The organism is Phenylobacterium sp., from assembly GCF_041691455.1.
In the GTDB taxonomy this organism is placed as follows: domain Bacteria; phylum Pseudomonadota; class Alphaproteobacteria; order Caulobacterales; family Caulobacteraceae; genus Phenylobacterium.
In genome coordinates this window covers 53629-275452 of the sequence record NZ_JBEPUO010000002.1, presented here as the reverse complement: position 1 = coordinate 275452, position 221824 = coordinate 53629, and the positions used below count along the sequence as shown (strand labels likewise).

The window sequence follows — 221824 nt, the reverse complement described above, 5'->3', positions numbered from 1 at the left end:
ACGGCCGCCGATGGCCTGGTGGCCCGACACGCCGCCGAGCAGGGGATCGTGCTTTTGAAGACCGGCAAGGGCCTGCTGCCCCTGGCCGCCGGCGCCAAGCGCATCCTGGTGGTGGGCGGCCACGCCGACGCAGGCGTGATCTCCGGCGGCGGCTCCTCCCAGGTGATCCCCCTGGGCTCGGTGAAGTTCCCCGCGCCGAAGGGCGCGCCCTCCTGGGGCGGTGGGCAGATGTACCACCCCTCGGCGCCTCTGGCGGCGATCAAGGCCCGGGCGAAGGGCGCCAAGGTGACCTTCAACGACGGCGCGGATCCGGCCGCCGCGGCGGCGCTGGCGCGAAACGCCGATGTGGTGGTGGTGTTCGCCACCCAGTGGTCCAGCGAGGGCATGGACATCTCCATGACCCTGCCGGGAGAGCAGGACGCGCTGATCGCGGCGGTGGCCGCGGCGAACCCCAGGACCGTGGTGGTGCTGGAGACCGGCGGTCCGGTGCTGATGCCCTGGCGCGAGCGGGCCGGCGCGATCCTGGAGGCCTGGTATCCCGGCGCGCGGGGCGGCGAGGCGATCGCGAGCGTGCTGTTCGGCGAGGTCGAGCCGCAAGGCCGGCTGCCGATGACCTTCCCGGCCAGCGAGGCGCAGCTGGCGCGCCCGGTGTTGCCCGGCTCGGACCAGGCGGCGGTGGAGACGCTGACGCCGACGACCAGCCTGAAGGCCTTCGACGTGCGCTATTCGGAGGGCTCGGACGTCGGCTACCGCGGCTTCGCCGGGTCGGGCGATAGGCCGCTCTACCCGTTCGGCTACGGGCTTACCTACACGAGCTTCCGCTACTCCGGCCTGAAGGTTTCCGGCGGCAAGACGCTCACCGCCAGTTTCACGGTGACCAACACCGGCGCCCGAGCGGGGACCGACACGCCGCAGCTCTATCTGACGGCCGCTCCGATGCGGCGCCAGCAGCGGCTGATCGGCTGGTCGAAGGTGGCGCTGAAGCCGGGCCAGAGCCGGCAGGTGACGATCGTCGCGCCGCAACGCCTGCTCGCCAACTGGGACGTCAAGTCGCACGGCTGGCGGCTCGACGCGGGGGCCTACAAGGTCGCGGTGGGAGCCGACGCAGCCGCCCTCGCCCTGACCGGCGGCGCGCAGCTGGGCGCCGCGGCGCTGGCCCCCTGACATGACGAAGGCCCCGCCGCGTGGCGCGGCAGGGCCTTCGATCGGTCTTTGATCGGAGTCGGCCTAGGCGGTCGCCGCCACCAGTTTCCGGCGGCCGCGGATCGCCGCGCCGGCGCCGAAGAAGCCGACCAGCATGATGGCCCAGGTCGCGGGCTCCGGAATGCCGCCTGTGCCGGCCGGGACCGGCACGCCGTCGCCGGCGTAGACGATCAGGTCGATGCCGTTGCCGCCCGAGCCGGTTATGTTGCCGTTGGTGCTGAGGTGCTGGAACGTGGTCAACTGGCTGTTGTCGTCCAGCCAGAAGCTGAGGTTGTAGGTCTGACCGACCACGGTGGTGATGTTCTGAGTGATGGCGTCATAGGCCTGCACCGCGCCGTCGTAATAGTTGTTCAAGCCGCTGTGCGGATTGTTGGCCTGAACGGTCCCCGCCGCCGAGGCGCCGAACACGTTGAGATAGGTCCAGCCGACAGGGGCGTTGTCGTTGACGAGGCCGGCCTCGAAGCCGCCGTTGACCACCAGGTTCGCGCCGCCGCCGGTCGTCAGGACGATGTCGTCCAGCGAGATGAACGCGGGATCCTCTCGGAAAGCGAAGGACAGGTCCGTCGAGGTCGTCCCGGCGATGAAGCTGGCCGTGTACTGGGTATAGGTGTGCGGGACGGGTTGGCCCACAAGGTCGAGGATGACGGGTCCGTCGGGCGCGGAGTTGTTGTTCCCGGACGCGAAGGCCTGTCCCGAGAGGACGAGGGCCAGCGCGAGCGCACTTCCTCCAAGAAGAATTCTGGTTCTCATTTCAGCACCCCAACGTTGCTTTATGTGCGGGACGCGCATCCAAAAAACGCGGATAGCGGTCACGCCGAGAGGACAACTAGGAGGTGTTATTAACTATCCGTCAATGTTGTTCCCACCTCACGCGAATATGTCGCCTGAAGCTCTCGGCTGAGATTCGGCCGTTAACTATATTCGTTAACGAATGTGCTGTGGCCCTTCGGCCCACGTCAGCGCTTGGCTAGCGCCTCGTCATAGAACTTCGCCACATCGGCCTTCATCGTCTTCATGGCGTCCTGGTTCAGATAGACCATGTGTCCCGACGGATAGTAACCGAAGCGCACGTTGTTCCGCAGGCTGGGATCCAGCCACATGTGGGCCAGGTCGTACTCGGTGCCGAAGAACGGCGTGGCCATGTCGTAGATGCCGTTCAGCGAATAGACCATCAGGTGCGGGTTCTCGCGCATGGCCATGCCGAGATCGGCGGCCGTATTGGCGACCGGTTCCTTGCGCGCGTTACCGCCGCCGTTCGGGCCGCCCGGCGGCTTGTGCTTCCAGTCCCAGGCCTGGTTGATGCCCGGGCCCGACGGCCAATAGTTGAGCTCGGTCGTGTAGCCCAGCCCCCGCTCCACCCAGTCGTGCAGGGCGGCGACATAGGCGCCGTGGATACCGGTGTCCGAGGAGTCGTATTCCGGACCCTCCCCGGCGTTGTCGGCGTCGATGCCGGTGAAGCGGGTGTCATAGCGGCCGAGCGTCCGATGCTGGTCGCGCAGAAGCTCCTTGCGGAAGCGGCTGAGGTCGACCCGCAGGTTCGCCTTCCTGATGAAGTCCACCGACAGGCCCGTGTAGGCGCTGAGCTGCTTGGCCGTGGCGTCGAACTCCTGCTCGGAAATGTTGGAGCCCTTGGTGAGCGCGGCCAGGTACGGACCCGCGGCCCAGTTGCGGACCTCCTGCAGGTAGGCGGTCAGGTCGGCGGGCTGCGGCGCCTTCTTCCAGTAGACGGCGGTCGCTGCATAGCTCGGCACATAGCTCACGTAGCTGTGGTCGAAGCCCGAGTCGTGCGCCCCGTAGTTGAGCACCGAGGAGAGCAGCAGCACGCCGTTGAACTGCAGGCCGCGCTCCTGCAGGGCGTAGACCAGGCCCGCCGAACGGGTGGTGCCGTAGCTCTCGCCGAACAGGAACTTGGGCGAGTTCCAGCGGTGGTTGATGGTGGCGTAGCGCTGGATGCCGCGGGCGAAGGCGTCGATGTCCTGGTCGACGCCCCAGAAGGTCGTCCCCTTGGTGTCGCCGAGCGGGCGGGAATAGCCGGCGCCGATGGCGTCGAGGAACACCAGGTCGGACTTGTCGAGCAGGGTGTAGGGGTTCTCGACGATCGCAAACGGCGCGGAGTGGGTGGCGCCGGGCGAGTCGGTCTGCACGTGCATCGGGCCCACCGCGCCCATGTGCATGAACAGCGACGCCGAGCCGGGGCCGCCGTTGTAGAGGAAGGTCACCGGCCGGTCGGTATCGCCCTTGGCCCGGTCGGCCGTGTAGGCGACGTAGAACATGCTGGCGATCGGCTTGCCGTCGTCGTCGCGCAGGGTCAGCGTGCCGGCCGTGGCGGTGTAGGGAATGGTCCTGCCGCCCACCGTGACGGTGTGGTGCGAAAGCTTGGCCTGTTCCTGGACGGGCGCGGTGGCTATGTCGAAGTCGCTGATCTTCCGTTCGCCGGCCTGGGCGCCGCGTTCAGAGCGCCGTTCAACGACGCTGCCGCTGTTGGACATCGGCTCGTCGCTGGTGTTGCGGGCGGCGCGGGAGGCGGCGGCGGGGCTATTGCCGGGCCCTGGCTGGGCCAGCACCGTGGTTGCGGAAAAGCCAAGCGCGATCAGCGCGGCGAACGACTGACGGATCATGCGACACCCCCGGATTAGAAAACTGCTTGGCGCAGACCGTACGCGCCCCTCTGGCCGCGACTAAAACGCCGCGCGCCGTGGAATCGCAACCTTGCGCGCCTGTGTTGCCGGCGCATTGCGGCCCCGCCTTATTCCGGAGCAGTGCGGGGCGCATAGCAATTCCATGAGTAGCTCCCGTCGCCTGCTGTCCGCCCTGGCCCTCGCCGCCGTATTCGCCGGGGCGCCGGCGCTCGCGGCCGAGCCCGAGGCGGTGGCGACCGCGCCCCAGTCTGGCCCCCAGTCCGCGCCCGCGTCCGCGCCGGCCGCCGCGCCCGGCGTCGCCGCGCAGATCGACGACTATCTGAAAACCTCCCCCGCCATCGCCCTGCCGCAGGAAGGCGCGACCGGCATCACCCCCGGATCGGAGCCCCGCAAGATCCACGGCGTGGTCGATGTGACGGTGGGGACCGGCGGCTATCGCAGCGCCTATGTCCGCACCGACGTGCCGATCGGCAAGAGCGGCACGGCCAGCATCGCGGTCGGCGAAACCCAGTTCGGCAACCGGTTCGGGGGTCGTTTCGGGTACGGCGGGCGCCAGAGCCTCGGCCTCGGCCTGCGTTTCGACGACGCGGCCCTGGGCTCCGGCGATCCCAGGTGCCGTCAGGCCATCGGGGACGGCGAACTCGGCGGGTTCCGCGACCTGCGGATCGAGGGCGCACAACGCCCCTGCCCTGCGGCAGGGGCGCCGGCCTCTCCTCAGTAGGTGTAGCGGAAGCCCACCAGGAACTCGCGTCCGGTGTGGTGGTAGAAGCTCACGCGGTTCGATGAGTCGTTGAACTGGTCCTGGAACTCGTCGGTCAGGTTGATGCCCTCGACGGTGAACTTCAGATGCTGGTTCCAGGTGTACTGGAACGAGGCGTCGAGGTTGAAGGTCGAGTTGGTGCCATCGACGTCGGTGCCCGTTTCCTGGCCCGGCACGCGGGTCAGATATTTCGACCGGTAGGCCGCCGAGATGCGGGTCGAGATCCGGTCGTCCTCGTAATAGAGCGTCGCGTTGTAGGATTCGCGCGACAGGCCCGTGAGGTCGTTGGTCGCCACCACCACGCCCGTGCCGTTCACGTAGTCAATCGAGGACTTCACGTGGGTGTAGTTGATCAAGGCGCCGGTGTGGCTGAGCAGGCCCGGCAGGAAGTCGAAGGCCTGCTGATAGTTGATCTCGAAGCCGTCCACCGGGCCGCCGGGGGTGTTGACCGGCACCGTGAAGGTCCACTGGGTGGTGGTGGTGTCGCAGCCGGTCAGCGTGCCGCAGGCCGCGGTCGCGACGCTGTCGGGGATGCCGAACGGGTTGTTGTGGAAGACCGCGCTCTGCTGCTTGGTCTGCACGAAGCTGTCGATGTCCTTGCGGAACAGCGCCAGCGAGATCAGCGACGACTTGTTGAAATACCACTCGAAGCTGAGGTCGTAGGCCTTGCCGCGGAACGGATCGAGGTTCGGGTTGCCGGCGGTCACCGTGTGGTTCGCGCCGGAGACGCTGACCGTCACGCTCGGCGTCAGGCTGCCGAGGTTCGGCCGGGCCATGACCTTGGCCGCCGCGAAGCGGATCAGGAAGTTCTCGTGCGGCTCCAGCACCATGTTCAGGGACGGGAGCGTGTCGGAATATTCGCGGCTCGCGGTGATCGCCAGCGGCGCGCCGGCCAGGAAGGTGAAGCCTGACGCGCTCTCCTCGGTCTTCACATAGCGGACGCCGACATTGCCGCGGAACGGGATGCCGCCGAGCTCGGTGTGCCAGTCGGCCTGGACGTAGCCGCCGCTATCCTTTTCGCTCACCGAGTTGTTGTTGCCGAGCGCCGGCTCCGGACCCAGGCGGAAGGCGCCGCCGAAGGCGGTCGGGTCGTAGAGGCTGAGCAGGCTGTTGGCGACGTTGAGGTTCGGGACCAGCCAGTTCACCGCCGTGCCGGCCGGCGCATCCAGGCCCTTGGTGTTGAGCGTCGTGACCTGCGAATAGCTCGACAGCGGGATCGCGGTGATCCCGGCCGGGACCACCGCTTCCTGGTTCGCCGTCGTGCCGTTCGAGCGCCGCATCTCGGTGGTGACGTAGTCATATTTCTTGTAGTCGAGGCCGCCCGACAGCTTCACCGCCTCGATGGGGGTGAAATAGAGGTTCACCTGGGCGTTGTCGTAGGTGTTGAGCGCGGTCTGCGGGCGTTCGCGGATCTGGGTGAGAATCCATGACCCGGGGTTGGTCAGGTTGGCGCTGCCGTAGCTCAGGAGCGGCACGCGCCCTTGCGTGTAGTCGTAGCTGTAGCCCTGCACGTTCAGCTGGTCGAAGGTCAGCGTCGTCTGGATCGGGTTCGTGAAGTCCGAGCGGGCGTGGCCGGCCACGAAGTCGGCCTTCCACTGGTCGTTGAACTCATGCTCGCCGGTCAGGGTGAACTGGCTGAACTTGGTGTCGAGCTCGTCGAAGCGGTCCTCGACCCGCAGGTCGACGTTGTTGAACGTGCCCTTGGTGATGGTGTTGGTGGCCGGATCGAGGGTCGCGGAGACCACGTCGGTCTGGGCGATGCCGCAGCTGCCGTTGGCGGTGGTCGCCGCGGTGCAGGCGCCGGAGACGCTGAACGACGGCGCCTCCAGATAGCGCTCCTCGCGGGTCGCCTTGAAGTCGGCGTAGAGGGCGTCGAAGGTGAAGAGCGTCTTGTCGCTGGGCTTCCATTGCAGGGTGCCCGTGGCGCCCAGCCGCTCCTCGTGGTCGGTGTAGTCGTCGAACCGCGGGAAGCGCGGGTGGAAGGCCGCGTCCGCCTGGGCGAGGGTTATACCTGCCCCAGGCAGCACCGAGCGGAAGCCCGGGGCGAAGGCGTTGCCGGTCGCCCAGCGGACGGTCGAGGTGCCGACGTCCTTGGTGTCGCGCTTGTTGTAGGCCACCGACAACAGGCCGCCGAAGGTCCCGTCCGGGGTCTGGTTGGCGATCATGATCGCGCCGCGCGGATTATATTTCTCGGAGAGGTCGTTGTAGCCCTCCTGGCCCGAGGCCACGAAGGTGAAGCCCTTGTAGTCGAAGGGCCGCGCGGTCCTCAGGTCGACGGTCGCGCCCAGCGAGCCTTCCTCGGTCGCGGCTTCCGCCGTCTTGTTGACGGTGATCGAGTTGAAGAGGTCGGAGGCGAAGACGTTGAAGTCGAAGGCCCGGCCGCGGTTGACCCCGCCGTTGGCGTCGGAAGTGCCCGTCGTGGAGAGCGCCTCCATGCCGTTGATCCGCACGCGGGTGAACTGGGGTCCCAGGCCCCGCACCGAGATCTCGCGGCCTTCGCCGGCGTCGCGTTGCAGGGCGACGCCCGGGATGCGCTGGATCGATTCGGAGAGGTTGAGGTCGGGGAACTTGCCGATGTCCTCGGCGAGGATCGAATCGGCGGAGACCGTCGCCAGCTTCTTCTGGTTCAGCGCCTGCTCAAGGCTGCCGCGGAAGCCGCCGGTGACGACGAGCTCCTCGACCTGGGTTCCGCCGGCCGGAGCCTCGGCCGCCACCGCGGCGCCGGCCCACAGCGAGGCGGCGGTCAAAGCCGCCAGCGAAGCGCTGCTGAGCAGCCGTCGTCCCGACGTACGAATACCTTGGCGAGCCATATCTTTTTCCCTCCCTCGCGATCCGCCCATCGATACACCGCCGACAGGTCGGGCGCGGCTTGAACGCCGCTCGCATCCTATGTATGACACCGGTGTCAAAACGGGACATGACACCGGTAGCAACGGCGAATAAGCCATGCTTTAGTCCGGCTCGCAAGCCCCCGCCGAACGGCGCTCGCGGTTTTTGCCACCGGTGTCATATGTGCGTTCGTGGACGAACCGCCGTCAGAGTAAGGTCGCCACGCCAGGAAGGGTCAGATCCGTGCCGTTGAACCGACTGCGTCTCCTCGCGCTCTCCGCCCTGGCCGCCACGGCTGTGACAAGTCCCACCCGCGCCGCCGAGCCGGGCCTCTTGTTCCGGCTCTCGGCGGACAAGGGCCTGACCGCCGACGCGGCGGCCGGCGACCCGGTCCCGAATTTCGCCGATCGCGCCAAGATCGTGCCCACCGGCGTCAAGGGCGGCGCGCTCTCCACCGCCGACGACGTGGTGCTGGCCTGGAAGGCGCCGGGCAACATCTACGCCCAGCGCGGCACGCTCAGCTTCTTCTGGCGCAGCCGCTATCCGGTGGGCGAGGCGCCCTTCCCGCTGTTCCGCGTGGGCTACGCCGACCACACGAGCTGGGACATGGCCTGGCTGCGGATCGACTGGAACGGCTCCGGCTTCGACGCCTTCGTCACCGACGCCAACCTCGCCCGCACCCGCGTCTCGTTCAAATTGCCGAAGCGGCCGGCGCCCGACGCCTGGACGCATCTGGCCTTCACCTGGGACGAGACCCGTGGCGTCGAGCTCTATATCGACGGCAAGCTGGCGGCGAAACAGGCGGCGGTGGCGGTCTACGATTCGGGCCTCGACCAGTTCGGGCCGACCAGCCGGGTGGTCTCGCCGCACCAGGTGCAGAGCCGCTACAACTTCATGCGCGGCGGCGACTACGACGAGCTTCGGATCTACGACCACGCGCTTTCCGCTCCGGCGATCGCCGCGCTCGCCAAGGCCGAGGAGCCCGCGCCCGCGGAGGCCCCTCGCGACCTGGCCAGCCAGACGGTCCGCGACGAGTGGCGCCTGCGCTACGGCTGGAACCGCCTGGGCGACGCCCCGCCCTTGCTGGCGGCGCCGGTCACCCGCATCCGCAAGGTCGAGTTCGCCGACGCCAAGGACCTCAAGGAGTGGATGTGGAAGGCGACCGACGGGATCGCCGAGACCACCTGGCCCGGGGTCTACAACCGCTCGCGCCTGCCCGGCCGCAACGACTACCTGACGCTGCCGGACTGGAACGTCTACGTCGAAGGCGGCAAGCGGCTGACGCTGACCCTGCCCGATGAGCCCTGGAATCACCTCGAGATCCAGGGCGCGGCCTATGGCGACCTGACCTGGGGCGCCGGCAAGATCGCGAACCGGGCGCAGGGCCAGGAGCGGACCTTCAATCAGTTCACGGACGAACGCCGCGCCGGGACGCTGACCTTCACCAACATCGCCCAGGAAACCCCGATCCAGGAAATCGCGGCCTACGACCTGGGTGCGGGCGCCGAACCGAAGGGCACGACCAAACTCAGCTACACCATCCACGCCTCGGCGGACCCGAATTCGCCCGATCTCGATGCGCTGAACGCCTTCATCGCCGGACGTTATCCGCCGGAGGAACGGGCCACGGTCGTCGCCCTTCCGGACGGCGCGCCCTCCCGGACGCGGACAGCGGACAAACGCGCGAAGCTGCCGATCGTCCACATCCTGATCCCCTACGAAGTGGGCGCTTCACCGCCGGCTGAGCCGCTCTATCGGTCCTTCGGCTACGGCTGGGAGAACATGCACGACGCCCTCGACGGCGTCGCCATCGATATCCCGGCGCTCAAGGTGAAGCCGACCCAGGGCGAGACCTTCCCGCTGAACATCCAGATCAAGGACCCGATCTGGCCGATGCGGAACCTGCTGGACATCTCGGTCTCGGTGAAGCCGGGCGAAGCGCGCACGGTCTGGCTCGACACCCGCGACCGCATCCTGCCCAACAACAGCCTCTACCTGACCTTCGCCGGCGACGGGGCCGACTTCGATGCGGCCCAACTCGACGGCGCCAGGATCCGCCTGGTGTTCAAGGACCGCGCCGCGGGCCTCCCCGAGCACGTCGCCGACCGGCTGAACCAGGTGAAGGACAACTGGGGCTTCCTCGTCGAGGAGCACACGGCGTCCAAGCGGGAGTCGCTCTACGCCCGGGTCGTCGCCGATGCGACGGACCTGCTGCGCGTCGATCCGGACAACAGGATCGGCCGCGAATACTGGGCCGACATCGCCTTCCATAGCCAAGGCCCCTTGCCCTTCGTCCAGCCGACGCCGCCGGCCGGCGTGCCGCTCTGGGCCTTCCGCCAGCTGGAGGACCTGAAGCTGGTGCATCACTTCGTCGACTGGTGGATCGACAACCGCCAGGTCGCTTACGGCGACTTCGGCGGCGGCATCTCCGACGACACCGACCTCGTCGAGCAATGGCCGGGCCTGGCGCTGATGGGCGTCGAGCCCGAGCGCATCCGCGCCTCGCACATCGCGCTCGCCGACAGCGCCTACAAGAACGGCATGTTCACCGGCGGCCTGTCGACCATCATGACCGACGAGCTGCACTCTTATGAGGAGGGCATCAATTCCAACTCGGAAGCGATGTACATCAACTGGGGCGACCCGAAGGTGGTCGAACGGCTGATGACCACGCTGGCCGCCTACGACCGCATCATCCAGCCGAACGCGGCCGGCCACCTGCACTTCAAGACCAGCTGGTTTTCCGGCGCCAAGGTGTTCAGCGAAGGGCCCTGGGAATGGGGCAAGGACCAGTCCTACCTGGTGCTGCACCCCGCCCTGCTGATGGCTGGGTTCAACGGCGATCCGACGGCGAAGAAATATGTGATCGGCCTCGCCGACGGCATCCTCGTCCACGCCAAGACCGGACCGAACGGCGAGACCACCTGGCCTGATGAGATCAACTGGCGCACCGACGAGACGCGAGGCGTCCTGCCGGTCAACACCCCGGCCATGCAGCTGCTGTGGGGCGCTTACCGCCTCTCGGGCGACGCCAAGTACCTCGCTCCCCTGATCGCCGCCGAGGCCAAGGGCGGCACACGCGCCCTGACGGAGTTCAACGAGAATCTCCTGGACGTCCTGGGCAAGCGCGCGGACTGGGGGCCTGAGGCCGTCAAGCGCGGCTCGGCCCCGGGCGCCTCGAACTTCGACCGCTACCTCGCCTGGCAGGCGGGCGGCGACAAGCGCTACCTCGAAGACCTCTACGGCGAGGAGATCCGCACGGCCAACCAGCGGATGTACACCCAGACCGAGGGCCATTGGTGGAGCGATCGGGTGGAAGTCCCCTCCGAGTTGCTGCAGCGCTCGCGCCTAGGCGGCGTGGCTCTGAAACGTAACTGGATCTGGCCGGGCGCCACGGTGAGCTGGCGCTTCGACAAACCCGAGGCCGCCGAGCAGGTGGCGATCCTGGTCCCCGGCGCGACGCCCAACCACTTCAAGGTCATCGCCTACAACACCGCCGATCGGCCGGTGACCGCCGTCATGACCGGCTGGAACGTGACCTCCGGCGAATGGCGCATGACCTCGGGCGTGGACGCCGACGGCGACGACCGGGCCGACGCCCCAGAGGGACGGACCGTGGCGCTTTGGAAAAGCGGACCGGTGAACGTCACCTTCGCGCCGCGTCGCACCACCGTCCTGGATTTCACCCTCGCCACCCCCGGTCCGCAGGCGTCCAACGCCCCGGACCTCGGGATCGGCGCCGAGGACGTGATCCGCAAGGGCCGCAACCTCTCGGTCACCGTGCACAGCCTCGGCGACCTGGACGCCTCGGCGGGCGAGGTCACCCTTGAGGACGCCACGGGCAAGATCGTCGCGCGCGCCGCCACCCCGCCGCTGAAGGCCCCCAAGGACCTGAAGCCCAAGACCGCGACGGTGAACCTCGCGCTCCCGCCAGGCTTCGACCCCAAGGACGCCCGCGTCAGGGTCGTCCTGCGAAACGGTGGACACGAGATCACCCAACTCAACAACAGCGTGGAATTGCGCTAGCCGTCTTCAGCTTTGTTTCAGGGCGTTGGGGTAAGGCTGGTGCGTGAGCCGGTCCGCGCCAGTGCCAAGCTTAAAATCCAGGATGCAATCCTGGGACGCCCTGCGCCGGCCGATCTGGCTGTTCGACCCCCACGGACTGCGCGGCCTCTATGCGAACGCCGCGGCGTTGCGCCTTTGGGGCGCCGACAGCCTGGATGAGTTGCTGTCGCGAGATTTCTCAAAGCTTTCGCGGGCCGTCCATGCGCGCACGGCGCGCCTGGCCCAGGCCACCGCCCACGGCGAAGAGGTCACCGAGCAGTGGACCTTCTATCCCAACGGCGAGCCCGTCACGGTGCAGGCGACCATCTCGACCTGCCGGCTGGACGATGGCTCGCCGGTGCTGCTGTTCGAAGCCGCCGCGGCCGATGTCGAGGCGGGCGAGCGACGGGCGGTCGAGGCGCTGCGGCACACCTCCACCCTGATCACGCTCTTCGACCGGGACGGCCGCGCGATCTTCGCCAACCCGGCGGCGTTCTCCGCCTACGGCTCAACCGAACATCCCTTCGAAGCGCGGTTCGCCGATCCGGAGCGGGGACGGCCGATGCTGATCCACGCCCTGGCCGGCGAGACCGTCGCCGAGGTCTGCGAGACCCTCACGACGAGCGGGCGCCGCTGGCACCATCTGGACGCGCGCCCGGTGCTGGATCCGGTGACCGGCGAGGCCGGGGTGCTGCTCAACGAGCGCGACGTGACCGAGCGCGTCGAGGCCGAACTGGCGTGGGCGGCGGCCGAGCAGAAGGCGGCCATGGCCGAGGCGCGGCAGAAGTTCCTGACCGACATGTCCCATGAGCTGCGGACGCCGCTCAACACCGTCATCGGCTTTTCCGAGCTGCTCAAGGACGACGGGCTTTCACCGGAACAGGCGCAGCAGGCCCACCGTATCCACGACGCCGGAAGGCGTCTCCTGGCCGTCGTCAATGAAATGATCGGGCTCTCGGAACGCGACGGATGGACCGGGGACGCGGCGCCGTCCTCCGCGCGTTTCGAGCCGCGGGCGGCGCCTGGCGCGCGCACAGCGGAGGCGCCCGGCGAGCGCGCCCTGCGGGTGCTCTACGTGGACGACAACGAGAGCAACCGGGCGCTGGTCACGGCGATCCTCACGGCGCATGGCGTCGACTGCCAGACCGCCGATGACGGCCGGCAAGGCCTCGAGGCGGCGCGGGCCGGCGGCTGGGACCTGATCCTGATGGACATCCAGATGCCGGTGATGAACGGCATAGAGGCGACGCGCGCCATTCGCGCCCTCTCCGGCCCGGTGGGCGCGGTTCCGATCGTCGCGGTCACGGCCAACACCCTGACGCCGCAACTGCAAGACTATGCCGAGGCCGGGATGGACGACGTCATCCCCAAGCCCGTCGACATGGCCGAGCTGGTCGCCAAGGTTTTCGCCTGGAGCGAAGCCGGCCGCACACCGCAAGACGCCGGCGCCGAGGACGGCCGCGCGGCGTCGCGCTGACCGGCCGGCGGCCGGGGCCTCAGTGGCCGAACACCCGCGGGAATGACGCCTTGAACACGTCGCGCAGGCCGCTCGAGGTCGAAGACATGGCCTGCAGCAGGGCCAGCGTCCGGCTGGCGGCGTCCTCGAACTCGAAGGCGGTGGCCTCGAAGCTGCAGTTCTTCAGGGTCGGCGGCGCGCCGCCGCGGTAGACCAGCACCGCGTGCTGAAAGCTGCAGTGATCGAAGGTGGTGTCATCGAGGATGATCCTGCCGCTCAGCACTTCGTCCTGGATGGTCCTCTGGACCCGGGCGACGGCGCCTTGCGCGCGGCCCAGGGAATCGGTGTTCAAACGGCCCACGGTTACTTCTTCCAAACGTCCCGGGTTTCAGAACGCTGAAGCTTGGACTTCGATCCGCAAAAACCGTCAGCTGCGCAGGCGCCGCTCGAGTTCGCCGAAAGGCCAGGGGCCTTCCACGAGGACGGCGCGGTGGAACGCCGGCCACCGGGCGCGCTCGCGCGGGCGCCAGTCGGCGATCGCCAGGGCGCCCAGGGCCTCGGCCGCATACTTGCCGGGCGTGGAGATCATCCGGTCGACGTCGGCCTCGATGGTGATGAAGGCGATGGACTGGCCCTGCAGTCCGGTGAGCTCGGCGATGGCCCGCTCGCGCGTCCAGGCCCCGGCGTGGAGGCCGATGTCGGCGATCACGCGGCCCAGCCGGAACAGCCGCCATTGCAGGTAGCCGATCTCACCCCGCGGATCGCCGCGGTAGGCGCCAAGGTCGCAGGCCAGTTGCTCGGCGTAGATCGCCCAGGCTTCGAAATAGGCGCCCGCGGCCTTCAGCCGATCGGCCGGCGGGGCGGCGGCGGCCTGCAGCGGCAGTTGCAGCAGGTGGCCGGGGATCACCTCATGAAAGCCGACGCTGGAGAGGCTCCAGGCCGGGCGCTCGCAGATCGCCTTCAGGTTGATGTAGTAGGCGCCGGGCTGGCCATCGCGCGGAGCCTCCCGATAGCCGCCGCGGCCCGCCGCGACATCGGCTGGCGACATGCGCCGGACCTCGGCGGCGGCGATCGGCAGGCCGCCGAACGCCTCGCCGAGGCGTGGACGGAAGGCCGCCAGCCGGGCGTTCATCTCCGCCACCGCCCGGTCGCGGCCGGCGTCGCTGTCCGGATAGAGCCAGCGCGGATCCTTGGCGAGGGTGCGGAGCCGTTCGCCCACGGAACCGTCCTTAAGCCCCTGCCCGCGCAGCAGCACGTCCGCCCGCGCCTGGGCCGCACGCACCGCCGACAGCGCCCGGGCGTGGACGGCGTCCGGCGTGACCGGCGCGCCATAGGCCTGCGCCAGGACCGCGGCGTAGTCCGTCGCCGGAGCCGCGAAGGCCGGCGCGGCCAAGGCGCTGAGGCCGGTGGCCAGGAAGGTTCTGCGGTCGCGCATCAGCCCACGCTAGTGACGCGAAACGACGAATGCTACCGGTGTCATACCGCTGTCCCCAAGGATTGCCCGTCATGCCGCTGGACCGCCGCGCCCTCTTCGGTCTCGCCATCGCCGCGGCGACGCCGGCGTTCGCCGGGCCGCCGACGATCCTGGCCGATCCGACCGAGCTTGTCCCGCTCTGGCCCGGCCGGCCGCCCGGCGCTCAGCGGATCCTGCCCCGCGAACAGGTTGTCGATCGGGTGGCGACGTCGGGCTTCCAGGATCGCTTCCGGGATCGGCGCGCCGCTGATGACCGTCTTCCGGCCCGCCCGGCCCAATGGCGCAGCCCTGCTGATCGCGCCCGGCGGCGGCTATATCCGGGTGGTGATCGACAAGGAGGGTTTCGAGGTCGGCCACCGGCTCGCGGCGGCGGGAATCACCTGCTTCGTGCTGCGCTACCGCCTGCCCGCCGAGGGCTGGGACCAGGCGGCCGACGCGCCCCTGCAGGACGCCCAGCGCGCCATGCGACTGATCCGGGCCGGCGCGGCGCGCTTCGGCGTCGATCCGAAACGCGTCGCCGCCATGGGCTTCTCAGCCGGCGGCCACGTGGCGGCCTCGCTGGCCACCCGGCATCAGGCCCGAGTCTATGCGCCGGTCGACGCCGCCGACGCCCTGGAGGCGCGGCCGGATCTCTCGGCGCTGATGTATCCGGTGATCGACATGGCGAGGCCCTTCGCGCATCCCGGTTCACGCGAGGCCCTGCTGGGAAGGCCGCCGGCGCCCGGGTCGGAAGCGGCCTATTCGCCCCACTTGCACATCGACCGCTCCACGCCGCCGACCTTCCTGGTCCACGCCTGGAACGACACCTCGGTTCCGGCCGAGAACAGCCTGAACTACCTGGCCGCGCTTCGGGCCGCCAAGGTCGCCGCCGAAGCCCACATCTTCGAGGAGGGCGGCCACGGGTTCGGGCTCGGCCTGGCGCGCGGCAAGCCGGCTGCGGCCTGGCCCGAGCTGTTCCTGTCCTGGGCGGCGCGGCGGGACTTCCTGACCGGGAGGCCGGCATGAACCTCTATCCGCGCCGCACCGTGCTGGCGGGCCTGAGCGCCGGCCTGATGCTGTCGGCGGGACGCGCCGGCGCGGCGGATGGCCCGCTCGCACGCACCCGCCACGGCCCGGTGCGCGGCTATGTCGACAGCGGGATCAAGGTCTTCAAGGGCGTCCGCTACGGGGCCGACACCGGCCCCCGGCGGTTCCAGCCGCCGGCTGCGCCGCGGCCCTGGACGGAGACCGCCGACGCCACGGTCTACGGCCCGGCCGCGCCCCAGGCCGGTCGCACCACGGGACCGATGAGCGAGGACTGCCTGTTCCTCAACGTCTGGACCCCGGCGCTCCGCGACGGCGGCCGGCGGCCGGTGATGGTCTATATCCACGGCGGCGCCTATTCGACCGGCTCGGGCTCCGCGGCGCTCTACGACGGCGTCCGGCTGGCCCGGCGCGGCGACGTGGTGGTGGTGACCCTGAACCACCGGCTGAACGCCTTCGGCTACGCCTACCTTGCGCGCCTGGTCCCCGAGCTCGCCGACAGCGGCAATGCGGGCCAGCTCGACTTGGTGCTCGCCCTGCAGTGGGTGCGCGACAACATCGCCGAGTTCGGAGGCGATCCGGGCAGGGTGATGGTCTTCGGCCAGTCGGGCGGCGGGGCGAAGATCGCCACCATGATGGCGATGCCGGCGGCCAAGGGCCTCTTCCACCGCGCCGCGACCATGAGCGGCCAGCAGGTCACCGCGTCGGGGCCCGGCAACGCCACGCGCCGGACGCTCGCCTGGCTCGAAGCGCTGAAGCTGAAGCCGGAGGAAGCCGGCCTCCTCCGCACCCTGCCGGTCGATCGGCTGGTGGACGCCCAATCCGCGCAGGACCCGGTGCTGGGCTTCGGCGGGCTCTACTTCGGTCCGGTGCTGGACGAACGGTCGCTGACCCGCCACCCCTTCTATCCGGACGCCCCGGCCCAGTCCGCGGCGATCCCGATGATCATCGGCAACACCCACGACGAGACCCGCGCCTTCCTGGGCGGCGATCCGACGAACTTCACCGTCGACTGGGCCGGGCTGCCGGCGAAGCTCAACCAACAGAACATGCGGGTCGACATCGACCCGGCCACGGTGATCGCCGCCTACCGCCGGCTCTATCCGGCCTATTCCGCCAGCGACGTGCTCTTCGCCGCGACCACGGCGGCGCGGTCGTGGCGCGCGGCGATCGTCGAGGCGGAGGAGCGCGCCAGGGCCGGGACGCCCGCCTTCGTCTACCAGGTGGACTGGGCGAGCCCGCGCGAGGGCGGCAAGTTCGGCGCCCCCCACATGGCCGACATCCCGCTGGTGTTCGACAATGTCGCCGCCCCCGGCTCCAACGCCGTTGGTCCGGCCGCTCAGCCGATGGCCGAGGCCATGAGCGAGGCCTTCCTGGCCTTCGCACGGACCGGCGACCCCAACTGCAGGGCCATCCCGCGCTGGGAGCCCTACGGCCTGCCGCGCCGCCAGACCCTGGTGTTCGACGCCCCGCCCCGGCTGGTCGACGATCCGCGCGGCGCGGAACGGCGGCTGTTCGAGAAGGTCCCGTTCGTGCAGGCTGGGACCTGAGACGCACAGCGCTTTGGGGGGACGGGATGACGTCGGCGCCGATCTGGCAATGGTCTGCGGTGGACACCGCCGAGGCGATCAGGGCGGGACGGGCCTCCGCGGTCGAGGTCGCCAGCGCCCACATCGAGCGCCTGCATGCGGCCAATCCGGCGCTGAACGCCGTCGTCGTCGACCTGAGCGACCTGGCGCTAAGGGCCGCCGAGGCGGCGGACCGCAAACAGGCCTCGGGCGCGGCGCTCGACCTGCTGCACGGCGTGCCGGTGACGATCAAGATCAACATCGACGTCGAGGGCCAGGCCAATTCGAACGGCGTGGTGGCCTTCGCCGACAATATCGCGCCGGGCGACTCAGCGGTGGCCGGCAACCTGCGGGCCGCCGGCGCGATCATCCTTGGGCTGACCAACACCCCGGAGTTCTCGTTCCGCGGCTTCACCGACAATCCGCTGCACGGGCTGACGCTCAACCCGTGGGACAAGGCGATCACCTGCGGCGGATCTTCCGGCGGCGCGGCGGCCTCGGTCGCGGCCGGCATCGGAACCATCGCCCACGGCAACGACATTGGGGGCTCGCTCCGCGCGCCGGCAAACTGGAACGGCGTCGCCACGATCAAGCCGACGCAGGGCCGCATCCCCGCCTACAACCCGAGCGCCCCGGTCGAGCGCCCGCCCATGGCCCAGCTGATGTCCTGCCAGGGCGCGCTGGCCCGCGAGGTCGCCGACGTCCGCCTGGCCCTGGAGGTCATGTGCCGGCGGGATATCCGCGATCCCTGGTGGGTCCCGGCGCCCCTGCTGCCCGCCGGGACAGCCGGCCCGGTCAAGGTCGCCGTAGCGAAGGTCCCGCCGGACATGGACCCGGACGCCGAGGTCGTCGTCATGGTCGGCGAGGCGGCTCGCCATCTCGCCGACGCCGGCTACGAGATCCTCGATGTCGACATTCCCGACATCGCCGCACCCTGGAAGCTCTGGGCCGACCTCCTGGTCACCGAGATCGCCACCCTGCAGGAGGCGCAGATCCGCGACGTCGCCAGTCCGGACTTCATCCGGACGCTCGACGGCATGATGCGGATGGCCACGGTCCTCGGCGCCGAAGCCTACATGAAGGCCATCGCCCTGCGGTCCCGGGTGTTGCGCGAATGGCTGGTGTTCCTGGAAACCTGTCCACTGATCGTCGCGCCGGTCTCGGTGGTGCGGACGCCGGGCGTCAATGCGGACCTCGACGGCGACGATGCGATGGGCAAGTTCCTGGGCCATGACACCCGCTTCACCACCGCGCTCAGCGTGCTGGGCCTGCCGGTCGCGGTCGCGCCCGTGGGTCTCGTCGGCGGCCATCCCGTGGGCGTGCAGCTGATCGCCTCGCGCTACCGCGAGGACATCTGCCTCGACGCGGCCGCCGCCATCGAGGCGCGGGTCGGCGTCATGGCCAAACAGCTCTGGGCGCGGGAGGCGGGTTAGGCGCCGCCGCGGAGCTGCTGCAGATCGGCCGTGAGAAGCCGCCGGTTCTCGGGCCCCGAAACCTGCTCCGCCAAGCGCTCGGCCCGGACCAGATAGTCCGCAAAGGCGACCGGGTCATTGGCCAGGCGCGCGGCCCTCGCCAGCGCCTCGTAGGCGTAGCCAAGGCAAAAGGGCTCCAGCCCGGCGCTGTAGTCGAGGCAGGTCTGGGCGTGGCGCATCGCCGGCTCGGCGTTCCCAAGCAGCGCCTCGATGCGCGAGGCCTGCCAATAGCCCACGGAGAGGTTCTTGGGCGCGCAGTCGGGCCGGCTCAGCCAGTGGAAGATCGACGCCTGGCTCAGCGCCGCCATCAACCGGTCATCGGCCTCGGTGCGGTCCGGCTTTTCGATCAGGTCCCAGGCGCGGTTGAAGCACCAAGCCGAGAAATACCTGTGCGCGGCGGCGACGTCGATGTCCGCGTTTCCGGCCATGGATCCTCGTTCAAGCGCACGGTGGCGAGGGGCGAGTCGGAGGCTCGCCCGCCGGGGCTTCAGAGGCAAGGCGCCTCAGCGCGCCAGCCAGCCGCCGTCGACCGGCACGATGGCGCCATGCATGTAGTCGGAAGCCCGGCTCGCCAGGAAGACGGCGACGCCCGCCAGGTCTTCCGGCAGGCCCCAGCGTCCGGCCGGGATGCGCTCCAGGATCTGGCGGCTGCGGGTCTCGTCGGCGCGCAGACCCTCGGTGTTGTTGGTGGTGAAGTAGCCGGGCGCGATGGCGTTGACGTTGACGCCCTTGCCGGCCCACTCGTTGGCCAGCGCCTTGGTGAGCCCGGCGAGCCCGCTCTTCGAGGCCGCGTAGGACGGCACCCTGAGGCCGCCCTGGAAGGAGAGCATCGAGGCGACCTGGATGATCTTGCCGCCGCGGTTGGCGTCCACCCAGGTCCGCGCCACGGCCTGGGACAGGAAGAAGGCGGTCTTCAGGTTGGTGTCCATCACCGCGTCCCAGTCGGCCTCGGTGAAGTCCAGGCTGTCGGCGCGGCGGATGATGCCGGCGTTGTTGACCAGGATGTCCACCGGCCCGGCCTCGGCCACCACGCGCGCGATCGGCTCGGTCGAGCCGAGATCGGCGGAGATCGCCGTGAGCTTGCGCCCCGCCGCGGCCACCATCTTCGCCGTCTCGTCCGGCGCGCTGCGGCCCACCGCGACGATGTCGGCGCCGGCCTGCGCCAAGCCAACCGCGATGCCCTGGCCCAGGCCGGTGTTGGCGCCGGTGACCAGGGCGATCCGGCCGGAAAGGTCGAAGAGGCCGCTCATTTGAGCTGGCAGATGTCGAGGACGTTCATGTCGGTGTAGTCCAGGTTCTCGCCGCCCATGGCCCAGATGAAGGCGTAGTTCGAGGTGCCCGAGCCCATGTGGATCGACCAGGGCGGGCTCATCACCGCCTCGTCGTTGGCCATGACGATGTGGCGGGCGCTATCCGGCTCGCCCATGAAGTGGAACACCCGCTCGTCATCCTTCAGCCCGAAGTAGAAATACACTTCGCTGCGCCGATCGTGCAGGTGCGGCGGCATGGTGTTCCAGACGCTGCCGGTGTTGAGGATCGTCAGTCCAAGGAGCAGTTGCGCCGAACGGCAGGTGGCCGGGACCACGAGCTGGTAGATGGTCCGCTCGTTGGACTGCGCCAGCGACCCGCGCTCCAGCGGCACGGCCTCGGCGATGGAGACCTGCTTGGTCTCGAAGCGGGCGTGGGCCGGGGTCGAGACGAGGTAGAACTTCGATCCTTCGCCTTCGAAGGTCACGTCCTTGGAGCCCATCGGCACATAGAGGCAGTCGCGGGCGGCGAGCGTATAGGCTTGCCCATCGACCGTGACCGTGCCGGGCCCGTCGGAGACATTGACCACGCCGAGCTCGCGCCGTTCCAGGAACGGATGGCCGGCGGCCGATGCCGGCTCGGTCTGGTCGGGCAGCCTCACCGGGCCTTTGCCCGGCATGGCCCCGCCGACCACGAAACGTTCGTTGTGCGAATAGTTCAGCACCACCTCGCCGGTCTGGAAGAGGCCGCCGATCAGGTAGCGCTCGCGGAGCTGGTCGTTGCTCGCGCCCTCCATCATGTCGGGGTGGGTGGCGTGGTAGGTCTTCTTGAACACGAGCTTTCCTCCCGGGCTCAGCCGCTCGCCCGCGAGGGCTGAGGCTGAACCGCATCCAGTTTGTAGGCCCGCTTGGCCAGGTTGTACGCCAGGTCGACGGCGGTCTCGGCGGCCTCGTCCTCGCTGAGGCGGTGCTCGGCCACCAGGCGCGCCAGGAACCCGCAGTCGACGCGCCGGGCCACGTCGTGGCGGGCGGGGATCGACAGGAAGGCGCGGGTGTCGTCGTTGAAGCCGACGGTGTTGTAGAAGCCCGCCGTCTCGGTGGTCTGCTCGCGGAACCGGCGCATGCCCTCGGGGCTGTCGTGGAACCACCAGGCGGGGCCGAGCTTCAGCGCCGGATAGTGGCCGGCCAGCGGCGCCAGTTCGCGGCTGTAGGCGGTTTCGTCCAAGGTGAAGACGATCACGCTCAAGGCCGGTTCGGACCCGAACCGGTCGAGCAGCGGCTTCAGCGCCCGCACATAGTCCGTAGGCTGCGGGATGTCGGCGCCCTTGTCGCGGCCGAAGCTCCAGAACACCCGCGCATTGTGATTGCGGAACGAGCCCGGGTGGATCTGCATCACCAGGCCGTCGTCCAGGCTCATCCGCGCCATCTCAGTCAGCATCTGGGCGCGGAACAGCTCGGCGTCCTCCTTCGAGCGGACCCCGTCGAGGATACGGTGGTAGAGCGCCTCGGCGTCGACCGGCGCGAGGTCGGCGGTGGCCGCGCTCGGATGGCCGTGGTCGGAGGAAGTGGCGCCGGCGGCGATGAAGGCGCGGCGCCGCACGCGGTGCGCCTCCAGGTAGCCCGACCAGAAGGACACGTCCTGGCCGGCCAGCCGCCCGAACGTCTCCAGCGAGACCCAGAAGTCCTCGTGCTCCGGATCGATCACCGGATCGGGGCGATAGGCGGTGACCACCCGGCCGCTTGAGGTCTTGGCCCAGCCGCTCTCGCGGATCGTCTTGTGATGGGCGAGGTCGTCGGTGGGCGATTCCGTGGTCGCCAGCACCTCGATGTTGAACCGGTCGAACAGCGCCCGCGGGCGGAAGGCGGGCGTCGCCAGGAGCTCGCCAATCCGGTCGTAGTAGAGGTCGGCGGTCGAGGCGTCGAGCGCGACGTCGAAGCCGAACACCTCGCTGTAGACGTGATCCAGCCAGAGCGCCGAGGGCGTGCCGCGGAAGAGGCGCTGGTGGCCGGCGAAGAGCCGCCAGGCGGCCCTCGGATCGGCGGGGCTCGCCCCCTTGCACGTCGGCACCCCCAGCGCCTCCATCGGCACGCCTTGGCTGTAGAGCATGCGGTAGAGGTAGTGGTCGGGGGCGAGCAGCAGGCTGGTGGCGTCGCTGAAGGGCGCGTCGGCGGCGAACCACTCCGGGTCGGTGTGACCGTGCGGGCTGATGATCGGCAGGCTCGCGACCCCGGCATAGAGCCGCCGCGCCACGTCGCGCACGGCCGGCTCCGCCGGGAACAGCCGATCTTCGTGGAGGCTTAGCGGTTTGGGCATGGCTCGCAGGCGCTTTTAGGCTGGCCGCAGGTAACCGGTGTCATGATCGGCTGGCAAGTCCTCTCGGCATGCCTGCCCAGCAAATTGACACCGGTTACCTATTCGACCAATGTCCGCCCATCGTGACCCCGATTTCGCTCCTCACCAAGACCCGAACGACGGCTTGCGCACGCCGCGAGGCGGGCGCCGCGTGACCGAAATCCTGCCGAAGACCGAGGCGGCGCTCGCGCCGGCGGAAGTGGCGCGCCGCTTCGTGACCGCCCGGCGGGCGGCCCGCGCTCTGGCGGGTTTCCCCGGGTCGATCCCGGCCGACATGGCCGCCGGATATCTGATCCAGGAAGCGGCCATCGGGCTGTGGCCCGACGAGATCGCCGGCTGGAAGGTGGGTCGCATCCCGGCGGAGCTGCAGGTCGCGCTCGCGGCCGATCGGGTCATGGGCCCGGTGTTCGCCGCCAACGTCTCCAACGCCGCCAAGACCCCGACGCCGGTCTTCGCCATCCCCGGCGGTTTCGCCGCGGTGGAAGCGGAGTACATCTACCGCATGGGCGAGGACGCGCCGGCGGGCAAGACCGACTGGACGCCCAGGGACGCGCTGGCGCTCGTCGAGGAGGAGCTGGTGGGGGTGGAGTTCGCCGGCAGTCCGCTGGCCAGCATCAACATCCTGGGCCCCCGCGTGGTGGCCGCCGACTTCGGCAACAACGCCGGCCTGATCCTGGGCCGCCCCATCCCCGACTGGCGCACCCGCACCGACGACTGGCCCCCTTGCGAGGCCTGGGTCGACGGCAAGCTGGTGGGCCGCGGCGCTCCCTCGTCGCTGCCGGGAGGCCCCGCGGCCTCCCTCGCCTTCCTTATGAACGCCGTCGCCGCCCGCGGCCGGCCCCTGAAGCGCGGTCAGCTGGTGACCACCGGCGCGGCCAGCGGCATCCACGACATCGAGGCCGGACAAACGGCCCGCATCACCTTCGGCGACCTGGACGAGATCCGCTGCATCGCGCATCCGGCCAAACCCCTTCCAGAGGGGCGAGCCGGGGGCCAGGGAGGTTCCGACCATGAGCACGACGACGCCGGCGGCTGACACGCCGAGGCCGGCCGCGCCGCCGCAGGCCAGGCTGGGCCGCTACCGCTGGGTCGTGGTGGCGCTGTTGTTCACGGCGATGGTGTTCAACTACGTCGACCGCCAGACCATCAGCTTCCTGAAGGGCGACCTCTCCCGGGAGTTCGGCTGGGACGAGACCAACTATGCCGACCTGGTGTTCTGGTTCCAGGCGACCTACGCGGTCTCCTATCTCGCGTTCGGGCGGATCGTCGACAGGATCGGAGCCCGCTGGGGGTTCGGCATCGCCTATCTGATCTGGCAGGCCGCGCACCTCTCCCATGCGCTGGCCCATTCGCTGGGCGGCTTCATCGGCGCGCGGCTGGCGCTGGGCGTGGGCGAAGGCGGCGCCTTCCCGGGCGGCATCAAGGCCATGGCCCAGTGGTTCCCCAAGAAGGAGCGCGCCTTCGCCACCGGGCTGTTCAACGCCGGCACCAACATCGGCGCGATCGTCACCCCGTTGGTGATCCCGATGGTGACCCTGGCCTGGGGCTGGCGCGCGGCGTTCCTGCTGACCGGCGCCGTGGGCCTGCTCTGGCTGCCGGTCTGGTTCCTGGTCTACCGCACGCCGCGCGAGCACAAGCGGGTCAGCGCCGCGGAGCTGGCGCATATCGAGAGCGATCCCGCCGACCCGGCGGGGAACGTCCCGTGGTCGGTGCTGCTGCGCAAGCGCGAGACCTGGGCCTATGCGATCGGCAAGTTCCTGATCGATCCGATCTGGTGGATGTGGCTCTTCTGGCTGCCGGACTTCTTCGGCAAGCGCTACGGCCTCGACCTGAAGACCTTCGGCCCGCCGGTGGTGGCGGTCTACCTCTTGAGCGACGTGGGCAGCATCGGCGGCGGCTGGCTCTCCTCGCGGTTCATCAAGATGGGCTGGACGATCAACCGGTCGCGCAAGACCACCATGCTGATCTGCGCGGTCCTGGCCCTGCCGGTGGCCTTCGCGGCCCACGCGTCCAGCCTGTGGCTGGCGGTGGGCATCATCGGCATCGCCACCGCCGCCCACCAGGGCTTCTCGGCCAACCTCTACACCCTGCCGGGCGATGTCTTTCCGCGCTCGGCGGTGGGCTCGGTGGTGGGCATCGGCGGCATGATCGGGGCGATGGGCGGCATGGTCATGGCCAAGTACGCCGGCTACGTGCTCGACAAGATCGGCGTCTACACCCCGATCTTCGTGGTGGCGGCCTCGGTCTATCTGCTGGCGCTGCTGGCCATCCACCTGCTCTCGCCGCGGCTGGAGCCGGTGACGCTCTAGGCGGCCGGTCCGGTGGATTCCCGCACCACCAGCGACGGCAGCCGGTCCTTCGGCTCGCGGCCGTCGTCGCCCAGGCCCATCAGCCGCTCGACCGCCAGCCGGCCGATCTCCCGCGTCGGCGTGCGGATGGTGGTGAGGCTCGGCCAGAGCCGGCGCGCGATCTCGAAGTCGTCGAAACCGACCACGGAGAGGTCTTCCGGCACCCGGACGCCCATCTGCCGGGCGGCCTGCAGCACGCCTGCCGCCATCTCGTCGTTGCCGGCGAAGATCGCCGTTGGCCTGGGCGTCAGACCCAGCAGGGCGTGCGCGCACTCGATGCCGGACTCGAAGGTATAGGCGCCTTCCCGCGCGCAGTCGGCTTCCAGCCGGAGGCCCCGGGCCGCCAGCCCTGCCTCGAAGCCCTCGCGCCGCTCCCGCGACGAGCGGAAGCTGGGTGGGCCGGAGATGAAGGCGACGCGCTTGTGACCGAGGTCGGCCAGGTGCTGGGCCGCGGCCTCGCCGCCCAGGCGGTCGCGGGTCTCGATCATATGCTCGGGCGCGTCCACCGAGACCGAGGCCACGCGGACGTATTCGCAGCCGATGTCCGCCATCAGGGCGGCCACGCGCTCGTCCTCCGAGACCGACGGCGTCAGCACCACGCCGAACAGCCGCTGGCGCTCCACGAAGGCGCGCAGGTCGGCCAGGAAGGTCGGGCTGGTGCGGTTGCAAGGGTGGACCACCAGCTCGAAGCCAGACCCTTTCATGCCATCCAGCAGGCCCAGCTGCATGTTCACGACGTACTGCGGATTGGGGTTATCGTAGACAAGGCCGATCAGGAACGACCGGCGGAAGGCGAGGCCCCGGGCCTGCGGGTCAGGCGCATAGCCGTGCTCGGCGATCACCGCCTCGATACGCTCGCGGGTCTCCTTCTGGACGTAGGGACTGGCGTTGATCACCCGGCTGACGGTCTTCTTGGAGACGCCGGCCAGGCGGGCGATGTCGTTGATCGTCGGACGCCGGCGCGGGCCCTCGCCCGCCGCCTGCTCCTCGCTCTCCGGCGCCCCTCGCTTCGGCATCTAGCTCCGCATCCGTCGGTTCATCGTCAAACGCCGCTTCATAGCCTCCGCCGCGCCGCGGGGCATAGGCCGAAAGCATGACACCGGTTACTCTAGCGCATGTTCTCGGTCCTGAAGATCGATCCCCGCGATGACGTCGCCGTCGCGCTCGCGCCACTGGCGGCGGGCGATCCCGTGGCCCCGGGCGTGCGGGCGGCGGCCGAGGTCCCGGCCGGCCACAAGGTGGCGCTCAAGGCCATTTCCAAGGGCGCCGAGGTCCGCAAATACGGCTGGCCGATCGGCCACGCCCTGGCCGACATCGCGCCGGGCGAGCACGTCCACAGCCATAACCTGGCCACCAACCTCTCGGGCCTGGAGGCCTACGCCTACGCCCCCGCCGCGCCGGAGCCGATGGCCGGGTCGACGGCGACCTTCCAGGGCTACCGGCGGGCGAACGGGCGGGTCGGCACGCGCAACGAGATCTGGATCCTCTGCACCGTGGGCTGCGTGGCGCGCACGGCGCAGAAGATCGCCGCCGAGGCGAACCTGCGCTTCAAGGGCCGGGTGGACGGGGTCTATGCCCTGACCCACCCCTTCGGCTGCTCGCAGCTGGGCGGAGACCTGGCGGCCACTCGCACCATGATCGGGACGCTGGCCGCCCACCCCAACGCCGGCGGGGCGCTGATCCTCGGCCTCGGCTGCGAGAGCAACCAGCTCGGCCCGCTGCTGGAGGGCGCGCCGCAGATCGATCCCGAACGCCTGCGCGCCTTCACCGCCCAGGCCACGGAGGACGAGATCGAAACCGGCCTCGCCGCCGTCGAGGCGCTGGTCGCCGTCGCCGAGCGCGACCGGCGCGAGCCCTGCCCGATGTCCGATCTGGTGGTCGGGCTGAAGTGCGGCGGCTCCGACGGCTTCTCCGGCCTCACCGCCAACCCGCTGGTCGGCCGCATCGCCGACGCGGTGTCGGGCGCCGGAGGCACCGCGATCCTCACCGAGATCCCGGAGATCTTCGGGGCCGAGCAGCTCTTGATGGCGCGGGCGGCGGACCGGGCGGTGTTCGAGGACATCGTCGGCGTCGTCAACGACTTCAAGACCTATTTCCTGAGCTACGGCGAACCGGTCAGCGAGAACCCTTCGCCCGGCAATATCGCGGGCGGCGTCACCACGCTCGAAGAGAAGTCGCTGGGGGCGGTGCAGAAGGCCGGGCGCGGCCAGGTCACCCAGGTGCTGCGCTACGGCGAGCGGACCGACCGCCACGGCGTCGTCCTGCTGGAGGCGCCGGGCAACGACGCGGTCTCCTCGACCGCCCTGACCGCGGCCGGCGCGACGGTGATCCTGTTCACCACCGGGCGCGGCACGCCGCTGGGCTTCCCAGCCCCGACGCTCAAGCTCTCCACCAATTCCGGCCTCGCGCAGCGCAAGCCGCACTGGATCGACTTCGACGCCGGCCGCATCGCCGCGGGCCAGGACCTGGACGAGGCCGCCGACGCCCTGATGCAGCTGGTGCTCGCCACCGCCTCGGGCCAGGCCACCCGCGCGGAGGACAACGGCGAGCGCGAGATCGCGCTCTGGAAGCGCGGCGTCACCCTTTGAACCGGCGGCTCAGCGATGCGACGCTGGGTTCGGCGCCGGGCGAGGTCGCCCGCCCGGCCTACGACCGCACCGCGACCCGCATCGGCGTCGTCCACTTCGGCCCAGGCGCCTTCCACCGCGCCCACCAGGCCTATTACGTCGACAAGATGCTGGCCCGCGATCCGGGGCTTGCGATCAGCGCGGTCTCCCTGCGCAGCGACGCGGTCCGCGCGGCGCTTACGCCGCAGGACGGGCTCTACAGCCTGATCGAGCGCGAGGCCGAACCCAGCCTGCGGGTCATCGGCGCGATCCGGGAGGTGTTGACCGCGCCCACCGCGCCCGAGGCGGTGTTCGCCCGATTGGCCGATCCGAACGTCCGCTTCGTCAGCGCCACGGTGACCGAGAAGGGCTATTGCCTGACGCCCGCCGGCGACCTCGACACCGCCCATCCGGACATCCGCCTCGACCTCGCCGCGGCCGACCCGCCGATGAGCTTCATCGGCTGGCTGGTCCGGGGGCTGAGCGGCCGTCGCGCCGCGGGCTCCGGCGGCCTGGTGGCGCTCAGCTGCGACAACCTCTCCGGCAACGGCGAGCGGCTGCGGCGCGGCGTGCTGCAGTTCGCCGAGGCGCTTGGCGACCTCGACCTGGCGCGCTGGATCGAGGGCGAGGCGCGCTTCCCCAACAGCATGGTCGACTCCATCACGCCCGCCACCGACGAGGCCCTGCGCGCCGAGGCCCAGGCGCGGCTGGGCCTGGCCGAGGCCTGGCCGATCCAGCGCGAACGCTTCGTGCAGTGGGTGATCGAGGACCAGCTCGGGGCTGACTCCGCGACCTTCGCCGACTCCGGCGTCACCCTGACCGGCGACGTCGTCGCCTTCGAGCGCGCCAAGCTGCGGCTGCTGAACGGCGCCCATTCGACGCTCGCCTATGTGGGCATGAGGCTCGGTCACGCCACGGTCGCCGAAGCCATGGCCGATCCTCGCCTGGCGGCCTTCCTCGAAGCCCTGATGCGCCGCGACATCGCGCCGAGCCTCGGCCCCGCCGCCGGCCTGGACCTCGACGGCTACATCACCCAGATCCTGGCCCGCTTCCGCAATCCGGCCATCGCGCACAAGCTCTCGCAGATCGCCTGGGACGGCTCCCAGAAGCTGCCGTTCCGCCTCCTGCAGACCGTCGCCGAGGCGCTGGCCGCTGGCCGGCCTGTCGAGCGCCTGAGCGTCGGCGTCGCGGCCTGGATGCTGTTCGTGCGCGACCAGGCCCGCGCCGGGGCGGCCATCCCCGACCCCCTGGCCGGCCGGTTGGCGGCGATCGGCCTGGCCTGCGACGGCGACCCCGCCGGCGACGTGGCTCGCTTCCTGGCGCTGGGCGCGGTGTTTCCGGCAGACCTTGCGCAGGCGCCGCAATTCCGGTCGGCTTTGGGCCAGTCCTATGATCGCCTTTCCGGATCCGATCCCGCGGCCGCGCTCGCCGCCTAGGCCTTGCCTCCCACCGCGGCTTCGTGCTCTATGCAATCTAGTTTATAACGCAGACTAGTTCATGGATAAGGACGCAACGATGAAGTCCATGCAAGGCGCCGCGGCCGCCGCGGTCTTCGGCCTGATCCTCACGGGCGGCCCGATCGCCCAGGCTCAGCCGGCGCCGAGCCCGGCGGAGGGCGCGGCCATGGCCGAGCGCGGCAACGGGACCATGGGCCAGTTCACCGGCGAAGGCGGCGACGCGGCGCAGGGTGAGAAGCTCTACCAGCAGAAATGCGCCGGCTGCCACGACAGCCCCTCGGGCCGCATCCCGCCCAAGGCGGCGATCGCCGCCAACACCCCCACCTTCCTGGTCTCCACCATGCTGGAAGGGGTGATGCGTCCCATGGCGATGGGCCTGACGCCGCACGACATGGCCTCGGTAGCGGCCTATCTCTCGACTCGCAAGAACGGCGGCCTGGACGCCGGGGCGCTCGAGGCGCCGGCCTGCAAGGACAAGCCCGCGCCCTTCACCCTGGAGGGGCCCAGGTGGAACGGCTGGGGCAATGGGGCGACGCAAGCCCGCTACCAGTCCGATCCCGGCCTGAAGGCCGCCGACGTCCCGCGGCTGAAACTGAAGTGGGCGCTCGCCTATTCCGGCAGCCGCAACGGCCAGGCCACCGTCGCCGGCGGCCGTGTCTTCCTGACCTCGGCCTCCGGCGCGGTCTATGCGCTGAACGCCAAGACCGGCTGTGCCTACTGGCGCTTCGACGTGCCGGGCGGCTCGCGCAGCAGCATCGTGATCGGCAAACTGCCGGGCGCGAAGGGCCCCTCTTCCAACAAGAATGGGGCCCGCTACGCCGCCTACCTCACCGGCTGGACTCAGCGGACCGCCTACGCCCTCGATGTCGAGACCGGCCAGCAGATCTGGAAATCGCAGGTCGACAGCCAGAGCGAGGTGCAGATGACCGGCTCGCCGGTGCTGCACGGCGGGCGGCTCTATGTGCCGGTCTCCTCCGCCGAGGAGGCCATCGCGGTCGACGACAACTACGCCTGCTGCAAGTTCCGCGGCGCGGTCGTGGCGGTCGACGCGGCCAGTGGCAAGGTGCTCTGGGAAACCTTCATGGCGCCCGAGCCCAAACCGTTCAAAAAGAACGCCAAGGGGATCCAGATGTACGGGCCCGCGGGCGCGGCGATCTGGGCGGCGCCCACCATCGACGCCAAGCGGGGCGTCCTCTACGTGACCACCGGCGACAGCTACACCGACATCAATATCGACAAGGCCGAGGCGGTGATCGCGCTGGACCTTGCGACCGGCGCGATCCGCTGGTCGAACCAGCTCACCAAGGGCGACAACTACATCATCGGCTGCTACCCGCCGAAGCCGCGCGCCAACTGCCCCTCCCCGGCCGGACCGGACTACGACTTCGGCGTCTCGCCGGTGCTGCACACGCTCGCGAACGGCAAGCAGGTGATCCTGGTCGGGCAGAAGTCCAGCCAGGTCTATGCGCTCGATCCGGACGCCAAGGGCAAGGTGATCTGGGAGCATCGCCTGAGCGCCGGCGGCCCGCTGGGCGGGGTGGAGTTCGGCCCGGCGGCGGACGCCACGACCTACTACGTCGGCATCTCCGACATCTTCGTGCCCAAGCCCATGCCCGGTCTTTACGCTTTCCGGATCGCCGACGGGGAACTGCTGTGGTCGGCCCCAGGCCCCAATGTCGCGTGCGCCTGGAAGAACCCCTACTGCACCGCCGCGGTCTCTCAGGCGGTGAGCGCCATGCCGGGCGTGGTCTTCGCCGGGGCCATGAACGGCCACTTCCGCGCCCATGACGCCAAGACCGGCAAGATCCTCTGGGATTTCGACACCACGGCTGCGGTCACGAGCGTTTCCGGCCGCGAGGCCAAGGGCGGGGTGATGGACGGCGCCGGCCCGACGATCGCCGGCGGCGTGGTCTATGTGAGTTCCGGCTACCAGGGCCGCTCGGGCTCGCCGGGGAACGTGCTGATGGCCTTCTCGGTGGACGGACGCTAGGCCGCGGCGCGCTGCGCGGCGGCCATGTGGGTCTCGAGCGCGGCGATCAGCTCGGCCGCGGAGATCGGCTTGTTGAGGTGCGCGTCGGCCCCGGCCGCCCGGCCGGCGTCGACGTGCTCCTTCAGGCAGTTCGCCGAGACGATCAGGATCGGCGCGCGGCGGCGTTGCAGGCTGCGTTCCCAGGCCCGGATGCGACGCGTCGCCTCCAGGCCGTCCATCACCGGCATCTGGATGTCCATCAGCACGGCGTCGAAGTCGCCGGTGGTCATCGCATCCACCGCCTCGCGGCCGTTCTCGACCGAGGCGTGCGCGATGCCGATGCTGCCGAGGATCAGCTCCAGCACCTGCCGGTTGACCGCATTGTCGTCGACGACGAGCACGTTGAAGCGATCCAGCGGCGTTCCGTCGCTCTCCGCCACGGACGTCAGGATCGGGAGCTCGAGCTCGAAGCTGAACGCCGACCCGCGGCCGGGGATGCTGTCGCAGGTCAGCCGCCCGCCCATCATGCGGATGTATTCGTCGCAGAGCGCGAGGCCGAGGCCCGCCCCGCCATGCCGCCGGGTCGCCGAGCCGTCCGCCTGGCCGAAGCGTTGGAACAGGGCGGCCCTCACCGCGTGGTCAATACCCACGCCGGTGTCGCGGACCTCGAAGCGCACGGTCGAACCGGTCCGCATGGCGCTCAGCATCACCTCGCCGGTCTCGGTGAACTTGATCGCGTTGTCGACAAGGTTGCCCAGCACCTGGCGCAGCCGCAGCGGATCGCACATCACCTCCACGTCGGCCTGGGGGCCGACGTGGACGCGGAAGGCCAGCCGCTTCGTCTCGGCATGATCCCAATAGAGGTTCCTCACCGACGCGACGATGTCGCCCAGGTCGGTCGGGTCGAGACGAAGCTCGGCCATGCCGGCTTCCACCTTCGCGAGGTCGATGAGGTCGGTGAGCAGGCCGTTCAGCAGGCCGCCGGATTGTTGGATGACCTCGACCATTTGGCGCTGCTTGGCGTTCAGCCTGGTGCCCTGCAGGACGTCGGCCATGCCCAGCACGCCGTTCAGCGGGGTGCGGATCTCATGGCTCATGTTGGCGAGGAACTGGCTCTTCGCCCGGTTGGCGGCCTCGGCCGCGTCGCGGGCGGCGGCCATGGCGCCGGCGCTTTCCTTTTGCTCCGTGACATCGGTGAGCACGGTCACCGCGCCGCCGTCATTGTCGCGGAAGGCTTCGTGCCGGATCCAGCGGCCGTCCGGCACCCGCCATTCCGAGGCGCCCGGTCGCGCCCGCGCCTCCAGCTCATTGACCCATTGGCCCTCGTCGCCGCCGGCCTCGGCGAACCAGCCGGCCTGGGCGGCGGCTTCGATCATGCACCGGCGGGAGACCCCGGCGGCGGCGGTCACGCCGCAGCTCGCCATCAGGCTCGCGAAGGGTTCGTTCCAGACCTTCAACCGTTCGGAGGAATCATAGAAGGCCAGGCCGCCCGGCACGGCGTTCAGCGCGCGGCGCAGGCTGACGAAGGTGTTGTGCTGCCCCAGCCGCTCCATCCACATCAGGCTGGCGGCGGCGGTCAGGATGAAGGCGGCCAGGCCCGCGGTCGCGAATGCGAGCCCGCCCCGGCGCATCGCCTCGACCGGAACCGCAAGGCTGGCGTCGGGCACCAGGGTGACCGCGGTCATGGCCGTGAAGTGCAGTCCGACGATGCCGAGCACCAGCACCCCGGCCGGCGGCGCCCAGGCCCAGCGGCCCTTGATCCGGTCGCGAAGCGCGAAGGCGGCCATGCCCCCTGCGGCGGCGATCAGGATCGAGGCGGCGAGATAGCCGGGATTCCATAGCAGGTGCGCCTGGGTCCGGACGGCGGCGATGCCGGTGTAATGCATCAGCGTGATGCTGCAGCCGGTCAGCGCGCCGCCGATCAGGCCATTGTCGCGGCCCGGCCGCGCGGCCACGGCGAAGCCGAGCCCCATGCCGACCACCGAAACCACCAGGGAGGCGGCGGTGTAGCCGAGCGCGTAGCCGATCTGCAGGGTCGGCTGATAGGCCAGCATGGCCATGAAATGGGTCGCCCAGACGCCCGACCCGGCCACCAGGCCGGTCAGGACGAGCCAGGCCGAACGCAACCCGCCCGAGGTCTTGATCGCGCGGCTGTGGAAGCCGAAGGCCGTGCCCGATGCGATCACGCAGATGAGCGCCGCGATGGCCACGAGGCGCAGATCGTGCTGCACGAAGATGCAGGTCAGGACAGCGAACACGCAACAGGGTCCGGTGGGAAGGAGCCGACAGGCTAGCCGAAACCGGTTAACGGACTTCTTTAACCGTGAGAGCGGTGAAGAAGTCTCTCCTATAGGCGGATCCCGCGAAGCCGCAGCGCATTGCCGATCACGCTCACCGACGACAGGGCCATGGCCAGGGCCGCGATCTGTGGCGACAGCGTCAGGTGGAAGGCCGGGTATAGAACCCCTGCGGCTAGAGGCACGCCGGTGGCGTTGTAGACGAAGGCGAAGAACAGGTTCTGGCGGATGTTGCCCATGACCGCGCGGGATAGCTTGCGGGCCTTCACCAGACCCTGCAGGTCGCCCTTCAACAGGGTGACACCGGCGCTTTCGATGGCCACGTCGGAGCCCGCGCCCATGGCGATCCCGACCTCGGCCGTGGCCAGCGCCGGGGCGTCGTTGACGCCGTCGCCGGCCAGGGCGACGCTCCGGCCTCCGCTGCGCAGCTTCTCGACCACGGCCGCCTTGGCCTGCGGCAAGACCTCTGCCTCGACCTCGGTGATCCCGAGCTTGCGCGCCACGGCCAGAGCGGTGGTGCGGTTGTCGCCGGTCATCATCACCAGCCGCACGCCCTCGGCCTGCAGGGCGCGCACGGCCTTGGCGGTAGTAGCCTTGATCGGGTCGGCGATGGCGATGACGCCGGCAAGCCGGCCGTCGAGGGCCGCGAAGATCGCGGTAGCCCCGTCGGCCCGCAACGTGTCGGCTTCGGCCGCCAGGGCCGACGCATCCACGCCCTGCTCGACCAGGAAACTGTCCGAGCCGAGCAGCAGGCGCCGGCCTTCGACCACACCGGTCACGCCCCGACCCACGGGTGAATCGAAGGCCGAAGGCTCGGCGAGCATCAGGCCTCGGTCGATGGCGGCGTGCACGATGGCGTCGGCCAGCGGGTGCTCGCTGCCGCGCTCCAGACTGGCCGCCAGCCGGAGAAGCTCGGACTCGTCCTGGCCGGCCACCGCGAGGATCGCGACCACCGCCGGGCGGCCCTCGGTCAGGGTGCCGGTCTTGTCGATTATCAGGGTGTCGATCTTCTCGAAACGTTCGAGGGCCTCGGCATTCTTGATCAGCACGCCGGCGCGGGCCCCGCGGCCGACGCCAACCATGATCGACATCGGCGTGGCGAGGCCCAGCGCGCAGGGGCAGGCGATGATCAGCACGGAGACGGCGGCCACCAGGGCGTAGGCCAAGCGCGGCTCGGGCCCGACCGCCATCCAGGCCGCGAAAGCCACTGCGGCCGCGGCGATCACCGCAGGCACGAACCAGCCCGACACCCGGTCGGCCATCCGCTGGATCGGCGCGCGGCTCCGCTGGGCCTGGGCGACCATCTGGACGATCTGGGCGAGCAGGGTGTCGGCCCCAACCTTCTCGGCGCGCATGACGAAGGAGCCGGTTCTGTTGATCGCGCCGGCAACCACCTTGTCGCCGGCCGCCTTGGTGACTGGCATGGACTCGCCTGTGACCATGGACTCGTCGATCGACACATGGCCGTCGATAAGTTCTCCGTCGACCGGGACCTTCTCGCCCGGACGCACCCGCAGGCGGTCGCCGACCATAACCTGATCGAGGCTTACCTCCTCGTCCGACCCGTCGTCGCGGACCCGGCGCGCGGTCTTGGGCGCGAGGTCCAGCAGGGCGCGGATGGCGCCGGAGGTCTGGTCGCGGGCGCGCAGTTCCAGAACCTGGCCCAGCAGCACCAGGACGGTGATCACCGCGGCGGCTTCGAAATAGACCGGGACGGAGCCGTCATGCCCACGCAGTGAGGCGGGGAACAGGCCGGGCGCGAGCACGGCCACAACGCTGTAGAACCAGGCCACGCCCACGCCCATGGATATGAGCGTGAACATGTTGAGGCTGCGGTTGACCAGCGAGGTCCAGCCGCGGGCGAAGAATGGGGCGCCGGCCCAGGCCACGACCGGCGTCGCCAGGGCCAACTGCACCCAGTTGGAGACCGCCGGGGCGATTAGGGCGTGCAGGTCCACGAGGTGGCTGCCCATCTCCAGCGCGAAGACCGGCGCGGCCAGCGCCCCGCCGACCCAGAGCCGGCGGGTCATGTCCGTGAGTTCGGCGTTCGGACCGCGCTCGGCGGTCACGGTCACGGGCTCCAGCGCCATGCCGCAGATCGGACAGCTCCCCGGCCCGACCTGCCGGATCTGGGGGTGCATCGGGCAGGTGTAGACCGCGCCGGGGTCGGCGGCCTCATGGACCGCGGCGCCGTGATGCCGATGGTGAATGTGGTCAGACATATTGATCTCCCGGACATATCCGGTATACCCCATACGGGCATATTGCAATTACCGGGGTAGGGTATGTCGTCACTCGGAGCGGACGGGCGCATGGAACGTGAGAACAAGCCTAAGCTTCTGAACCGCCTGAACCGGATCGAGGGCCAGGTGCGCGGCGTCGCGCGCATGATCGAGGAAGGTCGCTACTGCATCGACGTCCTGACCCAGCTGCAGGCTGCTCGCGCCGCGCTGGCCAAAGTCGAGACCGAGATGCTGAAGGCCCACCTCGGCCATTGCATCGAGGACGCGATCGTCAGCGGAGACAAGGCCGAGCAGCGCGCCAAGGCCTCCGAGCTGATCGAGCTCTTGGAGCGCGCCGCCCGATGAGCCCGGTCATGACGATGGCCTGCGCGGCCGCCTTGCTGGCCGCCGCCCCCGCCGTCGCCCAGGTCGCGACACCAGCGCAGCAGATGCTGGGCATGGACCATTCGAAGATGGATCACGGCGCGTCGCCGCCCGCGCCAGCCGCCGGGTCCGGGGGCCACGATATGTCGCACATGGACATGCCGGGCATGGACATGCGCCGCGCCATGACCGGCGCGCTCGGCCCCTACGCGGCGACCCGCGAGGCTTCCGGCACCGCCTGGCAGCCCGACGCCTCCACCCACGACGGCCTGCATCTGGCGGAGGGCCCATGGACGGTGATGGTCCACGGCGTGCTGAACGCGGTCTACGACAAGCAGGAAGGTCCGCGGGGCGACGAGAAGGGCTTCATCTCCGGCATGCTGATGGCCATGGCCCAGCGCCCGGTCGGCGAGGCCGGGACCTTGCAGCTACGCGCCATGGTCAGCCCGGATCCCTTCATGGGCCCGCGCGGCTATCCCCTGTTGCTGGCCACTGGCGAGACCGCCGACGGCAGGACCCCGTTGGTCGACCGCCAGCATCCCCACGACCTCTTCATGGAGCTCTCAGCCAGCTACAGCCGCAGGCTCTCGGCCGCCGACAGCGTCTTCGTCTATGCCGGCCTGCCGGGAGAGCCGGCCTTCGGGCCGCCGGCCTTCATGCATCGGCTCTCGGTGATGGACAGCCCCGAGGCGCCGATCAGCCACCACTGGCTGGACTCCACCCACATCACCTTTGGGGTGGTCACCGCCGGCTACGTCCACGGCGACTGGAAGCTCGAGGCCTCGGGCTACAAGGGCCGCGAGCCCGACCAGCACCGCTACGACATCGAGGCCCCGAAGCTCGATTCCACAGCCGTCCGGCTCTCCTGGAATCCGACAACCAACTGGTCGCTGCAGACCTCCTGGGCCGACGAGAAGAGCCCGGAAGAGCTCGAGCCGGACGCCAACCAGCGCAAGCTCTCGGCGAGCGCCATCTACACCGTTCCGTTCGGCGACCACGGCTGGTGGTCGACCACCGCGGCCTGGGGCCGGCGTTCCAGCGAGGGGGTCGACCTCGACGCCTGGGTGCTGGAGAGCGCGATCAAGCCCAACGCCGCCTGGACGATCTTCGGCCGCGCCGAGCGGGTGGAGAACAATGAACTGATCACGGCCGCGAGCGGCCACGGACCGGCCTACACGGTCGGCAAGGTGTCGCTGGGCGCGGTGCGCGACTGGCCGTTGTCGGACCACCTGAGCCTGGGCCTGGGCGCGCTCTACGCCTTCGACGCTGTCCCTTCGGCCCTCGACGCCGCCTATGGCCGCGACCCCCGCGGCGGGATGATCTTCACGCGCTTGAAGCTCCGCTAGTCGGCGCCTGCATCATCGGCTAGCAATCTGGGCCGATGAGCCAAGCCCCTCGCATCCTCGCCGACATCCCCGCCATCCATGCCGCCGAGCGCGGCGACCACATCGCGGTGCAGTGCGAGGGGCGGGCCCTCAGCTACGCCGACCTGGACCGCCGGGCGGACCGGGTCGCGGGCCTTCTGGCCGCGGCGGGCGCCGAGCCCGGCGACCGGGTGGCCTGGCTCGGCCGCAGCCACGAGGCCTTCTTCGAGATCTTCTTCGGCGCGGCGCGGGCCCGTGTCTGTCTGGCGCCGATCAACGCGCGCCTGGCCGTGCCGGAGATCGCCTTCATCCTGCAGGATAGCGGCGCCGACCTCTTCTTCGTGACCCCGGAATTCTTCGCCGCCGCCCAGCTGGTGGTGAGCCAGGTCGACCGGCCGATCCGCCTGATCGGGGTGCGCGAGCCCTGCGAGGGCTTCGACAGCTACGAAGCGCTGCGCGACGCCGCGCCGACGCCCGCCCTGACCCCGCCGACAGCCGAAGACGACGTGCTGCAGCTCTACACCTCCGGCACCACCGGCCTGCCCAAGGGCGTGCGGCTCGACAACCGCAACTACTCGGCCTTCCTCGATCTGCGCACCCAGGTCGAGGGCTTCGACTACGGACCCGACGACACCGTGCTGATCGTCATGCCGCTGTTCCATGTCGCCGGAACCAACATCAGCTTCTCAGGGCTCGCGGCCGGCGGGCGGGTGATCATCCTGCCGGAGTTCAGCCCCGCCACGGTGCTGAAGCTGATCGAGACCGAGCGGGTCGCCCACATCTTCCTGGTCCCGGCGATGATCAACATGCTGCTGCAGGCGCCGGAGATCGAGGGCGCCGACCTCTCCAGCCTGAAGAGCGTCGCCTATGGCGCATCCCCGATCAGCGAGGCGGTGCTGGCGGCCGCGACCGCGCGCTTCGGCTGCGGCTTCATCCAGTTCTACGGCATGACCGAGTCGACGGACGCCGGGACCTTCCTGACCCCCAGCGAGCACCGCGGCGAGCTGATGCGCTCCTGCGGCAAGGCCTGGCCGCAGATGGCGGTGAAGATCCTCGGCGACGATGGCGAAGAGGTCGGTGTCGGCGAGATCGGCGAGATCGCCATCTGGGGCGGCATGGTCATGGCCGGCTACTGGAACCGTCCCGAAGCCACCGCCGAGACGGTGTCGCCCGATCGCTGGCTGAAGACCGGCGACGCCGGCTACCGCGACGCCGACGGCTACATCTTCGTCCACGACCGGGTGAAGGACATGATCGTCTCCGGCGGCGAGAACATCTATCCGGCCGAGGTGGAGAACGCGATCCTGGGTTGCCCGGGCGTCGCCGACGCCGCGGTGATCGGGGTGCCGGACGATCGCTGGGGCGAGGCGGTGAAGGCGATCGTCGTGGCCCACGCCGACGGCGCGCCCGACCCTGCCGAGGTGATCGCCTGGGCCCGTCAGCGGATCGCCGGCTTCAAGGCCCCCAAGTCGGTGGACTTCATCGACGTGCTGCCGCGCAACGCGTCCGGCAAGGTGCTGCGCCGCGAACTGCGCAAACCCTACTGGGAAGGCCGCGACCGCAACGTGGGCTAAGGCCCCGCCGGCAGGGTCCCGATCTCGTCCGGCGGATCGGGCCTGGGGCGCGGAGCGAGCTTCAGGCGCGACAGGCTGACCAGGGCCGCGATCCCGGCCAGGACCGCGGCGGTGGCCATGGCGGTCGTGGCGGCGTTGGTCCCGGCCACATGAAAGAAGACCGCGGTGGTGACGGCGCCGGCGGTCTGGCCCAGCAGGCGCGCGGTGGCGAGCGCCCCGCCGGCCGCCCCGCTGCGGTGCAGGGGCGCGGCGGTGACCATGGCCCGGTTGTTGGGCGACTGGAAGAAGCCGAAGCCCAGGCCGCAGAGCGCCATCCGCCAGGCGATGTCGAGGTTGGACGCCCCCGGGTGGATCGCCGACATCAGGCCAAGGCCCGCAGCGAAGACCGTCAGCCCGATGCCGCCCAGGGTCCCGGCCCGGTGCCGGTCGGCAAGCCGCCCGGCGAGCGGAGCGGAGATCCCCACCGCCAGCGGCCAGGGGGTCATCAGCAGGCCGGTCTCCACGGCCGTGCGGCCCATCACGCTCTGGAAATAGAAGGGCAGGCCCACGTAGGCCATCATCTGGGCGGCGAAGGAGACGATCGAGGTCAGGATCGACAGGCCGAAGATCGGGATGCGTAACAGGTCGAAGGGCACCAGCGGATGCTCCCGGCGGAGTTCGCGATAGGTCAGGAGCGCGCCGGCCGCGGCCCCGACGGCGAGCTTCGAGAGGCCCGAGGCCAGGCCGTCGCGCGCCACGCTCTCCGCCCCGGTGATCAGGAAGCCGAAGGTCGCCGCGTTCAGGAGCGCCGAGACCCAGTCGAACTTCCGCGACGAACCCAGGGTCGTTGGCAGCGACCTGAAGGCGATGGCGATAGCCAGGATGCCGATCGGCACATTGATCGCGAACAGCCACTCCCAGGAGGCCTTGGCGAGGATGGCGGCGGCCACGGTCGGCCCGATGGCGGCGGAGACCGAGATGACCAGCGCGTTCATCCCGATGCCGCGGCCCAGCAGCGCTTTCGGATAGGTGAAACGCACCAGGGCCGAGTTGATGCTCATGATCCCGCCGGCGCCCAAGCCCTGCAGCACCCGAGCGGCGGTCAACGTCGGCAAGGTGTGGGAGAGCGCGCAGCCGAGCGAGCCCAGGGTGAAGACCGCGAGCCCCACCATATAGACCCGCCGGTAGCCCAGCCGGTCGCCCAGCGCCGCCAACGGCAGGAGGGTCACGGTGATCGCCAGCTGGTAGGCGTTGACGATCCAGATCGAAGAGGCGGCGCTGGCGTGCAGCTCGCCGGCGATGGTCGGCAGGGCCACATTGGCGATGGCCCCGTCGAGCACCGACATGGTCATGGCCAGCCAGATCGCCGCCACCGACCAGTAGCGCCGCGGGACCGGCAGGCCGTCCGGCATGCCCGCCGGCGAATGGGCGTCGGTGTCGGCTGAGGCGTCGCGGAGGGGCTTGAGCATCGGGCGTCAAACCCCTCAGCGGGCGATTGGCGCCATCTAGGCGCTGGCCGCGGCGCTCGGCCTCGCCTTCACGCGGGCGAACCAGTCGGTGAGCTTGCCGAACGCGGGGTCCAGCGGCTGGCCCACCTGCCCCCCGAAGTCGAGGAAGGCGAAGAGCAGGATGTCGGCGAGCGTGAAGCGCTCACCGGCGATCCACGGCCCCTTGAACTGAGCTTCGAGCCATTCCTCTCCGTCCCTGGCGACGGCCTTCAGCCCCGGCGCGGCCTCCGGCAGGCAGCGCAGGCGGCTCTCGAACAGCGGCAGGCCCTCGGCGAAGCGAAAGCCGTTGGCCATCGGCTCGCAGACCTTCAGGTCGACCCGGCGGGTCCACATGCGGGTGGCGGCCCGCTCCTCGGCCGTCGTCCCGATCAGCGGCGGGCTCGGCTGACGCTCTTCCAGGTATTCGCAGATGGCGGTGATCTCGGTGAGGCAGCCGCCGTCGTCGAGCTCCAGCGCCGGCGTCTGGCCGGCCGGATTGACCGAGGCGGTATAGGGCTCGCGCCGGTTCTCGCCGCCCATCAGGTCGACGGCGACCAGGGGCAGCTCCAGCCCCTTCTCGGCCAGGAACATCTTCACTACCCGAGGGTTCGGGCCGATCGAGACATGCAGCTTCATGGCGTTTTCCCTGCTGGTTTCGACAAGCTCTTAGAAGGGCGCCGCAAGGGGCGTCAACGAATCAGGCGTTAACCATTTTTTCAGGAGTTGATGTGGCGTTTCGACGCGCTTTGGGGTATAGAGCCGCCCCATGGCTGATCGACAGTTCAAACCCGACCTGACGGGCTCTGACGAGACGCTCGAGCACTTCCTCGCCCGTCTCCGCTCGACCCTTCGCCGCCCGGTTCGCCCGCGCCGCGATGGACCTTCCGACTGGGATAGCTTCGTGACCTCGCGCCGCCCGCCGGGCAGCGCCGGCGGAGCCGAGGCGCCGATCCCGCGGGAAAAACCGCTCAGCGACGCCTACGCGCCCATCTGATTTAGGCGGCCAGTTCGTCCAGGCGGCGCTGCAGATAGCGGCGCTCCGGCGCCTGCCGCGCGAGGCTGAGCGCCCGTTCATAGGAGGCCCGGGCCTGCGCCTTGCGCCCTAGCCGGCGGCAGAGGTCGGCCCGCGCCGCATGGGCCAGGTGGTAGTCGCGCAGGTCGCCACGGCTGAGGATCGCATCGACCAACACCAGGCCCGCCTGCGGTCCGTCGCGCATGGCGACCGCGACCGCGCGATTGAGTTCGACGACCGCCGACGGCCGGACGCGGGCCAGCGCATCGTAGAGGCCGACGATCTCGGCCCAGTCCGTGGCCGCCGGGTCGGCGGCGTCGGCGTGCACCGCCGCGATGGCCGCCTGCAGGGCGTAGGGGCCGGCCGGTCCGGACGACAGCGCCTCCGTCACCAGCGCCGCGCCCTCGGCGATCTGGGACCGGTCCCACAACGCGCGGTCCTGGTCGTCCAGCAGCACCAGGTCGCCCTGCGCCGAGGTCCGCGCCGCGCGGCGTGAGTCGTGCAGCAGCAGCAGCGCCAGCAGTCCCTTCGCCTCGGGCTCCGGGGTGAGGCTGCAGAGGAGCCGGCCGAGCCGGATCGCCTCGGCCGCCAGGTCCGGGCGCGCCAGGACCTCGCCCGAGGAGGCCGAATAGCCTTCGTTGAACACCAGATAGATCACGTGCAGCACGGTCGCGAGCCGAGCGGCGAGGTCGGCCGGCTCGGGGGCCTCGAATGGAATCCGCGCCTGCCGGATGCGGGCCTTCGCGCGGACGATCCGCTGGGCAAGGGTCGGCGCGCCGGTCAGGAAGGCCGCGGCGATCGCCTCGGTGGTCAGGCCGCAGACCTCGCGCAGCGTCAGCGCCACCTGGGCGTCGGGCGACAGGGCCGGATGGCAGCAGACATAGATCAGCCGCAGCTGGTCGTCGGCCACGGTCTCCTCTTCCGAGGCCGACGGATCGGGGGTGTCGGGCTGCACGGCGAGCTCGCCTACGACGGCGTCGAGCCGCGCGCGGCGGCGCAGGCGGTCGATGGCCTTGAAACGCCCGGCGGAGACCAGCCAGGCGCGCGGATTGCCGGGTTCCCCGTCGCGCGGCCACTGGCGGGCGGCCGCCACAAAGGCGTCGTGCAGCGCCTCCTCGGCGAGGTCCAGGTCGCCCAGCAGGCGCACGAGGCTCGCGAACACGCGTCGGGATTCCTGGCGGTAGACCGCGGCGATCCGTTCGCCCATGTCATCGCCCACCTCCCGCACCGGTTCAGCCCGGCATGGCTGCGGCGTTCGCCTCCTCGCCGCGCTCGAGGTCCGGCGGCCAGGCCTCGGGCAAGGGCCGCACCTCGACGCAGCCCAGCCAGCCCACCGGGATCTTCGCGGCCACGGCGATCGCCTCGTTCAGGTCGCGCGCGCGGATCATGATGAAGCCGCCGAGCTGCTCCTTGGTCTCGGCGAAGGGGCCGTCGGTGGCCGAGACCTGGCCATCGGTCACCCGCACCGTCGCCGCCGTCTGCACGGGCCGCAGGGGACTGGCGGTGATGAAACGGCCGGCCTCGCGCAGCTCGTCGTCATAGGCGAGGCAGGCGCGGGTCAGCTCCACATGCGCCTCGGGCGTCAGGGCCCGATGCCTGGCCTCGTCGAAATAGATCAGGCACCGGTATTTCATCGTCAGGTCTCCGCCACCTCGGGCCGCGCCGGCGCGCCGTCGTCCAGGCCCGCGAAGGGCGCGCGCCAGGCCTCGAGCTGGTTGAGCCGATCATGCCATTTGAGGATGTTCTTGTACCCGGCCACCGGCAGCTTGGCCTCTTCGGCGAAGGGCAGGACCGAGGCCACGCGGAAGTCGGCGTAGGACATGCGCTCGCCGACCAACCAGGCGCGGCCGGCCAGCACGTCGTCGAGCACCGGGGCGAACCGCCGGAAGGCGGCGTCGGCCTGCTTCAGCGCGGCCTCGTTCGGCGCCCGGCGCAGGATCTGCGGGCACACGATATTCTCGAAGTAGAAACCGCTGCCCGCCTCGGTGAAATGGTGCGCGCTCCAGCTCAGCCACATGATCAACTCCGGCATGCGTGCGTCGGTGGGCCAGAAATCCGAGCCCGCGACGGCGGCGAGGCGGCAGGCGATGGCGTCGGTCTCCCAGAGGCTGCGGCCGTCCTCGGCCAGCACCGGCACCAGGGTGTTCGGATTGATCGGCCGGAAGGCGTCTTCATTGTCCGGATGCCGCGGGCTGGCGCGGATGAACTCGACCGGGCTCTGCAGATGCCGCGCGACCGCGACGGCGACCCGGGGATTGAGGTTGTGGGAGTAGTAGAGCTTCATCGGTCCGCCTGCGGGTTTGGGTGCGAGGCCCGGCGTCGCCATCGAGCCCTCCTGCACAGTGGTCGTTCGAGCGACCCTTAGATCGACAAGTCTCGCGAAAAAAACTCGCCCTAGCCACCGAGCGCCGCGGGCCTGGGGCCGCCGGTCGCCCAGTCGAGCAGCTCGACCGGGTGGACGAGCGGCACGCCGACCGCCGGCGCCATCTGGGCGATGCAACCGACGTTGCCGGCCGCGACCACCGCAGCCCCGGTGCGCGCGATATTGGCCGCCTTGCGGTCGCGCAGCCGCCCGGCGATCTGTGGCTGCAGGATGTTGTAGACCCCGGCCGAGCCGCAGCAGAGGTGACCCTCGGCGATCGGGCGGACGTCGTAGCCGGCCTGCGCCAGCAGCTCGGCCGGACCGGCCTTGATCCCCTGGCCGTGCTGCAGCGAGCAGGGGGCGTGATAGGCGACGCTCATGACCCCCGGGCGGGTGACCGGCGGCAGGCCGACCTCGCCGATGAATTCCAGGATGTCGCGGGCCCGCGCGGCGGCCTCGGCGGCGTCTGGATCGCCGGCCAGCCGGTGGCCATAGGCCTTCAGCGTCGTGCCGCAGCCGGCCGCCGTGGTGACGATGGCGTCGAAGGGGCCTGCCCGCGTCCAGGCCCGCAGATTGGCGGCGGCGAAGTCGCGCGCCTCGTCCGCCCGGCCAAGATGTTCGGAGAGCGCCCCGCAGCAGCCTTCGCCCTCGACCAGCACGACCTCGAAGCCGGCGCGGCTCATCAGCCGGATCGCCGCCGCGCGGATCGAGGGCGCCATGGCCGGCTCGACGCAGCCCTGCAGCAGCGCCACCCGGCCACGCACCGCGCCCTCGGCCCGGACCGCGCCGGCCGCCGCCGGCCGCGCCGCCGGCCTGGGGACCAGCCGCAGCAGGGCGGCGAGGCCGCTGAGCTTCAAAGCCCGAAGGACCGGCTCGAAAGGCCGCGCGAGGCGGCCGAGCGACAGCGCCGCGCGCAACCGTCCGGGCCGCGTCAGGACGTGCGGGATCGCCCAGCGCAGCGCCCGCTCCGGCCAGGGCCTGTGGTAGTGCGCCTCGATGTGCGCCCGGCCGTGGTCGATGAGCTGGGCGTAGTCGACGCCGGACGGACAGGCGGTGACGCAGGCCAGGCATGAGAGGCATCGGTCGACGTGGGTCACCGTCTCCTTGGGAGGCGCGCCGCCATCCTCCAGCATCGCCTTGATCAGCTCGATCCGGCCCCGCGGGCTGTCGCGCTCGTCGCCTAGCAGCACATAGGTCGGGCAGGTCGCCGTGCAGAAGCCGCAATGTACGCACTTCCTGATCTCCGCGTGGCTGGCGGCGGTCTGCGGATCGGCGAGCTGATTGGCGGTGAAGGCGGTCTGCATCTAGCCCTGCCCCATCCGGCCGGGGCCAAGCCTGCCAGGATTGAGCACGCCCGTCGGATCGAAAGCGGCCTTGACCCGCGCGGTCAGGGCGGCCAGCGGGCCCTCCAGCGGCTCGAAGGCGGGACCCTCGCCGCGATAGAGCGTGGCGTGGCCGCCGAGCGCGCGCACGGCCCGTCGCACCGTGGCCGGATCGGAGTCCGACAGCAGCCAGACGAGGCCGCCACCCCAGTCGTAGAGCGCCTGGCCCACCAGGTCCTGCGGCGCCTGCCAGCCCACGGCGGGCGGCACGGAGATCCGCCAGAGCGGCCGGGGATCCTTGTGGAAGGCCTCGACCTCGCGGACCTGCGCCCAGAATTCGCGGCTGTGCCCGGCGTCGAGCAGCTCCGCCGGGCCGAAGGTCCGCAGCGCCGAGAGCAGGTGGTCGGCCCGCGCGACGACGGAGGCCTCGAAGCCCTCCAGCCTGAGCGCGGTCACCGCCAGCTCGCCCTTCAGCGGCGCCCGCTCGGCCGTCGCGCGCGGCAGGTGCGCGGCGCCGGAGACCTCCACCGGGGCGTTCAGGGCGAGCGTCATCGCCTCGCCGGCCCGCCGGTCGTCGAGGCCGAAGATCAGGATGGTGACCTCGCTCCGCGCCGCCGGCAGCACCTTGATGGTCACCTCGGTGAGCACCGCGAGCGTCCCCCAGGAGCCGGCCATCAGCTTCGAAAGGTCGTAGCCGGTGACATTCTTCACCACCCGCCCGCCGGCCTTCACCAGCTCGCCCCGGCCGGTCACCGCCTCCAGGCCCAGGAAATGGTCGCGCGCCGCGCCCGCCCGGATCCGCCGGGGACCCGAGAGATTGGCGGCCAGCGTTCCGCCGAGCGTCGGCTGGCCCTTGGCGCCCAGCAGCTTTGCGAGATGCGGCGGCTCGAAGGGGAGCATCTGGCCCTCGGCGGCGACCAGTTTTTCCAGGGTCGCGAGCTTCACCCCGGCCTGGGCGGTCAGCACCAGCTCGTCCGGCGCGTAGTCGATCACCTTGGTCAGGCCGGCCAGGCTCAGCACCGCGTCGGCGCCGGCGACCGCGCCGATCCCGCGCTTGGTCCCGCCGCCGACGATCTCCAGCCTGCGCCCCGCCGCGCCGGCGTCGGCGACCAGGGCCACCACCTCGGCGGCGGTCTTCGGCGTCTCGGTCCGCGCGGCGAGGTCCAGCATCAGAACCTCGGCAGCTCGGGAAAGGCCACGGCCCCGCGGTGCACGTGCACGCGGCCGAGCTCGGCGCAGCGGTGCAGGCGCGGGAACACCTTGCCGGGATTGAGCAGCAGGTCGGGATCGAAGGCGCACTTCACCCGCTGCTGGCAGGCAAGGTCGGTCTCGTTGAACATCTCGCCCATCAGGTCGCGCTTCTCGACGCCGACGCCGTGCTCGCCAGTCAGCACCCCGCCGACCTTCACGCAGAGCTTCAGGATGTCGGCGCCGAAGGCCTCGGCGGCCTCAAGCTGCCCGGGCTTATCGGCGTCGTAGAGGATCAGCGGGTGCAGGTTGCCGTCGCCGGCATGGAAGACGTTGGCGACGCCCAGGCCGTACTCCAGGCCCATCTGGGCGATGGCGGTGAGGACGTAGGGCAGCTGGCGGCGCGGGATGGTGCCGTCCATGCAGTAGTAGTCGGGCGAGATGCGCCCCACCGCCGGGAAGGCCGCCTTGCGCCCCGCCCAGAAGGCCAGCCGCTCGGCGTCGCTTTCGGAGGTCCGGATGGTGGTCGCGCCCCGCGCCTTCGCCAACTCCGCCACCTGGGCCGAGAGTTCTGCGCATTCGGCCTCGGGACCGTCCAGCTCGACGATCAGCAGGGCCTCGGCGTCGGTGGGATAGCCCGCGCCGACGAAGGCCTCCGCCGCCAGGATCGCCGGGCGGTCCATCATCTCCATCCCGGCGGGGATGACCCCGGCGGCGATCACGTCGCCCACGCAGGCCCCCGCCGCCTCGACGGAGCCGAACCCCAGCAGCATGGCCCGCGCCGTCTGCGGCTTTGTCAGTAGACGGACGGTCACCTCGGTGACCACGCCCAGCAGCCCCTCCGACCCGGTGACCACGCCCAGCAGGTCATAGCCCGCGCCGTCGAACCCCTTGCCGCCCAGCCGCACGACCTCGCCGCTCATCAGCACGATCTCGCAGCCCAAGAGGTTGTTGGTGGTGAGCCCGTACTTCAGGCAGTGAACCCCGCCGGAGTTCTCCGCCACATTGCCGCCGATGGTGCAGGCGATCTGGCTCGACGGATCGGGCGCGTAGTAGAAGCCGTCCGCCTCGACCGCGCCGGTGATGGCGAGGTTGGTCACGCCGGGCTGCACCACAGCGCAGCGATTGGCGTAGTCGACCTCCAGGATGCGGTCGAACTTGGCCATGCCGAGCACGATGCCGTCCTCGATCGGCAGGGCGCCGCCCGAAAGCGATGTCCCCGCCCCGCGCGGCACCACCTTGACGCCCTTGGCCTGGCACCAGGCGAGGACGGCGGAGACCTGGGCGACGGTCTCCGGCAGCACCACGGCGAGCGGCGTCTGGCGGTAGGCCGAGAGGCCGTCGGATTGGAAGGGGACGAGGCCGGCCGGCTCGCTGACCACGCCCTCGCCCGGCACGATCCGCTTCAAGGCGCGCACGATCTCGCGCTTGCGGGCGATCAGCGCGGCGTCGGGAAGCGGCATCTTCATGCCTCGCCCACGAACCAAAGTTCGCGCACGCGGTCCAGCGCTTAGGGCTCAGGCGGCGAACTAGTGCGGCTGCGGTTGCGCCTGGACTTGGGCGCGCGCCTCGCGCCGAGCCTCGACCTGCTTCTTGTGCTCGATGTGGTGGCCCACCGCGCAGCCGGCCGCGGCGCCCAGGACGGTATGACGCCCGGCGAAGTGGCCGGCGACGCCGCCCACGACCGCGCCCTTGATACAGCCCTTGGCCTCGGCGGCGCCCGCGGCCGCGAGGGCGAGCGAGATGGCGAGAGTGGCGGCGACGATGATCTTCATGGCGTCCTCGGTGGCTTCCCTTGACCCCCATTCCGCGCCCAAGCTCGGCGCAACTCAAGGAGCTTCCGCATGGCCGCCGCCGATATCCTGCTGATCGACGACCCCGCGCCGCTGGTGCGGCGGCTGACGCTCAACCGGCCGGACAAGCGCAACGCCCTCTCCAACGACCTGCGCGCCCAGGTGTTCGCCGCCCTGGAAGCTGCCGACGTCGACCCCGACGTCCGGGTGACCATTCTGCGCGGCGCGGGCTCCTGCTTCTCAGCCGGCTACGACCTGGGCGGCGGCGCGGGCCCGCCCTACCCCTTCCACACCGCGGCCGGCGCCGGCCACTGGTCGCGTCATGTGGTGGAGGGCTGCTTCCGGGTGTGGGACCTGGCCAAGCCGGTGATCGCCCAGGTGCACGGCTGGTGCCTGGCCGGCGGCTCGGAACTCGCGACCGCCTGCGACCTGGTCTATGTCGCCGAGGACGCCCAGATCGGCTACCCGCCGGTCCGCATGATGAGCCCGCCCGATAACCAGTTCCATCCCTGGCTCTGCGGCCTCAGGCCCGCCATGGAGATGATGCTGACCGGCGACGCCATCGACGGCCTCGAGGCCGTGCGCGTGGGGTTCGCCAACCGCGCCTTCCCGGCCGAGCGGCTGGAGGCCGAGGTCCTGGCCATGGCCGAGCGCGTCGCCAAGATCCCCACCGACGTGCAGCAGATGAACAAGCGCTCCGTCCACCGCGCCATGGAGATCATGGGCCTGCGCGCGGCGATCCGGGCCGGGGCCGAGATCCAGGCGCTGGCGCTGACCACCAAGAGTTCGCGCGAGACCTTCGCCCGGTTCCAGGACGGGGTCGCCCAGGCGCTTGACGCGCGGGACGCCGCGTTCGGGGACTATCGCACGAAGGGCTAGGCCTGGCGCTTCAGCCGCCGGGTCTCCGGCGCCTCTATCTCCCGGAGCCTGCGGTAGATGCTGGCGCGGGCGACGCCCAGTTCGCGGGCGATCGCGGTGGCGCCCAGGCCCTGCGCCCTGAGCCTTGCGACCTGCTCGGCGTCCACCTTGCGGGGCCGTCCCGACCGGAAGCGGCCGCTTTCCCGGGCGCCCACGACGGCGTCCCGGAGCCGGGCGGCGGTGAGACGGGCCTGGAAGTCGGCCGCCAGCAGGATGCCCTTCACCAGCAGCCGGGTCTCCGTCTCCGAGAGCGGAGCCCGATCGTCCGGCAAGCGCAGCCGCACCCCCTCGGCGGTGATCCGCCGCAGGAGGGCGCAGAGATCCTCGAGCGACGGAGCCAGGTCATCGAGCCGCGCGACCACCAGCTCGCCGCCGGCGCGCAAAGGTCGGCCGCTCATCGGGCGGCCCGCAGCTCCGTCGGCCAGCGGGCGGTAAGCGCGGCCAGCGCCGGGCTGCGCACCCTGGCGACCGCGCCCGAAATCGCCGTGCCGCGGCAGGCGCGGTAGCCGGCCTTTTCGTAGGCCGACGCCATGTTCGCCTCCCCGCCGCACACCGCGTCGGCGGCGGCTTCGATCCGTTCAAGGAGCGCTCGGGCGCCCGCGGACGAGGCCAGGTCGATGTCGGCGTAGGGCACGTTTGCGGAGGTCACGACCTGGCTGGAGTCGGGGGAATAGCCCTGGCGCAGGACCAGGGATTGCGCGGCGGCGGCCTGGGCGCTCGCGGCCAGGCAGAGCCCGGCGGCGAGCAGGACTATGGGGTTCATGCGGGTCATGTTCAGCTCATGGGGTTCGAGGCGACACCCCATGATACAAACGTACTCTAGATGAGAATACACGTGTATTTTCGGTAATCGAGCGCGCGGCGCGCGCGGCCGAGCCGGTGGGACGGCGCCTATTCGCCCTTGAAGGCCGGCGCGCGCTTCTCGTTGAAGCTGGCGACTCCCTCGCGGCGGTCGGCGGTCTTGAAGAGGCGGTTGTAGGCGGAGAGCTCCATCTCCATCGCCGCGACGAGGTCGAGGGAATGGGCCTCGCGGACCACGTGCTTGAGCGCGCGGACCGACAGCGGCGCCTTGGCCGCGATCTCAGCTGCGACGGCCAGCACCGTTTCCATCAGGGCCTCGGGCGCGGTGACGCCGTTGACGACCCCATAGTCCAGCGCCTGGGCCGCGGTGAACGGCCGGCCGGTGGTGAGCAGCTCGATGGCGCGGCGCTCGCCGGCGCAGCGGCGCAGGAGCTGTGTGCCGCCGAGGCCCGGCATGATGCCGAGGCCCACTTCCGGCAGGCCGAAGCGCGCGGTCTCCGATGCGTAGGCGAAGTCGCAGGCCAACGTCATCTCGCAGCCGCCGCCCATGGCCGCGCCGTTGACCGCGGCGATCACCGGGACCGGCACGGCGAGCTGGGCCCGCGCCATGGCCTCGAAGACCTTGTGCTGCAGCGACCAGGTCTCGTCGCTCATGCCGTTGCGTTCCTTAAGGTCCGCCCCGGCGCAGAAGTGCCGCCCCGCCGCGGCCAGCACGACGCAGCGCAGGTCTTCCCGCGCGATCAGCCCGTTCCAGGCCTCCAGCAGCTCCTCGCCCATGCGGGTGTTCAGCGCGTTGGCCGCATCCGGACGATTGAAGGTGATGCGGGCGACGCCGGGCTGCGGCTCGTCGATGAGGATGGTCTCTAGGGCGTCCTGGGGCATCAGAATGACTTCGGCAGGTCCAGCACGTGGGTCGCCACGTGGGAGAGGATGAGGTTCGTGGAGATCGGGGCCACCTGGTAGAGGCGGGTCTCGCGGAACTTGCGTTCGATGTCGTACTCCTCGGCGAAGCCGAAGCCGCCGTGGGTCTGCAGCGCCATGTCGGCGGCGTACCAGGAGGCTTCGGAAGCCGTGAGCTTGGCCATATTGGCCTCGGTCCCGCAGGGTTCGCCGGCTTCGAACAGCGCCGCGGCGCGGTCGACCATCAGCGACGCCGCGGTCATCTGGACGTAGGCGCGGGCGATCGGGAACTGCACGCCCTGGTTCTCGCCGATCGGGCGGCCGAACACCTGGCGGTCCTTGGCGTAGGCGCTCGCCCGGTCGATGAAGAACTTGGCGTCGCCGATGCACTCGGCGGCGATCAGGATCCGCTCGGCGTTCATCCCGTCGAGGATGTAGCGGAAGCCCTTGCCCTCCTCGCCGATCAGGTTGGCGACCGGGACCTGCAAATCCTCGAAGAAGAGCTCGGTGGTGGCGTGGTTGAGCATGGTCCGGACCGGCCGGATGGTCAGGCCGTTGCCCACCGCCTCGCGCATGTCGACCAGCAGCACGCTCATGCCGTCCGACGGCTTGGCGGCCTCCTCCCGGGCGGTCGTGCGGCAGAGCAGCACCATCAGGTCGGAGTGCTCGGCCCGGCTGATCCACAGCTTCTTGCCGCTGACGACATAGTGGTCGCCGTCGCGCCGCGCGAAGGTGGTGATGCGGGTGGTGTCGGTGCCGGCGTCGGGCTCGGTGACGCCGAAGGCCTGCAGCCGCAGCTCGCCGCTGGCGACCTTCGGCAGATAGGCCGCCTTCTGCGCCGGGCTGCCGTGCCTAAGGACCACGCCCATGGTGTACATCTGGGCGTGGCAGGCGCCGCCGTTGCCGCCGGAGCGATGGATCTCTTCCAGCACCGCCGCGCCGGCCCCGAGGCCGAGGCCCGAGCCGCCATACTCTTCGGGGATCAGGACGGAGAGGAATCCCGCCTCGGTCAGGGCCGCCACGAACGCGGTCGGATACTCGCGCTCGCGGTCCAGCGCCCGCCAATAGGCGCCGGGGAATCGCGCGCAGAGCCTGCGCACCGCCTCGCGGATTTCGGGAAAGGTCTCGCTCACCGGCGCATCTGTGCCATGCGGGAGGCTGGAGATCGACCGTCAAAGGTGGTCATCTGCGCTAGCGGGACAAGGAGCGAGGGGACGCCGGATGACCGACTTGAGCTACGTGAACGGCGCGAGCACCAAGCCGCTGCTGGGCCAGACGATCGGTGCGGGCTTCGACGCGGCCTGCGCGGCCCATCCGGAGCAGATGGCGCTGATCTCGCGCCACCAGAATATCCGCTGGACCTACGCCGAGCTGAAGGCGCGCGTCGACGCCCTGGCCGCGGGCCTGCTGGCGCTGGGGCTCGAGCCCGGCGACCGGATCGGCGTCTGGGCGCCCAATTGCGCGGAGTGGGCGCTGACCCAGTTCGCCACCGCCAAGGCCGGCCTGATCCTGGTCAATATCAACCCGGCCTATCGCCTGACCGAGGCCGAGTACGCGCTGAACAAGGTGGGCTGCAAGGCGCTGGTCACCGCGGTCCAGCACAAGACCAGCGAGTACCTGGCGATGCTGCGTGACCTTGCGCCCGAACTCTCGTCGGCGCGGCCCGGCGACCTCCACGCCAAGCGTCTGCCGGCCCTGCGCCTGGTCATCACGCTCGGCGAACAGGAGCACGCCGGGTGCCTCGCCTTCCACCAGGCCTGTGACGCCGGAACCGCCGCCGACCGCGCGCGGCTGGCCGAGATCGGGCCGACCCTGCAGTTCGACGACGCCATCAACATCCAGTTCACCAGCGGCACCACGGGCTTTCCAAAGGGCGCGACGCTCAGCCACCACAACATCCTCAACAACGGCTACTTCGTCGCCGAGGCGATCCGGCTCGCGCCCGGCGACCGGCTCTGCATCCCGGTGCCGCTCTACCACTGCTTCGGCATGGTGATGGGCAACCTCGGCTGCATCACCCACGGCGCGACCATGGTCTATCCCTCCGAAGGGTTCGACCCGCTGGCGGTGCTGGAGGCGCTGGAGGCCGAGGCCTGCGCCGCGCTCTACGGCGTGCCGACCATGTTCATCGCCATCCTCGGCCATGAGCGGTTCAGCCACTTCGACCTGACCTCGCTGCGCACCGGGATCATGGCCGGCTCCCCCTGCCCGATCGAGGTGATGAAACAGGTGATCGAGCGGATGCACATGCCGCAGGTGACCATCGCCTACGGGATGACGGAGACGTCGCCCGTGAGCTTCCAGTCCGGCGCCGAGGACAGCCTGGAGGTCCGGGTCGCGACGGTCGGCCACGTCCATCCGCATCTGGAGGTGAAGATCATCGACGAGGCCGGCCGCATCGCGCCGCGCGGCGAAACCGGCGAGCTCTGCACGCGGGGCTATTCGGTGATGCTGGGCTACTGGGACGACCCGGAGCGGACCGCCGAGGCGCTCGACGCGTCGGGCTGGATGCACACCGGCGACCTCGCCACGCTGGACGCGGCCGGCTGCGGCAACATCGTGGGCCGGATCAAGGACATGGTGATCCGCGGCGGCGAGAACGTCTATCCTCGCGAGGTCGAGGAGTTCCTCTACCGCCACCCGGCGATCCAGGACGTGCAGGTGATCGGGGTGCCGGACGCCAAGTACGGCGAGGAGCTCTGCGCCTGGATCGTGCTGAAGCCCGGCGAATCGCTAACGGCTGAGGCCGCGCGCGACTTCTGCAAGGGCCAGATCGCCCACTACAAGATTCCACGGCATATCAAATTCGTGGAAGGATTTCCCACGACAGTGACAGGCAAGGTGCAAAAGTTCGCCATGCGCGAGGCGATGATTGCAGAACTGGACCTGGTGCTGGAAAAGACCGCATGAGGAAACTCAAGAGCGACGTCGACACCGCCTCCAAGGCCTTCGCCGCCAACGCCAAGCTGAACCGCTCGCTCGTCGCCGAGCTGCGCGAGCGTGCGGGCAAGGCGGCGCTCGGCGGCCCGGAAGAGAGCCGCAAGCGCCATGTGGGCCGCGGCAAGCTTCTGCCCCGCGACCGGGTGATGCGGCTGATCGACCCCGGCTCGCCATTCCTCGAGGTCGGCCAGCTCACCGCCTACGGCCTTTATGACGACGAGGCCCCCGGCGCGGGCCTGATCACCGGCATCGGCCGCGTCTCCGGGCGCGAGGTGATGATCGTCTGCAACGACGCCACCGTGAAGGGCGGGGTCTATTTTCCGCTGACCGTGAAGAAGCACCTGCGGGCCCAGGAGATCGCCCTGCAGAATCGCCTGCCCTGCGTCTACCTGGTCGACAGCGGCGGAGCGAACCTGCCCTACCAGTCGGACGTCTTCCCCGACCGCGATCACTTCGGGCGCATCTTCTACAACCAGGCGCGGATGAGCGCCGAGGGCCTGGCGCAGATCGCCTGCGTGATGGGCTCCTGCACCGCCGGCGGCGCCTACGTCCCGGCGATGAGCGACGAGACGATCATCGTCCGCGGCCAGGGCACGATCTTCCTGGGTGGTCCGCCGCTGGTGAAGGCCGCCACCGGCGAAGTGATCTCGGCCGAGGAGCTGGGCGGAGCCGACACCCATGGCCGCCGCTCCGGCGTGGTCGACCACGTGGCCGCCGACGACGAGGACGCGCTCTCCATCGTCCGCAGCATCGTGGCGCGGCTGAACACCACCAAGCGCCTCGACATGGACGTGGCCGAGCCGCGCCCCCCGGCGTTTGACCCGGAAGAACTCTACGGGATCGTGCCCACCGACGTGCGCGCGCCCTATGACGTGCGCGAGGTGATCGCCCGCATCGTCGATGACTCGGCCTTCGACGAATTCAAGGCGCTCTACGGCACGACCCTGGTCACCGGCTTTGCGCGGATCTGGGGCTATCCGGTGGCGATCCTGGCCAACAACGGCGTGCTGTTCTCCGAGAGCGCGCTCAAGGGCGCCCACTTCATCGAACTCGCCTGCAAGCGGAAGATCCCGCTGATCTTCCTGCAGAACATCTCGGGCTTCATGGTCGGCGGGAAATACGAGGCCGGCGGCATCGCCAAGGACGGCGCCAAGCTGGTGACCGCCGTCGCGTCGGCCGAGGTGCCGAAGTTCACGGTGCTGATCGGCGGCTCCTTCGGGGCCGGCAACTACGGCATGTGCGGCCGCGCCTATTCCCCCCGGTTCCTGTGGACCTGGCCCAACAGCCGGATCAGCGTCATGGGCGGCGAGCAGGCCGCCAGCGTGCTCTCCACAGTGCACCGCGACGCCGACAAGTGGACGCCTGAGCAGGAGGAAGCCTTCAAGGCGCCGGTCCGTCAGAAGTACGAGGACGAGGGCAACCCCTACTTCGCCACCGCGCGCCTTTGGGACGACGGGGTCATCGACCCGGCCCAGACCCGCGACGTGCTGGGCCTGTCGATCTCGGCCGCGCTAAACGCCCCGATTCCCGAGACGCGCTTCGGCGTGTTCAGGATGTAGCCATGGCGACGGGGGACAATCTTCTTGAGGCGGTGACGGCCGACACCATCGCGACCGAGGCCAAGCGGGCCGCCAAATACAGCCTGCCGATCGGCGCGCCTTGCCCCAACTGCAAGACCACGCTGGCCGGCGCCTGGTGCTACAACTGCGGCCAGCGCGGCGAGGAATACCACCGCTCCATCTGGAGGCTGGCCTGGGAAGCGATCGAAGGCCTGGTCGATCTGGACGGCCGCATCTGGCAGACCTTCCCGCGCCTGATCCTGCGGCCCGGCAAGCTCACCCGTGACTACCTGGACGGCCACCGCGCGGTGCAGGTGCCGCCGTTCCGTCTGTTCCTGATCGTGCTGGTGCTGGTGTTCTTCGCCGGCGGCCTGGAGATGAGCCAAAATCGGCAGAACTTCCAGCTCGCCACACTGAACAGTCCGGAAGTCCAGAAGCAGCTGACGCCCAAGGACAAGGCGGATCTGAATCAGGGCCTGAAGACGATGCGGGAAAAGCTGGCCCAGGGCGCCGGCAAGTCGGAATCGCCCAGCTCGGCCTGGCTGCGCCAGCGGCTGGTCCACGCCATGGACAACAAGGATGCCTTCAAGGCCGCGATCCAGGAGTGGGCCCAGCGGTTCGCGATCCTGATGCTGCCGATCGCCGCCCTGATGCTCAGCGTGCTCTTCGTCTTCAAGCGCGGCATATACGTCTTCGACCACCTGATCTTCGCGATGCATTCGCTGTCGTTCCAGGGCCTGTTGCTGACGGCGGTCTTCCTGGGCAGCCTGGGCGCCGGCTGGGCCGCCAACCTGCTGTGGATCGCCCCCGTCCACCTGTTCGTCCACATGCGCGGCGCCTACAAGATCAGCGTGATCGGCACGCTCCTGCGCATGCTGATCCTGTTCCTGGGGTCTTCGGTGGCGTTCGGAATCCTGGTGGCCGGGCTCGTGCTGGTCGGCATCGCCACGGCCTAGGATAGAAGCCGCCATGTTCAGATCCGTCCTGGTCGCCAATCGCGGCGAAATCGCCCGCCGGGTGTTCGCCACCGCCCGCCGCATGGGGCTGGAGACCGTCGCCGTCTATTCCGAGGCCGACGCCGGCGCCGCCCACGTGGCCGACGCCGACCGCGCGGTGCTGGTCGGTCCCGCCGCGGCGCGGGAGAGCTATCTGGTCCCGGAGAAGATCATCGCCGCCGCCAAGGCTTCCGGCGCCGAGGCGATCCACCCCGGCTACGGCTTCCTCTCCGAGAACGCCGCGTTCGCCGACGCGGTGGCCGCCGCGGGCCTCATCTGGATCGGCCCGCCGAGCGCCGCGATCCGCGCCATGGGCCTGAAGGACGCCGCCAAGGCGCTGATGCAGAAGGCCGGCGTGCCGGTGACCCCAGGCTATCTGGGCGAAGACCAGGCCGAGGCGACGCTCGCCAGGGAGGCCGCCCGCATCGGCTTCCCCGTGCTGATCAAGGCGGTGGCCGGCGGCGGCGGCAAGGGCATGCGCCGGGTCGACGACGCGGCCGGATTCGAGGCCGCCCTGGGCGCCGCGCGGCGCGAGGCCAGGGCCTCCTTCGGCGACGACCGGGTGCTGCTGGAGACCTATGTCACCCGGCCCCGGCACATCGAGGTGCAGGTGTTCGGCGACACCCAGGGGAACGTCGTCCACCTCTACGAGCGCGATTGCTCGCTGCAGCGCCGCCACCAGAAGGTCATCGAGGAGGCCCCGGCCCCCGGCATGGACGCGGCGACCCGCAAGGCCGTCACAGAGGCCGCCGTGAAAGCCGCCAAGGCCGTGAACTACGTCGGCGCCGGCACCGTGGAGTTCATCGCCGACGCCAGCCAGGGCCTGCGCCCCGACCGCATCTGGTTCATGGAGATGAACACCCGACTGCAGGTGGAGCACCCGGTGACCGAGATGGTGACCGGCCTCGACCTCGTCGAATGGCAGCTGCGGGTCGCCGCGGGCGAGCCCCTGCCCCTGAAGCAGAAGGACATCGGCCTGACCGGCCACGCGGTCGAGGCCCGGCTCTATGCCGAGAGCCCGTCGAACGGCTTCCTGCCGTCGACGGGCGCGCTGGAACATTTCCAGCTACCGCCAACCGTGCGCGCGGACGCAGGCGTCGAGGAGGGCGGCGAGGTCACCCCGTTCTACGACCCGATGATCGCCAAGCTGATCGCCCACGCCGAGACCCGGGAACTGGCCTTGGCCGAGCTGGCGGAGGCCTGCGACGGCGTCGAGGTCTGGCCGGTCAAGACCAACGCCGGCTTCCTGGCCCGCTGCCTGGAGACCCCGGACTTCATCGCCGGCGACATGGACACCGGCTTCATCGAGCGCAACCTCGCCGAGCTCACCGCTCCGCCCGAGCCCTCGCCCGCGGCCCTGTCGGCGGCGGCCGAGGCGGCGATGGTGGTGGACGAGACCCAGGTTCCCGACGCCTCGCCCTGGCGCGACCTGGCGGGCTTCCGCCTGAACGCCCCGCTGGAAACCACGGTCCGGCTGTTCCTGGGCGGCAAGCCGGTCATCGCCCGCGCCACGGAAACCGCCGCCGGACGCTCGGGCCTGCTCACCGACGACGATGAGATCGTGGTCTTCGAGGCCGGCGAGGCCTTCGTCTTTTCATCCCATCCGCCCTCCGCCGAGGATCTGGGCGCCGCCACCGACGGCCAGATCCGTTCGCCCATGCCCGGCAAGGTCACCCAGCTGTCGGTGAAGGCGGGCGACACGGTGACCAAGGGCCAGCCGCTGCTGGTCCTCGAGGCCATGAAGATGGAGCACGCCCTGACCGCGCCCTTCGACGGGACGGTGGAAACGGTGGCCGTGACCCTGGGCGCTCAGGTGAGCGAGGGCGCGGTGCTGGCGAAACTGACGGCCGCCTAGTCCCGCCTGAGCAGCGCCACCGTGCCCTGGCCGCCATCGGCGCAGATGCTGACGATCGCCCAGCTTCCGGACGGCATGGCGTAGAGCTCCTTCACCCCCTGGCTGAGGATCCGCGCGCCGGTGGCGCCGAAGGGGTGGCCGAGCGCCGTCGACCCGCCGTTGGGGTTCACCCGCTCGACCGGGAAGCGGCCGAGCTTCTTGGTCACCTGCGCCCGGTCCTTCAGGAAGGCCGGCGCCTGCAGCGCCTTGATATGGCTCGCCACCTGGGCGGCGAAGGCCTCGTGGATTTCCCAGAGGCCCACGTCCTCATAGGTCAGGTTGTTGCGCGCCAGCAGCCGCGGGATGGCGTAGGCCGGCGCCATCAGCAGGTACTCGTTGAAGAGGTCGATGGCGTTGATCTCGTAGTCGACCAGCCGCACGCGCGGAGTTTCGGCGGGCAGGCGCTGCAGGCCCTTGGCGGTCGCCACCCAGACCGCCGCCGCGCCGTCGGTCAGCGGGCTGGAGTTGCCGGCGGTCAGCGTGCCCTCGCCGCTGCGGTCGAAGGAAGGCTTCAGGTGGCTGAGCTTCTCCAGGCTGGTGTCGGGCCTGACCGTGGTGTCTCGGCCGACCTCGTCCAGGCGCAGCACGAGGTCGTCGAAGAAGCCGCGATCCCAGGCGGCGGCGGCGTGGCGGTGACTGGCGAGCGCGATCTCGTCCTGCTCGGTGCGGCTGATCTGCCAGCCCTTGGCCATCTCCTCGGTGTGCTCGCCCATCGACTTGCCGGTCGCCCGATTCTTGATCTCCGGGATGAACAGCTTCAGGTCGCCGGTCCTGACGGCGGTAAGAGCCGCCCAGCGCTCCGAGAGGTTCCGGGCCTCCATGAACCGGCGCAGGTCGTCGGAGAGCGGCTGGCTGAGCCCGATCTGGATGCGGCTCATGCTCTCCGCCCCGCCGACCAGGGCCAGGCTGCGGGTCTGGTCGTCGAGCATGCCGGCGGCCTGGAAGGCGCCCGCCATGCTGGTCGAGCAAGCCATGATCGTGGACGAAGCCGGGATCGTCGGATCGCCGCCCGCCGATATCAGCGCCTCCCGGGCCAGGTTGCTGACGGTCAGGTTGGGGATCACCGCCCCCCAGTTCATCAGGTCCGGCCGCCCGCCCTCCTTGGGCTTCAGCTGCGCCAGCATCGCCTTCACGACGGGGATCGAGAGATCCAGCGCGTCCTTCTTGGCCAGCACCCCGCCGGCCTTGGCGAAGGGCGTCCGCACGCCTGCCGCCAGCCAGATGTCGGGTTTGGCCGAAACCGTCTTCGCCGCGCGCGCCATGTGGGGCCTCCTCTTGGCCCCCAAGACATGGCCCTCAGGGCCGCGCCTGAAAAGCCCGGCCGGCCGGATTCACCTGCCGGGCCTCGGCGGCGCGTCCTGTTCGAGGCGCCGCGCGCCGGCCAGGATATTGGGGAGGGAATAGTTGCCCTCATGGCAGGCGAACTCAAGGATCGGCTGGGGCGTGCGATAGAGCGAATATTCCGCGAGCCACGGAGCGGTGTAGATCGTCGGATCGACCACCGTGTACTGGTAGAGGAGCTCCTTCTCCGACACCCGCGTATAGCGCTCGATCACCTTGGCGGTGGCGGGGACGAAGAGGGTCGGGAACGGGCGGATAGCATCCTTCGCCGGCAGGCCGATGGTCTCGACGACCAGGGTCTCGCCCTCCCAATGGGCGATCGCATCGCCCAGGGCCGTGGCTTGCAGGAGCGGCCCGTGCGTGTCGGCGAAGGGAATGATGCGCAGGTCCGGGCCGTACTCCGACAGGATCACCACCGCGTCGCGAGTCTGGACGATCTGGCGTGGATTGATGTCGGAGACGCTGACGACCGGCGGCTGGCCCCAGCCCACGACGCAGCGTTCCCAGTTCGGCCGTTGTTCCGGCCCGTCCAATGGGAACGGCGGCTCGGTCTGGGTGCGCAGGGCATTCTCGATGAAGCGCATCTGCCCCCGTGCGCCCCGGGTGAGCGGCAGCATGCCGTCGGCGGGCAGGACCACCTGGCGCGTCCGTCGCTGGCCGCGGACGATGGCCAGGCCCGACCGGCTGGGGTCGGTCCGGATCTCGGCCACCTCGGGATCCTGGGCGAAGATGGCGAGCTTGCCCGCCTCGGCGTTCAGCTTGCGGGCGAAAGCCGTTGCTTCGGCTTCCGGCAAGGTGAGGCTCGGCATGTCCGGCCGGGCTTCCATGGGCAGGAAGAAGTGGGTGTTCCAGACGCCTTGCAGGTCCGGCTGGCCGGCCGCGTTGCGAGGCGCGTGGTAGTCGGCCGCCGCAGCGGGTCCGCCGATCAGCAGAGCCGCCGCGATCAGAATCAGAGCCCGAGGCGTCATCGCCCGTCCGCTCCCGCCACCACGCCTGCGTCGTGCAGGTCTCCGATCTCGCTCGCGCTCATGCCGAGCACCTCCGCCAGAACTTCGTCGGTGTGCGCCCCAAGCTTCGGGGCGGCCTGCACCGGCCCGCGCGCATCCGGGCGGAGTGTAGCCATGGCGCCGGGCGCCGGATAGCTGAGGCCGCTCGGATGGCGGATTTCCTCAAACAGCGGATTGCCCTTGTAGAGCCGCGGATCCTCGAGCGCCGCCTCCAGCGGCTGGTAGGCGCCCCAGGTCACGCCGCCCGCGTCGAAGGCTGGACCGAGGTCGGCCGCCGTGCGCTGGGCGAAGGCCTGCTCGAACAACGGATAGAGCCGGGCGCGATGGGTGAACCGCAGGCCCTCGTCGGCCGCGAAGGAGACGCCCAGCTCGGCCTCCAGGCCCGCGACGTCGGCCGCCAGACCCAGGACCTCCAGCGCCTTCGACCACTGTTTCGGCGTGATCGCCAGCAGCATCAGGGTTTGGCCGTCGCGGGTCGTGAAGTCGCGCCCGAAGGCCCCGAAGATGTCATTGCCCATGCGCGGCCGCTGATGGCCGGCCAGCAGGGTCTCGGCGGTGAAGCCGAGGTTGGCCATGGTCGCGGCGCCGATGTCGGAGAGCGGCGCGCGAATCTCGCGGCCCTCGCCGGTGCGCATCCGCGCCAGCAGCGCCGAAACCAGGCTGAAGGCGCAATAGGCCCCGGTGAGCAGATCCCATGCGGCCAGCACATGGTTCACCGGGCGGGGATCATCCGCCGGCCCGGTCATCAGCGGCAGGCCGAGCGCGGAATTGATCGTGTAGTCCATGCCCTGCGAACCGTCCGCCCAGCCCATCACCCGGACGCAGATCAGGTCCTCGCGGCGTTTTTTCAGCGCCTCGTAGGACAGGAACCCGTCCACCGGGAAATTGGTGACGAAGAGGCCGGCGTCGGGGCCCGGCGCCGCAGCCAACCGCTGGGCGATCTCGCGGCCGGCGGGCGCGGCAAGGTCGATGGCGATCGACTTCTTGCCCTTGTTCAGTCCCTCCCAATAGAGGCTCGACCCGTTCTCGGCCAACGGCCAGCGGCGGAAGTCCGGGCCGCCGCCGATGTTGTCGAAGCGGATCACCTCGGCGCCCATCTGCGCCAGATAGAGCCCGCAGGTGGGCGCAGCCACGAAGGCCGAGCCCTCCACCACGCGCAGGCCCTTCAGGAGGTCGTACATCTAGTCTCCGCCGTCAGCCCAGCCCCTGGCGTAGCGCCGAAACCGGGATGACACTGCTGAAAAGATCTCACGAGATCAGATCCCCGACCTCCTTCACCTCTTCCGGCGTCAGCGCCCAGGCGACGACCGCCGCATTGGTCCGGACCTGCTCGGCCGAGGTGGCGCCGGCGATCACCGAGGAGACCACCTCGTGGCCCAGGAGCCAGGCGAAGGCGAGTTCCAGGATCGTGTGGCCGCGCTCCTCGGCCCAGCCGGTGAGCTTCTCGACCTTGTCGAAGTTCTTGTCGTTGAGCGCCGCGGCGCCGCGGGAGCCCCAGGCGGCGAGCCGTGTGCCCTCTGGCGGCTTCTCGCCACGCTTGTACTTGCCGCTCAGCAGGCCCGAGGCCAGGGGGAAGAACGGCAGGAAGCCCAGGCCGAAGTGTTCGCAGGCCGGCAGCACCTCGAACTCCACCTTGCGTTCGAGCAACGAGTAGAGGTTCTGCGCCGAGACGAACCGCGTGCTTCCCGCGGCCGTCCAGTCCGCGTCGGCGATTTGCCAGCCCGTGAAATTGGAATTGCCGATGTAGCGGACCTTGCCCTGGGTCACGAGGTCGTCAAGCGCGCGCAGGGTCTCGTCGATCGGGGTGTCGGGGTCCGGCGAATGGAACTGGTAGAGGTCGATCCAGTCGGTGCCCAGCCGCGTCAGGCTGTCCTCCACCGCGCGCATGATCCAGCGGCGCGAGCCGCCGCGCCGGCGCTCGTCGTCGCCGATCCGCATGCCGAACTTGGTGGCCAGCACGATCTCGCCGCGCCGCTTTCCCAGCGCCTTGCCCAGGAATTCCTCGGACTTGGTCCCGCCATAGATGTCGGCGGTGTCGAAGAAGCTGATCCCGGCGTCGAGGGCGGCGTCGACCACCTCCTGCGTCGCCTTCTGGTCGATCCGCATCCCGAAGTTGTTGCAGCCCAGTCCCACCTCACTGACCTTCAGGCCCGAGGTCCCCAGCCGGCGCATCTTCATCGTCATTCTCCGAAAGGTCCTTGGGCCGCATCGGGCGAGCGGCGGCGGCGAAGCCTAGCGGTTTCTCCGCCGCCCGCCAGGGGTGGCCGATGGGTGAACCACGAGGCTTAAGCCCGGATTCACATCGTTTGTTGTCGATATCGAAAGTGTCGGATCGGTACGGTCACCATCTGAAAAAGCTTTCTCGGCGAACGGTCAAAACATGCGCGTCGTCACCATTGTCAGCCTCGGCGCTTGCGCCGTCTTCGGTCTTGGCGCCCTCGTCGTGGCCAAGACCATGTTGCCCAACGGAGCCGCGGCCAAGCCGGTCGCGGCTGAAGCCGTCGGCCTGCCGGTCGTCGCGGCCAAGGCGCCGCTGAAGTTCGGCGATCGCCTCGACGCCAGCAAGCTGATGATCGTCAAGCTGCCGTCCAACGCCGTGCCCGAAGGCGCGTTCACGACGGTCGCCCAGGTGCTGGCCCAGGACGGGGGCGGCGCGCCGGTCGCGCTCACCCCGATCGCGGCGCGCGAGACCCTGCTGCCCTCCAAGCTTTCCGGCCCAGGCGCCCGCGCCTCGGTCGCCGCCGAGATCGGCGAAGGCTTCCGCGCCTATACGATCAAGGTCAGCGACGTCACCGGCGTCGGCGGCCACGCCCTGCCGGGCGACCGGGTCGACGTGGTGCTGATGCGCGACACGACGCCGGCCGGCCCCGCCCGCAACTTCGTGTCCGAAGTCGTCATCCAGAACATCCGCGTGCTGGGCGTCGACCTGAACGCCGACCTGTCCTCCAACAAGCCCGCCACGCCGACCACCGCGACCCTCGAGGTCAGCGTCCCCGACGCCCAGAAGCTCGCGGTCGCCGGCGACCTCGGCAAGCTGTCGCTGGCGCTGCGCAAGACCGGGTCCACCGAGATCGCCATGACGACGACCATGCGGGTTGGCGGCGCGGCGCCGCGCCCGGTCCAGGCCGTCGCGCACCGCAGCTTCGCCGCGCCGGCCGCCCCGGCCGGTCCCAGCCTGATCATGATCGTCGCCGACGAAGCCAAGGGCCATGCCCGCGCGCCGAAGAAGGCGCCGGCGCCCCCGCCGCCTCCGGCGCCTCCGGCCGCGCCCTCCGCGGCCAACACCTCGTTCACGCCCTCCGCGCTGTCGTGATTTTCCAGGAGCCTCTGACCATGCCCCGCAACCTGGCCACAGCGCTTTGCGCCACCGTCGCGCTCCTGACCGCCGGAGCCGCCGCGACGCCCGCCTTCGCCGACGCCCTGCCGAGTGAAGCCGCGGTCAGCCGCGTCATCACCGTCCCGCGCGACAAGTCCCTGTCGTTCCGCCTGGAACAGCCGGCGACCAAGATCGTCGTCGCCCAGCCGGATATCGCCGAGGTGGTCGCCACCACCGACCGCAGCTTCTATGTGCGCGGCCTCGAACTCGGCTCGACCAACCTGCTGGTCTACGGCCCGGGCGGACGGCTGATGGAAGTGATCGACGTCCGCGTCGGCGTCGACGCCCAGACGCTGCAGCGCGACCTGTCCCAGGCGCTGCCGAACGAGCACATCCACGTCGAGAGCCTCGGCGAGGGCGTGCTGCTGACCGGCAACGTCTCGAACCCGGCGCTGGCGCTGCGCGCCAAGGCCATCGCCGATTCCTTCGCCCCCGACGGGGTGACCTCCATGCTGAAGGTCAACGGCGCCCAGGTGGTGCTGGAGGTTCGCATCCTGGAGGCCAACCGTTCGGCCGAGCACGACTTCGGCGTCGCCGCCACCATCAGCAACGGCTCGTTCAACTTCGCCTTCGGCAACGGCCTGATCGGCAACGCGACGCCGACCGGCGTGCTCAACCTTTCGGGCGGCGCGGGACACACGTCGATCGACGTCCAACTGGCGGCGCTGGAGCAGAAGGGCACGATCCACACCCTGGCCCGGCCGAACCTGGTGGCCATGTCGGGCGAAAAGGCCAGCTTCCTGGCCGGCGGGGAATTCCCCTTCCCGGTGCCGGCCGGCCAGAACCTGATCACCGTCGAATTCCGCCCCTACGGTGTGAAGCTGAACTTCACGCCCACCGTGCAGGACGACGGCGAGATCCGGCTGCTCGTCGAGCCGGAGGTGAGCCAGCTCGACAACACCAACACCCTGCGCATCAGCGGCGTCACCATTCCGGCGCTGACCGTGCGGCGCACCAGCACCACCGTCCAACTGAAGAGCGGCGCGTCCCTGGCGATCGGCGGCCTCTTCCAGCATGGCTACACGAACTCGGTCAAACAGGTCCCCGGCCTCGGCGATATCCCGATCTTGGGCGCGCTCTTCCGCTCCACCCAGTGGCAGCGGAATGAGACCGAGCTGCTGATCATCGTGACGCCGCGGATCGTGAACCAGTCGGACTTCGACTCGGCGAAGACCCGGACCATCGCGGGCGCCGAGCCCAGCACGCCGGACCTGCTGATCTACGGCAAGGCGCTCGACAAGCCGCTGCTGCGCGACGTCACGGGCAGGATCGATCCCGCCGGCGACCCCGCTCCGCCGACCCCGCAGCTTCGCGGCGAAATCACCCCTGCCGTCCCCGCCTCCGGAAAGTAAGAGAGTCATGAGTGCTCAGCCCCTCAACGGTCGCCGCGTTCTGGTGATCGGCGGCGCCCTTTCGGACCTCGCCAAGGGGCCGCTCGACGGCGCAATCCTCGAGCTCGGCGGCCTCGACCGCCTGATCGGGGTCGGCCTCGCCGATGCGGATCTGATCATCATCGACGCTGACGCCTGGGGCGGCCCGGCGCTGGCGGCCGGCATCCAGGCCCTGGCGCTCTGCCCCGCGCCGCCGCCGGTCCTGATGGTCGGAACCCACCTGCCGACCGCCGTCGTCCGCAATCTGCTGCGTATCGAGCGCTCTGACGTGCTCGACGCGCCCTACTCGCACGAGAACATCGCCGCGGCCATCGAGGCCCTGCTGGCGTCCAAGCCGGCGAACCCCGTCGTCGCGCCGACCGGCGACGTCGCGCGCTGCTGGGCGGTCACCGGCGCGGTCGGCGGCTCCGGCGCCACCACCATCGCCATCGAGATCGCCACCGAGCTCTGCAACCGCAGCGACAAGGACAAGAGCGTCTGCCTGATCGACCTCAACCTGGCCGACGGCTCCGCCGCGGCCTACCTGGGCTCGAGTCCGGCCATGCGCCTGGGCGACCTCGGCCGCTCGGTCGACAAGCTCGACGTCGCCATGCTGCAGGCCTTCATCACCCCGGTCACCAAGCAGCTCGACCTGCTGGCCGCGACCCGCGACCCGCTGGCGTTCGACTCGGTTCCGGCAGAGTCGATCCTGCGGATGCTCGAGGTCGCCTGCGACACCTACGAATGGGTGGTCATCGACATGCCTCGCCACCGCCGGGCCTGGACCGTGCAGGCGCTGAGCGGCTGCGACGAGATCCTGGTGACGTCCGAACTGACGGTGCCCGCCCTGCTGGCGGCCCGCTCGCTCTCCGACGAGATCGAGCGCGACATCTCTTCCGGCAAGAAGCCGCGGATCGTGCTGAACCGCCTGGCCGGACGGATGTTCGGCCCCGCGCCCTCCATGGCGGAGGCCGAACGGGCCCTGCAGCGCAAGGCCGAGGCCGGCATCAGCTCCGACTGGGAGGCCGCCGCGGCCTCGGTCAACCTGGGCGGCCCGATCGCCACGCACCGGCCGAAATCGAAGATCGTCAAGGACGTGCAGGTGCTCGTCAGGCGCCTGGCCGCCGAGCCCGCCCTGCGCGACGGCAAAGCCTCGCGGGCCGCCTGATGGGCCGTTTCAGCCTGCCCGGCGCCCAGCCGGCCCCGAAGCCGGAGCCGGCTTCGGAGCCGACGCCCGCGCCCGCCGCGAAGCCTGCCGCATCGGGCCCCTCGGACGCGCCTGCGCCCGAAGTGCGGCCCGCCTGGGCCAACGAGGCTCCGGAGGAGCACAAGGCCGCGCCCAGGGCCAAGGGCGCCTCGTCGCACCTGGACGTGCGGCTCAAGCTGCACGCCCGCCTGATCGAAGAGCTCGACCTCGCCAAGCTGGACAAGCTCGACGAGAAGGACATGCGCCGCGAGGTCATGAGCCTGGTCGCCGACTTCGCGCGGTCCGAGCGGATGGCGCTGAACACCGCCGACCTGCAGGAACTGGGCGCCTCGATCTATGACGAGATGGTCGGCCTGGGTCCCCTTGAGCCGCTGCTCAAGGACGAGAGCATCAACGACATCCTGATCAACGGGCCGTTCCAGGTCTATGTTGAACGCCGCGGCGAGCTCGAACTGACGCCGATCCACTTCCGCGACAACGACCACCTGCTGCGCATCGTCAACCGCATCGTGGCCGGGGTCGGCCGGCGGATCGACGAAAGCCAGCCGATGGTCGACGCCCGCCTGGCCGACGGCAGCCGGGTGAACGCCGCGATCTCGCCGATCGCCATCGACGGCGCCGCGGTCTCGATCCGGAAGTTCTCCAAGAAGCCCCTGACCCTGGAAAAGCTCTGCGGCCTGGGCGCCATGCCCATGTGCGTCGCCGACTTCATGCACGGGGCGGTGCGCTCGCGGATCTCCACGGTGATTTCCGGCGGTACGGGCTCCGGCAAGACGACGCTTCTGAACGCGCTGTCGGCCGCCATCAGCCACGGCGAGCGCCTGATCACTATCGAAGACGCCGCCGAACTGCAGCTGCAGCAGCCGCACGTCGTGCGCCTGGAAACCCGGCCGCCCAATATCGAGGGCAAGGGCGAGATCCGGCAGCGCGAGCTGGTCAAGAACGCCCTGCGGATGCGTCCTGACCGCGTGATCCTGGGCGAAGTCCGTTCCGACGAAGCCTTCGACATGCTTCAGGCCATGAACACCGGCCACGAAGGCTCCATGGCCACCATCCACGCCAACAACCCGCGCGAGGCCATCGGCCGTCTTGAGCAGATGATCGCCATGGGCGGCCTGGCCATCAGCCCTGACGCCATGCGCTCGCAGATCGCCTCGGCCATTGGCCTGATCATCCAGGTGATGCGCCTGTCGGACGGCAAGCGGAAGATCACCCACGTGACCGAGATCACCGGCATGGAGGGCCAGGTGGTGCAGATGCAGGACATCTTCACCTTCAACCGCACCCACACCGATCCGGACGGCACCGTGCACGGAGAATTCCGCGCGACCGGGCTCCGGCCCCGCTGCATCGACGAGATGACCCGGCGCGGCATCGCCTACGACACCGCCAACTTCGACCCGACCCGTGTGCTGGGCTCGTCATGAAGTTCGACAGCAACCTCGTCTTCCTGATCCTGATCTTCGCCGCGGTGTTCACCGCCGGCCAGGCCCTGATCGGCCTGTTCTCGGTGGCCACCCAGAAGCGCAAGGTGAACCGGCGCCTGAAGATCGCCGAGCGGGTCGATGGCGTCTCGGCCCTGGTCATGGAGCTGCGCAAGCAGCGCGGGCTCGACGCCACCGGCGCGCGCGGCAAGCGGCTGCGCTGGCTCTCCGACCTTATCGTGGCCTCCGGCGTCGCCTACGACCCCAAGAAGTGGACGCTCTACGTCGTGGCGGCCGCGACGGTCGGCGGCGTGGCCGCGGCGGTCCTCACCAAGAACCCGCTGCTGTTCGTGGTGGGCGCGCTGATCTGCGGCATCGGCGGCCCCATCGGCTTTCTGAAATTCAAGACCGCCGAGCGGGCCAAGAAGCTCGGCTTCCAGCTGCCGCAGGCGCTGGAGATCATCGTGCGAAGCCTTGAGGCCGGCCACCCGGTGCCCACCGCGATCTCGCTGGTCGGCCGCGAAATGGTCGATCCCATCGGCTCGGAGTTCGGCATGGCCGCCGACGAGATCGCCTACGGCGCGACGATGGAGCAGGCCGTGGCCCGCATGTCCGAGCGTTGCCAGCATCCTGACGTCGACCTCTTCGCGGCCACGGTGCGGCTGCAGGAACGGGCCGGCGGCAACCTGACCGGCCTCCTGAAGCTCAACGCCGCCACGGTGCGCGACCGCCACAAGATGCGCCTGAAGATCAAGGCCGCGTCCTCGGAAGGCCGCGCCTCCGCGATGATCCTGACCTCGGCGCCCTTCGTCGCCATGGGCTTCATCATGCTCTCCTCGCCGCACTTCTACGGCGACGTCATCCACGAACCGATCGTCAAGTGGGGCCTCACGGGCCTGGGCGTGTGGATGTTCATCGGCAACATGGTCATGCGCCGCATGATCGATCTGCGGCTCTAGTCCGATGGGCGCGATCTCGATCCAGACGATTGTCTCGACGCTCGGCGCGGTCCTGGTCCTCGCGGGCTTCGGCGGCGTGGCCTGGCTGATGGCCAGCGAGTTTCGCCTGCGCGCCCTGCGCCGCGGCCGGATGCAGACCGCCGGCGGACCGCAGATGGGCTCGGCGCGGGCCGAGCGCGGCCGCCGCAACGGCCTCGGCGACCAGCTCCTGGGAACCGTGCGCCGGCTCGGCCAGCAAAGCGCCGTGCGCGACCCGGCCAAGCTCACGGTGCTGCGCTCGCGCCTGATGCAGGCGGGCTTCTACAACCGCGAAGCGCCGGTGATCTATCTGGGCCTGCGCGCCGCGGCGCTGGCGCTCGCCACCCTGGGCGTCATCGTGCTCCTGCCGCTGATCGCCGGCGGCAAGGGCGGCATGATGGGCATCCTGTTCGCCTCGTTCCTGGCCGGCGCCGCGATCCTCGGACCCGACCAGGTCCTGAAGACCCGCCGCGTCAGCCGCGAGCGGGAATATTCCGACGGCTTCCCCGACCTCCTGGACTTGCTGGTGGCCTCGGTCGAGGCCGGCCTAAGCCTCGATGCGGCGGTCACCCGGGTGACCGAGGAACTGGCCCGCCGCTACCCGAACCTGACGATCCACCTGCGGTTCCTGGTGCTGGAGCTGCGGGCCGGCAAGGCGCGTAAGGACGCCTGGTCCGCCTTCGCCGACCGCCTGGGCATCGACGACGCACGCCAGCTCGCCACCATGCTGCGCCAGGCCGAAGAGATGGGCACCAGCCTCGGCGAGACCCTTACCGTCTTCTCGCAGGACATGCGCGCCAAGCGCATGCTCCGCGCCGAGGAAAAGGCGCTCGCGCTCTCGGCCAAGCTGACCGTGCCGCTGATCCTGTTCATCTTCCCCTGCCTGCTCGGGGCGCTGATGCTGCCGGCCGCCGCGCGCCTGATGCACGTCTTCGCGAAGTAGCGGGCCTCAGATCCCGTAGGGCCGGTAGGGTCCCGCGATCAGCTGTTCGAAGATGCCGATGCCCTCGCGGGCCGGCTCGCCCGGCGCTTCCATCACCGCCTTCGAGATCGCCTGGATGTGCCAGTTCTCGGGCTGGGCCATGTCCACGGCGGCCAGGTCGATGTCTTCGCGGGCGACGGCGAGCTCGCCCTTCAGGCCGCCGTGGCGCCATTCGCCGCCATAGCCGATGCCGCGCATCAGGAAGACGCCCCCCGACGCCTTCAGGGGCTCCAGCCGGATCGAGGCCTCGCCCTGCAGGAGCGGGATCTTCAGCGTGCCGCCGAGCGCGTGCCGCGTACCCGCCTTCAGCGTGACCTCCTCCATGCGCGGCTCATCCGAATGCCAGCCGCCTTCCGGCCCTGCGCCGTCCGGCAGGATCACCGCGCGGGTGTTCCAGGGCTTGCCCTCCGTATCCGCGTTGACGTGAAAGAAGACGCTGCGGTCGGCGAAGTTGAGCGGCGTCCATTGCCAGAAAAAGCCCGCCAGCCCCGCGCCCGGCGTCGGCTGCGGATCGGGCGCGCCCACCGGCCGGATGCCCCAGGAGCGGTCGCGCGTGCCGGTCCAGCCGGCGCCGGTCTCTCGCCGGTCGCCGTCCACCTCGGTCCAGCCCGCCACCCGGACGTTCTGGGTCAGGCGGGTGTAGTCCATGAACATCCGGGGGCCGTTACGGCGGGTGAAGCGGGGTTCCTCGATCGGGAAGGCGCGGCCCTCGAAGGTGAGGTCGCAGGCCAGGCCCTCGGCGCCGTCGAGCGTCACCCTGAGCGTCTGCAGCGGCTCGATCACCTCGATCCGCACCGGGCCCACGGTCAGCTCCATCCGCTCCATCCCCAGGATGCGCGAGGCGTGCAGGCAGCGCTGGACCCCGTCGCGGATGATCGAGACATGGGCGTCGGCGACGTTCAGCGCCGGATAGACGCCGAAGGCCACGGCCACGAACTCCGAACCGTCGGGCGAATAGCCGTTGAAGAAATAGCGGTCATAGAAATTCCGGTCCGAGCCGGAATAGGCGATCGGCTCCGGCGTCTGATGGATCGGGAAGTCGTCGCCTCTGGTCAGCATGGTCCGCCTGCCTCCGCCCGTTGACGCGTCGTCATGCTTGCGACCCGCTCTCGGGACGTATCAAGTGAGCAAGACAAGAAGAAAACAAGGGGAGCGTCCGATGAGCGTCATGACCGCCGCCGACCACCGCATTCCCAAGGATGTGGCCGACCTGCTGGTCGCGCCTGCGGCCTATGCCGACGGCCGCATCCACGAGGCCTACCGCTGGCTGCGGGCCAACGAGCCGCTGGGGATCGCCGACATCGAAGGCGTCGATCCCTTCTGGGTGGTGACCCGCCACGAGGACATCCTGGAGATCAGCCGTCAGAACGAGCTGTTCCACAACGGCGACCGCTCCCCGACGATGATCGGCCAGGAGGGCGACAAGAAGGTCCGCGAGATGATGGGCGGCAGCCCGCACCTGCTGCGCACCCTGATCCACATGGATGCGCCCGACCACCCGAAGTACCGCGCCCTGACCCAGGGCTGGTTCATGCCGCAGAACCTGCGCCGGCTGGAGGACCAGATCCGGGTGCTCGCCAAGGCTGCGGTGGAGAAGATGGCGGCGAGCGGCGGCCGCTGCGACTTCGTGCAGGAGGTGGCGCTCCACTACCCCCTGCACGTGATCATGAGCATCATGGGCGTGCCGGAGGGCGACGAGCCCCGCATGCTGAAGCTCACCCAGGAGCTGTTCGGCGCCGCGGACCCCGAGCTCGGCCGTGACGGCGACAAGCCCATGGAGGAGCGCGACTTCGACTTCGGGGTGATCATCGACTTCTCGAACTACTTCCGGGCGCTGTCGGAGACCAAGCGCGCCCACCCCACCGAAGACCTGGCCAGCCTGATCGCCAACTCGACGATCGACGGCCAGCCGATCTCCGACCTGGAGGCGATGAGCTACTACATCATCGTCGCCACCGCCGGCCACGACACCACCTCCTCCTCGACCGCCGGGGCCATGTGGGCGCTCGCCGAGAACCCGAAGGAGCTGGCCAAGGTCAAGGCGGACCTGTCGCTGATCCCCTCGCTAGTCGAGGAATCGATCCGCTGGACCACCCCGGTGAAGACCTTCATGCGCACCGTCACCGCCGACACCGAGTTCGCCGGGCGGCGCATGAAGAAGGGCGACTGGCTGATGCTCTGCTATGCGTCGGGCAACCGCGATGAGGCGGTGTTCGAGCAGCCCCAGGCGTTCCACGCCGACCGCAAGCCCAACAAGCAGCTGGCGTTCGGCTATGGCGCGCACCTGTGCCTGGGCCAGCACCTGGCGAAGATGGAGATGCGGATCCTCTGGGAGGAGCTCCTGCCGCGCCTCTCCGAACTGTCGCTGGACGGCGCGCCGGCCATGAGCGAATCCGTCTTCGTCAACGGCCCCAAGCGCCTGCCGATCCGCTTCAAGATGAGCTGAGACGGGTGGCCCACGCCCTCGAGCCGCGGCTCGCGCGCTACATCGAGAGCCGGCTGCCGGACGCCTCGGACGTGGCGGTGTCGTCGCTCGAGCGCATTTCCGGCGGGGCGTCGCGTGAGACCTATCGGTTCCGGCTCGCCTACCGCGAAGGCGGCCAGACCCACGACCGCAAGCTGATCCTCCGGCGCGATCCGCCGGCCAGTCTGATCGACACAGAGCGGCGCGTGGAGTTCGAGGCCTATCGGGCGTTCTTCGGCTCCGCGGTGCCGGTGCCGAGGATGCTCTGGCTCGAGGAAGCCGATGCGGCCCTCGACCACCCGTTCTTCATCGCCGAGGAGCTGGCGGGCTTCGAGGCCGCGCCGCAGATGCTGTTCGCCGGCGGCTACCAGGCCGTGCTGCCAGCGCTCGCCGAGCGGAAGTGGACGATCCTCGGGGAAATCGCGCGCGCCGACCCCAGGGCGCTCGGCCTGACCTCGGTGATGCAGGCCCCGCCGCTCGACGAGGCCTGGCGGCGCGAACTCGGCCACTGGGAGGCGATCTTCGACAGCGACGAGGCCGAGCCCCAGCCGATCGCCCGGGCCGCGATCCGCTGGCTCCGCGCCCACCCGCCGCCGCCCGCTCAGAAGCTCGCGGTCGTCCACGGAGACTACCGCACCGGCAACTTCCTCTATGACGAGGCCGGCGAGATTCACGGGGTTCTGGACTGGGAGATGGCCCACCTGGGCGACCCCCTGGAGGACCTCGCCTGGGGCTTCAATCCGGTCTGGGAATTCGGCCGGGGCCTGGCCGGCGGCCTGCTCCCCCACGCCGAAGCCATCGCGATCTGGGAGCGGAGCAGCGGGTTGAAGGCCGACCCCGATGCGCTGCACTGGTGGAGGCTGTTCAACTGCGTGAAGGGCCAGGGCATCTGGGTGGGCTCGGCCCGGGCCTTCATCGACGGCGGCAACAAGGAGCCGATCATGGTCTATCCGGCCTGGTGGCTGCTGAACGCCCAGGACCGGGCGATCCTGAAGGTGATGGGCCGGCTATGACCCCCGACGTCCCCTCCGTCCTCTCTGAACTCGCCCAGCTGCTGTTGCGCAACGCCGCGCCCGGTGTCCCCGATGCCGAGCGGGCGAGCGCGCTGGGGCTCTCCTCCATGCTGCTGGCGATCGCCGCCGAGGTCTGGGACGGCGCCGCGGAGACCCTCGTGCAGGAGAACCGGGCGCTGGCCGCGCTGCTGGATGACGCGGCCGCGGAGAGCGACCTGCGCCTCTCGGTCTTGCGCGGCGAAAACGCCCGGCTGCGCGCCCGGTTGATCGCAGCCCACATCGCCGCCGAGGAGAGCGGCGACACCGCGCGCCAGGACGCCATCTGGGCCGAGCTGCGCGCCTCCACCGAGCGCCGCAAGCTCTCGGTCTCCCTGGTCTGACGGCGCCCGATGGCATCCCAGAAGGACATCGCCAACCGCATCCCGATCACCGGCGCCCTGATGCTGGCGACGCTGATGAACACGCTGGATTCGACGATCGCAAACGTGACCCTGCCGCACATGCAAGGCAGCGTCTCGGCCTCGCAGGATCAGATCATCTGGGTGCTGACGTCCTACATCATCGCGACCGCGATCATGACCCCGCTCTCCGGCTGGCTGTCCCAGAAGATCGGCCGCAAGACGATGTTCCTGGCCTCGATCGCCGGTTTCACCTTCGCCTCGATCCTCTGCGGCGTCGCCACCAACCTGCCCGAGCTGGTGATCTTCCGCCTGATCCAAGGGGTCGCCGGCGCCTCGCTGATCCCGCTCTCCCAGACGGTGATGCTCGACATCTATCCGCAGCGGCTGATCCCGCGGGTGATGAGCATCTGGAGCGCCGCGGTGATCCTGGGGCCGATCATCGGGCCAACGCTGGGCGGCTGGCTGACCGAGGATTTCTCCTGGCGCTGGGTATTCTACATCAATGTGCCGATCGGCATCCTGGCCTTCCTCGGCATCTGGACCTTCATGGACCGCGACGATGGCGGGCGCCAACGGCCCTTCGACTTCCTGGGCTTCGGCGCGCTCGTCCTGTTCATCGGCGGCTTCCAGCTCCTGGTGGACCGCGGCCCGAGCCAGGATTGGTTCGATTCCAAGGAGATCTGGATCGAGACCGCGATCTGTATCGCGGGTCTCTGGATCTTCATCGTCCAGACCATGACGGCGGAGCATCCGTTCTTCCACCGTGACCTGGCCAAGGACGGCAACTTCGTCGGGACAACGCTCTTCGGCATGTTCGTGGGCGTCATGCTGTTTTCGGTGAGCGCATTGCTGCCGTCGATGATGCAGACCTTGCTCGGCTATTCCGCCCTGCAGGCGGGCGTCGCCAGCATGACCCGCGGGTTGGGCTCGTTCATCGCCTTCCTGGCCGTGCCCATGCTGGTGGCGCGGTTCGGACCGCGGAGCGTGCTGCTGGTCGGCATCCTCCTGTCCAGCCTGGCGCTCTGGCAGATGGGCCAGTTCGACCTGTCGATGACGCCAGGGCCGATCGAGATGGCGGGTTTCATCCAGGGTATCGGCACCGGCCTGCTGTTCGCACCGCTCAACACCCTGGCCTACGCCAAGCTCGCGCCGGTCCACCGAACGGAAGGGACCATCGTCTCGACCATGGCCCGAAGCCTCGGCTCCAGCGCCGGGATCTCGGTCCTGCAGGCCATGCTGATCCGCGACGCGGCCGCCGCCCACTCGGGCCTTTCCGAGCACATCACGGTCACCGATCCGGTCATCCGCTGGGCCACGCCCAGGATGTTCGATCTGCAGTCGGTCACCGGCCTCGCCGCCCTGAACGGCGAGGTCACCCGGCAGGGCACGATGATCAGCTATGACGCGCTCTTCGGCAGCATGGCCATCGGCTGCCTGCTGCTGGCGCCCAGCCTGCTCTTGCTCAAATCGCCCAAGCGACCGCCGCCCTCCGGACCCGAGCTCGTCGCCGACTAGCCGTTCGCCGCGCGCGAGTCGGCCGGCGCCTGGGCACGGTCGTCCATCCCGTAGTCGCGGACCACGTTCGCCACCCGCAGCCGGTAGCCGGCGAAGACCTCGCGCCGGCCGGAGGCCTGGGCGCGGCGGTGCTCATCGAGCCCGCGCCACGCGGCCACCGCCGCCTCGTCGCGCCAGAAGGACAGCGACAGGACCTTGCCTTCGGTCGTCAGGCTCTCGAACCGCTCGATGGAAACGAAGCCGTCGATCGTTTCGAGCAGCGGCTTCAGGCGCGCGGCGATGTCCAGGTAGTCCTGCCGCCGCCCGGCCGCCGGCTCGACCTCGAAGATGACCGCGATCATCTGGGCCGGACCGGCTGCAGGAAGGTGCGGGTCTCCTCCAGGATGAACTTCTTTTCCTGGGCAAAGCGGAAGTTGGCCATGGAGGCGGCGTCGGAGCGCAGCCGCCCGCGGTAGGTCTCATAGGACGCCAGGCACTCGAAGCCGATCATGGCGAGCGCGACGTTGTTGGTCCCCTCGTGGGGCATGAAATAGCCGAGCAGGTCGCCGCCCATCTCCGGGATGATGGTCAGCCACCGCCGCGCATATTCCTCGAAGGCGTCGCGCTGATAGGGATCGATGACGTAGCGGATGCAGCAGGTGATGCTCATGGCGGCTCCTCGGAACGGGAGCGTCTTCCTAGCCTGTATGGCCCGCCGGACGTTTCGATCCGGCTCGAAGCCTCGGCCATGGCCGGACGCCCACGATGCGGTTATAGTCGAAGCATGAAGGTCGGACCCGATATCGCGACCATCGCCGCCCTGCTCGGCGATCCCGCCCGCGCCAACATGCTGACGGCGCTCACGGCCGGCCAGGCGCTGACCGCCGGCGAACTCGCCCGCGAGGCCGGCGTCACCGCCCAGACCGCCAGCTCCCACCTCGGCAAGCTCGCCGCCGGCGGCCTGATCGAGGGCCGCAAGCAGGGGCGTCATATCTATTACGCCCTCACCGGCCCGGACGTGGCCGGGGTGATCGAGGCCCTGACCGGTCTCGCCGCCCGGACCGGCCATACCCGGGTGCGCACCGGCCCCAAGGAGCCTGCCCTGCGCCGTGCGCGGGTCTGCTACGACCACCTGGCGGGCGACCTCGGCGTGGCGATGCTGGACAGCCTCACCCACCGCGAAATGATCGTCGGCGCCGGCGAGACCCTGGTGCTGACGGCACAGGGCGAGGCGTTCATGACCGCGCTCGGCCTCGACCTCGCCGCGCTCTCAGGCCTGCGCCGGCCGATGTGCAAGGGCTGCCTCGACTGGAGCGTGCGCCGTTCGCACCTGGCCGGCGCGCTGGGGGCGGCGCTGCTGGAACGGTTCTACGGCCTGGGCTGGGCGGCGCGCGAACCGGGGACCCGGATCGTCAGCTTCAGCCCGCGCGGGCTCGAGGCCTTCCGCGAAATCTTCGGCGTCGCCGTGGACGCCGAGTCCGCCGCCTGACGCGCGCACCGTCACGCCAAGACGTGACAAAGCCGGTGCGGTCGGCTTTGCTGCGCCACCCCCGGCTTCGGGGGTTTTTCAGCGATTTTGACCGGGACGGATTTCAAGATGCCACCACGGATGTTGCCTGAACCCACGCCGGAGACCCGGCATTTCTGGGAAGGGTGCAAGGCCGGCGAGCTTCGCCTGCAGCGCTGCACCGAATGCGACGGCGGAAGCTATTTCCCGCCGCGGCCGTTCTGTCCCAAGTGCGGCAGCCGCAAGGTCGAGGACTATGCGGCCGGCGGCAAGGCGGTGCTCTGGTCCTATGTGATCAACATGCGCCCGCGCCCCGACATGGGGACCGAGCCCTACGCCATCGCCGTGGTGCAGCTCGACGAGGGCCCGCGGATGATGACCAATATCGTCGGCTGCCCGCAGACGCCCGAGGCTCTGCAGCTCGACATGCCGCTCACGGTCAGCTTCGCCAAACAGACCGACGACATCTCCCTTCCGCTGTTCGAACCCGCGAAAGGTTGAGCGCGCCATGAAACCCCAATCAATCGCGGTCGTCGGCGCCGCCGAGACCACCCAGATGGGCAAGATCCCGGACGTGTCGGTGATCGGCCTGCACGCCGACGCGGCGCTGAACGCGCTCGCCGACTGCGGCCTGAAGCCCAAGGACATCGACGGCGTCGCCACCGCCGGCATCAGTCCCGTCGATCTCGCCCACTACATGGGCATCACGCCGACCTATGCGGACGGCACCTCGGTCGGCGGCTGTTCCTTCATGCTGCACGTCCGCCACGCGGCGGCGGCGATCAACGAGGGGCTCTGCAACACCGTCCTGATCACCCACGGCGAGAGCGGGCGCAGCCGGGTCGGCGCCGGCGGCTTCGGCCGCGCGGCCTCCAGCCTCGCGGGGCAGTTCGAAATGCCCTACGGCCCGATGGGCCCGCCGACCATGTTCACCATTCCGGTGCTCCGCTACCTGAAGACCCGCGGCTACACGGTCGAGGACCTGGCCATGGTCGCGGTGATCCAGCGGGAGTGGGCGGCCAGGAACCCGCGCGCCAGCTTCAAGGACCCGATCACCGTGGCCGACGTGCTGGGCGCGGACATGATCGCCTGGCCCTTCACCAAGCTGATGTGCTGCCTGGTCACCGATGGCGGCGGGGCCCTGGTCCTGACCTCGGCCGAGCGGGCCAAGGACTTCCCGCAGAAGCCGGTCTATGTGCTCGGGACCGGCGAGAGCGTCGAGACCCCGATGGTCAGCCAGATGGAGGATTTCTCCTCCTCCAAGGCCTTCCGCGTCTCCGGCAAGAAGGCGTTCGACGAGGCGGGCATCAGCCACGCCGACGTCGACCACCTGATGATCTACGACGCCTTCGCCCACCTGCCGCTCTACGGCCTGGAGGACCTGGGCTTCTGCAAGCCGGGCGAGGCGGCGGGCTTCGTCAACGACCGCAACACCGCGATCGGGGGCAAGCTGCCGCTGAACACCAACGGCGGCGGCCTCTCCTACATGCACTCCGGCATGTACGGCATGTACGCCCTGCAGGAGAGCGTGCGCCAGCTGCGCGGCATCGCCCCGGCCCAGGTTCCGGGCGCGAAGATCAGCGTCAGCCACGGGGTCGGCGGCATGTTCGCCGCCTCCGGCACGGTCATCTTCTCCAACGAGGCGCCCTGACCGGGTCGGCCCGCTAGGCGACGTCGCTAACGCTCGCAGCGCTGTCTTCGGCGGACATGCCGATCGCGTTGACGATGCTTTCGATCAAGGCCTGGGCGTGGATCGGCTTGGAGAGATGCAGGTCCGCGCCGGCCTCGTGGCTGGAGCGCACGTGCTCGTCCAGCGCATTGGCGGTCAGCATGATCACCGGCGTCCGCGGCTGGCCTGTTTCGCGCTCGTACTCGCGCAGCAGCGCGGTGGCGGAGAGCCCGTCGAGCTCCGGCATCTGCATGTCCATCAGGACGACGTCGAACCGCTCGGTCTTCAGGAGGTCGAGGGCGAGCTGGCCGTTCTCGACGATCGTCGGGGCCACGCCCACCGACTCCAGGATCAGCTCCACGACCTTCTGGTTGGTCGGATGGTCCTCGGCCACCAGCACGCGGCAGCCGGCGATGTCGAGCGGCTGGACCTGATCCTCCCCCTCGTCGCTGACCTCGCCCTCGAGCCGCTCAAGCGGCACATAGACGGAGAAGGTCGAGCCCTGGCCCGGCGTCGACTGGACGACGATGCGCCCCCCCATCAGCTCGACCAGCGAACGGCTGATCGCGAGGCCAAGGCCGGTGCCGCCAAAGCGGCGGCGGATCGAGGCGTCGGCCTGTTCGAAGCGGCGGAAGAGGCGCGCCCCGGTTTCTTCATCGAAGCCGATGCCGCTGTCGGAGACCTGGAAACGCACTTCGTCTCCGAAGGCGATCACCTCCAGCGCGATCTCGCCCGCCTCGGTGAACTTCACGGCGTTGGAGAGCAGGTTCGAGAGCACCTGGGTGATGCGCACCGTGTCGCCGGCGAACCGGCCCTCGGCCTCCGGGGCGACGGACCAGCGGAAGCCCAGGCCCTTGCCCTGCGCCGAGGCGCGGTGCAGCTCGGCGATGCCGCCCACCAGGCGATCCATGCCGAACTCGTCGCGTGCGAGCGTGATCTCGCCGGCCTCGATCTTCGAGAAGTCGAGGATGTCGGTCAGCACACGCTCCAGCAGCCGGCCCGACGAGACGATCAAGTCGGCGAGCTCCCGGCCCTTGGGCGTCGACTGCTGCCCGGCCAGGGTCTCGGAGATGGCGATCACCCCGTTCAGCGGCGTGCGCAGCTCGTGGCTCATATTGGCGAGGAAGCGCGATTTCTCGGTATTGGCCCGCTCCAGCTGGGCGGTGCGTTCGCTGACGCGGTCTTCCAGGGAGGCGAGCACGGCTTCGGTCTTCTCCCGTTGGGTCCGCAGGGAGACGGCGAGCACGCCGATTTCGTCCCTGCGGCGCTCGACGTCGCTGACGTCCGGGCGATCGGCGGTGTCCGGGTCGCAGGAGGCGGCCAGCCGTTCGACCGGCTCCACGATGCTGCGGCGCGCCATCAGCACCACGGCCAGCGCCTGGATCAGCGAGGCGATGCCGCCGATCAGCAGCACCCAGGAGGCCGAGCGGGCGGCGGACGCCATCACATCGGCCTTGGGATAGGTCAGCAGGAGATACCAGTTGGGCCCGTTCAGCCGCCCGAAGGCCACGATCTGGCGGCCGTCCGGGCTTTCGATCACCCCGTTCTCGCGGCCGTCCCTGGCCACCGCGGCGACCAGATCGGTCAGCGCGAATTTCTTCTGGTATTCGGCGAGCCTCTTCTCCGGCGAGCGGGTCTGGTCGGTGAAGCCGGGATAGGCGATCAGCTCGCCTTTGGAGGTGACGATCAGCGGCGAGGCGCCCGAGGGCGTGTTCTTCACCGCGCTCATGAAGAAGTGGGTCAGCTCCATCGACGAGCCGAAGGAGCCGACATAGCGGCCGTTCACATAGGCCGGCGTCAGGCAGGCCGTGGCCAGCCGCTTGCCGACCGTATCCTGGATCAGCCGCTGCAGATTGGTGCAGCGGGTCACCCGCTGCGGGTCGAACTGCGGCAGGGTGACCTTGGCCATCTCCTCGCCGGCGATGCTCAGATCGGCCGGCGCGTCGTGGCGGTAGAACATCAGGTGGTCGGGGCGGTCGGGCCCGTACATCACCAGGCGCGTCTGCCAGGGCGTGAAGAAGTAGAAGTTGTCATAGTCCCGCCGCGCCGCCTGGCCGAAGTCACCCACCAGCTTGAAGGCCGCGACCAGGGCCTTCATCTCCTCCGGGGGGACATCGTTGGCGCGCCCGATGAAGGCGCCCATGCCGTAGGTGTAGTCGCCGTTCTCCAGCACCCCGTCGAAATAGCCCGAGCGGCTGCGGCGCGTGCCGTCGGCCTGCTTCGGGAAATAGGCTTCAGCCTGCTTGGCCACATCGGCGGCCGACAGGTGGTTCATCCGCCGCTCGAGCTCCTCGCCCGCGGCCTTATGCAGGGTCGAAAGGTTGGAGAACTGGCGATCGACATTGCTGCTGCGCTCCCGGACGTAGTCCGTGAGGTAGCCGATCTGCCGGCCGGACAGCTCGCGTTCGAACACGACAAAGGCGCCGAGGGTGCCGAGCACCGTCATGACCAGCGACATAAGACCGACGCTGATCAGGAACCGACGCGAAAGCGACTTCATTGGGGATACAGGGACTCCGCTTGCCGGCGGACCTTAGCCATTGATCGTTGAGGCCGGGTTTACGGGGTACGTTTTGGCGAGAATCCGACTGAATCCGTCATTTCTCGATTGCGCCGTGGTGGGCGCCGGACCCGCCGGCCTGACCGCGGCCATCTACCTCGCCCGTTTCCGGCGGAGTTTCTGTGTCCTGGACGCCGGCGGCAGCCGCGCGGCCTGGATTCCGCGAAGCCACAACCATCCGGGTTTTCCGGGCGGAATCGGCGGCAAGGCCCTGCTTGGCCGCATGCGCCGGCAGGCCGAGGCCTATGGCGCCGACATCCGGCCCAGACATGTCGAGGCCCTCAAGAGGCTGAAGGGCGGCTTCCAGCTGGAGACGTCGCAAGGGCCGGTCCGCGCGCGCAAGGTGATCCTGGCGACCGGCGTGATCGACCGCGAGCCCGAGGTCCCCGGCTTCGAGCACGCCATCCGCCGGGGTCTCGTCCGCGTGTGCCCGATCTGCGACGGCTATGAGGTGATCGGCAAGACGGTGGGCGTCATCGGCTGCGGCGCGCACGGCGCCCGCGAGGCCCGGTTCCTCGCGACCTATTCGCGCGACGTCTGGCTGATCCATACCGGCCGCGCCGCGGACCTGCCGGCGGCCGAGCGCCGGGGGTTGAAGGCGGCGGGCGTCGGCCTGATCGAGACCCCGATCGAGCGGGTCGTGCTGGACCGGCGGCGCGCGGCCGCCTTCTGCTTCGGCCCGGGCGAGCCCCGGACCTTCGACACCCTCTATGCCGCCCTCGGCGTCACGCCACGCAACAGCCTGGCGGCCGACGCCGGCGCGACGCTGGACAAGACCGGCCGGCTGGTCGTCGGCGAGCATCAGGAAACCACCGTGCCGGGCCTCTACGCCGCCGGCGACGTGGTGCGCGGACTGAACCAGATCTCCGTCGCCCAGGGCGAAGGCGCGATCGCGGCGACCGACGTGCACAACACCCTGTGATGGGGTCGGGTCGGCCGCCTAGCGGTCGAACTTGGTCGCGAGCACGATCGAGGAATTGGTCCGCTCCACGCCGCGCAGGGCGCCGATCTCGTCGATCAGGGCGTCCATCTCGCCGACGTTGGGCGCCTCCACGGCGGCGATCATGTCCGACGGGCCGCTCACCGACTGCAGTTTCCGCACGCCCGGCATGCGTTTCAGGGCCGCGGTGACCGCCGCGGCCTGTTTCGGCTCGACAGTGAGCATGATGAAGGCGTGGATCAGCGCGGCCTCGCGGGCCTCCGACAGCCTTACCGCATAGCCGGCGATCACGCCGGAGCGCTCAAGCCGGGCGAGCCGGCTCTGCACCGTGGTCCGCGACAGGCCGAGCGCGCGGGCCAGTTCGGCCACCGGCGCGCGCGCGTTGTCGCGCAAACGCGCCAGCAGATGGCTATCGAGATCGTCCATCGTCGTTTCGCCGAATGCCGCAGTCGATATGCCAAATTATGCCACGAATAACGCCGAGATGCCAATTGATAATGGCAGCGATGCGAATCATTCTTCGACGACACGCGTTTGGGGAGCGAAGATATGCGCAAGGCCGCCGTCGTCGGAGCCGGCAAGATCGGCTCCACCATCGCAAGCCTGCTGGCCGGGGCCGGCGACTACGAGGTGCTGGTCATCGATCAGAGCGCCGAGGCGTTGGCCGGGATCGATCCTCGCGCCAGGACCGCCGCCATGGCCATCGATGACCCAGCGGCCCTGGCCAAGGCGCTCGCGGGCTGTTTCGCGGTCGTCAACGCCGCGCCCTATCACCTGACCACGGTCGTCGCCCAGGCCGCCAAGACCGCGGGCGCCCACTATCTGGACCTCACCGAGGACGTCGCCGCGAGCCGCGTGGTGCGCGACCTCGCCAAGCAGTCCAAGACCGCCTTCATCCCGCAGTGCGGCCTCGCCCCCGGCTTCATCACCATCGCCGCCTGGGATCTCTGCAAGCACTTCGAGGAGCTGCATGACGTGCGCCTGCGGGTCGGCGCCTTGCCCCGCTATCCGTCCAACGCGCTCAACTACAACCTCACCTGGTCGACCGACGGGGTGATCAACGAATACTGCGAGCCCTGCGAAGCCATCGTCGAGGGCCGCCTGCGCGAGGTCCCGGCGCTCGAGGAATGCGAGGAATTCTCCCTCGACGGCGTCACCTACGAGGCCTTCAACACCTCCGGCGGCCTCGGCACGCTCTGCCAGACGCTCGACGGCAAGGTGCGCAACCTCAACTACCGCACCATCCGCTATCCCGGCCACGCGGCGATCATGAAGGCGCTCTTGAACGACCTCGGCCTGCGCAACCGCCGCCCTCTGCTCAAGGACATCCTGGAAAACGCAGTCCCCGCGACCCTGCAGGACGTGGTCATCGTCTTCGTGACCGTCAGTGGACTGAAGGATGGCCGGCTGATGCAGGAGACCTACGTCAACAAGGTCTTCGCGCAACCGGTGGCCGGCGAGATGAAGAGCGCGATCCAGATCACCACCGCCGGCGCGGTCTGCGCGGTGCTGGACCTGCTGGCCGAGGGCCGCCTTCCGCAAACCGGCTTCATCCGTCAGGAGGACATTCCGCTGGCCGACATCCTGGGCAACCGCTTCGGACGCTTCTACGCTCCCGACCAGCAAGCGCTGCGCGCCGCCGAGTAGAGACACCATGACCTTGCAGACCCAGATCGGCTCCGCGCGGGCCGAAGCCGCCGAGGTGTTGAAACGCCTGGGCGTGGCCGACGCCCTTTGGACCGGCGGCGCACGGCCCGTCCGCTCGCCCGTCACCGGCGAAGTCATCGGCGAGGTCCACGACACGCCGCCCGCCGAGGTGGCGAAGACCGTCGAGGCGGCGCACGCGGCCTATCTGGCGTGGCGCAACACGCCCGCGCCGCGGCGGGGCGAGCTCGTCCGCCTGCTCGGCCAGGAGCTGCGCGCCGCCAAGGCCGACCTCGCCCGCCTGGTCACCCTTGAGGCCGGCAAGATCGTCTCCGAGGCCAATGGCGAAGTGCAGGAGATGATCGACATCTGCGACTACGCCGTCGGCCTGTCGCGCCAGCTGTTCGGCCTGACCATCGCCACCGAGCGCCCCGAGCATCGGATGATGGAGACCTGGCATCCGCTGGGTGTCATCGGCGTGATCTCGGCCTTCAACTTCCCGGTCGCCGTCTGGTCCTGGAACGCCGCGCTCGCCCTCGTCTGCGGCGACGCCGTGGTCTGGAAACCCTCGGAGAAGACCCCGCTGACCGCGCTCGCCGTCCAGGCGTTGTTCGAGCGCGCGGCGGCCAGGTTCGGTGACGCGCCGCAAGGCCTCTCGGCGGTGATCGTAGGCGGCCGCGAGGTCGGCGAGGCGATGGTCGACCATCCGAAGGTCCCCCTGGTCTCAGCCACCGGCTCGACCGCCATGGGCCGCACGGTCGCCCCGCGCCTGGCCGCCCGCTTCGCCCGCGCCCTGCTGGAATTGGGCGGCAACAACGCCGCCATCGTCGCGCCGAGCGCCGACCTGGACCTGACCCTGCGCGGCGTGGCCTTCGCGGCCATGGGCACCGCCGGACAGCGCTGCACGACGCTGCGCCGCCTGTTCGTCCACGAGAGCCTCTACGACGCCTTCCTGCCGCGGTTGAAGGCCGCCTACGGCTCCGTGCCGGTGGGCGATCCGCGCCAGGCCGGGACCCTGGTCGGCCCCTTGATCGACCTCGGCGCCTGCGAGGCCATGCAGCGGGCGCTGGCCGATGCACGCAAGGCCGGCGGGCAGGTCACCGGCGGCGACGCCGTCGAGGTCCCCGGCTATCCGGACGCGGCCTACGTCCGCCCGGCGCTCGTGGAAATGCCGGACCAGGCCGAGGTGGTGCGCCGCGAGACCTTCGCGCCGATCCTCTACGTCATGCGCTATTCGGACCTGGCCGAGGCCATCCGCCTGCAGAACGACGTGCCGCAGGGCCTGTCATCGTCGATCTTCACCAACGACATCCGCGAGGCCGAACTCTTCACCTCGGCGCGGGGCTCCGACTGCGGCATCGCCAACGTCAACATCGGGCCTTCGGGCGCCGAGATCGGCGGGGCGTTCGGCGGCGAGAAGGAGACCGGCGGCGGCCGCGAGGCCGGCTCCGACGCCTGGAAGGCCTATATGCGCCGCGCCACCAACACCGTGAACTACGGCGCGACCCTGCCATTGGCCCAGGGCGTCGAGTTCGACCTCTAGGGCCCGATAGGGAGCGAGGGTTTGCCTCGGTCCCGCGCGCTTGGCACAATCGGGCTTTCAGCGTCCGTATTTTGAAAGCCTGAGACTTTGACCACTTCCTCCACGGCCCCGGCTCGTCCGGCGGAAGGCCCGTTCTCGTCCCTCGAGGCCCTGGTCGAGGGCCTGGGCAGCGTCGGCTACATCGCCTCGCGCCGTATCGCCACCGCCCTCTACATGGCCGTCCACCTGCAGAAACCGATCCTGGTCGAGGGTTCGGCCGGCGTCGGCAAGACCGAGCTCGCGCTGTCCACCGCCCGCCTCCTGGCCCATCCGCTGATCCGCATGCAGTGCTACGAGGGCCTCGACGAATCCAAGGCGCTCTATGAGTGGAAGTACGGCAAGCAGCTGCTCTACACCCAGATCCTCAAGGACCGGATGGGTGTGGCCCTGGCCGACGCGCCCGACATGGACGCGGCCATGGACCGGCTGCACGGCATGGGCGACCTGTTCTTTTCCGAGCCCTTCCTGGAGCCGCGGCCACTGATGCAGGCGCTGCGCCAGGACGACGGCTGTGTCCTGCTGATCGACGAGATCGACAAGTCCGACGAGGCGTTCGAGGCCTTCCTGCTGGAGGTCCTGTCCGCCTACCAGGTCTCGGTGCCGGAGCTGGGGGTGATCGTCGCCAAGACCCCGCCGCTGGTGTTCCTGACCTCCAACAACGTGCGTGACCTGGGCGACGCCCTGAAACGCCGCTGCCTCCACCTGCACATCCCGCTGCCGGAGCCGGCGCTGGAGGAACGCATCGTCGCCACCCGCGTGCCGGGCATCGAACAGGCGCTCACCCAGCAGCTCGTCGCCTTCGTGCAGTCGCTGCGCACGCTCGACCTTCGCAAGCCCCCTTCGATCTCCGAGACCGTCGACTGGGCGCGCGCCCTGATCCTGCTGCACGCCGACAGCCTGGAGCCGTCGATGGTCCGCGATACCTTGAACGTCATCCTGAAGTTCGAGCAGGATATCGTGGCCGTCGAACCGCAGATCGTCGAGCTGCTGCACCGGCGCTGAGGTGGCCATGCAGCACACCCTCGAGGAGTTCCTGCGCGCCCTGAGGGCCGCCGACGTGCGGGTCTCGCCGGCCGAGGCGATCGACGCGGCGCGCACCGCCGCGGCCGTGGGCTACGCCGACCGGGAGCTCTTCAAGGACGCGCTCTGCGCGACGCTGGCCAAGTCCCGCGACGAGGTCGTCCGCTTCGACGACACCTTCGAGCGGTTCTTCGCCCGCGATGCCATGACCCTGCCGCCGCCCCCGGAGCCGCAGGCCGGCGACGGCGGCCCGTTCGACGACGAGGCGGCGGCCGGATCGCCGCTCGCCCAGATGCTGCTGCAGGGTGACGCCGCGGCCGTGGCCCAGGCCATGGAGGCCGCCGCCGAGCGGGCCGGGGTCGCCGAGATCCGGCTCTCCACCCAACGCAGCCGCATGACGCGCCGCCTGCTGGACGAGATGGGCCTGGCCGAGATCGAGCAGATCATCGCCAATGCCCGCAAACTGCCGGACGGCCAGGGCCTGGCCGATCGCCTGGACGCAGCGCGCAGGGCGCTGGCCGCCGAGGCCCAGCGGTTCGTCGAGCGCCAGCACGAACTCTATGCCGCCGGCTCCGGCAAGGCGCTGCGCGAAGAGATGCTGGCCAAGAAGGCGCTGAACGCCGACGGCGGCATCGACCCGGTCGACCTCGTCATGATGCAGGCTCTGGTCAAGCGGATGGCCAAGCGGCTGGCGGCCCGCTACTCGCGCCGCCGACACACCGCCAACAAGGGCCACCTCGACGTCCGCAAGACGCTGCGCAAGTCCATGGCCCACGGCGGCGTGCCCTTCGAGATCGAGTGGAAGATCAAGAAGGTCGACAAGCCCTCGATCGTGGCGATCTGCGACGTCTCGAAGTCGGTGGCCGCCGCCGCCCAGTTCCTGCTGACCTTCCTCTATTCACTGAACGAGGTGGTCGACCGGCTGGACGCCTTCGCCTTCTCCGGCCGGCTGATCCCGGTGAACGCCATCCTCGACGAGAACGGCGTCGAGGGCGCGATCCTCAAGGTGCTGCAGACCATCGGCTTCCAGCAGACCGACTACGGCAAGGCGCTGGAGGATTTCTGCGAGACCCACCTCGACCGCGTCGACCGCCACACCACGGTGATCTTCCTAGGGGACGGCCGCTCCAACTTCGCCGACCCGCGGCTCGACCTGATGCACCTGATCCAGCAGCGCGCCCGGGCGGTGATCTGGCTCAATCCCGAGCCCGAGAGCTACTGGGGCCAGGGCGACAGCGTCATGCACCGCTACGAGCGCTTCACCCACGTGGCCAAGAGCTGCAACACGCTGGGCCAGCTCGAGCGGATCGTCGAAGACGTGCTCAGGACCTATTCAGCGCACTGACGGCTATCTCAGGGCCGAGGGCTCGTCTCGAGGGTCTTGCGCGTCGCCTCCAGGCTCTCGCGGTGGAGGCGCACCGCGCGCAGCACGCGGCGGCAGATATAGGCCTGCAAGGCGACGATCAGGATCAGCGCCAGCGGGCCCATGGGTGAGAGCATATGCGGATGGCGCCAGGGATTTTCGTCGCCCGCGTGCGGGACGAACTGGGCCACGAACGGCGCGACCGCCACCAGCGCCGGCAGCACGAAGACATAGCCCGGGCTGACCGGCCTGCCGATCAGGCCGTCGGACAGGTCCACCGATCCGTGTCCGCGCGCCTCGCGCCACGGCTCCCAGGCCATGATGACCATGAAGGCGATGGCGACGAGCCAGAGCCCGACGACCAGCCAGTCCGCCGGGCCGATCACGCGAGGAACCTCCTGAGCGAGGCTACATACTTGGCCGGCTGCTCATTCATGGTCATGTGGCTGCAGTCCTTGAAGATCTCCAGCGTCGAGCCCTTGATCCCGCGGTGGATGGTCTCGTGGCAGTCGAGCGTCACCTCGTCGTACTCCCCGGTGGTGATCAGGGTCGGCAGCTTGATCAGTCCCAGGTCCTTGCGGCGCTCCCAGTCCTTGATCACGCCCACGATGGTGAACTCGTTGGGCCCGTTCATCACCCGATAGGCGATGGAGGTCTCCAGGTTCGCGCCCGAGGCCAGGAATTCCGGCGGCGGCGGGTCGGCGCGGCAGACGTGCAGCTTGTAGAAGAGCTGGGTCAGGGCCTGGTATTCCGGCGAAGCTTCCTGGTGGGCGGCCTCCAGCGCATGCATCCGCGCCCCGCCGCCGTTCGGCATCTCGGCGATCAGCCGCATCTGGCCGGCGTTGGCCTGCGGCACGCTGGCGAGCGCTCCGCCGAGGATCAGCTTGTCGACGCCCGCGCCGCGACCCTGGCAGAGGTATTCGATGGCCAGCATCGAGCCCCAGGAGTGGCCGAAGAGCACGATGCGGTCGAGACCCAAGGCCTTGCGGACCGCGTCCACCTCATCGACCGAGCGCTGGATCGTGTAGATCTTCTCGTCGGGCGGGCTGTCGGCCTTCCCGCAGCCGAGCTGGTCGTAGAAGATCACCGGGCGATCGTCGGCGAGCGCCGCCAGCGGCAGCAGATAGTCGTGCCCTGCCCCCGGCCCGCCGTGCAAGGTCAGGAGCGGCGGCTTCGACCCCGATCCTACCTTCTTCCACCAGATCGTCCCGCCGGGGACCTTGGCGCGGCCTTCGGTGGTGACCTGGGCGAAGGCGCCCGGCGCCAGCGCCGCCGAGACCCCGAAACTCAGCGCCGTGCGCCGCGTGAACTGGCTCATGGAAGCCTCCCGACCGTCCCGTGAATGGATACTGCGCCGTCGTCCGTTCGGATCAAGCGCCTACCAGCTATCGATCCAGCGGAGTTTCTTTTCCGTGCGCGGCGGGACCGGCGGCAGGGCCTTCAGGCCGCCGACGATCCAGCGGCGGGTGTCGGCCGGGTCGATGACGTCGTCGAGCGCCGGGTAGGCGCCGCGGGCCATGGCCTTGCCGTGGGCGTAGGCGGCGGCGACCATCTCGTCGAACTTGGCCTTGCGGGCCACCGGGTCGTCGATGGCGGCGAGTTCGTTGCGATAGCCGAGCTTCACCGAGCCCTCCAGGCCCATGCCGCCGAACTCGCCGGTGGGCCAGGAGACGCAGAACATCGCCGCCTGATAGCTGCCGCCGGTCATGGCGATGGCGCCCAAGCCGTAGCTCTTGCGCAGGATCACCGAGAAGATCGGCACCGTCAGGTTCGCCCCGATCACGAACAGCCTGGAGCAGTGGCGGATCAGGCCGGTCTTCTCAGCCTCCGGCCCCACCATGTTGCCGGGCGTGTCGGAGAGCGACAGCACGGGGATGTCGAAGGCCTCGCAGAGCTGCAGGAAGCGGGCGGCTTTGTCGGAGGCGTCCGAGTCGATCGCGCCCCCGATATGCATCGGATTGTTGGCGAACACCCCCATGGGCCGGCCCTCGACGCGGATGAAGGCAGTGACCATCGCCAGGCCGAACTTGGGCCGCAGCTCCAGCACGGACCCGTCGTCGGCGATCAGCTCGATGAGCTTGCGGATGTCGTAGACCCGTAGCCGGTTCTCCGGGATCGCCCGGCGCAAGAGCCGCTGGTCCGCGCACGACCAGTCGGCGACCGGGCCCTGGAAGTAGGAGAGGTACTGCTTGGCCACGGCGACGGCCTCGGCCTCGTCTTCCACCAGGATGTCGATGGTGCCGTTGGCCTGCATGACCTTGATCGGGCCGATCTCCTCCGGTCGGAAGACGCCCAGGCCGCCGCCCTCGACCATGGCCGGGCCGCCCATGCCGAGTGCGCTATCCTTGGTCGCGATGATCACGTCGCAGCAGCCGAGGATCGCGGCGTTGCCGGCGAAGCAGCGGCCGGAATTGACCCCCACCAGCGGCACGGCGCCTGAGAGCTTGCCCCAGTACTCGAAGCCGCGGGTGAAGCCGCCGCCCTCGGTGTCGCCGGGCCGCCCGCCGCCGCCCTCGGTGAAGAACACGGTCGGCAGCCGCCAGCGCAGCGCCAGCTCGGCCATCCGGTCGAGCTTCCAGTGGTTGTTGCCCCCCTGGGTGCCGGCCAGCACGGTGTAGTCATAGGCGAAGACCGCCGTGCGCGCCCGGTCTTCCGGGAAGCGGTCGCCGTTCACCGAGGCCAGGCCCATCAGCATGCCGTCGGCCGGCGTGGTGGCGATCAGCTCCTCCAGGCTGTGGCGCCGCCGGCGCGCCGCCACGACCAGCGGGCCGTATTCGACGAAGCTGCCCGGGTCGACCAGGTCGGCGAGGTTCTCGCGCGCCGTCCGCTGGCCGGTCTTGCGCCGCCGCGCCACCGCCTCGGGCCGCGCCTCGTCCAGCGTCAGCCGGTGACGGTCCAGCACCTCGGCCAGGTCCGGGCGGATGAAATCGAGGTCGACGGCCGCCTCCTCGGCGCCCGAGCCGCCGGCGATCTCGGCTTCCTCCAGGAAGGCCAGCGGGTGGTCCTCGAAGACCGTGTCGCCGGGCTCGACGGTGATCTGCCGCACGATGCCGGAGACCTCGGCGGCGATCACATGCTCCATCTTCATGGCTTCCATGATCATCAGCGCCTGGCCGGCCCGGACCTCGTCGCCCACGGCCACCGAGATGTTGATCACCGTGCCCTGCAGCGGCGCGCGGAGCGGCCTGGTGCCCTCCGGGCCCTCCGGCTCCTCATCCTCCGTAGGCTGATCGATTTCCTGCTTGCCCAGCGCCAGGATCGCCAGCGGATCGCCGGCGTCCACCTGGTAGCCCACCTTCTGCGACGCCGACGGGGCCGTCCCGCGAGCGGCGGCGTCGAAATAGAGCTTCGGATGGGCCTCCGGCGCGCCGGCCAGCTCGCCCATGTGCTCTTCGATGAAGCGGGTGTGGACCTCGCCCGCCGCGACCGCCGGCAGGGCCAGCAGGTTCTGCAGGAAGGCGATGTTGGTGGCCGAGCCCTCGATGCGGAATTCCGAGAGCGCCCGGTAGGCCTTGGCGACCGCGCGGGAGAGGCCGCCCGCGCCGGCATGGACGATCAGCTTGGCGAGCAGGCTGTCGAAGCGCGCGCTCGTGCGGTAGCCGGCGTAGCCGAAGCCGTCGACCCGCACGCCCGGACCCGACGGCGGCTCGAAGGCGGTCAGCAAGCCGCCCGCCGGCTTCGCCGAACCGTCCGCCGCCATGGTCTCCAGGTTCACCCGGACCTGCACGGCATGGCCGCGCGGCGAAGGCACGTCGCCCTGGGTCAGCCGCAGCTCCGAAAGCGTCCGGCCGGCGGCGATCTGCAGCTGCAGCCGCACGAGGTCGAGGCCCGTGACCTCCTCGGTGACCGTGTGCTCCACCTGCAGGCGCGCATTGCCTTCGATGAAGACGAACCGGTCGCCATCCACCAGGAACTCCAGGGTCCCCAGGCTCTTGTAGCCGGCCGCCTCGCCCAGGCTGACCCCGGCCGCGAGCAGCTTCTCCCGCAACGCCATCGGCAGCATGTCGGCGGGCGCGATCTCGACGACCTTCTGCCGCTGGCGCTGCAGGCTGCACTCGCGGTCCCAGAGGTGGCTGACGCTGACCCCGTCGCCCACCACCTGCACCTCGATGTGCCGGGCGCGCGGCAGGAACTGCTCGACATAGAGGTCGCCGTTGCCGAACGCGGCCTTGGCCTCGGAGGCGCAGCGCTCGTACGCCGCCGCCAGATCCGCGGGCTGCATCACGGGCCGCATCCCGCGCCCGCCGCCGCCGGCCACGGCCTTGACCATCATCGCCGCGCCCTTGCCCAGCCCCGCGAAGAAGGCCTGCGCCTCCTCCGGCGTCGTCGGCCCATCGGTCCCGGGCAGGACCGGGACGCCGCACTGCTGGGCCAGCGCGCGGGCGCGGCCCTTGTCGCCGAACAGCTCGAGCGTCTCGGGCGTCGGGCCCACGAACGCCAGGCCGGCCTCGGCGCAGGCCCGCGCGAAGCCGGCGTTCTCCGAGAGGAAGCCGTAGCCCGGATGCACGGCGTCGCAACCGGCGGCCTTGGCCGCGGCGACCATCTGGGCAATGTCGAGGTAGGCGGCGGGACCCGAGCCCTTCAGCGCCGCCGCCTCGTCGGTCTTGCGGGTATGCAGCGAGGCCGCGTCGTCCTCGGAATAGACCGCCACGGTCGGCACGCCCATCTCCGCGGCGGTGCGCGCGATGCGGACGGCGATCTCGCCCCGGTTGGCGATCAGCAGCTTCTTCAAGGACCCGTCCCCAGTGTGGCGCCAGCGGTCTTTGCGCCGCTTGGGGAAACTCTATCGGGCCGGAACCTTATCGTCATCCCGGCCGCAGCAAGGCGGCGACCGGGGATGACAGGAATCTAGGTCTTCAACTGCTTCGGATCGATCGGCAGGCTGCGGATGCGCTTGCCGGTCGCCGCGAAGATCGCGTTGCAGAGCGCCGGGATCACCGGCGGCAGGGCCGGTTCGCCGAGGCCGGTCGGCGGATAGTCGGTGATCACGAACTTCACCTCGACCGGCGGGGAGTCGGCCATCCGCAGCAGCGGGTAGTTCCCGAAGTTGCTTTCCTTGGCCGCGCCGTTCTCGATGGTGATCTTCTGGAACATGGCGTGGGAGAGGCCCTCGATCGCCGCCCCCTGCACCTGGTTCAGCGCGCCCGCCGGATTGATGATCTGGCGGCCCACGTCGGCGGCCACCCAGATCTTCTCGACCTTCACCTTGCCGGTGGCCGGGGCGACGCTCGCCTGCACCACTTCGGCGAAGTAGCCGGCGTGGCTGTAGTGGAAGGCGACGCCCATGCCTGAGCCCTTCGGCAGCTTGCCGCGGTTGGCCCAGCCGGACATCTTCTCAACCGCCGCCAGCACGCCCTGCATGCGCGCTGCGTTGTAGCCGGAGGGGCCGTCGCCGACCATCGGCTTGTCGCCCAGCAGCGTCTTGCGGAAGGCCAGCGGATCGGCGCCCGCCGCATGCGCCAGCTCGTCGATGAAGCTCTGGTTGACGAAGGCGATGGCGTTCGAGCCCGGGGCCCGCAGCGGGCCGGTCGGCACCCCGGTCGGGATGGTCGACTGATCGACCTTGAAGTTCGGCACGAAACGGCTCGGGAACTCGGTCCCGCCCATGCCGGCGCTGGAGGCCAGCTTGGGCCCGTCGCCGAAGGTCACGAAGTGGTCCTGCCAGGCCGTCACATTGCCGGCCGCGTCCAGCCCACCCTTGAAATAGTGGTAGCCGGCGGGCCGGTAGAAATCGTGGCGCATGTCGTCTTCGCGGGTCCAGAGCAGCTTGACCGGCGCCCCGGCCTCCCGCGCGATCCAGGCGGCTTCCACCATATAGTCGTTGGACAGCCGGCGTCCGAAACCCCCGCCGCAGCGGGTCATGTGGACGGTGATGTCCTCGGGCTTGATGCCCAGCGTCGAGGCCACCAGCTGGCGGCCCGGCTCCGGGTTCTGGCTGGGCGCCCAGATCTCCAGCTTGCCGTCCTTGAAGTGGGCGGTGGTGTTCTGCGGCTCCAGCGGCGCGTGCGCCAGGAACGGGTAGGCGTAGGCCGCCTCCACGGTCTTGGCCGCGCCCTTCAGCGCCGCCTCGACGTCGCCGTCCTTGCGCAGGTTCATCTGCGGCGCGCCGGCGTTCAGCGCGGCCGCGGCCTTGTCGAAGCCCGCCGAGCTCTGCGTCGATGTCGGGTGGTCCGCCCATTTGATGTTGAGGGCGTTGCGGCCCTTGCGCGCCGCCCACCAGCTGTCGCCGACCACCGCCACGCCGGGCAGCAGGCCGTCGAGCTTGGTCCCGCCCTCGACGATGAAGGCCTTGCGGACGCCCTTGACCGCGCGCGCCGCGTCGAGGTCGGCCGAGGCCACCTTCGCCCCGAACACCGGGGCCTTTTCGTAGGTGGCGTAGAGCATCCCCGGCACGCGCACATCGATGCCGAACATCGGCGCGCCGGTGACGATCTTGGCCACGTCGTACTGCGGCGTCGACTTGCCGATGATCTTGTAGTCCTTGGGATTCTTCAGCGTCACGGTCTTGGGATCGGGCGCGGCGACGCCGGCGCACTGCCCGGCCAGCGAGCCGTAGCTCGCCTTGCGCCCGGTGGAGACGTGGATCACCTGGCCGGCGTTGGTCTTGCACTCGCCGGACGGGCAGTTCCAGGCGGTCGCCGCGGCGTTGACCAGCATGGCGCGGGCCACCGCCCCCACCTTGCGCAGGTCGTCGAAGTTCATCGGCGTCGCCAGGCTGCCGCCGGCGAACTGGCGCGTATAGAGCTTGGGATCGCAGTCGGCCTGCTCGATGCGGACGTTCTCCCAGGCCACGTCCAGCTCCTCGGCTATCATCATGGGCAGCGAGGTTTTCACGCCCTGACCGATCTCCGGGTTCTTCGCCATGATCGTGACGATGCCGTTGGGGGCGATGCGGACATAGGCGTTCAGCGCCTGGGCGCCGGCCGTCTCGGCGGCCTCGGCCTTGGCCGCGATGCTGAAGGAGAGCACGAGGCCGCCGCCGACAACGGAGGCCTTCAGGAGGTCGCGCCGCGAGGCGCCGATGATTTCCAGGGTCATGGCTCTAGGCCTTCACTGGCTGGCCGGAGGCCTGTTTGATGGCCGCGCGGATGCGCGTGTAGGTGGCGCAGCGGCAGATGTTGGTCATCGCCGCGTCGATATCGGCGTCGGTGGGCTTGGGCTTGGCCGCCAGCAGCGCCGTCGCCGCCATGATCTGGCCGGGCTGGCAATAGCCGCATTGGGCCACGTCCAGCTCCATCCAGGCGGCCTGCAGCTTCTTGCCGATCGGATGGTGCTCCATCGCTTCGATGGTGGTCACCTGGGCGGCGCCGACCGCGGAGGTCGGGTAGACGCAGCTTCGGGTCGGCTTGCCGTCGATGTGCACGGTGCAGGCCCCGCACTGGGCGACGCCGCAGCCGAACTTGGGACCGGTGATCCCCAGGGTGTCGCGAAGCGTCCAGAGCAGAGGCGTGTCGGCGTCGACGTCGGCCTCCATGACTTTGCCGTTGACGTTGAGCTTGAAGGCCATGGCGCCTCTCCCGTGAGATGCGCGATTTTAGGGCCGCCTCGGCTGTTCCAGCAAGGAAAGAGCGTTATGTAGTTGAACTACCTAACGGTTGGGAACTCGACGCGGGCCTGGAAGCCCTCCGGTTCAAAGCTGAAGGTCACGTCGCCGCCCTGGTTGCGCAGCACCTGGGTGAGGAGCCGCGTGCCGAACCCCTGGCTGGGGGAGGGCGCGACCTCCGGCCCGCCGGTTTCCCGCCAGGCGAAGGCCGCACGGCCGTCCGGCGCGGCGTCCAGGGTGACCGCGACGCGGCCGGCCCGGTTGGAGAGCGCGCCGTACTTGAGCGCGTTGGTCGCCATCTCGTGCAGCAGCAGGCCCATGCCGGCCGCCATATCGCCGCGCACCGTGACCTCGGCGAAGCCGGGATCGAGGTCGAAGCGCGCGCGGCCGAACGGAGCCACGGCCTTGTCGAGCACGTCGGCCAGGCTGACAGGGCGCCCGCCCGAGGCCGTGACCAGGTCCTGCGAATTGCTCATGGCCTGCAGGCGCGCCATGAGCTGCTCCTGGAAACCCTCGACGGTGTCCTGATTGCGCGCGGTCTGGCTGACCAGCGCCATCATCACCGCCATGCCGTTCTTGGCGCGGTGGGCCAGCTCCCCCATCAGCAGCGAGCGGCGCTCCTCGGCCCCCTTGCGCGCGGTGATGTCGAGCGAGGTGCCGACCACCAGGCGCGCGGCGCCGGTATCGTCGTTGGCCACCCGGCCGTGGGTCAGGATCCAGCGGGTCTCGCCGGCCGGCGTCACAACGCGGTGCTCCAGGGAATAGTCCCCGCCGTTCGGCTGGTCGCGAGCGCCCTGGAAGGCGGTCTGCACGCTTTCGACGTCGTCCGGATGCACCAGTTCCAGATAGCTCTGCACCGTCACCTCGGCGTCCGCCGCCAGGCCGAACAGCGCCTTGTTGCGGTCCGACCAGACCACGCGGTCGGCCTCGACCTCCCATTCCCAGAAGCCCAGGCCGGTGGCCTCCGCGGCCATCTCCAGCCGCCGGCGCTGTTCCTGCAGGGCGGCGGCCATCTCGCGCCGGTCGGTGACGTCGATCTGCAGGCCGTCCCACAGCACGACCCCGTCGGGTTGCGCGCGCGGCAAAGAAGCGAAGCGGTGCCAGCGCACCTCCCCGTCGGGCCGGCGCATCGCCACCTCGATGTCGAACGGCTGCAGGCTGGCGCGCGCCTCGGCTTCCGCGGCTTCGAACGCCTGGCGGTGTTCCGGCAGCATCAAATCCAGGACGAGCGAGGGGTCGTTCATGGCCGCCACGCCGGTGACGCCGTTCACGCCCAGGCAGCGCGGCCCGACGAAGACGAAGCGTCGCGAACCGTCGGGCTTGGACTCCAGCACGAAGGGCATGCCAAGCGCCGTCGCATCGGCGGCTGACCGCACGATCGCGTCTCCCGCACCCTGCTCTTTTGCCCTGGCGTCCACCGTTTTCGCTATCCCGCCCGACCGGGCCGCAATCTGTAGCGGCCGGTCAGGTGCGGCAATACCAGAAGAACTATGGTTGAGCCGCCCGTAACCGTGTGCGGCCGATCGCCTCAAACCCCCGCCTCAGGGCCGGGGCAGCACCACCACCGCATCGGGCAGTTCGTTCGGATTGCCGCCTGGATGCGCCGGGAATTTCGCGGCCAGGACATCGGCGCAGAGGCCGATGGCGGCGGCGAACCCCGCCTCGGGCTGGCCGCGTTTCAGGCCGTCGGTGAGCGCCGCCATGGCCTTGTCCCAGACGTGCGGCTCCACATGGTCGGCTATGCCATCGTCGGCGATCAGCTCGGCCATCCGCTCGCCCAGCGAGACAAAGATCAGGATCCCGGTGCGCTCGGACGTCAGGTGCAGGTTCTTTGCGATGAACTGCTCAGCCGCGCGCCGCTGGACCCTCAGCCGCTTCAGACTCCTGGGCGTCAGCGCCCGCCGAACGGCCGGGATCGAGACGATCGCCGCCGTGACCACGAACAGCACCGCCTGCAGCGCGATCGCGCCGATCAGGGCCCGGCGGACCGCCGACTCCATCGCCGCGCTGACGTCCGACGCGGTCCAGCTGGCGAAGAGATCGGGGATCGTCACATGCACGCCGCCCAGCAGCAGCAGGGCCGGTCCCAGGAGGGCGACGCCCGCCGCCCAGGCGATCGCGGTCTCGCCGTAGTGCGAGCTCTCCTCGGTGACGACGCAATAGATCTCGCCGGTCGTGCGGGCCTCGGCCTGGCGCACCGCGGCCTCGATGGCCGAAAGGTCTGAGGGCGAAAGGGTTTTCATCACCAGCTCCCCGACGATCCGCCGCCGCCGAACGAGCCGCCGCCGCCGGAGAAGCCACCGCCCCCTCCGCCGCCGAAGCCGCCGCCGCCACCGCCCCAGCCGCCGCCGCGTCCGCCGCCGCGTCCGCCGCCCATGAACAGGAACGGCAGCCACCACAGGCCGCCCATGCCGCCGCGCCGGCCGCCGGCGCGCAGCAGGCCCGAGACGATCCAGAAGAGGATGAAGATGATGAACAGCACCGGGATGTGCGGACCGAGGCTGCGGTCGTGCGCCTGCACCCGCGGCTTGGCCGCGGCCTGGGCGGCGTTGGCCTTGGCCTGGTCGTCCGGCAGGCCGATCTGGGCGACCAGCGCCTCGGCCCCGTCGACCACGCCCTGCTCCATATAGCCCTGCTTGAACTGCGGCAGGACCTTTTCCTGCAGGATCACGCTGGTCAGCGCGTCGGTCAGCACCGGCTCCAGGCCGTAGCCGACCTCGATGCGGACCTTATGTTCCTTCGGCGCCACCAGCAGGATGGCCCCGTCGTTGACGCCCTTCTTGCCGAGCTGCCACGTGCGGCCGAGCTGGTAGCCGTAGTCCTCGATCTCATAGCCCTGCAGGTCCGGGACGGTGGCCACCACCACCTGGTGGCCGGTCTGGGCCTCCAGGCCGGCCAGCTCGCCGTCCAGCTTCTCCACCGTGGCGGGCGACAGCATGTGGGCGTCGTCGACCACGCGGCCGCTCAGCGCCGGGAACTTCGGACCCGTCGCGGCGAAGGCGGCGCCCGCGATCGCGAACACCGCCAGGACCGCGACCAGCAGCCCTCCCCCGCGACGGAAGAGGGCGCGAGGCGCGTTGGTCACTTGGTCGCCGGGGCCGCGGGCGGCGTGGCGCCGGGAGACGCGCCCGGCGCGGGCGGCGGGGCGGTGTCGAAGCTCACCGTCGGCGCGCTCTGTGCCTGGGTGGTCGCCGAGAACAGCACCATCGGCTTGGAGCTCGCGTACATGGTCTTGGCGAAGAACACCTGCGGGAAGGTCCGAAGCGTCGTGTTGAAGTCCTGGACGCTCTGGTTGTAGTCGCGGCGCGCGATGGCGATCCGGTTCTCGGTGCCCTCGAGCTGGCTCTGCAGGGCCATGAAGTTCTGGTTCGACTTCAGGTCCGGATAGCGCTCCTGGATCATCATCAGCCGGCCGAGCACGCCGGACAGCTTGTCCTGCGCCTGGGCGTATTGCTGGAAGGCGGCCGGGTTGGTGATGGTCGAGGCGTCGACCTTGACCTGGGTGGCCGAGGCGCGGGCCTCGGTCACTTCGACCAGCGTGCTCTTCTCCTGGGCGGCGTAGCCCTTCACCGTGTTCACCAGGTTCGGGATCAGGTCGCTGCGGCGCTGGTACTGGTTCTGCACCTCCGCCCACTGCGCCTTGGCGGCCTCTTCCTTGGTCGGGATGGTGTTGACGCCGCAGCCGGCGACGATCAGCGGCGCGAGCACGATCAGGGCGACGCGCGCGAGGCGGTTCTTGAAGCGGTTCACGTGGATCAGTCTCCCCCAAAAGCCCTCAGTCGAGCTTGGTCGTGAGGATATTTGGCCCGGCCCGCGATCCGGCGCAACGCCGCCCTGGATGACGTTTCCGTAAGGAGATCGTTCCCGCCCTAGTGCCAGAAGCCCAGGATGGCGCCGATCGCCGTGAACTGCAGGGTGTGATAGCCGCCGTTGATCGCGAACAGCTTCAGGCTCCTGCGCTCGAACAGATAGTTGATGCCGAAGCTGGCGGTCACCCAGCAGAGCCCCGCGGCGAAGCCCGCGCCGACGCCCAGCATCGGAGCCGGGTTCGGCCCCAGGAACATCGCGAACACCGCGGACGCGATCAGCGCCAGGACGAACGAGCCGCCGAAGATCAGCGCCCTGTTGCCGCCCGCGACCTGCGCGTCCGAAAGGCCGGCGGCGGCCTGCCAGGCCTTGGCGAAGAGGGCCGAGTACCAGACCCCGCCCAGGACGAAACTCGACAACGCGGCCGCCACGACGGCCAGCCAGTTCACATGTGGCATCGGATAGTCCCCCCTTGGTCGATCTCAGTGCAGCCGGATCCTCGCGGCCGCGGCGCACATGGCCAGCAACTCCATGTGATGGCGCAGCTGCTCGATGCTGCGGTCGAAATAGGCGATGTCGCGGTGGGTGCGGGCCTGCATGACGCCGCCCTCCATGGTCGTCAGGATGAACTCGGCCAGGCCCTGGATGTCGGTTCCCCGCGGCAGGCGCTCGGCCGCGTCTTCCAGGCAGCCGCCTATGGCCCGCGTCCAGCCGGTGAAGTTCTGGGCCAGCAACTCGCGGACCGGCGGGTCCGGCTCGTGCAGCTCCAGCGCCAGGCTGCCGATCGGGCAACCGTAGATGCACTCGCTCTCGAGGAGCGCCAGCCGATAACGCGCCAGCAAGGCGAAGATCCGGTCGATGGGGTCCTCGACCCCTTGCCACGCGGGCTCCAGCAGCATCTGGCGGATGCCGTCGCGATAGAGCTCCAGCACGCCGACCAGCACGTCCTGCTTGCCCGGGAAGAAGTGATAGAGGCTGCCGCTATTGGCCTGCGAGCGGCTTAGGATGTCGGAGACGGACGTCGAGCCGTAGCCCTTGGACTGGAAGAGGTCCATCGCGGCGAGCAATATGCGCAGGCGGGTGTCCAGCGGCATGGACCGATCCTTGGTTGATCGATCCATCAAATGCTTGGTTGAATAGTCAGTCAAGACCCTATTGGGGCTCTAGGTCCGGGTCGCGAACTCCGAATCCCCGGTGGCCGCCACGACCTGGTCGTCGAAGCTGGCGTGGGCCGAGGTGTAGAGGTGATGGTAGAGGCCGCCCGACCCCATTAGCGCGTCGTGATTGCCCTGCTCCAAAATCCGGCCGGCCTGAAGCACGATGATCCGGTCGGCGTCGCGGATGGTCGCCAGGCGGTGGGCGATCACCATGCAGGTGCGCCCGGCGAACAGCACCTTCAGCGCCTTCTGGATCGCCTGCTCGGTGAAGCTGTCGATATTGGCCGTCGCCTCGTCGAGGATCAGGATCTGCGGGTCGGCGACCAGGGCGCGCGCGAACGAGATCAGCTGCCGCTGGCCCATCGAGATGTTGCGCCCGCGCTGGCCGAGCTTGGTCGCGTAACCCTCCGGCAGGCGCATGATGAAGTCGTGGGCCGAGACCGCCTTGGCCGCGGCCACCACGTCCACCCGGGTCGCGCTCTCGGTGTTGTAGCGGATGTTCTCCTCGATGGTGCCGGTGAACAGGAAGGGCTCCTGCAGCACCATGCCGATGGTGCGGCCGAGGCTGTCGAGGGTGACGTCGCGCACGTCCGTCCCGCCCACCAGCACCTGGCCCCGGTCGACCTCGTAGAACCGGTGGGTGAGCGCGATGATCGAGGTCTTGCCCGAGCCGGTCGGGCCCACCAGCGCCACCACCTCGCGCGGCCGGACGCTGAACGTCACGTCGTGCAGGATCGGCCGCGCCGGGTCGTAGCCGAAGGTCACGTTCTTGAATTCGACGGTCGGCTCGACGCCGGCCAGCGACCGGGCGTCGGGCTTGTCGGTGATGGTCACCGGCACGTCTAGCACCTCGAAGATGCGGTGCGCCGCGGCCATCGCCCGCTGCATGATCGTGTACTGCATGGAGAGCATGCGGACGGGGTCGAAGAACCGCTGCACATAGATCACGAAGGCCACCATGACGCCCACGTCGAGGCGCCCGGCCAGGACGCCGTCGCCGCCGACCACGATGACGATGGCCATGGCGACCCCGGTCAGGACGTCGACGGTCGGCACCATGATCTGGCTGAGCCAGGAGGCGTGGGCCTGGGCCTTGAAGTTCTCCACCGCCTTCTCGCGGTAGAGCTCGAAATTGAGCGCCTCGCGGCGGGTCTCCTGCACTGTGCGCACGCCGTTGATGTTCTCGGCCAGCGCCGAATTGGCGGTCGAGGAGGCGTCGCGCGCGATGCGAAAACTGACCTTCGAATAGGGCAGCCAGACCGCGCGGATGGCGATCAGCGCCGGCAGCACCGTCAGCGTCAGCAGGCCCAGCTTCAGGTCCATGGAGAGCAGCACCACCGAGATGCCCACCAGCATCACGAAGTCGCCGAGCGCGCCGGTCGAGCTTTCCAGGAACTCCTGCAGCGAGTTCACGTCGCCCTGCAGCCGCGACATGATCCGGCCGACGTGGGTCTTGTCCATGAACGACAGCGAGACGTCCTGGAAGTGGGCGAACATCCCCCGCCGGATGTCGAAGATCACCCGCTGCGCCAGGCGCGAGGACAGGGTCTCGGAGAGGAAGAACATCCCGACGAACACCGCCGCGGCGACGCCGAAGGCGATCAGGTTGCGGTTGAGCGCGGCCACGTCGTGGTGCGTCGCGCTGTCGATGATCCGCCCGATCATCAGCGGCAGGCTGACCTGCGAGGCGGCCGCGAACAGCACCGCGACCTGGGTGGTGATCACCGCCTTCCGGTGCGGCTTCAGATAGGCCAGGAAGCGGCGCGCCACCCGCGCGTCGAAGATCCCGAAGATGTCGTCGCCCTCGGACGATCCGAGCGAGGCCCGCGGCGTCTTGCGCGGCTTGGCGGGGGCGGCGGCTTCGCTCATGCGTCCGCCCCTTCAGTCAGGGCGGCGGTTGGCGTCTCGTCGTCGAGCAGGCCCGACGCGGTGCGGCTCTGCAGCTCGTAGAGGTCGGCATAGACCCCGCCGGCCGCCAGCAGCGCCGCGTGGTCGCCGCGCTCCGTCACCCGGCCGTCGTCCAGCACCAGGATCTCGTCGGCGTGCATCAGCGACGACAGGCGATGGGCGATGATGATCGTGGCCTTGGTGCGGGTCGCCTGCGCCAGGCCGTCGCGCACCTTGCGCTCGGTGACCGCGTCGATGGCGGCCGTCGAGTCGTCGAAAATCATCACGCCCGGCCCCGGCACCACGCCGCGCGCGATGCTCATCCGCTGCCGCTGGCCGCCGGAGAGCGCCACGCCGCGCTCGCCGACCCGGGTCTCGTAGGTTTCCGGCAGGGCGGCGATATGCTCATGGATCTGGGCGGTCTTGGCGGCGTCCACGATCCGCTCATCCTCCGCCCACGGATCGGCGTAGGCGACGTTGTGGCCAACCGAGGCGTCGAACAGGAACGCCTCCTGCTGCACGAGGCCGACGTATTCCCGCAAGGACGCCAGCGTCACGTCGCGGATGTCGACACCGTCGAGGGTGATCCTGCCGCCGGTCACGTCGTAGAAACGCGGCACGAGGTTGGCGACCGTCGACTTGCCCGACCCGGGCGGCCCGATGATCCCCAGCGTGCGGCCCGGCGCGACCTCGAAGCTGATGTCCGAGAGGATCTGCTTGCCGCCCCGGTCGTAGTGGAAGTCCACTTGCTCGAACCGCAGCACGCCCTTGGTCGGCGCCAGCGGCTCGGCGCCCGGCGAATCGGCCACCTCGGGCTTCAGGTCCAGCACCTCGAACAGCCGCGAGCCCGACGAGGTCGCCCGCGCCGCGGAGTTGAAGATCATGGCGATCTGCCGGATCGGGGCCTGCAGGATGCTGACATAAGTCAGGAACTCGGTGAGCCGGCCGACGCTCATCTCGCCCGCCGCCACCTTGCTCCCGCCGTACCAGAGCAGCAGGCCCTGCGACGCATAGGACGAGACCTGCATGGCCGAGACGCCGCGGTAGCGCAGCAGGATGCGCTTGTAGGCGAAGGCCAGGGCTGCGTTCCCGGCCACGTCGAACTTGCCCATCTCGAAGGTCTTGCCGGCGAAGGCCCGCACCACCCGGATGCCCTGCAGGTTCTCTTCCATGGTCAGCGTCAGGGCCGACATCAGCTCCTGAACCTTCAGCCAGGTGACCCGCAGCAGGAAGCCCATGCGCCCGAGCGCGAAGGCCGCGATCGGCACGAACGCCAGGCCGATCGCCGCCATCGCCGGATCGGTGGTGACCATCATGTAGCCGGCGAAGCCCAGCAGCAGCAGCAGCGAGGCGGCCTGCAGCATCCCCTGCTGGATGAAGATCCGCGTGCCCTCGAGGTCGAGCATGCCGCGGGTGATCAGGTCGCCGGAATGGATCTTGTCGTGAAAGCCGAACGAGAGCCGCTGCAGCTGCTGGAAGAACTGCAGCCGCAGGTCCAGCGCCACCTGCTGGCTGAGGTATTCGCCCTGGTAGCCCGCCGCCATGCCGAGCAGCCCGCGCACGGCCGTGGCCAGGATCACCAGGCCGGCGCTGACCAGCAGCGCGTGGCGCGCCGCATCGGCGTGCCCCGCTCCGCCGGCCAGCAAATGACTCGCCTGGTCGACGGATCGGCCGAACAGCTTCGGCAGGGTCAGGCTGGCGACCGCCGCGCCGAGGGTCAGGAGCACGGTGAAGGCCAGCCGCCCGCGATAGCGCAGCGACAGCCGCGCGATGCGCGCCAGCACCGAGGGCATGGCGGCGACGTTCACGCTCGGCGCATCGGACGACGGCGCCGCACTCCGCCCGGTGGGGGGCGAATCGCTCATGCCAGGTTTTCCTCTGTAGAGACGCCATTCTGAGGCGCCGGGCGCGCTCGCGCCAACAGGTTTTGAGCGCCTCACCTCTCCCTAGGGAGGAGGGATCGCGCCTAGGCCGCCAGCTTCGCCCGCGGGGCCACGGTCACCTGGCGCACGGGCGCCGGCGGGCGCGTCCGCACCCTTTCGCCCTTCAGCCAGATCTTCAAGGCCTCGACGTGGATGGCTGCGAAGACGCCCAGCATCATCCACGGATGGGTCAGCCACGCCGCGATCAGCCCGGCGTCGGTCAGCGGCCGGCGCACGCCTGAGAAGCTCGCCGCCAGGACCAGGCCGTCGGCGTCGTGGGCGTCCACCGCCACCATGACGGCCTCGTCGGGGCGCAGGATGCGGAAGGCGTAGGTCAGGTCCATGTCCATGAACGGCGAGACGTAGAAGGCCTTGGCACAGGCCTGCCGGACGAGCGCCGCATTAGGCGCCGGGATCAGGTAGCTGTGCCGCTCGCCGAAGGTGTTGTTGACCTCGTAGAGGATGGCCGACAGCGCCCCGTCCCGCCGGTGGCAGAAATAGACCGTCAGCGGATTGAACGCCCGGCCGAGGATCTGCGGCATGGCCAGCAGGCGGACGGGGCCCCCGTGCGCCAGGCCGGCCTCAGCCAGCGTCGCCTCCACCTGCGCCTTCAGCGGTCGGTCCGAGCCGTCTCCGAACCGGGCCGGGTCGAAGCCGAAGAGATTGAAGCGGCCGATCCCCAGGGTCTTCAGGCGGGCCAGCCGCGGCAGCTCGTCGAGATCGATCAGCAGCATGAAGATGCGGTAGTCCAGCCGGTGCTCGCGTGGCCTCAGGCGAGCGTGGCTCACCCGCCCGGCATAGACGCCGGAGGCCAGGGTCACGCCGCGGCCTCCACCCTGGCCCGCTCGGCATAGGCGTGGATGCGTCCCGACTCCTCGGCCACCGTCCAGGGCCGGCGCACGCCGCCTAGCTGCTCGGCCACCGCGAGACCTGACTGCAGGGCGTCCTCGTGGAACCCGTGGCCGAAATAGGAGCCGCAGAACCAGGTGTTCCTCACCCCCTGCAGGCTCCAGATCTCCCGCTGGGCGGCGATGGCGCCGGCGTCGAACAGCGGGTGCTCATAGACCTCGGTGCGGATCACCGCCTCCGGCGCGATCGGCCGGGTCGGTTTCAGGGTCACGAAGAGGTCCGGCGCGTCCTTCAGGCTCTGCAGCCGGTTCATCCAGTAGGTGACGCAGCCATCCTCGGGCGCCTCGCGCCGGCCGATGTGGTTCCAGCTGGTCCAGGCGCGCTTGCGCTTGGGCATCAGGCTCGCATCGGTGTGCAGCACCGTCAGGTTGCGGCTGTAGCGGAAGGCGCCCAGCAGCCGCCGCTCCTCCGGCGTCGGATCGTCCAGCAGGGCCAGCGCCGCATCGCCGTGGGCGGCGATCACCACCTCGTCGAACCGCTCGACCCGGCCGGTCGCGTCGCGAACCTCGGCGCCGCCGGAGATGCGCCGCACGCCGGTGACCCGCACGCCGGTACGGACCTCGCCGGCGAACGCCTCGGCGAGTTTGCGGACGTAGCTGCGGCTGCCGCCGGCCACCGTGCGCCACAGGCCCCGGCCGAAGACGGTCATCATCCCGTGGTTCTGGAAGAAGCGGATCAGGGCCGCGGCGGGATATTCACGGATCGCGGCCAGCGGCGTCGACCAGATGGCGGCGGCCTGCGGCAGCAGATGGTCGTCGCGGAACGCCTGGCAGTAGCCCTTCTGCTCCAGGTAGTCGTCGAGCGAGGTCAGCGGCGCTTCCAGCCCGGCCAGGTCCTTCGGTCCGCTGCGGTAGAAGCGGGTCACGTCGCGCAGCATCCGCCAGAACCGCGCCGAGAACAGGTTCGAGCCCTGGGCGAAGAGGCCCAGCGCCCCGAAGCTGGAATATTCGAAGGCGCCGTCGTCCAGGCTGACGCTGAGCGCCATGTCGGCCGGAATCGTCTCCACGCCCAGGTGGTCGAGCAGCGCCGTGAAGTTGGGATAGTTGGGCTCGTTATAGACGATGAAGCCGGTGTCGACGGGGGTGACCCCGCCCGTCGCGTTCGGCGCTTCGGCGGTGTTGGCGTGGCCGCCCAGCCGCCCCTCGGCCTCGAACAGCGTCACCTCGTGGCGGCCGGAGAGCAGCCAGGCCGCCGAGAGGCCGGCGATCCCGCCGCCCACCACCGCGATCCGCAGACGACGCTCTTCGGAATCGAACACAGGCGAACCCCTTGGCCAAACGACGTGCGCCGGAGCGGGCGCGGTCGAGGGGAGTTACGGAGGGCTTGCGCCACCGGATGCATCCAACCTTGGCCTGATCGCGTATCGACAGGGTGGAAAGATCATCCCTCCTGTTGTGGTTCCTGGCGCTCGCCGTGCTCGTCCTGATGACCGGGGTGATGCTGGCCGCCTGGGCGTTCGGCCTCGCCAGGAAGAACGGCGGCTGGACCGACGTCTTCTGGACCTTCGGGACCGGCGGGGCGCTGGCCGGAGCCGCGCTTTTCCCGATCGGCGGGGGCCTGGCGCCGGCGCCCCGGCAGTGGCTGGTGGCCGGCCTCGTGGCGCTCTGGGCGATCCGGCTCGGGACCTATGTGGCGGCCCGGGTCGGGGGCCATCCTGAGGACCCGCGCTACGCCCAGTTCCGCAAGGACTGGGGTCCGGCCTACGCGCGCAACATGCTCTTCGTTTCCCTGCCCCAGGCGCCGGCCTCGGCGCTCCTGGCGCTCTCCGTCCTGGTGGCCGCACGCGCGCCGCAGCCGGGCCTCGGACCCCGCGACTTCGCCGGGGTCGCGATCCTGTTGATCGCCATCGCCGGCGAGGCCCTCGCCGACGCCCAGATGAAGCGCTTCAAGGCCTCGCCTGCGAACAAGGGCAAGGTCGCCGACACCGGCCTCTGGGGCTGGTCGCGGCATCCCAACTACTTCTTCGAGTGGCTGGGCTGGCTGGCCTACCCGGTGATCGGCGTCGACCCCGGCCGGCCGGTCACGGGCCTCACCCTCGTCGCCCCCATCGTCATGTTCATCCTGCTGACCCGCGTCTCCGGCATCCCGCCGCTCGAAGAGGCGCAGTTGCGCTCCAAGGGCGAGGCCTACCGCCGCTACCAGGCCCGGGTCAGCGCCTTCTTCCCCCTGCCGCCGCGAGGAACCTCATGAGCCTGGTCGCCACCACCCTGCAGGCCTTCGAAGGCGCGCCCCTGCCCGACGCCATGCGCAAGGCCGCGATCCAGGTGCTGGTCGCCGGCGCGCGCCGGCAAGCCGCTGGGAGCGGTCCGGAAGCGGACGCCGCCTTCGCCGCGGCCATGGCCCAGCGGCCGATCGCCGAGCACACCGACGCGGCCAACGAGCAGCACTACGAGGTGCCCGCCGCCTTCTTCGAGGCCTGCCTGGGGCCCCGGCTGAAATATTCCTCCTGCCTCTATGCGCCCGGCGAGACCCTGGCTCAGGCGGAGGACCGGGCGCTGGCCGAAACCTGCGCCCACGCCGATCTCAAGGACGGCCAGCAGATCCTCGAGCTCGGCTGCGGCTGGGGCTCGCTGTCGCTCTGGATGGCGCGCCAGTTCCCCAACGCCGCCATCACCTCGGTCTCCAATTCCGCGAGCCAGGGGGATTTCATCCGCGCCCGCGCCGCCGCCGAAGGCCTGACCAACCTCTCCGTCCTGACCGCCGACATGAACGACTTCGCCGCCCCGGCCGGCCACTTCGACCGCGTGGTCTCCGTGGAGATGTTCGAGCACATGGCCAACTGGCGCGCCCTGCTCGCCCGGATCCACTGCTGGCTGAAGCCGGACGGACGGGCCTTCATCCACGTCTTCACCCACCGCACCGGCCCCTATCGCTTCGACGTCGAGGACGAGGGCGACTGGATCGCCCAGCATTTCTTCGCCGGCGGGGTGATGCCGAGCCACGGCCTGATGCGCCAGTTCCCCGACCTCTTCACGGTGGAAGAGGATTGGCGCTGGAGCGGGTCGCACTATCGCAAGACCGCCCTCCATTGGCTGGAGAACTACGACCGCAACGTCGCCACGATCCGCCCGGTCCTGAAGGCGGTCTATGGCGACCAGGCCCTGCTCTGGCATCGCCGCTGGCGGCTGTTCTTCCTGGCCACCGCCGGGCTCTTCGGCCACCGCGGCGGCGGTGAATGGGGCGTCAGCCACTACCGTCTGCGGCCCGCGTGAGGACCCCATGCTGAAGTACCTGATCACCTACCTCGGGACCGGCGTCGCCTTCGCCGCGCTCGACGCCATCTATCTCACCGTGGCCGGCCAGAAGGTCTATCGCCCGACCCTCGACTATGCGCTGGCCGACAAGCCGGCCCTGCCGGCGGCGATCGTCTTCTACCTGGTCTACGTCCTGGGCGTGGTGCTGCTGGCGATCCTGCCCAACCGCGACGCCGGCCTGGCCCGGACCGCCCTCACCGGCGCCATCCTGGGCGCCAGTGCTACGCCACCTACGACCTCACCAACCAGGCGACCCTGAAGGTCTGGGCGACGCGGATCACGCTGATCGACATCTGCTGGGGAACGGTCCTGACCGGCGTCGGCGCCAGCGCCGGCTATCTCGCCTGGCGCTGGGCTTCGAAAACTTTCGGCTAGGGCTTCGGAAATCCTGACACTCGATGTCAGGTAGAGGGCCGTAAGGTCCCGCCTCGTCCTGCAACGAGGCTCAACATGTCGCTCCGCAACCGCCCCATGGCCGCGCTCGCCGCCGCCGCCCTCATCGCCCCCTTCGCCGCCCACGCCCAGCCGGCGCGCTTCCCGCCCCCGCCGCAGCATGACGGGGCCCACGACTTCGACTTCCTGTTGGGCGACTGGAAGGCGCATGTGAAGCGCCTGCCCGACCGGCTGGTCGGCTCCACGGCCTGGATCGAATACGACGGCGTCTCGCGCCACCATCCGGTGCTTGGGTCCAGCGCCAACTTCGAGGAATTCGAGGTCGACAGCCCCAAGGCCCCGCCGGGGTCGCTGGCGCACATCAAGGCCCAGACGCTCAGACTCTACAATCCGGACACCCGCCAGTGGAGCATCTACGGCCTGGACGTGGACAAAGGGATGCTGGGTCTGCCCGCCACGATCGGCGCCTTCCATGACGGCCTGGGCGAGTTCTACGACTACGAGGACTGGAAAGGCCGCATGGTGCTGGTCCGCTATCAGTGGAGCCACGCCGGCAAGGACCACGCCCACATGGAGCAGGCCTTCTCCGCGGACGGCGGCAAGACCTGGGAGGTGAACTGGATCTGCGACCTCGCGCGCGAGGGTTCGTGAGCACCCGCCGCGCTCCCAATTGTCGCCCGCTTTATCCCGTGTGATGGTGCCGGCGAGGTTCCGGACGTCAGGGACGCGGACTATTTCGTCCCGTCCCGCGGAGCCTCCAAAAGCATTTCAGCGCGCCGCTCAAAGTCAGGCGCCGGGAGGATTTGATGGACGATGTGAAGGAACGCGTGAGCCTCGACGACCGGCTGAACGCTGCGGCCACGGTCGGCATGACGCTGGCGGTCTGGGGCGACCTGAAGCCCAACGCGACCTTCATCCACGATCCCACCGGCAAGACCACGACCTTCGGCGAGGTCAACGCCGCCGCCAACCGTATCGTGCGCCTGTTGCGCCAGCATGGCCTGACGGTCGGCGATGCCGTGGCGCTGGTCTGCTCGAACCGCGCGGAGTTCGTCGAGGTGCTGGCCGCCTGCCAGCGCGGCGGCTGGCGGATCACCCCGGTCAACTGGCACCTGACCGCCGACGAGATCGCCTACATCGTCAACGACTGCGAGGCCAAGGCGGTGTTCTGCGAGGCCCGCGTCACCGCCTCGGCCGCGGCCGTCGCCCAGTGCCCGGGCGTGGTGCTGAAGGTCGCTGTCGGCGGTCCGATCCCGGGTTTCCTGGACTACGCAGCCGCCCTCGCGCCCCTCGACGGCTCGGATATCGAGGACCCCGTGCTGGGCAACCAGATGATGTACACCTCCGGCACGACGGGGCGGCCCAAGGGCGTCTTCCGCGCCCAGCCGGTGATCGTCGTCCAGGCCCTCTACGCCATGCGCGGCTATGATCACGCGAGCTCGGTGCAGCTCTGCGCGGGGCCCGCCTATCACGCCGCCCCGCTGGCCTTCGACGTGCGCGGGGCCATGGGGGCGGGCTGCGAGTTGGTGTTCATGGACAAGTGGGATTCCGAGCATGCGCTGCGGCTGATCGCCGAGAAGCGGGTCAGCCACATGCACCTGGTGCCGATCATGTTCCAGCGCCTGCTGGCCCTGCCCGACGAGGTGAAGGCCAGCCACGATCTCTCCAGCGTGATCTACATCGTCCACGGCGCCGCGCCCTGCCCGCCGGAGGTCAAGCTCGCGATGATCGAATGGTTCGGGCCGGTGCTGAACGAGTACTACGCCGGCTCAGAGGGCGGCGCGGGCTTCGTCGTCTCCTCCGAGGAGTGGCTGAGGAAGCCCGGCACGGTCGGCAAGCGGCCGGAGCTGCTGGGCTCCAAGATCCTCGACGAGCAGGGCCAGGAGTGCCCGCCGAACGTCCCCGGGGCCATCTACCACCAGCTGCCGCCCGGCGGCGGCTTCACCTACTACAAGGACGAGGCCAAGACCCAGGCGAACCGGGTCGGCGACTATTTCACCATGGGCGACGTCGGCTATTTCGATGAGGACGGCTACCTGTTCCTCACCGGCCGCAACGCCGAGACGATCATCTCCGGCGGCGTGAACATCTATCCCCAGGAAGTCGACAACGAGCTGATCAAGCATGACGCCGTGGCCGACAGCTCGACCGTCGGCGTGCCGCACGACGAGTGGGGCGAGCAGGTCAAGGCGGTGATCATGCTGAAGGAAGGCTACGCGCCCTCCGACCAGCTGGCCCAGGAGATCCTGGCCTTCGCCCGGGCCAGCCTGCCCGGCTTCAAGGTCCCCCGCAGCGTCGACTTCGTCACCGAACTGCCGCGCTCCGAAGCCGGCAAGATCCAGCGCAACAAGGTCCGCGCCCCCTATTGGGAAGGCCGCGCCCGGCAGATCTAGGCGTCGATCGCCGCCCGGATCTGGTCCAGGAACCAGTCGACACCGGCGTCGCTCGCGCCCGTGCGGCGCATCACCGAGACGCTGATGGCCTGCGGCGGGAACGGCATGTCCAGCACCTGCAGCCCCAGCCGCTCGGCGTGGCGCTCGGCGAGCCTCCGCGGGCAGGTGACCAGGCCGTCCGTCGAGGCCGCCATGGCCAGCGCCGTCAGCCACTGCGGCACGGACGCCAGGTGCTTGATCCGCAGGTGCGGCTCGCCGATGTCGCCGCCCACCTCGGCCGCCGACCAGGCGTAGATGTGGCCGATGTTCTGCCACCGGTGCTGGTCGATCGCGCCGCGTAGCTGCGGATGGTCCCGGCGCGCGGCCACGCAGTAGTGGTCTTCGAACAGCGGCTCGACGGTGAACCCCGGCCGCGCCGCGCCGAACCGGCCGATGGCGAACTCGACCTCGCCCTTGCGCAGGGCCCGGAACGCATCCTCCTCGCCCGAGAAGCTGACGGCGAAGGTCACCTCCGGCGCAGCGGCCTTCAGCCGATTGATCAGCTCGGCGCCGATCAGGGCGGTGACGAACTCCGGCGCGGCGAAGTGGAACATCCGTGTGCTGCGCAGCGGATCGAACCCGGCATCCCGCGACAGCGTCCGGCCGGTCAGCTCGATCAGCGCCTCGACCTGAGGCCCCAGCTCCTCAGCCCGCCGGGTCGGCTCGAAGCCGTGCGGCCGGCGGATGAACAGCGGGTCGTCGAAGAGATCGCGCAGCCGGGTCAGGGCGTGGCTGATCGCCGAGGGGCTGAGCCCCAGCCGCTCGGCCACCGTGCTCGCGCGCCGGGTCCGCAGGAGCTCGCGGAATACCAGCATCAGACCGCCGTCCAGCCGACGTATTTGATTGATATCGAATTCACTCATGCAAGGAATTCAGTATCACGGGACAGCGGCGCGCCGCTAGACCGTCGCGGATGAAAGCCCTTGCGCTCGCCGCCTTCGCCCTCGCCTCCGCTCTCCCCGCCGCCGCTCGGGCCGGCCCCAACGACTGGGGCGGCCTCTTCTCTGCGGTGATGCTCGCCAGCGACTATCGCTACCAGGGCGTCAGCGAATCCCGCGGGCGGCCGGTGGTCCAGGGATATGTGCACTGGTGGCGGCCCGACGGCGTCTACGCCGGCGTCTTCGCGACCAAGGTCGACTTCGGCTATGGCGGCGCGCCCACCTACGAGGTGGATAGTTATGCCGGGAAGAATTTCAGCCTGCAGGGCGGCCGCAGTGAGCTGAAGATCGAGGGCATGTACACCTCATTCCCCGACAACCGGACGCCTGGGCCGACGCTGGATTTCCTCCAGGCGAAGGTCCAGGCCAAGCACGCCAGCGGCCCCTGGACCGTCATCGGCCTCGCCTCCTACGTGCCGCAGGGCTCCTTCGGCTCCGGCCCGGTGATGCGTGTGGAGGGCGAGACCGACTGGGCGGTCTCCAGCGCCGTGACGCTGAAGGCGCTGGTCGGCAGCCAGGGCGGCGGCCGCGGCCACGACCGCACCTACTGGAGCCTGGCCGCCGCGACGACCTGGAAAACCCTCGGCTTCGAGCTGCGCTATCTCGACAACGACCGCACCCGAGCCAACTGCGGCTTCCAGCCCAAGGCCTGCGACGCCGCCGTGGTCGGCACGGCGACCGTCAACCTGCCGCCGATCCTCTAGGTATAGGTCGTGAAGGTTCCGAGGTAGCGGGCGATCGCCTGCCACTGGGCCGTGTCGCCCAGCGCCGTGCGGCCGATCTCGATGAGCACCACGGCCGCGCCGCCGATCAGATAGACGGGATGCGGCTTGCCGTTCTTGCGCCAGTCGTAGACCAGCGCCACCAGGATCAGCACGGCGACGATAACGCCGGCTCCGATCGTGGTGACCGCCGGCGCCGGCGGGCCTGAGCCGGGCCGCGAGCCCGGGCCGCCGCCGCCGCCCACCGTCAGGAAGAAGAACCGCCCGATCGGCGCCTGCAGGATCGAGATGGTCGCCAGCATCATCAGCCGTTTGTGGATCTCAGGCGTCTTCACCGTCACCACCGCCCAGGCCACCAGCACGGCGAACAGCACCGCGGCGGTGAGCGGCACGATCGCAAAGGCCCGCGCCTGCTGAGCAAAGCCTTCGGCGACATCCTTCTGCATGCTGGCGATGCCGGTCGCCATGCCGACGAACACCATGGCTGTCGCGAGCGAGACGCCGGCCACGCCCCAGGCGCGGTGATGTTGCATCCGGCCGGTGGCCGCGAGCCAGGTCTGGCTGAGGAAAAACAGGGTCCAGGCCGAAAACAGGATCCCGTGCAGATGCAGCAGCGGCGCGCCGGTGAAGGTGCCGGCAGGGATCTGCAGCCAGTAGGTTTCCGCAAAGCCGCTGAAGGCGATGAGCACGAACAGCCCCGCCATCCAGACGTAGAAGGTGCCCATCGCCCGCCGGCTTGGGTTGATCGCCGTCGCTGTCATCTTTGTGCTCCCCCGAGTCTTTGTGAATCGAAGCATGCGCGTTTTGCGCGAACGCCGCTATCCCGCGAAAGTGCAGCGCTTCGCTGCGGAATTGGCGCTCCGGGCCCGGAAACACCGCGTCACCAAGCGTGTTTTGGCTCGGAGGCCCGACGCGTGGCATAGGCGCCCCGCGAAGTGCGAAAGGCCGCCCATGATTCCGTTCATCGACCTGCAGGCCCAGAGACGGCGCCTCGGCCAGCCGCTGGAAGACGCGATCCTCAAGGTCGTCCGCTCCGGGGCCTACATCATGGGTCCCGAGATCGCCGAGTTCGAGCGCCAGCTCGCCGCCTTCGGTCAGGCGCCCTTCGCGCTCTCCTGCGGGTCCGGCACCGAGGCCCTGGTCCTGCCGCTGATGGCCTGGGGGATCGGCCCGGGCGACGCGGTCTTCTGTCCGTCCTTCACCTTCGCGGCCACGGCCGAGGCCATGCCGTTGGTGGGCGCCTCGCCGGTGTTCGTCGACATCGATCCGGAGACCTACAACCTCGATCCCGAGAGCCTGCAGGCCGCCATCGAGGCGGTGAAGCGCGAGGGCAAGCTCACGCCACGCGCGGTGATCGCGGTCGACCTGTTCGGCGGCCCGGCCGACTACCCGGCGATCGCCCGGGTCTGCGCCAAGCACGGCTTGAAGCTGATCGCCGACAGCGCCCAGGGCTTCGGCTGCACGCTCGACGGCAAGCACCCGATCCACTGGGCCGACGTCGCCACCACCTCCTTCTTCCCGGCCAAGCCACTCGGCTGCTACGGCGACGGCGGGGCGATCTTGTCCAAGGACGCGGGCTTCCACGACCTGCTGGTCTCCCTGCGCGTCCACGGCCAGGCGGTGAAGTCGGACATCGAGGGCAAGACCTTCGAGCACGACCCGAAATACCTGAACGTCCGTATCGGGATGAATTCCCGCATGGACACCATCCAGGCCGCCGTCTTGCTGGAGAAGCTGAAGATCTTCGAAGACGAGATCACCGCCCGCAACCGGGTCGCCGACCGCTACGCCGCGGGCCTGTCCGACGTCGTGAAGACCCCGACGGTGCTGGAGGGCGGCGTCAGCGTCTGGGCGCAGTACACCATCGAGCTTCCCGGCCGCGACGAGCTTGCGCCGGCGCTGCGCGAGAAAGGCGTCCCCACCGCCGTCTACTACCCGATCCCGATCCACAAACAGGGCGTCTACTCCGTCTACCCGATCGCCCCGGGCGGCCTGCCGGTCACCGAGGCCAAGGCCGGCCAGGTGATCAGCCTGCCGATGCACCCCTACCTGAGCGAGGACGACCAGGACCAGGTCATCGCCGCCATCCGGGCCTTCGTGAAGAAGAACGTCTGACGGGCTTTCGCAGCGCCGCGAACACCCCTATCGCGCAATCGTCACAAGGTTCGCTGACACTGCGCCACCGATCGTTGTTCCGAGCGTTTGCCCCTGGCCTCCATGCGCACAATTTCCGTCATCGCGCGCAAGGGCGGCTCGGGTAAGAGCACCGTCGCCGTCCACGTCGCCCTAGCCGCCCACCTGCGGGGCCGCCGGGTGCTGGTGGCCGACACCGACGCACAGGGCTCGGCTACCCACGTGCTCCGCGGCCGGAGCGGTCCAGCCCCGCGCCTCGCCGTCACCTCAGGCGCCAAACTCTTCGCCCTGCAACAGGCCTCGGTCCGCGATGGCCTCGACCTGATGGTCGTCGACACCCCCGCCGTGGTCGAGGAGGAAATCGCGCACGCCATCGTCGCCGCCGACCTTTGCCTCCTGGTGATCCGCCCGACCTTCCTGGACCTCGCCGCCGCCATCCAGACGGCCGAGATCGTCCGGCGGCTGCGCAAGCCCGGCCTGGTGGTCCTGAACCAGGCGCCCTCGCCCCGCGCAGGCGTCGAGGCGCCTTCGGTCAAGCGTGCTCTGGAAGCGCTGAAGCTACTGCGTCTGCCGGTGATCCCGACGGTGCTGCGGGCCAGGCTCGGCTATCAGCAGGCGTTCGAGACCGGCCGCTCGGTCGAGGAGCTGGACCCCGAGGCGGAGGGCGGCCGCGAGGTGATCGACCTGTGGGGCTTCATCGAGCGGTTCATGTTCAAGCCCGCGGCCGTCGGTCGGCTGGCGGGCGCCGAGGTTCCGGCCTAACTCCAGTAGGGCTTCAGGTCGGCGGCGTAGACGAGGCCCTGCGCCAGGCCGGCCCGCGCGGCGTCCGGCCGGCGTCGAAAGTCCATCAGGTTGACCCCGAAGGCCCCCAGGCTGGCGTCATCGGGCGTGATCGTCACGACGGTCGCGCCGCCGTGCTTCAGGCTCTCGACCTCCTCGTTGAACCGCGCGGCGATCCGCTCGCCCAGCGATCCGCCGGCGGTCCCCAGCCGCACCGCGATCACCACGACGAGCTCGTGGCCCAAGGCCATGTCGGCGTTGGTGGACGAGCGCATGCCGCCGTCGATGTAGCGCCGCCCGTTCAGCGTCACCGGCGGATAGACGCCCGGCACGCTGCAGGAAGAGGCCACGGCCCGCACCACGCCGACGCCCGAGTCCTTCGTCCAGAGCTGGAAGGCGCCGGTCTCCGCGTCAACCGCTGTGCAGGCGAAGCCGCGCTCAGGCCAGGCATCGACCGCCAGGGTCGAAAAGGATTTGCCGAAGCTCTCGATGAACGCCGCCTCGTCCATGGTCTGGGCGGCGAGTGCGAAGGCGCCGATCTCGGCCCGCACCTCGGCCGGGTTGCGCACGCCCCCTTGCGCTTCCCCCATCAACTGCATCAGCTTCGAGAGGTCCGGAGGCGGGCCGCCGCCGCCCGCGGGCCGCCGCTCATCTCCCGGGATGCGGTCGGCGATGATCGGATCGGCCAGCGTGCGCGGGTCGCTCCCGAGCGCCAGCCGGGCGCCCACGAAGGAGCCCGCCGAGGTGCCCATGGTGAAATCGGCTTGCGCCAGATCGACGCCGGCCTGCGCCAGCCCGGCGACCAGCCCGCTTTCCCAGGCGATCCCCACCGGTCCGCCGCCCCCCAGCACCAAAGCCCGCGTCATCGGCTGCTCCCTGTTCTTGAGCTGAGCATCGCGGACCCCACTGCCCGTGTCATCCCGGAAAGCCGCGCCGGCGGCGGTTCGAGGGTCCCGCATCTTGCGCGCCCAACCTCCCCGTGGGATGCCTTGAGTCAAACAGATGTTTGGACGGGAAACGCCACCATGAAGGCTGCGGTCTACTACGAGAACGGCGGCCCGGACGTCTTCAAATACGAGACCGTTCCGGACCCGGAGTGCCACCGCAAGGGCATCGTCATCCGTGTCGAGGCGGTGTCTATCGAGGGCGGCGACACGCTCAACCGCTTCCGGGGCCAGCTGGTCACCAAGCCGCACATCGTGGGCTACCAGGCGGCCGGCGAGGTCGTCCAGGTCGGCGAGGAGGTCGAGGGGATCAAGGTCGGCGACAAGGCCGTCACCACCGGCGGCTTCGGCAGCCACGCCGAGTTGCGCGCGGTCGCGGCGCGCACCGCCTGGGTGATCCCCAAGGGCATGGACGTGCGCCTGGCCGCCGCCATCCCGGTGCCGTTCGGCACCGCCCACGACTGCCTCTTCGAGTTCGGCCGGATGAAGAAGGGCGATATCGTCCTGGTGCAGGCTGGCGCCTCGGGCGTCGGCGTCGCGGCGATCCAGCTCGCCGCCCGGGCCGGCGCCGCGATGGTGCTGGCCACCGCCTCCTCCGACGAGCGGCTGGAACGCCTGAAGCCGCTCGGCCTGACCCACGGCATCAACTACCAGCGCGACGATGTCGTCCAGGAGGTCGGGCGCCTGACCGACAAGCACATGGCCGACGTTATCGTCGACTCGGTCGGCGGGCCCACCCTGCAGTCCTCGATCCTGTCCTTGGCCTACCGCGGCCGGGTGTCGATGGTGGGCCAGGCCGGCCGCGAGCCGATGAAGGTCGACGTGGGCTCCATGATGGGCGGCAACCGCACGCTCTCCGGGGTCTTCCTCGGGGCCGAGATCGCCACCGACCGGGTGCACGACACCATCCAGCAGCTGATCCAGGACGTGGCCGACGGCAGTCTGAAGGTGGTCATCGACAAGACCTTCGCCCTGAAGGACGCCGCTGAGGCCCACCGCTACATCGAAAGCCGCCAGGCCGTCGGGCGTGTGCTGCTGATCCCGTAAGCCAAGCGAGAAGGAGCGCCGAAATGCCCCGCGCCCACAACGGAAACGTCGAGATCGAGTATCAGAGCTTCGGCGACGACCGGCCGGAGACGATCCTGCTGGTCAACGGCCTGGGCTCGCAGATGACCCGCTGGCCGGAAGCCTTCTGCGAGAAGCTGGTAGCCAAGGGCTACCGCGCCATCCGCTTCGACAACCGCGACACCGGCCTGTCGACCTGGCCAAGCGAGCCCTACACCTTGGAGGACATGGCCAATGACGGCGTCGCCGTACTCGACGCCGCCGGCGTAAAGAAGGCCCACATCGCCGGCGTCTCCATGGGCGGGATGATCGTCCAGCGGCTCGCATTGGATCACCCGGACCGGGTGCTCTCCATGACCTCGATCATGTCCACCACCGGGGCGGCGGCCGCCTTCAAGTCGACGCCGGAGGCCGCGGCCGTGCTCAATCTCCCGCCACCCGACCCCAAGGCCGACTTCGAGGCTTTCGTCGAAAACCGCATGGCCAATGCCCGCACCATCGGCAGTCCCGCCTACCCCTGGACGGACGAGGAGAACCGGGCGCGCGCGATCGCCGAGTACAACCGCGCCTTCAACCCGATGGGCGTCGGGCGCCAGCGCAGGGCGGTCGAGGCCGACGGCGACCGCACCCGGGCGCTCGGCGGCCTGAAGATCCCGGTCGTCATCCTGCACGGCGCCGACGATCCGCTCCTGATGAAGATCGGCGGCGAGGCGACCGCCAAGGCGATCCCCGGCGCGGAGCTGCGCATCATAGCGGGGATGGGCCACGACCTGCCGCCCGGCCTCTACGACACCTTCGTCGACGCCATCGTGACAGCGGCCAGCCGCGCCAAAGCTGACGCATGATCGGCCCCCTGGCCATCGGCCTTACGGCTGTTGTGGCCGCGATCGGCCTCCTGCATCTGGCCTGGGGGCTCGGCCTGCGCTGGCCCGGGACCGACGAGGCCAGCCTGGCGGCCCTGGTGGTCGGCCGCACCCGCGGCGGGCGCATGCCGTCCCGCCCGCTCACCGTCCTGGTGGCCGCGGCCATCCTGGCGGCGGCGGGCCTGGTCCTCGCCGTCAGCGCGCCCGGCCTGCCGACCGGCCTCTTCGGCCTGGCGCTGGCGGGCTATATCGCCGTCGACCTGGTCTTCCTGGCGCGCGGTGTCGCGGGGTTCGTCCCGGCGGTCTGGCGCTACGCCGAGGGCACGCCCTTCCACCGCCTGAACCAGCTCTACTATTCGCCGCTCTGCCTGCTGATCGCCGCGGGCTTCACCGCCAATCTTTTCTTCCGCTAGCGAGGACTATCCATGGGACGTCTCCAGGGCCGCACGGCCGTCATCACCGGCGCCGGCAGCGGTATCGGCCGCGCCGCCTCCCTGCTGTTCTCCCGCGAAGGCGCGAACATGGTCTGCGTCGACCGCGCCGACAGCGTGACCGAGACCGCCGCGATGATCGCCAAGGCCGGCGGCAAGGCGGTGGCCCTGACCGGCGACGCCGGCGACGAGGCCTTCGTGAAGGGCTACATCGACCGCGCCCAGGCCGAGTTCGGGACGCTCGACGTCGTCTGGGCCAACGCCGGCATCTCCGGCGGCTTCATGCCGCTGGACGAACAGACCCCGGACTACTGGGCGGAAATCCTGCGCATCAACCTGATCGGCGCCTTCCTGGCGGTGAAGCACGCCAGCCGCGTGATGATCCCGGCCGGCAAGGGCTCGATCATCTGCACCGCCTCGGTGGCCGGTATCCGCTCCGGCGCCGGCGGCCCCGCCTATTCCGCCTCCAAGGCCGGCGTCATCAGCCTGGCCCAGACCTCGGCCAACGAGTTCTACGGGACCGGAGTGCGGGTGAACGCCATCGCGCCGGGCCTGATCGAGACCGGCATGACCAAGCCGATCTTCGACGGCGCCCGGGCCCGCGGCAACGAGGACAAGATCGGCCAGCTCAATCCGCTGACCCGCTACGGCGCGCCCGACGAGATCGCGCACGCGGGCCTGTTCCTGGCCTCCGACGACGCCTCCTACGTCAACGGCCAGACCATCGCCGTCGACGGCGGCCTGTCGACCTCGCATCCGGTGGTGCGCCGGAAACGGTGACCGGCGCCTAGATCCGCGCTCGCCGCCGCACCTCGACGATCCGCTCCGGGCTCAGCCAGTCCGACAGCGCCAGCACCGCCAGGGTCACGCCGACGCCGAGCGCGAAGGCGCCGATCGCCGCGGCCGTGACGCCGGCCGGGCCAACCTGGATGTGCTTGGGCTCCATCCAGTGGACCATGTCGCCGTTGGGCGCCGGTTGGCCGAGGTCATCCACTTCCTCGACGATCTGTTCGCTCATGGCAAAGCCTCCCGCTCAAGGTCCATCGCAGCTAACCCGCCCGCATGGCGGGGGTTCCGAACGCCGCCCGCCAAGGCTAGAACACGGCTCCCTCATACAGGACCCGCGCGGACGGATCATGGCCGGACATTCCAAGTTCAAGAACATCATGCACCGCAAGGGCCGCGCGGACTCCGCGCGCTCGAAGCTGTTCTCCAAGCTCTCCCGCGAGATCACCGTGGCGGCCAAGGCCGGCCTGCCCGACCCCGCGATGAACGCGCGCCTGCGGCTGGCGGTGAACAACGCCAAGGGCGAGTCCCTGCCCAAGGACGTCATCGACCGCGCCATCAAGAAGGCCAGCGGTGGCGACGCCGAGGCCTATGAGGAGATCCGCTACGAAGGCTTCGGCCCGGGCGGCGTCGGCGTGATCGTCGAGGTGCTGACCGACAACCGCAACCGGGCGGCCTCCAACGTGCGGTCCACCTTCTCCAAGAACGGCGGCAACCTCGGCGAGACCGGCTCGGTCGCCTTCATGTGGGATCGGGTGGGCCAGATCACCTATGCGGCCTCCGCCGGCTCAGAAGAGAAGATCATGGAAGCCGCGATCGAGGCTGGCGCCGAGGACGTGGAGTCCGACGACGAGGAACACACCATCTACACCGCCTTCGAAGACCTCTCCGAGGTCGCGGGAGCCCTCGAGGCCGCGCTCGGCGCCGCGAAGTCCACCGCCGTCGCCTGGCGACCCAAGGCGCGCACGCCGGTCACCGGGGACGCCGCGGCGACCCTGATGAAACTGCTGGAGTCCCTCGACGACGAGGACGACGTCCAGCACGTCTGGTCCAACGAGGACATCGACGCGGCCGAGCTCGAAAAGCTGATCGGCTAACGCCCTGCCGAGGCGGCCTGGGCCGCTTCCCGCTCCTTCTGGCGGCCGCCGGCCAGCATGCCGCTCATCGCGTAATTCCCTTCGTGGCAGGCGACCTCATAGATCGGTCCCTTGGCGCGCCGAAGCGCCATCTCTCCGCGCCAGGTGCGGCTGAAGATCGCCGGATCGCTCACCGTGAATTCATAGCGGATCTCGTCGCGGCCGGTACGCGTGAAGCGCTCCGTCACGTGGGCCTGCGAGGACAGATAGAAGTGACCCGGCGAGCGCCAGGACCCGGTCGGATTGAACCGGTCGGTCTCCACCACCAGGGTGTCGCCCTCCCACCGCCCAACCGAGCGGCCCATCCACGGCTGGATCTGGTCCGGCGCCGGCGGCCCGGCCTTCAGCGGTATGATCCGCGTGTCGTGGTTCATCTCGACGACGATCGCCAGGTGCTCCGGCGTCTGCACGATCTGGTAGTTGTTGTTGTAGCCGGTGTTCAGCATCGGCGGGCCGGAGACGCCGCCTGAGCCCAGCAGGCAGCGGTCCGCCGCGGTCCGCGCCTCGGGGCCGTCGAAGGCGGTGAGGAGGCCCGCGATGCTGCGCTGGACGGTCTTTTCGCCCGCCTCGGTATAGGGAAGCCGCCCGTCCGGCGGGTCGACGATCCACGAGGTCCTGACCTCGCCGCCGAGCCGCCCCAGATAGCCGCCCTGGTCCCACCATTCGGTCTTCGCCTGGTCGACGTTGTCGCCCGGCACCACCGGCGCCCCGTCCTGCCTGGCCTCGTAGGCGCTGGCCTCGGCCTCGGTGATCACCAGCGCGCCGAACTCCTTCATCCGCTCGAGATGGGTGAGCGAGGCGTTGGTCCACAGGCCCTGCAGGTCGGGCCGCCCTGACGCGGTGCGCGGGGGCTTGTAGCCGCCCGCCGCCGCGGCGCCCGTCCAAAGCAGGGCCAGAAGGGCGCTGGTCGCCAGCGTATGAGCGATAGAAGGGCGCATGCGGGGTCTCGAAATGCCGGGCCTGAGCCTACTACGCCCTTGGCCGCCGGGGCGAGCTGTGGCCAACTCCATACCAATCATTCTGGGGGGACAACAAAGATGCTGCTGAAGACCACCGCCATTGCGCTCGCCGCGCTGGGCCTTTCCGCCGGGCTCGCCCGCGCCGCCGACTTCGTGACCGTTCCGCTGGAGGTCGTGGTCAATGCCCCGGCCGACAAGGCGTGGCCGAAGATCAACGGCTATTGCCAGATCGGCGGCTGGTTCAAGACCACCTGCGAGATCACCTCGGGCAAGGATCACGAGATGGGCGCGATCCGCGTGATCGCCGGCCGCGTGACCGAGCTGCTCGTCGCCAGCACCGCCTGGAGCTACAGCTACAGCCAGCCGAAGTCGCCGATCGACTATCATGGCACCGTGGAGATCCGCCCGGTCGACAAGGGCCACTCCAAGCTGCTCTACACCCTGGTCTACGACGCCGACGCGCTTCCCAAGCACGAGGCGGAAGACAAGGCCAAGGACAAGGACAACCGCACCAAGCAGTTCACCGTCCTGATCAACGCGATGAAGGCCGCCGCCGAGGCGAAGTAGCGCCCTTAGTGCGGACGGAAGGTGGCGATCGCATAGACCGCCACCAGCAGCAGCAGGCCCACCACCATGGCGCGGCCGATCAGCTTGCGTTTGGCGGCGGCGCGTTCGTCGGGCGTGTCGTTCATGCCCGCGGATGAGCCCTGCCGGCGCGACGGCGTCAAGCGTGGCGAGGGGAGAAGGGGGCCGAGGCGGCGTTGACCGAACGGCGGAACCAAGCGCCATGAGGCGCCTTTCTGCTCCCGAACCTAGTCACCGGGAGACACTGCCTCATGAAATCCGCCATCCTCCTCGCCGCCGCCTCCGCCGCCGTGCTGTCGCTGGCCGCCTGCAACAAGCCGGCGAGCACGACCGCCACCGACGCCGCCAGTTCGGCGAGCACCGCCGCCAGCAACACCGCCGACGCCGCGGGCGCTGCGGTCGACAAGGCCCAGGACGCCACGGGCGCCGCGGTCGGCGCGACCTCGGCCGCGACGCTGGGCTCGCACGACACCGGCGCCTTCGTCTCCAACGCCAGCCAGAGCGACATGTATGAGATCGAGGCGGCGAAGATCGCTCAGGCCCGCTCCAAGACCGCCGACATCAAGAGCTTCGCCAAGATGATGGTCGCCGACCATACGGCGACCTCCAAGGCGATGGCGCCGCTGGCCAACGCCGCCGGCCAGACACCCGCGGTCAAGCTCGACCAGCGCCGGCAGGGCTTCATCGACAACCTGAAGTCCGCCAGCGACGCCGACTTCGACAAGACCTATGTCGACCAGCAGGTCGCCGCCCACGAAGAGGCGCTGACCTTGATGGATGGCTATGCCAAGGACGGCTCCGACGCCGGCCTGAAGGACGGGGCGGCCAAGACCGCGCCGAAGGTCCAGATGCACCTCGACAAGATCAGGGCGATCCAGGCGTCCCTGAAGAAGTAGCGCCTAGGCGACGGCCTCGGGCGTCGCCACGACCTTCTTGACCGCCTTCTTGCGGGTCGCCTTCGGCTTGGCCGGAGGCGCCTCGGCGGCCGCGCCGCGGACGTAGGAGGTGTCGCCGCGGTCCAGGGTGGATTGCGTCACCCCGCCCTGGTCCACGGCCACGCCCAGATAGCGCATGCCGTCGGGGCTGTAGCTGATGTCGGCCATGGCGACCTTGGGGTCGCGCTTCAGCTCGGAGACGTCGCGCAGCGTCATGCGCAGCGTCATGGCCGCGCGCTTCACGCCGTCGGCGTCGGCGGCTTCGATGGCCATGCGGGCTTCTTCGGCGGCGGAGCCGCGGCGGCGGGTGGGCTTTTGCGCGTTGGGGGAAACCATCTCAGGCGTCCGCGAAGAAGCCGTGTTCGCCGCTCACCCGCACCTGGCAGGCGCGGCCGGAGTCCTGGAGGGCGCGGGCGCGTTTGTTGGCGGCGGCCTTGGCCTCTTCCTTCTCGGCGGTGTGGTCGGAGAAAACGCCCTGATGCTCCACGGCCCAGCGGCCTTCGTGGCGCGCCACGGTAAGGGTTTCGCGATCGGCTGCGCCACGTATGGCCATGGGTGTGATCCTTCCAAAGCGCGGCGCACCGCCGCGAGCCTGGGATTACGAAATGATTAAGGGATAAGATTTCTATAGGTAAAACAGCGCGCTGTCTCCCCCTTTCGGCAAAGCTAGGGGGATTTTCCTTGCGTCTTGCTACTCATCGTGGGAGCATGCGGCATCGAATATCGTTTTGGCTCGCCCGCTCTCCATCCCCGATTTCGCAATCGGGCGCCGGAACCGCCCTCGACCCTCTCCGAAAATTTGATCTCGCCGCCCATCGTGGGCGCGTGAATACTTAGATACCCGGAAGGGGATACTGATATGGCGACTGGTGTCGTGAAGTGGTTCAACGGCCAAAAAGGCTTTGGTTTCATTCAGCCGGATGACGGCGGACAAGACGTGTTCGTGCACATCTCGGCCGTCGAGCGCGCGAACATGTCTTCGCTGAACGAGGGTCAAAAGATCAGCTACGAGCTGGAAAAAGACCCGCGCAATGGCAAGACGTCCGCCGGCCAGCTGCAAAGCGCCTAAGGACTGACGCCGGCTCCTTCGGGAGTCGCGCAAACCAACGGAGGGCCGGGGCCGCGAGGCGCCGGCCCTTTCGTTTGGGCGCTATTTCGGGCCGTTCTTTTCGGTCTTCGGGCCGTCGGAGACCTTGGCCAGGGCCTCGTCCGGCGTCGCGCCGGCGTTGATCGCGGCGAGCACCTTCTGCCGCTGGCTCTCGTCCTGCACCACCGCATCGACGGACCGCTTCACGGACGCGTCGCCCTGGCTGGCGCAGCCCGCGAGCGTGGGCAGGATCATCAGGACGAGGGCGAGGCGGCGCATGGGTTGAGACTCCTTCGCCAGCCCAACGCGCGAGGGCCGCGATGCGTGCCCGAGGTGCGATCGCAACCGCAGGCGGACTGGCCGCCACGAGAATTGGGGCTACTGTCACGCCATGCGCATCCCCTCACTCGCCTACGCCGCCGCCCTGACGCTCGCGGCCTCTCCCGCCTTCGCCCTGCCCGCCGCCGGCCCGATCTCGCCGGAGCGCCTCTCGGCCCATGTGAAGGTCCTGGCCGACTCCAAGCTTGCCGGCCGCGCGCCGGGGGGCCCGGGCGAGCCGGGGACGCTCGACTACCTGATCGGTCAGTTCAAGGCGCTGGGCCTGAAGCCCGCCGGCGACAAGGGCGGCTGGACCCAGGCGGTGCCGCTGATCCGCTTCCAGGTGCAGCCGGGGGCGAAGTTCCGGCTCGCCGCCGGCGGCGCGCCGCGCGAACTCGCCGAAACCCAGGAGATCATGGCCTGGACCCAGCGCCCGGTCGCCGAGGTGAAGATCGAGGACGCCCCCCTGGTCTTCGTGGGCTATGGCGTCACCGCGCCCGAACGCGGCTGGGACGACTTCAAGGGCGTCGACCTGAAGGGCAAGATCGCCGTCATCCTGATCAATGATCCCGACTTCGAGGCCCTGCCCGGCGAGCCGGTGGCCGGCAAGTTCGGCGGCAAGGCCGCGACCTATTATGGGCGCTGGATCTACAAATTCGAGGAAGCCGCCCGCCAGGGCGCGCTGGGCGCGCTCATCGTCCACGAGACGGCGGGCGCGGCCTATCCCTGGTCGACGGTCGTGGCGTCCAATGGCGACAGCTATGACGTGGTGCAGACCGATCCCGCCAAGGTCCACCCGCTGCTGCAGGGCTGGATCCAGCGCGACGTCGCCGTCGATCTCTTCAAGAAGGCCGGTCTCGACTTCGAGGCCGAGAAGGTCCGTGCACGGACCGCCGGCTTCCGGCCGGTGGCGCTGAAAGGCGCGAGCTTCTCCGCCGAGCTGGGGATCAAGACCGCGCGCCTGGTCAGCCACAATGTGCTGGCCCAGATCCCCGGGACCCGGCGGCCGAAGGAAAGCGTGATGTTCGCCGCCCACTGGGACGCCTTCGGCATGGGGCCGCCGGACGCCGCCGGCGATCCGGTGCGCCACGGCGCCATCGACGACGGCATGGGGGTGGCCGGCGTACTGGAGATCGCGCGCGCCTTCGCCAAGGGCCCGAAGCCTGAGCGCACCGTCGCGTTCGGGGTCTGGACGGCCGAGGAGCGCGGCCTCCTGGGCAGCGAATATTACGCGACCCATCCGGTGTTCCCGCTGGCCACCACCGCGGCCAACTTCACGATGGACGTGGTGCAGACCGCGGGCCCCAGCCACGACCTGATCCTGGTCGGGTCCGGCAAGGACTCGCTCGAGGCCGATCTCGTGAAGGCCGCCGCCCGGCAAGGCCGCGCCATCACGCCTGACCCGCATCCGGAGCGGGCGCTGTTCTACCGGGCCGACCACTTCAGCGTCGCCAAGCGCGGCGTGCCGACGGCGCTGATCATGGGGATGGCGGCGGGTCCGGACCTGGTCCAGGGCGGCCGCGAAGCCGGCGACCGCTGGGTCAACGACTACACCACCAGGTGCTACCATCAGGTCTGCGACAACTGGAGCCCCGACTGGGATCTGCGCGGCGCCGCCCAGGACATCGCACTCTTCTATGAGGTGGGCCGCGACCTGGCCAACTCGCCCGGCTGGCCGGTCTGGAACGCGGACTCCGAGTTCAAGCGGGTGCGCGCTGAAACCGCGGCGGCCCGCAGGGCTCGGTAGGGTCACGCATTGACCGCCAGGGCCGCGCTTTCTATCTGCGCAGATGAACGGCGTTCAGTTACAACGAGCCGCCGCCTTTCAGAGCCTCAAAGGGAAACGTCCATGATCCGCACCGCCGCCACGGCGCTCGCCGCCCTCGCCCTTTCCGCCACCGTCGCCGCGGCCCAGACCCCCGCCCCGGCCGCGCCGGCCGGCCCGCCGCCCATCGTTCGCGGCACGGTGACCGCCATGACCGAGACCTCGCTCACCGTGAAGACCGACAAGGGGCCGCAGGTCGTCGGCCTGACCCCCTCCTGGTCCGTCGCCGTGATGAAGCCGGTGGCCATCGACGCCATCCAGACCGGCAGCTTCATCGGCACCACCGAGATGCCCGGCAAGGACGGCATGGGCAAGTCGCTGGAAGTGCACGTCTTCCCGCCCGGCGTGAAGATGGGCGAAGGCCACTATGGCTGGGACCTGAAGCCCGGCTCGATGATGACCAACGGCACGGTCGGCGAAGTGGTCGCCGGCAAGAAGGGCTCGCGCGAGCTCGACGTCTCCTATTCCTACGGCAAGCGCCACATCACCGTGCCCGCGAACGTCCCGGTCGTGCAGATCGGCCCCGGCAAGCGCGAGATGGTCAAGGTCGGCACGCCGGTCTTCATGGTCGTCGGCAAGACGCCGAACGGCATGGTGACCAACTCCGTCTCGGTCGGGGAAAACGGCGCCAAGCCGCCGATGTGATAAGCCTCGCGGCGTGACCGACGACGCCGTATCTCCGCCCCTGGCCCCATCCAGGCCCAATCCGTTCGTCGGGCCGGGCATCCTCTTGCTCTGGCTCGGCCTGGGCGCGGCTCTGGTGGCCTGGCCCAGCGGGCCGCTGGTCTTCGCCTTTGTGATGGTGGGTTGGATCCTCTCGGTGATGGCCCACGAGTTCAGCCATGCCGCGGTCGCCTGGCTCGGCGGCGACCGCACGGTGGCGGAAAAGGGCTATCTCTCGTTCGATCCCAGGCGCTACGGCGACCTGGGCGTCAGCCTGGTCCTGCCGCTGATCGCCCTGCTGCTCGGCGGCGTCGGCTTCCCAGGCGGGGCGGTCTACATCCGCAACGACCTGATCCGCACGCGGCTCTGGCGCTCGGCCGCGTCCCTGGCCGGACCGGCGGCGACCCTGGTCGTCCTGCTGATCCTGGCCTTCGGCCTCTCCTTCTGGACCGGCTGGGGCGTCGAGGGCGCAGGCTCCGTCGCGCTTTTCGAGGCGCTGAGCGTGCTGGCCTTCCTCCAGGCCATGGGTCTGATTCTCAACCTGCTGCCGATCCCCGGCCTCGACGGGTTCGGCGCCATCCGCCCCTTCCTGCCGGCCGCCCTCACCCCGCACATCCGCAAGGCCGAGGGCCTGGTGATGGTGGGCCTGCTGCTGCTGATCTTCTGGGTTCCGGGCGCCAGCGCCCTCCTGTTCCGCGGGGCCGCCAACCTGGGCGTGGTGCTGGGCCTCGACCTGAACGCCCTGCGCGAGGGCTGGTCGGCCTTCCACTTCTGGCGTCCCGCATGACCGCCGCGACCCCGCCCGCCGGACTTTCGGAGCCCGCCTACGAGGCCTGGGCGCGCGGCGAGGTCGAGCACTGGCGCCGCCGGATGCTGAAGCCGGCCACCCGGCTCGACCGCATGGCCGGCGCCGTCCAGGTGCGGATCAACCGCATCATCCCGGAGAAGGTCCACGCCGTGGTCACCGACGTCATCGAGCGGATGACCCGGGCGATCCTGGTGGGCGCCGACGCCACCACCTTCAGCGCGCCCCTGAAGGACGCGCCGCTCAGCCTGCGCGACCGGAAGGCGCGGAGCGCGATCCTCGGCTACCGGGCCACCGCCGCGGCCGAGGGCGGGGTCACCGGGGCCGGCGGCTTCTGGCTTTCGGCGGCCGACTTCCCGGCGCTGGTGGTCATCAAGCTCAAGCTGCTCTTCGAGCTGGCGGCGATCTACGGCCACTCGGGCGAGCTCTTCGCCGAGCGGCTCTATATCCTGCACCTGTTCGAGCTGGCCTTCTCCGGCGCCGACCACCGTGCAGCGGTGCTCGACACGCTCGAGGATTGGGACGCACGGCGCCATCCCGAGACCTTCGAAACCTTCGACTGGCGGACCTTCCAGATGGAATACCGCGACTACATCGACCTGCCGAAGATGGCCCAGATGGTCCCGCTGATCGGCGCGCCGGTAGGCGCAGTGGTCAACTGGCGGCTGCTCGACCGGCTGGGCGACACCGCGGTCAACGGCTACCGGACACGTTGGCTGGAGCGGCCGGCGTGAGGGCGCTCTTGCTGGCGCTGGTCGCGCTCGCGGGGCCGGTCATCGCCGCGCCGCGCATCGGCGAGCCGGAGGTCCGCGGCCTGGTCGCACGCCAGTCGCGGGCCTGGAACGCCGGTCAGCTCGACGCTTATTTCGCGACCTTTGCCCCGGCCGCGCGGTTCACCGACCAGGCGCTGGGCAACGACAACAAGATCGTCCCCTATGGCGTCAGCACGGTAGCCGAGGCCCGCGCCCAGAGCCGGCGCACCCTGGCCGCCGGCAAGCTCAGCGAAACCGTCACGATCGACATCGTGACCGTCGCGCCGGACGGCCGCTCGGCCAGGCTCTCGGCCCGCGTGCTCACCGAGATCGCCAAGGGCCCGGCCATGCGCCGGGTCTGCGCCCGCCGGGTGGAGACCTTCGAACTCATGCCTGTGGGCCTGCGCGCCACGGGCCAGACCGACACTGTCGTGCGCTGTCACGCCGGCGCGGGCGGCTGAGACGCGGTCGTCGCGCCCAACCGATAGCCAACCTCCAGTTGTCGAGCCTGAACCGGCGCCATTTCGACCGGTGCATAGCGAAGAATTACGCCCGCGACAACTGTCCTGACTTCAGGAACACATCAGAATCACGGATGCTTATTTTCGCGCATCGTTGGCATACATAAGACCTATTGGAATTATTCAAGCTATTAGTTCTAATTGTATATCAAAGTGTCATTTGTTTATTCAGTATAAGTCACTTCCTGCAACCACCTGCGCCTAGTTGCAACTGGTTGTTGGCAAGTATGAGTCATCATATGTTATTCTTATATCTAAGGACTCTCTCAACTCGTGGTGGTGCATACGGGGGATATTGAAGCCCGAAAGGAAGAACACCTTGTCCCACTTCACCACCCGTATCGCCGGCCTCGCCGCGCTCGCCCTCGGCGTCACGCTCGCCGCCGCCGCCCACGCCCAGCCCACGGTTCAGATCTCCGACCTGAACCTGGCGAGCGCCGCCGGCCAGGCCGCCTTCGCCCATCGCACCGACGTCGCGGCCGATCAGGTCTGCGGCGACGAGCGGAACCTCTCCATCCAGTTCGCCTGCAAGGCCGCGGTCCGCGCCGAGGTGACCGAGAAGCTGGCGGCGATCGCGCCGACCACCCAGTTCGCCGCCTCGTCCCACGCCCGGTCGTCGGTGCGCATCGCCGACCTGAACCTGGCCAGCGCCGCCGGCAAGGCCGCCTTCGCCCACCGCCTGAACGTGGCGGCCAGCCAGGTCTGCGGCGACGAACGCGACCTGACGATCCAGCACGCCTGCCGGGTCGCCATCCGCACCGAGGTGACGGAAAAGCTGGCGATGATCACGCCCGCCACCCAGCTCGCCCAGCGCTGAAGACGCCACCGTTCGCCCCGGCTCTCCCCCGACCCAGGGCGATCGAGCGAGGCCCGCGACCATGCCCTGGTCGCGGGCCTCGCTGCGTTTGGCGCGCCGCGGTCCCGCGGGAACGCCTTCCATTTCGAGGCGCGCCCGGTAGGCTGGCGGCCATGCTCCTGCGCCGCACGCTTCTCGCCCTCGCCCTCGCCCTCGCCGGCGCGTTTTCCGCGCCGGCCCTCGCCCAGCCGGCCAACCCCCGCGTGGTGATCAACACCACCCAGGGCCCGATCACACTGGAGCTCTTCGCCGACAAGGCGCCGATCACCGCGGGCAACTTCCTGAAGTACGTCGACCGCAAGCTCTTCGACGGAGCGACCTTCTACCGGGCCACCAAGCCGGCGGGCCAGGTCGGCAACGACTATGGGGTGATCCAGGGCGGCCTGCAGAACGATCCCAAGAAGGTGCTGCCGCCGATCGCCCACGAGAGCACGGCCAAGACCGGGCTGAAGCACACCGAGGGGACCATCTCCATGGGCCGCCACGCGCCGGGCTCGGCCCAGTCCGACTGGTTCATCTGCATCGGCGACCAACCCTACCTCGACGCCAGCGCCAAGGACCCGGGCTTCGCCGCCTTCGGCCGCGTGGTCGACGGCATGGCGGTGGTCAAGACGATCCTCGGCCTGCCCGTCGATCCCAACGCCGGCGTCGGCGCCATGAAGGGCCAGATGCTGATCAAGCCGGTCCGCATCAGCTCGGTCCGCCGCGCGCCGCCGGGCCCGCCCGCGCCGACCCCGCCGGTTGCAGCCCCGCCGCCGGCCCCGGCCGCGAAGCTGCCGGGAATCTCGCTGACTCCGGACACGCCGCCGCCGGCGACGCCCGCGCCGGGCGCCGCGTGAGCGGGGCCGCCGGAGCGCCGCTGACCATCGGCGTCGATGTCCCCTGGGTGACCAGCTGGTCGGGCGAGCAGGTCACCGGCGTCGCGCCTTGCCCCTCCGTCGACGGGGCCCTGGCGATCGGCCAGGCCGAGCGCCCCGGCGAAGGCCGGCCGATGTACTCGCGCAATCACCTCTTCCGGCAGCGCAAGTCGGTGCGCGAGATGCGCTGCCCGATGTGCGGCGAGCCGACCGCCGAGGGCGACCGCTGGACCCAGACCGGCCGCTGGACCACCGCCGGCGAGATCCGCGCCAAGGGCCTGGGTGTCTGGCTGCCGCCGGAGTTTCCTGACGACAAGCCGCTGCTCGACGCCGGATCCATCGCGCCGCTGCACCGCGCCTGCGCCGAGCGCGCGCTCGCCCGGTGCCCGCACCTGAAGGGCCTCGACGACCGCGAGCTCAAGGCCTTCCCCGGCGCCTGGATCGTCGCCGCGCTCAGCGTCGAGGCCAGGCCGGCGCACGCGCTGGCCAACGTCCCGCGCAAGTCCGCCGCGGCGGTCAGCTTCCTGCAGCTGATCGGCGTGCCGGACCACGACGCGGCCTGAACATTACAAGCCGTTTAAGTAATTAACCCTCGGTAATTTTGTTAAATCGAGGTCATTACGCAGGCTTCACGGGACTTCTACAGCACGCCCAAGTATTCCCTCCTCATCGGCGGCCCGCGCCGCCCACATCATTCGAACGAGGGAAACCACCATGAACATGTCCAAGCTGACCGCCCGCATCGCCAGCCTCGCCACCCTGGCCCTGGCCGCCCTGCCCGCCGCCGCCCTGACCACCGCGGCCCACGCCCAACCGCCGCAAGCCAGCGTCCAGGTCGCCGACCTGAACATGGCCAGCGCCGCCGGCAAGGCCGCCTACGCCCAGCGCCTCGACACCGCCGCCCGCCACTTCTGCCTGCGCGAAACCAGCCTGGGCCTGCAGGCCGCCTGCCAGGCCGCGGTCCGCGACGAGGTCAACGCCAAGGTGGCCACGAACATCCAGTTCGCCAGCCGCAGCTGAGAGATCTGTCGCCTCGCCCTAGGCGATAGTGGGTCCCCCCGGCCCAGCCAGCCCGCCCCCACTCTCCCAGCGCCAGGGGGCGGCCAAGGCCCGCGATCCTCCCCGATCGCGGGCCTCTTGCTGTCGGCCGCTCAGTTCCCGAAGATCCAGTTCCCGGTCAGCGTCGACATCTGCACGCCCACCAGGATCATCTCGTTGCCGGCGCCGAAGTCGATGACCGTGTCGGCGCCCACCTGGCTGACCGTGAAGGTGGTCCCAGGGTCCAGCATCACCCGGTCGCCTTCGGCGAGGTTGAAGTCCAGCACCTTGTCGATGCCGGCGTCCTGGGAGGTGTGGAAGAGGTCCGCCCCGGCCCCGCCGCTCTCGGTGTCGTTGCCCCGGTCGCCGGAGATGAAGTCATCCCCGGCCCCGCCGCTCAGCACGTCGTCGCCCTGGCCGCCGCGCACCTGATCGGCGCCGTCGCCGCCGTCCAGCGTGTCGTTGCCGAGATTACCCCAGACCACGTCGTTGCCGGCGTCGCCGAACTGGACGTCATTGCCCTTGCCGCCGACCACCCAGTCGTCGCCCGCTCCGCCGTGCAGGGTGTCGTTGCCCATGTTGCCGTTGATGTCGTCGAAGGCCGACCCGCCCGTGATCACGTCGTCGCCGTCGTTGCCCCGCAGGTAGTTAACCCCCGAGGCGCCGCCGGTGATGGTGTCGCCGCCGGCCCCGCCCTGCAGGGTGTCGCCGCCCGCCGCGCCGACCAGCACCTCGCCGGCCGCGGTGGCGCCCGTCCCGGTCTGGCTGACGTCGACCCGGTAGGTCCCGGTGTAGCCATCCACGAAGGACCCGGCCTCGACATAGAACGTCCCGCTGGAGGGCGCGGTGAACACCAGCCGCGAGTCCGGGTCGGAGCCGTCGGTGACGTCGTCGTTGGAGGCCAGCAGCGTGCCCCCGGCGTCGTGCAGCCGCAGGAAGGGGTCGGCGAGCGTCCCGCCCCCGCCGGCCCGGCCCACCAGGTTGACTGTGTAGGTGTCGCCCGCCTGGAACTGCACGGCGAACCAGTCGCGGTCGCCGGCGGTCTGTAGGGCGCCGGCCGCCGAGCCGCCGACGGCCAGCTGGCCGAACGGATGGCTGGCGTCGGTCAGGCTGGAGGCGAATTCGTCCGGCGCCGGCTGGAACCCGACGCCCGAGCCGGTGGGGTTCCAGCCCAGCACGTCCAGCACCCGAAGGTCGGTGGTCGACACCGTGCCCGGCGACCCGGGCCCGCCCGGCCCGAAGGCGTCGCCACGGGTGTTGTCCCAGTCGCCCAGGTCGAAGCCATCGTTCATCCCCGTGGCGCTGATCGAGTTGTGGAAGGCGAGGTTGGTGACGTGCTGGCTGTCGATGCCGAAGAAGGTGGCTGCGCCGTCCGAGCCGCCGGTGAAGTCGCGCACCCCGCCGGCCGTGAAGCGGAAGAGGTCGAGCGCCTCGAACCGCGCCCCGTCGAACCCCAGGCTCGAGGTCCGGCCGAACACCCCCTCGGTGATCTCGTGCTCCAGCGCCCCGATCGCGTCCTGGCCGAAGGTGAAGTTCAGGTCGCTGTTCAGCACCACCGAGTCGTCGATGGTGTTGCTCTGCGGGGCCAGACCCAGGATCCGCGCCTGGGTGGTGGGGATGGAGAACCCGGCCCCGTGCGAGGGGTCTGCGGCCGGCAGGCCGTTCACCGCCAGGATGTCGTCGGCGGTGGTGGCATGCGCCCGGAGCGCGGCGCTCAGCGTCGCATAGCTCACCGGCACGCTGTCGAACTCGTTCTGCGCGCTGAAGGTCGCGCCCAGCGACTTCAGGTCGAAGCTCACCCCCACCGTCACCGCATTGGTGAAGTGGCTCTCCAGGAAATTCTCGGCGGAGATGATGGCGCTGCGGTAGGCGTCGGTCACCCCGTCGCCGTAATAGTTGACGAAGACCAGGCCGCTGCCCGGTCGGCTTACGCTCTCGGTGTCCAAAGACATGCCCGGCTTTCCTTGGCCTTGGCCTTGTCCCCCGCGGCCAGTGGGACGGAACACCTTTGGGTTGTCAATGCGCGCGCGGCCACAGTCGGGGCTTTCCGCCGCGGCGATCCGGCGCGAAGCTCAGCCCATGATCAAGCTCACCTTCTGCCTGACCCGCCTGCCGCACCTGGGCCGCGAGGCCTTCCAGGACTACTGGATCAACACCCACGGCCCGCTCGTCGCTTCGGTCGCCGGGACCCTGCAGATCCGCCGCTACGTCCAGCTCCACAGCCTGCCGGCCGAGGCCAGCGCCGGCATCCGCGCCAGCCGCGACGCGCCGCCGGAGTACGACGGCGTGGCCGAGCTCTGGTTCGACAGCCTGGAGGCCCTGGCCGCCAACGGCCAGCGCCCCGAGGCCCAGGCGGCGGGCGCCCTGCTGCTCGAGGACGAGCGCCGCTTCATCGACCTGCCGAGGAGCCCGCTCTGGTGGGGCGAGGAGAACCCGATCGTGGGCTAGGCGCCGACGCGGCCGCCGCCGCCGGCCCCTCGCGGTCCCCATAGATCACCCGCACCGACCCGTCCGGGTCCTCGAGGCTGACCACAAGCCCCCTGGGGCCCGTCGGCTCGGCGTAGCGTTTCAGGCTCAGCCGCGCGGCGCGTTTTTCAGCGGCCCTCACCGTTCGCCGCAGCATCGGCCAGGACTTCCGGTCGCCCAGCCAGGGCAGGGTCTCGCAGGCCAGTTCGAGCATGATGTCCTCGACCATGGCCTTGGACCGCCGGTAGTCGGCCAGGAACTCCGGATAGCGCCTCAGCCAGTTGTAGACCGTGCCGAGCGAGGGCATGGCCGGGTCTCGGCAGATCGCCGTCAGCGCCTCGCCCATCATCACCCGGTCGCAGACCGCGTTCGCGATCTCCGTCTCATAGCCGTCGAGGCCCGCGTTCCAGGCTGGGCGGGGGCCCTGGCCGATCCTTGCCTGGCGCGCGGCGTCGCGCTCGCCCTGGGCGGCCAGCGACCCGGCCCGTGCGGTCTCCAGCGCATGACGCTTCATCTCCCGGAACTCCGGGCGCGCGCGCGCCCAGTTCCACACCGTCTTCTCCGTGGGCATCGCGGGATCGGTCCGGCAGATCGACCTCAGGCTCTCGCCCGCCGCCAGCCGCCAGCCGCCGGCAGATGGCCGCCCCGCGCTCCGGCCAATAGGTGCTGGCGTAGAGTCCCGGCGCCGTCTGGGGCTTCAGGGTGCGGCGGGACTGGAACAGGCGTTGCGCAGGCATCAGGCGGATCGTCTCACGGCCCGCCGGCTCCGCCAAAAATTCAGTGCGAAAATCTCAGGGTCGCTCCGGACCGGCGGCGCTCAGGCCGTCAGCTGCTGCGGCTGACCCATGCCGCGCCACTTCGAAGGCTCCCGCTCGGGCGCCGCCGCGGCGGGCAGGCCGTAGATGAATTCGCCCACCGGCGCCTGCAGGGCGTCAGCGATGGAGATCAGCCGGGCGATGGGCATGGCGATCAGCCCCGCCTCATATTTCTGGATCTGCTGGAAGGTCAGGCCGCAGCGCGCGGCCACGTCGCCTTGCGTCATCTCAAGCAGCCGACGCCGAGCACGGAGTCGTCTGCCAATGACCCGATAGATTCCCTGGTCCCGCATTAACTAGCCCCAGTGTAACGCCTCCTCATCTTGCTCTTACAAGCGTCACTGGCAAAGGTTTCCATGTTCTGTGAACGCGTTTTTCCGCAATTTGCACGAGAAAGTTACTCCCAAAACACACCTTATGGTTAACGGCGGTGAGGCGCCCGACACAGGGTTTCCGGTCGCAGGCTTATGAAATCATAGGAAAGCTTGGCCGTTGGCGATCCCCTCTCCCCCGAGCGCAGTGAGGGAGGGCCAGAGAAGCCCTTCAGGCCTTCGCCGCCTCGCGTCCCCGCCGGTCGGCGCTGGCCGCCGCCCGCTTGCGGCTCCAGGGCCGCCAGCTGTCGTGAGGCCCCAGCGGATCGCCGAGGTGGTAGTCGGCGACCAGCTCGCCCAGCGGGCCCAGCGGCTTCAACTGGATCGGCCGCAGCCGGGCGTAGCCGGCGTTGCGCAGCGCCTCGACGCCCGGTCCGATCGCCCCCGCCTTGCGGATCGCGGCTTCCATGATGGCCTCGTCGCAGCCCAGCCAGTGGGCCAGCAGCCGGGTGCGCAAGGTCGCGATCTCGCGGCGATTGCCGGTCCCGGCGCGGCCGGCGGCCTCGAAGCTCATGTCGCACTCGCTGTCGAAGCCCATCGAGCGGTTGTTGATATTGGCCGAGCCGATGCGCAGCAGCCGATCGTCGACGATCGTCAGCTTGGCGTGGACGATGATGATCCGGCCGAGCGTCGTCACCGGGCTGTAGGCCTGGAAACGGCCGTGCTTGTCCGCCCGCTTCAGCCGCTCGATGAACTTCACCCGCGTGCCGTCCATGGTCATCCGGTCGAAGTAGCTCGGCGACTGCTCGGTGCCGATCAGCACCACCTCCGGCCCGCCGGGCTCGGCCAGCCGGGCGGCCAGGGCGCCGGCGATCAGCGGCGAGGTGAAGTACTGGTTCTCCATATAGATGCAAGCCCGCGCCTCGCGGATGGCGGCCAGGTGCAGGGCCTCGACCTCGCGCACCTCGGGATGGTGGTTCCAGGCGGCCACCGTGCGCGAGAGCCCGACCTCGACATCGGCGAACTGCGGCGTCACCCCGGCCGGCCAGGCGGGCCGCACCTTCGGCGGTTCCGGTAGGATCTCGCCGGTGCGCCGCGCCCAGCGCTCGCGGAACAGGGCGCCGAGCGCCCGGGCCGGCGCGCCCTCGACCACGCCCATCACCTCATGGCGCGAGGCGAAGTCCTTCTTCGAATTCTTCTTGATCTCCCGGCGGTCGTCATCGTCGAGATGCAGCGGCGTGTCCCAGCGGTCGGGCCCGATGTCGCCGCCGCCGCAGAAGCCGATGGCGTCGTCGACGATGATCGCCTTCTGGTGATGGCTCGCGCCCATCGGCAGCTTGCCGTCCAGCACGAACTTGACGTTGCTCCCCTTGAACTCCCAGCGGTCGGCGATCGGAAACCAGTTCTGGGTGGCGGCTACCGGCGCCGCCGACTGCCAGCAGAGGATGCGCACATCGAGCTTGGGGTTCTCGCGGGCCAGCCGCTTCAGGAAGTTGGCGATGCGGTCGTCCTGCGGTCCCGTGCAGCCGGGCTGCGGGTGGAACAGGGTGTCCGGCTCGAAGGCCCAGTTGAGCAGGTGGATGGAGTGCCTGGCCTTGCCCATCGCCACCATGGCGGCGTCGAAATAGGCCGCCATGTCGATCAGCAGGGCCGCGCGCCCCGACGTCTCGCGCCGCCAGCAGGTGGTCCCGGGTTCCAGCAGCATGATCGGCCTCTCCCGCCAAGGTGGGATAGCGGCTCAAGGCCAAGGTTGTTCCGTCCGAAGGCGGTCACCTTTCGTCAAGGCTTCCGGCGCATCCCTTCCCGGTCCACACTGGAACAGACGATGAACGCGAATCAGCCGCTCCGCATCCTGGGTCTGGACCCCGGTCTCCGCCGCACCGGCTGGGGCGTGGTGGCGGTGGACGGCGCGCGGCTCACCCACGTGGCGCACGGGGTGATCGCGCCCAAGGACAGCCTCGCCTTCTCCGAGCGGCTGCTGATCCTGTTCGAGGCCATCGCCGAGGTCATCGCCCTGCACGCCCCGCACGAGGCGGCGGTGGAGGAAACCTTCATGAACAACAACGCCCAGTCGGCGCTGAAGCTCGGCCACGCCCGGGCCTGCTGCCTGATCGCCCCGGCGCGGGCGGGGCTCAGCGTCGCCGAATATGCCGCCACGGTGGTCAAGAAGGCGGTGGTCGGCACCGGGGCGGCCGACAAGGCCCAGGTCGGTTTCATGATCCGCCGCCTGCTGCCGACCGCCGGCGACACGACCTCCGACGCCGCCGATGCACTGGCGGTCGCCATCGCCCACGCCCACGCCCGCCGGGCCCGGGCCTACCTCGGCGCGGCCTGACCTCCGGCCGGCGCGAGCCGGGCCATCCTTTTGAAACCACGGAAAACACGGAAAGCCACGGAATCGCAGCGACGATATCCGAACTCGACGCCCGCCCATCGCCGGGCGGCCCGCTCGCTTTGGCCTAAATTCCGCCGCAGCCCACGGTCCAGCTTCGCGCCATGCGAACCCTGGTCCTCGCCGCCGCGCTGGTCCTGCTCGCCGGGTGCGGCGGGAATATCGACTGGGTCGACCACCACGGCCTCGACCCGCCGCCCACCGGCTCCGTGATCCCCGCGCCGCACGGCGCCTGGACCGACGGCCCCTCCGTGGGCGGATGGGGGACGCCGGAGACCAAGCCCCAGTGACCTGAGGTCCCCTCTAAGGCGCGGCAGGCGAACCCCGCCGGAAGAGCACGCCCCAGCTCAGCCCGCGGGTGGCCATCGCCACCACGCCATAGACCGCGACCGCCGCGACGCCGATGCCGGCCTCGGTGAGCAGCATGCCGGTCGCCCCGAACCGGGTCTCCGCCCAGCCATCGACCAAGGTGACCACCAGGATCGGGACGTTGGAGAGCGAGGAGATCAGGTTGAACTTGGTGGCCGCCGCCCCCTGGCCGATGGCCTCGAGCGTCACCGCCGAATAGGCGCCATAGCTGAAGCCGACCACGAAGTTGTAGAGGCAGGCGAAGACCAGGAAGGAAGCGGGCGTGCGCGGCCCGAAGGCCATGACCAGGGCCACCGCCGACAGCGCCACGCCGAACAGCATATAGGCCTGCTTGCGGTCCATGCGGTCGGCGAGGTAGCCGCCGGCGATGCAGCCGGGGATGGAGACCAGGCCCGAGAGCAGGCCGCCGACCAGCGCCACCTCGTCGGCGCCGGCGCCCCAGTCCTTGGCGATGGCCGCCCAGAGCTGCTGCAGGCCGCCCGAGCCGATGGGCAGCAGCATGATGAAACAGGCGAGCAGCCCGATCCGCGCGCGGACCAGGGTCAGCACGTCGCGGCCGGTCTCCTTCAGGGTCTCAAGATAGCTGCGCCCGTCGGCCACCCGCCCGGGCTCCCGGAGCCAAAGCAGCGGCAGGGCCGAGGCCATGCAGACCGCGGCGAGAAAGGCGCCGGAGATCCACGGATGCCCGGAGTGCCGGACGATCAGGAGGCCCAGGCCGCCGCCCAGGCCTGCGCCGCCCAGGTTGCCCGCCTGGCTCCAGCCGCCGGCCTGGCCCTTCTGGTCCTCAGGCGTGTCGATGGCCATGAACCGCTCGACCGACATGGTGGTAATGGTGGCCATGAAATTGGCCGCCAGGACCAGCCAGCCGAACGCCGGCAAGAGGCCGAGGCGCAGGGGCATGAAGGCGATCCCGGCGATGATCGCGGCCGTGCCGGCGACGCCCACCAGGTACCAGGCCTTGGCGGTGAGCGTGGTGTCGATCACCGGCGCCCAGAGCACCTTCCAGGTGTTGGGCAGGAGACCCATGCCGGCGAGCGCGGCGATCGCCGCGACGCTGGCGCCGGCGTTACCCAGCAGCCAGCCCAGGGTCACGGTCACATAGCCGAAGGCGATCCCGAACGGCAGGTAGAGGATCAGATAGAGCGCCGGATGCGGGCCGCGATGGGCGGTGTCGGTCATGGATTTGAGCTCCCCGGGCGAGGACGCTAGCCCGCCGGAAGCCGCGTCGGAACCACACATTCTTGATGGGCCGCCACCCGTTAGGCGAGTACCGCACCCAGTGGTTGAATGACGTGGTTAAGCCGGGCCCCTCCGACGGGGGGTTTGATCCCCGGATGTTCACGATTGATCAAGCGAAGCGGCATGGTTTACGGCATGCTTGGAACAGATGCCGAACGTGATTCACACTTCACCCGACCTTTGCAGCCCGGAGTTCCCCTTATGATCGGGCGGCTGTGGGGCGTCGTGGCCGAGGTCGGCGAGGAGGAGGCGCTGCTCGACGTGGCCGGCGTCGGCTATGTGGTGCGCTGCGGCTCGCGGACCCTGTCGCGCCTGCCCGGAACCGGCGAGACGGCCACCCTGCACATCGAAAGCCAGTGGGGCGAGCAGACGGGCATGACCCTCTACGGCTTCCTCGACCGCAACGAGCGCCGCGCCTTCGTGATGCTGAAGACCATCCAGGGCGTGGGGCCCAAGGCGGCCCTGGCCGTGCTCGACGTCCTGCCGCCGGCCGAGCTCTCCGCCGCCGCCCAGCGGGGCGACCAGGCGTCGGTGGCCCGCGCCCAGGGCGTCGGCCCCAAGCTCGCGCTGCGCATCGTCACCGAGCTGAAGGACAAGCCGATCGGCGACGGCGTAGTCGCCGCCTTCCACGCCAGCGCGCTCTCCGCCGAGCCCGCCAAGCCCTCCGCGTCCGGAGAAGCGGTCGCCGCCCTCATGGGCCTCGGCGTCGCCGAACCCGCCGCCCGCCGCGTCGTCGAGCAGGCCGCGCTGCGCATGGGCGACGACGCCGAAGCCCCCGCCCTCATCAAGGCGGCCCTGCAGGAACTCGGGCGGTGACCCGCATCGTCTCCGGCGAGCCGATCCCCTTCGAGGCGCCCGACAAGGCGCTGCGGCCGCAGACGCTGGCCGAGTTCGTCGGGCAGGAGCAGGCCAAGGGGAACCTGCGGGTCTTCATCGAGGGGGCGAAGTCGCGGGGCGAGGCGCTCGACCACGTGCTGCTGTTCGGGCCGCCGGGCCTGGGCAAGACGACGCTCGCCCAGATCGTCGCTCGCGAGCTGGGGGTGAACTTCCGCGCCACCTCCGGCCCCGTCCTGGCCAAGGCCGGCGACCTCGCCGCGATCCTCACCAACCTCGAGCCCAACGACGTCCTCTTCATCGACGAGATCCACCGCCTGGCCGCCAACGTCGAGGAGATCCTCTATCCGGCCATGGAGGACCACGTCCTCGACCTGATGATCGGCGAGGGTCCTTCGGCGCGCTCGATCCGCATCGACCTCGCGCCCTTCACCCTGGTGGCGGCGACGACGCGGGCGGGCCTGCTCGCCACGCCGCTGCGCGACCGGTTCGGCATCCCGATCCGGCTGGAGTTCTACACCCCCGCCGAACTCAAGAAGGTGCTCTCCCAGGCCGCCGCCAAGATGGGGGTGAACCTGCATCCGGAGGGCGCCGAGGAGATCGCCGCCCGCGCCCGCGGCACGCCGCGCGTCGCCGGGCGCCTGCTGCGCCGGGTCCGCGACTTCGCCGCCTCCGACGGCGTCGACCTGATCGACCGCCGCGCCGCGGCCTCGGCGCTGGCTCGTCTCGACGTCGACGAGATGGGCCTGGATGCCCTCGACCGCCGCTACCTGCGCGCGCTGATCGAGAACTACGCCGGCGGTCCCGCGGGGGTGGAGACGCTCGCCTACGCCATCGCCGAGGCGCGCGACGCCGTCGAGGACGTCATCGAGCCCTTCCTGCTGCAGCAGGGCTTCATCCAGCGCACGCCCCGCGGCCGCATGGCCTGCGCCAAGGCCTATGCGCACCTGGGGCTGACCGCGCCGAAGGGCCTCGGCCAGGCCCAGCCGGGAGACCTCTTCGACGATGAGTGAGACGGAGCCATCCGCCGGCTGGCTGGTCGGCCGCGAGCACCAGTTGCCGGTGCGCATCTATTACGAGGACACCGACTTCACCGGCGTCGTCTACCACGCCAACTACCTGCGCTATTTCGAGCGGGGGCGGAGCGACTTCTTCCGGCTGGTGGGCGTCAGCCATTCCGCCCTGTTGGAACGTCCGGACCCGGCCGCCTTCACGATCGTGCGGATGACGGTCGATTTCAAACGCGCCGCCCGGATCGACGACGCGCTCCTGGTGCGTACGACCTATGACAGCGCCAAGGGTCCGCGCCTCTTCATCAGTCAACGGATCACCCGTGGCGAAGAGCTGATAGCCGCCGCCCAGGTCGAGGCCGCCTGCATCGACCTGAAGGGCCGCGCGCGCAAGCCGCCGCCGGGCATGGCCGAGGCGCTGGCCCCGCTGTTCACTCCTTCGCCATAAGATCGCCACCGCGCCCCCTCACCACGGCCCCATCCCTGATTCGCCCCCGGCCTCCCCAGCTCCTGGACTTCGCATGGACCACACCGCCGTCACGCCCGAGAGCTTCAACTTCTTCGTCCTGTTCATGCGGGCCGACTGGGTCGTGAAGCTGGTGATGCTGGGTCTGGCTTCGGCCTCGCTGTGGTCCTGGACGGTGATCCTCGACAAGACCGTCCGCTTCTCGGCGCTCAACCGCGAGGCCAACGCCTTCGAGGACGAGGTCGCCTCCGGCAAGAGCCTCGAGGAGGTCGCCGCCGAGGCCGGCGAGCGGCCTCGCCACGTGCTGCCGCGCATGCTGCAGGGCGCGCTGCGCGAATGGCGCGAGGCCCGCGCCAAGGGCCCGTCCACCGACACCCAGACCGCCTTCCTGATCCAGCGCATCGACCGCGTCCTCGACGCCGCCATCGCCCGCGAAAGCGCCCGCGTCGAGGAGGGGCTGGGCTCGCTGGCCATCGTCGCGACCGCCTCGCCGTTCGTCGGGCTGTTCGGCACCGTCTGGGGCATCATGAACGCCTTCCAGTCGATCGCCATCCAGAAGAACACCTCGCTGGCCGTGGTCGCGCCCTCGATCGCCGAGGCCCTGTTCGCCACCGCCATCGGCCTGATCGCCGCCATCCCGGCCTATATCGCTTTCAACGCTTTCTCGACCTCCGCCGGGAAGTTCGCCGGACGGCTGGAGGGCTTCGCCGACGACCTCTCGACCGCCATCCAGCGCCGGCTGGCGGAGCGGACCTAGGCCATGGCGCTCTCCGCCAACGACGCCTTCGCGGCCGGCGGTGGCCGGGGCCGTCGACGCCGCGGCGGTCGCGGCCGGCGCGGCGCGCTCTCGGAGATCAACGTCACCCCACTGGTCGACGTGATGCTGGTGCTGCTGATCGTCTTCATGATCTCCGCGCCGCTGCTCACCGTCGGCGTGCCGGTGGAGCTGCCGAAGACCGAGGCCGGCGCCCTGCAGGACCAGTCCGAGCCGCTCACCGTCTCGATCCGGGCCGACGGCTCGATCTTCGTGAAGGAGGATCCGGTCGCCTTCGCCAACCTCGCGCCGCGGCTGCATGAGATGGCCGGGCCCGACACCACCAAGCCGCTCTACGTCCGGGCCGACGGCAAGGCGGCCTACGCGGTGGTCGCCCAGGTGATGGCGGCGCTGTCGACCTCCGGCTTCACCTCGATCAACCTGATCACCGACACCGGCGGGCCTTCGTCCGGCGGCCCTTCGTCCGGCGGCAAGACCACGCCCTCCCCGAAGCCGGCGGAGGCCGACAACCCGTGATCCGCCGGGAGATCCAGCCCGCGATGTTGGGGTCCGTGCTGCTGCACGCGACCGTCGCCATAGCGCTGCTGATCTCCTGGAACTTCGCCCGCGACCTGAAGGTGGGCTCCGTCGTGCCGGTGACCATCGTCTCCAAGGCCCCCGCCGCGGACGTGCGTAAGGCCGAGCAGGCGCCGGTCGAACAGACCGCCCTCGCCGATGAGCCGGTCCCGCAGGCGCCGTTGGAATCCACCCCGCCCGCCCCGCAGCCGAAGCCTGCCCCCCCGCCGCCGACCCCAAAGCCGACGCCGACCCCGGCCAAGCCCATCCCGGCGCCGGCCCCCGTCAAGCCCGCGCCCCCGGCCAAGCCGGAGAAAAGCCTCGACCTCGACGCGCTGTCGGCCAGCATTTCCAAGATGCAGAAGCCCGCCACGCCCAAGCCCTCCTCGGCGGCCAAGGGTCCGGCGCGTCCGGAAACCGCCCTGCAGGCGCGCCCTGCCCTGGGCGCCGCCGCCTCGGCCGCGGCCCTGAGCGGCCTCGCCGACGAGCTGCAGCGCCGCTGGAACCCCAACTGCGACGTCGAAGGTGGGCGTGACGTGCAGGTGAAGGTCTATTTCACGATCGGCGCCGGGGCCCAGGTGGTCGGCGACGTCACCACGGAGATCCAGACCGCGCATACGCCGGTCGCGCGCACGGCCGCCGAGCGCGCCGTTCGCGCCGTTTATGCCGCAGCCCCTTTCCGTGACCTGCCGCGGGAGTTCTACGGCCAGAAAATCAAAGTCAACTTCGACGCGCAGAAGGCCTGCTCCTGATGACCCCGCTCTCCAAACGCACCCTCCTGATGACCCTGGCGGCCCTGCCGGCGGCCGGGCTGATCCCGGGTCCCGCCCGCGCCGACATCGAGGTCAACGTCAACCGCGGCGACGTCCAGCCGCTGCCGATCGCCATCCCGGCCTTCGGCGGCGCGCCCGCGGGGACCGACATCTCCGGGGTCATCGCCGCCAACCTGCAGCGCTCGGGCCTGTTCCGGCCGCTCGACCCGGCGAGCTTCGTCGAGCGCGACCTCACCACCGCCGTCCAGCCGCGCTTCCCGGCCTGGAAGCAGATCAACGCCCAGGCGCTGGTCAATGGCCAGGTCACCGTCGTGGCCGGCCGCCTGCAGGTGGACTTCCGCCTCTGGGACGTCTTCGCCGAACAGCAGCTGCTCGGTCTGCAGTTCACCTCCAGTCCGGAGAACTGGCGGCGCGTGGCCCACAAGATCTCCGACGCGGTCTATGAGCGGCTGACCGGCGAGAAGGGTTATTTCGACACCCGGGTGGTGTTCGTGGCCGAGTCCGGCGGGCGGGGGAAGAAGACCAAGCGCCTGGCGATCATGGACCAGGACGGCGCCAACCCCAGCTATCTCACCGACGGCTCGGCGATCATCATGACGCCCCGGTTCTCCTCGACCAGCCAGGAGATCACCTACATGGAGCTTCGGCCCGAGGGCTCGAAGATCTATCTGCTCAACCTCGACACCACGCGCCGCGAGAGCATCGGCGATTTCAAGGGCATGGTGTTCGCCCCACGGTTCTCGCCCGACGGCGGCAAGGTGGCCTTTTCGGTGGAGCGCGGCGGCAACAGCGACATCTTCGTGATGGACCTGAAGAACCGTTCGACCGCGCGGCTGACGGCGGATCCCGCAATCGACACCTCGCCGTCCTTCTCGCCGGACGGCTCGAAGATCGTCTTCAACTCCGACCGCTCAGGCTCGCCGCAGCTCTATGTGATGGGCGCCGACGGCTCGGACCCACGGCGGATCACCTTCGCGCAAGGGCGCTACACCACCCCCGTCTGGAGCCCGACCGGGGAATTCATCGCCTTCACCAAGCAGGTCGGCGCGGAGTTCCACGTCGGCGTGATGAAGCCCGACGGCTCCGACGAGCGGATCCTGACCTCCAGCTATCTCGACGAGGGCCCCGCCTGGGCGCCCAATGGCCGGGTGCTGTTGTTCAGCCGGGAATCCGCCGGCGGCGCGTCGAAACTGTGGAGCGTCGATGTCACCGGGCGCATTCTGCAGCCGATGCCCTATCCCGGCGCGGGATCGGACCCGGCCTGGTCGCCGTTACTCAACTAGGCGTACGCCATAATGCCTGCATAATACCTGCATAATGCCTGAGTAACGCCTGCCGTTTAGTTGTTGCCCTGCGCCGTCGGGCGCGCTCACAGAGGAGACGTCTTCCATGGTCACCATCCCCAACGCCGGAAGCGCCCTGCGCCTGACGATGATCGCCACCGCAGCGCTTTCGGTCGCCGCCTGCGCCTCAAAGCCGAAGCCGGCCTTCCCGACGACGGCCCCGCCCGCGGCCCAACGGTCCGAGCCGCCGCGCGGTCCCAGTGTCCCGCCGTCCGCCCAACCGGTGACCCAGAACGCGCTGCCGGGCTCCGAGCGCGACTTCGTCATCAACGTCGGCGACCGCGTCTACTTCGACTTCGACAAATACAGCGTGCGCAGCGATGCGACGCCGCTGCTCGACGCCCAGGCCGGCTGGCTGAAGCGCTATGCGGCGGTGCAGGTGCGGATCGAAGGCAACTGCGACGAACGCGGCACGCGCGAATACAACCTCGCGCTTGGCGCGCGGCGCGCCAACGCGGTCCGCGAGTACCTGGTCTCCCACGGCATCGAGGCGGCCCGTATTTCCACCGTGTCCTACGGCAAGGAAAAGCCCGTCGACTCCGGCTCAGGCGACGAGGCCGATCAGCACAACCGCAACGCCCACACCGCGATCGTCAGCGGCGCCCGGATGCAATGATGCCGGGACGACGCCTGCGCCCAAGCCTGAGGTTGCTGGGCGCGACGGCGGCGATCGCCCTGATCGCCGTCCCGTCGTTCGCCCAGACGCCCATGGACGACCCCCTGGACGCGCGCGACGCCAAGCGCGTGGACCGGATGGAGAAGGTGGTGCGCGAGCTGCGCGACATCGTCTTCAAGGCGCAGAAGACCGGCGCCCCGGTGGTCGTTCAGCCGGCCGACACCGACGCGCGGATCGCCGAACAGGCGAGCCGCATCGCCGACCTCGAGCAGACGCTCACCCGGCTGAACGGCTCGCTCGACGCCGCGACCCACGAGCTCGACCAGACCAAGCGCGACAACGGCGCCCTGAAAGCCCAGCTGAAGGCGCTGAGCGACCGGCTGACCGCCGACGAGCAGAAGGCGGCCGACGCTTTCGCCGCCGCGGCCCAGGCCGGCCCGCCGCCGCCGCCCGAGCCGCCGCCCCAGGCCGCCGATCCCAAGGCCGCCGCCGCCGACGCCTTCGCCAAAGCCCGGCAGCTCATGCTGAGCGGCGACTACGACGCCGCGGAGAGCGCGTTCAGCGCCTATGTCACCAGCTATCCGGACACGCCCCGGACGTCGGAAGCGCGCTACTGGTGGGGCAAGACCCTGATGGTTCGCGGCGACAGCGTGAAGGCGGCCGGGGCCTTCATCGGCGCGATCCGCGGCTGGCCGCAGACCGCCTGGGCGCCCGACGCGGTAGTCGAGCTTTCGCGGGCGCTGACGGCGCTCAAGAAGCCCGCCGACGCCTGCCAGACCTTGGGCGAACTGGAGCGGAAATATCCCAAGGCGCCGGCTTCCGTGAAAACCCGCGCGGCGGTGGTTCGCACCCAGGCGAAGTGCGGCTAGGGGCGACCCGGGCCGCGCGCGAACTCGACCTGGAGTCCGTGGTCGGGACGGTCCTCGACCGCCGCCTTCAGGCCGGGCTGCCACAGCCGGTCGCCGTGGCGCTGTCCGGCGGCGGCGACTCGCTCGCCCTGCTGATGGCCGCCGTCGAGTGGGCGAAGAGCGCCAGCCGCGATCTCCTCGTGCTCACCGTCGATCACCGGCTGCGCCCGGAGAGCGCCGGCTGGACGCAAGCCTGCGCGGCCGTCGCCCAACGCCTCGGCCTGCCGTTCCGGGCGCTGGCCTGGGAGGGCGAGAAGCCCTCCTCGGGCCTCCCCGCCGCGGCGCGGACGGCGCGCCACGGCCTGCTGGCCGAGGCCGCGCGTGAGGCCGGTGCGCGGGTGATCCTGATGGGCCACACCGCCGACGACGGGCTGGAGGCCCGACTGATGCGCGAAGCCGGCTCGACGACGTCCGAGCCGCGGGAATGGTCGCCCTCTCCCGTCTGGCCGCAGGGGCGAGGCGTCTTCCTGCTGCGGCCGCTGCTGGGCGTCCGGCGCGGCGACCTCCGCGACTGGCTGACGGCGCGCGGTGAGACGTGGATCGACGACCCCGCCAACGAGGACCCGGCCTTCGCCCGGCCCCGGGCGCGGCGCGCGCTCGCCGACGGGGCGGTGGCCGCCGCGGCCCCGGCCATGGACTCGGCCGCCGACCTCGCCCTGGCCTGCCGCACGGACGCGAGCGCCGGCCTTACAATCCTCCGCGCGGACCTGCGGGGGGCCGCGCCGGGAGCGTTGGCCCGCTTCGTCTCCGCCGCCTGCCTCTGCGCGGCCGGGACCGACCGTCCGCCGGGCCGCGACAAGATCGAACGGCTAGCAGCACGGCTGACCGGGGACGCGCCCTTCGTCGCCAGCTTGGCCGGCGCGCGCATCGAGGCCGAGGCAGACGCTGTGACCTTCCGCCGGGAGCCCGGGGAGGCGGCGCGCGGCGGCCTGGCGCCGCTCAGATTGCGGGCCGGCGAGACGGCGGTGTGGGACGGGCGCTTCGAGGTGACCGCAGGGCGGACCGTCGAGATCCGCGCCGCGGCCGGCGCCACCCTGCCCATCGCCACGAGTGATGACGGCGTGGAAGACTTGAAGGCCCGCCCCCTCACCCACAATCGCCTGCTGGCCGCCTGCGGCGCGGTGGAGCGCGAACCCGCCTAGCGGTGCGCGGCGGCCAGCACATGCTCCACGCCGCGCACGATGGGGTCAGCGAAACGGCGTCCGAGCAGGTTGGCGTGGCCCGCACCGGCCACGTGCTCGATATAGCCGTTCTGCGACGCCAGCGCGGCGATCACCTGGACCTTCTTCAGCGCCGTGGCGGTCTCCCCGGCGCCCGCGGTGATCACGGCGATGGGCATCTTGGGCGGGAAGTCGGCGGCGCGGGCCTGGTCCGACGTCACCTGCCACTGGTCGACCTCCGCGGCCGCCCAATGGGCGTGCGGCGCGGAGCCGTGGATGCGTCGCTTCTCGGCGGCAGCCTCCCGCGTCAGGCCGATCCGGTCGCCGGTGAACACCGCCACGGGCCGCATCATGCCGAACCGCGCGCCGTGGCTCACCCAGCCCAGGATGCGGCTGAAGGCCTGGACCGCCTTGGCGCCGACCGGCGAGGCCATGACTTCCGGCACCACGGCGTCGACCAGTACGACGCCCAGCACCTGGCGGGGGTGGGTGAGCGCATAGAGCCGGACCATCAGCCCACCCATGGAGTGGCCGACGAGAACCACCGGGCCGGCCTCGTCGATCTCGCGCAGCAGGGCGGCGAGGTCGGAGACAATGGCGTGGCCATCGCGCGGCTTCGGTCCCGGCTCGGAGTGGCCAAGGCCCGCGCGGTCGTAGGCGATGCTGCCCAGCCCCTTGGCCGCCAGCCGCTCCTGCACCACCGCCCAGTCGGCGGCGCAACCGAAGGCGCCGTGCTCCAGGATGATGGTCGGCCGCTCGCTCGCCGGACCCGCGCGGACGATCCGCAGGCGCCGTCCGCCGACATCGACCATCTCGCCCCTGGGCGGTCTGGGCGGCGCCTTGGCCGAAGCTCTGGAGCGGGCGACGGACATCGGCTTGCTCGTCCTCAGCTCGCCTTGACGAAGGGCTTGGGCCGCCGGTTTCCGCCTTGCCGGGCGAACATCCAGCCAGGGTATTCGGAGGGCAGCTCGCTGACCTCATCGAGCCTGGCCATCTCCTCGAGCGTCAGGGTCAGGTCGACGGCGGCCAGATTGTCGTCGAGCTGCTCGAGGGTCTTGGCGCCGATGATAATGCTCATCACCGACTGTTTGTGCAGCAGCCAGGCCAGCGCCACGCGGGCCACCGTGACCCCATGGGCCTCGCCTACTTCACGCATCACCTCGACGCATTTCCACGCCCGGTCCTTGTCCACCGGCGGGAAGTCGAAGGTGGTGCGGCGCGAGCCTTCGGGATTGTTGGAGCCGGGCCCGAACTTGCCCGAAAGCAGCCCGCCGGCCAGAGGCGACCAGACCATCAGCCCGAGCTGCTCGGACGTCAGCATGGGGACCAGCTCGCGCTCCAGGTCGCGGCCCGCGATGGAGTAGTAGGCCTGGAGGGTCTCGAAGCGGGCGTAGCCCTTGGCTTCGCTGAGGCCCAGCGCCTTGGCGATCTTCCAGGCCGACCAGTTGGACACGCCGATGTAGCGGACCAGGCCCTGGCGGGTCAGGTCGTCGAGCGCGCGCAGGGTCTCGTCGATCGGGGTGACCGTGTCGTTGCCGTGGATCTGGTAGAGGTCGATGTGGTCGGTCTGCAGCCGCTCGAGGCTGGTCTGCACGCTGTCCATGATGTGGCCGCGCGAGGCGCCGCGGTCGTTGGGGCGCGGGCCCATCTCGCCGAACACCTTGGTGGCGATGACCACGTCCTTGCGCCTGGTCCCGAGGTTCTTGAAGGCCTGGCCCAGCAGCGTCTCGGACTCGCCCAGGGAATAGACGTCGGCGGTGTCGAAGAAATTGACCCCGACTTCCAGGGCGCGGCCGACGATGCCGTCTACCTCGCCCTGCTGCAGCGCCCCGATCGCCTTCCAGATGCCGGCGTTTTCGGACCCGCCGAAGGTCATGGTTCCGAGGCAGATCTCGGAGACGAAGAGGCCCGTGCGGCCGAGCTGGTTGTACTTCATGAGGCGTCTCCGGCGAGGATATCCGACCATATGGTCAGGCGGATGTGACCCGTCGAGGTCGGCGACGGCACGCCTCGGCAATAAAGCTGAAAATGGCGACAGACCGGCGAAGGTTGCACCGCGCGAACGAACTCGGCGCCTAGAGGCTCTTCAGGATGCCCTCGACCATCTTCTTGGCGTCGCCGAACAGCATCATGGTGTTGTCGCGGAAGAAGAGTTCGTTCTCGACGCCGGCGTAGCCCGAGCTCATGCCGCGCTTCACGAACAGCACGGTGCGGGCCTTCTCCACGTCGAGGATCGGCATGCCGTAGATGGCGCTTGTGGGGTCGGTCTTGGCGGCCGGGTTGGTGACGTCGTTGGCGCCGATCACGAAGGCCACGTCGGCGGTCGGGAACTCGGCGTTGATGTCCTCCAGCTCGAAGACCTCGTCGTAGGGCACGTTGGCCTCGGCCAGCAGCACGTTCATGTGGCCGGGCATGCGGCCGGCGACCGGGTGGATGGCGTACTTCACCTCGACGCCCTCCTCCTTCAGCTTGTCGGCCATCTCGCGAAGGGCGTGCTGCGCCTGGCTGACCGCCATGCCGTAGCCGGGGACGATGATCACCTTGGAGGCATTCTTCATGATGAAGGCCGCGTCCTCGGCGGAGCCCTGTTTCACGGGCCGGGTCTCGGTCTTGCCGCCGGCCGCCGCGGCGCTGTCGTCGGCCCCGAAGCCGCCCAGGATCACCGAGATGAAGCCCCGGTTCATGGCCTTGCACATGATGTAGCTGAGGATCGCCCCGGACGAGCCCACCAGGGCGCCGGTGATGATCAGGGTGGTGTTCTCGAGCGTGAAGCCCAGGGCTGCCGCCGCCCAGCCGGAGTAGCTGTTCAGCATCGAGACCACGACCGGCATGTCCGCCCCGCCGATCGGGATGATCAGGGTGACGCCGACGATCAGGGCGAGCGCGAAGATCGCCCAGAAGGCCCAGAGCGCGGCCCCGCCGCTCATCACCAGGACCACGATCATGGCGACGATGGCCAGCGCCAGCGCCAGGTTCAGCAGATGGCGCGCGGGCAGCAGGATCGGCGCGCCCGACATGTTTCCGTTCAGCTTGGCGAAGGCGATCACCGAGCCGGTGAAGGTGATGGCCCCGATCGCCAGCCCGAGCGACAGTTCGATCAGCGACTCCAGCTGAACCGCCCCGTCCGCGCCCAGGATGCCGTAGGCCGCCGGGGTATGGATCGCGGCCACCGCCACGAGGCAGGCGGCCATGCCGACAAGCGAGTGGAAGGCCGCCACCAGCTGCGGCATGGCGGTCATGGCGACGCGCCGGGCGATCACCGCGCCGACGCCGCCGCCGATCACCACGCCCCCGCCGATCAGGCCGAGCGTCAGCGGGTCCAATGAGCCCTGGCTCCACAGCGTGGCCAGCGCCGTGCCCACCGCGATGGCCATGCCGATCATGCCGTTGCGGTTGCCGGCCTGGCTGGTGGTGGGCGACGACAGGCCGCGCAGCGCCAGGATGAACAGGACGCCGGAGACCAGATAGAGGATGGCCGCGAGGTTGGCGTTCATGTGCGGGCCGACTTGTTGAAGTGGGAGACCACGAACCGGACCACGTCCCACGCGAAATCGGCGAGCAGGACCAGCCAGCCGCCGACGACCAGCGGCAGGCCGAAGGGCGCGGCCAGATAGGCCTCCAGGCTGAAGGCCTCGCGAGGCGTCGCACCGTAGAGCTGGACCGGCCCGAGGACCCAACCGTGCAGGGCGGCGGATGCGACGATGATCACGATCATCGTCGCGTAGGCGATCAGCGCCGCCGGGAACGGTCGTACCCCGAAACGCCGGCGCGCGATCCAGGCGACGCCCAGCCGGATCGCCAGCGCCCAGATCACCGCCCAGGCCAGCCAGCCGACCAGCCAGGCCACGCTCTGCGCCTCGCTCACGACGCCGCTTCCTTCTTGGGAGCCGGGGCCTTCTTCTTGTACATGGCCAGCATGCGCCTCACGACGAGGAAGCCGCCGAAGATGTTGACCGAGGCGAAGGCCGCGGCGACCGCGCCGGAGCCCTTGGAGATCCAGACGTTCGCCGTCATCTCCCCCCCGGCGACCGGATGCGCCGCCACGGCCAAGAGGGCGCCGACGATGATCACCGAGGAGATGGCATTGGTCACCGCCATCAGCGGCGTGTGCAGGGCCGGCGTCACGCTCCAGACGACGTAGTAGCCGACGAAGATCGCCAGCACGAAGATCGCCAGGCGGAAGACGGTGGGATCGACGGCTTCCATGCGCTTCAGCCCTTGAGTTGCGGGTGCACGATCGCGCCGCCCTGGGTGACCAGCGCCGCCTTCAGGATCTCGTCCTCATAGTCGGGGGCGAACTTGCCCTCCTTGTCGAGGAAGAGGCCGGCGAAGGCCATCAGGTTGCGGGCATAGAGGGCAGACGCATCGGCGGCGATGCGGCCGGGCAGGTTGGCCACGCCCAGGATCTTCACGCCGTTCTTGGTGACGGCGACCTCGCCCAGCTTGGCGCCGGCGACATTGCCGCCCTGCTCGATCGCCAGGTCGACGATCACCGAACCCGGCTTCATCGAGGCGACCTGGGCGGCGGAGACCAGCTTCGGCGCCGGGCGGCCGGGGATCAGCGCCGTGGTGATCACCATGTCCTGCTTGGCGATGTGGCTGGAGACCAGTTCGGCCTGCTTGGCCTGGTATTCCTTGCTCATTTCCTTGGCGTAGCCGCCGGCGGTCTGGGCGTTCTTGAACTCCTCGTCCTCGACCGCCAGGAACTTGGCGCCGAGGCTTTCCACCTGCTCCTTGGTGGCGGGGCGCACGTCGGTCGCGGTGACCACCGCGCCCAACCGGCGCGCCGTGGCGATGGCCTGCAGGCCGGCGACGCCCACCCCCATGACGAAGACCTTGGCCGCGGCGATGGTGCCGGCGGCGGTCATCATCATCGGCATGGCCCGGCCATAGGCCTCCGCGCCCTCGATCACCGCGCGGTAGCCGGCGAGGTTGGCCTGGGAGGACAGCACGTCCATCACCTGGGCGCGGGTGATCCGCGGCACGAACTCCATGGCGAAGGCGCTCGCCTTGGCCTTGGCCAGACCGGCCAGCGCGGCCTTGTCCTGATAGGGATTGAGCGTCGCGACCACCAGGGTCCCGGGCTTGATCGCGGCGATCTCCTCGGTCTCGGGCGCGCGCACCTTGAACAGGATGTCGGCCTTGGAAAGCGCGTCCTTGGCGGTCTTGGCCAGCGACGCGCCGGCCGCCTGGTAGTCGGCGTCGGGATAGGAGGCGGCGGTCCCGGCGCCTTGCTCGACCACCACGGAGAAGCCCGAGGCGATCAGCTTCTTCACCGTCTCGGGAACTGCGGCGACGCGGGTTTCACCTGCCCGGCGCTCCCTGGTGACGGCGATGACGGCCATGGCTCGCGGGGTCTCCCTCAGGGCGCGGGACCTTACGGGCGCGCGCCGGACTCTGTCCAGCCGGCGGCCGGACGCCGAAGGTTCAGTGCTCCGCGCCGCCGCGGTCGCGCAGGAGAGCGATGCCGAGCGCCAAGACCACGAATCCGGAGATCGCGCCGGCCAGGAAGCCCGCGCTGGTGCAGAACCAGAGCACCAGCGTCAGCAGCAGGGCCGCCAGGATCACCGAGCCCCACTTGGTGATGTTCATCACCAGATGGAAGGTCGACACCTGCTCATGGATGTCCTGGTCGCCGCGGTGGTAGTCGGAAGCCTGGCCGGCCATGGGTCTCTCTTGTGCTCGAACAATCAGCGCTAGGCCGGGTGCTACACGAGACCGGCTAAAGCCTCAAGCGGGAGGCCACGCCGCGAGCAGCGCCCGGATCGCCGCCACCAGCGCCAGCGGCTGGTCGATCATGATGTGGTGGTGGGAATCGGGGATCTCGATCTCGATCATGTCCGGCGGGAAGGGCGAGGGCGCGCCGGACTTGCGGTGTTCGACGATGCGGCTCTTGGCGCCGTAGATGTGCACCATCGGCGTCTTGACGGTGACGGCCTGGGTCGGGTCGCCGCCCATCGCCCGCTCGCGGTCGAGCTTGGCCCACATGTTGGGATCGAACCGCCAGGTCCAGCCCTCGCCCGACCCATCGGGCCCCTTTTCACCGTCGGGGAGTGGAACCTGCTTCAGCGAGCGGCGGGCGATGAAGTCGGCGATGAACGGATTGCCCGCGGGCTGCGGCGGCATCAGCCGGAAGCGGTTCAGCGCCGCGGCCAGCGTCGGATAGACCCGGCTCGGCCGGTCGACGGTGGGGATGTTGCGCACCGCCTCCATCTGGGCCTGGCGCTTGGCGAGTTCCTCCGGCGGCGGGCCGAAGCCGGTGTCGACCATGATCGCGGCGCGCATCCGCTCGGGGTTGCGGACCGCGGCGAAGAATACCTGTCCGCCGCCGAAGGAGTGGCCGATGTAGATCGGCTTCTGGCCGCCCTCATAGAGCCCGGTCGCGCGGCTGACGGCTTCGGCGTCGTCGGCGAAGTCGGTAAAGGAATAGCGCTCGCGCCAATCGGACGCGCCCATGCCGGCCAGCGACATGGAGGCCACCCGGTAGTCGTCGGCGAAGAACGGGGCGATGAAGCTCCACCAGTCGGCGTGGGCGGAGTTGCCGTGGACGAACAAGAGGCCGGGCTTGCCGACCTCGCCCCAGGTCAGGACCTCGAGCTTGGAGCCCAGCGACTCGACGAACACCCGCTTCGGCTCGCGGGCCAGCGCGTCCTTGAACCATTGCGGCGACGGCGGCGGCTCGCCCTTGTACGCGGCCAGCGGCGCCTGGACCTCCGGCGGCAGCTCGCCCGGCTCGGCGTGCAGCGGCCGGTCGTCGTACGCGTCCTTGGGAGTCTCCGCCGGCTTCGCGTCTTGCGCCATTCGCGTCCTCAAATCCTTAGGGCCTGCAATCGAAGGGAGCCCGGCAATATGGGGTAGGTGACTAACAAGCGTTTGAAAAATGGCAAGCGCTTCGTCCGGGCGCTAGGGTCGCGCCGGCTTTGACCGTGGGGGCGCTTGCGTTGCTGAAATCCTTGATCCTCGGGAGCGCGGCTGCGCTCGTCACCCTGGCCGCCGCGGCGGCCGCGCCTCAGATACTGGCGCCGCCCGCCAAGCCCGACGCCTCGGTCCGGCCCTACATCAAAGTTGATGCCCGAACGATCACTCTAACCCATGCGCGAATTATCGACGGGACCGGGGCACCGCCGCTCGAAAATCAGACGATCATCCTGCGCGACGGCAAGATCGCCGAGATCAGACCTTCCGGGCCAAGTGGCTGGACCCTCTATCCTCCCGGCGTCCAGCCAGAGATCGATCTGACCGGCCGTACGGTGCTGCCCGGCCTCGTGGGCATGCACGACCACATGTACTACATCGCCCGGCCGAACATGGACGCCGCGGGCCATTCCGAGCCGCCGTTGATGGTGCCGCAGATGACCTTCTCGTCGCCGCGCCTCTATCTGGCGGCCGGCGTGACGACCATGCGAACCACCGGCAGCGTCGAGCCCTATGTCGACCTCAACGTCAAAACCCTGATCGACGCCGGCGGCATGATCGGGCCGCACATGGACGTGACCGGCCCCTATCTGGAGGGTTCCGGCAGCGCCTTCATCCAGATGCACGGGTTGAAGGACGCCGAGGACGCGCGGCGCACCGTCGCCTACTGGGCCGACATGAGGGCCACCTCCTTCAAGGCCTATATGAACATCACCCGCGCGGAGCTGGGCGCGGCGATCCAGGAGGCCCACAAGCGGGGGCTGAAGCTCACCGGCCACCTCTGCTCGGTGACCTATCCCGAGGCGGTGGCGCTGGGCATCGACGACCTGGAGCACGGCTTCTTCGTCAATACCCAGCTCGACCCCGGCAAGCAGCCCGACGTCTGCTCGCAGAGCACCGGCAACGCGACCCTGCTGGCCATGACGCCCGACAGCGCGGAGGCCAATGCGCTCATCAAGCTCCTGGTCGACCATCACGTGGCCCTGACCTCGACCCAGCCGGTGTTCGAACAGCGGGTGCCCGGCCACGCGCCGCTCAATCCCCGGGCGATGGCGGTCCTGACCGTCGAGGCGCGCGAGGCCTACCTCTATTCCCGCAACCTGGTGAACGCCGCGCCGCGCGAGCGCTACGCCGACGGGACCAGGGCCTTCCAGAACGCCCAGGCGCTGGAAAAGAAGTTCGTCGCCGCCGGCGGCCTGCTGCTCGCCGGCCCGGACCCGACCGGCAACGGCGGCGTCATCCCGGGCTTCGGCGACCAGCGCGAGGTCGAGCTGCTGGTCGAGAGCGGCTTCACGCCCACCGAGGCTATCCGCATCGCCACCCTGAACGGCGCGACCTACCTGGGCCTCGCCGACCGCATCGGCACGATCGCGCCCGGCAAGAACGCCGACCTGATGATCGTCAGGGGCGATCCTTCCAAGACCATAGCCGACATCGAGAACGTCGAGATCGTGTTCAAGGACGGCGTCGGCTACGACTCGGTGAAGCTGCTGGAGTCGGTGAAGGGGCGGTACGGGCAGTATTGAGGGGGTCGCTGGCTTGCCGGATTGGGAAATTGCCGCTCGATGACTGAACAACACGCTGACCGGCCGACCCGCAGTTCGAAGCTCATCAAGGCGAGCCCCGAGCAGGTCTACGACGTCTTCATGGACCCCACGATCCTGCTCCGATGGCTCCCGCCGGGCGACATGACCGGCCAGCTCCACGGCTTCGATCCGAGCGTCGGCGGCGGATACCAGATGTCGCTGTTCTACCCGGCGGATGAGCGCGAGTTCCGCGGCAAGACCACCGAGCGGGAGGACAGGGTGAACGTGCGCTTCGTCGACCTGCAGCCCGCGCGCCGCATCCTTGAGGCGGTCACCTTCGACTCGCCTGATCCTGCGTTCCACGGCGAGATGACCCTCGACATCACGCTCGCGCCCGCGCCCGGCGGGACCGAGGTCGTCTTCACGGCCGCGAACCTGCCGCCGGGTTTGCGGCCGCAGGACCACGAAGAGGGCGCGCGCCTGTCGCTGGAGCAGTTGGCGCGGCTTTTCGAATAAGCGGTCGCGGAGGGTTTACCCCTGGCCCGGATGGTTCACATTCGCGGCTCGATTCGAGTTCGGGGGATCTTACAAATGTTCGGCAGGATGTTGGGCGCGGCGCTCGCGCTTGGGTTAGCCCATACGGCGACGGCGGCGGATCTTCGCCCCGACCAGGTCAAGTTCCGTGAGGTCTATAAGGAGCTCGTCGAGACCAACACCTCGCTCTCGGTCGGCAGTTGCACCGAAGCCGCCGCCAAGATGGGCGCGCGGCTGAAGGCGGCGGGCTTCGCCGATAGCGACATCACCTACTTCTCGGTCCCCGAGCACCCGAAGGACGGCGGGGTCGTCGCCATCCTCAAGGGGACCAGCAAGACCGCCAAGCCGATGCTGCTCCTGGGCCACCTCGACGTGGTCGAGGCCAAGCGCGCCGACTGGACCCGCGACCCTTTCACCCTGATCGAGGAGAACGGCTACTTCTACGGTCGCGGCACCTCGGACATGAAGGTGATCGACGCCACGTGGGTCGACATGCTGGTGCGCTTCAAGGCGGAGAAGTTCCAGCCCAAGCGCACCATCAAGCTGGCGCTGACCTGCGGCGAGGAGACGATCAACGCCTTCAACGGCGCCGACTGGCTGGCCAAGAACAAGCGCGAGCTGATCGACGCGGAGTTCGCCCTCAACGAGGGCGGCGGCGGCCGCGCCGACAAGGACGGCAACCTCCAGACCCAGGGCGTCCAGGTCGGCGAGAAGGTCGTCCAACAGTTCCGCATGGAGACCGTCAACGCCGGCGGCCACTCCTCCGTGCCGATCCGCGACAACGCGATCTACCAACTGGCACAGGGCCTGCTGAAGGTCCGCGACTACGAGTTCCCGCTGACCATGAACGACACCACCCGCGCCTTCTTCGCCAAGGCCGGCGCCGGGCGGACGGACCCCACGGGCAAGGCCATGGTGGCCATCGCCAAGGACCCGACGGACAGGGCCGCCGAGGCCGAGCTCAACAAGGACCGCGGCTTCCACTCCATGCTGCGCACCACCTGCGTCGCGACCCTGCTGGACGGCGGCCACGCCGAGAACGCCCTGCCCCAGCGGGCCGGCGCCAACATCAACTGCCGGATGTTCCCGGGCTCGTCCATGGAGGCGACCAAGGCCGCCCTGGAGGCCGCCATCGGCGATCCGGGCGTGAAACTCACGCCTTTGCAGCCGATCCGCGCCAAGCCGACGCCGCCGCCGCTCGACGCCAAGATCATCGGTCCGATGGAAAAGGTCGCCGCCAAGTACTTCCCGGGCGTGCCCCTGGTCCCGACCATGTCCACCGGCGCCAGCGACGCGATCTACCTGATCCCGGTCGGCATCCCGACCTATGGCGTGCCGGGCTTCTGGTCCGGACCCGAGGGCAGCGGGGCGCACGGCCTGAACGAACACATGGCGGTCAAGTCGGTCTATACCGGCCGCGACTACCTGACCGATCTGGTGAAGGTCCTGGCCAACGGCTGACGGCCCCGGAGAGCCCCATGCGCGCCAATCGCCTGCGAGAGCTGTGGACCGCCGGCAAGCCGGCGATCAACGGCTGGTGCTCCATGCCGGGCGCCTTCTCCGCCGAGCTGATGGCCTCGATGGGTTGGGACGCCGTGACCATCGACACCCAGCACGGGGTGATCGGCTATTCCGAGATGCTGGCCATGCTGCAGGCGATCTCGACAACTGCAGCCGTGCCCCTGGTGCGGGTCTCCTGGAACCAGCCCGGCGAGATCATGCGGGCGCTCGACGCAGGGGCCTATGGCGTCATCTGCCCGATGATCAACGACGCGGCCGAATGCGCAGCCTTCGTCCAGGCTTGCCGCTATCCGCCGGGCGGCTTCCGCAGTTCCGGGCCGACGCGGGCGGTGGTCTATGGCGGCGCGGACTACCACGCATGCGCCAATGGCGAGATGCTGACCTTTGCCATGATCGAGACCGCCGCGGGCCTCGCCAATGTCGAAACGATCGTCGCCACGCCCGGCCTCGACGGCGTCTATATCGGCCCCTCGGACCTGTCGCTGGCCATGGGCGGCCCGCCCGGCCAGGACTCCGATGCGCCGGCGCTGATGGCGGCGTTCGACAAGATCCTCGCCGCCTGCAAGGCCGTGGGCGTCAGGGTCGGCGTCCACACCGCGAGCCCGGCCTACTCGCAGAAGATGATCGAACGTGGCTTCGACCTGGTCACCGTGGGCGCCGACACCCGCTACATCATGAGCGGCCGCCGCGAGGCCGCCGAGATGCGGGCCTGGCTCGACGGCCGCTGACGGTCGTTCGGTAAGCGGCGAGCGTCCGCCCCTGCATCATTCGGCGGCAACACCTTTGAAAGCCTGCGCGTGGGAAGCTTGAGGGTCCGAGGCCGGCCGCGGGCGTGCGACAGCACACCATGGCCAGCCGGGCCAGCGTCGCGGGAGCGAACCATGCCGAACCTCATCTGGCCGCGCGCCTTGAGCTCGGACGTCGGCCCCTCGGGTTTGATCGGCCGGACCATCCATTGGCTGGGCGTCGTGCTCGCGGTTGGCTTCCTGCTGACCGCCATGGGCTTCGCGGTCGATGGCTGGTCGGCGCCGCTCGCCGCCGAGCTGGCGCTGGGCGCCGTCGTCATGGCGCTGGCCGCGCGCGGCGTGCGCTACCTGCTCGCCAGGGAATAGGCCCCCTCAACCCGCCGGCCGCACCACCGGCAGGGCGGCGAGCGCGCTCGCCGCATGGTCCAGGAAGGCGCGCACCCGGACCGCTGTCAGCCCCGCGCTCGGTGTCACCAACTGCACTGGGAGCGGCGCGGGCTCGAACGCTTCAAGCAGCCGCACCAGACGTCCGGCCGCCAGGTCCTCGGCGACCTGATAACTCAGCGGGCGGGCGATCCCATGCCCTTCGCGGGCCGCCAAAAGCGTCGCATCTACATCGCTCACGATAAGGCGGGGCGTCAGTTTCGCCACCTTCTCGCGGCCGTCCGGCCCCGCATAGCGCCACTCCGCAAGCTGTATGCGGCCGGTGGTGAGGATGATCTCGTGACGGGCGAGGTCCGCGATTGTCTCCGGCGCGCCGGCGCGGGCGAGGTAGGCGGGCGCGGCGACCGTCAGGCGGCGCACCTCGCCCACCTTGCGGACCACCAGGCTGGAGTCGGCCAAGACGCCGATCCGCACCGCCACGTCCAAGTGCTCGTCGATCAGGTCGAGGTTGCGGTCCGCCAGCGCGAGCTCGACGGAAACCTGCGGATGCGCGTCGAGGAAGGCGGTGACCACCGGTGTCACATGCCGGCGGCCGAACACCAGCGGCGCGGTGACGGCGATGCGGCCGTTGAGCGGCCCGCCGTCGGCCTCTGCGCTGACAGCCTGCGAATAGTCGGCGAGCACCCGGCGGGCCTGGTCGGCGAGCCGCCGGCCGGCCTCGGTGGGGGCGAGCTTGCGGGTGGTGCGCTCCACCAGGCGGATACGGGCCCGCGCCTCCAGGGCCGCGAGCGCGCGGGTGACCGCCGCCGGCGATCGGCCCAGTCGCCGCGCCGCGCCGGTCAGGCTGCCGGCCTCAAGGATCGTCACGAACACCGCCAGCTCGTCCAGACGGTCCATTGTTCCATTTCTCGGAAGAGTGATTTGCAAGAATGCAGGATTATCATTGTTTCCCGCAAGTCGTACACGTCCGCGGATGATGCATCCGGAACATCCCTTCCACGTCGGTGAGCTGGAGGCGCAAAGGCGCGCCGGCGGCGGACCGGGCGGCCATGGCGTCCGCGAGGCAATGCCCGGCCAGCATCGGAGCTTCTTCGAGACCCTGCCCTACGCCGTGCTGGCCGGCCTGAACCTGGCGGGGGAACCGGTGGCCAGCGTCGTCACAGGACCGCCCGGCTTCATCTCCGCGCCGAACCCCCTGACCCTGACCGTGGCGGCCCCGCTCGATCCGCTGGCCCAGGCCCTGACGCCCGGCGCGTCCTTCGGCCTGCTGGGCATCGATTTCGCCACGCGGCGCCGCAATCGCGCCAACGGCCGCGTCGCCGACGTCGCGCCGGGCGGCTACTGGCTGGTGGTCGATCAGAGCTTCGGCAACTGTCCGCAGTATATCCAGCAGCGGGCCGTCGAGGCTGTCTCGCGCACGCCCGGTCCGTTCGAGACCTTCACCGCGCTCGACGCGGAGGCGGCGGCCCAGATCACCACGGCCGACACCTTCTTCGTCGCCACCGCCGCCATCGGCCCGAACGGCGGGGTCGACGTTTCGCACCGGGGCGGGCGGCCCGGCTTCGTGAAGGTGGAGGGCGATCGGCTGACGGTCCCGGACTTCCGCGGCAACCGTTACTTCAACACGCTCGGCAACATGCTGGCCTATCCGCGGGCCGCGGTGCTGTTCCTGGACTTCGCGACCGGCGACCTGCTTTGCCTGCAGGGGGCGGTGGAGGTCGCCTGGAACGCCGACGCGGAGGCCACCGGCTTCGCCGGCGCCCAGCGGATGTGGTCGCTGGAGGTCGAGGCGGGCTGGCGGCGCAAGGCCGCCGTCCCGCTGGCCTGGACCCTGATCGCCGAGTCCCCGGTCAACGCCGCCACCGGCGTCTGGTCCGAGACGGTCGCCGCCTGAGGCTCGCGCCGGCAATCGGCGCGCTGCGTGAATTTACCCCGTCACCAAACGGGCCCCGCTGCGTTGGGGCGTCAACGATCATGTCCAACTCGTCGACGGGGAACTCAGAATGGCCAAATCCAAGGGCGCGCCGAAGCCGGCGTCCAAATCCGCGCGCGCAGCAAAGGCCGTCGCGGACGAGACCGTCACCCGCGGCGCCGGGGGCGAAACCCACCAGACCGCGTCCGCGCCCGACGACCGGATCACGACCAACCATGGCGTGCCGGTCAGCGACAACCAGAACTCTCTGAAGGCCGGGGCGCGCGGCCCCTCGCTGCTGGAAGACTTCGTCCTGCGCGAGAAGATCCAGCATTTCGACCACGAGCGGATTCCCGAGCGCATCGTCCATGCCCGCGGCTCGGCCGCCCACGGCTATTTCGAACTGACCCAGTCGCTGGCCCGCTACACCCGCGCCAAGGTGCTGACCGAGGTCGGCCGGCGCACCGAGGTCTTCGCCCGGTTCTCGACGGTGGCCGGCGGCGCCGGCTCGGTGGACACGCCGCGCGACGTCCGCGGCTTCGCCGTGAAGCTCTATACCCGGGAGGGCAACTGGGACCTGGTCGGCAACAACATCCCGGTCTTTTTCATCCAGGACGCCATCAAGTTCCCCGACCTCATCCACGCGGTGAAGATGGAGGCCGACCGCGGCTATCCGCAGGCCGCGAGCGCCCACGACACCTTCTGGGATTTCATCGGCCTGATGCCGGAGGCCACCCACATGATCATGTGGGCCATGTCGGACCGCACCCTGCCCCGCAGCCTGCGGATGATGGAAGGCTTCGGCGTCAACACCTTCCGACTGCTCAACGAAAAGGACGAGCCAAGCTTCGTCAAGTTCCACTGGCGGCCGAAGCTCGGGACCCAGTCGACCGGTTGGGACGAGGCGGTGAAGATCGCCGGCGCCGATCCGGACTTCCACCGCCGCGACCTGCATGAAGCGATAGCCTCGGGCGCCTTCCCGGAATGGGAGTTCGGGGTCCAGGTGCTGAGTCAGGCCCAGGCTGACGCCCTGCCCTTCGACATCCTCGACGCCACCAAGCTGATCCCCGAGGAACTCTATCCGATCAAGGTGGTCGGCCGGATGGTGCTCGACCGCAACCCGGACAACTTCTTCGCAGAGACCGAGCAGGTGGCCTTCCTGCCCACCAACATGCCGCCCGGCATTGACGTCTCGGAAGACCCGCTGCTGCAGGGCCGCCTGTTTTCTTACCAGGACACCCAGCTCTCGCGCCTGGGGACGGTGAACTTCCACCAGATCCCCATCAACCAGGCCAAGGGTTGCCCCTTTCAGAACTTCCAGCGCGACGGCCACATGCAGACCCACCTGCCGCAGGGCCGGGCGAACTACGAACCGAACAGCCTGGCCGAGAGCGGCGAGATCGCCGGGCCGCGCGAGGATCCCAGGGGCGGCTTCCGCACGGCGGCAGTGCCCTTCGACGGGACCAAGGTGCGGCTGCGCGCCGAGAGCTTCGCCGACCACTACAGCCAAGCGCGGCTGTTCTACCGCTCGCAGACCGAGATCGAGCAGGCCCACCTGGCGAGCGCCCTGGTCTTCGAGCTTTCGAAATGCAGCTTCGAGCACGTGCGGAACCGGGTGCTGGGCAACCTGCAGAACGTCGACGCCAAGCTCGCCCAGCGCGTGGCCGACGGGCTCAACATGCCGCTGCCCGCCAAGACCTCGGCGGCGGTCGAGCCGCAGGACATGAAGCCGTCGCCGGCCCTGCGGATCGTCGGCAAATATCCCGAGACCCTGATGGGCCGTTCGGTTGGTATCCTGGTCACCGACGGCGCCGACGGGGCCGTGGTAAAGGCGGTCCGCAAGGCGGCCGAGGCCGAGGGCGCCACGGTCAAGATCGTCGCGCCCAAGATCGGCGGCGTCACCCTGAAGGGCGGCAAGCTCCTGAAGGCCGACGGCCAGCTCGCCGGCTCGCCCTCGGTGATCTTCGACGCCGTAGCCCTGGTGTTGTCGGCGGACGGCTGCGCCCAGCTCCTGGCCGAGAGCGCCGCCATCGACTTCGTGCACAACGCCTTCGTCCACCTGAAGGCCATCGGCTTCACCGCCGAGGCCCAGCCGCTGCTGGACGAGGCCGGCGTGGCGCCGGACGCCGGGATCGTCGACCTGGGCGCGGGCGCCGAGGCCTTCCTGCCGCCGGCCCGCACCCGCCAGTGGGGGCGCGAACCGACGATCCGCATGCTGGCCTGAGGCCCGGGGGGACCTATTTCTTCGGCGGCGGCTTGCCGTCGGAGAACTCGGTCTCGATCATCACCTCGACGTCGTCGCCGACCCCCATGTTCGAACCGGGCGCGGGCGTGCCGAAGCCCATGCCGAAGGCCGAGCGCTTGAAGACGCCGTGGGCGGAGAAGCCGACCCGGGCCCCGCCCGGGTCCATGGCGTTCGGCGGATAGCCGCCGTTGTAGGTGACATCGAGGGTCACCGGCTTGGTCACTCCGTGCAGGGTCAGGTTCCCTGTCACCTTGGCCGCGTGGGGGCCAGTGAGCTGCACCCCGGTCGACTTGAAGCTGATCGCCGGGAACTTGGCCGCGTCGAAGAAGCTCTTGCCCATCAGCTGGTCGTGGAAGCCCGCGGGCGGCGCGTTCAGCGCAAGCGACTTCGGGTCGATCGTCGCCTCGACGCTCATGGCCGCCGGGTGGGCCGGATCGAACTTCAGCCTGCCGTCGACGGTCGCGAAGCGGGCGGTGTAGCGCGAGAAGCCCATGTGGCTGACCCGGAAGGTCACCGAGGTGTGGGCCTTGTCGATGGCGTAGAGCCCAGCAGGCGGCGGCGGCGCGGCGGGGGCCGTAGCCGCGATCGCCGGGCCCGCCACCAGCAGGATGGAGAGCGCCTTGGCGGCGGCGAGGGTGCGGACGGTCTTCATGGTCGTGTCTCCCGAGGCTGTCTCCCCAAGAACGAACGAGAGGACGCGGTTCCGACATCGGCCGGGAAGTTCTGCCGGCGCAGGCGGAAGCCGGCCCTGAATCCCGGTAGGAGGCTGGCGCGATCCGGCCTAGGCTTGGCCGTCGCCCTGTCAAGCGGTGACGCTGGACGGCGCGGCATGCACATCCTCACCAACCTGCTCTTGTGGCTGCACTTCATCGGGGTCGGCATGGGGGTGGGCGGCGGCATCGCGCTGTCGCAGGTCGGTCCGAGATTGGTCGCCGCCCCGGCCGATCAGCGCGGACAGTGGTGGCCGCTCGAGACCTTCTTCAGCCGCATCGGGGCGGCGGGACTGGCTATCCTGCTGACCACCGGCCCGCTGATGGTCTGGCTGAAGTTCGGCGGCCCCGGCGGATTCACCGGGTGGTTCTGGGTGAAGATGGCCCTGGTCGCCACCGCGGCCGTGGCCGTCGGCCTGCACGAATGGGCCGGCGCACGCTTCAGGCGCGGCGACGTGGGCGCGACGCCGCTGATGTTCATCGCCGGCCGGCTGGCCGGCGCGGCCATAGTGCTCGCGATGCTCAGCGCGGTGTTTGCGTTCAACTAGCCGGGCGGTTCAGGGCCGGGCGCGCGCGGTGAGGCGGCCGGCGGCGATCAGGCGGACGCGCGGCATGCGGCCGGGGCGCTCCGGGCGCACCGCGCAAACCTTGAAGTCCCCGGTGATCGAGGTCTTCCAGTCGGCGTCGGCGTCCTGGCCCGTCCAGATCCGCCGAACGGACGGCGGCAGATCGTCGAAGCGTTCGTGCGGCTGCACGACGCCCAGCACGCGCCGCGTCCCGATCACCCGGATGCGAACCGTCGGCGCGCCGTTCCAGAGGTCCATGCGGCCATGGACGGTGCGGCAGGAGTCCGGAGTTGCGGCAACCAGGACGAAGGCTGCGAGCGCTGAGATCATGCTCGGCTCTCCCGATGCCTCCGGCGGGACGCCTTCCGGGCCTCAGACCAATGCCTCGAACTCGTCCACCAGCCGTTCGAGCTGCTTCATGCCCGCCGCCCAGAAGGCCTTTTCGCGCGGGTTTAGCCCGAAGGGGGCCAGGGCCTCGACGTAGGTGCGCGTGCCGCCGGCGGCCAGCAGGTCCTCGTAGAGGGGCGCGAAGGCCTTGGGGTCCTCGCGGCGCTTCTCCATCAGCCCGCGGACCAGGAGGTCCCCGAAGGCGTAGGCGTAGACATAGAACGGCGCGTGGACGAAGTGGCTGACGTAGGCCCAGTAGTGCTCGTAGCCGCGGTTGAGCTTGATGGCCGGCCCAAGGCTCTCGCCCATGCAGGCGAGCCAGATCCGGCCGATCTCGTCGGGCGAGACCTCGCCGGCCATCCGCGCCGCGTGGAACCGGGTCTCGAAGCGGTGGAAGGCGATCTGGCGGACCACCGTATTGATCCCGTCCTCGATCTTGCCGGCCAGCAGGCCCTTGCGCTCGGCCTTCGACGCATTGGCCAGCAGGCGCTCGAACACCAGCCCCTCGCCGAAGATTGAGGCGGTCTCGGCGAGCGTCAGCGGCGTGTCGGCGAGCAGGGTGCCGAGCGGCGCGCAGAGCGTCTGGTGGACCGCGTGGCCGAGCTCGTGGGCCAGCGTCAGCACGTCGCGCCGCTCGCCCATGTAGTTCAGGAACACATAGGGGTGCCGCTCGGAAGTGACGGAGTGCGAATAGGCGCCCGATTGCTTGCCGGGCCGGGGCTTGGCGTCGATCCAGGGGTGGGTGAAGAAGGTCTGGGCGGTGTCGGCGAACTTGGGCGCCAGCGCCGCGAAGCTCTCCAGCACCATCCCCTTGGCCTCGTCCCAGCCGTAGGTGCGGGGCTGGGCGGTGTCGAGCGGGGCGTTGCGGTCCCACTGGTCCAGCACGTCGCGGCCCATGGCCCTGGCCTTCAGGCGATAGTAGCGATGGCTGACCGGCTCATAGGCCTCCACCACGGCGGCCTCCAGCGCGGCGACCGCGTCGGCGTGGACCTCGTTGGCGATGTGGCGCGAGGCGGCGGGGTCGGGATATTTCCGCCAACGGTCCTCCACCTGTTTTTCGAAGGCCAGCGTGTTGAGGCACAGCGCCAGCGTGGAGGTGCGCTGCTCCAGCGCCTTGGCGAGGCCCTGGGCCGCCTGCTTGCGCCGCGCGCCGTCGGGATCTGAAAGGCGGTTCAGCACCTCGGACAGGCTGAGCGTCTCGCGGCCGACCTTGGCGGTGAGCGCGGCCAGGGTCTCTTCCGACAGCCGGCTCCAGTTGGCCACCGCCGGCCCGCGGTCGATCAGCATCCGCTCCAGGTCGGGCGACAGTTCGTGCGGCCGCGACAGGCGCACGCGGCGAATCCAGGGCCGCCAGCGGGCCGCCGGCTTGTGCGCGCGGAACGCCGCCTCGATCTCGTTGTCGTCGAGTTCGTTCAGCTCCAGCGTGAAATAGAGGCTCTCGGCGGCGATCTGGGCGGAGCGGGCCCGCAGGTCGCCCTCGAACTTCGACCAGGCCGGATCGTTGCGCGCCGTGGACGAAGCCAGGCCCGCATAGGCCCCGACGCCCCACAGGCCGTTGGTCGCCGCCTCGTAGAGCCCGATCGCCTTGTCCAGCAGCTCGCCCAGCACGCGGGCGTCGGCGCGGCTCGCGACGAACCGGCCCTTCAGCGCCACCAGGGCGTCGTTGTCGGCTCTGGCCCCGGCCAGGTCCGCCTCGATCCGCGGATCGTCGCGGCCGGCATAGAGGTCGCCGAGGTTCCACTGCGGCAGGGCGTCGGTCTTGAAGGGCGCGTTCATCCGCGCGTTCTACCGCTCACATCTTCTGCGTGGCCAGCAGGATCGAGGTCTCGGTCGATGCGATGCCGTCGATCAGGCGGATCTGGTCCAGGGTTTGGCTGAAGGCGGCCAGGGTCTCGGTGTCGAGCTCGGCGATCAGGTCCCAGCGGCCGTTGGTGGTGTGCACCTTGTCCACCTCGGGAAAGCCCCTGAGCGCCTTCACCACCGCGCCGGACCGTTCGCCCTCGATGGCGATGGTCATGATCGCCCTGACCCGGCTCGCCTCCAGCTCCGGCCGCGTACGCACGGTGAAGCCCTGGATCGCGCCGTCGGGGCCCAGCATCTTGCGGATGCGGTTCTGCACGGTCCCGCGCGAGACCTTCAGCTTGGCGGCCAGCGACGCCACCGGCTCCCGCGAATCGGCCCGGAGGAGGGCCAGCAGCCGACGATCCAGTTCGTCCATCATATCGCTACCTAGGCTTAGCAGATCGTCAGAATTCCCTGCGAATTGTAGCAGCTTGCTGGCTATTCGCTAGCACCCTCCGGCGCCATTCTGACCGGCGGTAAAGCTTAGCGATGGGGTGCGGCGTGGCGTTCTTCCTGATGACCGACCCGGCGTGCTTCGACGTCAGCTACCAGATCAATCCGTGGATGCGGCCGACGGCCTGGCGGCCCGAGCACCGGGCGGCCGCGCTGGCCGCCTCCGCCAGCCTCAAGGCCGCGCTCAGGGCCGCCGGCGCCCACGTCGAGACCATAGGCGCGGTCCGCGGCCTGCCCGACCTGGTCTTCCCGGCCAATGCCGCGGTGGTGCTGGACGGCCGCGTGCTGATGGCCCGCTTCCGCCATCCCGAGCGTCAGGGCGAAGAGGCCGTGTTCCGCGCCGCCTTCGCCCGGCTGAAGGCTCGCGGCCTCATCCAGGAGATCGTCGACCTGCCGGAGGGCGTCCTGCAGGAGGGCGCGGGCGACTGCATCTGGGACGCCGATCGCCGGTTCTTCTGGGCAGGCTTCGGCCCGCGCTCCAGCAAGGCTTCCGTGCGGGTGATCGCCAGGACCTTCGGCCGGGAGGTGGTCAGCCTGGAACTGGCGTCGGACCGCTTCTACCACCTCGACACCTGCTTCTGCCCGCTGGCCGGCGGCAAGGTGCTCTACTTTCCGGACGCCTTCACGCCCAAGGCCCTGGCGACGCTGCGCGAGCACATCGCCGAGGCCGACCGCATCGAGGCCAGCGCCGAAGAGGCCGCCGCCTTCTGCGTCAATGCGGTGAACCTCGGCGACAAGGTGATCATGGCCCGCGCGCCGGCCTCGCTGCGCGCCAAGCTCCAGGCCCGCGGCTACAGCCTGATCGAGATCGACCTCGACCCCTTCATCCTCTCAGGCGGCGCGGCCTACTGCATGACGCTGCGCCTCGACCGGACGAGCCAACCGCAACCCGCCATCCTCGCCGCAGAATGAGGCCGTCATGAACGACATCGCCCTCCAACGCTCGCTCACCGCCGATCTGATCGCTCTCGAAGCCCTCTACGGCGCGAAGAACTACAAGCCGCTCGACGTGGTGCTGACCCGCGGCGAGGGTGTTTACGTCTGGGACGTCGAGGGCAATCGATACCTCGACTGCCTCTCGGCCTATTCGGCGGTGAACCAGGGCCACTGCCATCCGAAAATCCTGGAGGCCATGGTCGCCCAGGCGAGCCGGCTGACGCTCACCAGCCGCGCCTTCCGCAACGACCAGCTCGCGCCCTTCTACGAAGAGCTCTGCGCGCTGACCGGCAGTCACAAGGCCCTGCCGATGAACTCCGGCGCCGAGGCCGTGGAGAGCGCCATCAAGGTCGCCCGCAAGTGGGGTTACGAGGTCAAGGGCGTGCCGGAAGGCCAGGCCGAGATCATCGTCGCCGCCGACAACTTCCACGGCCGCACGGTAGCCATCGTCGGCTTCTCCACCGACCCGCAGTCGCGCGGCGGCTTCGGCCCCTTCGCGCCGGGCTTCCGGGTCGTCCCCTACGGCGACGCGAAGGCCCTGGAGGCCGCCATCGGCCCCAATACCGTGGCCTTCCTGGTCGAGCCGATCCAGGGCGAGGCCGGGGTGATCATCCCGCCGGCCGGCTATCTGAAGCGGGCCCGCGAGCTCTGCACGAGGCACAACGTCATCCTGATCCTCGACGAGATCCAGACGGGGCTCGGCCGCACCGGCAAGCTGCTGGCCGAGCAGCATGAGGGGATCGAGGCCGACCTCACCCTGATCGGCAAGGCGCTCTCGGGCGGCTTCTATCCGGTCTCCGCCGTGCTCTCGAACTCGGAGGTCATGAGCGTGCTGCATCCGGGCGAGCACGGCTCGACCTTCGGCGGCAATCCGTTGGCCTGCGCGGTCGCCCGCGCGGCGCTGCGCGTGCTGGTCGAGGAGGGCATGGTCGAGAACGCCGCCCGGGTCGGCGACCGGCTGCAGGCCTCGCTGGCCTCGATCCACGCCGACAGCGTCAAGGAGGTGCGCGGCCGCGGCCTGATGATCGCTGTCGAACTGCACGCCGAGGCCGGCGGCGCGCGGCGCGTCTGCGAGGCCCTGCAGGCCCGCGGCCTGCTGGCCAAGGAGACCCACGAGCACACCATCCGCATCGCCCCGCCGTTGATCCTCACCGAGGCGCAGGCCGACTGGATCGCCGAGCAGTTCGCGGCCGTGCTGGACTAGGAGGCCGAGAAATTTTCCCGGCTCAATCAGGAAGAATTCCCGGCGATTTCGTCCCGCTTTGACTGCCGCTGAATTTCCTCGGGAACATGTTTCACTCTGGAAGCCAGGACGTCGCCGCCGATCACTGATCTATGGTGGCGGCCAACTGGAGAGTTTGCTCTAGTCGTGCCCAGGCGCTGCGGCCATCGCCGATGGCGCCGCGCAAAGCCGTCCGAGAGCGGCGAAGGGGGAGACGATGTTCCAGGTGACTCATTTCGCACGGGCCGCGGCGGCCGCGCTGGCCGCCCTGCTGATCGGCGCCGCTCATGGCGCCTCGGCGCAGACCCTCGCGCCGGGCGAAGGCACCTACCTCGAGCGCTGCGCCTCCTGCCACGACCATTCCGAGTCGAGCCGGGCGCCGTCCAAGGCCAACCTCAAGGCCATGAGCTACCAGACCATCGATTTCGCCCTCACCCAGGGCAAGATGAAGGCCATGGCCGAGGGCATGTCGGGCGACGTGCGCGGCCTCTTGATCAACTACCTGACCGGCGGTCCGGCCACGACCGACGACAGCTGGACCAAGGCGATGATGTGCCCGGCGGAGCGCCGCGTCGCCGACCTCAAGGGCCCGGCCACGGTCGCCACCTTCGGCTATGACCGCGCCAACACCCGCACCCTGACGGCCGCGCAGGCCGGACTCACCAAGGCGCAGCTCTCCAACATGGAGCTTGCCTGGTCGATCGCCATCCCCGGCGCCAGCGCCATGCGCGCCCAGCCGGCGATCGTCGGCAAGACGGTCTTCTATCCCGTGGCCGACGCCGGCGCGCTCTATGCCTTCGACGTTTCCGACGCCGCCAAGCCCTGCCTGAAGTGGCTCTACAAAACCCCGGGCGGCGCGCCCCTGCGCACCAGCGCCGCCTATGGCGTCCTGGCCGATGGGCGCGGCGTGCTGGCCTTCTCCGGCCTCGACAGCGGGGTCTATCTGGTCGACGCCAGGACCGGGGCGCTCCTGTGGACCCGCAAGGTTGGGGTCTACAAGTTCTCCATGACCACCGGCACGCCGACGGTGCTGAAGACCCGCATCATCGTGCCGGTCGCCCAGTACGAGATCTCGGTCGCGGCGGACAACAAGGAGGTCTGCTGCAACAACCACGGCTACATCCTGTCGCTCGATCCCAAGACCGGCGCTCAGCAGTGGCGCTATGACACCATGCCGGACGCGACTCCGCTGCGCGACCGCGGCGACGGCAAGATGCTCTTCGGCCCCTCCGGCGCGCCGATCTGGAACTCGCCGTCCGTCGATGAGAAGCGCGGCCTGATCTACTTCGGAACCGGCGAGGCCAATTCGCCGCCCGCCCACAAGAACACCGACGCCCTGATCGCCATCGGCCTCAACGACGGCAAGGAGCGCTGGAGCCACCAGGCCACCGAGCGCGACATCTTCAACTCCGGTTGCGGGCCGAAGCCCAAGCCGACCCAGCTCAACTGCGTCACCGACACCGTCTACCGCGACGTCGACTTCGGGGCGTCCTTCATCCTGGGCCACCTCAAGAGCGGCCAGGAGATGGTCTACGCCGGCCAGAAGTCGGGGACGGTGTGGGCGATGGATCCGGTGACCGGCAAGGTGATCTGGCGCCGCGACCTCGGCACCGGCAGCCCGCTCGGCGGCGTCCACTGGGGCATCGCCTTCAAGGACGATACGATCTTCGCTCCGATCAGCCAGATCGGCCGTGACCTGCCCGGCCAGACGGTCGGTCCGGAGATCAAGTCCGGCATGTATGCGATCGACGCCAAGACCGGCGCGGTGAAATGGACCTTCGCGACGGCGCCCGACTGCGAGGGCGACCGGCCGCAGCGGATGCCCCGCTGCAAGCAGATCTATGGCCTGTCGACGGCGCCTGCCGTCATCGACGGGGCGGTGATCGGAGGCAGCCTCGACGGCTACCTCTATGTGCTCGACGCCAAGACCGGCGGGCTCCTCTGGAAGACCGACACCGCCATCCCCTACCAGGGCGTCAATGGCGTCTCCGGCAAGGGCGGCTCCATCGACGCGGCCTCCATCACCGCGGTGAACGGCCTGCTGCTGGTCAATTCCGGCTACGGCATGTTCGGCGAGGTGGCCGGCAATGTGATCCTGGCGTTCAAGCCCAAGGCGAAGTGAGACATCCCTGACCCCGCGCTTTTCGTCTGGAGCCCTGGCTGTCGGCCAGCCGCTGATCCTCACCCAGGCCCAGGCCGACTGGATCGCCGACCAGTCCGGGGCGGCGCTGCGCTAGCTACTTCGCCGCCACCGTCGTCGCACCGGGAAGCGGATCGCCCTTGCCCTGACCGACCAGGAAGGCGCGGACGTCCTCCACGTCCTGGGGTTTCAGGAAGCGCGAGAAGCTGACCATGCCGTTGTGGGCCTTGACGCCCTCCATCACCACCGAGTTGAAATCCGCCGGCGTGGTGATCAACGGTGAGCGCTTCAGGTCCGGGAGCCAGGAGCCGGTGGCGTTGGCGCCGTGGCAGACCTGGCAGTTGTTGTTGAAGACCACATAGCCGTGCTTGGGGTCGCCGTTGGTGGTGACCTTCGACAGATCGATCTCGGGCTGGGCCGGCAGGACGAAGTCGGGCGCCTTGGCCGTCGCGCCGAGCTTGAAGACCAACAGCCGGCCGGGAAGCCTCGGTCGCGTCGGAAGCAGCGACGGCGCGGAGACCTGGCCTCCGCCGCCCGAGCCCACCATAAGCGCCACATACTGGTCGCCGTTCACCTCATAGGTCATCGGCGGGGCAATCACCCCGTTGCCGGTCGGATAGGACCAGAGCTGCTTTCCGTTCGTCGCGTCATAGGCGTAGACCTGCCCTTCCGCCGCGCCCTGGAACACTAGGCCGCCGCCGGTCGCCAGCACGCCCGCGTTCCAGAAATAGGGCCGCTGGACTGTCCAGACGGCCTTTTGATTCACAGGGTCCCAGGCGATCAGCGAGCCCTTGATCTGGGCGGCCAGGGCCTTGGTCTGGTCCGCCGTCATGGGCGCGGCGTTGGCCAGAAGGTTGACGCCCAGATTCCAGCCGCCGGGCTTGTAGGCGAAGCTCGGATCGTTCTGGAACGCGAACGGCATTTGCTGGGCGGGGATGTAGACGAGTCCGGTTTTCGGGCTGAACGCCATCGGGTGCCAGTTATGCGCGCCCAGCGGCGCGGGCATTTGCAGCTCGACGTCCTTGCCGTAGCGAGCGGCAGGATTCTCCACCGGCCGGCCGGTGGCGATGTCGATGCTGGTGGCCCAGGTCACCGGGACGAAATTCTTCGCCGAGAGCAGCTTCCCGTTGGTCCGGTCGATCACATAGAAGAAGCCGTTCTTCGGCGCCTGCATCAGCACCTTACGCGGCGCGCCGCCGATGGTCAGGTCCGCCAGGATCATCGGCTGCACGGCCGAATAGTCCCAGCTCTCGCCGGGGTTCACCTGATAGTGCCAGACGTACTCGCCGGTGTCGGCCTTCACCGCGACGATCGAGGAGACGAAGAGGTTGTCGCCCTTGCCGCCGGAGCGCTGCTCCTGGTTCCAAGGGGTCCCGTTGTCGACGCCGAAATAGATCATGTCGAGCGCCGGGTCGTAGACGATGGCGTCCCAGACGGTGCCGCCGCCGCCGACCAGCTTCCAGGCGCCTTCGGGCCAGGTCGACTGGCCTTTCTCCCTCAGAACCTTGTCGGAGGCCGCCCCGTCGGCCGCGCCGGTCGGGTTGGGGATCGTGTAGAAGCGCCAGACCTGCTTGCCCGTCGCCGCGTCATAGGCGGTGATGTAGCCGCGCACCCCATATTCGGCGCCGGAGTTGCCGATCAGCACCTTGTCCTTCACCACGCGCGGCGCGCCGGTGATTGTGAAGGGCTTCTTCGGATCGGTGGTCTGCACCGACCAGACGGGTTTGCCGGTCTCGGCGTCGAGCGCGATCAGCCGTCCGTCGAGCGCGCCGACATAGACCTTGCCCTTCCAGACCGCCACGCCGCGGTTGACGACGTCGCAGCAGGCGTCGAAACCCTTCGCGCCGTCGACTTTGGGATCGTAGGACCACTTGGGTTTCCCGGTCGCCGCGTCATAGGCGTAGACCTTGGACCAGGCCGTCGTGGTGTAGAGCACGCCGTCGACCACCAGGGGAGTCGCCTCCTGGCCGCGGTCGGTGTCAAACTGGGCATACCAGGCGAGGCCGAGTTGACCGACATTGGCGGTCGAGATCTTGTCGAGCGGGGAGAAACGCTGCTCGGAGTAGCCTTTGCCGTAGGAAACCCATTCGGCGTTGGTGTCGGCGGCGGCGATCCGCGCCCCGTCCACGTTCGCCACCGGCTTCTGGCAGGCCGCCACCGTGACGGCGAGCGCCAGGGCCAGGCCGAGCTTGATGATCTTCATGGTCACGCCTCTCCCGATGGCCGTAGAGCTCGGCCTTGCCGGCACTATGCGCGGACTGCGGCCTCGGGCAAGCGCTCCCCAGCGTCAACCGTCGTGGGTCGGCGGACCGCGTTCGACCAGCCAGGCGACAAAGCCGACCGCGAGATAGGCCGCCAGCGCCGTGAGGCCCATCTTCACCGGATCGAGGACGCCTTGCTCAGCGCTCATGGCGTAGATCTGTAAGCCCACGAGCAGGGCCAGGAAGAGGCCTGCGGGCCAGACCGTGCGGCCGTCCCGGACCCGCCACCCCGCCCAGAAAGCGCCCGCGACGGCCAGCAGTCCGATTTCGAGCGCTTCCTCCGGCAGGGGATAGTTCCACAGGCCGAAGCCGACCTTGGCGCCCCCAAACCAGAGCTCGAGGTCGGGGCGATGGACGGCGAGGTCCAGGATCCAGTGTGAAAACACCGCCAGGCCCACGAACACCGCGGCGCGGACCGGCAGCTTCAGCGCCAAACGCACGGCGACCGCCGCGGCCAGCGACCAGGCGAGGGCCCCGGGCAGGCTGTGGGTCCAGGGCATGTGATAAAGGTCGAGACTCGAGCCCGGCAAGCTCGGGTCGATGCGCAGCTTCTCCAACCCGGCCATAACCAGGCCCGACCAGGCCACGTCCAGGAGCTGGCAGCCGATCACATAGGTCCAGAGCGGCGCCCTGGGCTCCGCCGCCTTGGCCGCCAGGGCCGCCGAATAATGTCCTACGAACATGCTCGCCCTCGCGCTGCGATCCCTCAGGGATAGCCTGGCGCAGGTCCCGCGACGATGCTCAAGAGCGTGGCCCCATCATACGCCGGCGCATGGCCCGCGCCGGTCATCCGGGCGCGGCTAGCGCTTCTTGTGCGACGGGTTCAACACCGAGATGACCTCGGCGGGCTTCGCCTTGGGCTGCTTCGGTTTGCGGGCTTCCTTGTTGGATTTCTTCTGGCCCTTGGCCATGGCGGTCTCCTTGAGCTGGACGTCAGCGCGTGCTGCGGCGGTCGTTGAGGCGCGGCGTCTTCGGCGTCTGGGCGGGCGTGCCCGACGACCGGGGGTCGCTGAGGTCGCGCCGGTTTGGCGTTATCGTGCCCTGATAGGTCTTCATGACGGCGTTCCTGGTTCCGGCGCCGCGGGGCGCTGCTCGGCGAGCGGAGCGACCGGGAAACCCGGCCGGCAGGGCGCGACGTTCGGGTGACGGCGCCTTCTAGCACAGGCGCGAACGCTCACCCGCCCATTCTTTGCTTCAAGAGGGCGTGAAGGCCTGCCCGATCCGCCGCGCGATCTCGTCGGCGGCGGCGTCCAGGTCGGCGGGTGCGAGCCCGGCGAGGTCGAGGACGCCGAGGTTGGGCCGCCCGGCCTTGCGGACGGCGCGGCGATAGGCCGGGTCGTAGTGCAGCTCCATGAGCGCCAGCGCCAGGGCCTCGAATTGGCCGGCGTCGGCCAGCTCGCCCCAGGCGGCCAGACGCTTGCGGCCCGGCGGCGTCGGCAGCCGGCGCAGGGCTTCGTCCAGCGCCGCGCGGTCCTCGACGATGTCGTGATAGGTGCGGACCAGATAGCCGGCCCGGATCTCGGCCGGCGCCGACAGCTCGATCCGCGGCGCCTCGGCCATGGCCTGCCAGAGCGCCGGCGGGACCATCCGCTCGCCCACCTTGCTGGACTCCGCCTCGACGACCGCCGGCCGCGCCGGATCGAGGCTGTCGAGGGCGCAGAGCAGGCGCGACTCGAACATCTTCTGCGACGGCTGTGGCTGGCCGGCGAGCGCGCCGAACAGCGACCCCCGGTGAGCGGCGAGCCCCTCGAGGTCGACGGTCTGCAGGCCGCGCGCCGCCAGCCGCCGCAGCACCTCGGTCTTGCCCGAGCCGGTGTAGCCGTCGAGCAGGACCAGCGGGATCGCCAACGGCGCATCGTACAGGCGGGCGGTGACATGACGCCGCCAGGTCTTGTAGCCGCCGGCCAGCACGGTGGTCCGCCAGCCCACCTGGGAGAGGATCGTCGCCATGGCGTTCGACCGCTGCCCGCCACGCCAGCAATAGATCAGCGGCTGGAACGACCCCGGCTTGTCGGCGAGCGCGGTCTCCAGGTGATGGGCCACGTTCCTGGCGATATGGGCCGCGCCGATCCGGCGGGCGCGGAAGCGGGATTCCTGGACATAGATCGTCCCGACCTCGGCGCGCTCCGCATCGCTGAGCACCGGCAGGTTGATGGCGCCCGGCGCATGGTCCCAGGCGAACTCGCCGGGACTGCGCACGTCGATGATGGCGTCGTAGCGGGCGAGGCTGTCCCGGTCGGCGCTCTCAAGGATCTGGATGGCGGACAAGCAAAGGGCCTTCGGGTTCGGCGCGGCGCCGCGATAGGATCGAGCCTATGACAGCGATCTCGCCGGAAGCCAGCCAAGAACCCTTCCGCCTGACCTCTCTGGCGCACGGCGGGGGCTGCGGCTGCAAGCTCGCGCCGGCGGTCCTGCAGTCGATCCTCAAGGGCATGCCGGCGACGGCAGCCTTCTCGGACCTGATGGTGGGGACCGCCACCTCCGACGACGCGGCGGTCTGGCGGCTGAACGACAGCCAGGCCCTGGTGGCGACCACCGACTTCTTCATGCCGGTGGTGGACGACCCCTTCGACTTCGGGCGGATCGCGGCGACCAACGCGCTATCCGACGTCTACGCCATGGGCGGGACCCCGATCCTGGCGCTGGCCATAGTCGGCATGCCCATCGACAGGCTGGCGCCCGAGACCATCCGCGCGATCCTGGAGGGCGGCGCCTCGGTCTGCGCGGCGGCGGGCGTACCGGTGGCCGGTGGCCACTCCATCGACAGCGTCGAGCCGATCTATGGCTTGGTGGCCCTGGGCCTGGTGCATCCCGATAAGGTGCTGACCAACCGCACCGCTCAGGCCGGGGACGTGCTGATCCTGACCAAGCCGCTGGGCGTCGGCGTGCTGAGCGCGGCCTTCAAGCAGGAGCGTCTCGACGCGGCGGGCTACGCGGCGTTCATCGCCTCGACCACCCAGTTGAACGCCGTGGGCCGCGAGCTGGGCGAGGTGGGCGGCGTCCATGCGCTGACCGATGTCACCGGCTTCGGCCTGCTCGGCCATGCGCTGGAGATGTGCCGCGGATCGGGCCTCGGGGCCGAGCTAACCGCCGAACCGCCTCTGCTGGCCGGCGTCGAGGCCCTGGCCCGGGCCGGCGTCAGGACCGGCGCCTCGACGCGCAACTGGGCGAGCTATGGCGACAGCGTGGAGCTCGCCGCGGACCTGCCGGACTGGAAACGCGACCTGCTTACCGACCCCCAGACCAGCGGCGGCCTGTTGATCGCGGTGTCGCCGGACGCGGCCGACAACGTGCTGGCCCTTGTCCGCGGCCGCGGCTTCAGCGCCGCGGCGGCGGTCGGCCGGATGGTCGCGGGGCCGGCGCAGGTGCGGGTGAGCTGAGCGCCTCGTCCAGCCAGCCGGGGACCAGCATTCGCGCGCCCGTGGCGCTGAGGTGGTCGTCGTCGAAGTAGATCAGGCGATGACGCAGGACGGTGACGCAACTTGTCTCGGTGCAGAGCCGCGCCGACGGCAAGACTGTCCGCACCCCCGGCGCGCGGGCCAGGGCGCGGGCGATGGCCGCCTCCGCCGGGCGCGCCCGGGATAGCGGCAAGGCCGCCGGCGCGTCCCAGCAGCGCGCTTCGGCTCGGTGGAGATGCCGGGCCATCGCCACACAGTAGGACGGCGAGAAGGTGAGCTCCGGGACCGGGCCCAACACGACCACCCGCGCCCTGGTCCCGGTGGCGGCGATGGCGTCCAGGGTCCGGGTCAGGCCCTCGTCCAGCGGATAGACGCGGTCGCCGGGCGTCCGGGCGTCCAGCACGCGGATCGGCGGATTGCCTGCGTCGTAGTGCGGCGTGTCGCCATTGTAGAGCGGCCAGCGCGCCGCCAGCACGATCAGCTTCAGCTTCGGATCGGCGGCGATCTCGCGGACCACCAGACCGGCGGAAGCGCGGCAGCCTTTCAGCTCGCCGACCTTGGGCGCCATGGGCCGCGCATCCACCAGAGGCGGGCAGCCCCCGAGCGCCGCCTCGCGCAGGCTCCAGCCGCGCAGCTTGGCCCAGTCGACGACCCCGGGAGTCGCCGCGTCGGCGTGCGAGTCGCCCCAGACCAGCACGTCATAGTCCTTGGCGTCAGCCGCCGCGCCATAGCGGCAACCGTTCGCAGCGACCGGCTTGCCGGTGGTGAAGCACGCGTGGCGCCGCGGGTTGATGTCGGTGTTCTCGATGTCCGCCGCCTGGCGCGCCGAGGGCGAGAGCCGTGCGGGAAGACCATGGGTGACGTACATCGCCGCGCCGAGCGCCACGAAGATGAGCAGGGGCGACAGGGTGAGCGCAAGCGCCCGGCCGGGGCGCGGCGCGGCGCGACGGCGCCAGGGCTGCTCCACGAAACGCCAAGTCGCGATCGCCAGGGCCACGCTAAGCGCCAGCAGTGCGGCGACCTCCAGCGGCCTGAGCTCGCGCTGCGCATACTCCCGGCCGAAGATCAGCGCCGGCCAGTGCCAAAGGTAGAGGGAATAGGAGACGAGGCCCACGCCCACCGCAGGCGCGCTTCGCAGCACCGCCGTCGCGGCCGGATCCCGGCCGGCCCCGCTCCACAGCACCAGGGCCGCCCCCAGGCAAGCGGGAACCGTCGAGAGCCCGGGGAACGGCGTGGTTTCGCTCAACAGCGCGACCGAACCTGCGATCAGCGCCAGGCCCGCGACGCCGGCCGCATTCGCTCCGATCGGGCCACGCGGCGCGAACTTCGGCGCGAGCGCCAGGAGGCAGCCGGCCAGGAACTCCCAGGCCCGGGTCGGGAACAGGAAGAACGACCACACCGCCCCGTCGTGGACCGTCAGCCACTGGGCGGCGGCCAGCGACACGACCAGCAGCACGACGGCGATGGCGAGCCGCGCGCGGCGCAGGACCTTCAGCGAGAGCCCCGCCAGCAGCAGCGGCCAGACGAGATAGAACTGCTCCTCGACGCCAAGGGACCACAGGTGGAGCAGCGGATGCTGCTGTGCGCCGGGCGTGAAATAGCCGTAGGCCGTCGTGAAGGCGACGTTGGTCAGAAAGAGGCCCGACGCGGCCAGTGGGCCGCCCACCCAGGTCAGGCGCGCCGGCAGCAGCAGCCAGAGCGAGAGCGCCGCGATCGCCGCCAGCACCACGACATAGGCCGGTACGATCCGCCGCGCCCGCCGCAGATAGAACCGCAGGTAGGAGAACCGCCCCTCGTCCCGTTCGCGGGCGATGATCCCGGTGATCAGGAAACCGGAGATCACGAAGAAGACGTCCACCCCGACGAAGCCACCCGGAATCCACCGCGGGAAGGCGTGGTAGGCGACGATCGCCAGAACCGCCACGGCGCGAAGGCCGTCGATATCGCGGCGATGGCCGCCGCCCGTCGCGGGGTCGCCCCTGGTCCGGATCATGCTCACTCCAATCGTATTACGGTCGTAATTTTCGATAGGGAGCGGGACGGCCGCGGAACTGTCAAGCTCGCGAAGCAGTGACTTGACGGATAAATTTACATCCGTAACAGTCGCGGGACGAAGGTGGACCAAGCTATGGCGCGTATATCGGCGGCGGAAAGCCAGGTGATGGAGGCGGTGTGGGGCAAGGGCCCGCTGGCCGCCGATGAGATCGTGGCCGAGGTCGGCGCGCCGCAAGGCTGGGGCGAGGCCACGGTCAAAACCCTGATCAACCGGCTGCTCAAGAAGAAGGCGCTGGTCTCCGAGCGCAACGAGGGCCGCACGCGCTATCGCGCCCTGGTCAGCCGCGCGGACTATGTGCACGGCGAGAGCCAGGGCCTGCTGGACCGGCTGTTCGGCGGCGAGCTCGCCCCGCTGGTCGCCCACTACGCCAAGCACCGCAACCTGTCGTCCGGCGAGGTGGCGCGGCTGAAGCGCCTGATCGAAGGCCTCGACGATGGCGAATGACCTTCTGGTCGCCCTCGTCCATCTGAACCTCGCCGCAGCCGGTGCGATCCTGGCGGTGCTGATGGTCCGCCCGACCATCCGCCGCCATTTCGGCCCCCAGATCGCCTACTGCCTGTGGGTGTGCGTCCCGGCCGCCGCCGCCTTCGCCCTGCTGCCTGCCGCCGAAGCCACCCGTATCTTCCCGCCCGGCGACGGTCCGCACTTCGATCCGATCTACGACGCCTCCCAGCACCTGATGCAGGCGCCGGCCGCGCCCTGGCTCAGCCTGTGGCTTGCCGGCGCCCTGGCCGGCGCGGCCCTGGTGGCGTTCTGGCAGCTGCGGTTCCTCGACCTGGCCCGCCGCGGCCTGGCCGGTCCGGCGGTCGCCGGCTTCTTCGCCCCCCGCATCGTCATGCCGGCGGATGCCGAGACCCGCTACTCCGCCGAGGAACGGGTCCTGATCCGCGCTCACGAACGCACCCACATCGAGCGCGGCGACCCGCGCATCAACGCCTTCATCGCGCTCGCCCAGTGCCTCAGCTGGTTCAATCCGCTGGTCCATCTGGCGGCCCGCGAGGCGCGGCTCGACCAGGAGCTGGCCTGCGACGCCGCGGTCCTGGCGCACCGGTCGGGACAGAAGCGCCGCTACGCCGAGACCCTGCTGAAGACCCAGCTCGGCGCCGTCGCCGCCCCGCTCGGCTGCCACTGGCTGGCGGGCTCGGCGCCGCATCCCCTGGAGCAGCGGATCAAGGCGCTGCGCCGCCCCGCGCCGGACTTCCGGCGCCAGGACATCGGGAGCTTCGTCATGGCCGGGGCGATCGCGCTGGCCGCCTTTGGCGCCTGGCGGGCGCAGTCGCCCTCCGTCGCAGAGGGCATGCCGCCGGTCTACGTCCCGGTCGAGGTCGAGCACCACATGCAGGCGATCATTGTCTCGCCGATCTACCGCTAGCCGCGGCGGCCGCTTCGTTCAAAGGGCGTCGCAATGAGCCGGGCTGCCGGCAAGGTGCTGTCGGTTCTCACCCTGCTCGGCCTCGCCGCCTGCAATGGAGGCCCCGCGACCGAGACATTGATCGCCGCGCGCCAGCAGGCGATCGACCCGCCGCAGCTTTGGCGCCTGGAGGTGATGGGCGGCGCAGGCGCCGTGCGCTCCGCGGTCTACGTCTGCGCCGACACCCCGCTGCGCGAGGCCTTTGCCCGCACCCGAGCCGAGGTCAACGGCAAGCCCTGCCAGGACACCACCTCGCCGCTGGTGAAGCCGAACGGATGGGTGCTGCGCTGTGTCGTCGATGGCCGCCCGTTCGCGGTGAGTTCGACCACCACCGGCGACCTTGAGCGCGACTTCCGGCTCAATTTCGGCCTCACCCAGCTCTACTATTACCCAACCCCCAACGACCCGGCGCCCACCACCGTGCGCCAGAGCCGTCACTTCCTGTACATGGGCGCCTGTCCGGCCGGCTGGCGCATCGGCGACCAGGCCAAGCCCGGCCGCCGTCCCCACCCGGCCTAGGGCTTCAGGCCGAGGGTGCGGCCCGGCATGCCGGCGGCGTCGAAGTAGGTCTTGCCCGCCGCCTCCTGGGCATTCAGCACGGTGACGAAGCCGTTCGCCGCCGGCTGGGAGCGCACGACGATCGGCCGCGTTTCGGGCGGCAGGCCTCCGTCTTTCAGCGCCTCGGCCATCACCCGGCCCTTCGCCTGCCCGTTCGACGACAGCTCCAGGCCGAGGACGTGGGCCAGGGTGTTGGCCCAGTCGGCGTTGCTGACCGGGGCCGGGTCGACGAAGCCCGTTTTGAAGTCGGGGCCGACGGCGGCCATGAAGTTGTGGGTGTCCTGGCGGCCGAAGGAGCCGTGGATGCCCTGGCCCTGCTGCTGGCCGGAATCGGCGATCTCGACGCCGCACATCTCCGGATCGGCGCAGCCGGTGGAGAAGCTCTTGAACGAGACCACGATCGAGGGCTGCGGGGTCCGCGCCGAGCCGGTCAGCCCGATCTTGCTCATCGGCAGCGCGCCCGGGATCGCGCCCAGGGCGTCGTTGACGAAGATCGCGCCGACGTAGGCCTGGCGGGTCAGGAACTCGACCACCCGCGGAGCCAGCACACCGGCGTCCGCGCCCGGCAGATAGATCAGGTTCGTGCCGCCATTGGGTGCGATGGCGATCTCTGGATGGGCCGGATCTGGCCCCAGCAGCGAGCCATGCTTCGGATAGAACCCGAGTTCCGGATGCACCTCGGCGCCGCCGGCGTCGTGCAGCTTGAGCTTCAGTCCGATCGACATGTCGATGTCGAGGAACCCCTGGGGCAGGAAGCCGGGCTTCACATCCCGGTAGCGGAACTTGGCCGCCGGGCTTTCCGGGCTCTCCCGGGACATGGTCGAGAAGCCATGGTCGGCGGTGACCACGATGTCGGTGTCGCCGTCGAGGCCCAGCGCCTTCAGGGCGTCGCGCAGCTTCTGCAGGTCGTTGGAGGCGTTGCGGATCGCGGCCTTCGAGGTCGGGCCGTTGATGCCGGGCTCCAGCACATTGAGGCTGTCGCCCTGGCCATGCTGGGTGCCGTCCGGGTCGCGCGACCAGAAGACCAGGATGAACGGCCGACCTCCAGCCTTGAACCGCGGCAGCAGCACCTGGGTGGCGACCGCCGCCAGCCAGTCCTGCTGCTCGACATTGGCTACCAGGACGCCCGGCATGTTGAAGGCCCCGCCGCCGCCGTTCAGGCCGCGGTCCGGCGGCAAGGTCTCGAGCCCCGCGGCCTTCAGCGCCGCGGTGATCTCGGACGCCAAGGGGATACCGTGGCCGCCGTCGCGGCCGCCGGTGTCGTCGTCGATCTCGATCGTGCCCAGGCCATCGCGCGAGGTGACGTCCTGGATAGCCGTCGGGCCGTGCTTGCCGATGGCGGCGGTCGCATAGCCCTTGGCGCGCGCGGCCTCCAGCAAGGTCGTTTCGCCCAGATAGTTGCCGCCGTAGCGCGCGTTCATCACAGCCTGCATGTCGTCGTCCTCGATCCCCGCGATCGCCGAGCCGAACGGCGGCGGGAAGGGCTTGCCGACGAAGATCGTGTTGCCGAAGTCGCCGGTGTCGCCGAGCAGGTGGCCGGTGGCGATCGCCGAGGAATTGGGTGTGGTGACGGTCGGATAGAGCGAATGGCTGTTCTGGAAGTCCACGCCCTCGGCGCGGACCGCGGCCAGCGCCGGCGCGGTCTGCGGCGTCACGCTGTGCGAGCGCAGGCCGTCGGCGACGAAGATGATGACGTTGCGCGCCGCCGCGCCCTGCGGGGCGAGCGCCATGGCGAACGCCGCGCCGGCGGCGGCAAATCTGGAAAGCTGCATCTTGGCCCCTGAGAAGACGGGCAACATGGCGACGGTTCGTGACAGTTCGGTTTCAGGGTTGGGCTGAATCGCCTGCGCGACGGCGGCTCGGAAGGCCGCCGGAACGCCTCCCGCGAGCCCCGCGCCGACGCCCGGCCGTTAACACCTGACTCAGGTCTCCGAAACGCGGCCTTTACCGCTCTCCTGTATCAATTCGTGACAACAGGAGCCCTCGTCCGTGAGGCGGTGGCCGGTTTCGGGTGTGGTGTCTTCATATGGCTAAAACGGTTCTCGTCGTCGACGACGACCCAACTCAGCGTCGGTTGATCCAGGCGGTCCTCGAGCGGGACGGCTTCGCGGTCGCGCACGCCGAGAACGGCGACCAGGCGATCCAGCATCTGGCGCTGGGCGCGCCCGCCGACGTCGTCCTGCTCGACATGGTGATGCCCGGCATTTCCGGCCAGGAGACCCTGGTCGAGATGCGGGCCCGCGGCTTCAACCAGCCGGTGATCGTGGTCACCGCCACCGGCGGCATCGACACCGTGGTTCAGGCCATGCAGGCCGGCGCCATGGACTTCTTCATCAAGCCCGCCGCGCCTGAACGGATCATCGTCTCGATCCGCAACGCCCTTTCCATGGGCGCGCTGAAGGGCGAGGTCGACCGGCTGAAGAAGCACGCCTCCGGCCGCACCAGCTTCGACGACCTGATCGGCGGCTCGCCGGCCATGACCATGGTCAAGCGCCTGGGCGAACGGGCGGCCAAGTCCTCGATCCCGATCCTGATCACCGGCGAAAGCGGCGTCGGCAAGGAAGTCATCGCCCGCGCCGTGCACGGCTCCTCCGATCGCGGCGGCAAGCCGTTCGTGGCCGTGAACTGCGGCGCGATCCCCGAGAATCTCGTGGAGTCGATCCTGTTCGGCCACGAGAAGGGCAGCTTCACCGGCGCCACCGACAAGCACCTGGGCAAGTTCCTGGAGGCCAGCGGCGGCACGCTCTTCCTCGACGAGGTCGGCGAACTGCCGCTCGACATCCAGGTCAAGCTGCTGCGCGCCCTGCAGGAAGGCGAGATCGACGCGGTCGGCGGCAAGCGCCCGATCAAGGTCGACGTGCGGATCGTCTCGGCGACCAACCGCGACCTGTCGCTGGCGGTAAAGGAAGGGCGTTTCCGCGAGGACCTTTACTATCGCCTCAACGTCTTCCCGATCGAGGCGCCGGCGCTGCGCGAACGCAAGGAAGACGTGCCGGCCCTGGTCGACGCCTTCGTGAAGCGGTTCAACGTCGAAGAGGGCAAGACCGTGGTGGGCGCCACGCCCGAGACCATGGCCTACCTCTCCGCCTTCGACTGGCCCGGCAACGTGCGCCAGCTGGAGAACGCGGTCTATCGCGCCATCGTGCTCGCCGATGCGCCCTATCTGCAGCCGCACGACTTCCCGGCGATCTCCGGCGTCGCTCCGCCCCCCATGGCCGCGGAGAGCCCGTCGTCGGTGATGGCCCAACCGGTCATCTCCGGCCACATGATGCCCGACATCCCGCAATCAGTGCCGGTGCGCATCCTCGACGAGCGGGGACACCTGCGCACCCTCGACGAGATCGAACACGACCTCATCCAGCTCGCCATCGAGATCTACGCCGGCCACATGAGCGAAGTGGCCCGCCGTCTCGGCATCGGCCGTTCGACGCTCTATCGCAAGGTCCGCGAGCAGGGCCTCGATGACGTGATCAAGGGAGGGGCCGATGAAACCGCCGATGAAGCTGACGCGCAGGTCGCGTGAGGCCCGGCTCGCCTCGCTGATCAAACTGGCGAAGGCGGGTAAGCCGGCGGCTGAGAAGCGGACCGAGGCCTAGGAGCCCGGCTTCCGCCGGAACGGCCGGCGCTTGAGCTCTTTCTTCTCGCCCTTCGCCTTGGCGGTGATCTCTTTCAGCTTCACGGTCTGCAGCGCCGAAAGCGCCTGGCCGGGCGCGCCCTTCTCGGGGTCGCCGAAGGCGCGGCCGAAGGTCTTCAGCCGGTCGGTCACCGAGCCCAGGAATTCGCCTTCCCATTCGGAGAGCTTCACGCCCGCGCGCTCGGCGTGGCGCTGGGCGCGGCGGAGCGCGTTGAGCGCCGCTCGCTTCGCCTGGGCCTTGTGATCGATCGGCTTCGGCGGCTTGCGAGGCTTCGGCGTCTTTGGCGGCTTTCGGTTCAAATCTCCCCGATCGCCGCGAGATAGAGGTCGAGGATCGCGTCCTCCTCCAGCCGCTTGGCGCGGTCCTGCTTGCGGATGCGCACCACCTTGCGAAGGATCTTGACGTCGAAGCCGTTGCCCTTGGCCTCGGCGAAGACCTCCTTGATCTGCTCGGCGACCTCGGCCTTCTCGATCTCCAGCCGCTCGATGCGCTCGATGATGCTCTTGAGCTGGCCCTGCGCGGCCTGGTTCAGCACATCGGGGTGGGCGGAGGCGTCGTCGGCCATGGGTGGGCTCACTGTCTGGAGAACTATCGGCCGCGACCCTAGCGACGCGCCCTTGCCCTGTCATCGCCGCCTGAACCATAGCTGTGGATAGGTTGTTGAGACGGAACGCCGCGGAGAGCATCACGTCATGGCTGCAAAGACCCCACCGACCCAGGCCGACGCTGAGGCCGCCGTGCGCGTGCTGATCGAATGGGCCGGCGACGACCCGGACCGTGAAGGCCTGCTGGAGACGCCGGCCCGCGTGGCCCGATCCTACCGCGAGCTCTTCGCCGGCTACGAGAGCGATCCGCGCGACTATCTGGCCAAGACCTTCGAGGAAGTGGCCGGCTATGACGAGCTGGTGATCCTCAAGGACATTCCGGTGGTCAGCTTCTGCGAGCATCACATGCTGCCGTTCATCGGCCGGGCCCACGTGGGCTACCTGCCGTCCAACCGGGTGGTCGGCATCTCCAAGCTGGCCCGGGTGGTGCGCGGCTTCGCGCGGCGCCTGCAGATCCAGGAAAAGCTCACCGCCGAGATCGCCGGCGCGATCTGCGACATCCTCAAGCCCAAGGGCGTGGGAGTGGTGATCATCTCCGAGCACAGCTGCATGACCATGCGTGGCGTGAACACGCCCGGGACGCGCCTGACCACCAGCCATCTGCTGGGCGAGGTGCGGGACGACCCCAGGACCCGTCAGGAGTTCTTCGACCTCGTCCGCAACAACGGACACTAGAGGAGGCCGAACGCCTCCAAGGCGGGGCGCAGGGCCGCCGGGTCGGTGAAATGGTGGACGTGGAAGCCGAGCGCGCGGGCCGCCGCGATGTTGCCGGCCCCATCGTCCACAAACAGCGCTTCCGACGGCGCGAAGCCATAGCGCGCGCAGACCAGCTCGAAGATCTCCGGGCCCGGCTTCATGACGCCCTCGAGCCCCGAGACGATCCGGCCGTCCAGGCGGTCGAACGCCGGGCTCATGGCGAAGGTGTCCTCGCAGGTCTCGTGGCTCATGTTGGTGAGCGCATACTGGCGCACGCCTCTGGCCTGGAGCGCCTCGATGGCCGCCTCGGTCTCCGGGATGGGCCCCGAGAACATCTCCGGCCAGCGCGCGCGCCAGGCGTCGATGGCGGCGGCATGCTCGGGATGTTCGGCGCTCAGCGCGGCGCAGTTGTCGGCGAAGGTCACGCCGCAGTCGGTCGGCCCGTGCCAGGCCATGGTGCAGACGTGGGCCAAGAACCGGTCGCGTTCGACCGGGTCGGGGAAGATCTTGGAATAGAGCGTGCGCGGATCCCAGCGCACGATGACATTGCCGACGTCCCAGACGACCGTGTTCGGCCTCTGCATCGGGGCGGGACGTCAGCCCTGCTTGGCTTTGAAGCGCGGGTTCGTCTTATTGATGATGTAGACGACGCCCTTGCGGCGCACGAGCTTGCAGTCGCGGTGACGCGTCTTGAGCGACTTGAGCGAGCTTCTGACCTTCATGACCTTGGATCTCGGGCGCGGACGGTGGCGTCCGGGGTTTCACAGGGAGCGCGCGGATATACGGAAAGGCCCTGGCCAAGTCAATGTCATGGCTGACCTTCAGGTCATTGAGCCGGGACTCGACGCTCGCTAGACTCCCGACGATGCTTCGTCATCGCCGCCTACTGCTGCTGCTTCTCCTGCTGGCGGGGTGCGCGAGCCCCCGTTCGGTCCCGCCGCCGCCCCAGCCCGCTGCGGTTCCGCCCCCGCCGGTGGAAGCCCCGGCTCCTGCGCCGACGCCGGCGCCCGAGCCAGCCCCGATCGCCCCGGTGAAGCCGCCGGCGGCCTCGGGTGACATGGTCTTCGACGCCTGGGCCGCAGAGTTCTACGGCCGGGCGGTCAAGGCCGGCATCGCGCCCGCCCTATTGGAGCGCGAGATGGCCGGGCTGACGCCCGATCCGCGGGTGACGTCGCGCGACAGCCGCCAGCCGGAATTCTCCCAGCCGATCTCCGTCTACATCAAGGGCGCGGTCACCGAGGGCCCGATCGCCGCGGGTCAGCAGAAGCGCACCGCGATCCCGGCGCTGGACGCCATCGAGCAGCGCTTCGGGGTGCCGCGAGAAGTCCTGATCGCCGTCTGGTCGCGGGAAAGCGCCTTCGGGGCCATCCAGGGCGATTTCGACGTGATCCGCTCCATGGCCTCGCTGGCCGCCCAGGGCCGCCGGCGCGACTGGGCGGAGGGCGAGCTGATCGCAGCACTCCGGATCATCGGCTCCGGCGAGGCGTCGCGCAGCCAGCTCAAGGGCTCCTGGGCCGGCGCCATGGGCCAGACCCAGTTCCTGCCGTCGGCCTTCCTGTCGACCGCCGTGGACGGCGACGGCGACGGCAAGCGCGACATCTGGGCCTCCCCCGCCGATGCGCTGGCCTCGGCGGCGAGCCTGCTCGCCAAGGGCGGCTGGACACCGGGCCAAGGCTGGGCGCGCGAGGTGACCGTGCCCGCCGACTTCGACTTCAGCCTGACCGAGGGCCCGAAACTGACGCCGCTGGAGTGGGCCGACAAGGGCGTGACCCGCGCCGACGGCCTGCCGTGGTCCGACGCCGACAAGGCCGCGCCGGCCCAGCTCCTGGCGCCAGCCGGGGCCTCGGGGCCGCTTTTCCTGCTGTTCCCGAACCACTTCGTGATCCGAAAGTACAACAACTCGGTGGCCTACGCGCTCGCCGTCGGCCTGCTGGCCGACCGGATCGCGGGCCAGGGGCCGCTGGTGAAGCCCTGGCCGGCCGAGGCGCCGTTGTCGCTGGCCGACCGGATGACCGCGCAGCGCGCGCTGGCGGCGCTGGGCTTCGATGCAGGGACGCCCGACGGCATCGTCGGCATGGGCACACGCACCGCGCTTCGCGCCTGGCAGAAGGCCCGCGGGCTCACCGCCGACGGCTACCTTTCGCCGGCCATGGTCGAGAAGCTGAAGGCCGAGGCCGGAGCCTCCTAGGCCCCGCCTTCGTCGCTGCGTTCGATCGTCGACATGGTGGCGTCGGCCCGGGTCGCCGGCGCCGGATCGGCGTTGCGCAGGGTCGGGTTGATCAGGGCGTAGGCCAGCATCCCCAGCATCAGGATCATGTTCAGCACGAAGGGCGCGGAGTGGTTGGCGCGGTAGATCGCCATGAAGGCCGGCGCGAAGACCGCGTTGATCCCATTGACCGCCGCGATGGCGCCGGCCACCCGGGCCTGATCCTTCCAGCCGACGGCGAGCGATGAGCCCGCGGTGAAGCCCGGCCGGGCGAAGCCGAACCCGAGGCTCGCCAGAGCATAGCCCGCCACGACCGTGCGATAGTCCGGCTGCAGCGCCACCAGGAAGTTGCCGGCCGCCGCGCAGCCGACGCCCCAGCGCAGGAGCTGGCGCGGCGTCATCTGGAACATGCGGATCAGGCCCCACTGGGCGAGCAGGCCAGCGACCGCGCCGAAGGCCATGGCCATGGCGATGGAGTCCTTGGCGGCCATCGGCGAGACGCCGAGCTTGTCGATGACCAGGAAACCCAGGGTCTGCTGCTGGGCGGTCTGGCAGGTGGCGACCACGAAGCCGAACAGGGCGAAGGGCAGGATGCGCGGGTCGCGCCAGATAGGCCGTGCCTTTTCGAGCGTCTCCTCCGCCTCGTCGGCGGGGTCCTCCGCGGGGCGCGAACTTTCCGGCAGGAAACGCCACACGACGACCAGCATCACCGCGGCGATGGCGGCGAAGGTGTAGAGCGGTCCGGCGATGCCGATGACCGGATAGACGAAATAGGGGGCCAGGAACGGCCCGAACACCGTGCCCAGGCCAAAGGCCCCCGCCAGGCTCGCCATCGCCTGGGTGCGCGCCTCGCGCGGCGTGTGGTCGGCCACATAGGCCTGGTTGGCCGGGTTCGAGGCCGCGCCGAACAGGCCGAAGAGCGCCCGGCCGAGCAGCAGGGCGGCGAAGATCACCATCGGGGCCGCCATATGGCGCAGGCCCGCGCCGACCACCGTCCCGCAGACCGTCATCGAGACCATGAAGCCGGACAGCCCGACCATCATCAGCGGCTTGCGGCCGTAGCGGTCCGAGGCCTTGGCCCAGAAGGGCGAGGAGACCGCCCACAGGATCGCCGACAGCGAGAAGATCGCCACCACCATCTCGTCGGGAATGGCCAGAGAGCGGCCGATCAGCGGCAGGACGGAGATCAGCCCGGTGTTGCCGATGGCGGTAGCCACGGACGAGCAGAAGATGATCGCGAAAGCCCGCTTGGGCATGGTGCTGGAGGCGGCGTCCACGGGCATGAATCGCGGATTAGGCCCCCCTGCGGCCAGGCGCAAATCGGAACGCCCGTCCACGCGAAATTAAGCAATAACAGCGATGGTCTCCGGGCCCGCGGGAGACCCTATGTTCCAGATTATCGGCATTGTCGTGCTGTTCGGCTGCGTGTTCGGCAGCTTCATCATGTCTGGCGGGAATATCGGCGTCGTCCTGGGCGCCTTGCCGTTCGAGATGCTGACGATCGCCGGCGCGGCCATCGCCGCCTTGCTGACCGCCAATTCCGTGCCGGTTCTCAAGAGCTTGGGCGGCGGCATGGGCAAGGTGTTCAAGGGCGCCAAGTGGAAGGCGACCGACTATCGCGACCTGCTCAGCCTGCTGTTCCTGCTCACCAAGACCATGAAGTCCAAGGGCGTCATCGCCCTCGAAAGCCATATCGAGACGCCCAAGGAGAGTTCGATCTTCTCGCGCTATCCGAGGATCATGCAGGACCACTTCGCCGTCGACTTCATCTGCGACACGCTGCGGATGATGACCATGAACCTGGAGGATCCACACCAGGTCGAAGACGCGATGGAAAACCAGCTCGAGAAGCACCATCACGAAGCGCTGGAAGCCCCACATGCGCTGACCAGCACCGCCGACGCCCTGCCCGCCCTGGGCATCGTCGCCGCCGTGCTGGGTGTCATCAAGACCATGGGTGCGATCACCGAGCCGCCGGCGGTGCTGGGCGAGATGATCGGCTCGGCGCTGGTCGGCACCTTCCTGGGCGTGTTCCTGGCCTATGGCCTGGTCGGCCCCATGGCCGCGCGGATGGCCGCGGTGATCGAAGAGGACGGCGCCTTCTACAAGATCATCCAGTCCGTGCTGGTCGCCCACCTGCACGGCAACGCCGCCCAGATCTCGGTCGAGATCGGCCGCGGCAACGTGCCGTCCGGCGCCCAGCCGAGCTTCCTGGAGCTGGAAGAGGCCCTCTCGGCCATTCCGCCGGAAGGCGCCCCCGCGGCCTGACCCGGGCAGCCCTCCGGCCAAGCCGGACGGGCTCGAAAAGTGATCACGAAAACGTGAATTCGGGGGTTGCCGTGCGCGCGAAGCAGCGCATAGTCCCCTGGCGCCGAGGGACCGGAAGGGTCGATTCTCGTGTGGGAACCGACCGTGATCCCAGGGCGTAAGCATCACTCCGAAGCTAGGAACCCTGAACCATGAACTCCCAACTGCTCCGCAAGCTGCTCGTCGCCGGCGCCGCCGTCGCCGCGCTCTCCGTCGTCGCCTGCACCCCCAAGGCTGAAAAGACCGACGCCGCCGCGACCTCGGCCGCCACCTCCGCCAACACCGCCGCCGACGCCGCCGGGGCCGCGCAGAGCGCCGCCGCCACGGCCGCCGACGCCGCCGCCGACGCCAACAAGGCCGGCGCCGCCGCCACGCCTCCGGCCGATGCCGCCGCCGCGCCGGCCGCTACTCCGCCCGCGAAGAAGTAAGCTTCCCGCAGCGATTGCGATGAAGGGCCGTCCTTTCGGGCGGCCCTTTTTCGTGGCCGGCGCGGTATCCTTGGATGATCGATGGCTGACCAGACGCCTCCCACCGCCCCGGAGACCGGCCTCGCCTGGAGCGACGACGGTCAGCCACGCTCGCGGTTCTACGACGACGTCTATTTCTCGGCCCAGGACGGCTTGGCCGAGGCCCGCGCGGTGTTCCTGCTGGGTTGCGGCCTACCAGAGGCTTGGACCGGCCGGCGCCGCTTCGTCGTGGGGGAACTGGGCTTCGGCACGGGGCTGAACGTGCTGGCCCTGATCGACCTCTGGCGTAGCGCGCGGCCGCCAGGGGCCACTCTGCACATCTTCTCCGTCGAGGCCCATCCGATGCGCGCGGAGGACGCCCGCCGCGCGCTGGGACACTGGCCGGAGCTCGCCAACCTTGCCGCGCCGCTTCTGGCCTCCTGGCCCGGCCAGGCGCGCGGACCGCACCGCGTCGAGTTCCCCGATCTTGGCGTGATCCTCGACGTCACCGTGGACGAAGCCGGCCCGGCGCTCGAAGCCTGGTCCGGGCGCGCCGACGCCTGGTTCCTCGACGGCTTCGCCCCGGCCCGCAACCCAGCCATGTGGCGCGACGAGGTGCTGGCCCTGGTGGCGGCCCGCTCGGCGCCGGGGGCGACGGCGGCGACCTTCACGGTTGCAGGCGCCGTGCGCCGTGGCTTGAGCGCCGCCGGCTTCGCCGTGGAAAAGGCGCCCGGCTTCGGACGCAAGCGCGAGCGGCTGGCGGCCCATCTGCCGGGGGAGCGAACCACGGCCACCGCCGCCCGCCGCGTGGCGATCGTCGGCGCGGGCATCGGCGGCGCCGCGGCGGCGCGGGCGGTCCGCGCCCTGGGCGGCGAGGCCATGGTCTTCGACGCCGAAGGTCGCGGGGCCGGGGCCTCCGGAAACCCCGCCGCCCTGGTCACCCCGCGCCTGGACGCGGGACTGGCTGAGCCGGCGCAGCTCTTCGCCCAGGCGTTCCGGCGGGCCGTGGCGCTCTACCGGGACCACCCCGATCTGGTCATCGCGCAGGGCGCCCTGCAGTTCCCGCTCCAGCCGCAGGATGCGGGCCGGTTCGCCAAGATCGCGGCCTCGGACCTGTTCGAGCCGGGCGCTCTTGAGCTGCTGACGGCCGCCCAGACCGCGTCGCGCGTCGGCGAGGCGGGCCCTGACACCCTGGCTTTTCGCGACGCCCTGGTGATCGAGCCCTCCGGCCTGTTGGCGGCTTGGGCGCCGCAGGTGCGCGTGGCCTCCGTCGCCCGGATCGAGGGAACGGACGAGGGCTGGCGGCTGCTCGACGCCACGGGCGAGGTCCTGGGCATCGCCGACGCCGTGATCGTGGCCGCGGGCCTGGCCTCCGGCGGCCTCCTGGCCGGCCTGCCGCTGATGGCCGTCCGGGGTCAGGCGAGCTGGACGGCGGCGTCCAACCCGCCCGAGGCCGCCGCCTTCGGCGCCTACGCCATCCCGACCCGTGACGGCGTGCTGTTCGGCGCGACCAACGACCGCGGCGACGCGGCCCGCGACCTCCGTCCCGACGACCACCGCCGCAACCTCGCGGCCCTGGCCGAGGGCCTGCCGCGCCTTGCCGAACGGCTGGCGGACAAACCCCTCGAAGGTCGCGCCTCGATCCGTGTCGCGACTCCGGACTACCTGCCGCTCGCCGGCGCGGCGCCGGAGGGGCCGGACGGGCTTTTCGTACTGAGCGGCTTCGGCGCGCGCGGGTTCACCCTGGCCCCCCTGCTGGCCGAGCACGTGGCGGCGCTGGCGATGCAGGCCCCCTCGCCCCTGCCCGGGCCGCTGGCGGCGATCGTCGACCCGGCCCGCTTCGCCCGCCGAAGCGCGCGGCGCGGTTCCTAAGCAACCGGGGTTGGCCTATAGGGATGGGACCCGGGGGACAGCCTTTCGCGAGGACTCGAGTGATGAACACCCATGTCGCCCTGGCCGCCGGCGCCGCGGCCCTTCTGGCGCTGAGCGCGACGGCCGCAAGCGCCGCCGACGCCCCGGCCAAGGCCCACACACCCAGCCAATGCTTCTGGACCCGCAACGCCAACGGCTTCGCCGCGGCCGACGAGCACACCCTCAACATCCGGGTGAACAGCCGCGACGTCTACCAGTTCGAGATGTTCGGGCCCTGTCCCGACATCGACTGGAACCAGCGCATCGCGCTGGTCTCGCGCAGCGGTTCCAACATCTGCACCGGTATGGACGCCGAGGTGGTGACCCATTCGCCAATCGGTCCGCAGCGCTGCCCGGTGCGCAGTGTGCGCAAGCTGACCCCCGAAGAGATCGCGGCCCTGCCCAAGCGCGCGAGGCCGTAACCTCGAAGGAAAAGAAGGGCGCCGGCGCTTGGCGGACGCCCCTCTGACTTGGAAAAAGAAGGGCGCCGGCACGAGGCCGACGCCCCCTCTGACTTGGAAAAAGAAGGGCGCCGGCACGAGGCCGACGCCCGGGGAAGGATCGCACCGGACGGCGCAAGGCCGCCCGGTGCGGGATGGCTAGAAGCGCTTCTTCACACCGACCTCGAAGACCCGGCCCAGCGGGTTTCCGGTCGTGTAGTCGTAGTTGTAGTTGCTGGGCGCGTGCGGCGGGTCGGTGTCCAGGATGTTCTGCACACTGACGGTCAGCTGCGTCTCCCAGGGCAGTTCGACCTGGACGGTGATGTCGTGCTGCCAATAGTCGTCCAGCTTGCCGATCGTGCCGGCGGCGTAGCCGGGCGCCGTTCCTGGCGTGGCGACGATGACGTCGTTGGCCGTATTGATCGCCGCGGTGGTGCCTTCCGCATAGCGGAGCTGGTAGCGGATGTTGATGTTGTTGCGATGCGCGTTGAGCCAGAAGTTGGCGCGGGTCTTCGGATAGGAGAAGAACGCCGACTGCAGGTCGTGGGTGCCGGCCCGGTCGAACGGCGCGGCGAACACCACGCTGGACGCACCGAACAGGGTGAAGGCCCCGCGGGCATATTCCTTCAGGTAGGTCGCCTCGACGCCCGCCTGGTAGGAGGCGCTGAACCAGCCGTCCCAGTCATACGAGGCGCGGAGGTCGTAGCCCGAGGTCTGCGTCGGGGGCCCGTTGACCGTGAAGGTGTCGATCCGCAACACGTTGTTGGGCGCGCAACCGCCGTTCGAGAAGGTGAAGCGCGCCTGCAGCGCCGCAAAGGCCGGGTCGCCGCAGTGATTGACGGTCGGGAACATGGCCGCGAACAGGTTCGAAGCGCCCTCCGTGGTCAGCTCGCCTTTGAACTTGAAGAGGTAGTAGTCGAGGGTGAGGTTGAACCCGCCCTTCTCCACGATGAAGCCGGCGCTGTAGGCGTCCGCCGTCTCGGGCTGTAGCGCCGGGTTGCCGCAGGTCTGCACGGCGCGGTAGGTGCCGCCGATGTTGGCCACGCCGACCGCGCAGCCCGGATCCACCTGACCCGCGGAGGGGGCCCGGAAGGTCGTGCCGGCGGTGCCGCGGAACGCCAGCCAATCCAGCGCCTGCCACTTGACGGAGATCTTCGGGTTGGTGGTGTCCAGCCCGTTGGAGAACTTCTCGTATCGCACGGCGCCGGTGACTTCGAGGTTTTCCAGCAGCGGCAGCCGCACCTCGGTGAACAGGGCGACGACGTCCTGGCTGGCGTCGGAGTTGGCGCCGGACCCGAAGAAGATCAGCGGACCTGAGGGCGCGCCGCAGACCGGCGTGCCGTCGTCGATCGAGTCCACGCAGGGGGTTGCTTTGTTGTTGAACAGGTCCCCGTAGAGGTTGACGTCTCGGTTGTAGCGGTACTGCGTGCCGGCCGCCCACTGCACCGGCCCGCCGCCGAGCTTGAACGGCAGTTCCCCGCTGAACACGGCCTCGGCGGCGAAGATCTCCGACGTCGCGATGTTCGTGTAGTTGCCGTAGAGGTCCCGAAGCACATCGACATTGTTGATCACGGCCGGGTTGGCGCCGCCCCGGTAGTAGGGGTTGGCCTGTCCGTTGGTCGCGCTCACCGCGACGCTGTTGCTCAGCGGATTGAAGAAGAAGCAGCCCACGGCGGCGTTGCCGGCGTTGGCCGGCGTCCGTTCCGCGATCGTGCACTGATCGGCGGCCCCCTTGCGGCTGCCGTAGCCGTCGAGCGCCAGCTGCACCTTGTCGACGAGCAGGTCGTTGGTGTTCACCACGGCCTCGGTCTTCATGTAGGTCAGGTTGGTGTCGAAGTGGATGCCACCCCACCCGATGTCGCCGGCCAGGCCGCCCGAGACGCGGTAGGCGGTCGCCCGGATCTGCTGGTAGTCCGCGCCGTCCGCGCGGCCCGGATAGCCCGCGTTGGCGATGAAACGATAGGCCGTCTGGGAGATGTCGACGCCGGCCGTATTCAGCCCGCTTCCGCCCAGGGCCCCGTTGGTCCGTGCAGCGTTGGCCGCGGACTGGATCGTCGCGCACTGCGCCGCGGTCAGGGGTGCGGCGCAGGTGGTGTAGAGATCGACGAGCCCCGGGCTGTTCGACGGGATGTTGTAGCGGACGAAGAAGTTCAGCGCGCCGGGAGTCGCCTGCGAACCCGAGAGGCCGCCCAGGCTGGTCGGCGTGGGGAACTGGGTGTTGCCGTTGGCCGGCGAAATCCGCTGGTTCGGGGTGTTGTTGCGGTTCCAGGCCACTTCCCCGTGGAACCGCAGGTTGTCGGTGAGCTGGTAGTTGAGCTCGCCGTAGAGCTGGTAGTGGTCCTCTTCGTTGACGATGTCGTTGAAGTTGGTGAACTGGAACCGGCAGGTGGACGTCGCGGATTCGGGGCTCAGCGGGTTCACCGGCACCACCAGGGTTCCGATCGAGTTCGTCAGCTGGCCGCCGAGCTGGTTGCAGCCGTTGTCCCGGAAGAGTTGCGCCCCGCCGGCGTTGTTGACGACCAGGTTGCCGGGGTTGGAATTCCCTGACCAGCCGCCGTAGTTGATGCTCTCGAACGGCCGCACCGCCCAATCGCGATCCTGGGCGTCGAGGCGCGAGCGGTGGCGGTAGCCCGCCGTCAGCAGAAGGTTGCCGCCGTCGAACTTCTTCCCGTAGGCGACACTGCCGCGGTACTCGCCGTCGGTGTCCTTCACGGCCGAGTAGTCGGCGACGAACTCGAAGCCGTCGAGGTCCTTGCGCGTGATGAAGTTCACCACCCCGCCGATCGCCTCCGAGCCGTAGGTGGCCGCGGCGCCGTCCTTGAGGATTTCGATGCGGCCGAGCGCGGCCTGCGGAATGAAGTTCAGGTCGGCGCCGCCGCCCTGGAACGCGGCCTGGGCGCTGTCAGACAGGCGGCGGCCGTTCATCAGGGTGAGCGTGCGCGCCGAGCCGAAGCCGCGCAGGTTGATCGAGGCCGTGCCGGCGCCGCCGTTGTAGCGGTTCGACTCGCCAAGACCCGAGGTCGAGGCGGTGATCTGTTTGACGAGCTGCACCGGGCTCGGGTCGCCCTGTTTCTTGAGGTCGTCGACGCCGATGACATCGACCGGCAGGGCGGAATCCTCTCGCGTGCCGGCGATGTAGGAGCCGGTGACGACGACTTCGCTGACCTCGGGGCCGGCGGCGGGCGCCGCGGCGGCGGTGGTGGCGGTCTTGGCGGCCTGAGCGGCGGCGCCTTGGGTCAATCCAAATGCCAGGGCGACGGCCAGGATCGAGCCGCCGCAGAAATATCTGCGTTTCAACATGGTGGGTTCCTCCCCCTGAGTAGCGGCATCCTCGTCTCGTGCGAGGCTGGTCCGCCGGTAACGGAGGGATCATCCGACGAGATTTTCGGGAGGGCGAGTCCTTTTCGGAAACGACACATAACGCGGACATACGGAAAATGTCAGGCAACAGCCGGGTAACGGTCCCGCCATATTTCCCTCGGACATACTCGAGCTTCTAAGCGGGGGCGCCTACCGATTGCACGGCGCGCACCGTTACGGCGCCGCAACATTCGAATGGACTGGCGGAGATGATTCTCCGCCCGGTTGCGGTGACGGCGTCGTCAACTTCCGCAAGGTCACCGGTGGCGGGCATACCGTAATTTCGAACCTGCCCGCGCCAGGAGCCATGTGGCGGAAATGTCGCGAGGAAAAATATGTAGGCGACGGCGCCCACAGACCACGGATCGCCGTGACGAAACGGCCCCGTGGGACCGATCCGGCGGCGAATCGCGGGAAGCGCGGGCGCCGAGTGGGGCGGGGATGGTGGACGCGACAGGGATCGAACCTGTGACCCCCTCGATGTCAACGAGGTGCTCTCCCGCTGAGCTACGCGTCCAAGCCGTGGTCTCGGGAAGGCGGGGATATACCGACGCCGCCTCCGCCGTGCAAGCGCGGGCGTGCGTGGATCAGGCGGCGATCATCCGCTCCACCTCGGAGACGATCTCGCGCAGGTGGATCGGCTTGGAAAGCACCTTGGCCCCGGGGGGCGCCTGGTCGCCGGCGGCGAGCGCCACGGCGGCGAAGCCGGTGATGAACATGATCCGCAGGCCCGGATGCAGGGCGGCGGCCTGGCGGGCCACCTCGATGCCGTCCATGCCGGGCATGACGATGTCGGTGAGCAGCAGGTCCCATTCCTGGTCGAGCACCGCGGCCGCCTCGTCGCCGTCGGCGCAGGCGACGACTTCGTAGCCGGCGCGTTCCAGCGCACGCGCCAGGAAGCCGCGGAGGCTGTCATCGTCTTCGGCCAGGAGGATTCGGGGCATTCGGGCTCTTCTGACGGGTCGACGCGTTGCACAGGCGAAGCCCCACAATACGGCCACAAGCGTAAAGGCGCGATGAACCCTTTGACCCATGCCGACGCTGGGCGTTCTATGGGGGCGATGAATGCCTGGGAGCCTGTCGCCACCGAGGATGCGCCTGCGCGGGCGGCGTTTGGCCTGTGGCGAGCGGCCGCGGACGGCGCAGCCCCGCCGACGCCCCTGGTGTTCGCCTCTCCGCATTCCGGCCGCGATTACCCCGACGCCATGATGTCGGCCGCGGCGCTGGATGCCCAGACCATCCGCCGGTCCGAGGACGCCTTCGTCGACGACCTGATCGCCGCGGCCCCGGGATTGGGCGCGACCACGATCACCGCCCGCTACGCTCGGGCCTATATCGACCTCAACCGGGAAGCCTTCGAGCTCGACCCCGGCATGTTCGCCGACGAACTGCCGGAATTCGCCCGGGCCCGGACGGCCAGGGTGGCGGCGGGCCTGGGCGCCATCGCCCGCGTGGTCTCCGAGGGCCAGGAGATCTACGCGCGCAAGCTGATGTACGCCGAGGCGCGCGACCGGATCGAGGGCGCGCACCGGCCCTATCACGCGGCGCTGGCGCGGCTGATCGCCGAGGCGCATCGGGCGCACGGCTTCGCGATCCTCATCGACTGGCATTCCATGCCGGCGGCGGCGGCCAAGGCGGGTGGACGCGACCGGCCCTGCGACATCGTGCTTGGCGACCGGTTCGGCGCGGCCTGCGCCGGCGCGCTCACCGCCCGCGTCGAGCGCGAGCTCGAGGCCATGGGCTACCGGGTGGCGCGCAACACGCCTTACGCCGGCGGCTACACCACCGAGCACTACGGCCGTCCCGCCCGCCGCACCCACGCCCTGCAGATCGAAATCAACCGCGGCCTCTACCTCGACGAGCCGACCTTGACCCCCACGGCGGGCTTCGAGCGGCTGAAGACCGACCTCGAGCGGTTGACCCGCGCGCTGGCCGCCGCCGACTGGAGCGCCCTCAAGTCCGCTTGAGGCAGACGGGCGAAGCACCAGGGTGACCGAGGATTTGTCCCATACGGCCGAGGGCTGCCTCCAAGCGGGGGCGACCCACTACGCGGCCGGCCGGCTCGTCGAGGCGGAGGCGGCCATGCGCGAGGCTGTGCGGCTCGACCCTAGCAACATGGGGGCCCTGGCGAACCTCGGCGCGGTCCTTCGGGCTCGCAGGCGTCCCGACGAAGCCCTGGACGTCTACGAAGCGGCCCTGGCCATCGAGCCGGACTCGGCCGCGGTGCTCATCAATCGCGCCAACCTGCTGAACGACCTGCGGCGCTGGCCGCAGGCCCTGGAGAGCGCGACGCAGGCGCTCGCCACCGCGCCGGACAACCCGGCGGCGCACAATGCGCGTGGCAATGCCCAGGCCGGCCTGGGCAATCGTGCGGAAGCGCTTGCAAGCTACCGCCAGGCCTTGCGGGCCGAGCCCGACAGCGTTTCGAGCCTCTTCAACATCGCCGTGTCGCTGCGCGAGCTCGGGGACGTGCGGGCGGCGCTTGAAACCTACACGCGGATCTTGGCCATCGACCCGGGCTTCGCCATGGGACATGCGGGCCAGGGCAACGCCTTTGCGCAGCTGACGCGATGGACCGAGGCCGCGGCCGCCTACGAACGCGCCTACGCGCTCGATCCGGACCAGCCCTATGCGGCGGGACAACGGTTGCACGCGCGTATGAAGATCTGCGATTGGCGGGATTTCGACGGCGTGGTCGCCGATCTCGCCGAGCGGATCTCGGCGGGCAAACCGGCGGCGACGCCCTTCTCCATCGCCGCCGCGCCGCTGTCGGCGCGCCAGCAGCTCGCCTGCGCCAGAACCTACGCGGCAAAAAGGTTCGCGGTCTCCGCCCGGCCGGCCGGCGCGGCGCCGGGAGAGCGCATAAGGGTCGGCTACTTCTCGGCCGACTTCCACGACCACGCCACGGCCTATCTGATGGCCGAGATGCTCGAGCTGCACGATCGCGAGGCCTTCGAGATCACCGCCTTTTCCTACGGCCGGTCGTCGCAGACCCCGATCCGCGCACGGCTGCAGGCTGCCTGCGAACGGTTCTTCGACGTCCGCGCCCTGGGCGCCGGGACCATCCGCGACATGGCCCGGCAACTCAGCCTCGACATCGCCGTCGACCTCAAAGGCTTCACGACCAACTCGCGGCCCGAGATCTTCGCGGCCGGCGTGGCGCCGCTCCAGGTCAGCTTCCTGGGCTATCCGATGACCACCGGCGCGCCCTTCATCGACTATCTGATCGCCGACCGGGTGCTGATCGAGGCCGGGGACCGCGACCTTTATTCCGAGAAGGTGGCCTGGCTTCCCGGCTGCTATCAGCCGAACGACCGCAAGCGGGCGATCGCCGAACGGGCGACCACCCGCGCCGACCACGGCCTGCCGCCCGACGCCTTCGTGTTCGCCAGCTTCAACGGCTCCTACAAGATCACGCCGGCGGTATTCGAGGTCTGGGCCGAGCTGCTGCGCGCCCTGCCCGACGCGGTCCTCTGGCTGATCCGGGATGACGCCACAGCGACGCGCAATCTGCGGCAGGCGGCCGCCGCGGCGGGGATCGACCCCGGCCGCCTGGTGTTCGCCCCGTTCCGGCCGCTGGCCGAGCACCTGGAGCGGCTCGGCCACGCGGACCTCTTCCTCGGCAGCTTCCCCTACACCGCCCACACGACCGCCAGCGACGCGCTCTGGGCCGGCCTGCCGCTGCTGACCCGCAAGGGCGAGACCTTCGCAAGCCGGGTCGCCGCCAGCCTGCTGACCGCGGTCGGCTTGCCGGAGATGGCCGTGGAAACTGTCGCGGACTACAAGGCCGCCGCCCTGGCGCTGGCCCGCGCCCCCGAACGCCTGCAGGCCATCCGGGCGAAGCTCGCGGCGGCCTGGACCACGTCGGTGCTGTTCGATACGCCGGCCTATGTCCGCGGGCTGGAGGACGCCTATCGGCGGATGCACGAGCGGCGGTTGGCAGGCCTGCCGCCGGCCCATCTCCCCTAGCGGGCCAGGGCTCGCGCCAGGCTTCGGCCCAAAAAAAAGCCGCGCCCGAAGGCGCGGCAGTTCATAGGGAGGAAACGCCCAGGAAGGGCAGAGGCGTCAGGGACGCCTCACAAATCCAATGTACGGTGCGGTGCACAACAGCGCAAGCGTTTGCGACGAAAAACCTGCATTTTCATGGTGGTGCAGGATAAAAGGCGTGAATTTTCCGGGCCTTGCGCCAACGGTGATTACCGCTATTTAGGTTGCACCGCACAACAGCTCGGCCTTATCCACCCTGCGGCAGGGTCGCAGCGGGTGAGTTCAAGCTGGCGGTTGCGCCCCGTCTCCCCTACAAGCGCGCCTTCCTCGCCTCCGAGACACCTCCCCAAAAATCTCATGTCGCTCCGCAACATCGCCATCATCGCCCACGTCGACCACGGCAAGACCACGCTGGTGGACCAGCTGCTCGCCCAGTCCGGCGTCTTCCGCGCCAACGAGGCGCACGCCGAGCGCGCGATGGATTCCAACGACCAGGAGCGCGAGCGCGGGATCACCATCCTGGCCAAGTGCACCAGCGTGCTGTGGCACGGCGAGGCCGGCGACACCCGGATCAACATCATCGACACCCCCGGCCACGCCGACTTCGGCGGCGAAGTGGAGCGGATCCTCGGCATGGTGGACGGCTGCGTCCTGCTGGTCGATGCCGAGGAAGGCGTCATGCCGCAGACCAAGTTCGTGCTCGGCAAGGCGCTGAAGATGGGCCTGCGCCCCATCGTCTGCCTGAACAAGGTCGACCGCCCGCACGCCGATCCAGACCGCGTCCTCAACGACGCCTTCGACCTGTTCGACGCCATGGGCGCGACCAACGAGCAGCTCGACTTCCCGCATATCTACGCGTCGGGCAAGCAGGGCTGGGCGACGCTCGACATGGCCAAGCCCAACGACAACCTGGCCCCGCTGTTCGACCTGATCGTCAGCCATGTGCCGGAACCCAAGGCCATCGTCCGGAAGGACGGCCCCTTCCAGATCCTCTCGGTGCTGATCGAGAACGACCCCTTCCTGGGCCGGCTGCTCACCGGCCGCATCGAGAGCGGCAAGGCGACGCCGGGCCTCGCCATCCACGCCCTGGGCATCGATGGCCAGGAAATCGAGCGCGGCCGGATCACCAAGGTGCTGGCCTTCCGCGGCCTGAAGCGCCAGCCGATCGAGGACGCGGAGGCCGGCGACATCGTCGCCATCGCCGGGCTCTCGAAGGCCACCGTGGCCGACACCCTCTGCGCCATGGACGTGACCGAGGCCCTGCCCGCCCAGCCGATCGACCCGCCGACCATCTCCATGACCGTCAGCGTCAACGACAGCCCGCTGGCCGGCCGCGAAGGCGACAAGGTCCAGAGCCGGGTGATCGCCGCGCGCCTGCTGAAGGAAGCCGAGTCCAACGTCGCGATCCGGGTTTCCGAGACTCCGGACCGGGACGCCTATGAAGTCGCCGGGCGCGGCGAACTGCAGCTCGGCGTGTTGATCGAGAGCATGCGCCGCGAAGGGTTCGAACTCTCCATCAGCCGCCCGCGCGTGGTGTTCCAGACCGATCCCGAAACCGGCGAGCGGCTCGAGCCCATCGAGGACGTCATGATCGACGTCGACGACGAGTTCACCGGTATCGTCATCGAGAAGCTTTCGGCCCGGAAGGCCGAGCTGAAGGACATGGGCCCCTCAGGCGCAGGCAAGACCCGTCTGTCGCTGATGAGCCCGTCGCGTTCGCTGATCGGCTATCAGGGCGAGTTCCTCACCGACACCCGCGGTTCCGGCGTGCTGAACCGCGTGTTCAGCCACTACGAGGCCTACAAGGGGCCCATCGACGCCGGCCGCAAGGGCGTGCTGGTCTCCAACTCCGACGGCGAGACCGCAGCCTTCGCCCTTTGGAACCTGGAAGACCGCGGGACCATGTTCGTGGGCGGCGGCGAGAAGACCTACCAGGGCATGATCATCGGCGAGAACAGCCGGGCCGACGACCTCGACGTCAATCCGATGAAGGCCAAGCAGCTCACCAACATCCGCTCCGCCGGCAAGGATGAAGCCGTGCGCCTGATCCCGCCGCGCCGCCCGACCCTCGAACAGGCCATCGCCTATATCGAGGAAGACGAGCTGGTCGAGGTGACGCCCAAGTCGATCCGCCTGCGCAAGAAGGTGCTGAACCCCAGCTTCCGCAAGAAGCGCGTCAAGGAAGACTAGGCGGCTGGAACTACGTCGCCGCTGATCTCGCCGTCGGTCTTGGTGTTGGTGTGGATGTTGACGACGATCCGGCCTCCGGACAGCGCCGCCACGAACTCATCGAACGAGGCTTTGGAGTTCACCAGCTTCGCGCCTTCCGCGTAGGGCTCGGCCTTCATATCGACCTTGAAGCCCTTGGCGGTCGCGACATAGTTGGGCCCGTAGGGCAGTGGGAACATCAGGGCTGAGTCCGCGGCGCCGCCGTGATCGTGCGATCCGTAGACATGCAGGTGGATCGCCCCCATCGGCGAATGCAGCAGGTTGGTCCACAGGTCCTCGATCTTCAGGCCCTCGACAGTCAGCGCCACATCCACCGTCCGGGCGTCGGTGTTCACCCGGATCTTCGCCTCGCCCGTGGCCTTGGAGCCGGTGGTTGTCGAGGGCGTCGCGCCGCTGAGGTTGGCCTTGAACGCCAGCTCCTTGGCCTGGACCGACCCGGCTGCCAGCACCGCCATGAAGGCCAGCGTGGATACGATGCGTCCGATCATGGGTTTTTCCCTGTTCAGCGGCTCAATCCGCACGCCCTGGATCGCAAGCACGTGGTAGGTTCGCAAGCGAGATTTCCCGGCCGGACGCCGGGCGGACCCGCGTCGGATCGAGATCGTCATGACCCTGGAGCTTCCAGCCAAGCCGCCCCGCCACTATCCCACCTCGGCCGCCAAATGCGCCGACCTGGTGGTGCACGTCGTGGGCCTGACCCTGGCGCTGGTGGGCGGGATCGTGCTGCTGGCGCTTGCCGTGCGGGCCGGATCGATCAACCGGGTGGTGGGCGTCTCGATCTATGCGGCGGGCGTGATCGCCATGCTGGCCTTCTCGACCGCCTATAACTTCGCCAAGGCGCGTCACCGGCCGACACTGCGCCGCCTCGACCATGCCGGCATCTTCCTGATGATCGCCGGCTCCTACACGCCCTTCACCATCCACAACCTGACCGGCGCCTGGGCCTGGGGCATGACCATCGCGGTCTGGTCGCTGGCCGGCGTCGGCGCCTTCAGCAAGCTCTTCCTGCCGAAGGTCGACCGCCGGCTGGGGGTCGCGGTCTATCTGGCGCTGGGCTGGTTGGTGGTCGTGGCGCTGAAGCCGATGATCGACCACGTCACCTGGGTCGCCCTGCTGCTGCTGGTGGCCGGCGGGGTGCTCTATTCAACGGGCGTGATCTTCTATGTGAACAAGCGCCTGAAGTTCGCCCGCGCCATCTGGCACGGCCATGTGGTCGCGGCCGCGGCCGCGCACTGGACCGCGGTGCTGCTCGGCGTGGTCCTCGCGAGCCACAGCTAGAGCTTTTCTCAGTAGCGCCGCTCCATCCAGGTGTCGCCGCGAGCGTAGTCGTTGCGGGGCGGCGGTCCGACGTCGGTGAACCCCATGGCCCGGTAGAGGCCCAGCGCCGGCGCCAGTGAGGAGTTGGTCTCCAGATAGAGCCGGGGCGCGCGCATTTCGGCGCCGGCGTCGATGCACCGCTGCATCAGGGTGCGGCCGAGGCCCGAACCGCGCAGGCTCTCGACCACCGTCATCTTGGCCACCTCGTAGCCGCCGTCGGCCATCCGGATCAGGGCCACGCAGCCCACCGGTTCGGCGTCGTTGAAGGCCATGAAGATCCGCCCGCCCTTCGCGACGATCTTGCCGTGCGGGTCGTCGAGAACCTCGCGGTCCTTGGCCTCGATGGCGAAGTATTTGGCGATCCAGGCCTCGTTCAGCGCCTTGAAGGCCCCAGCGTGCTCGGGCGCGAACTCGACGATCTCCATGGACGGACGGCCTCCGGCTGGTCATGTAGGCGAAGCTTAGCCTCCCCAGACCGATGATCTAATGGCCAACCCGATCTTCTCAAGCCTGCCGACCACGATCTTCGAAGAGATGTCGGGATTGGCCAGGACGCTTGGCGCGGTGAACCTCGGCCAGGGGTTTCCGGACGATCCGGGGCCCGACGCGATCCGGGCCAAGGCCGCCGACGCGGTCCTCAATGGCTACAACCAGTATCCGCCGATGGCCGGCCTGCCGGAGCTGCGCCAGGCGGTGGCCGGGCACTACGCCCGCACCCAGGGCCTCGACCTCGACGGAGCGAGCGAGGTCACCATCACCTCCGGGGCCACCGAGGCGCTCGCCGCCGCCTTCCTGGGGCTGATCGAGCCGGGCGACGAGGTCGTGGTCTTCCAGCCGCTTTACGACTCCTACCTGCCGGTGATCCGCCTGGCGGGCGGCGTGCCGAAGCTGGTCAGCTTGCAGCCGCCGCGCTGGCGGTTCGACCGGGCGACGCTGGAGGCGGCGTTCACCGAGCGCACCCGCTTCGTGGTGCTGAACAATCCGAACAACCCGGCCGGAACCGTGTTGCCGGACGAGGACCTGGCGCTGCTGGCCGAGCTCTGCGTCGCCCACGACGTCATCGCCATCTGCGACGAGGTCTGGGAGCAGGTGGTGTTCGGAAACGCTCGCCACCGGCCGCTGATCGCCTATCCCGGCATGCGCGAGCGCTGCGTGAAGATCGGCTCGGCCGGCAAGATGTTCGGCCTGACCGGCTGGAAGGTGGGCTTCCTCTGCGCCGCGCCGGCCCTCACCCACAGCCTGGCGCGCACCCACCAGTTCCTGACGTTCACCACCCCGCCCAACCTGCAGACCGCCGTGGCCTGGGGCCTGGAGAACGCCGAGGACTGGTTCCAGCGGATGCCGCGCGACCTGCAGCGCTCGCGGGACCGGCTCGCCGAGGGCCTGAAGCGCGAGGGCTTTGCGGTGCTGTCCTCGGAGGGGACCTATTTCCTGAACCTCGACCTCGCCGCCTCCGGGATCGCCGAACCCGACCGCGACTTCTGCCTGCGCGCGGTGAAAGAGGCCGGCGTCGCCGCCATACCGGTTTCCGCGCTCTACGAGCAGGATCCGGTGACCAGCATCGTGCGCCTGTGCTTCTCCAAGCGCGACGAAACCCTCGACAGCGGGATCGCGCGGCTGGCCAAGGCGCGCGAGCTCTCGGTGAAGGGGCAGGCCTAGGCAGCCCGGGTCCGGTACCGCGCCGGGGTGACCCCGAAGGTTCGCTTGAAGGCCGCGATGAAGGCCGAGGCGCTCTGGTAGCCGGCGTCGAGCGCCGCCTCGGTGACCGGCGCGCCGCCGCTCAGGCTCACCACCGCCTGCTGCATCCGCGCCCGGCCGCGCCAGGTCTCCAGCGACAGGCCTGTCTCGGCCAGGAACAGCCGTTGCAGGGTCCGCAGGCTCGCCCCCGAGCCGCGCGCCATCTCGGCAAGCGAAGCGTCCGCGCCGGGCTCGGCCAGCAGCCGGTCGGCGAAGGCCGCGGCGCGCGGATCGACGGGCAAGGGCAACTCCAGCGGCGCGGTCTCGGCGGCGGCCAGCAGGTCGACCAGCAGATCCTCGAGCCGTTGGTGGGCGCGATTGCCGGCCTCAAGCATCCCGAGGCGCACGATATGCAGGATGAGTTCGCGCAGCAGCGGCGCGACCTCGATCGCCCGGCATGAGGCGAGGTTCGGATGATCGCCCGCCGGGGCCAGGTAGAGCGTACGCATGGCCACCGTCCCGCGCATCTCGATCTCGTGGGCGACGCCGCCCGGCACCCAGATCGCCCGGGTGGGCGGGGTCAGCCAGGCGGCGGCGGGCGTCGCCACCCGCATCGTCCCGCTGGCCGCATAGACGAGCTGCGCCCAGGAATGGGTGTGCCGATCCAGCCGGTGGCCGTCGCGATAGGTGACCGCGAGGCCCCGCACCGGGAAGCCGTCGATATCCCGGACAGTCTGGCGCGCCTGCGACATAATTCGTCAGACTAGCGCAAGCGCGCCGCCCGGCGATAGGCCTAGTTTGGCCGCGAAGGAGACCGCGCCATGCCCGCCATACTGCGACACTTCGCGATCAACGCCGACGACGTACCTCGCGCCAAGGGCTTCTACGAGCAGGTGTTCGGCTGGACCTTCACGCCGTGGGGGCCGCCCGGCTTCTATCAGACGCGCTCGACCGGCGACGGACACATGGGCGCGCTGCAAGGCCGCCGCGACATCGGCGGGGTGAAGATGCCAGGCATGGAGATCAGCTTCGGCGTCGATGACATCAAGGCGACGGCAGCGGCCATCGAGGCCCACGGCGGCAAGGTGCTGATGCCGCCGTTCCGCATCGAGGGCGTGGGCGAGCTGATCTTCTTCCAGGACACCGAGGGGAACATCGCCGGGGCCATGCAGTACGAGAGCGTGCAATGGGCGGAGTGATCTCAGACCCCGCGCTGCAGTCGCGCATCGACGCGCTGCAGGGGCTAAGCGTGGCCCAGGAGGCGGAGACCAACCGCTACTTCGGCGAGCGGGCCAAGAAGGGCGATCTCTCCTGGGACGGCCTCGACGCGGACGCCAACCGCTTCATGGCCGACAAGATGGTGGCCCTGGAGCCGATCAAGGCGGAGTTCTGCCACATGCTCTGCCGGTCGCTGCAGGCCCGCCGGGTGGTCGAGGTCGGCACCTCCTATGGCGTCTCGACCCTCTACCTGGCCGACGCCTTGCGCGCGAACGGCGGCGGCACGGTGATCGCCACCGAATACGAGCCCGCCAAGGCCGCCAAGGCGCGCGAGACCTTCGCCGCGGCGGGGCTCTCAGACCTCATCGATCTGCGCGAGGGCGACCTGCGCGAAACCCTGAAGGTCATCGAGGGACCGGTCGACTTCGTGCTGATGGATATCTGGACCGAGATGGCGAGGCCGGCGCTCGAACTGATCGCCCCGCACCTTCGCCCAGGCGCGGTCGTCATCGCCGACAACACCGCCCAGTTCCGCCACGCCTACCGACATTTCTTCGACTTCGTGGAGGACCCGGCAAACGGTCTGCGCTCCCTCACCCTACCCTTCGACGGCGGGCTCGAGATGGTGGTCAAAGCCTAGCGCCGCCACGTACAGCCGCTCTTCCCAGAACATCTCGCCGGGTGTTCAACAAGCGGAACAATTGTGTGGGAGGTGGTCATGGCTCACGTGGGCAAGTGCTTCTGCGGCGCGGTCAAACTCGAAGTCAGCGGCGAACCGGAGGGCATGGGTTACTGCCACTGCAGCTCCTGCCGATCATGGTCCGGCGGGCCGGTGAACGCCTTCAGCCTCTGGAAGCCGGAGAACGTCAAGATCACCCAGGGCGCCGACCATGTGGCGACCTTCAACAAGACCGCGTTGAGCTTCCGGAAGTACTGCGCCAAGTGCGGCGGTCACCTGATGACCGACCACCCGCCGCTGGGCCTCGTCGACGTCTTCGCCGCCACCATCCCGACGCTGGCCTTCGCGCCGGGCGTGCACATCAACTATTCCGAGACGGTGCTGCCCATGAAGGACGGCCTGCCCAAGTTGAAAGACTTCCCGGCCGAGTTCGGCGGGTCGGGCGAGGCGATGGCTGAGTAGGTGGCCGACTGGCTGGACGCGCAGAGGTGAACGCTCGTCATCCCGTTCGCCGACGGGGCATCGTATCGCCTGTTGGCGTGGCGGCGCTTGTGCTCGTCCTGGGGACAGCCGCGTCGGCCCGCCCGGGAAACCCCGTGTTCGAGGCCGCCAGCGCCCTCTGCGCCACCAATCACGGCGATCCCGCCAAGGTGCTGGCCGCCGCCGACGCGACGGGATGGCAGCACGAGCAGCCGGAAGCCCAAGGTATTCTCAACCTCTTCAACATGCAGCTCTCACCGTCGGTGAGACTGAAATTGGTCGGCGCCGATCAACTGATGCTTGAGGCTAAAGAGAAGTCGCAGAGCACGTCGGCCGGCCTCCTGCGAACCCGAAAATGCAGCGTGGTCGCCGGGGGACTAGGCTCCGCCGGCGTCGTCGAGGCGCTCAAGCGCCAGTTCGGCCGCAAGCCCTACGCGGAGAACCCGGCGATCGCGACCTACATCTACTATGACGCCGACGACGGACGGCACTTCCTGGCCCGCGATCAGAAACAGATCGGCGCCCAGGATCTGTTGAAACATACCGTGGTCGAGATGACCGCCGGCGCGGTCGCGGGCAACTATGGGGTGTTCTACGAAGAGTCTTCGCTCGCCCCTCGGCCCGGGACCAATCCACCCGAATAGGCGCTTGGAAGGCTAGCTCCGCCTCAGCAGGTCGATCCGCCGTCCACCACGATGGTCTGGCCGGTGGTCCAGGCGCCGGCGCGGGAGGCGAGATAGACCGCCGCGCCCGCCAGGTCGTCGGGCTCGCCCAGGCGGCGCAGCGGGGTGCCCGAGCTGGCGCGCTTCTCGCCTTCCGGGGTGTCCCACAGCGCCTTGGCGAAGTCGGTCTTCACCAGACCGGGCGCGATGCAGTTGACCCGGATGTTATGCGGCCCGAGCTCCTGGGCGAGATTGCGGGCGAGCTGCATGTCGGCGGCCTTGGAGATGCAGTAGGCGCCGATCACCGTCGAGCCGCGCAGGCCGCCGATCGACGAGACGATGATGATCGCCCCGTCCTTCCGGTCCTTCATCTCCGGCGCGACCATGCCGATCATCCAGTTGTTGGCCACGATATTGTTGGAGAGAATCTTGCCGAAGGCGTCGTCGGAGATGTCGAGCTGGCTGCCATAGAACGGGTTCGAGGCGGCGTTGCAGACCAGGATGTCGATCTTGCCGAACGCCTTGCGGGTGTCGTCCATCAGCCTCTGAAGGTCGTCCTTCGAGGAGATGTTGGCCGGGATGGCGATGGCGTGGCCGGCGCTCCTGGCGTTGATCGCCGCGGCCACCTCTTCGCAGGGCCCCGCCTTGCGCGAGGAGATCACCACCTTGGCGCCGTGGGCGGCCATCTGCTCGGCGATGGCCTTGCCGATGCCGCGCGAGGAGCCGGTGATCACCGCCACCTTGCCGGTCAGGTCGAACAGCGTCCCGGTCAGGGCCGCCGGCTTGTCCATCACGTCGCTCATCCTGGCGCTCCTCTAAAACGGCCGTTTGATTTTCGGCCATTTGCGTCGCGGGCCGTCGTCAGGTCAAGCGGGGGCGGGGTGGGGCGCTAGGGGACCTGCCGCTCCATGCGGGCCACGCGCATCAGCCCGGCCTCGGGATGGCGGACGTCGATCTCGTCCACCCCACGAAAGCCCAACCCCCTGTAGAAGGACGCCAGGGGCGGATCGCAATCGAGGCGCATCAGGCGCCGGCCCTGGGCCCGCGCCAGCCCCGCGGCATGGTCCATGAGCGCCACGGGGACGCCGGTTCCGGCATGGGTGCGGCGAACCGCGAGCTTGTGGAGGTAGACCGCCTCGCCCGCCGGCCGATCGGGCCAGAAGTGCGGATCCTCCGGCAGCAGGATCATCACGCCGGCGATCCCTTCGGCCGTCCTGGCGGTCAGCATCTGACCCCGCGCGATGATCGGCGCGACGAAGGCCTCGCCAACCAGCGCGGGGTCCCAGAGCTGGGACCGCCAGGTGGTGATCCAGCGCGCAGCTTCCTGCAGGACCTCGGCGACCGCGGGCGCGTCCTGTGGCGTGGCCAGCCTCAGGTCCAGAACAGTGCGAACCATTGGGTCTCCGATGGCGAGGAAGGGCCGGACGCTAGCGCCCGGCCGTCTCCACGACAATCGAAGCTAGGCGCTCCGTATCGCCACCACCGGCTGGATGCTGCGCGGCTCCCCCATCGCCATCGGCGCGGCGGCCGGCATGCGGTAGGCCTCGAGGGCCGCCGGGCCGCTGACGTTGAGCGGCGCGAAGTTCGCCCGGTACTCGGTCGGCGTCATCCGGGTGATCCGCTTGAACAGGCTGCGGAAGAAGGCCACGTCGTCGTAGCCGACCTCCGAGCTGATCGACTGGATCGGCCGGTTGTCGCTCTCCAGCATCACCTTCGCCGCCTCGATCCGCACGGCCTGCAGGTAGTCGGCCGGCAGCCGGCCGGTGGCCGCCTTGAAGTGCCGCACGAAGGTCCTCACCCCCAGCCCGGCGCGATCGGCCAGGAACGGGATCGGGATTTCCTTGCGGAAATTCGCCTGCAGATAGGCCTCGGTGGCGCGGATGCGTTCATCGGCGTGCGGCTTGGACACCGGCAGCATGGCGAAGCCGGACTGATGGGTCCGTGGCATCGGCAGCAGGAGCGCCTTGGCGGTCTGCAGCGCCACCTCGTGGCCGCAGAGCTTCTCCACCAGGTAGAGGCTGACGTCGGCGGAGGCGAACACGCCGCCGCTGCACAGGAGACGGCTGTCTTCCGTGACGAACAGGTCCGGCCGCCAGCGCACTTTCGGATAGCGGGCGGCGAATTTGTCCGCGAGCGCCCAGTGCGTCGTGGCGATGCGGCCGTCGAGCAGCCCGGCCTCGGCCAGGTAGGCGGCGCCCATGCAGACGCCGACGATCATCGCGCCCTGCGAGTGCTGGCGGCGCAGCCAGGGCAGCAAGCTGCTGTTGGCCACCATGCACAGGTCGAGATCCAGGCTCGAAGTGGAAACGATGACAAGGTCCGACCGGTCCACCGCGTCGATCGACACATGCGGCGTGACGCCAAGGCCGTGAGCGCTGCGAACCGTGCCGCCGCCAAGCGACGCGGTTCGCACACGGAACGCCGGTTGCGAGGGGTGGTCGTGCAAATCGTTCCAAAGCTGGCCCGCGGAGTGAAAGATCTCCAGGGGCATGATCGCCGTGGACGAGAACCCGTCCTCCAGCAGCACTATAGTGACGTTGAGCATCGACCGCCCCTCCATCCGATCAGTCCTCCGCCGTCATCGGATCGATCTTGCGAGCGACTTCGATGATCCGGTTCGCGGGAAAACCGCTCAGCTTGGCATGTTCATGGATCACGCCTTCGTCCTCGGCGATGTAGACGCAATAGGTCTTGTCCTGGGTCACGTAGGACTCCACCCACTGAACCCGCGGCGCCAACTGAACCAGCGCTGCGTTCGACGCAGTCGCCGCGCCCTTATACTCCTCCGGTGACATTTTGTGCACGCCGGGGAGGTTCCGTTCGATGATGTACTTATTCATGGCTACTTCTCACGTTTCGGGGAGCCGCGGAAACTGACGATCAGCGAACGCTGTTGGAAGAGGCGATACAGACATCGGACAGGGGTGATTGCACCGCTGGGACAAAGAACCTGCAAAAGACGCCATCGCGGCGGATTCCGCGCGGGGCCCCTTGCGGTTAGAGCCTCGGCGACGCACGTTCCGTGCATAGAAATTCACGAGGACTTTTATGCGCGATATCTACCGGGGTTACCTCGACGACGAGGACGGCGACGACGAGGACAAGGGCCGCCAGCCCGACATGCCGATGACCTCCGGGCCGGTGCAGAATGCGCTGTTCAAGTCGCGCACCGTCCTGATCTTCGGCGAGATCGACATGCGGCTGGCCGAGCGGGTCACCGCCCAGATCACGGCGCTCACCGCCGAAAGCGACCAGCCGATCCGGGTGATCATCAATTCGCCCGGCGGCCACGTGGAGAGCGGCGACACCGTCCACGACATGATCCGCTTCTGCGGCGTCGAGGTGAAGGCGATCGGCACCGGCTGGGTGGCGAGCGCCGGCGCCAGCATCTTCCTGGGCGCCAAGAAGGAAAACCGCCTCTGCCTGCCCAACACCCGCTTCCTGCTGCACCAGCCGGCCGGCGGCATGCGCGGACAGGCCTCCGACCTGCAGATCGAGGCCGAGCAGATCATCAAGATGCGCGACCGCGTGAACCGGATGATCGCCAAGGAGACCGGCCAGACCATCGAGCGGATCGTCAAGGACACCCAGCGGAACTTCTGGATGAGCGCCGAGGAAGCCATCGACTACGGCCTGGTGGCGCGGATCATCAACGACACATCTGAGGTCTAGCTACGTGGACAGGCCGTGGTGGCAGGGCGCGATCCTCTACCACGTCTACGTCCGCAGCTTCTTCGACAGCGACGGCGACGGCCATGGCGACCTGCCCGGCGTGGAGGCCAGGCTCGACTATATCCGCAACCTCGGGGTGGACGGGATCTGGCTGTCGCCGATCCACCCCTCGCCGAACCGCGACTGGGGCTATGACGTCGCCGACTTCGACGGCGTGCAGGCCGACTACGGCACGGCGGAGGACTTCCAGCACCTGCTGGATGCCGCCCACGCCAAGGGCCTGAAGGTCGTCCTCGACGAGGTCCTGAGCCATACCTCCGACGTCCACCCCTGGTTCGTGGAAAGCCTGACCGGCGGGGCCGAGGGGCCGAAGGCGGACTGGTACGTCTGGGCCGACCCCCAGGACGACGGGACCGCGCCCAACAACTGGCTGTCGGTGTTCGGCGGTCCGGCCTGGGCTTACCAGCCGGCGCGGCGCCAGCACTACCACCACAAGTTCCTGCGCCAGCAGCCGAAGCTCAACTGGCGCAGTGACGGCGCGCGCGAGGCGGCGCTCTCGGTCCTCGACCATTGGCTGGCGAAGGGCGTCGACGGCTTCCGGCTGGACGTGGCCGGCACCTTCCTCCACGACGCCGCCCTCACCGACAACCCGGCCGTCCCGCCGGGAGAGCGGCGCGGCTATAACTGGTCGCACGCCGGCAACCTGCAACGGCACCTCTTCGACTCCAACCTGCCCGAGAACGTCGAGACCCTGGAGGTCATCCGCCGCCGCGTGGAGGCTCACGACGGCCTGAACGGCGGCGACCGCTTCGTCTTCGGGGAGTTTTCGGAAGAGGAAGAGCGCTGCGGCGCCTACCTTTCGCCGGCGGACGGCCTGCACTCGGCCTACACCTTCGTGCTGCTGCTCGCCCGCAAGCTGACGCACCGGTTCCTCCAGGACCACTATGCGACGCTCAGCGCCCATCCGGCGCACTGGCCGACCATCTCCTTCTCCAACCACGACGTGCCGCGCACGGTGAGCCGGTTCGGCGGCGAGAACCCTCCGCCGGAGCTCGCGAAACTGCTGTTCGCCCTGCTGGTCAGCCTGAGGGGCACGACCCTGATCTACCAGGGCGAGGAGCTCGGCCTGCCGCAGGCGAAGCTTGCCCGCGAGCAGTTGCGCGATCCGGTCGGCGACCTCTATTGGCCCTACGACGGCGGGCGCGACGGGTGCCGCACCCCAATGCCCTGGGCGCCCGGCCCGGCCCTGGGCTTCACCACTGGCGCGCCCTGGCTGCCGGCCGCCGCCGAGCACGCCGATCTCACGGTCGAGGCGCAGGAGGCGGACCCGGAGTCCAATCTCGCCTTCGCGCGCGCCATGATCGCCTTCCGCAGGGCCTCCCCGGCCATGACCGTTGGCGGGCTGGAGTTCCTGGAGGTCGCCGAGCCGGTCCTGGCCTTCGTTCGCCGCGAGGGCGAGGAGGCGATCGCCTGCATCTTCAACTTCAGCGCCGAGCCGCGGTTCGTCGAGGCGCCCGAACTCGACGGCGCGATCCTGCTGGAGGTGCGGGCCGGCGATGCGGAGCTGCGGGGCGGCTCCATCGGCCTGTCGGCCCATGCGGCGGTGTTCCTGCGGCTACCCAATTAAGCCGAGCGCGAATAGAAGCTGATGCATGGCCGATGACGCGACCCGCACGGCGAAGACGGAGGCGAAGTTCGGCCAGGGCTTCCTGACCGACATCTGGTACTTCGCCGCGCTCTCCGGCGACCTCAAGCCCGGCAAGCTCGCCCGCCATGAGCTGTTGGGCGAGCCGGTGCTGCTCGGCCGCTCGAACAAGGGCGAACTCTTCGCCCTTCGCGACATCTGCCCGCACCGCGCCGCGCCGCTCTCGGCCGGGCGCTTTCATCAGGAGACCTCGGGCGCGACCACCGTCGAATGCCCCTACCACGGGTGGCGGTTCGGCGCGGACGGCGCCTGCGCGGCGATCCCCTCGCTGGTGGACGACCAGCCGATGGATGTCAGCCGCATCCGCGTGCGGCGCTACCCGGTCGCCGAGAGCCAGGGCCTGGTCTTCGTCTGGGTGGGCTCCGACGCCCGCATGTCGGGCGAGCCCACCGAGCCGCCGCCGGTGTTCGAGGGCGTGGTGGGCGGCGGGCCGAAGCTGGTCGACCGCATGGATTTCGCGGCACACATCGACCACGCGGTCGTCGGCCTGATGGACCCGGCCCATGGGCCCTACGTCCACCAGCAATGGTGGTGGCGCTCCAAGGGCAGCCAGCACGAGAAGGCCAAGCGCTTCGAGCCGCGCGACCAGGGCTTCGCCATGGTGCGTCACGAGCCCTCGAAGAACTCCCGCGCCTACGGCATCCTGGGCGGCGAGCCGCTGACCGAGATCACCTTCCGCATCCCGGGCCTGCGCTGGGAGCATGTGACCGTCGGCAAGCGCCAGGTGCTGTCGCTGACCTGCCTGACGCCGGTGAACGAGAAGACCACCCGGATCACCCAGATCGTCTGGTCCGACCACCCGGCGTTCTTCTTCCTGCAGCCGTTCATCGCGGCCGGCGCGCGCGCCTTCCTGCGGCAGGACGGCGAGATGGTGAACCTGCAGAACCAGGGCCTGAAATACGACCCTGGCCTGCTCTGGATCGACGACGCCGACCGCCAGGCCAAGTGGTACCAGCAGCTCAAGCGCGAATGGACCGCCAGCCGCCGCGAGGACCGCGCCTTCGCCAATCCCGTGGAAGCCGTGACACTAAGGTGGCGCAGCTAGAGCGTTTCCCCCCTGACCTGGCGCAGGTCAGGCGATCAGGAAGAGCAACCAGGCAAATAGGCCACAAATCAAACACCGTGCCGGCCAAGCGTGGCCATGGGGGGCCTCAACCCGGGTTGAGGCTTGCGGACACGGCACAATCTGGCGGTTCTGGCCCTGTCGCTCGCGGCGCACCTCGCGCTGCTAGCCGCCTGGCTGAGCACGCGGCCGCAGCTGCGGCTGGTCGAACCACCGGTCATGGAAGTCGCTCTCATCCGCCCGCCGCCGAAGCCCAGGGCTCGGCCGCCGGCGGCGCCTGAGCGGACGGCGGTCCGGCCCCGGCCCGCGAGGATCGCCGAGCCGCCGCCGAGCCCGCTCCCCTTGCCGCCCGCTCCCTCGGCGCCCTCGCCAAGGCTGCTCACCGATGAGGAATTGCTGGCCGGGGCCAAGCCGAACGCCGCGCAACTCGGCGCCGACCGCGACCGGACGATCATCTTCCATGGCTGGCCGCGCGGCTGCAAACCGATGTCCGAGCACTCGAACCGGCCGGGACCGCCTTGTCCGGTCGGAGGCCCGGATGACCGGGCGAGCCGGACGCTCGCCGAGAAGGACCCAGGCCACTCAGGCTTTGCCGCCGAGGCGCGCCGCAAGGAAGCCATCGAGGACTACAAGAACGGGCCAGGGACCGGCGGCGCCTATCCCGGAATCCGCTGCACCATCTTCCACAAGTGCTGAGGCTCAGCCGGCGGCGGCCTTCGGCGCCTTGGCCTGCTCGACACCCACGAAGGCCACCACCGTGCCCTTCTTCACCGCCTGGCTGAGCTGGCGCACGTCCCAGTTGGTGAGGCGCACGCAGCCGTGGCTGGCGGTCTTGCCGACCAGGCGCGGGTCGGGCGTGCCGTGGATGCCGTAGGTGTCCTTGGTGAGATCGATCCAGGTCGAGCCCACCGGATTGTTCGGCCCCGCCTTGATGGTCAGCTTGCCCTGCTCGGCCTTGCCGAAGGTGAGCCGGGACGGATCGTAGGTGTAGGTTGGGTTGGTCGCGACGGTGCGCACCGCCCAGTCCCCCTCCGGCGCCGGGCGCTCCGTCGAGCCCACGGTCGCCGGATAAACCGCCAGCAGGACGTCGCCGCCGTAGGCGCGGATCTGCCGCTTGGTCTTGTCGACCTCGACCCGGGTGACCGGCGCCGGCAGCTTGTCGGGACCCAGGCCCGCCACCACGATCTTGCTCCCCGCAACGCTGAAATCGACGGACGGGTTCAGGCTCTTCAGCAGCGCCTCATCCATGTGGAACCGCTCGGCCAGTTCCTCGACCGGGCTCGTGAAGCCGACGGCGTCGAGCTTGGAGAGTTCCACCATGTCGGTCGGGATCTTCGCCAGGAACGGGCCCTTCACGTCTTCCGCGGTGATCACATAGTCGGTGAGCGCCGGCCGGGTGTCCTTGGCGAGCGCGGCCCAGACCTGCTCGTCCATCTTGCCGTCGACCGGCAGGCCATGGGCGGCCTCGAAGGCCCCGATGGCGTTCTGCAGGTTGCCGCCGTCCTGGCCGTCGATGACGCCGGGCGAGAAGTGAGCCCGGGCCAGCAGCACCTCGGCGCGCAACAGGGCGTTCTTCTTGGCCTGAGCGGTCACCGGCGGGGCCTTCCAGTCAGCCTGGTCGATAGCCAGCGCGAGCGGCGAGATCGACTCGACGATCAGCGGCACGTCGTCGAGCGGGGCCGGATGAACGTCGATCCCGGGGAGCGGCTTGGCCGAGGCGACCTCGGTCGCGGCCGGCGGGGCGGCCGCCGCCGTCGTTGTCGTCGTGGTCTGGGACTTGGACCCGGGATCCGAGCAGGCGGCGGCGAGCAGCAGCAGGGGAGCGCCGGCGAACAGGGCCGCCTTGGCAAACGTCATCATGGACCTCGGATCAGCGCCGTGCGTTGTCGGCGCGTGAGGTTCAAACCTTCAGAAGCGTTGCGGTTCCTGGGCGGACTGGCCGCCGCGGCGATTGTCCTGGGCCTGGTGGTGCTGCGGGTGACCAGTTGCGCCCCCGCGCCGCCGCCGCGCCCGCGCCCGGTCCCGATCGCCCCGCCGGCCGCGCCGCCTCCGCCGGTGGCGCCCCCTGTCGAGACCACGGGCGCCTGCGGCCAGGGCCCGGCGGAGGCCGCCCGCGCCAACACCGCTGCGCTCGAGACCCTGACCTGGCGGCCGTTCGGACGGGCCGAGGCCGGCTGGGAGACCTATGCGCCCTTGATCGCACGCGAGCTCCGGACGAGCTGCGCGCCGCAGACACCCGGCTTCGCCGCGGCCCTGGCGGCCTGGGCGGGCGCCCAGCGTCTCCCTGCCGACGGGGTGATGACCGAGGCGGCCTTCGCCCGCCTGAAAGGCCTCATCCAGATGCGGCGGCCCTTCGTGCGGCTGAGCGCCCAGGGCGTCTGCCCCGCCGCGCCGGCCGCCGGCCAGCTCGCTTCAGCCGCCGTCGCCGAAGGCTATGCCGGCAAGGCGATCCAGCTTCGGCCCGGCGCGCTCGCCGCCTATCGCCGGATGGCGGCCGCCGCGCGGACGGAGGATCCTCGGATCGCCGCCGACCCCAGGAACCTGACGATCTTCTCCGGCTTCCGAAGCCCGGAGTCCGACGCCGCCCGTTGCGCCAAGGAGGGCAATTGCAACGGGGTGGTCCGCGCGACCTGCTCGCCGCACCGCACCGGTCTCGCCATGGACCTCTATGTGGGCCAGGCGCCGGGCTTCGGGCCCGATTCCAGCGCCGACGCCAACCGGCTCTTCATGAGCCGCACGCCGGCCTACCGCTGGCTGGTCGCCAACGCCGACCGCTTTGGCTTCGTCCCCTACCCCTTCGAACCCTGGCACTGGGAGTGGACCGGCGAGGCGCCCTGACGCTAGGGTCGGAGCCATGGCCAGCTTCACCTCCGACGGCGTCCAGATCGCCTATGACGACATCTCCCCACCCGGCGGCGGGGAACGGACCGTCGTCCTGATCCACGGCTTCGTCTCCAACCGCAACGAAGGCTGGAAGCGGACCGGCTGGTATCAGGCCTTCGAACGCCGCCGCATGCGGGTGATCGCCCTCGACCAGCGCGGCCATGGGGAGAGTGCGAAGCTCTACGAGCCCGAGGCCTATCAGCGTGAAAAGCTGGCGGGCGACGTGCTGGCGCTCATGGACCACCTGAGTGTCCAACGGGCTGAGGTGTTCGGCTATTCCATGGGGACGCGCACGGCGCTGGCCGTCGCCATGGCCGCGCCGGAGCGGGTCTCGAACCTGATCCTGGGCGGCGTCGGCGGCAAGATGCTGGAGCCCGCGCCTGTCGTGGTCGGCGAGCCCATGGCCGAGGCCATGCTGACCGAGGATCCGGACACCATCACCCAGTCGATGCTGAAGAGCTTCCGCCTGTTCGCCGATGAACAGGGCGAGGACAGGAAGGCGCTGGCCGCCGTCACCCGGGTCACGAACCCGCCGCTCGACCGCGACGCCATGGCGGCCCTGCCCATGCCGGTCCTGGTGGTCGCGGGCGAGGGAGACACCGGCGCCGGCGACCCGGAGGGCCTGGCGCGGATCTTCCCGCACGGCCGGTCGGTCACCGTCCCGGGTTGCGACCATTTCTCGGCGATCCCGCACGCGCTCACCAAGGCCGCCGTCTTCGACTTCCTCGACGGCCTGCTGGACGACGACTTCCCGCCGTTCGAGTAGCTACTTCGCCGGACCCAGGTTGTAGGCGCCGCCCTTTTCCAAGGAGGTCTTGTAGGCCGGCCGCGCCTGGAAGCGCTCCACCCAGGCCTTGATGTTCGGGTACTTGTCCATCTGGCCCATGGCGCGGGCCACCTCGCCCACGAAGCTCATCTGGATGTCGGCGGCGGTGATGTCCTTGCCCATCAGCCAGTCGCGGCCGGCCAGCGAGCCCTCCACATAGCTCAGGTGGTTGGCCATCTCGCTCTGGATGCGCGGGTGCAGCGGCGCGCCGGCCTCACCCAGCCGGCCGACATACATGTTGAGCATCAGCGGCAGCATGGCCGAGCCCTCGGCGTAATGCAGCCATTCCTTGTACTTTTCCGCCGCCGCCTCGCCGGCCGGAGGCGCGAGCTTGCCGCCGCCGTATTTGCGCTGGATGTAGTCCACCACCGCGCCGGATTCGGCGATGGTGATGTCGCCGTCGGTGATCACCGGCGACTTGCCGAGCGGATGGACCGCCGTCAGCTCGGGCGGCGCCAGGCGGGTGGTCGCGTCGCGCTGGTAATGCTTGATCTCGTAGGGCGCGCCCAGCTCCTCCAGCAGCCACAGGATGCGCTGCGAGCGCGAGTCGTTGAGGTGATGGACGACGAGCATCGGGGACGGCCTCTGGTTTTTTCTGCGCGGCAGCAGAACCGCCTGACGCCACGCAAAGCAAGCTTCGCCTATAGTCGGTCGCGATGAGCCTGATCCTGCCCGACCTGCCCGACCTCCTCGACCGCGCCGGGGCCGAGGCCTGGGCGCTGGTCGCCGAGCTACAGGCGGCGGTGGCGGCGCGCGTGGCGCCCGGCGGCCGGCTCGACCGCGCTGCGCTCGACGCCGAGCAGCACGCGGCCCACGGCCTGGCCTGGGTGGCGGCCTATGCCGAGACCCTGCGCCAGACGGCCGCCTGGGCGCGGGACCTGGACGCCGAGGGCCGGCTGGGCGAGGCCGAGGCCCTGCCCGCCCAGCTCCTGGCGCACGAATATCTGAGCCAGCTCGCGGGCGGCCTGCCGATGAACCAGGGCGAGGTGTTCCGGCCCGCCGACCTCGGCGTCGCGGCTGAGCGGCTCGGGCCGGTCATCGCCCGCCTGCGGCCGGGCGCGTCCCAGGCCGTAAAGTCGCGGATCGTCGAGCTGCTGGAGCAGGCGCGCGGGCGGCCGTCACTGGAAGCCAGCGGCCTGGACGAGACCCTGGAGGCCATCCGCGACCAGTTCCAGGCCTTCGCCGCGGAGAAGATCGGGCCCTTCGCCCACGGCTGGCACCTGCGCGACGAGCTGATCCCGCTGGCGCTGATCGAGGAGATGGGCGCGCTCGGCGTCTTCGGTCTGACGGCGCCTGAGGACTGGGGCGGCTCGGGCCTGGGCAAGGTCGCCATGTGCGTGGTCACCGAGGCGCTGTCGCGCGGCTTCATCGGCGCAGGCTCGCTCGGCACCCGCTCGGAGATCGCCGCGGAGCTGCTACTGGCCCACGGGACCGAGCACCAGAAGCAGCGCTTCCTGCCGGGCGTGACGTCGGGCGCGATCGTCCCCACGGCGGTGTTCACCGAGCCCGAGGCCGGCTCCGACCTGGGATCGCTGCGCACCCGCGCCCTGCGCGACGGGGACGTCTGGCGGGTCACCGGCGCCAAGACCTGGATCACCCATGCCGCCCGCGCCGACCTGATGACGCTGCTGGTCCGAACCGATCCGGCGTCGAAGGACCACCGCGGACTGTCGATGTTCCTGGCTGAGAAGCCGCGCGGAACCGCCGCCGATCCCTTCCCGGCCCCCGGCATGAGCGGCGGCGAGATCGCCGTGATCGGTTATCGCGGCATGAAGGAATACGAGATCGCCTTCGACGGCTTCGAAGTCGCGGACGCGAACCTTTTGGGCGGCCAGGCGGGCCAGGGCTTCGCCCAGCTGATGGCCACCTTTGAAAGCGCCCGCATCCAGACGGCGGCCCGCGCCATCGGGGTCGCGCAGAACGCGCTCGACCTCGCTCTCGATTACGCGCTCGCCCGACGCCAGTTCGGCGAGCCCCTGGCGCGTTTCCCGCGGGTGGCCAACAAGCTGGCGATGATGGCCGCCGAGATCCTGGGCGCGCGGCGCCTCGCCTGGTTCGCGGCCGCCGCCAAGGACCAGGGACGCCGCTGCGACCTGGAAGCCGGCATGGCCAAGCTGGTGGCCGCCCGCGTCGCCTGGGCGGCGGCGGATAATGCCGTGCAGATTCACGGGGGAACCGGCTTCGCGGTCGAGCAGCCGGTCAGCCGCGTCCTGGCCGACGCGCGCATCCTCAACATTTTCGAGGGGGCCGGCGAGATCCAGGCCCAGGTGATCGCCCGGCGTCTGTTGGAGGGCGCCAACTGAGCAGGAATACCCTCTGCTTGACGGCGCGACCTAGCGCGGACGGAAACCTGCGGCGATCAGGCCGATCTGTCGGTCCATGACCTCGGTCATGGCCGGAGCATCGGCGTCGTTCCAGGCGGCGAGCCGATAGACCCAGACATAGGCCGCCATCAGGAGGTCGACGATCTCCTGGAAGTCGATCTCGTCGTGGACGTCGCCTTCCGCGACGCCCTTGGCCAGGCATTCGCAGATGGTGTCCTGCAGGCGGCGGTTGCGGCCCATGGGCGTGGAGAGCGACGGCAGGGTCCAGTCGTAGGTGGCCGCGATATAGGCCAGGAAGAGCCGTTTGTGGCGCACCTCAAAGGCGAAGTGGATCGCGAACATGGTCCGCAGGCGGTCCATGGTCGCGCCGCGCAGGTGCGGCATCACCCGGTCGAGCTCGGCGTAGAGCCCGTCCAGCCGGTCCTGCATGACCTGGCTCAGAATCTCGTATTTGGAGGCGAAGGTGGTGAAGACGCTGCCGACCGAAACCCCGGCATGGCCGGCGATCTCGCGGATCGTCGTGCCCTGATAGCCCTGGGTGTCGAAGAGTTCCCGCGCCGCCTCGATCACCCGGTTGCGCGTCGCCTCCTTCTGCGACTGGCGCAGACTGGGCGGGCCTTCGGCGACGGCGGGCAGCCGCGCCGTGGCGGCGCGTCCC

213 protein-coding genes, 1 tRNA gene and 1 pseudogene (2 of these 215 running past the window's edge) are annotated in these 221824 nt (G+C 69.7%); 115 read left to right on the top strand and 100 right to left on the bottom strand.

Annotated elements, in window-relative coordinates; all coding sequences use genetic code 11:
• Positions 1-1164, top strand: the 3' portion of a protein-coding gene (locus tag ACESMY_RS05000; RefSeq protein ID WP_372783388.1) for a beta-glucosidase. It extends 948 nt beyond the left edge of the window; only the last 1164 of its 2112 coding nucleotides appear in the window; its start codon lies off the left edge, out of view; it ends in the stop codon at positions 1162-1164.
• A gap of 63 nt (positions 1165-1227) precedes the next feature.
• Here the strand turns inward: ACESMY_RS05000 and ACESMY_RS04995 are convergent, their stop codons facing one another.
• Together ACESMY_RS04995 and ACESMY_RS04990 are read right to left on the bottom strand one after the other, a co-directional pair.
• Positions 1228-1953 (bottom strand): hypothetical protein, encoded by a 726-nt coding sequence (locus ACESMY_RS04995; RefSeq protein ID WP_372782829.1) that lies wholly within the window; start codon positions 1951-1953, stop codon positions 1228-1230.
• Positions 1954-2159: 206 nt separating this feature from the next.
• On the bottom strand, positions 2160-3821 hold the full coding sequence (locus ACESMY_RS04990; protein ID WP_372782827.1) for a S10 family peptidase: 1662 nt from the start codon (positions 3819-3821) through the stop codon (positions 2160-2162).
• A gap of 163 nt (positions 3822-3984) precedes the next feature.
• Here ACESMY_RS04990 and ACESMY_RS04985 point away from each other — a divergent pair, with 163 nt between their 5' ends.
• Positions 3985-4563: a hypothetical protein gene (locus tag ACESMY_RS04985; protein WP_372782825.1), complete on the top strand. Its 579-nt coding sequence runs from the start codon at positions 3985-3987 to the stop codon at positions 4561-4563.
• On the opposite strand, the gene ACESMY_RS04980 is transcribed toward ACESMY_RS04985, so the two are convergent.
• A complete protein-coding gene (locus tag ACESMY_RS04980; protein WP_372782823.1) occupies positions 4557-7412 on the bottom strand; it encodes a TonB-dependent receptor in 2856 nt (951 codons plus the stop codon). The two genes, ACESMY_RS04985 and ACESMY_RS04980, sit on opposite strands and share 7 nt — an antisense overlap.
• Positions 7413-7674: 262 nt before the next feature.
• Here ACESMY_RS04980 and ACESMY_RS04975 point away from each other — a divergent pair, with 262 nt between their 5' ends.
• Positions 7675-11457, top strand: coding sequence for a LamG-like jellyroll fold domain-containing protein (locus tag ACESMY_RS04975; RefSeq protein WP_372782821.1), 3783 nt, complete (start codon positions 7675-7677; stop codon positions 11455-11457).
• An 82-nt stretch (positions 11458-11539) separates the two neighbouring features.
• Entirely contained in the window at positions 11540-12952 is a 1413-nt protein-coding gene (locus ACESMY_RS04970; protein ID WP_372782820.1) for a response regulator, read from the top strand.
• Between the two features lie 19 nt (positions 12953-12971).
• Here ACESMY_RS04970 and ACESMY_RS04965 read toward each other — a convergent pair whose 3' ends face one another.
• The gene (locus ACESMY_RS04965) at positions 12972-13292 is read right to left on the bottom strand and encodes a hypothetical protein (protein WP_372782818.1); all 321 of its coding nucleotides are present in this window, start codon (positions 13290-13292) and stop codon (positions 12972-12974) included.
• A gap of 66 nt (positions 13293-13358) precedes the next feature.
• Complete coding sequence (locus tag ACESMY_RS04960) at positions 13359-14366, bottom strand: DUF885 family protein (protein WP_372782816.1); 1008 nt, start codon at positions 14364-14366, stop codon at positions 13359-13361.
• A gap of 288 nt (positions 14367-14654) precedes the next feature.
• On the opposite strand from ACESMY_RS04960, the gene ACESMY_RS04955 reads away from it, so the two are divergent.
• From ACESMY_RS04955 to ACESMY_RS04945, 3 genes are read left to right on the top strand one after another with little or no spacing between them, the layout of a single operon-like run.
• A complete protein-coding gene (locus ACESMY_RS04955) occupies positions 14655-15410 on the top strand; it encodes an alpha/beta hydrolase (RefSeq protein WP_372782814.1) in 756 nt (251 codons plus the stop codon).
• Positions 15407-16978 (top strand): carboxylesterase/lipase family protein, encoded by a 1572-nt coding sequence (locus tag ACESMY_RS04950; RefSeq protein ID WP_372782812.1) that lies wholly within the window; start codon positions 15407-15409, stop codon positions 16976-16978. Before ACESMY_RS04955 ends, ACESMY_RS04950 begins: the two co-directional genes overlap by 4 nt.
• A 26-nt stretch (positions 16979-17004) precedes the next feature.
• Positions 17005-18429 (top strand): amidase, encoded by a 1425-nt coding sequence (locus ACESMY_RS04945; protein WP_372782810.1) that lies wholly within the window; start codon positions 17005-17007, stop codon positions 18427-18429.
• Here ACESMY_RS04945 and ACESMY_RS04940 read toward each other — a convergent pair.
• The 4 genes from ACESMY_RS04940 to uxaC all read right to left on the bottom strand — a co-directional run bounded on the left by ACESMY_RS04940 (position 18426) and on the right by uxaC (position 22029).
• Positions 18426-18896, bottom strand: coding sequence for a hypothetical protein (locus tag ACESMY_RS04940; RefSeq protein WP_372782808.1), 471 nt, complete (start codon positions 18894-18896; stop codon positions 18426-18428). The genes ACESMY_RS04945 and ACESMY_RS04940 overlap by 4 nt on opposite strands.
• 75 nt (positions 18897-18971) lie before the next feature.
• Positions 18972-19718, bottom strand: a complete 747-nt coding sequence (kduD, locus tag ACESMY_RS04935; protein ID WP_372782806.1) for a 2-dehydro-3-deoxy-D-gluconate 5-dehydrogenase KduD — start codon at positions 19716-19718, stop codon at positions 18972-18974.
• Complete coding sequence (gene kduI / locus ACESMY_RS04930) at positions 19715-20551, bottom strand: 5-dehydro-4-deoxy-D-glucuronate isomerase (protein ID WP_372782804.1); 837 nt, start codon at positions 20549-20551, stop codon at positions 19715-19717. The genes kduD and kduI overlap by 4 nt, the downstream gene beginning before the upstream one ends.
• Positions 20552-20568: 17 nt before the next feature.
• Positions 20569-22029 carry a glucuronate isomerase gene (uxaC, locus tag ACESMY_RS04925; protein ID WP_372782802.1) on the bottom strand — a complete coding sequence of 487 codons (1461 nt, stop codon included), beginning with the start codon at positions 22027-22029 and terminating at the stop codon, positions 20569-20571.
• 190 nt (positions 22030-22219) lie between these two features.
• On the opposite strand from uxaC, the gene ACESMY_RS04920 reads away from it, so the two are divergent.
• Entirely contained in the window at positions 22220-23104 is an 885-nt protein-coding gene (locus tag ACESMY_RS04920; RefSeq protein ID WP_372782800.1) for a 2-keto-4-pentenoate hydratase, read from the top strand.
• The gene (locus ACESMY_RS04915; protein WP_372782798.1) at positions 23079-24377 is read left to right on the top strand and encodes an MFS transporter; all 1299 of its coding nucleotides are present in this window, start codon (positions 23079-23081) and stop codon (positions 24375-24377) included. The genes ACESMY_RS04920 and ACESMY_RS04915 overlap by 26 nt, the downstream gene beginning before the upstream one ends.
• On the opposite strand, the gene ACESMY_RS04910 is transcribed toward ACESMY_RS04915, so the two are convergent.
• The gene (locus tag ACESMY_RS04910) at positions 24374-25432 is read right to left on the bottom strand and encodes a LacI family DNA-binding transcriptional regulator (RefSeq protein ID WP_372782796.1); all 1059 of its coding nucleotides are present in this window, start codon (positions 25430-25432) and stop codon (positions 24374-24376) included. The two genes, ACESMY_RS04915 and ACESMY_RS04910, sit on opposite strands and share 4 nt — an antisense overlap.
• A 99-nt stretch (positions 25433-25531) precedes the next feature.
• Between ACESMY_RS04910 and ACESMY_RS04905 the strand changes: the two genes are divergently transcribed.
• The 3 genes from ACESMY_RS04905 to ACESMY_RS04895 all read left to right on the top strand — a co-directional run bounded on the left by ACESMY_RS04905 (position 25532) and on the right by ACESMY_RS04895 (position 30469).
• Positions 25532-27004: a UxaA family hydrolase gene (locus ACESMY_RS04905; RefSeq protein ID WP_372782794.1), complete on the top strand. Its 1473-nt coding sequence runs from the start codon at positions 25532-25534 to the stop codon at positions 27002-27004.
• The gene (locus tag ACESMY_RS04900) at positions 27001-28458 is read left to right on the top strand and encodes a mannitol dehydrogenase family protein (RefSeq protein ID WP_372782792.1); all 1458 of its coding nucleotides are present in this window, start codon (positions 27001-27003) and stop codon (positions 28456-28458) included. Before ACESMY_RS04905 ends, ACESMY_RS04900 begins: the two co-directional genes overlap by 4 nt.
• Before the next feature lie 79 nt (positions 28459-28537).
• On the top strand, positions 28538-30469 hold the full coding sequence (locus ACESMY_RS04895) for a PQQ-binding-like beta-propeller repeat protein (protein WP_372782790.1): 1932 nt from the start codon (positions 28538-28540) through the stop codon (positions 30467-30469).
• On the opposite strand, the gene ACESMY_RS04890 is transcribed toward ACESMY_RS04895, so the two are convergent.
• Together ACESMY_RS04890 and ACESMY_RS04885 are read right to left on the bottom strand one after the other, a co-directional pair.
• A complete protein-coding gene (locus tag ACESMY_RS04890) occupies positions 30466-32706 on the bottom strand; it encodes an ATP-binding protein (protein WP_372782788.1) in 2241 nt (746 codons plus the stop codon). The genes ACESMY_RS04895 and ACESMY_RS04890 overlap by 4 nt on opposite strands.
• 89 nt (positions 32707-32795) lie before the next feature.
• Entirely contained in the window at positions 32796-34967 is a 2172-nt protein-coding gene (locus ACESMY_RS04885) for a copper-translocating P-type ATPase (protein WP_372782786.1), read from the bottom strand.
• 90 nt (positions 34968-35057) lie between these two features.
• Between ACESMY_RS04885 and ACESMY_RS04880 the strand changes: the two genes are divergently transcribed.
• From ACESMY_RS04880 to ACESMY_RS04870, 3 genes are read left to right on the top strand one after another with little or no spacing between them, the layout of a single operon-like run.
• Positions 35058-35333 (top strand): metal-sensitive transcriptional regulator, encoded by a 276-nt coding sequence (locus ACESMY_RS04880; protein WP_372782784.1) that lies wholly within the window; start codon positions 35058-35060, stop codon positions 35331-35333.
• Positions 35330-36697, top strand: coding sequence for a hypothetical protein (locus ACESMY_RS04875; protein WP_372782782.1), 1368 nt, complete (start codon positions 35330-35332; stop codon positions 36695-36697). Before ACESMY_RS04880 ends, ACESMY_RS04875 begins: the two co-directional genes overlap by 4 nt.
• A gap of 35 nt (positions 36698-36732) precedes the next feature.
• Positions 36733-38289 (top strand): long-chain-fatty-acid--CoA ligase, encoded by a 1557-nt coding sequence (locus ACESMY_RS04870; RefSeq protein ID WP_372782780.1) that lies wholly within the window; start codon positions 36733-36735, stop codon positions 38287-38289.
• On the opposite strand, the gene ACESMY_RS04865 is transcribed toward ACESMY_RS04870, so the two are convergent.
• Positions 38286-39737, bottom strand: coding sequence for an MFS transporter (locus ACESMY_RS04865; RefSeq protein WP_372782778.1), 1452 nt, complete (start codon positions 39735-39737; stop codon positions 38286-38288). The two genes, ACESMY_RS04870 and ACESMY_RS04865, sit on opposite strands and share 4 nt — an antisense overlap.
• Positions 39738-39773: 36 nt before the next feature.
• Positions 39774-40391 carry a glutathione S-transferase family protein gene (locus tag ACESMY_RS04860; RefSeq protein WP_372782776.1) on the bottom strand — a complete coding sequence of 206 codons (618 nt, stop codon included), beginning with the start codon at positions 40389-40391 and terminating at the stop codon, positions 39774-39776.
• Positions 40392-40521: 130 nt separating this feature from the next.
• Here ACESMY_RS04860 and ACESMY_RS04855 point away from each other — a divergent pair, with 130 nt between their 5' ends.
• A complete protein-coding gene (locus ACESMY_RS04855) occupies positions 40522-40749 on the top strand; it encodes a hypothetical protein (RefSeq protein WP_372782774.1) in 228 nt (75 codons plus the stop codon).
• Between the two features lies 1 nt (position 40750).
• Here ACESMY_RS04855 and ACESMY_RS04850 read toward each other — a convergent pair whose 3' ends face one another.
• The 7 genes from ACESMY_RS04850 to ACESMY_RS04820 all read right to left on the bottom strand — a co-directional run bounded on the left by ACESMY_RS04850 (position 40751) and on the right by ACESMY_RS04820 (position 47414).
• A complete protein-coding gene (locus tag ACESMY_RS04850; protein ID WP_372782772.1) occupies positions 40751-41974 on the bottom strand; it encodes an RNA polymerase sigma factor in 1224 nt (407 codons plus the stop codon).
• A gap of 25 nt (positions 41975-41999) precedes the next feature.
• Positions 42000-42401, bottom strand: a complete 402-nt coding sequence (locus ACESMY_RS04845) for a YciI family protein (RefSeq protein WP_372782770.1) — start codon at positions 42399-42401, stop codon at positions 42000-42002.
• Between the two features lie 2 nt (positions 42402-42403).
• Positions 42404-43093, bottom strand: a complete 690-nt coding sequence (locus ACESMY_RS04840; protein WP_372782768.1) for a glutathione S-transferase family protein — start codon at positions 43091-43093, stop codon at positions 42404-42406.
• Between the two features lie 68 nt (positions 43094-43161).
• Positions 43162-44433, bottom strand: coding sequence for a glycolate oxidase subunit GlcF (gene glcF / locus ACESMY_RS04835; RefSeq protein WP_372782766.1), 1272 nt, complete (start codon positions 44431-44433; stop codon positions 43162-43164).
• The gene (gene glcE, locus ACESMY_RS04830; RefSeq protein WP_372782764.1) at positions 44434-45621 is read right to left on the bottom strand and encodes a glycolate oxidase subunit GlcE; all 1188 of its coding nucleotides are present in this window, start codon (positions 45619-45621) and stop codon (positions 44434-44436) included.
• Positions 45621-47108 carry an FAD-linked oxidase C-terminal domain-containing protein gene (locus ACESMY_RS04825; RefSeq protein WP_372782762.1) on the bottom strand — a complete coding sequence of 496 codons (1488 nt, stop codon included), beginning with the start codon at positions 47106-47108 and terminating at the stop codon, positions 45621-45623. The genes glcE and ACESMY_RS04825 overlap by 1 nt, the downstream gene beginning before the upstream one ends.
• 60 nt (positions 47109-47168) lie before the next feature.
• Positions 47169-47414, bottom strand: coding sequence for a hypothetical protein (locus ACESMY_RS04820; RefSeq protein ID WP_372782761.1), 246 nt, complete (start codon positions 47412-47414; stop codon positions 47169-47171).
• 69 nt (positions 47415-47483) lie between these two features.
• Here ACESMY_RS04820 and ACESMY_RS04815 point away from each other — a divergent pair, with 69 nt between their 5' ends.
• Complete coding sequence (locus ACESMY_RS04815) at positions 47484-48311, top strand: enoyl-CoA hydratase-related protein (protein ID WP_372782759.1); 828 nt, start codon at positions 47484-47486, stop codon at positions 48309-48311.
• Here ACESMY_RS04815 and ACESMY_RS04810 read toward each other — a convergent pair.
• The 4 genes from ACESMY_RS04810 to ACESMY_RS04795 form a co-directional block, all read right to left on the bottom strand.
• A complete protein-coding gene (locus tag ACESMY_RS04810) occupies positions 48308-48748 on the bottom strand; it encodes a helix-turn-helix domain-containing protein (RefSeq protein ID WP_372782757.1) in 441 nt (146 codons plus the stop codon). The two genes, ACESMY_RS04815 and ACESMY_RS04810, sit on opposite strands and share 4 nt — an antisense overlap.
• On the bottom strand, positions 48745-49122 hold the full coding sequence (locus tag ACESMY_RS04805; protein WP_372782755.1) for a UrcA family protein: 378 nt from the start codon (positions 49120-49122) through the stop codon (positions 48745-48747). The genes ACESMY_RS04810 and ACESMY_RS04805 overlap by 4 nt, the downstream gene beginning before the upstream one ends.
• A gap of 119 nt (positions 49123-49241) precedes the next feature.
• Positions 49242-50033 carry an enoyl-CoA hydratase/isomerase family protein gene (locus tag ACESMY_RS04800; RefSeq protein WP_372782753.1) on the bottom strand — a complete coding sequence of 264 codons (792 nt, stop codon included), beginning with the start codon at positions 50031-50033 and terminating at the stop codon, positions 49242-49244.
• Complete coding sequence (locus tag ACESMY_RS04795; RefSeq protein ID WP_372782751.1) at positions 50033-51184, bottom strand: acyl-CoA dehydrogenase family protein; 1152 nt, start codon at positions 51182-51184, stop codon at positions 50033-50035. Before ACESMY_RS04795 ends, ACESMY_RS04800 begins: the two co-directional genes overlap by 1 nt.
• An 88-nt stretch (positions 51185-51272) precedes the next feature.
• On the opposite strand from ACESMY_RS04795, the gene ACESMY_RS04790 reads away from it, so the two are divergent.
• Genes ACESMY_RS04790 through ACESMY_RS04775 form a run of 4 tightly spaced genes read left to right on the top strand, consistent with a single transcriptional unit; the run spans position 51273 to position 57400 of the window.
• Positions 51273-52961 carry an AMP-binding protein gene (locus ACESMY_RS04790; protein WP_372782749.1) on the top strand — a complete coding sequence of 563 codons (1689 nt, stop codon included), beginning with the start codon at positions 51273-51275 and terminating at the stop codon, positions 52959-52961.
• Positions 52958-54550 carry a carboxyl transferase domain-containing protein gene (locus ACESMY_RS04785; RefSeq protein WP_372782747.1) on the top strand — a complete coding sequence of 531 codons (1593 nt, stop codon included), beginning with the start codon at positions 52958-52960 and terminating at the stop codon, positions 54548-54550. The genes ACESMY_RS04790 and ACESMY_RS04785 overlap by 4 nt, the downstream gene beginning before the upstream one ends.
• A 2-nt stretch (positions 54551-54552) precedes the next feature.
• Positions 54553-55506, top strand: a complete 954-nt coding sequence (locus ACESMY_RS04780; RefSeq protein ID WP_372782745.1) for a DUF3667 domain-containing protein — start codon at positions 54553-54555, stop codon at positions 55504-55506.
• 13 nt (positions 55507-55519) lie between these two features.
• A complete protein-coding gene (locus ACESMY_RS04775) occupies positions 55520-57400 on the top strand; it encodes a biotin carboxylase N-terminal domain-containing protein (RefSeq protein ID WP_372782743.1) in 1881 nt (626 codons plus the stop codon).
• On the opposite strand, the gene ACESMY_RS04770 is transcribed toward ACESMY_RS04775, so the two are convergent.
• From ACESMY_RS04770 to ACESMY_RS04755, 4 genes are all read right to left on the bottom strand, one after another.
• Complete coding sequence (locus ACESMY_RS04770; RefSeq protein WP_372782741.1) at positions 57397-58701, bottom strand: acetyl-CoA C-acyltransferase; 1305 nt, start codon at positions 58699-58701, stop codon at positions 57397-57399. The two genes, ACESMY_RS04775 and ACESMY_RS04770, sit on opposite strands and share 4 nt — an antisense overlap.
• A 69-nt stretch (positions 58702-58770) precedes the next feature.
• Positions 58771-59748, bottom strand: a complete 978-nt coding sequence (locus ACESMY_RS04765; RefSeq protein ID WP_372782739.1) for a hypothetical protein — start codon at positions 59746-59748, stop codon at positions 58771-58773.
• Entirely contained in the window at positions 59745-60968 is a 1224-nt protein-coding gene (locus ACESMY_RS04760) for a CoA transferase (RefSeq protein WP_372782737.1), read from the bottom strand. The genes ACESMY_RS04765 and ACESMY_RS04760 overlap by 4 nt, the downstream gene beginning before the upstream one ends.
• A gap of 67 nt (positions 60969-61035) precedes the next feature.
• The gene (locus ACESMY_RS04755; protein WP_372782736.1) at positions 61036-61965 is read right to left on the bottom strand and encodes an aldo/keto reductase; all 930 of its coding nucleotides are present in this window, start codon (positions 61963-61965) and stop codon (positions 61036-61038) included.
• A 202-nt stretch (positions 61966-62167) separates the two neighbouring features.
• Between ACESMY_RS04755 and cpaB the strand changes: the two genes are divergently transcribed.
• From cpaB to ACESMY_RS04725, 6 genes are read left to right on the top strand one after another with little or no spacing between them, the layout of a single operon-like run.
• Positions 62168-63100, top strand: coding sequence for a Flp pilus assembly protein CpaB (gene cpaB / locus ACESMY_RS04750; RefSeq protein WP_372782734.1), 933 nt, complete (start codon positions 62168-62170; stop codon positions 63098-63100).
• Between the two features lie 20 nt (positions 63101-63120).
• Positions 63121-64515 carry a type II and III secretion system protein family protein gene (locus tag ACESMY_RS04745; protein ID WP_372782732.1) on the top strand — a complete coding sequence of 465 codons (1395 nt, stop codon included), beginning with the start codon at positions 63121-63123 and terminating at the stop codon, positions 64513-64515.
• Positions 64516-64522: 7 nt separating this feature from the next.
• Entirely contained in the window at positions 64523-65701 is a 1179-nt protein-coding gene (locus ACESMY_RS04740; RefSeq protein ID WP_372782730.1) for a CpaE family protein, read from the top strand.
• Positions 65701-67167, top strand: coding sequence for a CpaF family protein (locus ACESMY_RS04735; protein ID WP_372782728.1), 1467 nt, complete (start codon positions 65701-65703; stop codon positions 67165-67167). The genes ACESMY_RS04740 and ACESMY_RS04735 overlap by 1 nt, the downstream gene beginning before the upstream one ends.
• Positions 67164-68123, top strand: coding sequence for a type II secretion system F family protein (locus ACESMY_RS04730; RefSeq protein ID WP_372782726.1), 960 nt, complete (start codon positions 67164-67166; stop codon positions 68121-68123). Before ACESMY_RS04735 ends, ACESMY_RS04730 begins: the two co-directional genes overlap by 4 nt.
• Positions 68124-68127: 4 nt before the next feature.
• Positions 68128-69084: a type II secretion system F family protein gene (locus tag ACESMY_RS04725; RefSeq protein ID WP_372782724.1), complete on the top strand. Its 957-nt coding sequence runs from the start codon at positions 68128-68130 to the stop codon at positions 69082-69084.
• Between the two features lie 6 nt (positions 69085-69090).
• Here ACESMY_RS04725 and ACESMY_RS04720 read toward each other — a convergent pair whose 3' ends face one another.
• Positions 69091-70182, bottom strand: coding sequence for a hypothetical protein (locus ACESMY_RS04720; protein ID WP_372782722.1), 1092 nt, complete (start codon positions 70180-70182; stop codon positions 69091-69093).
• A 100-nt stretch (positions 70183-70282) separates the two neighbouring features.
• Here ACESMY_RS04720 and ACESMY_RS04715 point away from each other — a divergent pair, with 100 nt between their 5' ends.
• The 4 genes from ACESMY_RS04715 to ACESMY_RS04700 are packed head-to-tail and all read left to right on the top strand — an operon-like array spanning position 70283 to position 74516.
• Complete coding sequence (locus ACESMY_RS04715; RefSeq protein WP_372782720.1) at positions 70283-71569, top strand: cytochrome P450; 1287 nt, start codon at positions 70283-70285, stop codon at positions 71567-71569.
• Between the two features lie 5 nt (positions 71570-71574).
• Complete coding sequence (locus ACESMY_RS04710) at positions 71575-72600, top strand: phosphotransferase family protein (protein WP_372782718.1); 1026 nt, start codon at positions 71575-71577, stop codon at positions 72598-72600.
• The gene (locus ACESMY_RS04705) at positions 72597-72980 is read left to right on the top strand and encodes a hypothetical protein (RefSeq protein WP_372782716.1); all 384 of its coding nucleotides are present in this window, start codon (positions 72597-72599) and stop codon (positions 72978-72980) included. The genes ACESMY_RS04710 and ACESMY_RS04705 overlap by 4 nt, the downstream gene beginning before the upstream one ends.
• A 9-nt stretch (positions 72981-72989) precedes the next feature.
• Positions 72990-74516, top strand: coding sequence for a DHA2 family efflux MFS transporter permease subunit (locus ACESMY_RS04700; RefSeq protein WP_372782714.1), 1527 nt, complete (start codon positions 72990-72992; stop codon positions 74514-74516).
• Here ACESMY_RS04700 and ACESMY_RS04695 read toward each other — a convergent pair.
• Both ACESMY_RS04695 and ACESMY_RS04690 read right to left on the bottom strand, forming a co-directional pair.
• The gene (locus tag ACESMY_RS04695; RefSeq protein ID WP_372782712.1) at positions 74513-74857 is read right to left on the bottom strand and encodes an antibiotic biosynthesis monooxygenase; all 345 of its coding nucleotides are present in this window, start codon (positions 74855-74857) and stop codon (positions 74513-74515) included. The two genes, ACESMY_RS04700 and ACESMY_RS04695, sit on opposite strands and share 4 nt — an antisense overlap.
• Complete coding sequence (locus ACESMY_RS04690; RefSeq protein ID WP_372782710.1) at positions 74854-75165, bottom strand: NIPSNAP family protein; 312 nt, start codon at positions 75163-75165, stop codon at positions 74854-74856. Before ACESMY_RS04690 ends, ACESMY_RS04695 begins: the two co-directional genes overlap by 4 nt.
• A 114-nt stretch (positions 75166-75279) precedes the next feature.
• Here ACESMY_RS04690 and ACESMY_RS04685 point away from each other — a divergent pair, with 114 nt between their 5' ends.
• The 3 genes from ACESMY_RS04685 (at position 75280) to ACESMY_RS04675 (ending at position 77653) form a co-directional block, all read left to right on the top strand.
• Complete coding sequence (locus ACESMY_RS04685) at positions 75280-75984, top strand: ArsR/SmtB family transcription factor (protein WP_372782708.1); 705 nt, start codon at positions 75280-75282, stop codon at positions 75982-75984.
• A gap of 120 nt (positions 75985-76104) precedes the next feature.
• Complete coding sequence (locus tag ACESMY_RS04680; protein WP_372782706.1) at positions 76105-76503, top strand: Zn-ribbon domain-containing OB-fold protein; 399 nt, start codon at positions 76105-76107, stop codon at positions 76501-76503.
• A 7-nt stretch (positions 76504-76510) separates the two neighbouring features.
• A complete protein-coding gene (locus ACESMY_RS04675) occupies positions 76511-77653 on the top strand; it encodes a hypothetical protein (RefSeq protein ID WP_372782704.1) in 1143 nt (380 codons plus the stop codon).
• Positions 77654-77666: 13 nt separating this feature from the next.
• Here the strand turns inward: ACESMY_RS04675 and ACESMY_RS04670 are convergent, their stop codons facing one another.
• Complete coding sequence (locus ACESMY_RS04670) at positions 77667-80171, bottom strand: ATP-binding protein (RefSeq protein ID WP_372782702.1); 2505 nt, start codon at positions 80169-80171, stop codon at positions 77667-77669.
• Between the two features lie 118 nt (positions 80172-80289).
• Between ACESMY_RS04670 and ACESMY_RS04665 the strand changes: the two genes are divergently transcribed.
• Complete coding sequence (locus ACESMY_RS04665; protein ID WP_372782700.1) at positions 80290-81153, top strand: NAD(P)/FAD-dependent oxidoreductase; 864 nt, start codon at positions 80290-80292, stop codon at positions 81151-81153.
• A gap of 18 nt (positions 81154-81171) precedes the next feature.
• Here the strand turns inward: ACESMY_RS04665 and ACESMY_RS04660 are convergent, their stop codons facing one another.
• Positions 81172-81597 (bottom strand): Lrp/AsnC family transcriptional regulator, encoded by a 426-nt coding sequence (locus tag ACESMY_RS04660; protein WP_372782698.1) that lies wholly within the window; start codon positions 81595-81597, stop codon positions 81172-81174.
• 123 nt (positions 81598-81720) lie between these two features.
• Between ACESMY_RS04660 and ACESMY_RS04655 the strand changes: the two genes are divergently transcribed.
• The 4 genes from ACESMY_RS04655 (at position 81721) to ACESMY_RS04640 (ending at position 86762) form a co-directional block, all read left to right on the top strand.
• Positions 81721-82818 carry a saccharopine dehydrogenase C-terminal domain-containing protein gene (locus ACESMY_RS04655; RefSeq protein WP_372782696.1) on the top strand — a complete coding sequence of 366 codons (1098 nt, stop codon included), beginning with the start codon at positions 81721-81723 and terminating at the stop codon, positions 82816-82818.
• 7 nt (positions 82819-82825) lie between these two features.
• The gene (locus ACESMY_RS04650; RefSeq protein ID WP_372782694.1) at positions 82826-84358 is read left to right on the top strand and encodes an aldehyde dehydrogenase family protein; all 1533 of its coding nucleotides are present in this window, start codon (positions 82826-82828) and stop codon (positions 84356-84358) included.
• An 87-nt stretch (positions 84359-84445) separates the two neighbouring features.
• Positions 84446-85399 (top strand): AAA family ATPase, encoded by a 954-nt coding sequence (locus ACESMY_RS04645; RefSeq protein WP_372782692.1) that lies wholly within the window; start codon positions 84446-84448, stop codon positions 85397-85399.
• Positions 85400-85406: 7 nt separating this feature from the next.
• Positions 85407-86762, top strand: a complete 1356-nt coding sequence (locus tag ACESMY_RS04640) for a VWA domain-containing protein (RefSeq protein WP_372782690.1) — start codon at positions 85407-85409, stop codon at positions 86760-86762.
• An 8-nt stretch (positions 86763-86770) separates the two neighbouring features.
• Here ACESMY_RS04640 and ACESMY_RS04635 read toward each other — a convergent pair whose 3' ends face one another.
• The 15 genes from ACESMY_RS04635 to ACESMY_RS04565 all read right to left on the bottom strand — a co-directional run bounded on the left by ACESMY_RS04635 (position 86771) and on the right by ACESMY_RS04565 (position 105263).
• Positions 86771-87166, bottom strand: a complete 396-nt coding sequence (locus tag ACESMY_RS04635; RefSeq protein ID WP_372782688.1) for a hypothetical protein — start codon at positions 87164-87166, stop codon at positions 86771-86773.
• Positions 87163-88098 (bottom strand): proline iminopeptidase-family hydrolase, encoded by a 936-nt coding sequence (locus ACESMY_RS04630; RefSeq protein ID WP_372782686.1) that lies wholly within the window; start codon positions 88096-88098, stop codon positions 87163-87165. The genes ACESMY_RS04635 and ACESMY_RS04630 overlap by 4 nt, the downstream gene beginning before the upstream one ends.
• A 60-nt stretch (positions 88099-88158) precedes the next feature.
• On the bottom strand, positions 88159-91512 hold the full coding sequence (locus tag ACESMY_RS04625) for a carboxyl transferase domain-containing protein (protein WP_372782684.1): 3354 nt from the start codon (positions 91510-91512) through the stop codon (positions 88159-88161).
• Between the two features lie 116 nt (positions 91513-91628).
• A complete protein-coding gene (locus tag ACESMY_RS04620) occupies positions 91629-93818 on the bottom strand; it encodes a molybdopterin cofactor-binding domain-containing protein (RefSeq protein ID WP_372782682.1) in 2190 nt (729 codons plus the stop codon).
• A gap of 4 nt (positions 93819-93822) precedes the next feature.
• On the bottom strand, positions 93823-94287 hold the full coding sequence (locus tag ACESMY_RS04615; protein ID WP_372782680.1) for a (2Fe-2S)-binding protein: 465 nt from the start codon (positions 94285-94287) through the stop codon (positions 93823-93825).
• Positions 94288-94364: 77 nt separating this feature from the next.
• On the bottom strand, positions 94365-95699 hold the full coding sequence (locus tag ACESMY_RS04610) for a PAS domain-containing protein (protein ID WP_372782678.1): 1335 nt from the start codon (positions 95697-95699) through the stop codon (positions 94365-94367).
• A gap of 165 nt (positions 95700-95864) precedes the next feature.
• On the bottom strand, positions 95865-96566 hold the full coding sequence (locus ACESMY_RS04605) for a TPM domain-containing protein (RefSeq protein ID WP_372782676.1): 702 nt from the start codon (positions 96564-96566) through the stop codon (positions 95865-95867).
• A complete protein-coding gene (locus ACESMY_RS04600; protein WP_372782674.1) occupies positions 96566-97408 on the bottom strand; it encodes a YgcG family protein in 843 nt (280 codons plus the stop codon). The genes ACESMY_RS04605 and ACESMY_RS04600 overlap by 1 nt, the downstream gene beginning before the upstream one ends.
• On the bottom strand, positions 97405-98073 hold the full coding sequence (locus tag ACESMY_RS04595; protein WP_372782672.1) for a LemA family protein: 669 nt from the start codon (positions 98071-98073) through the stop codon (positions 97405-97407). The genes ACESMY_RS04600 and ACESMY_RS04595 overlap by 4 nt, the downstream gene beginning before the upstream one ends.
• 119 nt (positions 98074-98192) lie before the next feature.
• Positions 98193-98588: a DUF1761 domain-containing protein gene (locus ACESMY_RS04590; protein WP_372782670.1), complete on the bottom strand. Its 396-nt coding sequence runs from the start codon at positions 98586-98588 to the stop codon at positions 98193-98195.
• 24 nt (positions 98589-98612) lie between these two features.
• Positions 98613-99224, bottom strand: coding sequence for a TetR/AcrR family transcriptional regulator (locus ACESMY_RS04585; protein ID WP_372782668.1), 612 nt, complete (start codon positions 99222-99224; stop codon positions 98613-98615).
• Between the two features lie 69 nt (positions 99225-99293).
• A complete protein-coding gene (locus ACESMY_RS04580; RefSeq protein ID WP_372782666.1) occupies positions 99294-101156 on the bottom strand; it encodes an ABC transporter ATP-binding protein in 1863 nt (620 codons plus the stop codon).
• Positions 101153-103039, bottom strand: a complete 1887-nt coding sequence (locus ACESMY_RS04575) for an ABC transporter ATP-binding protein (RefSeq protein WP_372782664.1) — start codon at positions 103037-103039, stop codon at positions 101153-101155. The genes ACESMY_RS04580 and ACESMY_RS04575 overlap by 4 nt, the downstream gene beginning before the upstream one ends.
• Before the next feature lie 101 nt (positions 103040-103140).
• Positions 103141-103917 (bottom strand): DUF1365 domain-containing protein, encoded by a 777-nt coding sequence (locus ACESMY_RS04570; RefSeq protein WP_372782662.1) that lies wholly within the window; start codon positions 103915-103917, stop codon positions 103141-103143.
• Positions 103914-105263: an NAD(P)/FAD-dependent oxidoreductase gene (locus tag ACESMY_RS04565; protein ID WP_372782660.1), complete on the bottom strand. Its 1350-nt coding sequence runs from the start codon at positions 105261-105263 to the stop codon at positions 103914-103916. Before ACESMY_RS04565 ends, ACESMY_RS04570 begins: the two co-directional genes overlap by 4 nt.
• Before the next feature lie 113 nt (positions 105264-105376).
• Here ACESMY_RS04565 and ACESMY_RS04560 point away from each other — a divergent pair, with 113 nt between their 5' ends.
• The 5 genes and pseudogenes from ACESMY_RS04560 to ACESMY_RS04540 all read left to right on the top strand — a co-directional run bounded on the left by ACESMY_RS04560 (position 105377) and on the right by ACESMY_RS04540 (position 110045).
• Positions 105377-106195: a DUF1295 domain-containing protein gene (locus tag ACESMY_RS04560; protein WP_372782658.1), complete on the top strand. Its 819-nt coding sequence runs from the start codon at positions 105377-105379 to the stop codon at positions 106193-106195.
• A complete protein-coding gene (locus ACESMY_RS04555; protein ID WP_372782656.1) occupies positions 106192-107217 on the top strand; it encodes a cyclopropane-fatty-acyl-phospholipid synthase family protein in 1026 nt (341 codons plus the stop codon). Before ACESMY_RS04560 ends, ACESMY_RS04555 begins: the two co-directional genes overlap by 4 nt.
• Before the next feature lie 7 nt (positions 107218-107224).
• Positions 107225-107634 (top strand): annotated as a pseudogene (locus ACESMY_RS04550) (DUF2177 family protein).
• Positions 107635-107709: 75 nt separating this feature from the next.
• Entirely contained in the window at positions 107710-108303 is a 594-nt protein-coding gene (locus ACESMY_RS04545; protein ID WP_372782654.1) for a hypothetical protein, read from the top strand.
• Between the two features lie 155 nt (positions 108304-108458).
• A complete protein-coding gene (locus tag ACESMY_RS04540) occupies positions 108459-110045 on the top strand; it encodes an AMP-binding protein (RefSeq protein ID WP_372782652.1) in 1587 nt (528 codons plus the stop codon).
• On the opposite strand, the gene ACESMY_RS04535 is transcribed toward ACESMY_RS04540, so the two are convergent.
• Complete coding sequence (locus ACESMY_RS04535) at positions 110042-110947, bottom strand: LysR family transcriptional regulator (RefSeq protein ID WP_372782650.1); 906 nt, start codon at positions 110945-110947, stop codon at positions 110042-110044. The genes ACESMY_RS04540 and ACESMY_RS04535 overlap by 4 nt on opposite strands.
• Positions 110948-110997: 50 nt before the next feature.
• On the opposite strand from ACESMY_RS04535, the gene ACESMY_RS04530 reads away from it, so the two are divergent.
• Positions 110998-111726, top strand: a complete 729-nt coding sequence (locus ACESMY_RS04530) for a TorF family putative porin (protein ID WP_372782648.1) — start codon at positions 110998-111000, stop codon at positions 111724-111726.
• On the opposite strand, the gene ACESMY_RS04525 is transcribed toward ACESMY_RS04530, so the two are convergent.
• Positions 111723-112505 (bottom strand): hypothetical protein, encoded by a 783-nt coding sequence (locus ACESMY_RS04525; protein ID WP_372782646.1) that lies wholly within the window; start codon positions 112503-112505, stop codon positions 111723-111725. The two genes, ACESMY_RS04530 and ACESMY_RS04525, sit on opposite strands and share 4 nt — an antisense overlap.
• Positions 112506-112695: 190 nt before the next feature.
• Between ACESMY_RS04525 and ACESMY_RS04520 the strand changes: the two genes are divergently transcribed.
• A complete protein-coding gene (locus tag ACESMY_RS04520) occupies positions 112696-113859 on the top strand; it encodes a DegT/DnrJ/EryC1/StrS family aminotransferase (protein WP_372782644.1) in 1164 nt (387 codons plus the stop codon).
• A 102-nt stretch (positions 113860-113961) separates the two neighbouring features.
• Entirely contained in the window at positions 113962-114639 is a 678-nt protein-coding gene (locus tag ACESMY_RS04515) for an AAA family ATPase (protein WP_372782642.1), read from the top strand.
• On the opposite strand, the gene ACESMY_RS04510 is transcribed toward ACESMY_RS04515, so the two are convergent.
• Entirely contained in the window at positions 114636-115523 is an 888-nt protein-coding gene (locus tag ACESMY_RS04510) for a patatin-like phospholipase family protein (protein ID WP_372782640.1), read from the bottom strand. The genes ACESMY_RS04515 and ACESMY_RS04510 overlap by 4 nt on opposite strands.
• Positions 115524-115682: 159 nt before the next feature.
• Here ACESMY_RS04510 and ACESMY_RS04505 point away from each other — a divergent pair, with 159 nt between their 5' ends.
• The 4 genes from ACESMY_RS04505 to ACESMY_RS04490 are packed head-to-tail and all read left to right on the top strand — an operon-like array spanning position 115683 to position 118740.
• Positions 115683-116648 carry a zinc-binding alcohol dehydrogenase family protein gene (locus ACESMY_RS04505; protein WP_372782638.1) on the top strand — a complete coding sequence of 322 codons (966 nt, stop codon included), beginning with the start codon at positions 115683-115685 and terminating at the stop codon, positions 116646-116648.
• Positions 116649-116671: 23 nt separating this feature from the next.
• Positions 116672-117511, top strand: coding sequence for an alpha/beta fold hydrolase (locus ACESMY_RS04500; RefSeq protein WP_372782636.1), 840 nt, complete (start codon positions 116672-116674; stop codon positions 117509-117511).
• Positions 117508-117942, top strand: a complete 435-nt coding sequence (locus ACESMY_RS04495; RefSeq protein ID WP_372782634.1) for a DUF3995 domain-containing protein — start codon at positions 117508-117510, stop codon at positions 117940-117942. Before ACESMY_RS04500 ends, ACESMY_RS04495 begins: the two co-directional genes overlap by 4 nt.
• Before the next feature lie 12 nt (positions 117943-117954).
• Entirely contained in the window at positions 117955-118740 is a 786-nt protein-coding gene (locus tag ACESMY_RS04490; RefSeq protein ID WP_372782632.1) for an SDR family NAD(P)-dependent oxidoreductase, read from the top strand.
• Between the two features lie 7 nt (positions 118741-118747).
• Here ACESMY_RS04490 and ACESMY_RS04485 read toward each other — a convergent pair whose 3' ends face one another.
• Positions 118748-118978 carry a hypothetical protein gene (locus ACESMY_RS04485; RefSeq protein ID WP_372782630.1) on the bottom strand — a complete coding sequence of 77 codons (231 nt, stop codon included), beginning with the start codon at positions 118976-118978 and terminating at the stop codon, positions 118748-118750.
• 118 nt (positions 118979-119096) lie between these two features.
• Here ACESMY_RS04485 and ACESMY_RS04480 point away from each other — a divergent pair, with 118 nt between their 5' ends.
• Positions 119097-119843 (top strand): YebC/PmpR family DNA-binding transcriptional regulator, encoded by a 747-nt coding sequence (locus ACESMY_RS04480; protein ID WP_372782628.1) that lies wholly within the window; start codon positions 119097-119099, stop codon positions 119841-119843.
• Here ACESMY_RS04480 and ACESMY_RS04475 read toward each other — a convergent pair.
• The gene (locus tag ACESMY_RS04475) at positions 119840-120820 is read right to left on the bottom strand and encodes a hypothetical protein (RefSeq protein WP_372782626.1); all 981 of its coding nucleotides are present in this window, start codon (positions 120818-120820) and stop codon (positions 119840-119842) included. The two genes, ACESMY_RS04480 and ACESMY_RS04475, sit on opposite strands and share 4 nt — an antisense overlap.
• A 99-nt stretch (positions 120821-120919) precedes the next feature.
• Here ACESMY_RS04475 and ACESMY_RS04470 point away from each other — a divergent pair, with 99 nt between their 5' ends.
• Positions 120920-121408, top strand: a complete 489-nt coding sequence (locus ACESMY_RS04470) for an SRPBCC family protein (protein WP_372782624.1) — start codon at positions 120920-120922, stop codon at positions 121406-121408.
• A 269-nt stretch (positions 121409-121677) separates the two neighbouring features.
• Complete coding sequence (locus ACESMY_RS04465) at positions 121678-122322, top strand: DUF4142 domain-containing protein (RefSeq protein WP_372782622.1); 645 nt, start codon at positions 121678-121680, stop codon at positions 122320-122322.
• A gap of 3 nt (positions 122323-122325) precedes the next feature.
• Here ACESMY_RS04465 and ACESMY_RS04460 read toward each other — a convergent pair whose 3' ends face one another.
• On the bottom strand, positions 122326-122697 hold the full coding sequence (locus tag ACESMY_RS04460) for a hypothetical protein (protein ID WP_372782620.1): 372 nt from the start codon (positions 122695-122697) through the stop codon (positions 122326-122328).
• Between the two features lies 1 nt (position 122698).
• Entirely contained in the window at positions 122699-122914 is a 216-nt protein-coding gene (locus ACESMY_RS04455; RefSeq protein WP_372782618.1) for a hypothetical protein, read from the bottom strand.
• A 306-nt stretch (positions 122915-123220) separates the two neighbouring features.
• Here ACESMY_RS04455 and ACESMY_RS04450 point away from each other — a divergent pair, with 306 nt between their 5' ends.
• A complete protein-coding gene (locus ACESMY_RS04450; RefSeq protein ID WP_293371733.1) occupies positions 123221-123430 on the top strand; it encodes a cold-shock protein in 210 nt (69 codons plus the stop codon).
• Between the two features lie 81 nt (positions 123431-123511).
• Here the strand turns inward: ACESMY_RS04450 and ACESMY_RS04445 are convergent, their stop codons facing one another.
• Positions 123512-123727 carry a hypothetical protein gene (locus ACESMY_RS04445; RefSeq protein ID WP_372782616.1) on the bottom strand — a complete coding sequence of 72 codons (216 nt, stop codon included), beginning with the start codon at positions 123725-123727 and terminating at the stop codon, positions 123512-123514.
• Between the two features lie 112 nt (positions 123728-123839).
• Here ACESMY_RS04445 and ACESMY_RS04440 point away from each other — a divergent pair, with 112 nt between their 5' ends.
• The 9 genes from ACESMY_RS04440 to ACESMY_RS04400 all read left to right on the top strand — a co-directional run bounded on the left by ACESMY_RS04440 (position 123840) and on the right by ACESMY_RS04400 (position 131065).
• Positions 123840-125513, top strand: coding sequence for a M28 family metallopeptidase (locus tag ACESMY_RS04440; protein ID WP_372782614.1), 1674 nt, complete (start codon positions 123840-123842; stop codon positions 125511-125513).
• A gap of 102 nt (positions 125514-125615) precedes the next feature.
• The gene (locus tag ACESMY_RS04435; protein WP_372782612.1) at positions 125616-126236 is read left to right on the top strand and encodes a hypothetical protein; all 621 of its coding nucleotides are present in this window, start codon (positions 125616-125618) and stop codon (positions 126234-126236) included.
• 13 nt (positions 126237-126249) lie between these two features.
• The gene (locus tag ACESMY_RS04430; RefSeq protein ID WP_372782610.1) at positions 126250-127041 is read left to right on the top strand and encodes a site-2 protease family protein; all 792 of its coding nucleotides are present in this window, start codon (positions 126250-126252) and stop codon (positions 127039-127041) included.
• Positions 127038-127793: an EcsC family protein gene (locus ACESMY_RS04425; protein WP_372782608.1), complete on the top strand. Its 756-nt coding sequence runs from the start codon at positions 127038-127040 to the stop codon at positions 127791-127793. The genes ACESMY_RS04430 and ACESMY_RS04425 overlap by 4 nt, the downstream gene beginning before the upstream one ends.
• Entirely contained in the window at positions 127790-128272 is a 483-nt protein-coding gene (locus ACESMY_RS04420) for a hypothetical protein (RefSeq protein WP_372782606.1), read from the top strand. The genes ACESMY_RS04425 and ACESMY_RS04420 overlap by 4 nt, the downstream gene beginning before the upstream one ends.
• Before the next feature lie 379 nt (positions 128273-128651).
• Positions 128652-129149, top strand: a complete 498-nt coding sequence (locus ACESMY_RS04415; RefSeq protein ID WP_372782604.1) for a UrcA family protein — start codon at positions 128652-128654, stop codon at positions 129147-129149.
• A gap of 152 nt (positions 129150-129301) precedes the next feature.
• Positions 129302-130027 carry a peptidylprolyl isomerase gene (locus ACESMY_RS04410; protein WP_372782602.1) on the top strand — a complete coding sequence of 242 codons (726 nt, stop codon included), beginning with the start codon at positions 129302-129304 and terminating at the stop codon, positions 130025-130027.
• Positions 130024-130608 carry a hypothetical protein gene (locus ACESMY_RS04405; protein WP_372782600.1) on the top strand — a complete coding sequence of 195 codons (585 nt, stop codon included), beginning with the start codon at positions 130024-130026 and terminating at the stop codon, positions 130606-130608. The genes ACESMY_RS04410 and ACESMY_RS04405 overlap by 4 nt, the downstream gene beginning before the upstream one ends.
• 151 nt (positions 130609-130759) lie before the next feature.
• On the top strand, positions 130760-131065 hold the full coding sequence (locus tag ACESMY_RS04400; RefSeq protein WP_372782598.1) for a UrcA family protein: 306 nt from the start codon (positions 130760-130762) through the stop codon (positions 131063-131065).
• A 131-nt stretch (positions 131066-131196) separates the two neighbouring features.
• Here the strand turns inward: ACESMY_RS04400 and ACESMY_RS04395 are convergent, their stop codons facing one another.
• Positions 131197-133035, bottom strand: a complete 1839-nt coding sequence (locus tag ACESMY_RS04395) for an NF038122 family metalloprotease (protein WP_372782596.1) — start codon at positions 133033-133035, stop codon at positions 131197-131199.
• Between the two features lie 127 nt (positions 133036-133162).
• Between ACESMY_RS04395 and ACESMY_RS04390 the strand changes: the two genes are divergently transcribed.
• A complete protein-coding gene (locus ACESMY_RS04390) occupies positions 133163-133531 on the top strand; it encodes an EthD domain-containing protein (RefSeq protein ID WP_372782594.1) in 369 nt (122 codons plus the stop codon).
• Here the strand turns inward: ACESMY_RS04390 and ACESMY_RS04385 are convergent.
• The 3 genes from ACESMY_RS04385 to ACESMY_RS04375 all read right to left on the bottom strand — a co-directional run bounded on the left by ACESMY_RS04385 (position 133473) and on the right by ACESMY_RS04375 (position 136380).
• Entirely contained in the window at positions 133473-134168 is a 696-nt protein-coding gene (locus tag ACESMY_RS04385) for a hypothetical protein (protein WP_372783386.1), read from the bottom strand. The genes ACESMY_RS04390 and ACESMY_RS04385 overlap by 59 nt on opposite strands.
• A 198-nt stretch (positions 134169-134366) precedes the next feature.
• On the bottom strand, positions 134367-134657 hold the full coding sequence (locus tag ACESMY_RS04380) for a helix-turn-helix domain-containing protein (RefSeq protein WP_372782592.1): 291 nt from the start codon (positions 134655-134657) through the stop codon (positions 134367-134369).
• A 250-nt stretch (positions 134658-134907) separates the two neighbouring features.
• Positions 134908-136380, bottom strand: a complete 1473-nt coding sequence (locus ACESMY_RS04375; protein ID WP_372782591.1) for a phospholipase D-like domain-containing protein — start codon at positions 136378-136380, stop codon at positions 134908-134910.
• 120 nt (positions 136381-136500) lie between these two features.
• On the opposite strand from ACESMY_RS04375, the gene ruvC reads away from it, so the two are divergent.
• Together ruvC and ACESMY_RS04365 are read left to right on the top strand one after the other, a co-directional pair.
• Positions 136501-137010 (top strand): crossover junction endodeoxyribonuclease RuvC, encoded by a 510-nt coding sequence (ruvC, locus tag ACESMY_RS04370; protein ID WP_372782589.1) that lies wholly within the window; start codon positions 136501-136503, stop codon positions 137008-137010.
• Positions 137011-137171: 161 nt separating this feature from the next.
• Positions 137172-137357, top strand: coding sequence for a hypothetical protein (locus ACESMY_RS04365; protein ID WP_372782587.1), 186 nt, complete (start codon positions 137172-137174; stop codon positions 137355-137357).
• Between the two features lie 13 nt (positions 137358-137370).
• Here the strand turns inward: ACESMY_RS04365 and ACESMY_RS04360 are convergent, their stop codons facing one another.
• The gene (locus tag ACESMY_RS04360; RefSeq protein WP_372782585.1) at positions 137371-138615 is read right to left on the bottom strand and encodes an MFS transporter; all 1245 of its coding nucleotides are present in this window, start codon (positions 138613-138615) and stop codon (positions 137371-137373) included.
• Positions 138616-138876: 261 nt separating this feature from the next.
• On the opposite strand from ACESMY_RS04360, the gene ruvA reads away from it, so the two are divergent.
• The 10 genes from ruvA (at position 138877) to tilS (ending at position 147097) form a co-directional block, all read left to right on the top strand.
• Entirely contained in the window at positions 138877-139491 is a 615-nt protein-coding gene (gene ruvA / locus ACESMY_RS04355) for a Holliday junction branch migration protein RuvA (protein WP_372782583.1), read from the top strand.
• Positions 139488-140522, top strand: coding sequence for a Holliday junction branch migration DNA helicase RuvB (gene ruvB, locus ACESMY_RS04350; protein ID WP_372782581.1), 1035 nt, complete (start codon positions 139488-139490; stop codon positions 140520-140522). Before ruvA ends, ruvB begins: the two co-directional genes overlap by 4 nt.
• Complete coding sequence (locus ACESMY_RS04345; RefSeq protein ID WP_372782579.1) at positions 140515-140967, top strand: YbgC/FadM family acyl-CoA thioesterase; 453 nt, start codon at positions 140515-140517, stop codon at positions 140965-140967. The genes ruvB and ACESMY_RS04345 overlap by 8 nt, the downstream gene beginning before the upstream one ends.
• Positions 140968-141040: 73 nt before the next feature.
• Complete coding sequence (gene tolQ / locus ACESMY_RS04340; RefSeq protein ID WP_372782577.1) at positions 141041-141742, top strand: protein TolQ; 702 nt, start codon at positions 141041-141043, stop codon at positions 141740-141742.
• Between the two features lie 3 nt (positions 141743-141745).
• Positions 141746-142276, top strand: a complete 531-nt coding sequence (locus ACESMY_RS04335; protein WP_372782575.1) for an ExbD/TolR family protein — start codon at positions 141746-141748, stop codon at positions 142274-142276.
• Complete coding sequence (locus ACESMY_RS04330) at positions 142273-143067, top strand: energy transducer TonB (RefSeq protein WP_372782573.1); 795 nt, start codon at positions 142273-142275, stop codon at positions 143065-143067. The genes ACESMY_RS04335 and ACESMY_RS04330 overlap by 4 nt, the downstream gene beginning before the upstream one ends.
• Positions 143067-144371 (top strand): Tol-Pal system beta propeller repeat protein TolB, encoded by a 1305-nt coding sequence (gene tolB / locus ACESMY_RS04325; protein WP_372782571.1) that lies wholly within the window; start codon positions 143067-143069, stop codon positions 144369-144371. The genes ACESMY_RS04330 and tolB overlap by 1 nt, the downstream gene beginning before the upstream one ends.
• Positions 144372-144477: 106 nt before the next feature.
• The gene (gene pal, locus ACESMY_RS04320) at positions 144478-145047 is read left to right on the top strand and encodes a peptidoglycan-associated lipoprotein Pal (protein ID WP_372782569.1); all 570 of its coding nucleotides are present in this window, start codon (positions 144478-144480) and stop codon (positions 145045-145047) included.
• Positions 145047-145916: a tol-pal system protein YbgF gene (gene ybgF, locus ACESMY_RS04315; protein ID WP_372782567.1), complete on the top strand. Its 870-nt coding sequence runs from the start codon at positions 145047-145049 to the stop codon at positions 145914-145916. Before pal ends, ybgF begins: the two co-directional genes overlap by 1 nt.
• Positions 145917-145954: 38 nt before the next feature.
• Positions 145955-147097 carry a tRNA lysidine(34) synthetase TilS gene (tilS, locus tag ACESMY_RS04310; protein WP_372782565.1) on the top strand — a complete coding sequence of 381 codons (1143 nt, stop codon included), beginning with the start codon at positions 145955-145957 and terminating at the stop codon, positions 147095-147097.
• On the opposite strand, the gene ACESMY_RS04305 is transcribed toward tilS, so the two are convergent.
• The 8 genes from ACESMY_RS04305 to ACESMY_RS04270 all read right to left on the bottom strand — a co-directional run bounded on the left by ACESMY_RS04305 (position 147094) and on the right by ACESMY_RS04270 (position 153916).
• Positions 147094-147987: an alpha/beta fold hydrolase gene (locus tag ACESMY_RS04305; protein ID WP_372782563.1), complete on the bottom strand. Its 894-nt coding sequence runs from the start codon at positions 147985-147987 to the stop codon at positions 147094-147096. The genes tilS and ACESMY_RS04305 overlap by 4 nt on opposite strands.
• Before the next feature lie 14 nt (positions 147988-148001).
• Positions 148002-149051: an aldo/keto reductase gene (locus ACESMY_RS04300; RefSeq protein WP_372782561.1), complete on the bottom strand. Its 1050-nt coding sequence runs from the start codon at positions 149049-149051 to the stop codon at positions 148002-148004.
• 139 nt (positions 149052-149190) lie between these two features.
• Positions 149191-150609, bottom strand: coding sequence for an NAD(P)(+) transhydrogenase (Re/Si-specific) subunit beta (locus tag ACESMY_RS04295; RefSeq protein WP_372782559.1), 1419 nt, complete (start codon positions 150607-150609; stop codon positions 149191-149193).
• A complete protein-coding gene (locus tag ACESMY_RS04290) occupies positions 150606-150980 on the bottom strand; it encodes a hypothetical protein (RefSeq protein ID WP_372782557.1) in 375 nt (124 codons plus the stop codon). The genes ACESMY_RS04295 and ACESMY_RS04290 overlap by 4 nt, the downstream gene beginning before the upstream one ends.
• On the bottom strand, positions 150977-151321 hold the full coding sequence (locus ACESMY_RS04285; RefSeq protein WP_372782555.1) for a proton-translocating transhydrogenase family protein: 345 nt from the start codon (positions 151319-151321) through the stop codon (positions 150977-150979). The genes ACESMY_RS04290 and ACESMY_RS04285 overlap by 4 nt, the downstream gene beginning before the upstream one ends.
• Positions 151322-151326: 5 nt before the next feature.
• Positions 151327-152460, bottom strand: coding sequence for a Re/Si-specific NAD(P)(+) transhydrogenase subunit alpha (locus ACESMY_RS04280; RefSeq protein WP_372782553.1), 1134 nt, complete (start codon positions 152458-152460; stop codon positions 151327-151329).
• Between the two features lie 82 nt (positions 152461-152542).
• Positions 152543-152782, bottom strand: a complete 240-nt coding sequence (locus ACESMY_RS04275) for an aa3-type cytochrome c oxidase subunit IV (RefSeq protein WP_372782551.1) — start codon at positions 152780-152782, stop codon at positions 152543-152545.
• Between the two features lie 63 nt (positions 152783-152845).
• Entirely contained in the window at positions 152846-153916 is a 1071-nt protein-coding gene (locus tag ACESMY_RS04270; RefSeq protein WP_372782549.1) for an alpha/beta fold hydrolase, read from the bottom strand.
• A 140-nt stretch (positions 153917-154056) separates the two neighbouring features.
• Here ACESMY_RS04270 and ACESMY_RS04265 point away from each other — a divergent pair, with 140 nt between their 5' ends.
• The 5 genes from ACESMY_RS04265 to ACESMY_RS04245 all read left to right on the top strand — a co-directional run bounded on the left by ACESMY_RS04265 (position 154057) and on the right by ACESMY_RS04245 (position 158723).
• Positions 154057-155556: an amidohydrolase family protein gene (locus ACESMY_RS04265; RefSeq protein ID WP_372782547.1), complete on the top strand. Its 1500-nt coding sequence runs from the start codon at positions 154057-154059 to the stop codon at positions 155554-155556.
• Between the two features lie 39 nt (positions 155557-155595).
• On the top strand, positions 155596-156072 hold the full coding sequence (locus ACESMY_RS04260; RefSeq protein ID WP_372782545.1) for an SRPBCC domain-containing protein: 477 nt from the start codon (positions 155596-155598) through the stop codon (positions 156070-156072).
• Between the two features lie 75 nt (positions 156073-156147).
• Positions 156148-157551, top strand: a complete 1404-nt coding sequence (locus ACESMY_RS04255) for a M20/M25/M40 family metallo-hydrolase (protein WP_372782543.1) — start codon at positions 156148-156150, stop codon at positions 157549-157551.
• A 17-nt stretch (positions 157552-157568) separates the two neighbouring features.
• A complete protein-coding gene (locus ACESMY_RS04250) occupies positions 157569-158339 on the top strand; it encodes an HpcH/HpaI aldolase/citrate lyase family protein (protein WP_372782541.1) in 771 nt (256 codons plus the stop codon).
• Positions 158340-158492: 153 nt separating this feature from the next.
• Entirely contained in the window at positions 158493-158723 is a 231-nt protein-coding gene (locus ACESMY_RS04245) for a hypothetical protein (protein WP_372782539.1), read from the top strand.
• Between the two features lie 6 nt (positions 158724-158729).
• On the opposite strand, the gene ACESMY_RS04240 is transcribed toward ACESMY_RS04245, so the two are convergent.
• Positions 158730-159638 carry a LysR family transcriptional regulator gene (locus ACESMY_RS04240; RefSeq protein ID WP_372782537.1) on the bottom strand — a complete coding sequence of 303 codons (909 nt, stop codon included), beginning with the start codon at positions 159636-159638 and terminating at the stop codon, positions 158730-158732.
• Between the two features lie 76 nt (positions 159639-159714).
• Here ACESMY_RS04240 and ACESMY_RS04235 point away from each other — a divergent pair, with 76 nt between their 5' ends.
• Together ACESMY_RS04235 and ACESMY_RS04230 are read left to right on the top strand one after the other, a co-directional pair.
• Complete coding sequence (locus ACESMY_RS04235) at positions 159715-160635, top strand: pyridoxamine 5'-phosphate oxidase family protein (RefSeq protein WP_372782535.1); 921 nt, start codon at positions 159715-159717, stop codon at positions 160633-160635.
• A gap of 109 nt (positions 160636-160744) precedes the next feature.
• Complete coding sequence (locus tag ACESMY_RS04230) at positions 160745-162877, top strand: catalase (protein WP_372782533.1); 2133 nt, start codon at positions 160745-160747, stop codon at positions 162875-162877.
• A 13-nt stretch (positions 162878-162890) separates the two neighbouring features.
• Here ACESMY_RS04230 and ACESMY_RS04225 read toward each other — a convergent pair whose 3' ends face one another.
• Positions 162891-163550: a YceI family protein gene (locus ACESMY_RS04225; protein ID WP_372782531.1), complete on the bottom strand. Its 660-nt coding sequence runs from the start codon at positions 163548-163550 to the stop codon at positions 162891-162893.
• A 177-nt stretch (positions 163551-163727) separates the two neighbouring features.
• On the opposite strand from ACESMY_RS04225, the gene ACESMY_RS04220 reads away from it, so the two are divergent.
• On the top strand, positions 163728-164156 hold the full coding sequence (locus ACESMY_RS04220; RefSeq protein WP_372782529.1) for a hypothetical protein: 429 nt from the start codon (positions 163728-163730) through the stop codon (positions 164154-164156).
• A 9-nt stretch (positions 164157-164165) separates the two neighbouring features.
• Here ACESMY_RS04220 and ACESMY_RS04215 read toward each other — a convergent pair whose 3' ends face one another.
• From ACESMY_RS04215 to ACESMY_RS04205, 3 genes are read right to left on the bottom strand one after another with little or no spacing between them, the layout of a single operon-like run.
• On the bottom strand, positions 164166-164504 hold the full coding sequence (locus ACESMY_RS04215; RefSeq protein ID WP_372782527.1) for a hypothetical protein: 339 nt from the start codon (positions 164502-164504) through the stop codon (positions 164166-164168).
• 42 nt (positions 164505-164546) lie between these two features.
• Positions 164547-166337 (bottom strand): M3 family oligoendopeptidase, encoded by a 1791-nt coding sequence (locus ACESMY_RS04210; RefSeq protein WP_372782525.1) that lies wholly within the window; start codon positions 166335-166337, stop codon positions 164547-164549.
• Positions 166338-166353: 16 nt separating this feature from the next.
• A complete protein-coding gene (locus ACESMY_RS04205) occupies positions 166354-166779 on the bottom strand; it encodes an Lrp/AsnC family transcriptional regulator (protein WP_372782523.1) in 426 nt (141 codons plus the stop codon).
• Positions 166780-166904: 125 nt separating this feature from the next.
• Between ACESMY_RS04205 and ACESMY_RS04200 the strand changes: the two genes are divergently transcribed.
• The 3 genes from ACESMY_RS04200 (at position 166905) to ACESMY_RS04190 (ending at position 171136) form a co-directional block, all read left to right on the top strand.
• Entirely contained in the window at positions 166905-167768 is an 864-nt protein-coding gene (locus tag ACESMY_RS04200; RefSeq protein WP_372782521.1) for a dimethylarginine dimethylaminohydrolase family protein, read from the top strand.
• 7 nt (positions 167769-167775) lie between these two features.
• Positions 167776-168996 (top strand): ornithine--oxo-acid transaminase, encoded by a 1221-nt coding sequence (gene rocD / locus ACESMY_RS04195; RefSeq protein WP_372782519.1) that lies wholly within the window; start codon positions 167776-167778, stop codon positions 168994-168996.
• 235 nt (positions 168997-169231) lie between these two features.
• Positions 169232-171136 (top strand): PQQ-binding-like beta-propeller repeat protein, encoded by a 1905-nt coding sequence (locus tag ACESMY_RS04190; protein ID WP_372782517.1) that lies wholly within the window; start codon positions 169232-169234, stop codon positions 171134-171136.
• A gap of 115 nt (positions 171137-171251) precedes the next feature.
• Here ACESMY_RS04190 and ACESMY_RS04185 read toward each other — a convergent pair whose 3' ends face one another.
• The 5 genes from ACESMY_RS04185 to mnmH form a co-directional block, all read right to left on the bottom strand.
• Positions 171252-173357, bottom strand: coding sequence for a PQQ-dependent dehydrogenase, methanol/ethanol family (locus ACESMY_RS04185; protein WP_372782515.1), 2106 nt, complete (start codon positions 173355-173357; stop codon positions 171252-171254).
• 84 nt (positions 173358-173441) lie between these two features.
• Positions 173442-174098, bottom strand: a complete 657-nt coding sequence (locus tag ACESMY_RS04180; protein ID WP_372782513.1) for a hypothetical protein — start codon at positions 174096-174098, stop codon at positions 173442-173444.
• A gap of 117 nt (positions 174099-174215) precedes the next feature.
• Positions 174216-174326 (bottom strand): hypothetical protein, encoded by a 111-nt coding sequence (locus ACESMY_RS04175; protein ID WP_372782511.1) that lies wholly within the window; start codon positions 174324-174326, stop codon positions 174216-174218.
• Between the two features lie 22 nt (positions 174327-174348).
• Complete coding sequence (locus ACESMY_RS04170) at positions 174349-174471, bottom strand: hypothetical protein (RefSeq protein ID WP_372782509.1); 123 nt, start codon at positions 174469-174471, stop codon at positions 174349-174351.
• Positions 174472-174609: 138 nt separating this feature from the next.
• Entirely contained in the window at positions 174610-175683 is a 1074-nt protein-coding gene (mnmH, locus tag ACESMY_RS04165; RefSeq protein WP_372782507.1) for a tRNA 2-selenouridine(34) synthase MnmH, read from the bottom strand.
• A 47-nt stretch (positions 175684-175730) separates the two neighbouring features.
• Here mnmH and selD point away from each other — a divergent pair, with 47 nt between their 5' ends.
• Positions 175731-176795 carry a selenide, water dikinase SelD gene (gene selD / locus ACESMY_RS04160; protein WP_372782505.1) on the top strand — a complete coding sequence of 355 codons (1065 nt, stop codon included), beginning with the start codon at positions 175731-175733 and terminating at the stop codon, positions 176793-176795.
• Here the strand turns inward: selD and ACESMY_RS04155 are convergent.
• A complete protein-coding gene (locus tag ACESMY_RS04155) occupies positions 176734-178806 on the bottom strand; it encodes an acyltransferase family protein (RefSeq protein WP_372782503.1) in 2073 nt (690 codons plus the stop codon). The genes selD and ACESMY_RS04155 overlap by 62 nt on opposite strands.
• Positions 178807-178941: 135 nt before the next feature.
• Between ACESMY_RS04155 and ACESMY_RS04150 the strand changes: the two genes are divergently transcribed.
• The 3 genes from ACESMY_RS04150 to ACESMY_RS04140 are packed head-to-tail and all read left to right on the top strand — an operon-like array spanning position 178942 to position 180799.
• A complete protein-coding gene (locus ACESMY_RS04150; protein WP_372782502.1) occupies positions 178942-179313 on the top strand; it encodes a BlaI/MecI/CopY family transcriptional regulator in 372 nt (123 codons plus the stop codon).
• On the top strand, positions 179303-180241 hold the full coding sequence (locus tag ACESMY_RS04145) for a M56 family metallopeptidase (RefSeq protein ID WP_372782500.1): 939 nt from the start codon (positions 179303-179305) through the stop codon (positions 180239-180241). The genes ACESMY_RS04150 and ACESMY_RS04145 overlap by 11 nt, the downstream gene beginning before the upstream one ends.
• A 33-nt stretch (positions 180242-180274) precedes the next feature.
• Positions 180275-180799 (top strand): hypothetical protein, encoded by a 525-nt coding sequence (locus tag ACESMY_RS04140; protein WP_372782498.1) that lies wholly within the window; start codon positions 180275-180277, stop codon positions 180797-180799.
• Here the strand turns inward: ACESMY_RS04140 and ACESMY_RS04135 are convergent.
• Positions 180796-182610 carry an alkaline phosphatase family protein gene (locus tag ACESMY_RS04135; RefSeq protein WP_372782496.1) on the bottom strand — a complete coding sequence of 605 codons (1815 nt, stop codon included), beginning with the start codon at positions 182608-182610 and terminating at the stop codon, positions 180796-180798. The two genes, ACESMY_RS04140 and ACESMY_RS04135, sit on opposite strands and share 4 nt — an antisense overlap.
• 254 nt (positions 182611-182864) lie before the next feature.
• Here ACESMY_RS04135 and ACESMY_RS04130 point away from each other — a divergent pair, with 254 nt between their 5' ends.
• Positions 182865-184361 carry a sigma-54-dependent transcriptional regulator gene (locus ACESMY_RS04130; RefSeq protein WP_372782494.1) on the top strand — a complete coding sequence of 499 codons (1497 nt, stop codon included), beginning with the start codon at positions 182865-182867 and terminating at the stop codon, positions 184359-184361.
• Positions 184362-184430: 69 nt separating this feature from the next.
• On the opposite strand, the gene ACESMY_RS04125 is transcribed toward ACESMY_RS04130, so the two are convergent.
• Together ACESMY_RS04125 and ACESMY_RS04120 are read right to left on the bottom strand one after the other, a co-directional pair.
• Complete coding sequence (locus ACESMY_RS04125) at positions 184431-184772, bottom strand: hypothetical protein (RefSeq protein WP_372782492.1); 342 nt, start codon at positions 184770-184772, stop codon at positions 184431-184433.
• The gene (locus ACESMY_RS04120) at positions 184769-185038 is read right to left on the bottom strand and encodes a DUF2312 domain-containing protein (protein ID WP_372782490.1); all 270 of its coding nucleotides are present in this window, start codon (positions 185036-185038) and stop codon (positions 184769-184771) included. The genes ACESMY_RS04125 and ACESMY_RS04120 overlap by 4 nt, the downstream gene beginning before the upstream one ends.
• Before the next feature lie 127 nt (positions 185039-185165).
• On the opposite strand from ACESMY_RS04120, the gene folE reads away from it, so the two are divergent.
• Positions 185166-185753: a GTP cyclohydrolase I FolE gene (gene folE / locus ACESMY_RS04115; protein ID WP_372782488.1), complete on the top strand. Its 588-nt coding sequence runs from the start codon at positions 185166-185168 to the stop codon at positions 185751-185753.
• Here folE and ACESMY_RS04110 read toward each other — a convergent pair.
• Together ACESMY_RS04110 and ykgO are read right to left on the bottom strand one after the other, a co-directional pair.
• Positions 185750-186358: an HAD family hydrolase gene (locus tag ACESMY_RS04110; RefSeq protein ID WP_372782486.1), complete on the bottom strand. Its 609-nt coding sequence runs from the start codon at positions 186356-186358 to the stop codon at positions 185750-185752. The genes folE and ACESMY_RS04110 overlap by 4 nt on opposite strands.
• Before the next feature lie 12 nt (positions 186359-186370).
• Positions 186371-186496 (bottom strand): type B 50S ribosomal protein L36, encoded by a 126-nt coding sequence (gene ykgO, locus ACESMY_RS04105; RefSeq protein WP_111456358.1) that lies wholly within the window; start codon positions 186494-186496, stop codon positions 186371-186373.
• A 143-nt stretch (positions 186497-186639) separates the two neighbouring features.
• Here ykgO and ACESMY_RS04100 point away from each other — a divergent pair, with 143 nt between their 5' ends.
• Positions 186640-187962 (top strand): lytic murein transglycosylase, encoded by a 1323-nt coding sequence (locus tag ACESMY_RS04100; protein WP_372782484.1) that lies wholly within the window; start codon positions 186640-186642, stop codon positions 187960-187962.
• On the opposite strand, the gene ACESMY_RS04095 is transcribed toward ACESMY_RS04100, so the two are convergent.
• The gene (locus tag ACESMY_RS04095) at positions 187959-189263 is read right to left on the bottom strand and encodes an MFS transporter (RefSeq protein WP_372782482.1); all 1305 of its coding nucleotides are present in this window, start codon (positions 189261-189263) and stop codon (positions 187959-187961) included. The two genes, ACESMY_RS04100 and ACESMY_RS04095, sit on opposite strands and share 4 nt — an antisense overlap.
• A gap of 103 nt (positions 189264-189366) precedes the next feature.
• Between ACESMY_RS04095 and motA the strand changes: the two genes are divergently transcribed.
• From motA to ACESMY_RS04075, 4 genes are all read left to right on the top strand, one after another.
• Positions 189367-190248: a flagellar motor stator protein MotA gene (gene motA, locus ACESMY_RS04090; protein ID WP_372782480.1), complete on the top strand. Its 882-nt coding sequence runs from the start codon at positions 189367-189369 to the stop codon at positions 190246-190248.
• 191 nt (positions 190249-190439) lie between these two features.
• Complete coding sequence (locus tag ACESMY_RS04085; RefSeq protein ID WP_372782478.1) at positions 190440-190715, top strand: hypothetical protein; 276 nt, start codon at positions 190440-190442, stop codon at positions 190713-190715.
• A gap of 81 nt (positions 190716-190796) precedes the next feature.
• Positions 190797-192605 (top strand): tRNA (5-methylaminomethyl-2-thiouridine)(34)-methyltransferase MnmD, encoded by a 1809-nt coding sequence (gene mnmD / locus ACESMY_RS04080; RefSeq protein ID WP_372782477.1) that lies wholly within the window; start codon positions 190797-190799, stop codon positions 192603-192605.
• Positions 192606-192667: 62 nt separating this feature from the next.
• Positions 192668-193066 carry a DUF6491 family protein gene (locus tag ACESMY_RS04075; RefSeq protein WP_372782475.1) on the top strand — a complete coding sequence of 133 codons (399 nt, stop codon included), beginning with the start codon at positions 192668-192670 and terminating at the stop codon, positions 193064-193066.
• A gap of 177 nt (positions 193067-193243) precedes the next feature.
• Here ACESMY_RS04075 and ACESMY_RS04070 read toward each other — a convergent pair whose 3' ends face one another.
• The 3 genes from ACESMY_RS04070 to cpdR all read right to left on the bottom strand — a co-directional run bounded on the left by ACESMY_RS04070 (position 193244) and on the right by cpdR (position 197388).
• Entirely contained in the window at positions 193244-196384 is a 3141-nt protein-coding gene (locus tag ACESMY_RS04070; protein WP_372782473.1) for a TonB-dependent receptor domain-containing protein, read from the bottom strand.
• 502 nt (positions 196385-196886) lie between these two features.
• Positions 196887-196961, bottom strand: a tRNA-Val gene (locus ACESMY_RS04065).
• Between the two features lie 70 nt (positions 196962-197031).
• Entirely contained in the window at positions 197032-197388 is a 357-nt protein-coding gene (gene cpdR / locus ACESMY_RS04060) for a cell cycle two-component system response regulator CpdR (RefSeq protein ID WP_372782471.1), read from the bottom strand.
• 117 nt (positions 197389-197505) lie between these two features.
• Between cpdR and ACESMY_RS04055 the strand changes: the two genes are divergently transcribed.
• The 3 genes from ACESMY_RS04055 (at position 197506) to typA (ending at position 202621) form a co-directional block, all read left to right on the top strand.
• Positions 197506-198411 (top strand): N-formylglutamate amidohydrolase, encoded by a 906-nt coding sequence (locus tag ACESMY_RS04055; protein WP_372783384.1) that lies wholly within the window; start codon positions 197506-197508, stop codon positions 198409-198411.
• A 22-nt stretch (positions 198412-198433) separates the two neighbouring features.
• On the top strand, positions 198434-200413 hold the full coding sequence (locus ACESMY_RS04050; RefSeq protein ID WP_372782469.1) for a tetratricopeptide repeat protein: 1980 nt from the start codon (positions 198434-198436) through the stop codon (positions 200411-200413).
• A gap of 375 nt (positions 200414-200788) precedes the next feature.
• Positions 200789-202621: a translational GTPase TypA gene (gene typA / locus ACESMY_RS04045; RefSeq protein ID WP_372782467.1), complete on the top strand. Its 1833-nt coding sequence runs from the start codon at positions 200789-200791 to the stop codon at positions 202619-202621.
• Here typA and ACESMY_RS04040 read toward each other — a convergent pair.
• Entirely contained in the window at positions 202618-203148 is a 531-nt protein-coding gene (locus tag ACESMY_RS04040) for a CHRD domain-containing protein (RefSeq protein ID WP_372782465.1), read from the bottom strand. The genes typA and ACESMY_RS04040 overlap by 4 nt on opposite strands.
• A gap of 118 nt (positions 203149-203266) precedes the next feature.
• Here ACESMY_RS04040 and ACESMY_RS04035 point away from each other — a divergent pair, with 118 nt between their 5' ends.
• Complete coding sequence (locus tag ACESMY_RS04035; protein WP_372782463.1) at positions 203267-203938, top strand: hemolysin III family protein; 672 nt, start codon at positions 203267-203269, stop codon at positions 203936-203938.
• An 8-nt stretch (positions 203939-203946) separates the two neighbouring features.
• On the opposite strand, the gene ACESMY_RS04030 is transcribed toward ACESMY_RS04035, so the two are convergent.
• Positions 203947-204402, bottom strand: coding sequence for a GNAT family N-acetyltransferase (locus ACESMY_RS04030; protein WP_372782461.1), 456 nt, complete (start codon positions 204400-204402; stop codon positions 203947-203949).
• A 61-nt stretch (positions 204403-204463) separates the two neighbouring features.
• Between ACESMY_RS04030 and ACESMY_RS04025 the strand changes: the two genes are divergently transcribed.
• Positions 204464-205636 carry an aminotransferase gene (locus ACESMY_RS04025; protein ID WP_372782459.1) on the top strand — a complete coding sequence of 391 codons (1173 nt, stop codon included), beginning with the start codon at positions 204464-204466 and terminating at the stop codon, positions 205634-205636.
• On the opposite strand, the gene ACESMY_RS04020 is transcribed toward ACESMY_RS04025, so the two are convergent.
• On the bottom strand, positions 205633-206406 hold the full coding sequence (locus ACESMY_RS04020) for a helix-turn-helix transcriptional regulator (protein WP_372782457.1): 774 nt from the start codon (positions 206404-206406) through the stop codon (positions 205633-205635). The genes ACESMY_RS04025 and ACESMY_RS04020 overlap by 4 nt on opposite strands.
• A 69-nt stretch (positions 206407-206475) precedes the next feature.
• On the opposite strand from ACESMY_RS04020, the gene ACESMY_RS04015 reads away from it, so the two are divergent.
• The 4 genes from ACESMY_RS04015 to ACESMY_RS04000 all read left to right on the top strand — a co-directional run bounded on the left by ACESMY_RS04015 (position 206476) and on the right by ACESMY_RS04000 (position 208675).
• Positions 206476-206853 carry a VOC family protein gene (locus ACESMY_RS04015; RefSeq protein WP_372782455.1) on the top strand — a complete coding sequence of 126 codons (378 nt, stop codon included), beginning with the start codon at positions 206476-206478 and terminating at the stop codon, positions 206851-206853.
• Complete coding sequence (locus tag ACESMY_RS04010) at positions 206841-207512, top strand: O-methyltransferase (protein WP_372782453.1); 672 nt, start codon at positions 206841-206843, stop codon at positions 207510-207512. The genes ACESMY_RS04015 and ACESMY_RS04010 overlap by 13 nt, the downstream gene beginning before the upstream one ends.
• Before the next feature lie 78 nt (positions 207513-207590).
• Positions 207591-208013: a GFA family protein gene (locus ACESMY_RS04005; protein WP_372782451.1), complete on the top strand. Its 423-nt coding sequence runs from the start codon at positions 207591-207593 to the stop codon at positions 208011-208013.
• Positions 208014-208147: 134 nt separating this feature from the next.
• On the top strand, positions 208148-208675 hold the full coding sequence (locus ACESMY_RS04000; protein WP_372782449.1) for a hypothetical protein: 528 nt from the start codon (positions 208148-208150) through the stop codon (positions 208673-208675).
• Positions 208676-208698: 23 nt separating this feature from the next.
• On the opposite strand, the gene ACESMY_RS03995 is transcribed toward ACESMY_RS04000, so the two are convergent.
• The 4 genes from ACESMY_RS03995 to ACESMY_RS03980 form a co-directional block, all read right to left on the bottom strand.
• A complete protein-coding gene (locus tag ACESMY_RS03995) occupies positions 208699-209484 on the bottom strand; it encodes an SDR family oxidoreductase (RefSeq protein WP_372783382.1) in 786 nt (261 codons plus the stop codon).
• 98 nt (positions 209485-209582) lie between these two features.
• Complete coding sequence (locus tag ACESMY_RS03990) at positions 209583-210089, bottom strand: GNAT family N-acetyltransferase (RefSeq protein WP_372782447.1); 507 nt, start codon at positions 210087-210089, stop codon at positions 209583-209585.
• 63 nt (positions 210090-210152) lie between these two features.
• The gene (locus ACESMY_RS03985; protein ID WP_372782445.1) at positions 210153-211238 is read right to left on the bottom strand and encodes a GlxA family transcriptional regulator; all 1086 of its coding nucleotides are present in this window, start codon (positions 211236-211238) and stop codon (positions 210153-210155) included.
• Between the two features lie 19 nt (positions 211239-211257).
• Positions 211258-211533, bottom strand: a complete 276-nt coding sequence (locus ACESMY_RS03980) for a DUF4242 domain-containing protein (protein ID WP_372782443.1) — start codon at positions 211531-211533, stop codon at positions 211258-211260.
• A 208-nt stretch (positions 211534-211741) separates the two neighbouring features.
• On the opposite strand from ACESMY_RS03980, the gene ACESMY_RS03975 reads away from it, so the two are divergent.
• From ACESMY_RS03975 to ACESMY_RS03960, 4 genes are all read left to right on the top strand, one after another.
• The gene (locus tag ACESMY_RS03975) at positions 211742-212365 is read left to right on the top strand and encodes an ATP-dependent Clp protease proteolytic subunit (RefSeq protein WP_372782441.1); all 624 of its coding nucleotides are present in this window, start codon (positions 211742-211744) and stop codon (positions 212363-212365) included.
• Between the two features lie 4 nt (positions 212366-212369).
• Positions 212370-213992 (top strand): alpha-glucosidase family protein, encoded by a 1623-nt coding sequence (locus tag ACESMY_RS03970; RefSeq protein WP_372782439.1) that lies wholly within the window; start codon positions 212370-212372, stop codon positions 213990-213992.
• A 25-nt stretch (positions 213993-214017) separates the two neighbouring features.
• Entirely contained in the window at positions 214018-215115 is a 1098-nt protein-coding gene (locus ACESMY_RS03965; protein WP_372782438.1) for a Rieske 2Fe-2S domain-containing protein, read from the top strand.
• 123 nt (positions 215116-215238) lie between these two features.
• Positions 215239-215829 carry a hypothetical protein gene (locus ACESMY_RS03960; protein ID WP_372782436.1) on the top strand — a complete coding sequence of 197 codons (591 nt, stop codon included), beginning with the start codon at positions 215239-215241 and terminating at the stop codon, positions 215827-215829.
• Between the two features lie 3 nt (positions 215830-215832).
• Here ACESMY_RS03960 and ACESMY_RS03955 read toward each other — a convergent pair whose 3' ends face one another.
• A complete protein-coding gene (locus ACESMY_RS03955) occupies positions 215833-216993 on the bottom strand; it encodes a L,D-transpeptidase (RefSeq protein ID WP_372782434.1) in 1161 nt (386 codons plus the stop codon).
• Between the two features lie 18 nt (positions 216994-217011).
• Here ACESMY_RS03955 and ACESMY_RS03950 point away from each other — a divergent pair, with 18 nt between their 5' ends.
• Positions 217012-217971 (top strand): M15 family metallopeptidase, encoded by a 960-nt coding sequence (locus ACESMY_RS03950; protein ID WP_372782433.1) that lies wholly within the window; start codon positions 217012-217014, stop codon positions 217969-217971.
• Positions 217972-217987: 16 nt separating this feature from the next.
• Positions 217988-218782, top strand: a complete 795-nt coding sequence (locus ACESMY_RS03945; protein WP_372782431.1) for an alpha/beta fold hydrolase — start codon at positions 217988-217990, stop codon at positions 218780-218782.
• Here ACESMY_RS03945 and ACESMY_RS03940 read toward each other — a convergent pair whose 3' ends face one another.
• Complete coding sequence (locus ACESMY_RS03940; RefSeq protein ID WP_372782429.1) at positions 218783-219415, bottom strand: glutathione S-transferase family protein; 633 nt, start codon at positions 219413-219415, stop codon at positions 218783-218785.
• Between the two features lie 83 nt (positions 219416-219498).
• Between ACESMY_RS03940 and ACESMY_RS03935 the strand changes: the two genes are divergently transcribed.
• On the top strand, positions 219499-221145 hold the full coding sequence (locus ACESMY_RS03935) for an acyl-CoA dehydrogenase family protein (protein ID WP_372782427.1): 1647 nt from the start codon (positions 219499-219501) through the stop codon (positions 221143-221145).
• Positions 221146-221175: 30 nt separating this feature from the next.
• Here the strand turns inward: ACESMY_RS03935 and ACESMY_RS03930 are convergent, their stop codons facing one another.
• On the bottom strand, positions 221176-221824 hold the 3' portion of the coding sequence (locus ACESMY_RS03930; RefSeq protein ID WP_372782425.1) for a TetR/AcrR family transcriptional regulator. It continues 5 nt past the right edge of the window; only the last 649 of its 654 coding nucleotides appear in the window; its start codon lies off the right edge, out of view; it ends in the stop codon at positions 221176-221178.

Bases quoted from the DNA above. Each gene is read 5' to 3' on its own strand.
- ACESMY_RS04870 (WP_372782780.1), top strand. From the start codon at position 36,733: ATGAGCCAAGCCCCTCGCATCCTCGCCGACATCCCCGCCATCCATGCC.
- ACESMY_RS04585 (WP_372782668.1), bottom strand. From the start codon at position 99,224: ATGCCGCTGGACACCCGCCTGCGCATATTGCTCGCCGCGATGGACCTC.
- ACESMY_RS04470 (WP_372782624.1), top strand. From the start codon at position 120,920: ATGCTGCTGAAGACCACCGCCATTGCGCTCGCCGCGCTGGGCCTTTCC.
- ACESMY_RS04155 (WP_372782503.1), bottom strand. From the start codon at position 178,806: ATGATCCGGACCAGGGGCGACCCCGCGACGGGCGGCGGCCATCGCCGC.
- ACESMY_RS04990 (WP_372782827.1), bottom strand. From the start codon at position 3,821: ATGATCCGTCAGTCGTTCGCCGCGCTGATCGCGCTTGGCTTTTCCGCA.
- ACESMY_RS04630 (WP_372782686.1), bottom strand. From the start codon at position 88,098: ATGAGCCAGTTCACGCGGCGCACGGCGCTGAGTTTCGGGGTCTCGGCG.
- ACESMY_RS04885 (WP_372782786.1), bottom strand. From the start codon at position 34,967: ATGTCTGACCACATTCACCATCGGCATCACGGCGCCGCGGTCCATGAG.
- ACESMY_RS04070 (WP_372782473.1), bottom strand. From the start codon at position 196,384: ATGTTGAAACGCAGATATTTCTGCGGCGGCTCGATCCTGGCCGTCGCC.
- ACESMY_RS04390 (WP_372782594.1), top strand. From the start codon at position 133,163: ATGATCAAGCTCACCTTCTGCCTGACCCGCCTGCCGCACCTGGGCCGC.
- ACESMY_RS03975 (WP_372782441.1), top strand. From the start codon at position 211,742: ATGCGCGATATCTACCGGGGTTACCTCGACGACGAGGACGGCGACGAC.
- ACESMY_RS04305 (WP_372782563.1), bottom strand. From the start codon at position 147,987: ATGTCCGTCGCCCGCTCCAGAGCTTCGGCCAAGGCGCCGCCCAGACCG.
- ACESMY_RS04135 (WP_372782496.1), bottom strand. From the start codon at position 182,610: ATGCAGCTTTCCAGATTTGCCGCCGCCGGCGCGGCGTTCGCCATGGCG.
- tolQ (WP_372782577.1), top strand. From the start codon at position 141,041: ATGGACCACACCGCCGTCACGCCCGAGAGCTTCAACTTCTTCGTCCTG.
- ACESMY_RS04875 (WP_372782782.1), top strand. From the start codon at position 35,330: ATGAGCCCGGTCATGACGATGGCCTGCGCGGCCGCCTTGCTGGCCGCC.
- ACESMY_RS04545 (WP_372782654.1), top strand. From the start codon at position 107,710: ATGTCGCTCCGCAACCGCCCCATGGCCGCGCTCGCCGCCGCCGCCCTC.
- ACESMY_RS04690 (WP_372782710.1), bottom strand. From the start codon at position 75,165: ATGAGCATCACCTGCTGCATCCGCTACGTCATCGATCCCTATCAGCGC.
- ACESMY_RS04505 (WP_372782638.1), top strand. From the start codon at position 115,683: ATGAAGGCTGCGGTCTACTACGAGAACGGCGGCCCGGACGTCTTCAAA.
- ACESMY_RS04455 (WP_372782618.1), bottom strand. From the start codon at position 122,914: ATGGCCATACGTGGCGCAGCCGATCGCGAAACCCTTACCGTGGCGCGC.
- ACESMY_RS04205 (WP_372782523.1), bottom strand. From the start codon at position 166,779: ATGGACGAACTGGATCGTCGGCTGCTGGCCCTCCTCCGGGCCGATTCG.
- ACESMY_RS04495 (WP_372782634.1), top strand. From the start codon at position 117,508: ATGATCGGCCCCCTGGCCATCGGCCTTACGGCTGTTGTGGCCGCGATC.
- ACESMY_RS03995 (WP_372783382.1), bottom strand. From the start codon at position 209,484: ATGGACAAGCCGGCGGCCCTGACCGGGACGCTGTTCGACCTGACCGGC.
- motA (WP_372782480.1), top strand. From the start codon at position 189,367: ATGTTCCAGATTATCGGCATTGTCGTGCTGTTCGGCTGCGTGTTCGGC.
- ACESMY_RS04465 (WP_372782622.1), top strand. From the start codon at position 121,678: ATGAAATCCGCCATCCTCCTCGCCGCCGCCTCCGCCGCCGTGCTGTCG.
- ybgF (WP_372782567.1), top strand. From the start codon at position 145,047: ATGCCGGGACGACGCCTGCGCCCAAGCCTGAGGTTGCTGGGCGCGACG.
- ACESMY_RS04605 (WP_372782676.1), bottom strand. From the start codon at position 96,566: ATGAAAACCCTTTCGCCCTCAGACCTTTCGGCCATCGAGGCCGCGGTG.
- ACESMY_RS04655 (WP_372782696.1), top strand. From the start codon at position 81,721: ATGCGCAAGGCCGCCGTCGTCGGAGCCGGCAAGATCGGCTCCACCATC.
- ACESMY_RS04215 (WP_372782527.1), bottom strand. From the start codon at position 164,504: ATGATCTCAGCGCTCGCAGCCTTCGTCCTGGTTGCCGCAACTCCGGAC.
- ACESMY_RS04905 (WP_372782794.1), top strand. From the start codon at position 25,532: ATGTTCTCGGTCCTGAAGATCGATCCCCGCGATGACGTCGCCGTCGCG.
- selD (WP_372782505.1), top strand. From the start codon at position 175,731: ATGACAGCGATCTCGCCGGAAGCCAGCCAAGAACCCTTCCGCCTGACC.
- ACESMY_RS04110 (WP_372782486.1), bottom strand. From the start codon at position 186,358: ATGCAGAGGCCGAACACGGTCGTCTGGGACGTCGGCAATGTCATCGTG.
- ACESMY_RS04475 (WP_372782626.1), bottom strand. From the start codon at position 120,820: ATGCGCCCTTCTATCGCTCATACGCTGGCGACCAGCGCCCTTCTGGCC.
- uxaC (WP_372782802.1), bottom strand. From the start codon at position 22,029: ATGCCCAAACCGCTAAGCCTCCACGAAGATCGGCTGTTCCCGGCGGAG.
- ACESMY_RS04845 (WP_372782770.1), bottom strand. From the start codon at position 42,401: ATGAAATACCGGTGCCTGATCTATTTCGACGAGGCCAGGCATCGGGCC.
- ACESMY_RS04270 (WP_372782549.1), bottom strand. From the start codon at position 153,916: ATGGCGCAAGACGCGAAGCCGGCGGAGACTCCCAAGGACGCGTACGAC.
- ACESMY_RS04100 (WP_372782484.1), top strand. From the start codon at position 186,640: ATGCTTCGTCATCGCCGCCTACTGCTGCTGCTTCTCCTGCTGGCGGGG.
- ruvC (WP_372782589.1), top strand. From the start codon at position 136,501: ATGAACGCGAATCAGCCGCTCCGCATCCTGGGTCTGGACCCCGGTCTC.
- ACESMY_RS04675 (WP_372782704.1), top strand. From the start codon at position 76,511: ATGAAACCCCAATCAATCGCGGTCGTCGGCGCCGCCGAGACCACCCAG.
- ACESMY_RS04955 (WP_372782814.1), top strand. From the start codon at position 14,655: ATGACCGTCTTCCGGCCCGCCCGGCCCAATGGCGCAGCCCTGCTGATC.
- ACESMY_RS04780 (WP_372782745.1), top strand. From the start codon at position 54,553: ATGGCGACGGGGGACAATCTTCTTGAGGCGGTGACGGCCGACACCATC.
- ACESMY_RS04760 (WP_372782737.1), bottom strand. From the start codon at position 60,968: ATGTACGACCTCCTGAAGGGCCTGCGCGTGGTGGAGGGCTCGGCCTTC.
- ACESMY_RS04680 (WP_372782706.1), top strand. From the start codon at position 76,105: ATGTTGCCTGAACCCACGCCGGAGACCCGGCATTTCTGGGAAGGGTGC.
- ACESMY_RS04245 (WP_372782539.1), top strand. From the start codon at position 158,493: ATGCCGAACCTCATCTGGCCGCGCGCCTTGAGCTCGGACGTCGGCCCC.
- ACESMY_RS04715 (WP_372782720.1), top strand. From the start codon at position 70,283: ATGAGCGTCATGACCGCCGCCGACCACCGCATTCCCAAGGATGTGGCC.
- ACESMY_RS04510 (WP_372782640.1), bottom strand. From the start codon at position 115,523: ATGACGCGGGCTTTGGTGCTGGGGGGCGGCGGACCGGTGGGGATCGCC.
- ACESMY_RS04175 (WP_372782511.1), bottom strand. From the start codon at position 174,326: ATGGCCAAGGGCCAGAAGAAATCCAACAAGGAAGCCCGCAAACCGAAG.
- ACESMY_RS04865 (WP_372782778.1), bottom strand. From the start codon at position 39,737: ATGCTCAAGCCCCTCCGCGACGCCTCAGCCGACACCGACGCCCATTCG.
- ACESMY_RS04055 (WP_372783384.1), top strand. From the start codon at position 197,506: ATGAATGCCTGGGAGCCTGTCGCCACCGAGGATGCGCCTGCGCGGGCG.
- ACESMY_RS04910 (WP_372782796.1), bottom strand. From the start codon at position 25,432: ATGCCGAAGCGAGGGGCGCCGGAGAGCGAGGAGCAGGCGGCGGGCGAG.
- ACESMY_RS04805 (WP_372782755.1), bottom strand. From the start codon at position 49,122: ATGACCCGCATGAACCCCATAGTCCTGCTCGCCGCCGGGCTCTGCCTG.
- ACESMY_RS04785 (WP_372782747.1), top strand. From the start codon at position 52,958: ATGAGGAAACTCAAGAGCGACGTCGACACCGCCTCCAAGGCCTTCGCC.
- ACESMY_RS04260 (WP_372782545.1), top strand. From the start codon at position 155,596: ATGACTGAACAACACGCTGACCGGCCGACCCGCAGTTCGAAGCTCATC.
- ACESMY_RS04745 (WP_372782732.1), top strand. From the start codon at position 63,121: ATGCCCCGCAACCTGGCCACAGCGCTTTGCGCCACCGTCGCGCTCCTG.
- rocD (WP_372782519.1), top strand. From the start codon at position 167,776: ATGAACGACATCGCCCTCCAACGCTCGCTCACCGCCGATCTGATCGCT.
- ACESMY_RS04345 (WP_372782579.1), top strand. From the start codon at position 140,515: ATGAGTGAGACGGAGCCATCCGCCGGCTGGCTGGTCGGCCGCGAGCAC.
- ACESMY_RS04395 (WP_372782596.1), bottom strand. From the start codon at position 133,035: ATGTCTTTGGACACCGAGAGCGTAAGCCGACCGGGCAGCGGCCTGGTC.
- ACESMY_RS04540 (WP_372782652.1), top strand. From the start codon at position 108,459: ATGGACGATGTGAAGGAACGCGTGAGCCTCGACGACCGGCTGAACGCT.
- ACESMY_RS04210 (WP_372782525.1), bottom strand. From the start codon at position 166,337: ATGAACGCGCCCTTCAAGACCGACGCCCTGCCGCAGTGGAACCTCGGC.
- ACESMY_RS04995 (WP_372782829.1), bottom strand. From the start codon at position 1,953: ATGAGAACCAGAATTCTTCTTGGAGGAAGTGCGCTCGCGCTGGCCCTC.
- ACESMY_RS04520 (WP_372782644.1), top strand. From the start codon at position 112,696: ATGATTCCGTTCATCGACCTGCAGGCCCAGAGACGGCGCCTCGGCCAG.
- ACESMY_RS04790 (WP_372782749.1), top strand. From the start codon at position 51,273: ATGACCGACTTGAGCTACGTGAACGGCGCGAGCACCAAGCCGCTGCTG.
- ACESMY_RS03965 (WP_372782438.1), top strand. From the start codon at position 214,018: ATGGCCGATGACGCGACCCGCACGGCGAAGACGGAGGCGAAGTTCGGC.
- ACESMY_RS04970 (WP_372782820.1), top strand. From the start codon at position 11,540: ATGCAATCCTGGGACGCCCTGCGCCGGCCGATCTGGCTGTTCGACCCC.
- pal (WP_372782569.1), top strand. From the start codon at position 144,478: ATGGTCACCATCCCCAACGCCGGAAGCGCCCTGCGCCTGACGATGATC.
- ACESMY_RS04120 (WP_372782490.1), bottom strand. From the start codon at position 185,038: ATGGCCGACGACGCCTCCGCCCACCCCGATGTGCTGAACCAGGCCGCG.
- ACESMY_RS04855 (WP_372782774.1), top strand. From the start codon at position 40,522: ATGGCTGATCGACAGTTCAAACCCGACCTGACGGGCTCTGACGAGACG.
- ACESMY_RS04575 (WP_372782664.1), bottom strand. From the start codon at position 103,039: ATGAGCGATTCGCCCCCCACCGGGCGGAGTGCGGCGCCGTCGTCCGAT.
- ACESMY_RS04365 (WP_372782587.1), top strand. From the start codon at position 137,172: ATGCGAACCCTGGTCCTCGCCGCCGCGCTGGTCCTGCTCGCCGGGTGC.
- ACESMY_RS04460 (WP_372782620.1), bottom strand. From the start codon at position 122,697: ATGGTTTCCCCCAACGCGCAAAAGCCCACCCGCCGCCGCGGCTCCGCC.
- ACESMY_RS03945 (WP_372782431.1), top strand. From the start codon at position 217,988: ATGGCCAGCTTCACCTCCGACGGCGTCCAGATCGCCTATGACGACATC.
- ACESMY_RS04030 (WP_372782461.1), bottom strand. From the start codon at position 204,402: ATGGAGATCGTCGAGTTCGCGCCCGAGCACGCTGGGGCCTTCAAGGCG.
- ACESMY_RS03935 (WP_372782427.1), top strand. From the start codon at position 219,499: ATGAGCCTGATCCTGCCCGACCTGCCCGACCTCCTCGACCGCGCCGGG.
- ACESMY_RS04425 (WP_372782608.1), top strand. From the start codon at position 127,038: ATGACCGCCGCGACCCCGCCCGCCGGACTTTCGGAGCCCGCCTACGAG.
- ACESMY_RS04735 (WP_372782728.1), top strand. From the start codon at position 65,701: ATGGGCCGTTTCAGCCTGCCCGGCGCCCAGCCGGCCCCGAAGCCGGAG.
- ACESMY_RS04085 (WP_372782478.1), top strand. From the start codon at position 190,440: ATGAACTCCCAACTGCTCCGCAAGCTGCTCGTCGCCGGCGCCGCCGTC.
- ACESMY_RS04820 (WP_372782761.1), bottom strand. From the start codon at position 47,414: ATGAAGATCATCGTCGCCGCCACTCTCGCCATCTCGCTCGCCCTCGCG.
- ACESMY_RS03985 (WP_372782445.1), bottom strand. From the start codon at position 211,238: ATGCTCAACGTCACTATAGTGCTGCTGGAGGACGGGTTCTCGTCCACG.
- ACESMY_RS04525 (WP_372782646.1), bottom strand. From the start codon at position 112,505: ATGACAGCGACGGCGATCAACCCAAGCCGGCGGGCGATGGGCACCTTC.
- ykgO (WP_111456358.1), bottom strand. From the start codon at position 186,496: ATGAAGGTCAGAAGCTCGCTCAAGTCGCTCAAGACGCGTCACCGCGAC.
- folE (WP_372782488.1), top strand. From the start codon at position 185,166: ATGGCTGCAAAGACCCCACCGACCCAGGCCGACGCTGAGGCCGCCGTG.
- ACESMY_RS04755 (WP_372782736.1), bottom strand. From the start codon at position 61,965: ATGAAGATGCGCCGGCTGGGGACCTCGGGCCTGAAGGTCAGTGAGGTG.
- ACESMY_RS04980 (WP_372782823.1), bottom strand. From the start codon at position 7,412: ATGGCTCGCCAAGGTATTCGTACGTCGGGACGACGGCTGCTCAGCAGC.
- ACESMY_RS04815 (WP_372782759.1), top strand. From the start codon at position 47,484: ATGGCCGCCGCCGATATCCTGCTGATCGACGACCCCGCGCCGCTGGTG.
- ACESMY_RS04130 (WP_372782494.1), top strand. From the start codon at position 182,865: ATGGCTAAAACGGTTCTCGTCGTCGACGACGACCCAACTCAGCGTCGG.
- ACESMY_RS04035 (WP_372782463.1), top strand. From the start codon at position 203,267: ATGACCCTGGAGCTTCCAGCCAAGCCGCCCCGCCACTATCCCACCTCG.
- ACESMY_RS04095 (WP_372782482.1), bottom strand. From the start codon at position 189,263: ATGCCCGTGGACGCCGCCTCCAGCACCATGCCCAAGCGGGCTTTCGCG.
- typA (WP_372782467.1), top strand. From the start codon at position 200,789: ATGTCGCTCCGCAACATCGCCATCATCGCCCACGTCGACCACGGCAAG.
- ACESMY_RS04220 (WP_372782529.1), top strand. From the start codon at position 163,728: ATGCACATCCTCACCAACCTGCTCTTGTGGCTGCACTTCATCGGGGTC.
- ACESMY_RS03955 (WP_372782434.1), bottom strand. From the start codon at position 216,993: ATGATGACGTTTGCCAAGGCGGCCCTGTTCGCCGGCGCTCCCCTGCTG.
- ACESMY_RS04230 (WP_372782533.1), top strand. From the start codon at position 160,745: ATGGCCAAATCCAAGGGCGCGCCGAAGCCGGCGTCCAAATCCGCGCGC.
- ACESMY_RS04140 (WP_372782498.1), top strand. From the start codon at position 180,275: ATGAGCCGGGCTGCCGGCAAGGTGCTGTCGGTTCTCACCCTGCTCGGC.
- ACESMY_RS04580 (WP_372782666.1), bottom strand. From the start codon at position 101,156: ATGAGCGAAGCCGCCGCCCCCGCCAAGCCGCGCAAGACGCCGCGGGCC.
- ACESMY_RS04640 (WP_372782690.1), top strand. From the start codon at position 85,407: ATGCAGCACACCCTCGAGGAGTTCCTGCGCGCCCTGAGGGCCGCCGAC.
- ACESMY_RS04730 (WP_372782726.1), top strand. From the start codon at position 67,164: ATGAAGTTCGACAGCAACCTCGTCTTCCTGATCCTGATCTTCGCCGCG.
- ACESMY_RS04280 (WP_372782553.1), bottom strand. From the start codon at position 152,460: ATGGCCGTCATCGCCGTCACCAGGGAGCGCCGGGCAGGTGAAACCCGC.
- ACESMY_RS04530 (WP_372782648.1), top strand. From the start codon at position 110,998: ATGAAAGCCCTTGCGCTCGCCGCCTTCGCCCTCGCCTCCGCTCTCCCC.
- ACESMY_RS04440 (WP_372782614.1), top strand. From the start codon at position 123,840: ATGCGCATCCCCTCACTCGCCTACGCCGCCGCCCTGACGCTCGCGGCC.
- ACESMY_RS04985 (WP_372782825.1), top strand. From the start codon at position 3,985: ATGAGTAGCTCCCGTCGCCTGCTGTCCGCCCTGGCCCTCGCCGCCGTA.
- ACESMY_RS04720 (WP_372782722.1), bottom strand. From the start codon at position 70,182: ATGCTGACCAGAGGCGACGACTTCCCGATCCATCAGACGCCGGAGCCG.
- ACESMY_RS04040 (WP_372782465.1), bottom strand. From the start codon at position 203,148: ATGATCGGACGCATCGTATCCACGCTGGCCTTCATGGCGGTGCTGGCA.
- ACESMY_RS04445 (WP_372782616.1), bottom strand. From the start codon at position 123,727: ATGCGCCGCCTCGCCCTCGTCCTGATGATCCTGCCCACGCTCGCGGGC.
- mnmD (WP_372782477.1), top strand. From the start codon at position 190,797: ATGGCTGACCAGACGCCTCCCACCGCCCCGGAGACCGGCCTCGCCTGG.
- ACESMY_RS04380 (WP_372782592.1), bottom strand. From the start codon at position 134,657: ATGCGGGACCAGGGAATCTATCGGGTCATTGGCAGACGACTCCGTGCT.
- ACESMY_RS04615 (WP_372782680.1), bottom strand. From the start codon at position 94,287: ATGGCCTTCAAGCTCAACGTCAACGGCAAAGTCATGGAGGCCGACGTC.
- ACESMY_RS04485 (WP_372782630.1), bottom strand. From the start codon at position 118,978: ATGAGCGAACAGATCGTCGAGGAAGTGGATGACCTCGGCCAACCGGCG.
- ACESMY_RS04255 (WP_372782543.1), top strand. From the start codon at position 156,148: ATGTTCGGCAGGATGTTGGGCGCGGCGCTCGCGCTTGGGTTAGCCCAT.
- ACESMY_RS04145 (WP_372782500.1), top strand. From the start codon at position 179,303: ATGGCGAATGACCTTCTGGTCGCCCTCGTCCATCTGAACCTCGCCGCA.
- ACESMY_RS04150 (WP_372782502.1), top strand. From the start codon at position 178,942: ATGGCGCGTATATCGGCGGCGGAAAGCCAGGTGATGGAGGCGGTGTGG.
- ACESMY_RS04770 (WP_372782741.1), bottom strand. From the start codon at position 58,701: ATGGCGCGCGCGGCGAAGACGGTTTCGGCCAAACCCGACATCTGGCTG.
- ACESMY_RS04400 (WP_372782598.1), top strand. From the start codon at position 130,760: ATGAACATGTCCAAGCTGACCGCCCGCATCGCCAGCCTCGCCACCCTG.
- ACESMY_RS04010 (WP_372782453.1), top strand. From the start codon at position 206,841: ATGGGCGGAGTGATCTCAGACCCCGCGCTGCAGTCGCGCATCGACGCG.
- ACESMY_RS04450 (WP_293371733.1), top strand. From the start codon at position 123,221: ATGGCGACTGGTGTCGTGAAGTGGTTCAACGGCCAAAAAGGCTTTGGT.
- ACESMY_RS04740 (WP_372782730.1), top strand. From the start codon at position 64,523: ATGAGTGCTCAGCCCCTCAACGGTCGCCGCGTTCTGGTGATCGGCGGC.
- ACESMY_RS03940 (WP_372782429.1), bottom strand. From the start codon at position 219,415: ATGCTCGTCGTCCATCACCTCAACGACTCGCGCTCGCAGCGCATCCTG.
- ACESMY_RS04725 (WP_372782724.1), top strand. From the start codon at position 68,128: ATGGGCGCGATCTCGATCCAGACGATTGTCTCGACGCTCGGCGCGGTC.
- ACESMY_RS04190 (WP_372782517.1), top strand. From the start codon at position 169,232: ATGTTCCAGGTGACTCATTTCGCACGGGCCGCGGCGGCCGCGCTGGCC.
- ACESMY_RS04275 (WP_372782551.1), bottom strand. From the start codon at position 152,782: ATGGCCGGCCAGGCTTCCGACTACCACCGCGGCGACCAGGACATCCAT.
- ACESMY_RS04650 (WP_372782694.1), top strand. From the start codon at position 82,826: ATGACCTTGCAGACCCAGATCGGCTCCGCGCGGGCCGAAGCCGCCGAG.
- ACESMY_RS04240 (WP_372782537.1), bottom strand. From the start codon at position 159,638: ATGGACCGTCTGGACGAGCTGGCGGTGTTCGTGACGATCCTTGAGGCC.
- ACESMY_RS04235 (WP_372782535.1), top strand. From the start codon at position 159,715: ATGATGCATCCGGAACATCCCTTCCACGTCGGTGAGCTGGAGGCGCAA.
- ACESMY_RS04025 (WP_372782459.1), top strand. From the start codon at position 204,464: ATGGCCAACCCGATCTTCTCAAGCCTGCCGACCACGATCTTCGAAGAG.
- ACESMY_RS04825 (WP_372782762.1), bottom strand. From the start codon at position 47,108: ATGAAGATGCCGCTTCCCGACGCCGCGCTGATCGCCCGCAAGCGCGAG.
- ACESMY_RS04960 (WP_372782816.1), bottom strand. From the start codon at position 14,366: ATGCGCGACCGCAGAACCTTCCTGGCCACCGGCCTCAGCGCCTTGGCC.
- ACESMY_RS04170 (WP_372782509.1), bottom strand. From the start codon at position 174,471: ATGAAGACCTATCAGGGCACGATAACGCCAAACCGGCGCGACCTCAGC.
- ACESMY_RS04180 (WP_372782513.1), bottom strand. From the start codon at position 174,098: ATGTTCGTAGGACATTATTCGGCGGCCCTGGCGGCCAAGGCGGCGGAG.
- ACESMY_RS04410 (WP_372782602.1), top strand. From the start codon at position 129,302: ATGCTCCTGCGCCGCACGCTTCTCGCCCTCGCCCTCGCCCTCGCCGGC.
- cpdR (WP_372782471.1), bottom strand. From the start codon at position 197,388: ATGCCCCGAATCCTCCTGGCCGAAGACGATGACAGCCTCCGCGGCTTC.
- ruvA (WP_372782583.1), top strand. From the start codon at position 138,877: ATGATCGGGCGGCTGTGGGGCGTCGTGGCCGAGGTCGGCGAGGAGGAG.
- ACESMY_RS04940 (WP_372782808.1), bottom strand. From the start codon at position 18,896: ATGGCCGGAAACGCGGACATCGACGTCGCCGCCGCGCACAGGTATTTC.
- ACESMY_RS04915 (WP_372782798.1), top strand. From the start codon at position 23,079: ATGAGCACGACGACGCCGGCGGCTGACACGCCGAGGCCGGCCGCGCCG.
- ACESMY_RS04800 (WP_372782753.1), bottom strand. From the start codon at position 50,033: ATGCCCCAGGACGCCCTAGAGACCATCCTCATCGACGAGCCGCAGCCC.
- glcE (WP_372782764.1), bottom strand. From the start codon at position 45,621: ATGCTGGACCTCGCCGCGCGGACCGAGACGCCGAAGACCGCCGCCGAG.
- ACESMY_RS04850 (WP_372782772.1), bottom strand. From the start codon at position 41,974: ATGGGCGAACGGATCGCCGCGGTCTACCGCCAGGAATCCCGACGCGTG.
- ACESMY_RS04185 (WP_372782515.1), bottom strand. From the start codon at position 173,357: ATGAAGATCATCAAGCTCGGCCTGGCCCTGGCGCTCGCCGTCACGGTG.
- ACESMY_RS04300 (WP_372782561.1), bottom strand. From the start codon at position 149,051: ATGAAGTACAACCAGCTCGGCCGCACGGGCCTCTTCGTCTCCGAGATC.
- ACESMY_RS03990 (WP_372782447.1), bottom strand. From the start codon at position 210,089: ATGGTTCGCACTGTTCTGGACCTGAGGCTGGCCACGCCACAGGACGCG.
- ACESMY_RS04945 (WP_372782810.1), top strand. From the start codon at position 17,005: ATGACGTCGGCGCCGATCTGGCAATGGTCTGCGGTGGACACCGCCGAG.
- ACESMY_RS04590 (WP_372782670.1), bottom strand. From the start codon at position 98,588: ATGCCACATGTGAACTGGCTGGCCGTCGTGGCGGCCGCGTTGTCGAGT.
- ACESMY_RS04535 (WP_372782650.1), bottom strand. From the start codon at position 110,947: ATGAGTGAATTCGATATCAATCAAATACGTCGGCTGGACGGCGGTCTG.
- ACESMY_RS04500 (WP_372782636.1), top strand. From the start codon at position 116,672: ATGCCCCGCGCCCACAACGGAAACGTCGAGATCGAGTATCAGAGCTTC.
- ACESMY_RS04435 (WP_372782612.1), top strand. From the start codon at position 125,616: ATGATCCGCACCGCCGCCACGGCGCTCGCCGCCCTCGCCCTTTCCGCC.
- ACESMY_RS04775 (WP_372782743.1), top strand. From the start codon at position 55,520: ATGTTCAGATCCGTCCTGGTCGCCAATCGCGGCGAAATCGCCCGCCGG.
- ACESMY_RS04225 (WP_372782531.1), bottom strand. From the start codon at position 163,550: ATGAAGACCGTCCGCACCCTCGCCGCCGCCAAGGCGCTCTCCATCCTG.
- ACESMY_RS04660 (WP_372782698.1), bottom strand. From the start codon at position 81,597: ATGGACGATCTCGATAGCCATCTGCTGGCGCGTTTGCGCGACAACGCG.
- ACESMY_RS04620 (WP_372782682.1), bottom strand. From the start codon at position 93,818: ATGACCCTGGAAATCATCGGCGCCTCGCGGCGCGACCTCCTGAAGGCC.
- ACESMY_RS04375 (WP_372782591.1), bottom strand. From the start codon at position 136,380: ATGCTGCTGGAACCCGGGACCACCTGCTGGCGGCGCGAGACGTCGGGG.
- ACESMY_RS04020 (WP_372782457.1), bottom strand. From the start codon at position 206,406: ATGTCGCAGGCGCGCCAGACTGTCCGGGATATCGACGGCTTCCCGGTG.
- cpaB (WP_372782734.1), top strand. From the start codon at position 62,168: ATGCGCGTCGTCACCATTGTCAGCCTCGGCGCTTGCGCCGTCTTCGGT.
- ACESMY_RS04895 (WP_372782790.1), top strand. From the start codon at position 28,538: ATGAAGTCCATGCAAGGCGCCGCGGCCGCCGCGGTCTTCGGCCTGATC.
- ACESMY_RS04490 (WP_372782632.1), top strand. From the start codon at position 117,955: ATGGGACGTCTCCAGGGCCGCACGGCCGTCATCACCGGCGCCGGCAGC.
- ACESMY_RS04695 (WP_372782712.1), bottom strand. From the start codon at position 74,857: ATGATCGCGGTCATCTTCGAGGTCGAGCCGGCGGCCGGGCGGCGGCAG.
- ACESMY_RS04005 (WP_372782451.1), top strand. From the start codon at position 207,591: ATGGCTCACGTGGGCAAGTGCTTCTGCGGCGCGGTCAAACTCGAAGTC.
- ACESMY_RS04950 (WP_372782812.1), top strand. From the start codon at position 15,407: ATGAACCTCTATCCGCGCCGCACCGTGCTGGCGGGCCTGAGCGCCGGC.
- ACESMY_RS04480 (WP_372782628.1), top strand. From the start codon at position 119,097: ATGGCCGGACATTCCAAGTTCAAGAACATCATGCACCGCAAGGGCCGC.
- ACESMY_RS03980 (WP_372782443.1), bottom strand. From the start codon at position 211,533: ATGAATAAGTACATCATCGAACGGAACCTCCCCGGCGTGCACAAAATG.
- glcF (WP_372782766.1), bottom strand. From the start codon at position 44,433: ATGCAGACCGCCTTCACCGCCAATCAGCTCGCCGATCCGCAGACCGCC.
- ACESMY_RS04015 (WP_372782455.1), top strand. From the start codon at position 206,476: ATGCCCGCCATACTGCGACACTTCGCGATCAACGCCGACGACGTACCT.
- ACESMY_RS04840 (WP_372782768.1), bottom strand. From the start codon at position 43,093: ATGGCGACGCCGGGCCTCGCACCCAAACCCGCAGGCGGACCGATGAAG.
- ACESMY_RS04250 (WP_372782541.1), top strand. From the start codon at position 157,569: ATGCGCGCCAATCGCCTGCGAGAGCTGTGGACCGCCGGCAAGCCGGCG.
- ACESMY_RS04700 (WP_372782714.1), top strand. From the start codon at position 72,990: ATGGCATCCCAGAAGGACATCGCCAACCGCATCCCGATCACCGGCGCC.
- ACESMY_RS04765 (WP_372782739.1), bottom strand. From the start codon at position 59,748: ATGACGCCTCGGGCTCTGATTCTGATCGCGGCGGCTCTGCTGATCGGC.
- kduD (WP_372782806.1), bottom strand. From the start codon at position 19,718: ATGAGCGGCCTCTTCGACCTTTCCGGCCGGATCGCCCTGGTCACCGGC.
- ACESMY_RS04685 (WP_372782708.1), top strand. From the start codon at position 75,280: ATGAAGGTCGGACCCGATATCGCGACCATCGCCGCCCTGCTCGGCGAT.
- ACESMY_RS04360 (WP_372782585.1), bottom strand. From the start codon at position 138,615: ATGACCGACACCGCCCATCGCGGCCCGCATCCGGCGCTCTATCTGATC.
- tolB (WP_372782571.1), top strand. From the start codon at position 143,067: ATGACCCCGCTCTCCAAACGCACCCTCCTGATGACCCTGGCGGCCCTG.
- ACESMY_RS04295 (WP_372782559.1), bottom strand. From the start codon at position 150,609: ATGAACGCCAACCTCGCGGCCATCCTCTATCTGGTCTCCGGCGTCCTG.
- ACESMY_RS04810 (WP_372782757.1), bottom strand. From the start codon at position 48,748: ATGAGCGGCCGACCTTTGCGCGCCGGCGGCGAGCTGGTGGTCGCGCGG.
- ACESMY_RS04860 (WP_372782776.1), bottom strand. From the start codon at position 40,391: ATGAAGCTGCATGTCTCGATCGGCCCGAACCCTCGGGTAGTGAAGATG.
- ACESMY_RS04515 (WP_372782642.1), top strand. From the start codon at position 113,962: ATGCGCACAATTTCCGTCATCGCGCGCAAGGGCGGCTCGGGTAAGAGC.
- ACESMY_RS04880 (WP_372782784.1), top strand. From the start codon at position 35,058: ATGGAACGTGAGAACAAGCCTAAGCTTCTGAACCGCCTGAACCGGATC.
- ACESMY_RS04075 (WP_372782475.1), top strand. From the start codon at position 192,668: ATGAACACCCATGTCGCCCTGGCCGCCGGCGCCGCGGCCCTTCTGGCG.
- ACESMY_RS04705 (WP_372782716.1), top strand. From the start codon at position 72,597: ATGACCCCCGACGTCCCCTCCGTCCTCTCTGAACTCGCCCAGCTGCTG.
- ACESMY_RS04335 (WP_372782575.1), top strand. From the start codon at position 141,746: ATGGCGCTCTCCGCCAACGACGCCTTCGCGGCCGGCGGTGGCCGGGGC.
- ACESMY_RS04285 (WP_372782555.1), bottom strand. From the start codon at position 151,321: ATGGAAGCCGTCGATCCCACCGTCTTCCGCCTGGCGATCTTCGTGCTG.
- ACESMY_RS04555 (WP_372782656.1), top strand. From the start codon at position 106,192: ATGAGCCTGGTCGCCACCACCCTGCAGGCCTTCGAAGGCGCGCCCCTG.
- ACESMY_RS04670 (WP_372782702.1), bottom strand. From the start codon at position 80,171: ATGAAGTCGCTTTCGCGTCGGTTCCTGATCAGCGTCGGTCTTATGTCG.